Genomic DNA, 218092 nt, shown 5'->3' with positions numbered 1-218092 from the left:
CCATTCTGACGCCGTCGTTCGGACAACCAATCCAAGGCGATTGGGAAACGCTCGAAAGCTTCTGGAGCATACTCGGTCGGCGATGAGGGAGAACGCAAAGGTCGTCCCCTTCAAACCCTGACGTCGAAATGGCTCTAGCTAATGCCGGCTTCAGGCTGTCGGCCAACCACGGGGGGAAGGATGCCGGGCCGAGTTCGAAATTTAGGTCAAACGTCAATGCGCAGTGCGATACTGACGGCTCAGAACCAGGTTGAGCTACAGTGCAACGACCATAATGGATCACTTTTGAAGCTAACGCTGGATCTGCCGAATGCAATGTTCCTGATGAACAGCCTGACGCAGATCCAGCGCGCGACGGACGCGAAGGTGCCCGTTTCTCCGCCCAGCCAGCTGCGGGCCGGACCGTAGCAAGCGGCCGTTCTTAGCTCTTCAACCGCCGAGGCACGCTTACTACCTTCTTCGGTGAGAGAGAGCTTTCAAACTAGGCTACATGTCGCGTCACCAGAAATTGCTGTTCGAATTCAGCAGCAGGAAGTGGCCGGCTAAAATAGTAGCCCTGTCCTTCGTCGCATCCCATCCCACCAAGGCGATTGGCAGTTTCGGCATCCTCGATACCTTCGGCGATAATAGACAGGCCGAGCGAACGGCCGAGGTCAATAGTCGCGCGCACAATGGCGGCATCGCCACTGTCATTCATTAGGTGGCGTACAAAGGTTTGGTCGACCTTCAGCGTGTCGAGTGGGAATGCCTTGAGGTAGCTCAGGCTGCCATAGCCGGTTCCGAAATCGTCGAAGGCGATCTTAACGCCGCGCGCGCGGATCTCGCGGAATGTCTTCTGCGCCGTCTTGGCGTCCTCGATCAAAATGTCTTCGGTGACTTCCAGTTCGAGCAGTTCAGGGGCTAGGCCGGTTTCGTCGAGCAGCGCGGCGACGATGTCCGGCAGGTCGCTGCCCTGGAGCTGCGAGGGCGAGAGATTGACGCCAACGCGGATCGGCCTGCCTGCCATCTGCCATCGGCGCGACTGCCTGCAAGCGGTGGCCAGGACCCAGTTCGCGACGGCGTCAGACAACGGAGAATTGTTCAGCACCGGAATGAACTGACCCGGCGGCACCAGGCCGCGCACGGGATGGCGCCAGCGGATCAAAGCTTCCGCTCCGATTACGCTGCGGTCCGAAAGAAGCACCTGCGGTTGGTAGAACAGTTCGAATTGATTTTTCTCAAAGGCGATGCGGAGCTCGGCTTCAAGGGCCAGTTGCGATGCGATCCTGTCGCGCATGGCAGCCGCGAACCCCATCGGCCGCTCTTCGCGGGTCAGGATGGCTGCCTCCAGCGCCAGATGGGCGTTGCCGATCATGTGATCGGCGCTCCAGCCCGGTTCGGCGATGGCATAGCCGATGCGCACCGTCACCCGCTGGCGCCACTTGCCGAAGACGAGCGCTGCTGATTCAAAATCGTGCGCAACACTATCCGCCACCGCAGCGACGCGTTCCGGGGGCACGAGCAGGGCAAATTCGTCATCCGCGAAGCGAGCCGCTTCGGCCGCGGGTGGCATCAGCGCGAGCAGCCGTTCGGCGAATGCGACGAGTAGCTGATCGCCGAACTCCCTGCCATGGATGTCACTGAAGTGATGGAAGCGGTCGATGCCGATCAGGACCACTGCCGAGACGGATGCTCCACCCTTCTCGTACTCCGCAGCGAGACGTTCCCCGAGAGTGTGCCGATTGAGCAGCCCGGTCAGGTCGTCGTGGTCGGCCAGATAGCGAATTCGCTCGCGCTCCCGCTGCTTGACGGTGATATCGCGCAGGACAAGGCCGAACTGCCTTTCATCAGCGCCCTGCCAGCTGGAAATGCTCGCTTCCAGCGCAAAACGCTCGCCAGTGCGCCTGAGACCGACCAGATCGAGAACATGGTCGTCGGCGGACTGCGTTGCCGCCGCATCGCGCAGGCGAGCGAACTGTGGTGAAGCGAATTCCTGGGAGTCGGCAAGGCATTCAGCGAAAGACCTGCCCAGCGCCTCGTCTTCCGAATAGCCGAAAATCCTGGCCGCGCCCGGATTCCAGAAGACGATGCGCCCCTGATCGTTGAGGCAGACGAGACCATCGCCCAGCGACATTGCGATGCGCTCGAAGCGCCGTTCGGCGATGCCGCGCAGCAGTCCGCGCAGATCGATTTCATCGAGCGCGATGGCGATTAGATAGGCGCCGAGCAGCAGGTGCCAGCTGCTCGTATCGGCGATGACCGGCCATTTCGCCTGAGTGAGGAGTGCGCCGATCTCAAGCGCCGCCGCTGTCCACAGCACGACGGCGACGCGCCTCCTTGCGCTGGTCCGCCGCCAGAGCAGAACCATCGCCGCGAGAATGGCGAGCATTCCGGCGATCGACAGGGGCAAGCCGGTACTCTGCAGGTCGCGGCCTTGCAGCAGCGATTCTGCCGCAAGCAGCTGCAGCATGGAGCCTGGAATGACGCGTCCATTGGGGACATTAAAACGATCGCCCAGCTCAACGGCGGTTCCGGCGACGATGACCTTGCGTCCCTTGAGCCGCGCCAGCGCCTGCGGCTCGCCGTCTAGCACCGCGGTATAGGATACAGTCGGAACGGTATCGGTTCTGATGCTGAAATCGATGCGGAACGGCGGGCTCTGCTCATCATGGCGGCCGACCAGCAGCGCACCGAACGACGGCACGAATTCACCGATGCGCGCACCGAGGCCATAGCGGCGTACCAGCCCGTCCGTCTCCGGCAGCACATTGACCACGGCAGACCAGCTGTGAGCGGCGAACTCCGACAAGGGCCGGTTTACATGCAATGTCACGCCGCGGTTCAGATCGCCGGTCCTCTGCTGGAAGGTCGCCAGCACAACCGAGCCGCCGGCCTTGGCCAGCGCCTCCGCGAAGGCCGCATCATCGGCCGGATTGGAGCGGGCGCTGAAATCGACGTCGAAGAGGATGTCGGTCACACCGGCCGCTTCGAGTTGCTCGAGCAGCCTGGCATGATGGCGCCGCGGCCATGGCCAGACCCCAATCCGCGCCAGCGACGGAGCGTCGATCTCTACCAGCGCAATGGTTTCGCTTGCTGGGCGCTGAGGCCAGAGAAAGCGCTTGTCGCCGATGAGATCCGCCAGCGCCGCAGGCAGGCCCACGAGCCAAGCCAGCGCGAGCAAGCCAAATGCAACGAAGTGTGGCCGATACAGCGTCACGTCCGTCAGCCACCCTGCCGGGCATCGAGGTCAACCAACCCGACGCTAGCGCGGAAAAGCTGACGATTCCGTCAAGAGAATCAGCGGCGCCTGCCGAGGCTCACCCCGAGGTTCAAGCCACCGAGGTTCAGACCGAGATTCACGCCACCATTTCCGTTTCCATTTCCGTTTCCACCGGCATTGCCGTTGCCGTTCCCGTTGCCACCGGCATTACCGTTTCCATTTCCATTTCCACCGGCATTGCCGTTGCCGTTGCCACCGGCGTTACCGTTTCCATTTCCGTTGCTACCGGCATTGCCATTGCCATTGTTTCCAGCGTTGCCGTGGCCATTGTTGGCGCCGTTGCCCCAGGCGTTGCCACGGCCATTGTTTCCGCCGCCATTGCCGCCACCGTTGCCGGTCACAACCGTCGCGCCGCTGCCGCCATTTCCGAAGCCGCCCAGGCCGTTAGCCTGCCCATTTGCTTGACCGTTCGCGTTCGCAAATGCTGTCGCGCCGCCCGACTTGCCCGCTTCCGCATTGCCGTTCCGCTCAGCATTTCGCGCCGAGCCGCCCGTTGGCGACAGCTCTCCGGTCGACCAGGCCGCGGCTTGCCGGCGTCCCGGAATAACGCCTTGGTCACTTGAATTACGTGCCAGACCTCTGGTCACCGCATTGGCGTCGACCTTGACCTCACCCAGGGCCGAGCCGATGCGCACCGTCCCGCCACCGACGGAAACGGCGCCGCCCGATCCTTCGCTGTTACTGGCCCGGCGCTCTTCGCGCCCCGCGCCGGTCGGCGGGGGCAGGCCGTCGCGCGGAATGGAGATCGGGCGGATCGATGGGGTACGCGGCGCGCCCTGCTGGGTTGGGCTGAACTGCCCGCTGCCAGAGAGCTTGAGACCCGCGGCACCGCCCCCCGCGGTGCTGGCGGCCTGCCCGGGCTGGACCAGCACGAACTGGCCGGAGCGGAAATCCGAGACCTGGACCTGACCGCGCTGGACGTCGACCTTGGCGCTACCCGAGGTCACGGTGACACGAAACTGCGTGCCCTTGACGACGGCGGCGAGAAAGGGGGTCTCCACTTCGAAGTGCTGGACGTTCCGCTTCTCCACGTCGAGCAGGATCGAACCTGCCTGCTGGAGGATAGTCGAGCGACCCGAGCCTGTCGTCGTTGGCACGGCGACCTGCGAATTCGCGGAGATCAGCATGCTCTCCGCTCCACGCACCAGCAGGACCCGGCCATTGCGTCCGGTCCGGATCGTGTCGCCAGGCTTGAGCGTCGTGGCCTGCCCGAGCGACACCTGCTGCACACCGGAGCCGGCGATCCAGGCTTCGCCCGAGACCTTGCTAACCTGCCAGATATTGTCTTGGGCAGAGGCCTTGTTCGGCCCCAACGCATGCAAAAGGGCCAGAAGCCCCGCAGCAAAGAGAATGCGGGTCGTTCGCAGCATAGGTGGGCAGTCTCCGTCCTGGAGGTCGTACAACGCCGGCTATACCGCGTTTTAACAGGCAGTTCTGAACGCTGGCTTAGTGCGATGCTCTGAAACAGGAGGAGGCATTAAGCTCTGATTAACTATGTCTATTTACGGTTTTTGGGCGGGGAAGGCTGGGCAAAAGCCCATCAGACGGGTGCATGTTCGATATGGCATGGCGGCGGGTGGGCGGACTATCCAGTGGTAGTCTGCGAGCGGTGGTCCTACCGCTCCTCATGTGCTCGCCGGCCTTGATCGGGCCCGCCCATGCCCAGAGCGGCCTCCAGTCTCCGTCGATCCAGCCGGTCGATCAAAGGCTCCAGCAGCGACGCGTCGAGCGGCTGCAGGAGACCCGGGACGGGATTTCGGTTCCGGCGGCGAGATCCGCACACGACCAGACGGAAGGTGAAGAACGGGCGCTGTTCACGCTCGCCGCCGTGAGGATCGAGGGCGACAGTCCGCTCGGCTCCGGCGAAATCGAGGCCACCTATCGCGACAAGCTCGGCAAGCCGATCTCTCAGGCGGGTCTCATCACCCTCGCTAGCGAGATCAGCAGGCTCCATCGCGATGCCGGCTATCACCTCACACGCGCGCTCATCCCGCCGCAGGACATCAAGCGCGGCGTCGTCACCATTAGGATTATCCCCGGCACCGTCGCAGAACTGGTGGTGCAGGGCGACGAGGCCAATCGCTTCGGCACGCGCAAGATACTGGCGCCGATCACCGAGGAGAGGCCGGCCAGGCTGGCGACGCTCGAGCGCCAGCTCCTGCTCGTCAACGATCTGCCGGGGGTACGCGTCAAGGACACGACGCTGGAGGAAATCGGGACCGGCTCCGGACAGTTCCGGCTGACCGTGATCCTCGACAGCTGGAGCGTGTTCGTCTCCGCGGGCTTCGACAATGCCGCTTCGAATGCCGTCGGTCCGTGGCAGGCCTATTTCGGCGCCGCGCTGAATTCCTTGATCGTCCCCGGCGACACGCTCGCTGTGAACCTGTCGTCGGTCCCGGGCTCGACACAGGAGCTGCGCTATGGCCGCATCTCCTATGATGCGCCGCTCGGCAATGACTGGCTGCGGGTCGGCGTCGCGGCCTCGCGCAGCATCGTCTGGCCCGGCGATCTACGTCGGCTCGGCCGTGTTCGGTCGGATGCCGAGAATCTCGAAGCCAAGGCGACGGTCGTCGCACTGCAGACACAGCGGCAATCGCTCTGGCTAACCGCCAGCTTGGGCATCAGCAACATTGTCGAGGAGAGCGTCTTTGGCATCAATTATCGCGATCGCCTGCGTATCGCGAGTCTGACTGCCGATTACCGCCTGCGCGACGACTGGCAAGGCACGACCTACGCGACGCTCGGCCTGCGCAAGGGGCTCGGCCTCGACGATGCCTCGCGCCGTTACGATCCGTTGCTCTCGCGTTTTGACGGCTCGGGTGACTTCTATGTCCTGCAAGGTGCGCTGACGCGCTATCAGGGTCTTGTCGAAAGCTGGTCGATTAAGCTCGCCGGCTCTGGTCAGGTCAGTTCCGAGGCGTTGCTGATCTCGCAGCAGTTTTATCTCGGCGGCGGTGCCTTCGGCCGCGCCTTCCAGAGCGGCTGGCTCGCCGGCGACAACGGCATCGCCGGTTCGGCCGAGCTGCGCTACGACTACCGGCCCGGCCTATCTTTCCTGAAGAACGTGCAGCTCTTCGGCTTCGTCGAAGGCGGAGCCGTCCGCAGCTATGCGGCGCCGAAGGACATCGTCCAGTCACTCTCCGCGGTGGGCGGCGGCGTACGCCTGCAGCTCAACGATTCGGTCGAAGCAGGGGTCACTGTAGCAGGTCCGCTGAGCTACAAGTCGCCCAGCAGGGGCGGCCGCGGCGCGACCGTACTGTTCTCCCTGTCGACGATTCTGAAGGCTTGTCCCGAGCGGGGAGACTGGCACTGCGGGTAAGGGGCAGCCACGCTATCACCCGTTTAACCAAATCCAGGCAACGGACTTTGCGGGCTCACCTGGTGCGCGCGAGCGTTCCGATGGCGCTCCGCCACGTCGAGCGTGCGGCGCTTCAAGAGGCTCGAATATCCGAATCCTGTTCAGGGGTTCAAGAGCGGCACGTTGCTCGTCAGAAGGATCGCACTGCTGCCAGCGCTTCTCAATGCGTGCCGAACCCTAAGCCAAAAAGCCGCAGCAAGCCGTGTCTAACGCACGCAGAAGCATCAAAAGCCGCTACTGATGATAGGTGATCGTTCATTACGCCTCATCACCCCAAATTCACCCGCCGATGGAATGCTTCTGGAGGGGTAACTCGTGGGGATACCGGGGCAACCGTGCTGCAGCTCCAAAATATCATTCTTGAAATGATCGCCAAAGGCGAAACCCTTGAAGCCACAACAGATCGGCTTTGTCGCGAGATCGAGCTTCGTCTGCCAGAAGTCTGGTGTTCGGTTCTGCGGGTAGAGCGCAACGGTCTTCTCTATCCGCTTGCCGGGCCGAGCTTCCCCGCAGCGTATACCGCGTTGTTGGAAGGATTGATGGTCGGTCCGCTGGTTGGCTCCTGCGGTAGCGCGGCGTATCTCGGAGCGGGGGTGGCGGTGACCGATATCGCTTCAGACCCCCGGTGGCTTGAATTCAAGAAACCGGTTCTAGCCTTGGGCTTCAGGGCTTGCTGGTCCTCCCCGATCCAGGCCGCTGACGGCACGGTGCTGGGCACTTTCGCATTCTATTTTCGAGAGACACGTGGCCCCACGCTAAGAGAGCGAGAACTGGTTGAGTCCTGTGCCTCCCTCTGCGCCATAGCACTTGAGCGCCATCAACGGGTGATCGAGCGGGAGCGCCGCGCATTCGTAGATGCCCTCACGGATCTGCCAAACCGGGCTGGCTTCGATGTGGCGCTGGAGCGCCTGCCCTGTGCCGAGCCAGGCTCGTGGGCGCTGCTCGCGCTCGACCTCGATAATCTCAAGACCATTAACGACACCTTCGGACACGCAACCGGAGATGCACTGCTGCAAACGATTGCCTCGCGAGTCAGTGACATTGTGGCGCCGGACCGCGTGTTTCGAGTGGGCGGAGACGAATTCGCCGTCATTCTCCAGGGAGCGGAGGCCATCGCTGACATCGAGCATGTTGTCCAACGCATTCGCGACGCACTGGCCGTGCCCGCCGAATGCAACGGCCACGTCATTCTGCCGCGAGCCACGATCGGCGGCGCGGTGCTGTCGCCGGAGGACACTGACGCGATGAGCGTCCGAGAGCACGCCGACTACGCTCTCTATGATGCCAAGGAAAATGGCCGCGGTGGCTTCGTACTGTACTCTCCTGGGATCGGTAGCACGATTGAGACCCGCATCGAGGTCATCCGGGATGTCGGTGCGGCCTTGCGCGAAGGCAGGATCGACGCGTTCTACCAACCTATCGTGCGGCTCGACACACGCGAGATTGTCGGGTTCGAAGCACTCTGCCGCCTGCGCAAGTCAAGCGGCGATATCGTGTCGGCTGCTGCCTTCCAACACGCTACGTCCGACGCCGGCGTCGCCTCGCAACTAACGGAACGGATGATGGCGATCGTCGCCGCCGATGCGCGATCCTGGCTTGTGAGAGGCCTCCCCCTCCAGCACGTCGGGATCAACATCACCTCGGCCGACTTTCATAGCGGCACGCTTTACGCCCGTCTCGAGGCCGCCTTCGGCCGCGAGAACGTCCCGTTGGAACACATTATCCTGGAGGTCACCGAGTCGGTTTACCTCGGGCAACGGGATCCGGTCGTGGCACGCGAGATCAAAGCGTTGCGTGGCCATGGCTTGCGTGTTGCACTGGACGACTTTGGTACCGGCTACGCGTCGCTTACGCATCTGCTCACGGTGCCTGTCGATATTATCAAGATCGACAAAGCCTTCATTGACCGCCTAGCAAAGGACGACCCAAGCTTGGCGATAGTCGAAGGGCTGGTCGACATCGCACGCAAGCTCGATATCAAGATCATCGCTGAGGGCATCGAGGGAGAGGCGCAGGCGAGCCTTCTGACCGATATCGGCTGCAGGTTGGGACAAGGTTACCTGTTCTCGAAAGCGGTGCCCCGCGAGATCGCATCAGATCTGATGAGGCTCTTTGGGCAGTCGCGAAACGCTCAGTTGAGCAAGCAGATGAAGCGGCGAGCGGACAAGGCAGTACGGGGGGCAACGCGCTGAGTTTAGACGTCGGCATCACCCTAGCCTGAAAGGCTTCGGACTCCATGGCTTGGGGACGTCGATCCTAAGGGGACTCTCCCCTTCGTCAGCAGCATCCCGGGCAGCACCTTGGGCCTGACGATCGCCAGGGACACTGCCCTCAACGCAGCCGGACTTGACCTTGCGCTCTGGCCTCCAACACCACCGAGCTGACCGAAGATGCGTAGGATCTCGGACGACCTGCACGCAGCCCATCCGGGAGAATCATAATTTGTAGAGCAGCCGCCCGAGAACCTGATTGGTGCTCAACTGCCGCTTGAAACCGACGATCCCGAGCCCGCCGACGTCAACCGGGTAGGTGTAGGTATCCTCCTGGAACTGGGAGTACCGATACTCCAGGCCAGCGATCCAGTGTTCGTGAAGGCGTATTCGCCGCCGGCGCCGTGTCCAGCCAAACGGGTGCTGTCGCCTGTGCCATAGGAGTAGCCTGTACCCGTCACCGTCGATTTGGCGCGGCCAATGCGAGGCCGCCGGTCGCGTAGATCATGAACCGGTCGAAGGCATAGCCGACGCGCAACCTGGCCTAGCCGACCCAATTGGTATGAGCGGTGATGAGGTCGCCGGTTAGTGCGGTATGTCGCTGCTTTCCGGTGATGAGGGTTGAGCCGTCGATCTCGCCACCGATGACAAGCTGACCGATCTGATGGTTGTAGCCACCATCAGGCCGACTGCGACGCCGTCCTGTCCAGGCTGGGCAACCAAGCCACGGCGGCCCGATCGGCGATCGCGGCGTCAGCCGTCAACTCGGTTCTGGTCTGCGCCCAACCGGCCTGGGTACCGATATAGAAACCTGTCCAGGAGAATGCCGGCGGCAAGGGAGCGGCAGGTTCGATCCTCCGCGACGACAGGTCGGCAGCCTGCGCGGTGATCGAGCACGCTGCGAAGGCAATTCCGACACAGATTTTGATTGTGCGGGGCGGCATATCGAATAGTTCCTTTGAGGATGGCGGAAGGATTGTGGGGTTATGCAATCTTGATCCCCTCGCGAGGTTTCTCCGGCCCGCGCTAGTTCTCGCAAGACGCTGCCCGGTCTCGTACCTCAATCGCCTGTCGGAGCTCCAAGCGCGTAATCCTTTTGCAACTGCCGGCTCGTCGACGGGTAAAGCGACTGGCACTCTGCCCAGTAGAAAGTATTGGGCTGTCGGTTGGCCGGATCAGCACAGATCGTGGCAAGCTGCTCCTGCCTTGATTGCGAAGTCTGGCAGGCTGCAAGGATCAGCCCGAACGATAGCGCAATCCCAACAAAGATATATGGTCTCATAACGTCCTGCCCTGATTGAGGTTGGCGGTGTCGAGCTTGATTGACGATTTTTTAGATATGCACTTCAAGTGGTTTCCCAGCTTGGCGCGCTCATCCTTGATACGACCGCAAGCGCCTCCATGATCTTCTTCCCGGGATGGGCCTTGCAGTGCAGGATGAGTTCGTGCTCCACGACCTTGCCTTTTCAAGTCGAGAAAATGCTTCTTGGCGAGGCCGTTATACCAGCCGCTATATCAGGCAGACAGCGCATCGGCGTCCTCCTGAAAGGTCCCGGCGAGCTGCGCACAGGTCAGGGCCTGAACATCGATGAAGCCGTTGGCATCGACATAGCTCGTGAGCGAAACCTGCGCCGTCGCCGGAGACGAAACGGCGCAGACGATCGAAACTGCCATGGCTGCAAGAATTATGGACATAATGATTTGCTATTTTGAAGTGTAAGAATCGGATTTAGCGAGCGGCCGGGTAAGCGAATTGGGCCGATTACCGGATTCAGTGCGGCCTCAACGATCGTTCATTGTATCTTCTGCCAGCGCCGCTGGCGGACAGCACGAGAGCCGGCGCCTCTCCATCGCAATAAGCTTGGGATGGAGAGGCGCGCGAAGCTTTCGGCTTCTATGAGACCCGCTTCACGCCGGGCGGCTGCCATGTCCCTGTGCCCGCCGGCAGGATCGAAGGCGGCGTCGACGTCGGCCAATAGAGGCGCATCACGAGATAAATCTTGTCATCCGGGGCCGGAAGCCAGTTCGCTTCCTTATCCGCGCCGGGGCTGTCCTTCTGGATGTACAGCGTCAGCGAGCCGTCCGCGTCCTTCTTCATCCCCTGCAACATCGGAGAGTTGATCAGGTAGCGATTGATCGAATTCTTGACCAGGAGCTGGCTCTTGCCGTCATACATCGTCAAGGACCAGAACGCGTTCACAGGCGGCAATTGGCCGGGTGCGAAGGTGATGGTGTATTTGTGCTTGCTGCCGTCGAGCGGCTCGCCGGTCGCGTCGATGCGGGTATAGGGATACATGGCTTCCACGGCATCGTTGCCATAGATGCCGCCCTTGGCGGCGCCCGCCCGCATCACCCAATCGCCGTTATAGAAGGCCTCGTCGCCGAAGAACGAGCCGACATTCCAGCCATTGATGTGCTTGTTTCCGCTGGCCAGCCATTTGTCGACTTTGCCATTGCCCTGCTTCATGCCGATCAGGATTTCGGCCTTGTGCTCGAATGACAGATCCTTGAACGCGAAAGTCTTGCCGGGGCCGATGCCGATCTTCGCGAGTTTCGCACGGATCGCCTTGTCCCTCGGCGTCTCGGGGACGAATTGCAGGGCCGCGTCGAGATACTCGAAGAAGTTGTGCCTGATCCCGGCCGTGCTGGCCGGAACGAAGGTGAGCTTCGGCGCGGCTNTGTAGCCGGCCTGGATCTTCTCGACGTTCGGCATGTCGCCGGGGTTGAAGAGCTGGGTGCGGACGACCGCGAGCGAGAACGGCGTCGTCGAGCGGAAGACCTGTTTGATGCCGTTGGGCTTCTCTCCTTTCCAATCAGGGCCGACGACCAGATAGTCGCCCGGCTCGGTCCCGGTGGCGCGCGTGCCGATATAGCCGTAATTGTAGGTGTTGCCGTCGATGAGCATGACCGAGTAGTAGCGCTCCCTTGCGACCGCCGGCACCGAGATCACCATCGGTTCAGCGCGCAAATCCAGCCAGAGTATCGAGTAAGGCGTATCGCTGTTCGGCGTGATGACGGCCGTGTCCGCCGGGGTGGCGACATGGCGCATGTTGTAGATTTCGTTGAACGGCGCCTTGAACTGCCCCGAATTCCTGTCGACGGCATACTCGTGCATGACCGCATAATTCATCACGAGCGGCAGGCCGTAAATGAAGCCTTCCTCAGCGATGTCCTTGGCCTCCAACAGGCTGGGCCATTCGGCATTGGTCTGGTCAATAACCGGGGGGGAGACGATGTCGGACTTTGCCGTCGTAGCGGCGAGTGCCGCCATCGCCGCAGAGCCAAGCAGAGCGCGTTTCGTGATCATCTGAACACTTCCTTCCGGTTCGTAATTTGTGGCCAACCGCGCGTAGGTTGCAGATCGACGCTACGTTACTTCGGTGATGATTGTCAGTCGACGAATGCTCAATTCAGACCCATTTGCATGTCCGCTGATCGTGCCGCTGCGACACCCGCGATGCATTCCGCGATCGGCCTGTTCGCCGTCATTTCGGGAATAGGAACTGGAGCTGGGCCCTGAGCTGCCAATCTGCGGCGCCGCTGGGCTTTGCGACATTGTAGTAGGCTGCGAGCTGCGCATTGACGGGCTGATGGCCGATCTTGAATACGCGCCCGAAGCCACCTCCGATCGGCACCGTCCAACGATCGCCGTGGCCGGCCTCCCAGTTGGCGGAGATGACGGGGGACGACGTCAGGTACCAGCCGCCATGGAAGTTGTAGTTCACGAACGGTTGCAGCGTCATCGCGTTGACCGCGCTGCGGTTGCTCTTGCCCGCGAAGGACCAGACGTTGTTGACGAGGACGCCGACAACCCAGGGCCCTTCGATTGCCAGGGCGACGAAGGCCGGTCCCGCCGAGAACTTGCCGGACGTGAGGGTTTTGTCGGTGCCGGTGGGAAGTACGAAGGTCGGGCCGATGCCCCAGATGATGCCGTGCGTCGGTTGCTTCGGCGAGAAGAAGAAGCTCGGGTTGATGTCGCCCAGGCCGAACTCGCGGTCGCCATTCATCGTCAGCGCCGGTTGCGAGATTACCGGCGTGATCCAGCGCGTGATCAGGTTCCAGTCCTTGTTCAGCGTGATCGGGATCACAGGCTGGATGTTGAGGACATTCTGAAGCTGTTTGTGCGGCCCGACATTGAAGTTGAAGTTGTTCTGGAACGGCACGCTGATCATGTCTGCAACGGGGTTTTGCGCCGCTTTGGCCAGATCGCCGGGGCTGCTTGTCGAATCCTCCGCCAGCGCTACTCCCGAACATGACAAGGTCGCGAAGAGAGTCAGACTAGCCAGCCTGATCAACATCCTCATGCTCACGGCCCGAAAATCCTTCAAATACAATAAAATTGACGACGGCCAAACTGGCCTTCCGGTTGTTTGCAGCACTTATACCGTACGCCAAAGCAGTAATCGGATTTCGGGGCCACTCATTTTGCGCCAATCTTGCGGCATTCCGGGGCCTCGAGCGCGTGGCTGAGATCCCCGTCATCTCCAGCCATATCCTCCACGGCCTGCCGGCATTCCTGCGTCGGGAGGTCGGGGAAAGGGCGCTCCTGCGGGCGAACCGCGCCGCCGGCTTCGACCTTGAGCTGACCGAGGGCCGGAACTGCTTCATCCCGCACGCCGCCGTGATCGGTTTCGTCAAAGCCGCGGCGAGGGCGGCGGGCGAGCCCAATCTCGGGCTCCTGATGGCGCCGATGATGAACGCTGCCAATTATGGCTGTTTCGGGCGCTACGTACTTGGAGCCGATACCCTCCGCCAATCCATCGAGCGGGCCATTGCGGCCCTTTGCTATCACAGCACGAATGACAGGATGTCTGTTGCGGTCATCTTGGCGACGAGGCGCACTATAGCTACCTCTTCGCCCGGCTGGTCACACGGGCTACGACATGATCGCCGGCGCGGCCGCCGGCGTTCTGATCAGCGTCCTCCGGCCGTATTTGCCCCTCGACTGGCGGCCACTGCGCATCGAACTTGATATCGACAGGCCGCGCCAGACCGGCCTGTTCGAAGATCTCTTCCAGTACCCGGTCATCTTCAACGCGCCCGCCGTGACCGTCGGCATGGAACGCCATCACCTGTCTGCCGCCCGCGCGCCAGCGCCCATCGTCACCATCGAGGACGTGGCGCGAGACCGGCCTGGCGGCTCTCCACGGGGTCTGCTCGACGTCGTCATGGAGCAGGTGCGGGCCCAGGTCCTCACCGGCAGCGTGTCGATCGATCGCACCGCGCGTCCGGTGGCGCCATAAGCAGACTCTGGGCTACCGCCCCGGACCAGACAGTCACAGGCGAACCTCCGTGTTGGCGACCCAAGTTGGATATCGGCCACCCGCTGACTCGGTGATCGAAAATGGCCCATTTCTGATTCCTGCAATGTCCGGTTTCAGGCAATCCAATATGCGCCCACACTACGGCGGCTGGTGTTGGTGGCCAGTAGCCCAGCGAGCAGTGTGGGCGCCGGTTATTGTATCGCCCCCTCTTATCCAATGACTGGCGATCCAACCATTTCATTTCACATACACGAGAAAGCCGGCGTGAGTTAATTCGGGAAACCATTCCGCTCGCCCTTCGTTGGTCTACCCGAACGAGACATAGCAACGTGTAAGCCGCCGTGTGTCTTTTGCCATTGCCGAGGAATACGCGACGTGTTTATCGGCCTCCGGCCCACGTCGGGATCGAGGGCCTCTCGTACGGATTGCTTATCCGTGACGGCCCGAGAGATATCGACAGTAGCTGGAGGTGGATGTGATCAGGCCATTAGATAAGCCAGCCCTGACGGGCGTCACAGGGTTGGACGACGTTCTCGGGGGCGGGTTGGAACGGCGGCGCCTGTTTCTCCTCGAAGGCAACCCCGGAACGGGCAAGACCACGATCTCGATCCAGTTTCTGTCGGCGGGAGCCCAAGCGGGGGAACGCACGCTCTACATCACTTTGTCCGAAACCGAGGAAGAGCTTCGCGCCGGCGCAACCTCGCATGGATTGGACATGGCGGGCATTGAGGTCTTCGAACTCGTTCCCCCGGAAGTCCTCCTCGATGAGGATCAGCAGCAGAGCCTGCTCTATTCCTCTGACCTGGAACTCGGCGAGACGACCAAGCGCATCTTCGAGGCGTTTGAACGGGTCCGGCCCGACCGCATCGTCCTCGACAGTCTTTCGGAAATCCGTCTTCTCGCCCAAAGCTCACTACGCTACCGCCGTCAAATCCTGGCGCTCAAGCATTACTTCGCGAAAAGGGGCGCGACGGTGCTGATGCTTGACGATCTGACAACCGACATCAACGACAAGACGGTGCATAGCGTCGCCCACGGCGTGATCCGGCTGGAGGAGACGTCACCGGAATACGGCGCCGACCGTCGCCGACTTCGCGTAATTAAGTATCGTGCCCGACGCTATCGCGGTGGCTACCACGATTTCTCCATCCTGACCGGCGGCGTGCGCGTGTTTCCCCGTCTCGTCTCCGCCGAGCACAAGACACAGTTCGCGCGCGACGTTGTGAAGAGCCATTCATCCCAATTGGATGCGCTTTTGGGAGGGGGAATTGAACGCGGATCAAGCGTGTTGGTTCTGGGCCCGGCGGGAACCGGCAAGTCGCTGCTTGGTCTCACCTTCATCGAAGGTGCCATCTCACGGGGCGAGACCGCCGGCTTGTTCGTCTTCGACGAGGAGGTCGGCCTGCTCTTCGATCGAGCGAAGAAACTTGGCATCGACCTGCAAGCGATGGTCGATCGGGGCAAGCTTTTCGTCGAGCAGGTCGACGCTGCCGAGCTGAGCCCGGGCGAGTTCGCCGAGCGGGTGCGACATTGCGTCGAGAAGCACGGCGCCAGGACGGTGATCATCGATAGCCTGAACGGTTACCAAGCCGCCATGCCGCACGAACAAGCGCTGGTCCTGCACATCCACGAGCTGCTCCAGTATCTGAATAGGCAAGGAGCCACGACTTTCCTGACCGTCGCGCAGCATGGTCTCGTCGGGGATATGAAGACGCCGGTGGACGTCACCTACCTCGCGGATACAGTCATATTGCTTCGTTACTTCGAGGCTATCGGCAGAGTACGGCGCGCGATCTCTGTCGTGAAGAAGCGCACGGGTGAGCATGAGGACACCATCCGCGAGTACCGGATCGGTGGTCGCGGGGTCACCCTCGGCGAGCCGCTCGTCAACTTTCAGGGCGTACTACGGGGCGTGCCGACTTTGATCAGCGAGGGCCCCGAGCCAATGCGGGCAGGCCAGGCGTGAAGCGTTCGACATTCTCGGAAAGGGCTCTGATCCTGGCGCCCCATGGACGGGACGCGTCAATCGCCGTCGCAATGCTCGGCGAGGCAGGGACCGTGGCAGAGGCGTGCGGATCGCTCCCAGACCTCATCGCCGAACTCGATGACGGCGCAGGTGTCGTGGTGGTCACTGAAGAAGCGTTGACGACAGCGGACCTAGGCCCTCTGGCCGCTTGGCTCGCAGATCAGCAGGAATGGTCCGACCTGCCCTTCGTGCTCCTGACAGGCCAGGGTGGTGGGTTGGAGCGAAACCCGGCCGCGCGCCGATATCTTGACGTTCTCGGCAATACCACTTTCCTCGAACGACCGTTTCACCCCACGACCTTAGTGAGTCTGGTCCGCGCCGCCTTGCGTGGCCGCAGGCGACAATATGAGGCGCGGTCGCGCGTCGAGGAGCTGCGCTTCCTCGCTGAACTGGACGAGGCCATGCGAGGCGCACGCGATGCGTCGGCGGCAATGCTGACGGCGGCCACTCTCCTCGCAAACCGCCTGGGCGCATCCCGATGCGCCTATGCGGACGTCGACGCCGACAATGATCGCTTCTTCATTCGCAACGATTACGCCGCGCCCGGGATCGCAAGCTCGGCTGGCACCTACAGCCTCGACCTGTTCGGTCCCCGCGCGGCTGCCGACATGCGAGGCGGGCTTACCTTGGTCGTCCGCGACGTCGCCGCCGAACTCGCTTCGGGCGAGGGACGCGAAATGTTCCTGGCAATCAATATCTCCGCGATCGTGTGCTGTCCGCTGGTGAAGGATGGGCGCCTGGTCGCGATGATGGCGCTCCATCAAGACGTCCCCCGCGATTGGCGACCAGGCGAACTGGCGCTGGTGCTGACGGTGGTCGAGCGCTGCTGGGCGCATGTTGAGCGAGTGGGCGCCGAGGCCCGCCTCCGCGAGAGCGAGGAGCGCCTTCGGCTGGCGACCGAGCACGCCGACATCGGCTTCTGGGATGTGGACCCCGTCCACGATCAGCTCTTATGGCCTGCTCGCGTCAAAGCTATGTTCGGAATCTCCGCGGACGTTCCCGTAACCATGCAGGATTTCTACGACGGACTGCACCCGGAGGACTTGGAAGCGACGGGCGCGGCCTACGCCGCCGCAGCGGACCCGGTCCGCCGCGCGCTTTACGACGTGGAATACCGCACGATCGGCAAGGAAGACGGCGTGCTGCGCTGGGTGGCGGCGAAGGGGCGAGGCGTATTCGAGGGCGACCGTTGCGTACGACTGCTTGGCACGGCCATCGACGTGACCGCGCGCAAGGCGATCGAGGAGCAGCTTCGCCACCTTAACGAGACGTTGGAGCACAGGGTCGTCAATGAGGTCGCGGAGCGGACCAAGGCCGAGGACGCGCTGCGCCAGGCGCAGAAGATGGAGGCGGTCGGGCAGCTAACGGGTGGGGTCGCCCACGACTTCAACAACCTGTTGACCATCATAAAGAGCTCCACGGACCTGATGCGCCGACCGAACCTTCCGGAGGAACGTCGACGCCGATACGTGGACGCCATCTCCGACACGGTGGACCGGGCTGCCAAGCTCACCGGCCAGCTTCTGGCTTTCGCGCGCCGCCAGTCGCTGAAGCCGGAGGTGTTCGAGCCCGCGGCCCGCGTCCGCGCCATCGCCGAGATGCTGCGCACAATCATGGGATCGCGCGTCGAGATCATCGCCGATATCCGTGCGGAGAATTGCTTTGTCGAGGCCGATGTCAGTCAGTTCGAGACTGCCCTCGTTAACATGGCAGTGAACGCGCGCGACGCGATGGAAGGTGAAGGCACCCTGACGATTACAGTCGAGGACCTTTCGTGGATGCCGCCAATCCGCGGCGACGCCGGCGGGGCGGGACCGTTCATCGCTGTGTCGCTCGCCGATAGCGGCATGGGCATTCCCACTGAAAAACTCTCCCAGATCTTCGAGCCGTTCTACACAACGAAAGAGGTCGGCAAGGGAACGGGCCTCGGCCTTTCGCAGGTCTTCGGCTTCGCCAAGCAGTCCGGCGGCGACATCGACGTCGACAGTATGGTAGGGGCCGGAGCCCGGTTCACGCTCTACTTGCCTCGGGTGGAACGGCGGCCAGAGGCCGAAAGCGAGTACGGCAACGCACGGCCTGCGACCATCAGCGGCGGGAGCGGGCAGCGTGTGCTGGTCGTCGAGGACAACGTGGACGTGGGGACTTTCTCGACGCAGCTCCTGAGCGATCTGGGCTATGAGACGACATGGGCCGCCGGTGGCAAAGAGGCGCTGAAGATACTCGCCGAAGTGGACGATTTTGACGCGGTGTTTTCCGATGTCGTCATGCCCGGCATGAGCGGGGTGGAACTCGGCCTTGAGATCCGGAGGCGCTATCCTCGCCTACCAGTCGTGCTCACATCGGGGTACAGCCACGTGCTGGCCGAAGAAGGTAGACACGGCTTTGAACTGTTGAAGAAGCCCTATGCCGTCGAGGACCTGTCCCGAATATTGCGCTCGGCGACCCGAACCAAGCCAAGGAGCCGCCAAGACGGTACCTGATCGCCGAGGTTCCGCAAGGCGGCGCGAGGGGATCAGTCGAGTAGACAGGCCCGCAGCACCTGTTCGACATGTTGGATCGTGTAAGGCTTCGCCAGTACGCGACATCCACTCGGCAGATCGGACGCGTCGCCGCCGTAACCTGTCGCGACAATTACGGGGACGCCCTTTTCGACGAGCGCCTCGATCAATGGATGCGACATGGTCCCGTTCAGGTTCAGGTCGACAATGGCGGCATCGCAAGTGGTCGTCCCAACCAGGCCCTGGGCCTGGGCCAGATTTTGCGCCGGTCCAACGACGCTGCACCCCAGATCGGTCAGAAGGTCGTCGAGCATCATTGCGATCATCGTTTCGTCCTCAACGACCAGGATCGCCTTACCTTCCAGCATCGGTTGCCTCCAAATCCCTTGGCGAAGGCTTCGCCTACCCACTCCAACGGTAGTCCTGGGGTTTCGCATGAAACCTGCTGTCACGTCCACGGTGGTCGGGCAGCGCGGGCGCCGCACTGGCGTCTGTGTCAGAGCTTGGTTGTGAAGAACGGGGCCAGCTTGCCGGGAGCGAGGTCGGCGCCAGCGCCTTATAGGTAGCAATTGATGGAGCGCCTCTCCTGCCGCCAAATAGCCTGCTTTATCCTAATCCATCGAGGTAAGCCCTCATCCGCTCGCAGAATTGCGAACGGGAACGCTGACGGGCATGGCGGGGCAGCAGCCGCATCCATACAAGTGGCACCGCCCCGGACTTAACAGGTAGAAAGATGCCGCTGCACTTCTCCGATGGCGACACCTTCGCCCGCCAGATCCGCTTCAGTGCGGCCACGGCGGATCGGCCCTATCTAATCGCGCTCGACGGGCGCAGCGGCGTCGGCAAGTCATCACTGGCAGCCGTGATAGCATCCAGATGTGCTTTGGCCTCAGAGGCGGCTTCGGTCCGATGATGCGACCGAAGTTCCACATTACGAGGCTGTTGGTTCTGCGCCTGGATATCCATGGGAGATCCCCTTCTTGGGACGCTGCATCCTGGAAAATTCTATCAAATGCGGACGGGTCTCTCACGCCTCTGGTGAAAACCGCGGAGAGGAGCGCAGCTTGCGCCAACTGCTGACATTGGCCCGTCGCCCCAAAGCGGACGCTTTTTCCGACCAACGGATAGGCACCCCACGCCCCTATTGGAACACCGATTTTAGGGCTGCATCCTCGCGTGTGGCGGCCGAACGCATTGTCAGTACCGACGTCATCGCCAATAGTCCCACGATGCCGCCTGGGCGCTCTGACCTAAACGACTTCACCTACTTCCTTGCGCTGGCGCGACATCGCAGCTTCCGACGCGCGGGACTTGAACTTGGGATCAGCGCGTCGGCGCTCAGCCATGCCCTCAAGGGGCTGGAAGGCCGTGTCGGCGTGCGCCTGCTCCATCGGACCAATCGCAGCGTCACGCTGACCGTGGCCGGCGAGGAGTTCCGTGACGCGATCAGCCAGCCCTTTCAGTCGATCGCGCAAGCAGTCGAATCCCTGAATCGCCATCGCGACGCCCCGGCGGGCCGCATCCGACTGAATGTGACGGCAGATGCCGGAGCGCTCCTTCTCGGGCCCATCGTGCCGCTTCTCACGGAACGCTACCCGGCCATCGAGCTCGACATCGTCTCAAGCAACCGGATGGTCGATGTCGTTGGCGAGGGTTTCGATGCCGGCATCCGGCACGGGGGGACCGTTCCGGAGGACATGGTCGCGCAACGCCTGTCGGCAGACCTTCGCTGGGTTGTGGCCGGGGCACCTGCCTATCTGCAGCGACACGGAATTCCGAAGGTCCCGGGCGACCTTGCGTCACATTGCTGTCTCGGCGTGCGCCTCGGCGACGATCGCATCTATCGTTGGGAGTTCGAGGGACCTGAAGGCGAGTTTTCCGTTCCGGTGCCGGGCCGGATCACGGCGGACGACTCCCGAGTGATGCTGGCCATGGCTCGGGCGGGCGCCGGCTTGATGTACGGTGTGGAGGCGATCATCGTTCCAGATCTTACGAGCGGCGCTTTGCGGCTCGTTCTCGATGACTGGGCCACGACGGGGCCGGGATACCACATCTACTACTCGGGTCGACGGCAACTGCCGACAGGGCTACGTGTCCTGATCGACCTCATCCGCGAGGTGAGGCCGCTCGGGTTGTGACGTTGAGCAGCGCTCATCGCTTCATGAAGCCGTGACGCGCTACAGATTGCGGCCGCGATGCCGATCTCTCGGGAAAGGAGATCGGCATGTACCCACGCTACGACTTTACCGGCCAGGTCGCGTTCGTCACGGGCGCCGCGAAAGGCATGGGCCTTGCGACCGCCCGCATGTTCGCCGCGAACGGAGCGTCGGTTGCGCTGGTCGACCGTGACGGCGATCTCGCCCAGCGTGAAGCCGAACGGATCACGGCCGAGGGCGGCAAAGTTTTCGCAATAGCCTGCGACGTCTCTGAGGAGGAGCGGGTCGCCGCCGCGATCGACGCGACCGTGGCCCGATTCGGCCGGCTGGACATGTCATTCAACAATGCCGGAATCCAGGTGCCGCCGTCTGACGCGGCCGAGGAGACGCTGAGTGCGTTCGAGCGTGTCGTCGCGGTGAACCAACGCGGTGTCTGGGCCTGCATGAAGCACGAACTGCGCATCATGCGCCGGCAGGGATCGGGTGCGATCGTGAACTGCTCGTCACTGGGCGGTCTCGTCGGCCTGCCGGAGCGTGCCGCTTATCACGGAACCAAGCACGCCGTGCTCGGCATGACGAAGAGCGCCGGCGTCGAATACGCGCCACGCGGCATTCGCATCAACGCGATCTGCCCGGGCACGGTCGATACGCCAATGGTCGCGGACATGCTGGAAAGCCAGCCGGACGCGATGGCCGAGATCCTCAAGCTGCAGCCGATCGGCCGGCTCGGCCAGGCGGACGAGATCGCGGCAGCGGTCCTGTGGCTCTGCAGCCCGGCCGCTAGCTTCGTCATCGGTGTCGCACTTCCGGTCGATGGCGGCTTCACTGCCCATTGAGGAGAGCGGGCATGACCCTCAATACAGTGCGATGCTCATCGGCTCGACCGCGTCCGCGTCAGGCGCTCGCACTCGCAGCGGCGCTGGCTGCCGCCTCGGGCACGGGCCTGCCGGTCGCCGCGACGGAGACTGCGGCCCGGCAGGTGAAGGCCGCGGGGTTCGAACGCATGACGATCCGTCTCAGAATTTCCGGCGAGCGGCCGATCGAGGCGATGCTCCTGGACGTGCCGGCCGGCAGGGATTTCGCGGCGCTGCTGCCCCTGACACTGACGCTCACGGACCACGCCGCGACTGAGAAGATCAGCGAGCTGCCACGAAGGCTTCCGACCGCGGGCGCACCCGAGGGGTTCGAGCCAAAGGCTGGCGACATCGCCTTTTACGCGCCGTGGGGCAACCTCGCGATCTTTCACAGGGGCTTCCATCATTCGCCGGGGCTGGTGCGCCTCGGGGCGATCAATACTGGAATCGAACGCTTTGCCGTGCCGGGACCGATGCGCGTCACGATCGAGCGCGCCGACTGATCCCAGCTTCTTTCAACCGTCCACGAACGGAGATCCGAGATGAAACGACATTTGATCGCAGCGGCTGTCAGCACGGGCATGGCCGGGCCGGTGCTCGCCGAAGACAGGATGCAGATCTTCCCGAATGGCTCGCGCCCGTCAGGCAAGGGCCCGGAAGCTAATTTCACCGGCGCTGTCCGCGTCGACCCTCGGTTCGCAGCTCCGGGCGAGACCGCGCTCTCGGCAGGACATGTCACCTTCGAGCCAGGCGCGCGATCGGCCTGGCATACGCATCCGGCCGGGCAACTGCTCATCGTCACGTCCGGCACCGGCTGGGTGCAGGAAGAGGGCGGCCGCAAGCGCCAGATCAATCCGGGCGACACGATCTGGACGCCGCCCGGCGTCAAGCATTGGCACGGGGCCACCGCGACCACCGGCGTCGGCCATTACGCCATCCAGAACAGCATCGACGGCAAGAACGTCGATTGGATGGAGAAGGTCTCGGACGGTGACTATCAGAAATAGCAGGTCGAAGCCGTTCGATCGAGCGAAAGCGGGATCGTTGTCAGGAAGACGACATGGACATGATCAACAGGCGAACCATGACATCGATGCTCGCGGTGCTTCTATCAGGAGGCGCATCCTTGGCGCAGGATAAGAAATCCCCTGTGGTCAGGATCGCCGACCTCGATATCGATCCCGCGCATCTCGACAGCTACACGGCCATTGTTCGAGAGGAAATGGAGACCTCCGTCCGGGTCGAGCCGGGTGTCATCGCAATCTATGCGGTTGCGGACAAGGAGCGTCCGTCGAGGCTGAGGTTCTTAGAGATCTACGTCGATGACGAGGCTTACAGGGCGCATATCGCGTCCTCTCACTTCCGGACGTATTTCGAGGCGACCACGTCGATGATCCTCGATCGAAAGCTGATCGAAGCCGTGCCTGTGCAGCTCAGCAGCAAATCACGCTGAACGAACCCAGGTTCGCCTCACACCACCAGTCCCAGACCGCTTCACCCCTATTCATGAACAGGAGCGACACATGAAGATCATCGCCGCCATCCTTGCCACTGCGGGCGCACTCGCCAGCGCCCCGGCACTCGCCCAGCAGCCGGACCTTGCAAACCGCCGGCTTTCGCCCGAAGACGTCCGCCGCGTCGCCCCTGCGCTAGAAAAGTACACGCAGCAGGGGCTTTACGGCGATGTCTGGAAGCGGCCGGGGCTTAGCCGGCGCGATCGCAGTCTCGTCACGCTCGCGGCCATGATAGCGAGGAACCAGTTTGCCCCGCTAACCTATTACATTGGGCAGGCGCTTGATAACGGGGTCAAGCCGGCCGAGATCTCAGAAACGATCGTGCATCTGGCCTTCTATGCCGGTTTCGCGAATGCCTTCGGATCGATCGGCCCGGCGCGGGATGTCTTCGCGCAGCGCGGTATTTCCGCGGATCAGCTTCCTGCTGTTTCGCCCACCCTTCTGCCATTGAACGAAGCTGCCGAGGCCGACCGCGCCAAGCGCGTCGCGGAGAGCTTCGCCTCGGTTTCGCCGGGCCTCGTGAAGGACACCACCGATGTCCTTTTCAACGATCTTTGGCGGAGGCCTGACCTCGCGTCGCGCGATCGCAGTCTCGTCACCGTCAGTTCGCTCATCGCGAGCGGGCAGGTTGCTCAGGTCGCTTATCACTTGGGGAGGGCCATGGATAACGGGCTGACCAAGGAGCAAGCCGGCGAGATGATCTCCCACATCGCCTACTATGCCGGTTGGCCGAACGCCTTCGCCGCGATGCCGGTTGCGAAGACCGTTTTCGACGCGCGGACGAAGTGAAGCATTGAAGCCGCGCTGGCGCCACGATGCGAGGCCCAAGGAGGCGAGGATGACCAAACACAGCCACGATTCGATCGCTGACGGCGGCAAAGCGGAATCCCACTATCCCAGCAGACGCAGTATCGTCGCGGCCGGATCGGGCATCGCGCTCGGCGCCGCGATGACTTCGCTGACGCTCCAGAGCGCACATGCTCAAGCACCGCCGGGCGGCGCGCGAACCGTGGTTCTCGCCTCCCATCCCTATCCCGACCGCTCGGTGGTCAACAAGGCGCTCTGGCAAGTGGCGCAGAACACCAAAGACACGCACTTCAGGAACCTCGAGACCAGCTATGGCGACAATATGCGGGGCTTCGATCTGGCCGCTGAGCGCAAGCTCTATGCGAAGATGGAACGCCTCGTTCTGATCTTCCCGACGCACTGGTTCAACCTGACCCCCATGCTCAAGGCCTATCTGAACGAGATCTGGGGCGCAGGGGCTCCGTCCGAGCTGAGAGGCAAGGATTTGCTCGTGGTCACGACCACCGGGGGCGACGAGCGCGCCTATAGCCGCGATGGCCGCTTAGGCTTCACCATCGAGGAGGTGCTAACTCCCTTGCGAGCAAGCGCACGCTATGCCGGCATGACGTTTTCGAAGCCACTGGCATTTTTCGGCGTTCTCGGCGCAGGTCCTGATGCGCTGCGCGGCTACCAGAAGGCCCTGGCAGCGAGGCTCAGCGAAGAACCTCGTAAGGCCTGAGCAACTGGGACGGCAGTCGGCCCGAGGGCTTTCGGCAGCAGAGCGCATATACGCTGTGCGCCGATACCGTTGAAAAAGTCGTCCTGTAGAGTGCCGCCGGCGCGTTTTGGATTTGGCTGATCGAGTTTCTCTCTCTTATGCGAGCCTGAGCTGCGGTCGGTTGGGGAGGAGCTTGGCGAGCTTCCTGAGGTTCTCGGCGGCGGCTGCAAGGTGGAACTCGTCTCTGGCGCCGTTCGGTCCACGTAGGCGCAGCCGATCGAGCTTCAGGATGCGTTTCAGGTGGGCGAAGAGCATCTCGACCTTCTTCCGCTCGCGCCGCGAGGTGACATAGGCATCGGTCTGCGCAATGTCCCTGGCCATGTCGCGGGCGTCCTCGTGGATCGAGCGCAGGATCTTGCGGGCCGGCGTGTTGGGGCAGCACTGCGGCTTCAGAGAACAGGCGTCGCAATCGAACTTGCTGGCGTGGTAGCGCATCATGCCGTTCTCATCGACGAGCGGCCGCTCGGCTCGATAGACCTTCTGGCGAAGCCGTAACGGCTTCCCGTCCGGGCAGATGTAGAGATCGCGGCCGAGGTGATAGGCGAAGTCGGAGCGGCTGAAGGTGCTGTCGCTGCGCTGGGACTTGTCGAAGACGGGGATGTGCGGCTCGATCCCACGCTCATGGACCAGCCAAGCCAGGTTCTCGGCGGAACCGTAGGCCGTGTCGGCAGCCAAACGGGCAGGATAAAGCCCGAAGCGCTCCTGCGTTCGGTCGAGCATGGTGCGGGCCGAGCCGACTTCCGCCTGCCGGATGGCACGGCTGGCCTCGACATCGACGATGACGGCATGGTCGAGGTCAATCAGATAGTTGGTGGCATAGGCGAAGAAGGCATGGCCTTTCAGGGCCCCGGTCCATTGCGCCGCCGGATCGGAGCGGGAGACGAACTTCGGCTTGGCCTCGCTGGCTGCGCCCCAGGCGGCTTCATCCAGCGTGTCGAGATATTCGCGCACCGACCGACGCGTCCGTGCGAGATCGTCCCAGTCGACCGGCTCGGACGCTTCGGCCGAGCGTTGCTTGTTGGCGTCGGCCTTGATCAGGCTGGCATCGACCGCGAAGTCTTCGCCGCCGACGAGCCCTTCCGCGATGCAGCGCCGAACCGTCGTCTCGAACAGTTCGCGCAGGAGATCACTGTCACGGAAGCGGCCATGCCGGTTCTTCGAGAAGGTCGAGTGATCAGGCACGCCGCCGTCGAGCCCAAGCCGACAGAACCAGCGGTAGGCCAGGTTCAGATGCACCTCCTCGCACAGGCGGCGCCCGGAGCGGATACCGAAGCAGTATCCAATGAGCAGCATTCGGATCATCAGCTCCGGATCGATCGAAGGGCGACCTGTCTCGCTGTAGAACGGGCGCAGATGCACGCGGATATCTGAGAGATCAACAAATCGGTCGATGGCTCGCACCCAATGGTCAGCCGGAACATGCCGCTCCAGGCTGAACTCGTAGAAGAGCGCCGCCTGCGCCACCTGCCGCTCGCCCATCATCGCGCCGCCCTCCGCCAAGGAAGACTGAATCAGGACTTCAAAGCCGCGGCAACCACGACTTTTTCAACAACATCGGCCAGCTCCGGACATGCGGCACCGGCCGGAAACCGGACGTTTATTGTCGATGTGTCGGCTGTCTGATCGAGCAGTCAGTCCTAACTTGCCGCCGCAGTGACATCAGCGGGGTCATCGAGCACCGATCCGTCAGCCCGCATCAGGCACGTAAACACCTCCTGCCCATCAGGGGTTTGAAGACGAAGGCGCGACCGCCCGCCTGGCAGATTGCCTTCAGCCCAATGCCGAAGTGCGACCAGCGTCGGAACCAGTGCGAGCCCTTTGGTCGTCAGCACATAGCCCTTGCGCGGACGCCGGCCTGGCTCCCGGTAAGGCCGGTGCTCCAGGATGCCTTCGGCGACTAACCGGTTTAGCCGCTCGGCAAGGACCGAGCGTGGAATGCCAAGGTCATCTCGGATCGCATCAAACCGTTCTACCCGGCACAAGGCTTCACGGAGGATTAACAGCGTCCATCCGTCGCCGATGGTTTCGATGGCGCGCGCGAGTGCGCATTCGGCCAGTGGGACCGGAGCGCGGTGAGGGGAAACTGAACTCGGAGGATCAACAGCCATGCCCCAGTCTATCAGAGTTTGTTTTTCAAACCCAGACCGACTAGTCTGGATTTGAAAACTGGACTCAGATCATGGCTGCACCAGAATCCTTGTCGTCTTACTCGCCTGCACACCAGCTACGACGTGACGTCTTGTCGGTCGCCATGTTGGCGCTAGCTCCAGCGATCGCATTGGGATTTGCGCGTTTCGCCTATGCGTTGATCCTGCCTGACATGAGTGCCGACCTCGGCTGGTCCTACGCCGACGCCGGATTGATGAATACCGCCAACGCCGCCGGCTACCTGATGGGCGCTTTGCTCGCCGCGCGCGCGATTAACCTAGCCGGATCCTACCGCGTGATGGCGGTGGGCGTGTGGGCCTGCATCGCGGCGTTGGCGATTTGTGCGGTGTTTCGGCAGGCCCTTCCACTAAACGCTGCTCGCCTGCTTGCAGGCTTCGGCGGCGGCCTTGCCTTTGTCGCCGGCAGCGTTCTTGCGACGGGTATCGCACAGCGAAATCCGGCGCGCGCGGTGTTCCTGCTCGGCCTGTTCTATGCCGGGCCAGGCTTAGGTATCCTTTTGTCCGGGCTGGTCGTTCCCATAATTCTCGAGCGACTCGGACCTGGTTCGTGGAAGATGGCCTGGGCTGCGCTCTCCATCCTATCCGTGCCGCTAGCGATCATACGGCACTTCGCGCGCAGCGAGAGTGCGGCAGTGCACTCACCCAAGTCCCACAAGCTTAATAATGGAGAGATGAAATGGCTGCTTTGCGGCTACCTGTTCTTCGGCGCCGGGTACATCGCTTACATGACGTTCATGATCGCCTGGGTTCAGGGTAACGGGGGCGGCGCTGGCTTCCAGGCGCTATTTTGGGCTGCGGTCGGCGTTGCTGCAATGGCATCTCCCTGGCTGTGGGCCGGCATTCTGAAACGACAACTACATGGTCGCTCCTTCGCGGTCCTGACAGCTATCACAATGATCGGCGCGGCATTGCCGCTGCTGCCCGGTGGCGTGCCAGTGCTGCTGGCTTCGGCGGCGCTGTTCGGCAGCGCCTTCTTCGCAGTGGTCGCGGCAACGACGGCTTTCGTTCGGCGCAACCTGCCGCAAGAGCAGTGGGCGTCCGGCATCGGCATGCTCACAGTCGTCTTTGGAATCGGCCAGATGCTCGGTCCGATCGCCATAGGCTTCCTCAACGATCAGATGCGTGGCCTTGCCGGCGGTCTGTGGGCGTCGGTCGTCCTACTTGGCATGGCTACACTGATCGGCCTGCCGCAGCGGGACTTCGCAACGGTCGCAAATCAGGAACCATCGGTTGAATAACGGCCTCTCGGTAGAGCCGCTTCTGTCGAACAAGGACTGGAGCGCATCCGAGGCACCCGCACGCGGCCGACTAGGCGGAATGCGCCAATAGCTGCGGTTCACTTGCCCCCTGCCAGCGGACGTTCAGAACAGGCGGACTGCCCCTACAAACAACCGCGCGACCACAGCAGTTGACGAGACAGAGCGGCCACCCGGATATGCGCGATGCTCCTCGCATAAGAGTGTTCATCGATTTTGCCGTTGATGAATTCAGATCTCTACTTCCCGAACTCAACCCTTCGGGAGCGGACCGACGAGGCGCCGGAAAGAGGAGCGCAATCTATATGGCGGCCTGCTGGTAATATGAGCCACCACTTTGCACCGATAGAGGCAGATGGTGAGCCCTAGAAGTCACGAGCTCCAGCCTCCTGCCTTTACTGCTCCATGATGGGCAATCCACGTTGACAATATACATATGTATGTATATAAAAATCTGGATTGGCGATAGGCTACTAGGGGACCTGGCATGAGGGCGAACGACAAGCGGAAGGAGCGCGGCGATCGCGCCCGGGCGAACATTCTTCATCACGCGACGCAGATCGCTTCGGTGGAGGGGCTTGAGGGCCTGACGTTCGGACGGGTGGCGGCCGATGCCGGCGTGGCGAGAGGCAATGTTCAGGTTCTATTTGGCGACCGGGAAGCCTTGCAGTTGGCGACAATCGAGAACGGCGTGGCGCTTTATGCCGAAACGGTGGTTGGTCCCGCGATGGCACTCCCGAGAGCGGTAGAGTGCCTGATCGCTCTGATCGAGGGATGGTACACATTCGTTGAGCAGCGAACGCTGCCCGGCGGTTGCCTGGTGCATGCGCTCAGCAGTGAGTATCGCACGCGGCCAGGAGAGATCCGCGACCGTGTCGAGCATCACCGAGCCGAGGCGAGACAGCGTATCGTCGATCTGGCAAACGCGGCGATCAACGCAGGTGAACTTAGAGGTGGCATTGATGTCGGCCTGCTGGCCTTCGAACTGACATCCTACCAGGCATCGGCCAATGTTGCAGCTCTCATGGGGGAGCCTGAGCATTTCGAACTGGCACGCCGTGCGTCCAGGGAGCGCCTTGCCGCGGCGCGGGGTGTGTGATGGACGGCGATCCCTTTCACGCCGGAGAGCAGCACCTTCAGAACCTCTTTGCCGTCCGTGAGCAACTGGCCGGATCGCGCGCGATACAGGCGAGTCTGCGATCTCGCTTTGCAGGCTTCCTCGCGGAACTGCACTACGTCGTCCTAGCCGTGCCTGACCGGGAGGGGCGCATCTGGGTCGCCATGGTCTTCGGTCGCCCCGGCTTTCTGAGTGCGCCAGACGCCATGCATGTGCGTGTCGCAGCGCACCCTGACGCCGGAGATCCGGCGGCGCGCGGCATCGTCGAGGGAGCTCCGATTGCTCTCCTTGCGATCGATCTGTCGACCCGGCGGCGCGTCCGCGTCAATGGCCGCATAGGGCGGGTGGGACAAAGCGATTTTGCCGTCGATGTTCGGCAGGCCTTTGGAAACTGTCCGCAATACATTCGCCCGAGGGACGTCGAAGAGGCGGCCGGCGCTAGCGGAGAACCGGTTCTGATCTCGGTCGATACGAGCTTGGCTCGCCGTGTCGTCGATGGTGCCGATACGTTTTTCGTTGCGACGCGCGCCGCCTCCGATGTCGGCGGTGATATGGATGTCTCCCATCGCGGCGGCCCGGCCGGTTTCGTGCAGTGGGGCGGCGACTGCCTGATATGGCCGGAATATCGCGGAAACTACTACTTCAACACCCTCGGCAACCTGCTCGTCGATCCAGCCTGTTGTCTGCTATTTCCTGATTTTGGCAAGGGCGAGATGCTGGTCATGACGGGACAGGCCGTGCTCGACGGCTTCGACGGGCGCCTGAGGCGCACGCACGAGGGCATCCCGATGAATGGGCTGGTTCGCTTCAAGCCCGATCTCCTCATGGGCCGCACCGTACTGTTGCGCCCGTAGTTCGATCCGATCCCAGTTTTGTCATCCACATTTTGGCGCCGGCCGTTCCATGGCCGTGCCGGAAAGGTCCTGTTATGGTCAATGCCACGCTCGAAACCCCACATGAGGCCGATCGGCCGCAGGCGAACAATCCATGGCTTTCGGTGTCGATGCTCGCCTTCGGCGTCTTCGTCGTCGGGACGGGTGAGTTCGTTCTGGCGGGCCTGTTGCCGCTTCTCAGCAGTTCGCTCGACATCGCGCCGTCCGTTGCAGGGCAGGTCATCACGATTTTCGCTTTGACGTGTGCGGTCTCGGGCCCTGTTCTCGTGGCCGCGACTGGCGTCTGGGAACGCCGAACCGTCCTCCTCGTCGCAGCCCTTGTTTATCTCCTCGGTAGTGTCTGGACCGCACTTGCGCCGACCTATGCGCAGGTTTTGATCGGTCAGGTCGTGGCGGCGCTTGGGGTCGGGCTGTTCGTGCCGAGCGCCACTGTCACCGCCGCTGCCACGGTCCTGCCGGCGCATCGGGGCAGGGCGATCGCCCTGGTCGTCAGCGGCTTTACGGCGGCCACGGCGCTTGGCGCGCCGCTGGGCACGGCTTTCGGCGGCATGTTCGGTTGGCGATCCACCATGTGGCTTGCAACCGGGCTGGCAGCCCTCGGCGTCGTCGGTATCGCCGTCTTCGTTCCGAAGTCGATCAGGATCGTAGCGACGACGGGCTTGCTGCAGCAGTTGCGGCTGCTACGTAACCCGCAAATTCTGGCGGTGCTCGGCGTAACGCTTCTCGCCTTTACCGCCGTCTATCTACCCTACACCTATATGGGCATCATCTTTGCGGCCGCCACGCAAGGAAACAGCGTCTATCTGGCCGGCCTGATGACGACGCTGGGTGTGATCGGCACGATCGGTAACCTGGGTGCAGGCATGCTCGCCGACAGGGTTGGCGGCGAGAAGGTTGTGGCAATTGCCCTGCTTTGGCTCATCATCAGCATGCTGATCCTGCCGCTGACCACCGACACGCTGCCATCGGCTCTCGCAATCATCGCATTCTACGGGATCGCCGCCTTTGCGATCACGACACCACAGCAACACCGGCTGATCTCGCTGAAACCTGAGGCCGCTGGCGTCCTGGTATCGCTCAATCAGGCCATTCTCTACCTTGCCATTGCGCTGTCCGGCTCTATCGGAGGCCTGGGATTAGAATGGGCAGGGGCCGGCAATCTCGGCTTCATTGCGGCAGCGCTTGCAGCGGCGGCATTGCTGTTGTCCATCTCGATGAAAGCGACCACCAACATAGAGCCCTAGAGACAGATCCCGATCATTGCGCGCAACCGGTATTGAAACACCCGCTTGCACATCATTGCTGGCCGACGGTGGATCGAAGCTGTGAAGGAAGGTTTTCGTCATAGCGCCAGCGCTCGTGTCAGATCGTCATGTTCCAACGCGCTGGCCATACGGTTGGGCGCGTGTCCCGAAGCGCGCAATGACGCGTGGCGCGCACAAAGAGAGGATGACGAAAGCCACGGAGCACGGCACGAAGATGCTGGCGGCCTCGAAGGGACTTAATCCGGATCGCATTGTGGGCGGGAATGTCCGTGCGGGGGGCGATGACGCAAGCTCGCCAGAATTTCCGCGTGAGCCTTGGCTCGGCAGCAGGGGAAAGGCTTTCCCGCTCAAGGACATATGTAAGGCTATGTTGATGCGTAGGGCGTCGCCGTACCCACATGCTCGCGCGGGGCGTCCTCGCGGAATCTACCGCCTGATCCTCACCTGATGCCGATCCGACGGCCGCTCACCTTGCTTGGAGAATAAGATGCTGACGTTTCGGCTCGCCCGCGCTGCCGACTTGCCCGAACTGGAAGCCTTACAGGCGCGTGCCTCCCTTGCAACCGGGGAGAACTTCGAAGATCTCATCGCCAATCCCGATGCCATGACAATCCCAGCGGAACACCTAGACCAATCGCTGGTGGCCGCGGTCGATGGAGTGATCGCAGGGTTCTGCACGATCCTGCCGCTGTCGAAGGACGTCGCCGAGGTGGATGCGGTGTTTGTCGATCCGAGGAACTGGCGCACGGGAATAGGGCGAGCCCTGTTGCTGCGCGCCGAACAAGACCTTCTGGCGAGCCAGACACGTTCGCTTCGGGTCGTCTCGGGCAGGTACGCAGTGCCATTTTATCAATCGCTCGGCTTCCAGCTGGCCGGCACTGAGATGACTCAGTTCGGGCCGGCTGCGCGGTTGATCAAGACCCTGAGGCCGGGAGGTGCCGGGCTTGCCAAGTCACCCTTGGAGCAAAGCCGATGAACGACCTGATCCGTCACCGCCTCGAAACACCGCGGCACGCCACCGAGTGGCTGGAGGCTGGGCCGGCGGATGGGCGATTGATGATCTTCCTCGACGGATTGCCCGGATTTTCCATCATCTGGCGCCGTCAGTTGGACGAGCTGGCTGCGGCCGGCTGGCGATGCGTCGCGCCGGACATGCGCGGCTATGGCGGGTCGAGCGCACCGCTCACAGTCGCCGCGTACGCCTTGGCCGAAATGCTGTCACGCTGCTCTTGTCGAGCGCGCGGGCCCATTCGCGTTGATCTTCTTCGGTGCCGGGCCAGTAGCTGACGGCTAGTCGGAGCACTCCCTCTGCGGTGGAAATGGCAAGATCCCCTCCATCCCTGCAGAGGGGCCAACGATTGCTGATGAGGAGAGGCGTTGAAAGCCGATCCGAGGCAGCATGAAAACCGGCCTATCGGCCACGCGCCTAAGGCGGAAAGAATGGCTTGTGAGAACGCTCCGTCGCTCTGTCGGTTGGAGTCGCGGAAGGTGAAGCGGAGCTTGGCTGCATCGCGTCACTTGCGGACATTGGAACCTTGCCCGCAAGCGGAAATTCGTAGCTCCGGTGGGCGGGCAGGCTTACGCGTATTGTTTACGAGCGCCTTCCATCAGTTCGGAAATTCGCGATGTCGCCTTGAGACCGGAGCCGGTTAGAACGAGGATCGTGGTTTCCCCCGGTAAGATATCGCCATTCGCCTGCAATTGCCGGAACGCACCGATGACACCGGCGGAAGTTGGCTCGACATATAGGCCAGCCTCCGCGCTCTGCCATACGGCCTGCTCGATCGCCTCCTCGGAAAGCGCGACTGTTCCGCCGCGGGAGCGACGCAGCGCCTGCAGGACCTCTCGTAGTCGAACCGGCTGTGCGATCGCTGTGCCCTCTGCAATGGTCGGACCGGTTTCGATCGCAACGGCGCGCTCGCTTCCGGCCTGAAAACTTGCATGGATCGGCGCGCAGCGTGCTGGCTGAACGCCGAAAAGCCGAGGGAGCTTTGTGATCTGGCCAGCACGCAGCAACTCGCCGAAGCCGATGTCACAGCCGAGCACGTTGCTGCCGGCGCCCATCGGCATGATGACGTTATTGGGAGCGCGAAAACCGAGGTCCTCCCATAGTTCGTAGGCGAGCGTCTTGGTCCCCTCCAGGAAGAAGGCCTGCCAATTATGGCTGGCATAAAAGAGCCGGTGGGATTGTCGGATTGCCTCATCGGCCGTCGCTTGGCGCGGGCCTTCCACGAGCTCGACCTCGGCGCCATGAGCGCGCATCTGCACTGTCTTGCCAGGCTGGGTCGACGCCGGGACCAGGATCTTGGCCCGCATGCCACCTGCGGCGGCATAGGTCGCGACGGCGGCGCCGCCATTGCCGGATGAATCCTCCAGCACCGCCATGACGCCTTGTTGGCGCAGGACCGACAGCATGACCGAGACGCCACGGTCCTTGAAACTGCCGGACGGCGAGACCCATTCGAGCTTGCACAGTACCCGCAATCCGCCGAGATCGCGCTCGACCAGCGGCGTCAGGCCTTCGCCCAGCGTGATCGGCGCGTCGACCGGCAATGCGAGACTGGCACCATAGCGCCAGAGTGAGCGCCGGCTCGTGTCGATTTCATCCCGGGCCATTCCCGGCAAGGGCGTGATCATCAGCGCTCGGCCAGCCGGCGAGCGCCAACGTGGTTCCGCGATCGAAAAGGCCTCGCCGCTTTCAGGATCCAGATAAGCGGGTGTCCGTCGGTCGTGCTGCATTGTCGGTGCTCCTGTTGGCTTCGGCCATCTAGGACGCGCCGCCAACGGAGGCTTATGAAGCTTTGGCCAAACGATATTCCGTCAGAGCATATCTCATGGTGGATTGTCGCTGACACGACGCTGCGCTGAGTTGAGAAGATGGCGCCAGAGCGCCTCGCCGCGGGCCGAGAGGCTGCGATTGGAGCGGAACAGGCATATCCGCATCGGCACGGTCCAGTCCGGTCCGGCCGCAGCCACTAGCCGACCGCTGGCTAGTTCGCCACCGACGAGGCTACGCGGTAGCCAGGCGAGCCCGTGCCCATTCACGGCCATGCTCTTCACGGCTTCAGTTAGCGGGCTCTCGAACACGGTCTCCAGCATCGGTGCCGGCTCCCGTTCAGCGAGCAGGACCCGCACGGCGCTGCCAGTCCAGGAGCCTGCGGCGAGCGAGAGATAAGCTGTGCGCTGCCCGGCCTTGCCCGGTATCGGATAGGCGGGCGATCCGGCAGCATCAGGTACACTAACCGGCACCGCGTCGTCGTCGGCGATGACGATGCTGGCAAAGCGATTGGCCCCGAGGCTTTCCATCGGTCGCTCCGGCACATGACAAATGGCGAACTCGACATCACCCTGCTCCAACCATTGGAAGCAGCGATCGGCCCGGTGGCAGTCGAGCTTCAGTGGAAAACGGCCGAGATCGCGCTCGATAGCCGTTAGCCACCCGGGAAAGAACGAAAAGGCAATCGCATGGGTTGCCGCCAGCGCGACAGCCGACTGAATGCGACCGGCAGCGAGCCGCGCCCGGTTGCGGCTCTGAACCAGCAGGTCGGCGATCTCCTGTGCTCCTGGCTCGAGGGCGCGGCCGGCCTCCGACAGCCGCACCGGTAGCGAAGAGCGATCGAACAGTTCGACATCGGCCCATTGTTCGAGCGCCCTGATCCGCTTGCTCAGTGTTGACTGCGTCGTGTTGCGATGCTGCGCCGCCTTGGAGAAACTGCCAGCGCGAGCCAGTGCCAGGAAATCAAGCAACCAAGCGTGATCCATCTTCGGCTCCATTCCAAATCGGAATAGTCTGCCGCGAAAACATCATCCCGTCGAGCTTACGTCGCTCCTATGGTCCCGGACGTCCTCACGTCCCGGAGCCACCATGCCTGCTGCCATCGCCGCCGTCGCCACCGAGAATGCCCCGGCCCCCTTCGGGCACTATGTCCAGACGATCGTCGCTGACGGCTTCGTCTTCATCTCCGGGCAGCTTGCTAGCCTGGCCGATGGCACTATGCGGTCGGATGCCGATTTCGAGGCGCAAGCACGACAGTCGCTTGATAACCTGCTCGCCATCGCCGCCGCGGCCGGGGCTGCGCCCGAGCGCATCGTCAAGGTTACGGCCTACATCGTTGGCGCCGAGCATTGGCCGGCCTTCGACCACGTCTTCGCCGAGGCGTTCGGTGCACATCGCCCGGCGCGCTCGGTCGTCCCGGTCCCGGCACTGCACCACGGCTATCTGATCGAGATCGAAGCCATCGCCCGGCTTTGACTGGGATTTTCACCAACAAAGCAAAAAATGGGGAGAAACATGATCGCATCCACTGCCGCTCCGAAGCGGCGGCGCCTGCCGCCATTGCCGTTGCAGATGATGCTCGGTCTGCTCGCCGGGCTCGCCGTTGGCATGCTCTGGCCCAAGATCGGTGCCGGGCTCCAGCCTTTCGGGACCGCCTTCATCGAGGCGATCAAGATGGTGGTGATCCCGCTGGTGTTCTCGGCGGTGACACTGGGCGTCGCCCGAATGGGCAGCGAGCTCAACCGCTTCGGGCGTGTCGCGGTCCTGGCGCTCGGCTGGTTCATGTTCGCGACGCTCGTCAGTATCGTGATCGGACTTGCGCTCAACGGGATCTTCCATCCGGGCGCTGGCGCCAGCCTGGCGAGCAGCGGCAAGCTGCCGGCCAATATGGCGGCGTCGGTCGATTGGACGAAGTATTTCCTCGATCTGATTCCGGCGAATGTGCTCGCCGTGATGGCAGCGCAGAAGGTGCTGCCGACTATCGTCTTCGCCGTGCTGTTCGGCATGGCGCTGGCTTCGCTCGGCCCGCGGGCCAGACCGATCACGGACGGCTTACAGGCGCTCCTCGACGCCATGTTCAAGCTGACGCAATGGATCGTCGCGTTCGCACCGCTTGCAGTCTTTGCGGTGATGGCCTGGCTTTTCGCAACGCAGGGACTCGCGACGATCGGTGCCTTGGCCAAGCTGATCGGCGTCATGTACATCGGTATCGCGATTGCAATTCTGATGTCGTGGGTCGCGCTCTGGCTGATCGGCGAGCGGCCGCTGGCGGTTACGCGCAAGGTGATGGAGCCGCTGATCCTCGGCTTCACCACGCGCTCGTCGGAGGTCACGCTTCCCGTTCACATGGAAAAGCTCAAGAGCATGGGCGCGCCCGACCGTGTCGTATCGGTGGTGCTACCGCTCGGCTACAGCTTCAATCTCGACGGCTCCAGCCTCTACATCGCGCTGGCGGTGACTTTCCTGGCGGAAGCCTACGGGCTGCAACTCGACTGGCCGGCGCTGGCGACGATCCTGCTGACCACGCTGATCGCCTCGAAAGGCATTGCCAACGTTCCTTCGGGCGGCCTTGTCGCGCTGGCGACGGTCACGACGGCGATTGGCCTCCCAGTCGAGGCGATCGCCATTATAGCCGGCGTGGACGCCTTCATGGACATGGGCCGAACCGCCGTGAATGTTTTCGGCAACACCGTCGCCGTGCTGCTGGTCAAGAATGCAGCCAATGATGTCGAGGAAGAACAGGTTGTCGCAGTTTCCGCTGAGAACAATCGACTGTCTTCACCAGCGTGAGAAGGCGGGCTGAACGATCCTCAGGCTCAGATCTCATTTGCAAATTCGCTTGAGATCAAAATATCCGCAGTTTGTGTCCGGACTCACAAGCTGCGGTATCAGGCACGCGCCTAGCGGAGATGCTTCAGTTGCCAGAGCGCAGACATTCGAAGCGACTGATCGGTATATGTAGCGACCGCCGACCAGAAGTCTGAACGCCCGGCGAGGGGCCCATGGAAACGGTGCTACTTGCTGCCCTCACTGACACCAATTCGCCGCAATGAAGCGGCTGCCAGAACGGCGAGGATGGCGACACTTGCGGCGCTGAACATCGCCGCACTGCTGAACCCCGCGATAAATGCCGCCCGCGCCGTTTCCAGAAGCCCGGGAGGCAGTTGCGAAGCGACTGACGTCGCCGCCCACAAGCTGTCCCTGACAGCCTCGCGTACCTCCGGGCCAAGACCTTCCGGCATGTGGCCGTGCATTGCCTGGCGGTAGATGGCGGTCGCGAGGCTGCCAAGTAGGGCGATACCCAGCGATATACCGAGATCCTGCACCGTCTCGGACATCGCCGAAGCCGAGCCGGCCTTGTCTGCGGGGGCCGATCCGACCACGAGATCCGTTCCCAGCGCGGCTATCGTGCCAAGCCCGAGATAGGCCAGCGAGAAGCCGGCGACGACGACGGCGGTGCCGGAAGCGCTGCTGACGAGCAAGGCCAGCATCACATAGCCCGCCACCGACAAGCCCAATGCGCCCGCCACCACGAAGCCCGGCCGAATATACCGAGCGATCAATGGCGCCGTTACGCCCGCGGCGACCATGGCGAGCGCAGGCGGTCCCATCCAGAGACCCGCAACGAGCGGCGAAAACCCGGCGACGAGCTGCAGATACTGAGTGACCAGCAACATCGTGCCGCCGACCGCGACGAGCCCGAACAGCAGCACGACGAGCGCGACGCTGAAGGCTCTGTTGGCGAACAGCGCAAGATCGAGCAGCGGGTCGGCGAGCCGCCGTTGCCGGCGCACGAACAACGTGGCAAAGACAAGCCCCAGCGCCAGCGCGCCGATCGACTGAAACCCGAAATCGTCCTTGGCGATCTGCTTGATGCCATAGACCACCGGCAGCATGGCGGCGAGCGAAAGTCCGACGCTCGGCAGGTCAAGCCTGCCGGCGTGCGGCGCGCGGTACTCCGGCAGAAGGACGGGAGCCAACAGGACCAGCAGGACGACAAGAGGCACGGCGATGAGAAAGGCCGCACCCCACCAGAAGCGCTCCAGAAACACGCCGCCGATAACCGGCCCTAGCGCCATGCCGAGCGCGAACATCGTCGCCCATATACCAAAGCCGAGAGCGCGCTGCCTCGGATCGACGAACATGTTCGTGATGAGCGCCAGCGTCGATGGCATCAGGGTTGCCCCGGCCATCCCAAGCAGCGCACGGGCGGCAATCAGCATAGCGGCACTCGTGGAGAAGGCTGCGAGCGTCGACGCAATGGCAAAGGCCGCAGCGCCAATCATCAGGAGCTTGCGACGCCCGATACGGTCGCCGAGCGTGCCCATGGTGATCAGGAAGCCGGCGATCAGGAAGCCGTAGGCGTCCATGATCCAGAGGGCTTGCGTGCTTGTCGGCCGCAGATCGGCGGCCAGTGCGGGAAGCGCCAGATGAAGAAGAGTCAGATCCAGGCCGAGCAGAATGGTCGGCAGCGCCAAAAGCGCGAGCCCCATCCATTCGCGCGGCCCTGCTTTCAGGGTCGGCGAAGGCGGTGTTTCGGCCGGTTTTCCGGAAAGGGAGAGGTCGGGTTCGTTCTGGAAAGCCATGCTGACTCCTTGTCGTTCATGGACTTTCAAGGCGAGATTATCCTGTTACAATATAAGTAATTATCCTATTACTGAGGGCAATAGCTTTGCCTGACCGCACGTTTGCGCGCACCCGAACCGAGCTCTCCGACTTCTTGATGCGGCGCCGAAAAAAGCTGGCGCCAGCCGAGGCCGGATTTCCCTCGACCGGTCAGCGCCGCACCCCCGGTCTCCGGCGCGAGGAGGTTGCCGCGCTCGCTGGGGTCGGGCTGACCTGGTACACATGGTTCGAGCAAGGCCGTGACATCCAGGTCTCCGAGAGCTTTCTGCTCAAGGTCGCGAAAGCGTTAAAGCTGGACGACGCCGAGTGCGGACACCTCTTCCTGCTTGCGCACAGGCGGCCGCCGCCTCCTGAAGCCTACCAATGGCCATCCGTCAGTCCGCTCATCCAGAATCTGCTGGACGATCTCGTTTTGCGGCCGGCCTATGTGGTCAACTTGCGCTGGGACGTCGTCGCCTGGAACAAGGCTGCAGACGACTTGTTCGGCTTCGCGGGCCGGGAGCGGCCTGATCGCAACATAATGCGCCTCGTTTTCGCAGATCCGGAGTTCCGCCACCGCCTTCCCGGATGGTGCGACGAGGCGCCAAAGCTGCTCGCGCAATTTCGCTATGATCTGGCAGGTACTCCCGACGATCCGGCGATGCTGGCGCTGGTGGACGAATTGAAGCGGCTTTCCCCAGATTTCCGCAGGTGGTTCGAGCGCCCGGGCCTGGAAGGCTACGCCCGTGGCATCGGCGCTATGCTGGATTTGGGCGGAACCCTATCGTGCTTCCTGCACGAAATGCTGATCGTGGATGAGTATCGGCATCTCAGGATGGTTGTCTATTTTCGGCAGTAGCGCCGGCCCGGTCGGTTCCCGGTTCCGGTCGATGAAGCGTGATCCGGCCGCCTGCTGTGGCGAGCATGCGTTCGACCAAATGATCGAGCACGGCATTGTAGCCGATCTCGGTTCCCGCGATCATTTCGTCGCCAGAAAGGGTTCGTCACCCGCACAGTCATCGTGATGTATCCGCGGTGCCCGCCGCGCGATCCTGGCTGCGGGCCACAGAGCGCCATGAACGGACATTGAGGCTTTGCCAGAAAGCAGACATGCCTTCGTGTACAAGTAGCTTCCGCGAAAGTTACCCGCCGGTCGCCGCTCAGAGGGTTATCGCAATTGGGTCATCGATCGTGCAACTGATCAATGCCCAAGCGCTCGGCATCCCTCGATCTAATCTGACCGTAGCTGGCCGGCGACCTGAGCGATCAGGGAGACGGCCCATTTCAGCGCGGGGTCGCGTTGCCCACCGAGCGCCCAGAGCAGTGACAGCGTCGAGCGCAACGGCGGGTTGATGTGCCGCGCTCGAAGGCTGGGGTGCATCCTGATGAGCGCCGCCGCGGTGCGATCCGGCATGCAGGCCACAAGGTCCGATACTTCGACCGCCGCGCCGACAGCGGCATAGCCGGGCAGGCTGAGCATCAGCTTGCGATGGCGATCGCCCCGACCCAGCTCCACGTCCAGATAGTTCTGGGTCGTCGGCCAAGGCAGCGGGTAGATGTTCGGCAGCTCCAAGACCGTCTCGATGGTAACGACATCGAGGCCGTCATAGATCGAGGATCGCGGCCCGGCGAGCACCATCAGGTCATCCGTCCATAGCGGCCGAGCCGCAATGACCTCGTTCACAGGGGTGTGCCCGCCGATCGCCAGGACGAAGTCGATGCGCCCGCTGGCCAGATCGCCTTCGTAGCTGCGACGCTCGAAACCCTCGATCGCCAGGGACCAGCCGGCCGCTTCCCTGCGCAAGGCGGCCGCGAGAGCGGGGATGAGCGTCAGCTCGACCGCCCCCGGCGAAACCAGCCGCAGCACACGGCGGCTTGCAGCAGGGTCGAAAAGCTCGGTCGATTGCGGCTCAGCGCCGAGATGGCTTTCGAGCGAGGCGATCAGCTGCTCCAGCGGCCGCGTCATCGCTTCCGCACCCGCCGACGCCACCATGCGCGAGCCGACGCGCACGAACAGGGGATCATTGAAGGCACGCCGCAACCGGGCAAGGGCATGACTGACCGCCGAGGGCGAGATGTGAAGCCGCTGGGCTGCCCTTGTCACGCTCTGCTCGTCCAGCAGCGCCTTCAGGACTTTGAGCAGGTTCAGATCAAGGCGCTGCCAGTTCATCCGCAACATGAACCACATTCAGGCCGGGCTGAGGAGATGTCATTATGTTCATTGTCGGGCGTGGCCTATGGCGGGGACCACCGATCACCTCACCGGATAGCCCCCATGCGCCTGCAACCCGTCCTCGCTGCCGCCGTGCTTGCCTGCGGCCTGACCGCCTCGATCGCAGGCACCCTGACCGAAACCGCAGAGCTGGAATCCAAGCTGAAGGAGCTCGCCGCCAGCCATCCGGGGCGGGTCGGCATCTGCGCCCAATCCGCTGGCGACAAGCCGGTCTGCGTCAATGGCGAGCAGCGATTTTCCCTGCAAAGCGTCATGAAGCTGGTCGTCGGCGCCGCTGTGATGCGGGCCGTCGATGAAGGCAAGATGCGGCTCGACGATAAAGTAACGCTGCGGCGCGAGGATCTCAGCGTCAACATTCAGCCGCTCGCGGATATCGTGCTCAAGGATGGCGCGTTCGAGAGCACCATCGAGGATCTCGTGCGCCGTGCCGTGGTCGAGAGCGACAGCGCGGCAACCGATTTCTTGATCGCGCGGCTCGGAGGCGTCGGTGCGGTGCAGACACTCCTCGACGCGGCCGAGCTGCACGACATCCGCATCGATCGCACCGAGCGCGAGTTGCAGACCGAGGTGACCGGCCTGGCGTGGGAGCCTTCCTTCGTCGATCCAGAGCAACTCAAGGCCGCACGCGCGAAGGTCTCGCAGAAGCGCCAGGCCAAGGCATTCGAAGCCTATCTCAGCGATCCGCGCGATACGGCGACACCGCTGGCAATGGTGAGATTCCTGCGCAAGCTGGCAGCGGGCCAACTCCTCTCACCGGCCTCCACAAAGCATTTTCTCGCCGTGATGTCGCAGACGGTCACCTTTCCAGACCGGCTTCGGGCGGGAGCTCCCGCAGGCTGGACGGTAGGGCACAAGACCGGCACGAGCCATAGCCTCAACGGCGTGAACGGAGTGACTAACGATGTCGGGCTGCTGACCGCGCCGGATCGGGGCTTCGTGGCTGTCGCGGCATTCATAGCGGAAAGCCGCGCTCCGGCGCCTGCCCGCGCAGCGGTCATCGCCGAAGCTGCTCGGCGGGTCACTGGAGCTTATCGCTGAGCTTTGATAAGGCCGGCACGCGCCACCTGCGGACATTTGATGCCTTCCAGAAAGCGGACCCTGACGTTCGGGGACGCTATGGCGGCTTAGAACCCTGAACGGCTTTTTTCCAAATCGGATTCTTACTGGGCAGCCACTGCCGGTCGCAGTGTGCTGGTTCACTCCGCGATACGTCATGTTTCAGAGCCGCAATCGGCTTGATCCGGAACCAGGCCACATAGAGCGCGGGAAGAAACAGCAGGATCAACACGGTGCCGACGGCCGTGCCGCCGATCAGGGTATAGGCCATCGATCCCCAGAACACCGAATGCGTGAGGGGGATGAAGGCCAGGACGGCGGCCAGCGCGGTCAGGATGACAGGCCTTGTGCGCTGTACCGTGGCTTCGATGACGGCGTTGTAATCGTCGAGGCCTGCCGCTCGATTTTCCTGGATCTGATCGGTCAGGATCAACGTATTGCGCATCAGGATGCCAGCCAGGCCGATCAAGCCGAGGATGGCGTTGAACCCGAATGGTTGGTTGAAGGCAAGCAATGTTGGGACGACGCCGATCACACCCAGAGGCGCGGTGAGGAGCACCATCGCCATCATCGAGAACGACCTCACCTGGAGCATGATGACGATCAAGGTGACAGCGATCATCACCGGGAAGACCTTGCCCAGAGCAGTGTTGGCTTTGGCAGCCTCCTCGATCGATCCGCCCATCTCGATGCGATAGCCGGCGGGAAGGGAGGCGATCAGCGGCTGAAGGGCCGTCATGATCTGCTTGGACACCTCCGGAGGCTGTGTCGCCTCGTTGATATCCGATCGGATGGTGATGACGGGTGTGCGGTCGCGGCGTTTCAGGATCGGCTCTTCCAGACGGATTTCTGAATGGCCGATCTGGTCGAGCGGGATCTGGCGGCCATCGCGGCTCATCAGTGAGAAGTCCGCGAGGCGCGCCGGGTCGAGCCGCTCACTGCCGGCACTGCGCGCCACCACCGGCACGTTGCGGATATCCTCGCGGACCTGCGTGACGGCGACGCCTGTCAGGAGGAATTGAAGCTGCTGGCCAACTGCTGCCGGGGACAGGCCGATGAGATTCAACCGGTCCTGGTCCGGAACAAAGCGCAGCACGGGGGTGCGATTGCCCCAATCCCGGTTGGCCTGCCGCACATCCGCGACGCCGCGCATGATCTCAAGGGCTCTATCGGAGATGGTGTACAACTCTGCCGGATCAGGTCCCATCACCCGGAACTCGACGGGAAACGGCGTGTAAGGCCCGAACACAAGCTGCGTGACGCGCACATTGGCTTCGGGGGCCAGGCCTTCAGACACTGCAGCCCGGAGCCGGTGCTTCAGAACCTCGCGCGCCTCGGCGTCCGGTGTCAGGACGACGATCTTGGCGAAAGCGGGATCAGGCAGTTCCGGCGCCATCGCGAAGGAGAAGCGCGGAGCGCCTTGGCCGACATAGCTCGTGACGATGGTCGCCTCGGGCTGGCCGCTCAGCCAGCTTTCAAGCTTTTGGACCGCAGCCGTCGTCGTTTCGATGCTGGTGCCTTCCGGCAGGCGCACTTCCACCAGCACTTCGGGGCGGTCCGATGTCGGGAAGAACTGCTGCTTGACGCCGGCCATACCAATGCCGGACAGCGCGAAGGCAACCACGACAACGCCGCAGGTCATGAATTTGTGGCGCACGGCGAAGCTGATGAGCCTCCTAAGGCGCCTGTAGTTCGGCGTGTCGTAGATCGCGTGCGTACCGCCTCGGATCGGCTTGAAATCGGGCAGCATCTTGACGCCAAGATAAGGCGTGAAGACCACCGCTACGATCCAGGAGACGATGAGGGCAAATCCCACGACCCAGAAGATATTGCCGGCATATTCGCCTGCCGTCGAACGGGCGAAGCCAACGGGCAGGAAGCCGGCGATCGTCACAAGCGTGCCCGACAGCATGGGCGCCGCCGTATGGCTCCACGCATAGGCGGCCGCCTTGATGCGATCCATGCCTTCTTCCATTTTCACCACCATCACCTCGATGGCAATGATGGCGTCGTCGACCAGCAGGCCCAGCGCCAGGATCAGCGCGCCGAGCGTGATGCGGTCGAAGAAGCGGCCGGTTTCCAGCATGATCAGGAAGACGACGGCCAGGGTCAGCGGCACCGCAAGCGCGACGACGATGCCGACGCGCCAGCCCAGGGCGACCAGGCTCACGAACAGCACGACACCAAGCGCCATGGCGAACTTGAGCATGAATTCGCTGACCGCGGCTTCGATGTTGACGGCCTGATCACTGACCTTGTCGAGCGTCATGCCCAGCGGGAGTGTCCCTGCGATCTCCGTTGTCTTCTTTTCAAGCGCTTTGCCCAGCGCGAGGCCGTCCCAACCGGCCTGCATGACCGCCGCGACCAGGATCGTGGGCTCACCCTGCCGCCGGATCAGATAGGTCGGGGGATCCTGATAGCCGCGTCGGATTTCGGCGATATCGGAGAGCTTGAGGGTTCTGCCGGCGGCGGCGATCGGCGTGTCCGCGATCGTTTTCAGGCCTGCGTAGGCGCCATCGACCCGAATGAACATCTGCGGCCCGTTCGTGTCGATCGAACCTGCGGGCGTCACGGTGTTCTGCCGCTGCAGCGCCGTGATGATGTCCTGTGCCGACACGCCGAGCGTGGCGAGCTTTGCAAACGAAAACTCGACAAAGATCTGCTCGGGGCGTTCGCCGAGGATGTTGATCTTTTTGACCCCGGGGACGTGCAGGAGGTCCTGTCGGATCACTTCCGCCTGTCTTGCGAGTTCGCGCATCGGCATGCCCTTGGCTTTCAGCGCATAGAGGGCGAAGCTCACATCCGAATATTCATCGTTGACGAAGGGACCGAGAACGCCGGGCGGCAGGTTGCGGGCTTCATCCCCGAGCTTTTTGCGGGCCTGATAGAACTCTTCCTCAACGGCGCCAGGTGGCGTGCTGTCCTTCAGCGTCACCGTCAAATAGGCGTAGCCCGGCCGGGTGGTCGTCTCGACGCGGTCGTACCAGGTCAGTTCCTGGATGCGCTTCTCCAGCGGTTCCGCGACCAGGTCCTGCATTTCACGCGCGGTCGCGCCCGGCCACACGGTCGTGACCGTCAGCGTCTTGATGGTGAAGCTCGGGTCTTCCGCCCGGCCGAGCATGAAGAAGGCATAGATGCCGGCCGCGACCAGCAGGATGATCGAGAAGAGGGTAACGGCCCGTTCGCGAACGGCTATTGCCGACAGGTTGAGGCTCATTTGCTGGCCTTGATCTGCGACGCTGTCCGGACGCGTGCGCCGTCCTGCAGGAGGTGAGCCCCCAGCGACACCACCGGCTCGCCAGCGCCTAATCCTGAGATCACGGCTGTTTCGCTGGTCACCCGCATCAGCGTGACCGGTTGGAACCTCACGGTCGAGGAGGCAGCGTCCAGCAACCAGACACCGGTCTTCTGACCGTCGTCCAGAACGGCACCGAGCGGCACTTCCATTTCCGGCTGGCTCGCTTGATTAGCCAGCCTGATGGTCACGGTTGCGCCGAGCGGAGCCGTCGCGGCCTCGCCATCGAGCACATACCGCGCTTCATAGGTTCGGGTTTGCGGATCCGCGGAATCCGACAACTGCCGGAGGGTGGCGTCATAGCGTGCATCGGCGCCGTAGAGGCTGGCCACCGCCGCCGAGCCAATCGCCGGCCTGATGGTCTCGGGGAGGACGACGACCGCTTCACGCGGGCCGGCCTGGGCCAGCCGAACGACGGTTTGTCCGGCGGTCACGACCTGACCCGGCTCACCGAGCGTTTCAACGACAGTTCCATCGGCGTCAGCGACCAGTACCGAGTAGCCTGAGCTGTTTTCGGCGACCTTCTCGTCGGCTTCGGCTGCGGCAAGCTGCGCCGCGGCGGTATCCAGGGCCGCTTTGGCTTGTTCATAGCGTTGAGGGCTCGCCGCGAACCCGTCCTTGACCAGAACGGCATAGCGCTTCTCGTCGGCCCGCGCCTGAACCAGAACCGCGCGCGCCGCTGCGGTCGCATTGCGTTTGGCGGCCAGCGCGAGCTGCAGGTCGGTTTCATCGATCCGCATCAGCTTCTGACCGGCAGCTACGGAATGGCCCACATTCACGAACCGTTCGACGATCTTCCCGGAAACGCGGAAGCCCAGATTGCTCTGGACGCGGGCAGCGATCACACCCGTAAAGCGGCGTTCGGAATCGACGACAGGCGTCGGGCTCACCAGCCTGACGATCGGAGCATTCTGCCGGGGGTCGCCGACCGCTGACGCGCTCTGCGGGCGCGCCGACAGGGTCACGAATGCCGCGCCGGCCGCCGCCGCCAGCACGGCGCCACCCACGACGATCACCGACTTCTTTTTCTTGCTCATCGATCTCAATCAATTAGATTGCATTCGACATCTATAAGCTGTATGGATTACGAACGCAATCTAATTTTGGAGATCCCCATGCGTGTCACGCGGCAGCAGGCCGAGGAAAATCGGCAAACGGTCATCGACGTGGCCAGCCGCCTGTTCCGGGAGCACGGGTTCGACGGCATCGGGCTGAAGGACCTGATGGCCGGCGCCGGTCTGACGCAGGGCGCCTTCTACAAGCAGTTCGAATCCAAGGATGATCTGGCAGCGCAGGCATCCAGGCGCGCGCTGGAGAGCGCCTCGGAACGTTGGGCGGATGCGGCCCGGTCCAGCCCTGATCATCCGTTGGCGGCAGTTGTCGGTTTCTATCTCAGCATGGGCCACTGCGCCGAGAAGATGGATGGTTGTCCGGTCGTCGCGTTGGGTTCCGATGCGGCCCGGCAGGGTCCAGCCGTGAAGGCGGCTTTTGAGGCCGGGATCGAAGAATATCTGCAGATGCTGGGTCCATGGGTCGGGACGGCCGACGGTGATGCGCCAGACAACAAAGCCATGGCTATTCTCTCGACAATGGTGGGAGCGGTGCTCCTGTCCCGCGCCGTCAATGATGAGCGGATGTCAGAGCGTTTTCTGGAAGCGGCCGCCGAAAGCGTGCTGGCACAGTCGTCTGTGGGCGATGCACCTCCGAGCCGGCGCCAATGACGATGTCGTCCGCCTAGGATCGCAGCACAGGTGCTCCGGATACCCGGCCCGTGCTGGATAGCCCAACGGCCACGCCCTCGGGGAAGCGGCTAAACGGCGGGATCCTGTTCCTGCTTGCTGGTCTCGCAGCGCTTGGCGCGCTCGCCACCAACATCATCCTGCCGGCCTTTCCGCAAATTGGCTCGGAGTTGGCGATTTCCTCGCCAGAACTCGGCCTCCTGCTCAGCAGCTTCTTCATCGCCTTCGCGATCGGGCAGTTGTTCGTGGGGCCGCTCGCGGACCGGTTTGGCCGCAAGCCCCTGGTGCTTGGCGGTCTGATCGGCTTCGCCGCGGGTAGCACCATCAGCGCCCTCGCAGGCGATCTGTCCATGCTGTTGCTGGGCCGGATCGTTCAGGCGCTCGGAGCCTGCGCGGCATCGGTCCTTGCGCGTGCCATAGCCCGTGACCTGTTCGATGGCGAAGCCTTGGGACGGGCGTTGGCACTGACCATGATCGCGGGAGCGGTGGCGCCGGGGTTCTCGCCGCTGCTCGGAGGCGTTCTATCCGGCGCCTTCGGCTGGCGGGTGTTGTTTGTCGTGGTTGCCGTCTTCGGTCTCGCGCTCGCCTGGCATTATGTCGCCAGCGTCGGCGAGACCCACGCTGTCGAGCGTCGGACGCCGCTGGCGTTTTCGTCGGTGGCATCGACTTACCGGGACCTCGCGGCCGATCAGCGGTTTCTGCTGCCCGCCCTGGCGGTGAGCTTCGTCATCGGCGGGCTGTACAGCTTCTTCGCGGCTGCGCCGGGCGTGCTGATGAACACACTGGCTCTCAGCGCTATTCAGCTCGGCCTGTCTTTTGCGGCGACGGTTCTGGTCGTGTTTGCCGCCGGCTTCCTGGCGCCGCGCCTGGCACGCCGTCACGGTGACCGCGGGGTCGGCCTGCTGGGCCTCATCGTCGCACTCGCTGGCGGTTTCGCCATGTTCGGGTTCGCCGCATGGCCGAGCTTCACAACCTTCACGTCGGCCATTGTCCTCTATCTTTTCGGCATGGGGCTGATCAATCCGCTCGGCACGGCCATCGCGCTCCATCCCTTCGGTGGGCAGGCAGGGTCGGCGTCCTCGCTGCTCGGATTCCTGCAGATGAGCTGCGCCGCGATCGGCGCGTTCGTCGCCAGCTCGCTGCCGTTTTCACCGCCTGCGTCCCTTGCCGCCGTCCTGACCATGGCAGTCGTTCTGGCAATCGCCGCATTCCTCCCCGTTTTCCTGCGGCGGAGCCGGACGGCGCCCAGCGGGCGAGCCGGCGAGCCTGAACCTACTGGAGGCTGATATGAGACGGATTGTTGCCACAGGGCTGGGTGCGGTGACCCCGCCGGCGGCCGGTGTCGCGCCAAGCTGGGCGCGCCTGCTGGAGGGTCGGTCGGGAATCCGCAGGCTCCCTGACGAGATGGTCGGCGATCTCTCGGCCAAGGTTGGAGGCGTCGTGCCTTCAAGGCAGGAGGATCCCGAGGCAGGCTTCGATCCCGACGCCGTGCTGCCGCCGAAAGACCAGCGGAAGATCGACCGGTTCATCATCTTGCGCTGGCGGCGGCAGACGAGGCGCTTGCGCAGGCCAACTGGAAGCCCGACGAGGAATCCGGGCGCTTGCGCACGGCAACGATCATAGCGTCGGGCATCGGCGGATTCCCGGCGATAACTGAAGCGGTGCGGACCGTCGATACCCGGAGTGCGCCGGATGTCGCCGTTCACGATCCCATCCTTCCTGGTGAACCTCGCGGCGGGGCACATCTCCATCCGCCACGAATTCAAGGGTCCTCTCGGTGCGCCCGTAACGGCTTGCGCGGCCGGGATCCAGGCGATCGGGGATGCGGCTCGTCTGATCCGCGCAGGAGAAGCCGACGTCGCCGTGTGCGGCGGCACGGAAGCCTGCATGAACATTGTCAGCCTCGGCGGCTTTGCCGCTGCACGCTCTTTGTCGACCGGCTTCAACGACAGGCCTGCCGAGGCCTCGCGCCCGTTCGACACAGCCCGCGACGGCTTCGTCATGGGCGAGGGAGCCGGCATGCTGGTGATCGAGGAACTGGAACATGCTCTGGCGCGCGGCGCCACGCCGCTCGCTGAGCTCGTGGGCTACGGTACGACCTCTGACGCGCACCACATCACATCCGGTCCGAGGACGGCAATGGGGCCCGCCGGGCCATGGAGATCGCGATGCCCCGGCGGGGATTGCTCCGCGCGAGATCGGCCATCTCAACGCCCACGCCACCTCGACCCCGGTCGGCGATCTCGGTGGGCTCGCCGAGGTCAAGGCATTGTTCGGCTCAGACGGCGAAATTGCCGTCAGCGCGACAAAGTCGGCCACTGGACACCTGCTTGGCGCCGCCGGCGGCCTCGGCGCGATCTTCGCCATCCTCTCCAGCATCAGCTGGCTCCGCCGACGCTCAATCTCGATACGCCCGATCCTGGCGGCGAGGGCATCGACTTCGTCAGACACGCGGCCCGGCCGGTGGCGACGGACTACGCGATTGCCAACGGTTTCGGCTTCGGCGGCGTCAGCGCCAGCGTGCTGTTCCGGCGCTGGGCGGGTCAACCGGCCGGGCCCTTCGCCTGACGCCTGCCAATCAACCAACAAGAAAGAGACGTTTCTCATGACCAACCACAATTTACCCGTGGCGCTCGTAACCGGTGCCTCGTCCGGCATCGGCCGCGTAACAGCCAAAGCGTTGCAGGGAGCAGGGTACCGCGTATTCGGGACCAGCCGTCGGGCGGCGTCGGAAGGTGTCGAGGGTATTACCATGCTCGCCTGCGACGTAACCGACGATGAGTCCGTGGCAAAGCTGATCAACGAGGTGGTTCGTCAGGCCCGGCGTATCGACCTGCTGGTCAACAATGCTGGGATCGGCCTGCTCGGCGCTGCCGAGGAGTCATCGATCGAGCAGGCAAAGGCGCTGTTCGACGTGAACGTCTTCGGCGTTCTGCGCGTGACCAATGCCGTGCTGCCGGTGATGCGCATTCAAAAGCAGGGGCGGATCATCAATCTCAGCTCGGTTCTGGGGCTGATCCCTGCGCCTTACTCCGCGCTCTATGCTGCCACCAAGCACGCCATAGAGGGCTATTCGGAATCGCTCGACCACGAGCTGCGCACCCTTGGCATCCGTGTCGTGCTCGTTGAGCCGGCCTACACCCGCTCGTCGTTCGAAGAGAACCAGGTTAGGGCGGATCGCACCCTGGACGTCTACACCGCGGCGCGCGACGGCATGGCTACGATCATGCGGACAGCTATCGAAGCGGGCGATGCCCCAGAGGTGGTTGCTCGGACCATTCTCGAGGCCGCCACCGCCTCAGCGCCCAAGCGGCGTTACGCAGCGGGAAAGATGGCGCGGAAGGTGAGCTTGCTGCGCGGGTTCGTGCCCGCCTCCGCGTTCGACGCCAGTCTCCGAAAGCAGAACGGATTGCCGGTCTGATGTGGACTCGACAACGCCCAATTCCAGCTCTCAGCCAATTTAGAACACGCCGAGGACTTACATGGCGCAAGGATTGTTAAAGCGCTTCGCCGCGAAAATCAGGTCGATGTTCACGAGCGCCGCCCGCAATCTCGTGTTTCTTGAGGGCGACACCGGGGACATCATCGAAGCCCGACTGCAGGAGGTCGAGCGCGAGATCGTCGCGCTCAATGGGCAAACCAGCACGCAACCAATGGAGAATCCGGGCTGTGAGACCGGTCGAATACATCTGTCAGCGGGTGGCAGCGGCGCCTAAAAGCAGTGAGTTCAGCAACGGGCCGAACTTGGCCATCCCTCGTCCAGGCAAAATGCGCCACAACCTGACATTGGCGTCCTGCCAGAAACCGGACGCTCGAAACGGTTCAGGGAGAGGCTGCGGGGATCCAACCTCGATCCGCGACCTGCCGGTATACGAAACAATTGGCGGGGCGGAATGCTACCGGAGGCTTCGGATGACGTTTTGAGGGCCCGAAGCCGCAGCCTGGTCTTGCCTTCTAAACTTTACCACCCAGCGCGGCCCTCCGAGCTCATCTCGGCAGCGAAGGCATTCGCTGCTGAAAAGCGTTCGCCCAGATGCGCGGGTGCGCTTCCGGGCGAACCGATGCCATTGATCAATAGCGATAGTAGCCCCGGTCATGGCTGCGCCGGCCATAGGCGCGGGCGTGCGGCGGGGGGCCATGGAAACGGCGACCGTAGCCTCGGGCCGGGCGGTCCCAATGGCGGCGACCCGACCGCCACGCGCGGTCCCCACGATAGTACTGCACGGCCTGGATGTCGGGGGGCGAAGCTAGAGCCGCATTCGAAGAGACCGGTGCTGCCGAGGCCGGCCCCGCCGCGATCGCCCCGAATGCCATAGCTGCAGCGAACATGAGATTGCGCATCGTCATTCCTCTTTTGGTGAATCTTGACGAGGCGCCGGTGCAGCACAACGCTATGTGAACGCGAATGTTAGCTCCCATTCATCCGATTACTGCCGTGCAATTGGTTTTAATAATGAACCGTGCATGAATGGCGATCTATTCTCCAGAAATATTTAAATTCTGGAACTCTTTTAAACCCACAATGTTTGTACCGCACCTGTTGGGCCGCGGGATTGTCTCAGTGATCGGCAGGCGGAGAATATCGTCATGATCAAGCAGATCGTTCTTGCCGCGGCTCTCGCTGCCATTCCCGTGATGGCGGTCGCGCAGAATCCGCAGGCGCTCAGGGCGGGGCCGCCAGTGGCCTGGCTACAGGAGCCGTCGGAGGCGCCATCGTAGGTGGTCCAGTCGGGGCCGTTGTCGGTGGCGTAGGTGGCGCGGTCGTCGGAGCCATCATCGGCGACAACACCCCGCGCTTCAGGACCTATGTCGTGGAACAGCGCCGGCCGTCCTATACCTACGCTCAGCCTGTCGTCGTCGGGGCCACGCTGCCGCGCCAGGGCGTGACCTACTATGAGGTGCCGCGCGAGTACGGTGCCACAGAGTATCGTTACACCGTCGTCAACGACCGCGCCGTGCTGGTTGATCCCGCCACGGGCCGCATCGTGCAGGTCATCGACTGACCAGCGGACCGGCTTTGGCGCACCGGCTGACGTTGCGATCCAGCGGGCTCTTGTCGAGTTCCCTCGCGACTTCCGCGTGACGCGTGGCCTAAGCCGAAAACAGATGAACAAGCCCGGTCATCCGTAAGGGTGACCGGTGGCTTCATGCGCCCCCGATGGTGCCGGCAAGCGCGTTCACAAGCGTCGATTTGCCGACGCCGGACGAACCCACCAGCGGGAGGGTGCGCGGCCTTCGCCACACCAAGACGCGAACACAAATCGAATGCAACCTTCTGACAGTTTGGCGCGACCAGATGTCAATCGATGGGCTAGACAAGTTCGCATATCGACCACCATCACAAGATTATTAGGTCCGCTGATTCCGCAACGTAGCTTGCGTGCCTAAAGTCCAGAATTCGATAAATGCTGTCTCTGCGCCAATCTATAATAACGAAATACTTGGGGCGCGCCAGAGGAGCGGCTGTATTAAGGACGAGGGCTGCCAAGTGTCCATCGACGAGACCAGGGGCCAATCGCCAGTCGTGCGCTCGCTCATAATTGTGAAAATACCGCGAGACTTCCTCTCGCCCCACCATGCGAGTCCGCGATACGAGCTCCAGCCGGACGTCATCAGCAAGCATCGCGCGGACGGCATCAAAGTCGTGCGAGTTGAAGCGCTCGACATAAGCTGAAAGGCGTTTGAGATCCTCTTGCTTGAGCCGTGGAGCCGGCGCTTCGTCCGGTCGGCTGGCGATATCTCGGATCTTTGCTCGGCCGCGATGCAGTGCCGCCTTCACGCCGGGAACGCTTAGCCCCGTGACGTTTCCTACTTCATGGAGGCTGTAGCCGAGCACATCCATGAGGATTATGCAGCCTCGCTGCGCGGCTGGCAGATGCATCAAGGTTCTTAGGTTCGCTGCGGTGACATGCCGTCTATCAGCCGACATCGTCTCATCGACGATCCCATCGATATCGTCATCGGAGGAGACTTCTTTCTGGCGCCTTCTACGCCGGAGGAAGTCAATGGCGGCATGGTGTGCGACCCGAAACAGCCAGCCTTCGACATTGCTGATCGCAATTGTCTCGTGAGCGCCAACAGCCTTAAGAAGAGTCTCTTGGACGACGTCCTCTCCGTCCACGACCGAGCCGACCATGCGCGAGCAATAACGATGGAGCTTCGGGCGCATCTTCACGATGAAGGCGTCGAAGTTCTCTCTTTCGTCTGCTTCCGGCGGCACGCGACTCATCCAGCAGCCGGATACTCAGCGGCGTCCTGCATCATCGCGTATGCCCCGATGATTGCCAGCTCGCGAACCTCAGGCCGTGCCGAGCAACGGTCACCGAAGCTCTTCTGGAAGGCCCTGAACGACGCATGCTCTTCAAGCCCGGGGGCTCCATCGGCCTGCTCTACGATATGCACGAAGCGACCGTTATCATCGCGCAACGCGGCATAGCGCAGGCCTTTCGGACTTTGGGCATTGAGCTCGTCGAACACTGCCCGGATAAGACGCGCGTTTTCCTCGACGAGATCGGGCTTTATCGCGTAACTGACGATCAAATGCTTCATAGCCTTGTTTTCCAATCGTCCCGGGCCGCGCCCTGGCTTTGAGACATGAGAGACAAGCGGCGCTCCCTCATTACGATGCAGGTTTGCCGCTCAGAATCGCGGCATGTTCGGTCGCGAACTCTCCGAACGTGGTCGGTCGCACTCCGAATGCCTCGTGAGTGGAAAGGTCGATTTTGGAATTGGGTCGTTTCAGCCGCTCCGCAACCTGCTCGTCGAGCGCATCGGCAAAACCAGCAGGGACGCCGCTCGCCAGCAGAGCGCTCCGGCGCTCCGAAGCCATGATTGGTTGGTAGACGATCTTCCGTCCGATCGCCCGGGAAATCCGCTCGGCAATTTCGGCCATGGTCAAGGCCTCTGGCCCTGTCATCTCGAGCTTCTCGCCCTCGTGCCCGCCAAACCGCAGAAGCCGATAGGCGACCTTGGCGATATCTCGCACATGGACCGGGGATAGGCTGATTCCAGCCAAGGGGAGACGGATCGCTCCAAGCTTCACGATGTCCGGTATCTCGCGAAGATACACCTGCATGAACTGCGAGGGCCGGATATGCGTCCAGGCGAGGCCCGACGCCTCGAGGTAGCCCTCGATTTCTTCGTGCATGCGAGTGAAGCGAAATTTGGCTGGGTCGAATCCGATCCCGGATTCGGCACCTGAGAACTTGATGAGGTGCCTCACGCCAGAGGCGCGGCAGGCGTCGATAAAGCGACACTGAGTCTCTACCATATCGGGCGCGGCAGAGGAAATCATCAAGACACGCTCGACTCCCGCGAGCGCTTTCTCGCTGCCGCCGGGCGCCGTCATGTCGCCTTCTACGACCTCGACGCCCTGCATCTGATCGAGACCCGAGCGGGCGGCGCTTGAAATGCTTCGAACCAACGCTCTCACCTGGGAATGCGCATCAACGAATTCCGCGACCGTTGCACGGCCATTCATGCCGGCCGCGCCAGTTATCAATTGCATGTTGTCTCCCGCAGGCTTTGACCGGCGTTCCGGTCTACTGCCCGTAAGACGATGGGAAACGCGAAAAGGATTCCCAAAAATCCTTCTCCGGTTGCCCCGGCCAACATGCACCTGCGCGTCTTCATTTCCCATTGCCCCTGGTATCCGCACAACGAGATGCGCAAGCCCGCAGAAGTACGGACGGAAGTGTGGCGCATACATGCCAGACATCGGCCGCGTCGGCCGCCCGACCTGCCACCAGCGCTGCTCGAATGGCAGTTGATCGAAGGCGGCAAGGGCGACATGCTCCCTGGCGAGCCGAAGGCGCCCAGCCGCCGCCGGCGCGTCGGCGAGGGCGATGATGTGTAATCTCTACAGCCACACCAAGCCGGCCGATGCGATCCTCCGCCTGTTCGACAAGTTCCGGACGATCCCAACGAACCTGCCGCTGCTATTGTCCAACATCAATCCGAACCGGCCGGCGCCGATCGTGCGCAATGTCGCCAACGGAGGTGAACCCGAGCTTGCGATGGTGCGCTGGGGCATGCCGAGCCCGCGGGACAAGCTGGATGAGGCGACTGCCATCCGCGCCGGAAAGCTCGCGGCGAAGGGCAAGCCCTTCGACATCGACGATCTGCGCCGATCAGAACCCGACCGCGGCGTGACGAACGTCCGGAACACCAGCAGCCCGCATTGGCGGCGCTGGCTCGGTGTCGAGAGCCGATGTCTGGTGCCGTTCACTAGCTTTAGCGAGTTCGACCATGCGACCAAGCAGGATATCTGGTTCGCGTTGGGGGACGATCGGCCCACCAACATGTTCGCCGGCATCTGGACACCGCAATGGACCAGCGCGCGAACGATCAAGGATGGCGAAGAGACGATCGACCTATTCGCGTTCCTCACCACCAAGCCGAACGAGGAAGTCGAGGCGATCCACCCGAAGGCGATGCCAGTGATCCTGACTACACGCGAAGAGTGCGAGGTCTGGATGTCGGCCGCGTGGTCCGAGGCAAAGGACCTCCAGCGCCCCTTGCCGGATGGCTCATTGGCGATCGTCGCTCGTGGCGTGAAGAAGGATGATCCGGCAGATTCTCNGCGGCGAGCACTCTGCGGAACCGCGCCGATCATTGCGGCGGTTTGGATCGTGTCACTGGCGATGGGGCTTCGGATCTTGGGCGTGCTCTGAGACGCCATCAGGCTCGAAATCGCCGCGCCATTCTCGCAAGCGCCAGTGTGACAGTGCCGTCTGGCGCAACGGGTAGCTGACCCGAGCCCCCTCTACTGCGCCGTGCGTCGCAGCATATCCGTCCTGTATCCCAGCGACTGAGCCCGAGCGACAAGACGGGCATAGTCACGCTCGCTGAGGCGGGATGATCGGGCCAGAATCCAAAGGTAACGCCCCGAAGGCTCACCAACGATCGACCATGAATAATCACGCGCTCGATCGAGAACCCAATAATCCCCTTCGAATGGTCCGAAAAAGCTAACCTTCAGCTTCGTGCCTTGTGATCCCTCAACGACCCGGGCTGTCGCTTCGGCCGTGCGCAAAGGGCCGGCAGCCGACCCCTCTCGGCACGAATTCACCACCGCGACAGTGCCGTCGGGTCTGACCGAATAGTCCGCTGTGACTGCTTCGCAGTTTCTTTGGAAACTCGCCTCGTAGCGCGCCTGTTCGTACCATCGCCCTTTGTACCGGCTCAGCTCAACCTGCTTTGCAGGCTCTGGAACGCTCGCGTTTCCGCTTGGCTGGCTCGAATTGCAGGCCGCCAGCAGCAGAACCGAACCAAAGACGATGACGCGCGAGAACGAGAGCATTTCGACCCTTTCGGTTGGCACGCCGACCAACGCGCCCCAACTCGTCAGGTTCCTGATTGATCGGACCGATTTCGCGCGAATCCTGGAGTGCCTCTCCGGCGTTCAGATAGTGCGCCGCCAATGCGGCTTTCGGAGTGTGTTGGAAAGAGAGGACAGATGATCAGAGCAAGTCTTGCAGGCCTAGCCGGCTCTTGGATTGCAGGTGATGCTGAGCGTGGTAATATTCACGAGCGGATGGTTGTGCCTTTGACTCTGGCCGCTCGGCTCCCGTTGCCCGCGCTTATCGCGGGCGTGATAGGCTAACATCTGCATCGTCTGAATATCGAAGGCCGAGCCAGGCGCGCCAAGAACGTCAGGCAAACGTCGGAACAGCTAGGCTCTTTCGAATTGGTGGCGAACCGCATGGCGCGGCGCTTCAGCAACGACCGTTTCCAGATCGTCCGCCAGGACGCAAAACCGAGTCGCCAGTGAGGCCGCGATTTTCACGAGATCCAACTGGCCATCGATCAAGACCGAATGGAGGTCTCGATTGTCGAGGGCGCGGTCGCAAAAGCGCTCCGGAAGCTGCTTTTCGATCTCTCGATAGAGTGCTTCAGCCAGCCGTTCGCAATCGCACGTCATGCGCGTTCAGATCCTTCAATGCCGGTGCTGCTGAAGAGATGGGACTGAATTTCCCGAAAGAAAGCCCTTCGAGCATGGCAGCAGCGATTGGCTGCGGAGCGTCGCGTGCCATGTCCACGTTTACCGCGCGACCCCAGTCTTTCTTGTCCAGCCTTTATCTCGCCGCTCTCTGGCGAGGCGACATGCACGGTGGCGCCAGCCTCCTTCAACTTGGCCTGTGTCACCTCGAGTTCGGATTGCTCGAAGCCGTTGGTTGCGAGAATGAGGATGCTCTTGCCTGAAAGGGCGCTCATGTGAACTCTCCTAGTGAACGGTGTACCCTTTCCGCGCGGTTGCCTATTACGCTGCGGCAAGTCAGAATCCGCCGAGATCCGACACGGAGAGGGGCTATGACATTCGGCCAGGTGCTCACGCTTCTTACGGTGCTGGCAGCCATCACGCTCTTTGGGTGGGGCGCGACAATCGCGTACCAGATCGCCTGGGACAATCAGTTCTTCGCCTGGCTCGCGAGCTTCAATGGCAAGCTGCGCGAGTCTGATCGAACGTTCGTCGCTTGGGTGACGGTCTTCATGGCATTCGGCGCCTCGCTCGCGCTCGTGCTGGCTCAGCAAAGCGTCACCGGCTTGGTTCGTGAAGCGCGAACTCGATCGCCTCCACGAGACATTCCGTGACGTCGAAATGGCCCTTGGGACCCCCGCCGCAGAGCAGTTCATGGCCTACAAGGTCCAACGATGCAGGTTTCGGTCGCCAACCAGCGTCTGAGGGGCAGGATCTTCGGCTAACGGCTGTCAGGCCAATCGCGGGGCTGACATTGATGAGCGTATATGTCGGCCCCGGCTCTAACGCAAAGAGCTTCTGAGGCAGCGAAAGGTGCGAAGCGTTGGCGAGCTTGAAACGCAGGTTAGGGCATTGCTTCTGCTGATCTCTTCAATCCACTCGGCCACAACAGAAGCTAAGCAAACAGTTGGTACTGACGAGGTTCATCGCCTAGTTGGGTTACATCGACGGGCCGGCGCACTAGTCAACGAATGTGGAAACCTCGTAAAGCCTCAAGTTGATATCGTTGATTTGAACGGTGACGGGAAGGCGGAAGTCTTTGCTCTCGTCAACGATTCAATTTGCTACGGGGCCGCGGGTGGCCAACTGAGCCTATTCGTCAGGAACGCGTCAGGAGAATGGCGAGACCAATTCGCGTCCAGCTCTTTCGCGAAGACCGCGAGGACGAGACCTGGTTCACCACGATCTCCTATTGGCCGGACATCGAGTCGATGACCGCGTTCACCAAGGGCGAGCCGACAAAGGTGCATCACCTCGATCGTGACGCCGAGCTGCTGATCGAATTGCCAGAGCGTATCGAAATCCATCGCATTCTGATCGACGATCAGAGCTCGGCTGATCGTGAGTAGCGTGTGAAATCACGCCTTCTTCGGCGGGGTCCGCTGATCCGAGATACCGCAGTGACGCGGCACAATGGCAGAAATGTCCATGTCTTTGTCATACCTGCCGACCGCTCTCGTCAGTAGTCTGGGATGAACGAGACCTAGAGCCGGCAAGTGGCGTTTTTCTGCGTGCCGATGTCGGATCCAGCGGAGCTTATTCGTCGTTGTTACATGACGCCTTCGGCGCCTGACCAACGCGGAGAGGCAAGAGCACATGCAACATCGCGATCGCTGCCGACTGCGACAGTTCGCCCTCTTCAGCCTTCTCGGGTTGCTAGGCTGCCACGCCTCAGCCGTGGCTGAGGTGCCCACGGAGCTGGAGGGCAAATGGTCGAGCCATCCTGGACGCTGCGAGCCGGTCAGCGGCGAGGTCGAAGTGCTGACGATCACCGCGGCTGATCTCGGATTCCATGAGGTCGGTTGCGAGTTGGACAAGGCGATCCGCTCGGGAAGGAGCCTGAGGTTCGACGCGCAGTGCTACAAGGGCGGTAGCCCCGTCACGCCAGGCAAAGTCGTTCTGCGACGGCATGCCGCCAAAGAGATTGACCTCACGCTGGAGGGCTTCTCCTGGATCGCGGCGAAACCGCAGCGTTTCCGCCGATGCTGATCGGAGCCACCCTCTGCAACAGGAGGAGGAGATGACGCCGCGTTTTGCCATCGGGATAATCTGGGGCGCTTGGCGTGGCCGCCGCGGCTTTGCCGCTGCCGGATTTCGACGATCAGGTCCGCGCAGCGCCCGAAGCCGACCTTACCGCCGTCTGTGTCCGCTTGGGCAATGACGACGGCATTCGGGACTACGATCCCGCGCTTCGCGCGCGCACGGCCTCTGCATTCAGGAAGCTGTTTCGCAACGCCAAAAATGGGCCAGATGGAGAGTCCTGGCAAACGCAGGCCCAGTACCGCTGCATGAACGGCAAGGTCATGGTCTGCTTCGTGGGCGCGAACCTGCCCTGCACCAAAATGAACGCGAAGCGCGAAAATACCGGCGCCGGCATGTTCTGCCGGGACAATTCCGAAGCGGGGAGCGTTCCGGCCTATGCGATCGGTCACGACAGCATCCACGCCTATCGGTGTCGCGACGGGAAGGCAGAGGTGACGGGCATCACGCGGCAACTCGACCCGCGAGGATTCGCCAAGGACCTTTGGATCGAGCTGCCGGCTCGGTAGGCGCATTGCACGAGGAGAAAGCGATGACCGAAATCGTCTCCGAGATCATGTTGTCGATCGATGGCGCGGCACGCGGCGAGAAATCGCCGGCCTATTACGGCTATACCGGGCCGGAATACATGGAATGGCTGGCGCAGAAGAGCGCACAGCCGCATCGCACCCTGATCGGCCGCAAGACCCTCGATGCCTTGAGCGGCGTCCCCGAGGCCTACCAGGATGACGATTATCGCAAGATGACCGAAAATCCTGGTTGGGTCGTCTCCTCCACGCTCGGCAGCGCGGGCTGGCCGGGGCTGACCGTGCTGGGTTCCGGATTTCTCGATACGATCCGCGCAGAGCGCGCCGGCCGTGGCGCTGAAATCCGAACGATGGGAAGCCTGTCCATCGTCCGTCAGCTTCTCGCGGCGAACCTGCTAGACCGACTGCACCTGATCTATTGCCCGCTGATCCTGCCGCAGTCCGGCGTCGAGCCGTTCTTCAAGGGGATGCCGGACCAGAAATTCAAACTGGGGGATCACCGGATCCTCGATGGCGAGGTCCTCGTGCTCGACTACCGGCCCGATGGCGGGCCACATTATGCGTGATGGCGCGGAGTCCGCGATGACGACCTGATGGTCGTTTACCCCGACCGGATCGGACCGTCTGCAGGCCGCTCATGCCGCCGTTATCGCCGCTGCCGCAGCCACTAAAAGGAGAGGATGCCATGCCCAAGTTCGTCACGATCGGATACGGCGATCGGGCCGGCTACGACCGCACGTCCCAGCCGGTCAGAGACGCCGCGCATGTCCAAGACGCAAAACTGCGGTCCGAAGGCGCCGTGATGGGGATCGCCGGTACTCCGGTCCAAGTCCGCAATCCAGAAGCGCGCGGCATGGAAACTCTCAACGGTCCCTTCATGTCGTCGTCCCTGCCGATCGCGGGCTTCGCCATCATCGAAGCCACCGACCTCGCCGACACCACCAAGAAGGTTTCACTCGTGCCATGCGCGGTTGCGCACGGCGTCGTCGAAGTCTGGCCGTTGAAAAAGACGCCCTGATCGCACCAGCGGGACGCTGATGCCGGGTTTCGCGGCGTCTCCCGATCGCGGCGATCACTCATTCTTCGGATGTCCACACAGGAGCGAACGAGACGCCGCGAAGGCCGGAGCCGCGGACCTGCTCAACGAAACTACCGGTGACATAGACGGCTGAGGCCCGCCGCGGCAGCTTGAAGATCTCAGCGGTTCCGATGACGTCCCTTTTGAATACATGCCGCTCGATATCGAGGATGTCGCCATCATCGAAATAGACGATGCCAGATTTCTCCCTGTCGAGGGCTTCGAGGACGGTGGTGACGTTGAACAGCCAGACGTTTTCGCCCTTCAGCGGCAGAAGCTGTCCGTGTTGGTTCAGCACCGGCGTCAGAGCATCCACGGCGGGCTTTTTCAGGATCGGCGCGTGCTCGCCCAACCAGGGGAAATCGGAGTAGCTCGGTTCCCCCGCCTCTTCCTTCGCCTCCACCATTCTCATGACAGGCGGAGCCCAATCCTGGATGACACGTCCATTCATCGCAAAGAAGGTTTCGAAATCCGCGTCGTCGACGGGGAAAATCCATTCCTGATCTTCGAGAACGGCGAACTTGTAAATCGTCATTGGCATTGCTTCGTCCTCTCGGTCAAAACGCCGTGTGCATCTCCCGGAACAGTCGCGGCGCGATGCCGAAGCGGCGCTCGAAGGCTTCGGAAAAGCGTGCCGCCGGGGACAGGCCGACCTCGGCCGCAACCGACTTCAGCGATAGCCCGCGGCACAGCAACATGCGTGCGGCATCGAGGCGCGCCGTCTCGACGAAGCGTGCCGGCGTTTCTCCGGTGGCCGCGACGAACCGGCGATGGAACGTCCGCTCGCTGAGGCCGGCGCGATCCGCCAAGACCGTGACCTCCAGGGGGGCGGCGAGGTTTGCCAGGATCCAGGCGATCAGCTCGGCGAAAGGGCTGTCAGCCTTCACCTGCGCCTGAAGCAGCGGGCTGAACTGGGATTGGTAGCCGGGGCGCCGTGCATAGAGCACGAGCCGTTTGGCGACCTCGCCGGCAATGTCGGCCGACAGATCCTGCGCGACCATAGCGAGCGCCATGTCGATGCCGGTGGTCACCCCGGCCGAGGTCCAGAGCCGTCCGTCGACCACGTAAAGCGAGTCGGAATCGACGGTGACGGACGCAAAGGCGGCAGCAAGCGGCGTGCAGGCATCCCAATGGGTGGCGACACGATGCCCGTCGAGCAGCCCAAGCCTGGCCAGGATGATCGCGCCGGAACAGACGGAGCCGAACCGCTGCGCCTGGCCCGCCAGCCTCGGAAGCCATGCTGCCCAGGCGGAATCCGCAAGGATCGGCAGCAGGTTCTGGCGCTCGGCGCCGACGACCAGGAGTGTACCGACCGCCTTTTGAGTGTGGTCCTCGAGGCCTTGCGTCTCGACGACGACCCCGCTGCTGCTCGTCACCGATCCACCTGCGACCGATACGAGATCGATGGCGTAGAATGGCGGCCTCTCGCTCAGCCCCAGGCTGCGGTTGGCGCTGGTGAAGACAGAAGCCGGCCCGGACATGTCGAGAAGCTCGAAGCCGGGATAAACGACGAAGACGACATGATGCATTGGCAGAAAATGCCATGTTTATGTCATTACCGCCAGAGAATGCCCTCGATAGCCTGATGATGAAAGCAACGCCCCACCGGAGTGGCGGATGCCCATGCGCAATCTCATCTGGGCAGGGCTGGCCCTCGTCATCCTGCCTGTCGTCGCGATAGGTCTGTGGTTGGCGGCCCTGCCAGCTCTGCCTGCCGCCTTCCCGCCGACGCCCGTGCCGCAGGCGGAAACGGACGCCATGCTGGCGGCGTTGAAGCCACCGAAGCGCGCTCGGCCCCTGATCGCCGTCGTCAGCCTCAACAATGCGACGGAGACGACCGACTATCTGATGCCGACGGGGATCCTGCGCCGGGCGGATATCGCCGACGTGGTGACGCTGTCGACCGAGCCTGGCCCGGTCAAGCTCTATCCGGCGCTGACCGTCGAAGCCGATGCGACGCTTGCAGCCTTTGATGCGCGACACCCGGAAGGTCCCGATTTTGTGATCGTTCCGGCCATGAGCCGCGACGATGATCCAGCCATCATGGCCTGGCTGCACAAGCAGGCGGAGCACGGGGCGGTCATCATTGCCGTTTGCGCTGGCGCGAAGGTTGCTGCCGCCGCCGGGCTTCTCGACGGGCGGCGGGCCACCACCCACTGGTATTATCTCAAGGCTCTGCTCGGGAGCCGTTCGACGATCCGCTACGCCGCCGACCGGCGCATGGTGGTGGATCGCGGTGTCGCCACGACCACCGGCATCACCGCCTCGATGCCAATGATGCTGACATTGGTCGAGGCCATCGCCGGACGGGACAAGGCGGAGGCGCTCGCCAGAGATCTGGGGCTGGACCGCTGGGATGCCCGGCATGACAGCGGCGCCTTCAGGCTGACCCGCCCCTTCGCCGCGACCGTGCTGGGCAACCGCCTCGCCGTCTGGCGCCATGATCGTTTCGGCATCGCGGTCGAACCGGGGTTGGACGAAGTTTCGCTAGCGCTCGTCGCCGATGCATGGTCGCGCACCTATCGCTCCCGCGTCGAGCTGTTCGCAACCTCCATGGGAGCCGTGACGACGCGCAGTGGTGTGCGCCTCCTTCCGGATCGAGTGACCGCGGCCTGGCCGAGTGAGCGACTACCTCATGGATGGACAAGCAAAAGGCCAGCAGAAGCCCTCGACGCGGCCTTACGGAATATCGGAGCCCGTTATGGGCAAGCCACGGCGAATATCGTCGCCATGCAGCTCGAATATCCACAACCCGGAGAGGGATCATGAAAGCACTGATCGCAGGCGCCGGCATCGGCGGACTGACGACCGCGCTCTTCCTGCACCGGGCCGGAATCGAGGTCGAGATTTTTGAGCGTGCAGATGAGGTGCGCGAGCTCGGCGTCGGCATCAACATGCTGCCGCATGCCGTCGGCTTGCTGGCCGAGCTCGGGCTGATGGACGCCCTCGATGCGGCCGGCATCCGGACGCGCGAGCTGATCTATGCGAACAGGTTCGGCCAGATCGTCTGGCGGGAGCTGCGCGGCATCGATGCAGGCCACGCCGTCCCGCAATTCAGCATCCATCGCGGCAGGCTGCTGGGCCTGATCCATCAGGCTGTCATCGAACGGTTGGGGCAGGACGTCATCCGTACCGGTTGCAGCGTGATGGGCTTCGAACAGAAAGGGAGCAAAGTCACCGCCTTCCTGTCCGAAGCCCGAAACGCGCGGCAAGCCAGCGGTGATCTGCTGGTCGGCGCCGACGGAATCCATTCCACCGTGCGCGCCAAGCTCTATCCCAATGAAGGGCCGCCGATCTGGAACGGCGTCATACTCTGGCGCGGCGAAACGCGATGGCCGCAATGGCGGGACGGCCGTACCATGGCGATCGCCGGCGGCAACCACGCTAAGTTCGTCTTCTATCCGATCGGTGACGATCCCGACGATCCCGGCATGCGCCTGACCAACTGGGCCGTGATGGCCCGCCATCGCGAGACCGAAGCCCGGAATCTGGCCCTTGGCGACTGGAGCCGGCCCGGCAAGCTCAAAGAGGTCCTGCCCTTCGTACGGGACCGCTTCCACCTGGATTACGTCGCTCCGGCAGAGATAATCCGCGCCACCGGGGCGTTTCTTGAATACCCCAATTGCGACCGCGAGCCGCTGCCGCGCTGGTCGTTCGGGCGCGTCACCCTGCTGGGCGACGCCGCCCATCCGATGTATCCCGTCGGCTCGAACGGTGCGAGCCAGGCCATCCTCGATGCGCGCTCCCTGGCGGATCAGTTGCAGTCTCGTGGATCCGTTGAAGCCGCGCTCGGCGCCTATGATGCGGAGCGCCGTCCGGCCACCACGCAAATCGTCCATTCCAACCGGAAAGGCGGGCCGGAAGGCGTGATCGACCTCGTGGAGGCCCGGGCACCTAACGGCTTCGACGATATCGAGGCGGTGGCCTCCTACGCGGAACGCGAGCGGGTCGTGCGTGGCTATGCAAGCCTGGCGGGGTTTGCCCCGGACGGGAAGAAGGGACGGGGTGGGGCATAGGATGACAAGACAGGCTGCGGCGTATCCCCTGCTTCCGCTCGGTGGCGGCGTTTTGCTCGCCCCGCCGATGGCGCGGACATTCGGCCTGGGGCGTCCCGAGTCAATTGCCGCGGCAAGAGCAGCGTCAGTTGGCGGCCATCTCGTCTTTGCCTCGTTGCGCGATCCCGAAGGCGAGATGTCGGGCGCCTCGTCGGTTTTCGGTGTGGGCGTGACGGCGGTCGTCATTGAAGCCGGGACGTTGCAAGGCGTTGTGCGGATTTTCGTCGAAGCGGTGCAGCGTGTGCGTTTGCGAACGTTCACGTTGCAGCGGGACGGCTTTTACCGGGTGTCGGCTGAGCCTTGGGACGATCCGCCAATACGAGAGGCCGAGCTTCGTCCTCTCCATGATCGCGCTCTCATCCAGTTCGAGGCTTTATGTCGCTGTGCGAGCTTGCCTGCGGTGACGACCAAGCTTGTCCGGGCTGGCGCCCCAGCCGATCGCATCGAGGGAATCCGATCACTGCCGTGGGTCGCGCTTTCCCATCTGGGGCAAGACTCTCCACCGCACTGGATACCTATCGCCCAGAGACAAGCCCTGCTTGAGGCCCCCTCCTTGCCCGATCGACTTCGGCTCTTGATCGAGCTGTTGGACGGCGCGGTACCGCCGGCCTCGCTTGCCGCCGATATGGCACCATTCATCTTGCGAGCAGCGGATGCAGCGCAGCTGAGTTGATTTGGGCGAGGTTGTGCTGAGTTCGGGCGACAGCAAAATTAAGCTGCCCGAGATCAAGATGAACCTGAAGAGGTTAGTCCGAAAGCGCTCTGGAGGTCCGCTTCCGGGCGATGAGGTAGATTCCGCTTCTGGCGCAACGGAGAAGCCTCGGAAGCATTATACTGTTTTCGGATGCGGCATCCCGATGGAGGATGCGCCATGCTTGTCGAAGCTCAGCAGAATCATCAGCGTCCAGCCTGGAATACGGGACGTATTATCGGCCCGAAGCCGCCACTGAAGCCGCGCCACATCTGGGCGATCAGGACACGGCTGCAGCACGATCAACGCGTGCGGGATCTGGCAATGTTTAATCTCGCGATCGACAGCAAGCTACGTGGCTGTGATCTCGTCGGCTACGCGTGAGTGATGTTGTGCTGGGCGGAACCGTGAGGCTGAGGACATCGATCGTCCAGCAGAAGACCGGCCGGCCGGTGCCTTTCGAGCTGACGGATTCGACCCGAGAGGCGCTTACGGCTCGGCTCAGGAGGAGACCGGGGGAAACCGGTGATTGGCTCTTCCCGAGCCGCAGTCGGCCAGGCAATCACCTGACAACGCGGAAGTACGGCCGCCTGCTCGATGGCTGGGTTGCCCTGATCGGCCTGGATCCCGCGCTCTATGGGACGCACAGTCTGCGGCGGACGAAGGTTGCCTTGATCTTACAAGCGCACTGGCAACCTTCGCGCCTGTCAGCTGCTACTGGGGCACTCCAAGCTTGAAAGTACAGTCCGTTACCTCGGTATCGACGTTGATGATGCCTTGACCCTGTCCGAGCAGACAGATTTATAAGCTTTCCCGAATGGCAAAGAAGCAATGCCGGCGCTTGGAAAGCGCCGAGGGTCGTGATGACCGACCGACGTGAAAAAGGACGAGGCGGCTTTGCCACCTCATCCATCACGTAGGTGTAGTCGAGCGAGTTCCAGGGAGCCTGGACATCCGGCAGGCCGGGTGCAATTCGTCATGGCGAATGAAGTCGCCGATCAGCGCCTTGGTCACGCCGAATTGGACGTCGGTTTCGATATGCGGATCGTTCGGGTCGTAGACCTGCGAGATCAGGACCTTGAAGCCGGGCTTGAAGATCAGAGTATGCAGATGCTCGGGGCGCATCGGATGGCGATCCTGTGCCTTGAGGAGGAAGCCGACCACGCCATCCATCGAGATCGGGTAGCCTATCATCATCACCGAGCGGAACCAGAAGCGGCCGTCAGCGCCGGAAATGAACTTGCCCCGCAGGTTCATTTCCGCCTGCTCGGGGTCCTGGTTCTCGTAGAGACCGACGGGCGAGGCATGCCAGACATCGACCTCAGCGCCCTCGATCGGCTTTCCCGCACCGTCCACCACGCGCGCATGGACGAAGAGCGGATTGCCGGGCGTGTCGGAGCGCACGATGCTGCCGCCGTTCTCTACGCGCGGCGAATTCAGCCGCCAGAACGGGCCTGCGGGCTTGCCCGCAGAGCAGCACGCAAAAGCACTTTCCGACGCTACCATCGCGCTGTTCGAGCGGTCGGAGCGAAAAAGCACGACGTCTGAAAGCGCGCGTTAAATCGGTAGGCAGCGGCGCCTTCGCCTCAAAAGACGCCCGGCCCCGCTAGCGCGGCGCCGGGCGCTAGGTCAGGCGTGGCCGCGCGAGCCTTCCTTGCGGCTGCTGGCGAACGCAGCCACGTCGGGCGCAAGGAGATCATGCTTTTCTGCCCACGACGCGAACAAGCCGCGCGCGGTATCCGCTTCGATCTCGCCGCGGATCGCCGCCAGGCAGGCCTTCAACGCAAAACCGTGGACTGGGTCGCGCCTGCACACCGGCCAGTCGGCCAGAAACATGTAGGCCTCCATGGCAGACCCGATCGCCGCCGGATGCCCAGGACCGGTCAGGACCACGACCGGTCTCTCGAAGTCGTCAGATATCATCATGCAGTCCTCCCTCGGCGGGAGCGATTGCCAACATTGCCATAGCCATATCCTCCTGGAAGCAACATGGATCCGGTTTGGTTGATCGCCGCATCGAGCGCGCTGTCGCTGTCGGCGGCTGCCATGATTTTGGGATGCGTTTGCCCCGAATCAAGTCCGCCGAAGCCTCGACGTCACTGCAGCCGGAATTCGCCGCTCGCCGCGCAGAGGTCGGCGGGGCCGATCAGGTCCTTGTGCGCCACGGTGATGCGGAACAGCTTGCCGTCGAGCTGGGCCTGCCAGAAGGCGAGGAACTTGTTGAGTTCGGGAAAGCGCGGGGCGAGGTCGTAGTCCTGCCAGATGTATTCTTGGAGAATCGAAGGGTGGTCGGGCAGGCGGTAGAGGATGCCGGCGGTGGTCAATCCATAGCCTGCAATCTGGCGGGCGAAGTCCGTCGAAGACATTCCTTTCAGCTCCCTGGTTTTCACTGCGCCGATGGCAGCGGATTCCTAACGCCCTGGCAAGCAGAAAGGTTGCGTTTGTGGCGCCTTTTCAGCCTGTTAGCACTCCATCAAAAAAAGTGCTGCCGACCTCTTGAAGGCAAAAATCGGGCAACCCAAATCATCGCGCGGGCACGGCGCCTCAGGGGCTCGCGGAACCTCGCCGCTAGCGCCGGACAGGGCCGACCCGCTTTGACATGTGACCGACATGGAAACTGGAGGAACTCATGAAGTTTCGGCCACTGCATGACCGCGTCGTCGTGAAGCGCATCGACGCCGAGGAGAAGACCAAGGGCGGGATCATAATTCCCGACACCGCCAGGGAAAAGCCGCAGGAGGGCGAGGTCGTGGCCGTGGGCGCCGGCGCGCGGGACGAGACCGGCAAGCTCGTGCCGCCCGACGTCAAGGTCGGCGACCGTGTGCTCTTCGGTAAATGGAGCGGCACCGAGGTCAAGATCGATGGCCAGGATCTCCTGATCATGAAGGAGTCCGACATCATGGGCGTCATCGAGACGACCGCGACCCTCAAGAAGGCCGCCTGACGGGGCCTCATCCACATCATCAACCTGAAACCTCAAGTCTGAAGGAGTGAGGAATCATGGCTGCGAAGGACGTGAAGTTTTCGCAGGACGCGCGCGAGCGGATGCTGCGCGGCGTCGACACGCTTGCCAACGCCGTGAAGGTTACGCTGGGTCCGAAGGGCCGCAACGTCGTGATCGAGAAGTCGTTCGGTGCGCCCCGCATCACCAAGGACGGCGTCACCGTCGCCAAGGAGATCGAGCTATCCGACAAGTTCGAGAACATGGGCGCCCAGATGGTGCGCGAAGTGGCGTCGAAGCAGAACGATGCGGCTGGCGACGGCACCACGACTGCGACCGTGCTCGCCCAGGCGATCGTCCGTGAGGGCGCCAAGGCGGTGGCCGCCGGCATCAATCCGATGGACCTCAAGCGCGGCATCGATCTCGCCGTCGAGGCGGTAACGAAGTCGCTCGGCGAGCATTCCAAGACCATCACCGGCTCGGAGGAGGTCGCGCAGGTCGGCACCATCTCCGCCAATGGCGACCGCACGATCGGCGAGATGATCGCCAAGGCAATGAAGAAGGTCGGCAACGAGGGCGTCATCACCGTCGAGGAAGCCAAGACCGCCGAGACCGAGCTCGACGTCGTCGAGGGCATGCAGTTCGACCGCGGCTACCTCTCGCCCTATTTCGTGACCAACACCGAGAAGATGGTCGCGGAGCTGGAAGACCCTTACATCCTGATCCACGAGAAGAAGCTCTCAGGGCTCCAGACGATGCTGCCGCTGCTGGAGGCGGTGGTGCAGACCGGCAAGCCGCTGCTGATCGTGGCGGAGGATGTCGAGGGCGAGGCTCTCGCCACGCTCGTCGTCAACAAGCTCCGCGGCGGCCTCAAGATCGCCGCCGTCAAGGCGCCGGGCTTCGGCGACCGCCGCAAGGCCATGCTGGAGGACATCGCGATCCTGACCGGTGGCACCGCGATCAGCGAGGATCTCGGCATCAAGCTGGAGACCGTCACGCTCGACATGCTCGGCCGGGCCAAGAAGGTCCGGATCGAGAAGGAGAACACCACCATCGTCGACGGCGCCGGCAAGAAGGCCGAGATCGACGCTCGCGTCGCCCAGATCAAGGCGCAGATCGAGGAGACCACCTCGGACTACGACCGCGAAAAGCTTCAGGAGCGCCTGGCCAAGCTCGCTGGCGGCGTCGCGGTCATCCGCGTCGGCGGCGCAACCGAGGTCGAGGTCAAGGAGAAGAAGGATCGCGTCGACGATGCCCTGAACGCGACCAGGGCCGCGGTCGAGGAAGGCATCCTGCCAGGCGGCGGCGTCGCGCTTCTGCGCGCGGTCAAGGCGCTCGAAGGACTGGTGCCCGGGAACGACGACCAGCGCACCGGCGTCGAGATCGTGCGCAAGGCGATCACCGCTCCGGCCCGCCAGATCGTCGAGAATGCCGGCGGTGATGGCGCGGTCGTGGTCGGCAAGCTGCTCGAGGCTTCCGATTACGCCTGGGGCTATGACGCCCAGACCGGCGAGTACGGCGATCTGGTCAAGGCCGGTATCATCGACCCGACCAAGGTCGTCCGCACCGCGATTCAGGACGCTGCGTCGGTCGCGGGCCTGCTGATCACCACCGAGGCGATGATCGCCGAGGCGCCGAAGAAGGACCCGGCGCCCGCCATGCCCGCCGGTGGCATGGACTATTGAGCATCGAGGGCGCCGCGGCTTTCGCGGCGCCCTCTCTCAACGCCGTGACCTCGCAGGCATGCCGAGGGGAGCGATGCCCTTCATCATTGACCGATCCTATTGACCTACCTCGTGCAGAGGCCGCTCTTGAAAAGGCCTGGGCGGAGCTCAAGCCGTCTCTTGCGGCGGGCTCTGGCGAGCTGGAGCGAAACAACGTCGCCTATATCGTTGCTTCGCTGGTTCCACTGGCGCTCGACGAGGATGATCTCGCACAGCGTGCAATCGTTCAGCTTCGCGGGAACGCTTAAGCGGGGGCCCCGTGAAATCCCCCTGCATTCTCTCAATCGCATCAGATATCCGACATGACCGACGGCCCACAGGAATCTAAGAACATCTCTCCTTCCGACCGCTTCAAGGCCCTCATCACCAACACCGAGAGCGCAACTTATGGCCTCAAAGGATAATCTCCTAGCCGTCATGACGCGGGATGGATCGGCAACGTGGCAGACCGTCGCCGCTCACATTGAGGCTCAGTTGCCTGGCGCCGGCGAGTTCGCGACCGCGCGGTTGAATGCCCTACTTGCTCTCATCAGGACGCTATCCAACCGACAAGCGTCGGGGAGCGGTGAACGCCACCCCAATCCTCAATCGTCAGCGCAGACAGGGTAGCTCGCCACGTTGCCGCGGGTTATCGCTCTCTGCAAGGGTCTTCCTACTACGTCATCTATTCGAGATTTCCGAATGACCACGACCGCGAAAGCCGAGCATCGCAGCTTCGAAGCCGACGTCTCCCGTCTGCTCCATATGATGGTGCATTCGGTCTATTCTGACCGGGACGTGTTCCTGCGCGAGCTGATCTCGAATGCGGCCGACGCTTGCGAGAAGCTGCGCTACGAGGCGATCGGCAAGCCCAAGCTTCTGAGCGACAAACCGAAGCTTGCGATCACCATCTCGGCCGATCCGGAGGCTGGCAAGCTGACCATCGGCGACAACGGCATCGGTATGAGCCATGACGAGATGATCGAAGCTCTCGGCACGATCGCCCGCTCCGGCACGCGCAGCTTCATGGAGCGAGTCGCGATTGCCAACAGCAAGGACGGCGCGCAGCTCATCGGCCAGTTCGGCGTCGGCTTCTATTCCGCCTTCATGGTGGCCGAGAAGGTCGAGGTCTTAAGCCGCCGCGCCGGTAGCACTGAAGCCTGGTCCTGGTCCTCGGACGGCAAGGGCGAGTTCACGGTGGCGCCTGCGGCGCTGGAAGAGGCTCCGCTACGCGGGACACGGGTGACGCTGCACCTGATGGAGGATGCCAAGTCCTATGCTGAGCGCTGGACGCTGGAGCGCATCGTCAAGGAACAGTCCGGCCATGTGCCCGTCCCGATTTCGCTGATCACGGAGCCGGGCGCCGACGCGGTCGCCCTCTCCGACGGAGCCGCGCTCTGGACCAGGCCGAAGAGCGAAATCACCAAAGACGAGTACGCCGATTTCTACCGCAGCGCTGCGGGACAATATGACGAGCCCGCCGCAACGATCCATTTTCGCGCGGAAGGCCTGCACGAATATACGGCGCTGGTCTTCGTCCCGGGCGCGCGTCCGTTCGATCTCTTCGACGCCGACCGCAAGGGGCGGATCAAGCTCTATGTGAAGCGCATCTTCATCACGGATGAGGCAGAGCTCCTTCCGCGCTACCTGCGCTTCATCCGCGGCATCGTCGACACAGCCGACCTGCCGCTCAACGTCTCCCGCGAGATGATCCAGGACAGCCCACTGCTCGGTGCTATCAAGAAGGGCGTCACCAACCGTGTCCTCGCCGATTTCGCGAAACTGGCCGAACAGGAACCGGACACGTTCCGGATGCTCTGGGACAATTTCGGCGTCGTCATCAAGGAAGGGCTTTACGAGGATTTCCAGCGCCGGGAACAGCTGCTCGGCCTCGCTCGATTCCGGACTACAGCCTCCGGCCAAGGGTGGCGCAGCCTCAAGGACTATGTAGGCGCGCTCAAGGACAACCAGACCGCGATCTACTACATCGCTGGCGACGATGCTTCCCGGATCGCCAGCTCCCCCCAGCTCGAAGGCTTCCGGGCGCGCGGCATTGAGGTGCTGCTGTTGTCGGATCCGATCGACAGCTTCTGGGCATCGGCAGCACCGGATTTCGAAGGCAAGCCGTTCAAATCGGTGACGCAAGGTGCGGCCGATCTCGGTCTTATCCCGCTGCTTGATGGCGCGGCGCCTCCGTCGGCGGAAGCGAGCGAAAAGATCACCGCTCTGCTTGCATCGATGAAGGAGATTCTGGCCGAAGAGGTTGCGGATGTCCGATCCTCCGTTCGGCTCACTGAGAGCGCGGTCTGCCTCGTGGCGCCGGATAAGGGGCCGGATCGCCAGTTCGAGCGCTTGCTCAGCGCCGCAGGGCGAGTGGAGAGTGCTGCCAAGCCGATCCTCGAGGTCAATCCGCGTCATGCGATGGTCTCAGCGCTGGCGTCTGTCGAGGATGGCGCGCTACGTAGCGACATTGCCCATCTGCTTCTGGATACCGCTCGCGTGTTGGATGGCGAGCGCCCGACAAACGCGAACGCATTCGCTGAAAGGCTCAACCGGCTGGTTACGCGAAGCTTTGGCGAAGATTGAGCGGCGAAGCGAACGAACGCGTGGCCGTGCGGTCAGGCAATTCGGTTAGGCGCTTCCCACATTTCGCTCAGCTTCGAATGTCCGGTTCTAGGTCGCTTGCCAATGTCCGCTGATGGCGCATTTCACCCGGTCAAGGGATGGGCGATTCTGGCCCATTGCGGTCCTTGCGGAGGTCCGCTTTCAGGCAGTCCAATTTTGCAACAGACCGTCCAGCGGAAGCATCAGTGGTCAGAACGTGTATGACACGCCCATGCTCGGTCCGCTTATGCGGCGTCGAAGACGTAGCTGCCGCTGCGGTAGTCGACCGCCAGATGGCGGTAGCCGACTGACACCGACCAGTGCTGGTTGAAGGCGTAGTCGATCGTTCCGCGAAGTTGCCAGATCACCCCCGAACTACCGGCGCCCACGTGGCATAGGCGCTCAGACCGAAGCCATTTCCCAGGCTCGCTCGGATGCGAAGACCGGCCACGGGATCGATCAACGTCCGTTGCGAGCCACCGGAGACCGCGGCGGCGCCGGCGATCAGCAAATCGACATCGCTCGACACCGACCAGACCCGCGCGCCCGCGAGGACGTCGGCGCTGAAACCACCATTCTCGTAGAAGCGATAGAAGCCAGTGGCAGTCACATCCAAGGTTCTGGGTTTGAGCTCGGCGCTGGTGAAGCTTCTGGGGCTCCCTGATTGCCGGTATCGGTCTTGCTCGAGGTAGCCACTAATAAGGCGCTTAACTGATGAGTTTTAATGCGAGAAATGGCCGATAAAACCCGACAGTTGTTGTAGTTACGTAGATCGAAGATCGGCCTCCCAATTGATCGTGGGCCGGTTCGCTCGTGCCTGGACGCATGCGCCGTGAACGTGCACGCCGATCAACCGCCCCATTCGAAAAGATGGGCGGTCGAATCCGCTATATCGAGCCGCGCGCGACGTAAGAGGCAAAATGCTGATCGCACTCAGCGAACAGAACTTGGCAACGAGCAGCCAATCAAGCCGCTTCTGGCATGGGAGAACCTGCGTTTCGCAGACTGTGGAATTGCAAAAATTCTCTGGGTGGCAGGGCTTTGGAATAAAGCCAGCCTTGTGCGAATTCGACGCCGGCAGCTTCCAGATAGGCTGCCTGTTCGACCTTCTCTACGCCTTCCGCCACGACGATAAATTTCAGGGTATGCGCCATGTCGATGATCGACGGCGTCACGATACTTGTCGCGGCTTTGCGGCCGATGGCGTCGATGAACGACTTGTCGATCTTGAGAACATTCAACGGAAGACTTTCCAGGAGAGATAGGCTGGAATACCCCGTGCCGAAATCGTCAATCGCGACTGCATGCCCGCGTTCTCTTGCCCGCTCAAGCGTGGCGCGAGCGGCATCGGCTTCCATAAAACCACGCTCCGTAGCTTCGAGCCAAATCTGCGCCGGGTTGACCTGCGCCTTCTCGATGGCATCAGAAAGCACATCCAGAAATCGGCCACTTTGAATATCCTCGGCCGAGATATTGATCGCAATGTGTAGCGATGGGTCGGCGCGCAGCGCCACCTTCATGTCCTCCAGAATTCGCTCAATAAGGATATCGGTGACGGGCCCGATCAGATGATGAGCTTCGGCGTAAGGAATGAATAGATCTGGCGAAACCCAAGAACCGTCAGGCCTCGGCCAGCGTATGAGCGCCTCAGCGCCCACGCATTTACCGGTCGAGAGTTCAATTATCGGTTGGTAATGCGCAATGAATTCGCGGTAGGCGATCCCCGTTCTCAGCTCGCCAGCCAGCGACATCCGCTGGCGCGATACCCACACGATGAGGCCGATTACAATGGCCGATATCGCGGTGCCAATCGGGATGAGTTTCCAAAGCTCGTCGTTGGCGCGCCGGTCAACGACCCTGCGGTCCGAAATTGCAAAAGCTACGAAATCGGCCCCTCGGAGGGACGCAAAGACCTTCTGATTTGTGGCCCCACTCATCTCCTCTCGAGACAGCTGCCGCACCAGACTTAAGTCAGCCTGTCCAGATAATGCCAGGAGCTCACCGTCGCGTGTGGCGACCCCGAGCACCATGGGAGTGTCGTGCAGGACATCTACCAAGCTCTCTTTGTGAATGAAGGCCTGATACGGACCAAAAGCGACCGCCAACATGTCGCCCTGCGGTCGATGCGCGGTGGGACCAGATCCAACGACCAGACCAAAGTCATCGGCCAGGAGAATATTCGGCTTACGCATCAGCTCGGGGCTACTGGAGAGGCCCCAGCTGTCACAAATGAGCTTACCATCCTTGAATGTATCAATGTCCTCAACTGTGAGGACATCCATCTTCAGCTGCTTCAAGCGCTCCAGATGACGAGGCGAGCACAGCTCATGGTTCTCCATGACCAGCCGGCGGAGGCTACTCTTGGCTCGCGTGATCGCCCGATCGGTTCGCTGCAACGTCCATCCGGCATAGTCCCTCAGATGCAAGCGTTCAGTGGCAATGGCCCGTTCACCAGACAGGTAGTAGGCGCCGGCCAGCGGTAGCAGGCCGATGCTAACACCCAAGCCGATGGCGGCAGGCAGGATTAGGCGACGCCGCATTGCCAAGCCTTCCGAACCAGGCGGGGGATTGCGTGAAATACTGCGGCTGCCACCCTGAATGGGTGCTTAAAGTGTATGCGCTACTTATTTACATGCGTCAGTGACCAGACTGATGGCTTGAGCCAAAGTTGCGGACAACCTTAGGCCACTCCGGAACGCATCATCGAACGATATCGGCGGCCGAGCGCCATGAACAGACGTTGGCTTGTCTCCCGCAAGCGGACCTTCAGTGTGTAATCCAGCGCAAACTAGAGCCGGCCGGCTCGTCGCCAAGCCCGGAGCCGACTATTCAGGTCCGCTCCGGGCTTATCGATGCATTTGTCAGCGAGAGTTGAGAGATGCCGACGATTTCGACAGCCGTCCGGTGTCCGGCCGGTCTAGATCGAAGTCGCGGGTTTCCGGGGTCAGCAGTCCGGTCAGCAAGGTGATGCCGGCCACGAACATCAGGTAGAACAGGAACAGCCGATGCTCGCCCGTCTGCGAGAGATAGGTGTTCACATAAGGAGCGGTGCCGCCGAAAATCGCCGTGGCAAGTGAAAGCGGCCCGCTGACGCCGGTGGCCCGGACCGATGTCGGGAAAACCTCGGCCCATACCGCCGTGTTGACCCCGAACAGGCAGGCCAGGATCAGCAGGGCGCAGATCATCGCTGTCAGCAGGCCCGAAAAGCTGTTGTTGATCAGCCCGTCGAGTTGCAGGGTCGCGGCAATGAAGCCGAGCCCGAACAGGATAATGAAGGTCCGTCGGCCATATCGGTCAGCGAGCCAGCCGACGATCGGGATGGCGACGAAGAACACCGCCTGCGCGATCAGGCTCGCGGTCAGCGCCGATGTCGCATCGAGCCCACGGCTGATTTGCGCGAAGGTCGGGCTGTATATCAGCCACGTGTAGAACATGATCGAACCGCCGGCCGAAAGCCCGAAGACGACGGCGACGCCGCGCCAGTTCCGCAGCAGCGGGCCGAGCCCGGTCGCAGTCTTCGCGCCCTGCGCTTGCACCTTCGCGAAGCTGTCGGTCTCGGTCAGCTTGCGGCGCAGATAAAGCCCGTAGAAGCCGAGCAGCCCGCCGAGTACGAAGGGAATGCGCCAGCCCCAGCTTTCCAGGGCCGGGCGGCCGAGCGTGGCGTTAAGCAGCAGGCCGGTGACCGTCGCGATCATGGTGCCGAGCACGACGCTCATCCATGACGTGCTGCCATAGAGTGCACGCCGATGACGCGGCGCTCGCTCGACCAGATAAGTGACGGATGTCCCCATCTCGCCGCCATGGGCGATGCCTTGGGCCAAGCGCGCGACCAGCAGGAGGATCGACGCAGCGAGCCCCACCGTCGCGAAGGTCGGAGCGAAAGCGATGACTAGGCTGCCGCCAGCCGTGATGAACATTGCGAGCGTCAGGCTCTTCTTACGGCCGACCCGGTCGGCATAGAGCCCGAACAGGAAGCCACCGAGCGGCCGCGTGAGGAAGCCCGCCGCGAAGACGGCGAGCGCCGCCAAAAGCGCAGCCGACTTGTCCGCCGAGGGGAAGAACTGGAGCGCGAAGTAGGGCGCGAAGATCGTGTAGATCGTCCAGTCGAACCATTCGAGCGTGTTGCCGAAATTGACCGCGATCAAATCCTTGACGCGGCGGGAACGCGGGGCGGTGAAAGCGCCCTCTGCGGCGACGTCAGACATGTGATGAACCCCTCTTTTTTATTGACGTTGACGCTGTCGATGGGGGAGGTCGGCGCAGGCCTCAGCCGGCAGCACGGCCTTCAAGGCCGAACCGGGCATCGGCATCAGCCCCCGGCACGCGCATTTCGAAGACATCTTTCACGACCGTGTAGTCGAAGTAGCCGAGGCGGGCGATCGGCTTGATCGCGGGAATGTCGAGCTTGCCCTCGCGCGTGATGAAGCGGTCGTCGATATGGATCGTCTCGACCTGCGCGAAGACGATATCGATAGTGCCGACCGCGGAATTGCCTTTCAGGCGGTGCGTGCTCAGGTAGCGGCACTCGAACTTGACGGGGCTTTCCTGCACCATCGGTATGCGGGCATTGTCCGCATACTCGCGCGTCACGTTGAGGCGGTCGAATTCGCTTTCCTCGGGCGGCAGCGCCATCGCGCTCAGGTTGACCGCCTCGCGCAGATCATAGGTCGCCATGTTCCAGACGAACCAGCCGGTCTCCTCGGCATTGAGCACCGTGTCCTTGCGGCGCCCGTCCGGATACTGGTTCGCCGAGAACATCACCATCGGCGGATCGAAGGTCAGGTTCTGCCACTGGCTGTAGGGCGCGATGTTCTCGATGCCCGCCGCGCTGACGCTGGACAGCCAGCCGATCGGCCGCGGCACCGTGCAGCTCTTGAACGGCGAGAAGGGGAGCGGGCTCGGCTCGATGGAGGGCGAATACTTCATGACGTCGCGTTCCGCGCTCTTGTGGATTTCAATGGTATGTCACCGATATATCGGATGAACAACGGTTTGGAAAGCCCTTGAAACCAGCTATCGGATCAGGGAACGGAAACGCCTCCCGGCCGGGGGCATCGCTGGGCTGAAAAACGGATGAATCAATCAGAACAGGCAGTGGCCGCCTTGCAGCGCCTGATCGAGCAGGGCGAGCTCAGGCCCGGCTCGATGGTGTCCGAGCGCGGCCTGATGGCGGCCACTGGCCTCGGCCGCACCCCGGTGCGGGAAGCGATCCAGCGCCTCGCCCTCAACCACATGCTGCGCATCCACCCCAACAAGGGCATCGAGATCCCGGCGATCTCCGTCGAAGACCAGCTCAGCGGCCTCGAGGTTCGCCGGGCCGTGGAGGTTCTCGCCGTCGGGCTCGCCTGCCGCCGTGCGACCGAAAAGGATATCGCGGCGATCGCGGCGCTGAAGGCGACCCTTGCCGGCGGCTTCGATCTCCATGGCTATTCCGAGACCGTGCGCGAGACTCACGCCCTGATCATCCAGGCGGCGCACAATCCCTATCTGGAGGCGCTGATGGTACCGCTGCAGACCTTGTCGCGCCGCTTCTGGATCATGCATGTCCGCGACGAGCAGGCCGAGATCGCCCATGGCAAGCGACTGCACCGGGACATTCTGCAGGCCATCCTGCTGCGCGACCCAGACGGAGCCGGCGCCGCATCCATTGCGCTTAACAGCTACCTCGTCGAGTTCGCCCTCTCCGTAGTGTCGCGTATGGCCGCATCGCACAGTTGAAGGCTGCAATGCCCCGCCAAAGAAGCGCCATTTGCGGACATTGGCTGACCGCCCAGAACCGGACATTCCCGCGGGGCAGGTATCCTTCGTCGCCCGAGCCACGTTAAACGTCAGGCTGGCTTACAGATCATGGAATTCGCGGCTTGGTCGAGACCTGCGTTGCGGCAGCAGCGCCTTCAGCAGCTTGGCGCTCAGATCGGCGTCCAAACCGATGCCAGCACGACCCCGACGTGGTCGATGGGGGCACACGAGATCACCGATGAAAGCTCCTGTCATCCGGGGACCGCATGGTCTCACCATTGCACGGAGTCAGCCACGCCCGACCTCGATCTCGAGCCAACCCAGCGCATTTACACTCAAGCTGTCCGTGCGCCCGATCAGAATCGTCGTCGTTTCAGATTCGATCAATGCCGGTCCCGTGATGCGATGGTTCGGCCCCAGGCTGGCGAAGTCATAGACCGGAACCTCCGCCGGACCGCCGAGAAAGACCGTCCGAACGCTTGTGGGATTTGCGGTGCCGCCCCGATTCTCCGTTGCTCCGTTCTCATTGATCCGGGGCACGTCACCCACGGCCGAGACGCGGGCATTGACGAAGACGACCTCCTGATCGGGCGAAGCATAGGTGTACAAACTCTCGTGGCGCTGGTGAAAACGCCGGTCGATCTGTTCGACCAGATCCGGAGCCGACAACTCGATCCCATCTAGGTCGACATCGATCTCGAAGATCTGCTCGCCATATCGCATCTCGGCCGAGCGCTCGACCCGCACGGGGCCTTCGAACCAGGCCTTCATACGGCTCAACGCGACGGACTCCAGCTCAGCAAAGACCCTTCGGATCGTCTCGGCGCCGACGCGGCTCGTGCCGATACTGGTCCGGCCGACCTCGTAGCGCAGATCGCTCGCGAGCATGCCCCAGGCGGACAGGACCGACGCCGCCACCGGAACGATAACGCGCGGGATTTCAAGCTCTCGGGCGACCTCGACTGCATGAAGTCCGGCTGCACCACCGAAGCTGACCATGGCAAACCGCCGCGGGTCGACGCCACGGCGCAGTGTCATGAGCCGGATCCCATCGGCCATGCCGAGATTGACCATGCGATAGATTCCGGCCGCCGACTGTTCAAGTGAGACGCCGAGTGCAGTGCCGATCTTGCCGACCGCTGCCTCGGCAGCCGGCCTGTCGAGCCGGCGGCGGCCACCCATGAACGACTCGGCACCGAGATAGCCGAGCACGACGTTCGCATCGGTAACGGTCGGCGCAGTTCCGCCATTGCCATAGCATGCCGGTCCAGGTTGGGACCCCGCACTGGCCGGGCCGACATGCAGCGTTCCGCCGGCGTCGACCGATGCGATCGACCCGCCGCCGGCTGCGATGCTGGCGATGTCGAGGCTGCGCAGCGCAATGCGCTCTCCGGCGAGCCCGGCATCGGCGGTGAGCATTGCTCGGCCGTCCGCGATCAAGGAGATGTCGGTGCTCGTGCCGCCCATATCAAATGGAATTAGGTCGGCGAAGCCAAGGAGCTCGGCGCAGCGCCGGCAGCCGGAAATTCCGCCCGCGGGCCCCGACAGGACGGTTCCCGCCGCTAGGCGCGACGCTTCCTCGACGGGAGCCATCCCGCCATGCGAGAGGATGATGAACAGGCTTCCCGCAAAGCCGGCCCCGGCAAGCCGGCGCTCGAGGTTGCCGAGATAATGCTGAACCGCTGGTCCGACGTAGCTGTTGACCACCGTGGTCGAAACCCGTTCGAACTCCTTGATCTGCGGCCAGACATCGCTCGAACGCGAGACATAGACTCCGGGCAGCTCGCGACGCAGACGCTCGACCGTGGCGATCTCGTGGGCGGGATTGCGATAGGCGTGCAGATAGCACACGGCAACGGAGGTCGCTTCGGACCGGCGGATCGCCTCGATCGCCTCGCTCAAGGACGCGTCGTCAAGCGGGATTCGAACAGCGCCATCCGGCCCAAGGCGCTCCCGGACGCCGAAGCGCCGCTCTCGCGGGACCAGCGGCTCCGGCGGCGGCGTCCGCAGATCGTAGCGGTCGCCTTTGAGGCCTTCGCGCATTTCCAGGACGTCGCGATGGCCCTCGGTCGTGAGCAGGGCAACCTTCGCGCCCTTGCGTTCCAGCAGCGCGTTGGTGGCGACCGTCGTGCCATGCACGAGACGCGTGGTTTTCGCCAACAGGGCGGCTCGATCGAGCCCGAGCTTTCCAGCCAGGTCCTCGAGCCCGGTCATGACCCCGAGCGACTGGTCCGCGGGCGTCGAGGGAGATTTGGCGAAGACGGCGCTCTGATCCGGGCCGATCGCGACGAGATCGGTGAAGGTTCCGCCGACATCAATGCCGATCGTATACATCGTCACATGTCCTTCCGGGTCTCGGTCGTGAGGTCTTGAGCACGGTCGCGCGCGAGCGCTGACCCGTCCCGCTTGTCGGCCGGTCCCCAGCCACCGCCGCCAGCCGATCGGATTTCCAGCACATCGCCCGGCGACAGCACGATGCCGACCTCCTTGGTCTTCAAGGCCCGCGACGGCTTTCCGGTGGAGAGCAGCCGGTAGCTGTGCGGCGCGCCGTCCTCGCCGCCCAGCAAGCCGCAGGCGCCATGCCGAACGCCATCGCCGGCAGTGTTGGCGAGCGCGGGCTGCGCTATTTCGAGTTCGAGATCGAGCGCCACGCCGAGCCCGCCGCGATACCGGCCGCGACCGCCCGAATCCGCCCGGAACTCGTGATGCCGGAAATGAAGCGGGAAGCGCACCTCCGCGACTTCGATCGAGCCGAACTTGATGCCTCCTGCCGTGTGCCATTCACCGATCGAAGACCAGCCGTCACCGCCGGGGGATGCGCCGCCGCCCGGCCGCGCCTGGAACATGTGCCAGATAAAGCGATGGCCGTTGCGCGGGTCCTCGCCCTGGATCGCCATGCGGAAGCGGCGGCTCCAGCCGGCCATCGCCCGGTCCGGGCAGCAGCTTGAAAGAGCCTTGATGACCGCCTCGACGATCTCGTTGGAGGGGTGGCTCGTGCACATCGTCACCGGGCGGTCGGAGTCAGCCCAGACGATGGTGCCCTGCCTGGCCACGACCGTAAGCGGACGCAGCGCCCCGTCGTTCTTCGGCGTCTCAGGGTCGATCAGGTAGGCGAAGGCCATTGCGACCGCCGCCTGGGTATTGGCGTGGGACGAATTGACAAAACTGTCGGTCTGCGGATCGCAGTCGCTCAGATCGACCTCGATGTCGCTGCCCCGCTTGGTGACCTTGGCTGCGATCCGCAGATTCTGCCGCCCGCGCCCGTCATCGTCGAGAAAAGCCTCGCCGTGATAGACGCCGTCCTTCCAGCCCGAGACGACCTGGCGCGCCTGGTATTCGGCGGCATCCAGGATGCCTTCCATCGCGGCTTCGACCATCGCGCGCCCGAACTCGGCGAAGAGCTGGTCGAGCCGCCGCTGGCCGAGATTAGCGGCGCCGACCATGGCGGCAAGATCGCCTCGGAAATCACGGCCGTTGCGCACATTCAGCGCCAACATGTCGAGCAGATCGTCACGCAACTTGCCGGCTTCGTAGAGCCGCAATGGTGGGACGCGCAGCCCTTCCTGCCAGATCTCCGTGGCCTGAGGGTTGTAGCCTCCATGCGTCGCTCCGCCGATGTCGCTCTGATGCGCGCGCACGATCGTCCAGAGCATGCGCTGCCCCTCGGCGAAGACCGGCACGAAGGCGGTGAGGTCCGGCAGGTGGCTGCCGCCGTGGTAGGGGTCGTTCAGCAGAAACACGTCGCCCGGCGCGATGTCCTTAAAGCGCGCTTCGATGGCGCGTGTGGCCCAGGGCAATGCGCCGACATGGACCGGGATATGGTCGGCCTGAGCGATGAGGCGCGAGCGCGTGTCGCAGATCCCGATCGAAAAATCCCGGCTGGAATTCAGGATCTGGGAATAGGAGGTTCGCAGCATCGCTTCGCCCATTTCGGCGACGATGGAGGAGAGCCGGTGCTGGACGACGGAGCGGGTGATCGGATCAACCGTGGTCGACATGGGGGACGCCTTCTTTTCGGGCGCAGCCGATCGGGCGGCGCAATCATGCGCCGCCGCGACGGGTTGCGATTGTTGAAGCGGGGTTGCTGGAGCCGCTACATGGCGGCGACGTCTGCGATCGACTCCGATATCGCGGCGAGCACCGTCTCGATGTCGGCATCGGTCATGGGGGTCGACAGGGCGATCAGGCCGTAGCCGGCCGCGAGTACGCCGCGGTCCAGCAATGCGCGATTGAAGCGGGCCATCCGGGCCGTCTCCTCCGAGCCTGCATAGGCGCTGCGGTAGTCCCGCACTGGCCTGTCGGTGAAATGGATCTTGGCGAGCGAGCCCATGCCGACGGCGCGGCCCGGCACGCCGTGACGGGAAAACGCCTCGTCGGTACCCGAGCGCAGCCGGTCGCCGATCGCGTCGAGACGCGCGAACGCCGCTTCGTCGAGCAGCTCCATCGCGGCAAGGCCGGCCCTCATCGTTACCGGGTTGGCGGAGAAGGTGCCGCCATGCGGCAGGGCCGGCTTGCCCTCCGTCGGATCGAAGACCGCCATGAACGCGGCGCCGCCGGCGACGGCCCCGGCCGGAAAGCCGCCGCCGATGATCTTGCCGAGCGTGGTCAGGTCCGGGTCAATTCCCCAGAGCCCCTGGGCGCCGTGGAAGCCGAGCCGGAAGGTGATGACCTCATCGAATATCAGGAGGGCGCCGACCTCGCGCGAGACCTCGCGCAAAGCCTGGAGATAGGCCTTGTCGGCCGGGACAAGGCCGGCGCGGTTGGGCATGGGATCGACCAGGATACAGGCGAGTTCGCTGCCGTGCTCCCGGATCAGGCTGACCGCCGCGTCGATATCGTTGAAGGGGATGGTGAGCGTGTCCGCCAGGACGTTGGCCGGAGTGCCCTTAGCATAGGCGACCGAGACCGGGGCATTGCCTCCCCAGTCGGCGGGCGACGGGTCGAGGCTCACTTCGGCATAGTCGTAGGAGCCGTGATAGGCGCCCTCACATTTGGCGATCTTCGGCCGCCCGGTATAGGCGCGCGCCGCCTTGAGCGCCATCATCACGGCCTCGGAGCCGGAGTTGCAGAAGCGGACATGGTCGACGCTGGGCAGCCGCGAGGCAATGAGCTCGGCGAGCAGGATTTCCGATTCCGTCGGCATTCCGAAGGCGGTGCCGAGCGCGATCTGCCGCGTCGCCGCCTCGACCAGCACCGGGTGTGCGTGGCCGTGGATCATGGCGGTGAAATTGTTGATGCAGTCGATGCGCACCACTCCGTCGACATCGACGACCCGGCAGCCCTCGCCGCGTGCGGCATAGAGCGGATGGGGCTTCATGAATACGGTAGTCCGGGTATTGCCTCCCGGCAGACTCTTCTGAGCCCGCGCATAGAGTTCTCGCGACCGGGAGGAGGGAAATGGATGCGTCATCGATCGTCTCCTTCAAACGTCTCGCTCAGCGGCCGAGATAGGCTTCACGGACGCGTGCATCCTGTTTCAGCTCGGCGGCGCTGCCTTCGAGTACGACGCGGCCGTTCTCGAGCACGTAGCCACGATCGGCCACGGCAAGCGCCAGAACGGTGTTCTGCTCGACGACGAGGATGGTCAGCCCCGCCGCTGCGATCTCCCTAATGCGCTCGTAGACCTCCTCCGCCAGGCGGGGAGCCAGGCCGAGCGAGGGTTCGTCGAGCAGCAAGAGTCGCGGTCGCGCCATCAGGGCGCGGCCGATCGCCAGCATTTGCTGCTCGCCACCAGAGAGCGACCAGCCAAGCTGGGTGCGCCGCTCCTTCAGCCGCGGGAACAGATCGAAGACCCGTTCGAGATCCTTTGCCGGCGACTGGCCCCAGCGGCGCCACGGCGTCGTGCCGAGAATGAGGTTCTCCTCGACCGTCAGGCCCGGGAAGATCCTGCGCCCCTCTGGCGCCTGCGCGATGCCGAGCCTGACGCGCTTCTCGCTCGCAAGCGTTCCGAGCGTTTGTCCGTCGAAGCGGATCGAGCCGGACCGGATCGGATTCAGTCCCGATATGCCGCGAAGCAGGGTTGTCTTCCCGGCCCCGTTTGCCCCGATCAGCGCGACGGTCTCGCCCGATCCGACATGCATCGAGATGCCGTGCAGAGCGACGCTGCCGCCATAGGCGACGACGAGATTGTCAGTCGCGAGCATTGTTGTAGCCCTCGCCCAGATATGCCGAGAGAACGGCGGGATCGGATTGCACTTTCGCAGGCGTTCCCTCGGCGATGCGGCAGCCGAAATTGAGCACGAGGATGCGCTCGGCCAGCCGCATGACCATCCCCATGTTGTGCTCGATGAGGACGACGGCGAGTTCATGCTCGGCGCGCAGGGCGATGAGCCGTGCCATCAGCAGCTCGACCTCTCCGGAGTTGAGCCCGGCGGCCGGCTCGTCGAGCAACAGCACCCTCGGCCCGCAGGCCAGCGCCCGGCAGAGCTCCACCATGCGGCGCTGGCCGTAGGAGAGCGAGTCGATGGGTCGTTTCGCTTCATCCGCCAGTCCCATCCTGTCCAGCATGCCCAGCGAAGCCTCGCGCAGCTGGCTTTCGCTGCGGTCCGTGCGGATTGCGGCACCGGTCATGACGTTCTCGAGCACGGACAGGCGTGAGAAGAGACGGCCGTGCTGGAAGGTCCGGCCGAGCCCGGCGCGAATCCGGCCATGGGTGGGCGCTCTTGTGATGTCGCGCCCGTCGAACTGCACGTTGCCGGCACTAGGCAGAGTCAAGCCGGTCAGCACGTTGAGGAAGGTCGATTTGCCGGCGCCGTTGGGGCCGATCACGGCGACGAACTCTCCCGGCGCCACGGTGAAGTCGACTTCGGAGAGGGCCATCAGTCCGCCAAAGCGCTTGGAGATGGCGGTGGCTTGCAGCAGCGTCATGGTGTCCTCTCCACCTTGGCGCCCCAACCGAGCCTGCGCAGGCGGCCGGTGAGGCCGACTAGGCCGGTGGGCAGAAAGACCAGAATGGCGAGAAGCATCAGGCCAAAGAAGGCGAGATAGGCGTCGCCGAGAAACCGTAGCCACTCCGGCAGGAAGGTGAGCAGCGCGGCGCCGATCACCGCACCCGCAACAGCGCCCTCGCCCCCCACGATCAGCATCGCGAGGTAGATGATCGAGTGTGCGTAATTGAAGTCCTCCGGCGCGACGAAGCGGACATGCGCGGCGAACAAGGTGCCCGAAAGCGCGGCGAAGGCCGCCGACAGGCACAAAGCCGTGATCTTGACCCGGGTCACGTCGATGCCGGTCATCCGTGCCGCGGTTTCGTCGTCCCGCACCGCCATCATGGCGCGGCCGTGCCGTGACCGCTGAAGGGTGATCGCAAAGGCGGCGCAGAGCGCGAGCAGCACCAGGCCGAGCCAGAGGAAGCGCCGCTCATCGTTGAAGGCAAAGCCGCCCAGGCGAAGCTCGGGAATGCCGGAGATGCCGTTGGTGCCCCCCGTCAGCGTGATCCAGTTGGTCACGACGATGGTGAAGCTGACGTTCAGCCCGAGCGTCGCAAGGGCGAGATAATGCCCGCGCAGACGCAGCAACGGATAACCGATCATCCCGGCGAACACTGTCGTCACCAGGATCGCGACCGGGATCGCCAGCCAGGGCGACCATCCAAGCGCTGTGGTCAGGATCGCCAGGGTGTAGGCCCCGAGCCCGACAAAGGCCGCGTGGCCGAGGGAGATCAGTCCCGCCAGGCCGAACGCGAAATTAAAGCCGATCACGGCGATCGCCGAAATGACCGAGACGTTCAGCAGCCGCAGCCTGTAGTCGGCCAGCACCAGGGAGAGGAGGCCACCGAGCACGACGATGGCCGCCGCGATGATAAGACTGTCATATCGGCGCACGGGATTAGCCCCTGTCCTGGATGCGTTCGCCGAACACGCCTTGTGGGCGCACCAGCAGGAACAGAATCATGACGACGAAGGCGATCAGATCCTTATACGCGGAGGAGAGATAGGAGGCCCCGAGCAGCTCGGTCAGGCCGACGAAGAGGCCGCCGGCGATCGCCCCGGGCAGGCTGCCGAAGCCGCCGATGATCGTCGCCGCGAAGGCTTTGAGCGCAATCGGATCGCCCATGTTGACGTCTGCGAACCACATCGGTCCAAGCAGCAGCCCGGCGATGCCGGCGAGCACAGCCGCGAGGATCCAGGATAGGGCCAGCAGCAAATTTACGTTCAGTCCCATCAGCCGGGCAGCCTCGGCATCCTGCGCGACAGCACGCATGCCGATCCCGAGCGCCGTGCGATAGAACAACAGCCAGATCAGGCCGACGAGCAGCCCGGTCACCACCACGACCATTGCGGCATGAGCCGTGATCGCGGCGCCGGCAATGTCGATCGTGACGCCCTCGAGCGGTGATGCCAGCCGAAACGGCCACGACCCGAAGCCGAGCAGCGCCGCATTCTGCATGACGATTCCGACGGCGACCGTCCCGATGATCACGGTGACGACGGGGCTCGTCCGCAAGGGCAGGTAGACGATAGCGAAGAACAAGGCGCCGAATGCGGCCATCGCGAGCAGCGCCGCGGCGTAGCCGACCGGCCAGGGCAGGCCGGCATTGGCGAGCATGGCAACGCCGGCGAAGGTACCGAACATCACGAATTGCCCGGCCGCGAAGTTCACCACACCCGTGGCGGAATAGACGATGACGAAGCCGATCGCCGCGAGCGCATACACGCTGCCGAGCGCCAGCCCGTTGACAAACAATTGGATGAAGTCGGCCATGATCCGCTCGCGGTCTCGATCGATCTTCGCGACTGCCAGCGAGGGCTCGCAGCAGCGATTTCGGGAAGCCGGGCCGGCCAGACGCACAAGGCTGACTGGACCGGCCTTGCCATTGCGGGGTCAGTCGAGCTTGACCGCCTTGACGAGCTCAAGCGTCTTGGTGCCCGGCTTGGCCTTGACGATGGCGAGGTCGTTCACACCATTGCCCTTCGCGTCGAAGTTGTAGACGTGACCAATCCCCGGCCAGCCCTGCAGCTTCGCCAGCCAGTCTCGCAGCGCCTTGGGATCGAGTCCGACTTTCCGCATGCCTTCGGCCATGATCAAGGCGCCGTCGTAATAGGCGAGACCATAAGGATCCGGATCGATTCCGAAGGCTTTCTTGTAGCGCTCGACGAAATCCTTCATGCGCCCCCCGACGCTGGGGTCCATATAGGCGTCCACCACGCCCCAAACATTCTCCAGGTCCGCCGGCGAGATCAGCTGCAGCGCGGCGGGAACGAGTGCTGCCGAAGAGGTCACCAGCGGCATCTTCAGACCCAGCATCTTGGCCTGCCGCAGGAGGAGGGCGCCGTCCTGAGGATAGTTGAACAGCAGGATGACGTCGGCGCCCTTGCCGCGCAGGCTGAGCATCTGGGCGGAGAAGTCCTTGTCGTTCTGACCATAAGCTTCCATGCCGACGACCGGCGTTCCGGCGGCCTCGAACTGCTTGGCGGCAATCTGCGCGCCACCCTGGCCGAAATCATTCTGAATGAAGATGATTCCCGGCTTCTTCGCATTGAGAAGCTTCGCCGCCTCGACCATGCCGCGTGCCGAAACCGCATCGGCCGGCCGCACCCGGAACAGCCACTCGTTGCCGCCCTCGGCAACCACGTCGGCCCCGCCGGCATACATGGCCGGCACGCCGATCTTCTTGAGTTCGGGCGACGTGGCGAGGTTCTGTGTCGAGTAGCTCGACAGGAAATAGAAGGAAGGCTTGGTCTCCTGCGCCAACTTCATGAAGGCGTTGACAGCCGTACTGTTCGAGGCCTGCGTGTCTTCGAACACGAGCTTGATCTTGCGGCCATTCACGCCGCCCGCAGCATTGATGTCCTGCTCGGCCAGCTGCAGCGCATTATGATACTGCTTCCCGGTCAGCGACAGCGGTCCAGTGATCGGAACGGTGGCACCCACCACGATGTCGCCCTGCTGAGCCCAGGCTGGTCCTGCGCCTGCCGGAACGACACTCGCGGCCAGCGCGAGCCGCAGAAACCCCTTCCTCGTCATCGTCATCGCTCGTCCCCTCTGACATCGCGTTGGATGCGCCTTGCGCGGGCCGGGTCGCCCCAGTTTTCGCCGCGCAGCTTGCTTGACTAGTTCCGATTTTCGGAATATCATCCCGTAAATCGATATGAGCGTAGAAGCGCTCCCCGACCCTGTCAACCGGGTTCGGTGATGGAGGTTCAGTTGACTGATCAGACGGACCCGGACAGCCCGCTGGAACGCTATCTTAGGCTGCTGGAGATCATTGCGGCCTTCCCGAGCCAGCTTGCGCTCGCGGACGTGGCTGCTCTGTCCGATCTGCCCAAGACGACCGCACACAGGTTGTTGAAAGGACTGGTCAAGGCCGAGCTCGCCACAGGCGGGCAAGGCGGGCGCGCTTATTCCGTCGGGCCGCGGCTTTCGCGCATCCTTCATGCAACGGCCGATGATGGCTGGCTCGAGGTGCTGGTGCGCCCAATTCTTGCTGCGCTCGCCGACGATTCAGGCGAGGCCTGCTATCTCACAAAGCTTGTGGGCAGCCGTGTCCTGGTGGCCGTGTCGCAGGCTCCCGAGGTACGCTGGCGCAGCTACGTCCAACCCGGCATCGAGATGCCCCCGCATGCTGCGGCGACCGGCAAGGCTATTATTGCCTATCAGGACGAGGCTTTGATCCGCCAAGCCCTCGCTGTGGAGCTGCCTAAGCTCACTGTGAATACCCGAAGCGACGAGGCTTGGATCAGGGAGGAATTCGCACGCGTTCGCGATCGCGGCTATGCCACTTGTATCGGCGAGATCGATGAAGGCTTGGCGGCGATCGCGGTACCAGTCCGCCAGAGCGACGGTCTCGTTCTCTATTCGGTCGGCATGACCGGTCCGCTACAACGGATCATGGGTGACAAGCTGCCGCAACATCTCGCCGCACTGGCTGACGCCAGCAGAGCTTTGGCGAACAAGTTATCAATAGGAACAAAAATGTATCGGGCCGATGTTTCTACCTCTGAATGAGCTTCCTTTGAGATGTCGAAACGCGCCACGACCGGACATTCAGTAACCGCCCGGAAGCAGACATTACCCCGCCTGCACAAGGCGATGAAGCGCCTGGCTGCGCCGTCATATGACTCCGCACCTAACGTTTGCCACTTAACGAGGACTCGCCGCACTCGCGATCGGCGGCTTTAGGCGGCCGGCATGAAAAGCCGCGCATCCGGCGGCGCTTCTGTACCTGCAAAATCAATCACCGCTGCCCCTAAGCCCGAAAGAGCGTCCCCCTCTCAAGGCAGTCGCAGAGCTCCTGATAGACGCCGCAGATCCGCTCCATCGAGGGGCAGTCTCCCAACGCCTTTTCAAGCCGCGTCGCCAATGTCCCAGCCCGAAGGGGCGCACAAGCCTCAACCTCGCTTCCCGCCAGCGATAGGCACCAGATCGCTCTGGCGCTGCTCGCCGACCCGCTCCCGAGCATGTCGAGATAATCCGGCGCGGTGATGATGGCCTCCTCGCCCTTGACCATGCAGTCACCGAGAATCCGGACCAGCGTCTCCGTTGCGATGGAAACCCGCAACAACCGCTCATCGTCGTAAAGACGTCTGACGACGCCGACGATCGCCTGCGCCACCGCAAGGTCGGCCGCCACACTCTCCTGCGTGTCGGTCAAACGGATTTCGACGGCATTGCGGTCGAAGCGCGGAATCGCTCCGCGGGAATTGAGCCAGGGATGACGCAACACGCCCTCCCGATCGGCGTCCGCAAGGCTGTCATAGAGGGGATCGAGTATTTGCGCGTGGTACTGCGCCGGCGTCGCGATGCGCGGCGGAATGATATCGCCGGCGACCAACGGATATTCCTTCGCGTTGTCGCGATAGGCGATCAGCCGATAATCCTTCGCCCCGGCCAATCGCCCCTCGATCACAGGGGAACTCGCCGCCAGCGCTGGAATGATGGGCAATACCAAGCGGACGGCCTCATGCAGCCGCGCGAACTCTTCGTCATCGGCAAAGGGGAGGTTGATGTGAATGCTCTGCAGATTGGCGAAGCCATGCGCGGAGGTTTCGAATATGCGTCGGTACGCTGCATAGATCCCGTGGGGGTCATCGACCCAGGGTCGCGCGTCTCGCGGGTTCAACAGCGGATGCATCGCGCCCGGCATCAGCTGCGCTCCATGGTCACGCAACATCCGGTTCATCGCCGCGATTGCGCTCTGCGCCGGCTGCACTAGACCGGCCAGGCTATGGGGCGGCTCCGTCGTCTTAAGCTCGAGGACGTGAGCGGTGAATTCGTTCGACCAGGCGAGACCCATAGGCGCACGCGCCGTCTGCAGGACCCAATCTGCGATCGGCAGGCAGGCCAAATCGTCCCGGGCGACGATCGCATATTCGATCTCGATACCCACCCGCTCGAAAGCCCGGTAAATCGTCACCGCCCCGCTCCAAACGCCCGGCGCGCAATCGTCCCGATGACGGCCTCGTAAAGCTCCGGCCCGGCCACGCCATCCTCATGACCCGCATCCACATTCGGATTGTCGTTCACCTCGATCACCACGCATCGTTCGTCGAGATCCTTCACGTCGACACCGTAAAAGCCGTCGCCAATTGCATCGCCCGCAAGCCTCGCAGAAGCGAGGACCGCGGCCGGCACATCGCCCAACGCAACAGCCTCGGTTCGGCCCTCGCAATATTCCGGGGTGCCGGCGTCTCGCACGACCTGCCAATGGCCGGGCACCATATGGTAGCGGCACGCGAAGATCGCCTGTCGGTCAACCAGTCCTATTCGCCAGTCGAAGCCGGTCGGCAGAAACTCTTGCGCGATCAGGGCTGGCGTATGCGCCAGAAGTGCCGTTACCAGCTCGACCAATTCGGCTTCGCTTGCCACGCAATGCACACCACGCGAGAATGAGCTCTCCGGTTCCTTGATGACACAGGGCAGGCCCAGCAGCGCAGGGACGATGGGAAGCGTTTCGCGGGTCAGCACCAGCGTTTTGGGGGTCGGTACGCCATGGGCTTCAAATAGTTTGGCCTGGCGGAGTTTCGAGCTGCAGCCCTGCATCGATACTGGATCGTCGACCAGCGCGATCCCCAGCTCCGCAGCCCGTTGTGCGAACGCGAATGTGTAGTTGTCGATCCGCGTGTGATCCCGGATTAGCAGCCCGTCGAACTGCTCCAAGCGAGGAAGGTCGGCCGCGGTGATGAGTTCCGCCTCGATCCCCATGCCTTCCGCCGCGCGTACGAACAATGCGAGCGCCGCGTCATTTGAGGGGGCAAGCGATCGCCCTGGCGTCCGCAAAAGCGCGAACTTCAGTCGCGCCCGTTTTGCCGGGCGCGACGCTTGTTGACCCAGCCGTGCCCGCGTTGCGTTCATCGGCAGGGGATGTAGTGGCAATCTCTCACTATTCCCTGAAGCCGAGACCGCAGCATCCCGGCAGATGAGACAACGAACACATCAAATGCCTAGAAGCGCCACGTCCGGACACCGGGCGCCCGCCCGAAACCGGACGTTTGATTCCGCACCAGCGTTTCATTTGGGCGGCCGCAAGCATTGCGATTTTACACCTACGCTCATCCTCGCCTGGCCATGGTTGGGTCAGCCGAGAGACAGGTGGTAGCTAGTAGCCAGAACCATGCGCAGTTCGGCCCAATCCGCGTGAGCGAGGCGCGGAATCTCAGCGGCCGCACGATACGGCGCCTTCAGGCCCGTTGATGTGGAGATGTGAACAAGAGGGCCGGTCGGCAGTAGTCCTTGCTGGGCAGCGTTGCGCAACGCTGCCAGGCCCGCTGCCGAAGCCGGCTCGCTCCATAGACCGTCGCGTGCAAGCGCAGCCTGGGCATCGGCAGTATTCTGATCATGGACCGCAACGGCGAACCCCTTCGATCGCCGCAGTGCGGCTATTCCGCGGAAACTGACACGCGCGGATCCGATGCCATGGGCGATAGTATTCTTTGGCACCAGGGCGCTGGGCGAGCCGCTGTTGCAGAACCGGCCCAGCGCAGCGGAGCCCTCGGGTTCCGCTGCGATCAGAATCGGCTCCCCCTCTGCTAAGCCCAGCGCCTTGAGTTCGGCGAAACCCTTGCCGATCCCGAACAGTAGCTCACCATAGCTGGTCGGAACCGACACTGCGGCAGGCACCCGACCAAGCTCCAGAAAAAGTTCATAAGCGATGGTCTTGTAGCCTTCGGGGCCGAATGGGTGGCCGGTATGGGTCGGCGCCGTATTGCCGATCAGATACCAGCCGGGCTGGCGCGACAGGATGTCAAGGAGCGGCCAGCGAGCGGCGCGCGGCATGGCGATCACGGCGGCACCATAGGCGCGCATCTGCCGTGCATGCGGCAGCGAAACCCCGTCGTCGCAGAGTACGATACATTTCAACCCGGCGCGGGCGGAATAGGCGGCGGCGGAGGCGCCATGATTTCCGGATGAGGAGATGACCGTGCCGATCGCGCCGGCCGCCGCAGCGGCGCTGATGGTGCAAAGGCTCAGCCGGTCCTTATGGCTCCAGCTTGGATTGGCGCTCTCGTCCTTGACGAGAAGGTCCGGCAGGCCGGCCCAGGCGGCGGCTTGGCGTGCCGCGACCAACGGTGTCCCGCCCTCGCCACAGGACAGGCCCGGCAGGAGAGGGGGGAGCAGCGGAGCCCAACGTTCCAGACCACTGCCGAAGCGCGGCGCGAAGAAGCTTTCCGGAAGCCCCTCATAAGCGTAGCCGACCTCGTAGGGATAATGGAACGGCTCGTCGCCGGCCTCGTCGACATGGGCGACGAACGGTGCCGCCTGCGGATAGAGCGGGCGCCGATCGCGATCGAACATCGAGATCAGGGCGTCGGCCAAGGATGGCGATGTGGTGACCCAGGACGGCAGAGCAGCCTCCGGGCCACGATCAGCAAAGCAGTTCATATTCGGTTCAGCGCAGCGGCAAGGCGTAGATTTGGCCGCCGCGCGTCCAGAGATCGTTCTGGCCGCGGTCGAGGCCAATGCGCGAGTCCTTGCCGAGATTGCGCTCGAAGATCTCGCCATAGTTGCCGACTGCAGCGATCATCCGCAGGGCCCAGCGCTCGTCGAGTCCAAGCGCCTTGCCGAGGCCCGGCTCGCTGCCAAGCAGACGCTTGACGGCCGGCGGACCTTTCGCGGCGAGCTCGGCGGCATTGGCGGAAGTGACACCCATCTCCTCGGCTTCCATCAATGCGAAGATTGCCCAGCGGACGACGTCATAGAACTGCTCGTCGCCCTTGCGGATCGCCAGTGCGGTCGGCTCCTTCGACAGGCGCTCGGGCAGCAGGACGTAATCGTCGGGTCGCTCGGCCTTGAGCCGCATCCCGATCAGCGGTGTCGAGTCGTTGCTGTAGGCGTCACAGCGACCCGAGAAGAAGGCGTCCTCGACCGCATCGAGCGTCGCGACCGACACCGGCGAGAAGGTCATGCCGTGCGTGCGGAAATATTCGGAGAGGTTGAGCTCGGAGGTGCTGCCCTGCTGCACGCAGATGGTCGCGCCACTGAGTTGCCTGGCGCTGGAAACGTTCAGCTTGCGCGCGACGATGATCGCCTGGCCGTCATAGAACCAGACCGGCGCAAAGCGCAGGCCGAGTTGGGCCTCGCGGGTCAGGGTCACGGTGGCCGTGCGCGAGAGGACGTCAATCTCCCCGCTCTGCAAGGCGGTGAAGCGCGTCACGGTGGTCGTCGGCACGAAATCGACCTTGGTCGCATCGCCAAGCACGGCGGCCGCGATGGCGCGGCAGAGATCGGCATAGATGCCGGTCCACTTGCCCTCGCGGTCCGGCATGGTGATGCCGGGCGTGCCTTCGGAGGTGCCGCATTTGAGGACGCCGCGTTGCTTCAAGCCGTCGAGATGCGGCCCGGCGACGGCGGGCGGGAGAAAGAAAAGCAGCAGACCGGCCGCAAGTGCCGTTGTCTTGAGAAATGCCGTGATCATTTGCCCCTCCATTCTTGCTTGCTTGGGTCGAGGCTAGGCAGGGCGATCCTATGCGTCCAATATCGAATTCATGTCGCTTGATAACGAGAGCTGATAGGCATGCAACATCGCCAGCTCGAAGCCTTCGCCGCCGTTATGACCAGCGGCAGCGCATCGCGTGCGGCCGAACTGCTCGGCGTGACCCAGCCGGCGATCAGCCGCTGCATCGCCGAGCTCGAGCGCGAGCTCGGGTTCAGTCTGTTCGATCGGATTCGCAGCCGCATGGTTCCGACCTTCGAGGGGCGGATGTTCTTCCGCGAGGTCGACAGCCATTTCCTGGCGATGGCGAAACTGGAAGCCGCCGCTGCCCGGATCCGGGAGTTCGGAGCCGGCGAACTCAAGGTCGCAAGCCTGCATTCGCTCGGAGGCCGGCTGGTACCGAAGGCCCTGGCATCGTTCCAGAAGGCGTTCCCCCGCATCAATGTGACCCTGCAGGTGCAATCCTCCAGCCAGGTCCGGGATCTCGTGGCATCCGGGCAGTTCGATATCGGACTGTGCTCGGAAGAGGTCGATCTCAACGGCGTCGAGCATCAGCACTTCGCCGACTATCGGATGGTCGCCGTGATTCCGCGAGACCACCCTCTCGCGGTGCGGGTGGTGATCCGGCCGGAAGATCTGCACGATCAGCCATTCTTGCAGCTCGACTTCGACGAACGCCTTTCGCGCGGCTTGCAGGACGCCTTCGCAACCGCGCAGGCAAAGCCGCGCGTCGTCGTGGACGTCGAATATTCCGCCACCGCCTGCGCGCTCGCTGCGGAGGGAGCAGGGATCGGGCTGATCAATCCCGCAGCGATCATTGGGCTCGACCGCTCAGGGGTCAGGGTATTGCGCTTCGAGCCGGCCTTGCATTTCCGTAAGCATCTCGTTTTCCCGCCGGGGCGCCCGCGGCCGCAACTCGTCCGCGACTTCCTAGGTGTGTTGGCGGAGGTGAGAAACCGATTTGCCCTCCAACTCGACAACGCATGAGAAGCGCCACAAGCGGACTCTGACTCTTTGCCCGAAAGCGGACGCTAGCAGCTTTGAGGCGCGATGCAGGCTCCCGCCCCATCCGAGACGTTGTCCAGTTACGGGATCAGCTCATTCGACGAGCGAGCCATCTAGCTGAGCGTACCGGATACACGCTCAGCGAGGAGGCGGTAATGTGCCATCTGGCCTGCCGCCCAGGTCTCGAACTCGGATAAAAAGCCTGCGGACACGGTAGCTCTGCGACCACCGCGGTCGACGGTGAAACAGCCACGTCGTTCCGCGTTCGCGAGGATGTTGCCGACATGCTGCCGGGAGACGCGAAAGCGCTCGGCCAGTGCGCGATAAGAGAGAGGCGCAGGCGCAGCGAGGCCCGCGAGCGCAGAATAATGTGCGGCAAGAACGGCAGACAGAACCGGGTATCCGCAATCCTGCCCGGTGAACTCGACCACATCAGAGAAGGGGGCGAAGTAGAGGTCCTCCTGCAAAAACATCTCGTAGGAGGCCCCGAGCCAATCCGCCAGCCCGGCGGCATCCAGCCGAAGCTTCGCCGCCATTGGCGAGCCCGCCGGATCCAAGCGTTCGCAGGCGTCGAGAAAAGCCAGGGGTGAGCGCCCGATCTCCTGGAGCAGCGTCATCGCGGGGCTCAACCGCAAAGCTCGGTCGTCTCCTGCGAGCCGACTCGCGACGACATAGCCGCTCAGCTTGAGCGTCCCGACCAGCTCCGCGATTTGCCGCGTGCTGGCTGGTGCGATGCGCTGGAGCGCGGCCAGCGTCGGCGCCTCGCCACCCCCCCGGCGCCAGCGCGCATCGAGGCCGATCAGAGAAAAGGAGACAAGGTAGCGCAGCCTCTGGCCGAAGAATTTGTCCGCTGGCCACGACAGGTCCGGCCGCTGGATCATCGCAGCGCAATATGAGCCCAAAGCCTCGCGAAAGCCGCTGCGGCGGATCAGACTGGCAGCATAGGGCCATGGACCCTTGTCGACATGGGCTGCGATTGCGCGGTCGAGCATGCCGGCGCGGATCGCCGGGTCCGAGACATCATGCATGGCCGGATGCCTGCAGATTTTGGACTTTGCGAGGTGAGGTCGGCATGGCCTTGATGTGTTCGCCCGACAACCGGTGATTGAGCCAACTGATAGCCCGCCATGCGAAAGACCGCTACTCGCCCAGGCAATCTAGGAGGCGTCCGGCCAAATGTTGGCAGCAGCGCCCCTTTGATTAGGTCGGCTCGCTCAAGTCTCAATCCAGCATTGCTTTTGGCGGCTCTGTTTATATCACTTAAGAATTTTGGGTGTCAGGCTGCGCTTTCCCAAACTATTGGTAACATCGGCGGGTTCGCCGAAGTGTCGACCGATAATCCATTCCCCTACGACAGGGTGAGGTTCATTGGAACGTCCGGCCACATCCGCGCCCTGAACGATCTCAGTCTCGGCAGCAGAGTCGTGGCGGATACAGGTTCCGTCGGTCGCTTGTCTGCTATCGCAGGAACCTCACTGAATCTCTATTTTCACAGCTTCCTGACCGGGTCGACTGTGTATTTCGGGTCGGCCTCGGATACCGGCAATATCAACTTCAATGGCTGGGAAGGGGCAGGAGGAATCGATCTCAACCTTGTCCTGGACGGAGGGACATTGACGGCTCTGACCGTTCAGCCCGGTGGTGTAGTCGTTCATTCCCTCAATGTCGTGCTGAACCAGGCGAAGTCCCTCACGATCAACAACGATGCGACGCTCTATCTGTCGAGCGACGCGACCACGATCTCCCGTCTGGAGGGCAACGGTCGGATCGGCATTGCCGCACCGCTTATGATCGGCGGAGGATCATTTTCGACCAGTATCACGGGAGCGTCGCGTCTTACTTTCGCCGGGGACAGCACCTGGGCGGGCGTGGGTACCGGCATCGGCACGCTCGAAGTTCGCTCCGGCGTGACGTTGACAACCACCAGCTCCGCCGCCGTCGAAAACTCGACCGATCTCCAAATCGACGGTACGTACCGGCTGAACTCGTCTTTGGCGGTGAACGGCCTCGGCGGCAGCGGGCTGATCACGCTCGGCCCCGGCGCGCATCTGATCGTAGGCTCGCAAAATGCCGGCTCGGCCTTCAGCGGTGCGATCTCGGGCAATGATGGTGGGCTCACCAAGGAGGGCACAGGTACGCTGACCTTGACGGGCGGCAACTCCTACACCGGCGGCACCACGATCAATGCCGGCACGCTCGCGCTGAGCGGCTCCGGCAACCTCGCCGCGGCCGGCGAGGTGAACCTCCTCGGCGCAGGCGCGCGCTTCGACATCAGCGGCGCCTCCGGCAATCGGACCATCGGCGCACTGGCCGGCTTTGCCGGCACCACCGTCGCGGTCGGCCCCAACACGTTGACACTCGGCGATGCTGCGAACACGACCTTCTCCGGTACCGTCGTCGGCTCGGGCGGCCTGGTCAAACAGGGCGCGGGCACGCTGACGCTCACTGGCGTCAATACATTCACAGGCAATGTCACGATCAATGCCGGCACGCTCGCGCTAAGCGGCGGCGGCCGCCTTGCTCCTGGGGCCGCGCTTTCGCTCGCCGGCGCCGGGGCGGAGTTCGACATCAGCACTGCGGCTTCCAGCCCGGTGCTCGGCGCCCTCTCGGGCGTCGCCGGCAGCACCGTCGCGCTCGGCAGCAACACGCTGACCTTCGGTGATGCGGCGAACCAGGTCTTCGCCGGCTCGATCAGCGGCACGGGCGGCATCGTCAAGCAGGGCATGGGCCGGCAGACCCTGAGCGGGACCAGCAGCTTTGGGGGCACAACGACGGTCTCTGCCGGCGAGTTGCGCGTCGACGGCGCGCTCAACGGCCTTGGCGTGGTGACGCTCGCAGCCGGCGCAACCCTGTCCGGTACCGGCAGCATCGCTGGAGCCGTGACCGTGGACGGCATCTTGTCGGCGGGCCACAGCCCGGGGACGCTGACGGTCGGCTCCCTCACGCTCCACAGTGGTTCGACCTCGATCTTCGAGCTGAATACACCGGGTGTCATCGGCGGCAGCGACCCCATCGCTGGCAATGATCTCGTCAAGGTCACCAGGGACCTCACGCTCGGCGGCGCGCTCGACGCGCGTGCCGCCGCTGCCGGCTATTATCGTCTGTTCGACTATGGCGGCACGCTCACCGGCGGCTTCGACAGCCAGAGCGTGACCTCGACCCGAAGCGGCTTCACCATCGCGAGCGCGCAGGTGGATACGACCGTGACAGGACAGGTCAACCTCGTCGTGTTCGGAACCGGCCAGACCATGCAGTTCTGGGACGGAGCCAATACCTCCGGCAACGGCACTGTCGATGGCGGCGCCGGCACCTGGTCCAGCTTCGGCGGCAATTGGACCGACAGCGCCGGCGGCGCCAATGGCGGCTGGGGCGGCTCGGTCGGCATCTTCGCCGGCCCGAGCGGTGGTGCGGTGAACGTTGTCGGCGCTGTGAGCTTCGACACGCTGCAATTCTCGACCAATGGCTATGCGCTGAGCGGCGGCACGCTCTCGATCGCGCCCGCAAGCGGAGCGGCCGGCTCCTTCAACGTCGACAACGGTGTCGTGGCCAGCATCGGCTCGACCATCGCCGATGGCAGCGGCACGGCCATTGTGAAGGTGGGGGGCGGCACGCTCATTCTCTCGGGCAACAACAGCTACACCGGCGGGACGACGATCGATGGCGGCACGCTGCAGGTTTCGGCCGATGCCAATCTCGGTGCGACGGCCGGCGGCCTTAGCCTGGACGGTGGCACGCTGAGGACGACAGCGAGTTTCACCTCCGCCCGCAACGTCGTGATCACTGCGGCCGGCGGCATTTTCCAGACCGATGCCGATCTCTCCTGGTCGGGCGGCATCGGCGGCAGCGGCGCGCTGACGAAGACTGGCAGCGGCATGCTGGTGCTCACCGGAGCGAATAGCTATGCCGGCGGTACCATGATCGCCGATGGTGTCTTGCAGATCGGCGATGGCGGCACCTCGGGCTCGATCACGGGGAATGTCGTCAACAATCGCACGCTCGCCTTCAACCGCTCGGACGACGTCGCCTTCGCCGGCGCGATTTGGGGCACGGGCGACGTGCAGAAGCGTGGTGCCGGGTCGCTCACCCTGAGCGGCAGCAATACCTATTCCGGCGGCACATTGATCGCGCAGGGCATGCTGATCGGCTCGGCCAACAGCTTCGGCGTCAGCCAGATCATGAACAATGGCGCACTCGTCATCGACCAGCCGACGGACGCGAGCTTCTCCAATAAGATCAACGGCGCCGGCTCGTTCACCAAGCGCGGGGCCGGCAACCTCACCCTCACCGGAACGAGCGGGCTGGCCGGATCGACCACGGTCGAAGCGGGCACGCTCTCGGTCAATGGATCATTCGCCTCCTCGGCGGTCACGGTGCTGAGCGGCGCGGCGCTTGGTGGCTCCGGCACGGTCGGCGGGATCATCACCAACGCCGGCGGCACGGTATCGCCTGGCGGCTCGATCGGGACACTGACGGTGTCGGGCAATGTCTCGTTCGCAAGCGGCTCGACCTATCAGGTCGAAGTCAACACCGCCGGCCAGAACGACAAGATCATCGCGACCGGCGCGGCAACGCTCTCTGGGGGGAGGGTCCAGGTCCTGGCCGAGACCGGCAACTACGCCGCGAGCACCAACTACAATATCCTGACCGCCGCGGGCGGCGTCACCGGACGCTTCGCCGACGTCACCTCGAATCTCGCTTTCCTGACGCCGTCGCTGGCCTACGGTGCGAGCAATGTCACGCTGACCATGACCCGCAGTGTGACAAGCTTCCTGGACGTCGCTCTGACCCACAACCAGGCCTCGATCGGGCATGCAGCAGAGGCGCTCGGCGCCGGCAATGGAGTCTATGACACGCTGCTGTCGAGCACGGCGGCCGAAGCGCGGGCCAGCTTCGACCTCATCTCCGGCGAAGGACATGCCCAAGGCGTCAGCGTCATGATCGACGAGAGCCGGCTGGTGCGCCAGACCATCCTGTCGCATCTGCGCGGTCCGCTGCTGACGCAGACTCCGGGACAGGTCGCGGCCTCGTTCAGCGCCGATCTGCCCGGCCGGAAAAGCGGGGGCGTGATGGCCGCGCCCGTCCCGCAGCCGCGCTACAGCTTCTGGGGCGAGGCTTTTGGCGGCACCGGCAACACCAATTCAGACGGCAATGCCGCGAGCCAGTCGCGTCGCACGNGAAGCTCGGCGTCGCCGGCGGCTACAGCCAGTCGCGCTTCGATCTCGATGCAAGGCGATCCTCGGGCAAGCTCGATAGCGGCCATGCTGCGCTCTACGCAGGCGCCCGCTTCGGCAACCTGCGCCTCGATGCCGGCGCCGCCTATAGCTGGTCCGAGAGTGACATCCGCCGCCAGGTCGCGATCCGCGGCTTCGGCGACAGCTTGCGCCTGCAGCGGCCGGGTTCGGTGGCGCAGGGCTTTGCCGACCTCGGCTATGCCTTCGCCTTCAGCGGCTTTGCGCTCGAGCCCTTCGCCCAGCTCGCGCTGATCCGGGTCTCGACCGAGGCCGGAACCGAGCGCGGTGGGGCGGCGGCGCTGCGCATCCTCGCCTCCGGGCAGACGCTCGGCTTCACCACGCTCGGCCTGCGGGCCGAGGCGCAGATCGGGGAGATGCCGCTGTTCGCCCGCGGGCTGATCGGCTGGCGCCATGGCTTCGGCGAGCTCACCCCGGTGGCAAAGACGGCCTTCGTTACCGGCATCACGCCCGCCCGCGTCTTCGCCGCCCCGATCGACCGCGAGGCCCTGGTCGCCGAGGCCGGGCTCGACTGGCGCATCTCACAGGCCACCGCGCTCGGCCTGACCTACTCCGCCGCCATCGGCGAACGCTCACGCGACCACGCCCTCAAGGGACGCTTCGAGATGCGGTTCTGAAGTGGCGGCCAAGGTCGACTTCCATCCTCGCTAGCCTGTGCAGATGTGGTGCGGACTTGGGCTCTCCTGCGCCACAAGCTGACGTTAGCACCTGCCCCGGAAGCGGACGTTGCGCACTCTCACGCCGGATTCAGACTGCGACCTTTTCGGACCACGTCTTCGACGAGTAAAGGGACGACTCTCTTACAGAAGGCAACAGTGTTGATCGTAGCCTATATCGACGAGTTCATCATGTTTTGTGGAGGCCTATGGATGACGGCCGCCGGCCTCGGTTATCTGCCGTTGTCCGGCAATGCCGCCAACCAGCCGCATTGGGTGACGACGCTGGTCAGCCACTTCAAGTGGATGGGTCCTTTGTTACTTGCCATCGCCATCGCTCTGGCGATCGCGTCCTAGACGCGCCTCGCCAGCCCTCTTTCAGAACCTGACCGCGAGGTTTGCCTTGAAGGCGTGGTCCTGGGCGTCCTTGGCGAGCTGGCCGGTATAGGCCAGGCCGAGAGCAGCGCTTTTACTGATGGCGAGGTCGAGCCCGGCCTCGACGATGGCGGCGTCCCTGGCGACCGGCAGGCCGGCGACCGAGAACGGGTTGCTGCCGGCGAAGGCTAGCGTGGCCTTCGGGTCGACATCGCCGAAGGCATGGCGCCAGGCGAGGCCGCCGCGCAGGGTCAGGTCGATACCCTGCAGTGCGAACGTGGTCGAGCCGCGCAAGCCCACCGTCGAGTAGCCGAGGCTGGTGTCGTCGCTGCGGGCCGTCAGCGCCGTCGCCCTGCCGGTCTCGCTGAGCCCGTCCGTGTGCAGGTTGACATAGGCCAGCCCGGCGAACGGCTCCAGCGCCACCTTGCCGAGCACGGTCTGGCCGAGATCGACGCGATAGCCGAGCTCGCCAAAAACCTGCGCCGTGCCGGCGTCGTAGTCACTCTTCAGGCTGTCGCCGAATCCGGCGAAGGCGACGGTGCGGCGGGTCTCGATATCGTGCCAGGTGTAGCTCGCGCCGGCGTGCAGGCCGAGCGCGCCCCATTGGCCGCCGCCATAGAGGCCGAAATGATAGTTGTCGCTCTCGCCCGAGGAGAGCCTCGCGTTCGCGTCGAACTCGCTCCGGCTGTAGCCGGCGACTACGCCCAAGCGCATGGTGTCGAACACCGCGACATCTGCGCCGATCAGGAAGCCGCCGGTCGAGCGGGTCAGCTTGGCGGCGTTGCGGTCGCTGTCGGTCCGTCCCCAGGAGCCGTAGCCCTGGCCCCATACCGCGAAGCGGTCGGTCCTGAGCCTGGGCATCGGCCCTGTCGCGCTCGGGGCGAGGTCGGCGCTGAAGCCGTAGTTCAGCGTCGCCATCGGGCTAGCGCCGACCGCGCCGAAGGCCGAGCGAAGCCGGTCGTTAATCGCCGCGCGCAAGAGCCAGCTCTCGTCGACCAGCGCGCTCTTGGCGGAGGCGTGGATCTCGCCCGAGAGCGCGTCGAAGGCCTGGCGGGCGGAAGGCGCATCGAGCATCAAGAGGCTGTTGTAGAGCGCCAGCGTGCCGCCGGCCTGCGGCAGCGTGTCCAGGCCGGCTGCGGTGGCGAACTGGTTGCGGGTCTGCGCCACCGTCCCGAAGATCGCCGGCGGGGTAGTCGGGCCAGAGCCGGGAGGCGTCACGGACGGCGTGTCCTTCAACGCGATGACGAGATCGACCCGGTTTGGCCGGTGCTCGACCATCAGATCGAGGAAGGCCGAGCGCGAGACCGCGCCCCCGACGGTGCCGTTGACCCCGCCGGTAGCGGTGATGATCGTATAGCGCTGGCCAGTGGTGTAGCTGGTCTGCGGGTCGAGCGCCGTGACCCCGACCAGGCTGCCGGTGACCGTGGCAACCCCCGTTGCGGCGATCTGGTCGGAGGCGCCGTTGCCGGCGATCTCGACCTCGTAGGTCGAGCCCGGCGCCAGTACCAGGTTGCCGTTGACGTTCAAGGTGCCGATCGAGTTACCCGGCGCGATGGTCGCGCCCGACTGGATTGTGGTGAAGCCGACGGTGCCGTTGCCGCCAAGCGTCGCGCCGCTCAGGACGGTGACGGCGGACCGCGCGAGCGTGCCGTTGACGAAGAGCGTGCCGTTCTCGACAGTGGCCCCGCCGGTGAAGGCTGAGGAATCGCCCGTCAGGCTCAGCCGGCCCGAGCCGGTCTTGCGGACTCTGCCCGATCCCGACAACCCGCCGGCATAGGTCGCGGCGGCCACCTGGTCGAAGGTCAACGACGCCCCGGCCGCGACCGCCGTATTGCCGCCGAAGCGTTCGGCCGCGGTGATCAGCCCCCCGGCCGAAATCGTCCAATCGACCGACGATAGCCCGGCCAAGGTCACCGTGCCCGTACCGGTCTTGGTCACCGTGCCGGTGCCGACGATCGTGCCGCTATACGTCCCGTCGAAAGCCTGATCGAATGTAACGCTGCGGCTGCCCGCACCGCTTGCGAATTGCACGCTTCCGGCAAGGCTGTTGGTGTCGGCCTTCAGCGCCCCGGTCACGACCGACCAGGTCTGATTGCCGGTCCCTGTCAGCGTCCAGGTGCTCGCGCCCGTCTTCTCGTAGGTGTCGAAGCCGCGATATTGCTGCGTCGCGCCGATCTGGGACGCGTCGAAATTGGCATCGGTCGCACCGCCGAGCACCAGTGTGTTGCCGGCGCCGCCCGACACCAGGACATTGCCGTTGATGGTCGAGCCCGCGCGCAATTCCAGGCGGTTGCCGCTGCCGAATAGCGAGATGGCGTTGGATCTCACTGCACTTCTGCTGTCGACGCCGCCGTTGATCGTTCCGGAGTTGACAATGGAGATGTTGCCGCTCAGCGCGCCGCCCACGGCCACCCCGCCCAAGCCGAGGGGGTTGTCTCCGGCTGGGGTGGCGCCCCCCGCGCCGCCTTCGATCGTGCCCGCATTGGACAGGCTTGCCGCCTGTCCGTCGAGGAATTGCACGCCCGCGCCACCGCTGCCCGCCGGAAAGAAGCGGCCTGGTTGACTTAAGCTGCCGCCCTCTCCGCCAGAGATCGTCCCCGACGCTTCGTTTACGACGCTGCCGCCCCAGGCGGCCAGGCCTATGCCGCCTCGGCCGCCGCCAGTAACACCATAGCCTCCAGTGCCCCCCGCGATCGTCGCCTGGTTGCCGATCGTCCCGAGATTGCTGAGGACGCCCACGCCGCCGTCGCCACCGGAATTGGCCGACAGGGAAATGCCGCCGCCATTCCCGCCACGGATGGCACCGAACTGATTGGCCAGCGCGCCGCCGCCGTAAAGAAAAAGCCCCGCGCCGCCGCCGCCGCCCGTTGACCCCGCATTGCCGCCGGCCCCGCCGGCAATGACGCTGCCGGAGATTGTCACTGAGCCGCCGTTGAGCAGCACCAGCCCCGCGCCGCCGCCGCCGCCGATGCCGGCGATACCGCCGCCAGCAACGCTGCCGCCACCGGCGCCGCCGGTCACATCGAAGCCGTTGGTCGTCACATTGACGACCGGGCCCGTCAGCACCAGCCCACCGCTGCCGCCGCCACCACCACCACCACCACCAAGGCCGCCGAGGCCGGTGCTGCCGGACGATCCGAGATAGCCGGCGCCCAGCGAATAGAAGCCGATCGTGGAGTCGATGTTGCCACCGCCGCCGCCAGCGCCGCCAGCGCCGGCGGACAAGCTGTTGCTGCCGCCGCCGCCGCCACCGCCGCCACCTGCCGCAAGATCGTTCGGAGTTCCTGCCACCCCGCCTATGCCGCCTCTTGTAGTGTGGCCCCCTGCGGCACCAGCAAGAGCCAATCCCGCTGGTCCTGCTGCTCCGGAGCCGCCCGCGCCCCCAAATCCACGGCCAGTACCCTCGCCGCTACCCCCGGCGCCACCGCCGCCGCCGGCGATGCCGCCCGCAGCGCCACCACCGCCTTGCGTTATCTGCTGGGCCTGAGCCATCGGCGCCGCGGCAACGCCGACTGCGAGCACAAGCGCTGCGACCGAAACCGAACCGCGCGCCGGCAGGCGTGCGACGACGAGGGGTGAAGAGCAGCGCGGGGGCAGGAGGGGAGAAAGCCTGACGGAACGTGTTTCACGCGACATAGGCATAGGCAAACCCCGGCAGTCGGCCCGTCGCTTCGCACGACGAGCCATATGCGCGCCTGGCAGGAGTTTGGCTCTCAGGGTCGCATGGACCCCGAATCCTGACAGGTGCAATCCGCCACAAACATAGCCCCGCACCTATCGCCGACTATGCGATTCCGGCATGAATAGCCGGGGCGGCCGAGGCGGCAGCCCTTCGCAGCGTATCCGAGGGGCGCTCGCCAAAGCGCAGGCGATACGCCCGGGCGAAACGCCCGAGTTCCCAGAAGCCGTATTGCATCGCAATGCCTGTGACCTGGGTCGTGGCGGGATCGGACGCCAGCAGCCTGTGGCGGACCTGATCGAGGCGCCGCTCGCGGGCATATTGGAACGCGCTCTGCCCAAGGAACTCCTGGCAGGCGAGGTTGAGCGTCCTTTCGGCCACCCCGACCGCGGCGCACAGGTCGGGGACTGATAGTGTATCCTCGGGTCGCTCCCTCAACACCGTTTCGAAGCGTGCGACGATCTGGCGATGGCGACCGTGCGCTGCACGGTCCGGGCTTGCCAGCCCCTGCGTGAGGCAAGCGAGCAGCGCCTCCAGAAGCGTGCCAGCAAGGGCCCGAGCCGGCTCCGGAGCCTCGAGCATCCAGGGCGTGGCCCGCGCCAGGCGCGACAGGTCGGACATCAGCGAGACCAGCCGGGCCAGCGCCGTTTCCGGCACGCGGATCATCCGATCGTCGTTAAGCGGCATGCCGCTGGCGAGCCCGGTCACCTGCGGAGCGGCGGTCGCGAGCACATCGAAAGGCACCATCAAGATGCCGAACGCCCAGGGCTGTTCTGCGGGGGAGCGCGTGACGGCGCGGTCGTTGGGGCGGCAGTGGAAGATATGGGAGCCTCCCAGCACATGTCCCGAGATATGGCGCGACAGGTCGGGCTCGGTGGCGAACATGAAGATGTGCGCGTTGGGAATGCCCGCGCTCTGGGGAATCCCCCGGCTGAACTTGCCGGCTCCGGCGTTGATCGCGCCAAGCGTCGCGCGAGCCAGCATGCCATGGAAGCTCGGAAGTTTGCGTCCCCTGGGGTGTGGTCCCGCCGCGCCGGGACCGATGCCGTTGAGCGCGGTTGCCATGGCCTCCGGATCGGAAAACGTCCCGAAATGAGCGCGCGGCGCAATAGCGCCTGTCATATCGGCCATGCTCAAGCCTTTCCCCTCACCAAAGTGGCTCTGGCGGCATGCAGTGCCAGAGTTCTCGCACTGAGTCAGCCTCATCTGTTGCTGCTATTGCTCGCTCGGCTGGCTGCGGGCCCAACCCGTCGCTTGCGCGTTGAGACCACCTCGCGCCAGAATCGCCCATCCCTTGACTGGGTGAAATGCGCCACAACTGCACTCCGGCTCTGTGCCAGAAAGTGGACTTTAGGTGCGCGGCAGCGGAGCGGCCAAAGCCGACCCGTTGCTGAATTACGGATCAGATTAACAGGTCCTGAGCCTAGCCTGAGCCGCGGCGGTGCTGCTCCAACTGCCTCCCTCAGAAGCTGACCCTGAGCTGCGCCGTCCCGCCGACACGTCGCGTGTTCCCGGACAGCTCCGAGTCGAGCCGCATGCCGAGGCTGACGCTCTGGCTGAGCCTGATGTCGGCTCCTGCCGCGAGAAGTGCAGCGTTGCGGTCTGGCTTGGCGCCGGTCACCGCAAAGCTCGCGCCGGGCAGGCCGTTGAGCGCGGCGGTCAGGTCGGCGTCGCGCTGGTAGTAATGCGCCCAGGCGGCGCGCACGAAGCCGGTGACGGGAGAGGCGCCCGCGATCAGGTTGGCGTCGAGCTGCAGGCCGAGCTCGCTGCGGCTGGTCATGTCGCTGCGCCTGGCCAGCGTCAGCAGGCCGGGGCCGGCGCCAGCCACGTCCCGCTCGATCGCGGCCGGGCTGCTCGCCCGCACCGCCTGGAAGGCGGCGAGCGGCGAGAGGGTGATGCCGCCCCAGCTCGCGACCGGGAGGCTCGCCTCGATCCGGCCGCTCCAGGCCTGCGTCGCGTAGGAAGCGGTGACGCCCGCGCGGCCGAGCGCGGTAATGGCGCGGGTGGTGTCGGTGTCGAGCCGGGCATAGCCGAGCGCGGCGGCAAGGTTGACGGTGCCCAGCGTGGTGCGGCCATAGAGCCCGGCCTGAAAGACATCGGCCTCGGCCTTGCCGAGCCCGCCCGAGAGCGAGGCGCGCGCCTGGCCGCCCGCGACCGCGACGCCCGCGACGGTGTTGGAGCCGAGCCGGATGTCGGCGCCGACCGCGACATGAGCATCGGAGAGGTTCCGGCTCGCCGACCCCACGGCCCGGTCGCCATCATTGCGTCCGGTCGAGCCGAACGTCGCGCCCCAGAGGGAAAAGCGCGCCGGATCGAAGGTCGGGCGGCCCGGCCCGTCCTGCTTCGAGGGCAGATCGGCGGTGAAGTTCGTGGCGCCACCTGGGCCGCCGGGCGTGCCAGTGAGCCGGCCGCTGCCCGAGCCGTCGAGCATCGTGCGCAGGAACTGATCGGAGGCGACATGCGCCATCGCGGGCACGGCCGTATGAATCTCGCCCGAGAGCGAGTTCACCGCCGCCGGGATCGCCGCCGCCGGTAGGTTGTAAATCCCGAACAGCGCGGACGGGTCTACGCCATTGGCCACCGCACTGTCGATGGCCGAAGCGACCGAGGCGGCGTTGCGCGGCGCCGCGACGCCGAGCGTCGGCGTCACGATTGGCGCCAGTGCCTTCGGCGCCAGCGTCAGCTGCACATCGTTGGCGGTGTAGCTCACCGTCGTAGTGACGCCGTCACCGAACGAGCCGGTGGTGTCGACCGGGCTGAAGCTCGTGCCGCCGAGCCCGCCGGCTGCCGAGAGCAGCGTGTAGGGCGCGGAGAAGCTGTAGGCGCCGCCGAGCGGCACGATCCGCAGCGTGCCCGCCAACGAGGCCGTGCCGGTGACGTTGACCCGGTCCGACACCGTGCCCTGCACCTCGGCGATATAGGTCGAGGCGACGCCCATCACGAGGTTGCCGTTGATGGTCAGCGTGCCCGGCGAATTGCCCGGCGAAAGCGTGCCACCGACGGTCGTCGCGCCGACCGAGCCGGAGCCGGCGAGCGTGGCGCCGGGCATCACGATCACCGGGCTCGCGACCGAGCCGTCGACGACGAGCCTGCCGCCGAGCACCTGGGTCACGCTCGTGTAGGTGTTCGTTCCGTTCAGCGTCAGCGTGCCGGTGCCGGCCTTGAGCAGCGAGCCCGCGCCCGAAATCGTGCCGGAGAAGGTCGTGCTGCTGTTGTTGCCTCCCGCGGTCAGCGTCGTGCCGTCCAGCAGCACGTCGCCGGTCCCCGATAGCGAGCCGATCGTCTGGGTCATGCCGTTGAGATCGAAGATCGCCCCGGCCGAAATCTGCACCGCCGTCTGGTTCGGCAGGACGCCCGCCCCGCCCATCCGCAGCGTGCCATCCTGGATCCAGGTCGCGCCGGTATAGCTGTTGACGCCCGACAGCGTCAGTACGCCGGCGCCCATCTTGGAGAGCGTGCCTGTGCCGCTGACGACGCCAGCCAAGCCAAAATTCAACGAACCGGTGTCGACGAAGGCGGTGCCGCTCGACAATGCGAGGGCGTTGGTTAGCGTGAGAGCCGGGGCATTGGCACGAAGCGTCGTCCCGTCCGCCATCTGAAGCGTGCCTGTGCCGAGCGCGCTCGCCGATCCAACGGCGAGGGTGCCAGCGTTGAGCAGCGTGCCGCCGGAATAGCTGTTGGTGCCGGAGAGCACCAGCGTGCCGGTACCGACCTTGGTCAGGCTGGTCCCGGCCCCATCGATGATGGTCGAGCCGATCGTCGTGGTGACACCGGCGGAGGTATTGATCGTGCCGCCAGCGGCAACGCCGAAACGCAGTGTGCCGCCGTTCAGCATGTAGCCGTCGCTGTTGAACTGCAGCGTGTCGAAATCCTGCGTGCCTGCGACCGTGACCGTGCCGGCTGTGCCCTGGAAAACGCCGACCGAGCTCAACCACGGGGCATTGAAGCCGATTTCGCCCGGCGCCACCGCCCAGTTGGTGTTGCTGCTGTTCCAGGTGCCGGTCCCACCATTGACCGCGCCGTTGCCGGCCTGGTCTGCGCCGTCCCAGAACTGCAGGTTCTGCCCGGAGCCGATCACCGCGAGGTTGACCTGCGGCGGTACGCCGGCAGGCATGCTGTAGACCGTCCCGGTCGCGCCCGGAACGCTGGGCGCAGTCAGGGCAAGCGAAGAGAAACTACCGCTGATCGTGCCACCGCCGGTGACGTCGAACAGCCGGTAATAGCCGGCCGAGGCGACATTGGCGGTCAGCGTGCCGCCGAGCGTCAGATTGCCGGCCGCACCGATGCCGTTGACGACGATGTGGTCGTTGGTCAAACCGCCTGCGACGCCAGGAGTGCCGAGCTCGAACACGGTGTTCGAACCGGCATTGAGCGCCAGCGATCCGACCGTGAGCGTGCCCGGGCTGTTGCCGGCCGACAGCGTACCGCCGGAGGCGATCGTCACCGCCCCGGAGATTGTGCCCGAGCCGCCGAGCGTAGCGCCTGTATCGACGGTGACCGTGGAGGAAGCGAGCGAGCCATTCACCAGCAGCATCCCGCCATTGACCTGCGTCGCGCCGGTATAGGTGCTGGCGCCGGTGAGCGTCCAGGTGCCTGCATCTATCTTCGTCAGCCCGCCTGTCCCCGTGGCGATCACCCCGGATACGGTCCCTGTCCCGGGGCCGGCGAGGGTCAGGTTTTGGCCCGAGCCGGTAATAGCGCCGGAGACGGTCAACGTACTTGGAAAGGTCATAAGGCCGGCGTTGATCTGGCTGTCCGCTGCGAGAGTGATGTCTCCGCCATAGGTGCTCGTGCTGCCGCTCGCGAAGAGGGCGCCGAAGCCGCCTGTGCCGGTGCCCGAGAGCGTGAGCGCCTCCCCAACGATGTTGACACCGCTGCCGAGTGCAAGGGACCCGCCCGATGCCACTACCGTTCCATTCGCCGTCGAGCCGAGACCGAGACTGTTTGTCACAAACAGGGTGCCCGAATTCACGGTCGTGAGGCCGGAATAGGTGTTGGCGCCTGCGAGGGTCCATTGGGAGCCGGACTTCGTGATCGAGCCGGTGCCGATGGCGATCACACCACTGATGGTGCCGCCATTGTTGCTGGAGCCGCCAAGCGTCAGATCCGTGTTAGATCCAGTGATGCCGCCCGAAAGATTCAGCAAGCTCGTGGTTTGGACATTGATGCTGCTGGCGGCCGCCAGGGTGATCGCGCCCTGGAAGGTGTTGACGCCTGAATTCAAGCTTGCGAGAGCGCCAACCCCCGCCACGCCAGTCCCCGAAAGCGTCAGCGCCTCGGCGCCGACGGTGATACCACCCGTCAAGGCGAGCGTCGCACCCGCGGCGATCGTCGTTCCGCCGGAAATCGCACCGAGGCCATTACCGTTAGAGACCGTGAGCGTGCCTGCCGAAACCGTCGTCAAACCGGTGTAGGTGTTGGTGCCCGAGAGGGTAAGCGTGCCCGTGCCGACCTTCTCAAGGCCGAGCAGCCCACCGCCACCGCCCTCAGCAATCGTTCCGGAGAAGGTAGTGGTTTCGTTCAGTCCCCCGATGGTCAGCGTCGACGCACTGGGGGCGAAGTTCCGGATAAGCCCCGCGCCGCTTAGCGAGCCTAAGACTACGGCATTTGCGGTGTCGAATATCGCGAGCGTCGAGCCGACTCCAAGGGTGAAGCGCGATAGTCCACCAACCGAGCTATCCCTGAACTGGACCTCTCCACCAGAAGTGACGTTATAATTTACGTTAGTTCCAGAATTGGCCGATGCGAAGAAGTAAATAGCTTTGCTGCCGACGTTTATCGTTTGAGCGACGCCCGAGTTGTTGGTAACGTTTCCAAATAACTGGAGATTGTCGCCCAGTGTGATCGCGTATGGGCTGGCTCCTGCGTTATAGGTGATCGCGCCCAGCGACGTGTTCGCGGAAATGCTGAGATTGTTGTTCAGGGTCGTTCCGTCAAAAACGGCCACGTTGCCCACACCTGGCACCGTGTTCGGCGTCCAGTTGGCCGGAGTGTTGAAATCCGAACCTGCGCCGTTCCAGACCTGTTGTGCCTGCGCCGAACCCGACTGGAACAACAGTGCCCCGGAGATGATGCCGGTGGCGAGTACAGAAGGAGCGGTGAAGGATGTCGTCTCGCGCAGGGTGCGCCGCAGGCGGGAGATCATGGTTCCTCACGGTAGGCATAGGCCGTCGTGGTTAGTCCGCGACGCAGTCTGTGCAGTTTAGCGATTTAAGATCTTGATGCACCCGCTTTGTGACATTGCGGCGTTGTGGCGCCCCAAGGCGCTTCGGTAACGAGGACGGTCGACAGGACAGCAGCCACTGCCGACCGCAACGATACCAGGGCCGGGGCGCTCAAAGCAGACGTTGCGAATGTCGCGGTTGGGCCAGAACCGCCATACCCGCTTCCCGGACGAAATGCGCCAGGAGCCGACGCTGAGTACGCCCGGAAGCGGACGTTCCTCCTGAAGCATGCGGAGGACCGGTTACCACCCGGAATATTGGGTGCGCGGCTGGCGAACCAAGAAGTTCGGCTGGCCGATCATACTATGGCGTCACTGGCAAGCCCGTCGCCTCGTTTCGCTTCAACTTCATGCGGGGCTAGCATCTCGCCGGAAGGGCTGTCCAAACAACAGTTATTGAGCAACGGCATATGAACGTTCGTCGAACTAAATTGTTGTCTGTCGGACATTGTTATGCTTCCGACTGATTCTCGAGGCTTTGATGACTGAATTCGATAGCGTCTTGGACTGCATTTACGAAGCGGCCGCACTACCGCAGCTTTGGCCCGACGCGTTGGCGCGAATAAATCGCTTGGCGGCGGTTGATGCAGGCGCACTGTTTGTGGTGCCGCATGGCGAGGTTAAATGGACTGCTACGTCCAATTTCAGCGACACGGTCTCAGCGTTTATTGACGAAGGGCGGATGCCTGACAATCCTCGCAATCGGCGCGCACTTGCTCTGCAACACGCCGGATTTATCGTCGATCAGGACCTCTTTTCGGAGGAGGAAATGGCGACGGAGCCACTTTTCTCCGAGTTTCTGAGACCAAGAGGTTGGGGATGGGCGTCAGGGTCCACCATATTGCTGCCGACTGGCGAAGTCTTGACGTTCCACTTTGAGAATCGCCTTGATCGCGGGCCTGTGGGTCGCGATGCAGTATCCATGCTCGATGAACTGCGCCCCCATTTAGCACGATCGGCCCTTATAAGCTGCCGATTGGGGCTCGAACGTTTGAATGCATCACTTACCGGTATCGAAGCGATCGGATACCCAGCGGCAGTCATCGGTAATGGAGGCCGGGTCATGACGGCCAATTCGAGTTTCGATGGCCTAGACTTGCTGGTAACCTCTACCACATCCGGGCGTTTTGTCATCAAAAACAAGATCGCCAACGATCTCATACAGAAAGAATTGAACAAAATTTCGCGGGGCTATAGCAATGCTAAGTCAGTCGCTATTCCGGCTCACAACGACCACGCTCCCGTTGTTTTTCACTTGATCCCAATCCGCGGGAGAGCGCACGACTTGTTTGTGTCCGCAGAAGCTTTTCTCATTGCGACTGTCGCAAGTCGCCCAAAAGCACCGTCATTCGAAATTCTCAATACGTTATTCGATCTAACGCCGGCGGAAGCGCGCGTTGCACGCCTTCTGACTTCAGGGTTAAGCGCGGCTGAGATTGCAAAAGTCGGAAAAGTGTCGATCGAGACAGTCCGCGGCCACATCAAATCTATGTTGCAGAAATCGGGCATGCATCGCCAAGCCGATTTCGTCGGGTTTCTGGCCGGCATCAGCTTGAAAAATTCATCCTAGAGCGTTTCCGCCGAACGTTGCATCGATTGTGATGTGACGAGCTCGGTTCGGGCTGATCCTCCCTGTTGAAGGAGGTCTGCTCTGCCCGGGCATGTCGGTATTCGCACCGACAATAGCAGTCATGGCGACGAACTCGGCCGCACGTATGGATGCGTGCCGAGCCCATTCGGCCGTTCGGCGCCAACTGCCGACATTGAGTGCGCCTCCGCAAGACAGGCGTTGATCCAAAAACGGCCTGCGTATGCTGATTTCCAATCCTAGGCATTCTGGCGAAGGGAACGCGGCGTTTCCCCGAAGGCCGCCTTGAAGTCGCGCGAGAGATGGGCGCTGTCGGCGAAACCAGCCCCCATGGCGATGTCGGTGAGCGAACTCTTGCTGTTCAGGATCAGCCAGCGTGCATATTTTAGCCGCAGCTTGCGCTGGAACGCCGCCGGGCTCTGGCCCACTGAGGCGCCGAACAGGCGCTCGAGCTGCCGAGGGCTGACCCCGACATAGCGCGCCACGGCGGCGATCGGCGGGGGATTGTCGAGCCGCTGCTCGATGAAATGCGCCGCCTGCTGCACTCGGACGTCGAGATTTGGGCCGATCTCGGCATAGAAATGTGCTTGCGGCATCTCGGCCGGGCGCATGTCCTGCAGCATCATGTGCCGCATCGCCTGCTGGGCCTTGTCCCGGCCGCAATGGCGCGCGACGAGATAGAGGCCGAGATCGATCGCGGCGGTCGACCCGGCGCAGGTGATCAGGTCGCCCTCGTCGATGAAGAGCCGCTCGACGCCTGCCGACGATTTCGGGAAGCGCTCCTTGAAGGCGTCGAGCACGTTCCAGTGCACGCAGACACGGCGCGGGCCGACCAGCCCCGCCCGGGCGATGGCGAAGGTGCCGGTGCAGATGCCAAGCAGGCGCACGCCGGAGGCCGCGGCGCGGCGCAGATAGCCGAGCAGGCTCTCGGGGAGAGTGTCGTTGAGATAGTCGTTGCCGCCGCAGACGGCGATGTAGTCGAAACCGGCCGGGTCGAGCAGGCCTGCGTTCGGGGTAACCGAGACGTCGCAGCTCGAGCGACGCGGCTCGCCGTCGAGGCTCATCACGGTCCAGCTCGCATGAAGCTGGCGGCTGCGCCCGCCATGGTCCGCGGCCAACCGCAGCACATCGATCAGGCCGGAGAAGGCGGCGAGCGTGAACTGGTCGAGCAACAGGAAGCCGATCCGCAGCCGCGACACAGGGACTGGCGCGAGCTGCGGCCGGTCGTCGGTCAGGTGAAGGAGCTGCGCGGTGCTCATGTCGTGATTATTCAAATTTTGGGCCGGCGCATTCTAGTCCCTTTTGTGCGCGGCGCGCCAACATGATCGTAGAAGCGCAAAGACGCTCGGCAGAGGAGAACGACGATGACCCGTACCGTCCGGCTGGCCACGGCCATGCTCGCCACCACCCTGCTCACCGCCCCGGCGCTGGCGCAGCAGCCCTCGTCGATCACGGTCGCCTGGTATGGCGGCAATTGGGGCGATGCCTTCAAGGCCTGTGTCGCCGAGCCCTTCACCAAGGCGACCGGCATCGCCGTCAATGCCGAGATCGGCACCTCGACCGTCACTCTGGCGAAGCTGCAGCAGCAGAAGGCGGCTCCGACCATCGACGTCGCCTGGATGGATGGCGGCATCAGCGAACTCGCGCTCGCCGCGGAGGTGACCGACAATCTCGACCCGGCCGCGATCCCCAATCTCGCCAACACTTTGCCCGAGGCGATCTACAAGAGCGGCGCGACCACCTATGCGGTCGGCACCGGCTATTATTCGCTCGGGCTCACCTACAACACCCAGAAGGTCAAGACCGCGCCGACCTCCTGGAACGACCTCTGGAAGCCCGAATTCGAGGACGCCGTCACCATCCCCTCGCCGGCGAATTCATCCGGCGTGCCCTTCGTGATGTTCCTGTCGAAGATCTGGGGCCATCCGGCGGGCGACCTTTCCCCGACCTTCAAGAAGATCAAGGAGTTGAAGGCCGCGCTGTTCTTCGATTCCTCGGGCGCCGCCACCAACGCCTATCAGAGCGGCGAAGCGATCATCGGCGCGCATTTCAACGTCGGCGCCTGGGATCTCGCCGACAAGGGCCTGCCGATCGGCTTCGTCGTGCCCAAGGAAGGCGCCTGGGCGACCGATGCCCGGCTCCATCTGGTCAAAAGCACGCCGAAGAAGGACGTTGCTTCGAAATTCATCAACCAGGCGCTGACGCCCGAGGCGTCCGGCTGCCTCGCCGAGAAGCTTTATCTCGGCCCGTCCGTGAAGAACGTCACGGTCAAGCCCGAGACGGCGCGCAAGCTGCCCTGGGGCGAGACCGGCTCGGTCAAGAACCTGCAATTGTTCGACTGGGCGGAGATCAACGGGCTGCGCTCGCGGGTCGTCGACGAGTGGAACCGTCAGATCGCCCGCAAGTAAGCGACAGGTGAGCGAACAGCCACGAGCATCACGAGCCGCAGCATGAGCACCCCGATCCTTGCCATCGACGGCCTGTCCAAGCATTTCGGCGGACAGGCAGCCCTGACGGCGATCGACCTCGCCGTCGAGCAGGGCGAGTTCATCGCCCTGCTCGGGCCGTCGGGCTGCGGCAAGACCACGCTGCTGCGCTGCATCGCCGGCTTCCTGACGCCGGAGGCCGGCACGGTCAGGCTGGCGGGCGAGGATGTGACGCGGCTGCCGCCCTATCGGCGCCCGCTCAACACCGTCTTCCAGAACTATGCGCTCTTTCCGCATATGAGCGTGGCGGAGAACGTCGCCTATGGGCCGCGCCGGCAAGGCACTGCGAAAGGCGAGGCGGCAAAGCGCGCCGACGAGGCGCTGGAACTCGTCGGCCTTGCCGGCTTCGGCGAGCGCCTGCCGGCACAGCTCTCCGGCGGCCAGCAGCAGCGCGTGGCGCTGGCGCGTGCCATCGTCAACCGGCCCCAGTTGCTGCTGCTCGACGAGCCGCTGAGCGCGCTCGACCTCAAGCTGCGCAAGAAGGTCCAGAGCGAGCTCAAGCAGATCCAGCACCGGCTCGGCATTGCCTTCCTGTTCGTGACGCACGATCAGGACGAGGCGATGAGCATGGCCGACCGGATCGTGCTGATGAATCGCGGCCGCATCGAGCAGATCGGCCGCGGCCAGGACATCTACGCCCGCCCGGCGACCCGCTTCGCCGCCGACTTCATCGGCGACGCCAACCTGCTCGAGGTCGAGCGGCGCGGCGACGGCAGCCTGTCCCTGCTCGGCGGCGCCGTGATCCTTCCCGCCGCAGGCGCGCCGCAAGGCACATTGACCGGCGTGCTGCGGCCCGAGGACATCCTCATCGCACCGGCGCCTGCCGCCGAGCATCTGGCCCTGCCGGCCGTCCTCTCCGACATCGTCCATGTCGGGAGCCATGCCCATGTCGCGCTTTCCGCCGGCGGCACCGTCTTGACGGCCAGGCTGGCGCCATCCGCGCTGGCCGGCCTGAGCGCGGGCCAAGCGGTCTTCGCCAATATCCGTCTCCCGGACCTGCGCCTCGTGCCGGGGGATGCGTCGTGAGCCGGACGCTGCGCCCGGTCGTGCTGCTTTGCGCTCTGCCGGCGGCGTTCTTCGTCGCCTTCTTCCTGGCGCCGATGGCGGTCGTCCTGATCGCGAGCCTGACGACATCCGCGGGCCAGCCGACCTTCGCGCACTACCTGCGCATCCTCGCCGACGCCTATCACTGGGATGTGCTCTGGGTGACATTCCGCATCGGCGCGCTGACCACGCTCATCTGCATCCTGATCGGCTACCCGCTCGCCTGGTATCTCGTCCGCACCGTGCGCTGGCGGCCCTGGCGCCGGTTCTGCGTGATCCTGCTGGTCGTGCCGCTGTTCACCAGCAATATCGTCCGCTCCTTCGGCTGGATGGTGCTTCTCGGCCGCAACGGCCTCGTCAATGACGGCCTGATCGGGCTCGGCCTGATCGAGCGGCCGATGCGCTTCCTCGGCACCGAGCTCGGCATCCTGATCGGCCTTATCTATATCCTGCTGCCCTTCATCGTGCTGGCCGTCGGCAACGCGCTGGCCAAGGTCGATCCGGCGCTCGAGCATGCCTCCGCCGATCTCGGCGCGACGCCGGCCGGCACCTTCCGCACGATCATCTTCCCACTCAGCCTGCCCGGTTTGATGGCCGGCGCCGTCATGGTCTTCATGCTGGCGGTCAGCGCCTATGTCACGCCGGCACTGCTCAGCGGCGGGCGGATCACCGTCTTCTCGATGCTGATCTTCCAGCAATACAGCTCGGTCTTCGACTTCAACTATGGCGGCGCGCTCAGCATCACCATGCTGGCGCTGACGCTGGCGCTCGTCACCGTCGCCGGGCGCCTCGGTGAACCGAGGAGGGCCTGAGATGGTCGCGCTCATCCTTGTCAGGATCGTCTCCTGGGCGGCGCTGGCCTATCTCGCGCTGCCGCTCGTCGTGCTCGTCGGGGCGTCGCTGACCACGACCAGCTTTCTCGCCTTCCCGCCGCAGGGGCTCACCCTCGCCTGGTACGGCAAGATGCTGGGCGATCCGTCTTATGTCTCGGCGTTCACGACCAGCACCGTGCTCGCGGTTGCCGCGACCATCGTCGCGATGCTGCTGGCAGTCCCCGCGGCCATCGCCATCGCCCGGTATCGCTTCACCGGTCGCCGCCTGCTCTCCGAGACGTTGATGTCGCCGCTGATCCTGCCGCATGTCGTGCTCGGCGCGGCGCTGCTGCAATATGGCAGCACGATCGGCCTCGTGCGCAGCTTTCCGGCACTGCTCGTCGGGCATGTCGTGATCATCATGCCCTTCGTTCTGCGCGCCGTGCTGCCGCAATTCACCGATGAACAGCGCAGCCTGGAGGATGCTTCCGCCGACCTCGGCGCGCGACCGCTGACCACCTTCTTCCTGGTGACGCTGCCGCAGATCCACAGCGGGCTCGTCAGCGGCGCGATCTTCGCCTTCATCGCCTCCTGGATCAATGTCGAGCTCAGCATCTTCAACACCACGGCCGAGCTGACCACGATCCCGGTCAAGCTCTTCAATTACGTCCAGTACACGATCGACCCGACCATCGCGGCAGTGTCCGGCCTGACGATCATCGTCGCCGCGATCGTGATCGTGCTGCTCGACCTCACCATCGGCCTCGACGTGCTTTCGGAGCGACGCCGCTAACCCTCACAACTGTCTTTCAAAGGAGCCGCACATGCGCCAGCAGAATGTCTTCGACGTCGTCTACACGCATACCGAGGGTGAGCCCCTCTGCATCATCCATAGCGGGATTCCGTACCCCGCTGGATCGAGCATCCTGGAGAAGCGCCGCTTCCTCGAGGAGAACTATGACTGGCTGCGCTGCGCCCTGATGCGCGAGCCGCGCGGGCACAAGGACATGTTCGGCGTGTTCCTGACGCCGCCGTCGAGCCCGGACTACGATGCCGGCCTGATCTATATCGACGGCACCCAGTACTCCCATATGTGCGGTCACGGCACGATCGCGGTGGGCATGGCGATGGTCGCGCTCGGGCTCGTCCGGCGCGGCGCGAACGGCCGCACCACCATCCGCTTCGAAACCACCGCCGGCCTGGTGACGGCCGAGGTCGCCAATGATGGTCCGGAGGTGCTCTGGACCCGCTTCGAGAACGTGCCGGCCTATGTCGCAGCGCAGGACGTGCCGTTCGACCTGCCGGGCGTCGGCTCGCTCAAGGCCGACATCGTCTGGGGCGGCAACTACTTCGGCATCATCGACCTGCGCGGCACCTCGCTCAGGATCTCGCCGGAGAACGGCTCGGAGCTCTCCCGGCTCGGCATCATCGCCCGCGAACAGCTCCGCCAGAAGGTCGCGATCCAGCATCCGGCTTCGGCCCATATCAACAACTTCAACTTCGTCACCTTCTGGCACGAGCCGACGATCGAGGGCGCCTTCTACAAGAACGTCCACGTCTTCTCGGCCGGCCAGCTCGACCGCTCGCCCGGTGGTACCGGCACCAGTGCGATGATGGCGATGTACGAGGCGCGCGGCCTCATGAAGCTCCAGCAGCCGATCCGCTCCGAGGGCCTGCTCGGCTCCGGCACCTTCGAGGGCTGCCTGATCGGCGAGACCAGCCTGAACGGGACGCGGGCGGTGCGCCCGACCGTGAAGGGCACCGCCGGTTTGCTCGGCACCGCGCGCTGGACGATCAACCGCGACGATCCGGTCGACGCGGGGTTCCTTGTGGCTTGATCAAGCATCGCGCCGGGATAGCAGTCCTGTTGTCCCGGCGCGGCCATTCAACTGCATGCGCTTCCTGGTCGCGCCACTTGCGGACTCTCGCCCCCGGTCCACAAGCGGACTTTCCTCGCGACGCGATCTGGCTGCCGCGTCACCTGCGATCGGCATTCAAAGACGATGTAAATTCGCGTACGAGGTTGATGAATTCCTTGAACGCAGCGGAAGGGTTCTTTCGTCCAGGGTAGTAGAGGCAAAGCGGCGCCACCGGTTTCATCCAGTCCTCCAGGACGCGGATCAAGCGGTCGGACTCGACGTCTTCACGGACATCCGATTCCATGAACAGACCCAGGCCGATCCCGCGCAGGACGGCGGTGCGCGAAAGGCTGGCCTCATCGAGGGTGATGGGCCCTTTGACGTCAATCTGAACCGGCTGGCCATCTTTCTCGAAGTGCCATTTGTAGATGCCGCCATTGGGCAACCGGATGCGGATGCAGGCGTGATTGAGCAGATCGAGAGGCACGCGCGGCAGGCCGTGCGTCTCAAGATACGCTGGCGAAGCCACGACCACATAGGACCTAGGCCGCCCGATCGGAACAGCGATCATGTCGCTGGGCACGAAATCCGCGCTTCTGACGCCTAAATCGAAGCCATCGGCCACGACATCGAGCAAGCGGCCTTCGGTCACTAGGTCGATATGAACCTGCGGATATCGGCGCAGATACTCGAGCACCACCGGCTCCAGGATCTCGCGGGCTGCGGTCGGGAAGGCGTTTATCCTGATCGTCCCGGAAGGCACTTCTTGCTGTGACATGGCGCTATCCATGGCGCTGTGAATGTCGACAAGCGCCGGACCAACCTGTTCTACGAAATTCAGCCCAGCATCGGTGAGCGAGACGCTGCGGGTCGTTCGATTGAACAGGCGAACGCCGAGTTGCCGCTCGAATTTGGCAATTAGATTGCTCAACGCCGTGGTCGAAATCTGCAGTTCCACGGCCGCCGCCCGGAACGACTTCCGCCGCGCGATCGCCATGACGGCATCCAGTTCGATGAGATTGTGGCCGATCATTGTCCCGGATTTCGCAACGTTTCATCCCAATTTATCCCGATTATCAATCACCGTGTCCAGCGCTAAGTTGATGTCCGTGGAAGCAACTGCTGAGGCAAGATCTCAACAGGTCAGCCGGCGGCCAGGTCTGCAGAATTCAACGCTGAGGATGGCAACAATGTCTCTTGAACTGCCTTCACCGATCGCGCGGTACTTTACCGCAGACCTCGATCCCAATCCCCAAGCGATGGCCCATTGCTTTTCGGACACCGCTACTGTTCGGGATGAGGACCACGTCCACACTGGCAGGGACGAGATCCGCCAGTGGAAAGTGGAGTATTCGAAGAAATTCACCGCGACTTCGACGCCGATTGCGATCGAACGTGAGCGCGGCCGCACTGTCGTGACCTGCCACGTCGAGGGAAACTTCCCGGGCAGCCCGATCGGCCTGCGTTATTTCTTCCGCCTGGAAGGCGACAAGATCGGCGAACTGGAGATCACCCTGTGAACCCGTTCATCAGCCTCGAAGGCAAGCGGGCGCTTGTGACGTCCGGCACCCGTGGCGCAGGCGCCGCAACCGTCAAGCTTTTCCGCGAATTGGGCGCCCGGGTCCTGACCAGCGCCAGGTCGAAGCCGGAAGAACTGCCGGCCGAGATGTTCGTCGGCGTCGATCTCACGACGCCGGAGGGCTGCGCGCAGCTGGCACAGGCCGTCCAGGAGCGCTTGGGCGGAGTCGACATCATCGTGCACATGCTGGGCGGCTCTTCTGCCCCGGCAGGAGGATACGAGGCGCTCACCGATGAGGTATGGCGCAAGGAGCTCGACCTCAACCTGATGCCGGCCATTCGCCTCGATCGCGAGCTGGTGCCGGCGATGACGGCGCAAGGCAGCGGTGTCGTCGTGCACGTCACTTCCATCCAGCGCGTCATGCCGCTGCCGGAAGCAACGATCGGTTACGCGGCGGCGAAGGCGGCGCTTGCTTCCTACAGCAAGAGCCTCTCCAAGCTGGTCTCTCCCAAAGGCGTTCGAGTCGTCCGTGTCTCGCCGGGATGGATTGCAACGGAGGGATCCATTCACTTCGCGGAGCGCCTTGCCGAGCAACAGGGCGTCAGCGTCGAGGCGAGCACGAAGATGATCATGGATTCCCTCGGCGGAATCCCGATCGGCCGCCCGGCCAGCACGGACGAAGTCGCAAGCCTGGTCGCTTTCGTTGTCTCTGACCGAGCGGGAAGCATCACCGGAACCGAATACGTCATCGATGGTGGGACCGTGCCGACGGTCTAGGTGGCCTCCGCCCTACCGTCAGCCCAAGGGGTTGGGGTCCTTACCCGGCTCTCCTGGGCCCAGGGCACCGGTATGGGCGTAGATCGCGTCGCGAAGTTGCCGGATCAACTCGTTGAGCTTCCCGAGCTGCCCAACCGTCTGGCCGGACGCTTCGAGCAGATTTGCGTTCAGGCAGCCGGCACGAAATCGAAGAGCGTCGCCTTCCGGGGTGAGCGCGATGATGACCTGGCGCTCGTTTTCTGGATTGCGGGTACGCCGCAATAAGCCGGCCGCTTCCATCCTCTTGAGCAGCGGCGTGAGCGTGCTGGATTCCAAGGCCAGTTGATGAGCGATGCCGCCAACCGTCTGGGCGTCGTCGCGCCAGAGGACATTGAGGACGAGATACTGCGGATAGGTGAGCCCTAGCCCATCGAGGAGAGGCTTATAGGCCCGCTGGATCGCGATCTCTGCCGAATAGATCGAGAAGCAAAGCTGGTCGTCCAGTGGCACTGGAGGGGTGGTGATGGCTTTGGTCATCAGCGGCCTTTCACTGCGGTTCACGGAACCGTGATCTCGAAAAGATATATCGCGACAAATGTCTGATTGACAAGGATGGCGGTAATCGGCATATCTGTTATCGCAATAACAGTTAGCGCGATATTCAAGCGAAGGAGCACTGTCATGAACAAGTCCATCCGCAACACCCTTCTCGCCGCAGCCGCCATCGGCACCATGTCGCAGGCCGCTCTCGCCCAGACTGCGAGCACGGCGCAGCCTGCCAAGAATGTCGTTCTGGTTCACGGCGCTTTTGCCGACGGATCGGGATGGCGCGGCGTCTATGACCTGCTGACTGCTCGCGGGTACCGCGTGACGATCGTCCAGAACCCGCTGACCTCGCTCGAAGACGACGTCGCCGCCACCAAGCGGGCACTCGACAGGCAGGACGGGCCCACGATCCTCGTTGGCCATTCCTGGGGTGGCACCGTCATCACCGAGGCGGGCGTCGATCCCAAGGTCACCGGGCTCGTCTATGTCTCTGCTTTGTCTCCGGATGCCGGCGAGACGACGGCCCAGCAATATGAGGGCTTCGCGCCAGCGACCGAGTTCGTTCTCGACAAGGCGCAGGACGGCTTCGCCTTCGTCGACCACGCCAAGTTCAAGGCCGGCTTCGCCCACGATGTCTCCGACGCGGACGTCGCCTTCATGCGGGACTCGCAGGTGCCGATCAACCTGTCGGCCTTCGGCACCAAGCTGAAGAACGCCGCCTGGCGCACCAAGCCGAGCTGGGCCGTCATCGCCAGTGAGGACAAGGCCTTCGATCAGGCGATGCTCGATCACATGGCCAAGCGCATCGGCGCCAAGGTCACGAAGGTCTCGGCCAGCCATGCCCTCTTCATGACCCAGCCCAAGGTCGTCGCCGATGTGATCGACCAGGCCGCTCGCCAGGCGTCGTCCGCCGCGAAGTAACGGCCAGCCCGCATCGCGGTCCCCGAAACGGCCCAGCGCCGAACTGGAAAGATCGAACCATGACTGATGCCTCCGCCCCCGGCGATGCCGGGGGCTTCGAACGACGCGCGCGCGAAAACCAGGCGGAGCGCAGAGCCAATATCAAGACGATGTACGACTTCATCATCTGCGGTGCCGGTGCGGCGGGATCAGTGATCGCGCGCCGCCTGGCGGAGAACCCGGCCTGTAGCGTTCTGCTGATCGAGGCCGGCCCCGATGACGAGGCAGAATCCGTCATGGATCCCGGCTTGTGGCCCACCAATCTCTCTTCGGATCGCGATTGGGGATTCCAGGCTGAGCCCAATCCGCACCTCGACGGCAGAGCCCTCTCGATGTCGATGGGCAAGGGCCTCGGCGGCGGCTCCAGCGTGAACGTCATGGTCTGGGCACGCGGCCACCGCAGCGACTGGGACCATTTCGCGGCCGAGACGGGCGATGCCAGCTGGAACTACGGTTCGGTTCTCGACATCTATCGTCGGATCGAGAACTGGCAGGGTCGGCCGGACCCGGAATACCGGGGCACGACCGGGCCGGTATGGGTCCAGCCCGCGAACGACCCGAGCCCGATCGCCGCCGCTCTGCTGAATGCGGCGGAAGGCCTCGGTATTCCACGCTTCGAAAATCCCAATGGCCAGATGATGGAAGGCGAGGGAGGGGTTGCCTACACCGACATGCTGGTCCGCAAGGGACGGCGACACTCCCTGTATCAGGCCTATGTCCAGCCCATCGCCGATCGTCCCAACCTCACAATCCTCACTGAGACAGTCGTTCGGCGGATCCTGTTTGACGGACGCCGCGCGACGGGTATCGAGATCGCACGCGCCGGCACGATCTCGGCAATCAACGCCAGCACGGAGGTCGTGATCTCAACGGGTGCGATCAATACGCCAAAGCTGCTCATGCTGTCTGGGGTAGGCGATCGTGACGAGCTTGCGCGGCTTGGGGTTCCGGTTGTCCAGCATCTTCCTGGGGTTGGCCGCAATCTGCAGGATCACGTCTCGTTTGGCTGCACATGGGAGTACCGGGAGCCGATCCCGCCGCGCAACAGCGGCAGCGAAGCGACCCTGTACTGGAAAAGCCGTCCCGACCTCACCGAACCGGACCTGCTGTTCTGCCAGGTGGAGTTTCCGGTTCCGAGTGAGCGAACGGCCCAACTGGGCGTTCCGGCTCACGGCTGGACAATGTTCGCGGGACTTGCCCGCCCGCATAGTCGGGGCCGGATACGCCTGAAATCCGCCGATCCGAATGACATGCCTGTCGTGGACGCCAACATGCTGTCGGATCCAAGGGACATGGAGACCGCTCGAGCCTGCGTGAAGCTCTGCCGCGAGATTGGCAGCGGAGACGCCTTCCACCCGTTCGTTATCGGGGAGCGCATCCCTGGGGCCGGCCGGCAGGTCGATGATGCTTTCATTCGCGATGCAGCGGTCACCTATTGGCATCAGTGCGGCACCGCGAAGATGGGCTCGGACGATATGTCTGTCGTTGATGCCAAGCTCGCTGTGCATGGGATTATCGGCCTGCGGATTGCCGATGGCTCGGTATTGCCTCGTGTTACGACCGGCAACACCCAGGCTCCTTGCGCAGTCGTCGGCGAGCGAGGAGCCGACATCATGCGACGGCAGTACGGGCTCGAGCCCTGACTTTCCAATGATTGGTGCTGAAGCGCGATGGTCGCGCTTCAGCAGTGGCTGCATGATCGGCATGTTCCGTTAGCCGACCTTGCTGCGCCATTAGCAGACTCTAGCTCATTGCCCGAAAGCGGACCTTCGCGGTGCGGTCGCCTCATGACTGGAACCGATCCATAGGCGACATTGACGTATTGGGCCATCGCCCCTTGCTGCGGCAGGCAACTTGGCGCGTCCGCCTTGCCAATCTAGCCGTTGACAGGTCATCGAGCATGCCCGAGTACCCCCGAACGGCGACAGTGATCTCAAGCGTAATTTTCATGACCGGGAACGGCCCGGCTGGTACTTTCGTGTAACCTATGGCGACCTCGACAACACCTGGGAAGGCTGCGGTGTTTCGCTGGTATGCCTCGTCTGCGACGTTCGCCGTCCCCCAAGCTGCGGGACCTGTCGCATTCGCGCTGGTCGCCCTTACTCTCACGGGTGATACCGGCGGCGGCGCTGCCATGATTCTTGCTCTAACGCTGGCTCAGGTCATCGGTGCGGTTCCGATCACGCGCCTCGGGCAGAGCCTGCCGACTACGATATTCCTGCGCCTACTGGTCGCCTTCAGGACTGCCGCACTCGGAGCAGTCGCCTTGCTAGCCCACTTCGCCGCCCCCTTCATTTGGCTGGTCGCCTGCTCGGCCTTGGCAGGCGCGGTTACCGGAGCGGCCTTCGGATACCTCCGAGCCGTGCTTAACGAGCTCACTCCTTCCGAGAAGCTACCTCGGGCACTGGGTATCGCGGCCACGCTCAACGAGGTCACCTTTGTCCTCGCCCCGGTGCTCGCGTCCGGGTTGGGAACCATCTCGCCCGTTTTCGGCGTCTTGGCGCTCGCGGCGCTGGGGGCTCTCCCCGCCTTGCTCGTCCCGACCGTGAGATCGGCGCCGACCGATGATGTGCACGCGCCGGACGCTTCTGTGATTAACCGGGTTATCCTACTTTGGCTGATTTGCGCGGCGGCGGGCGGTTCCACTGTAGCGGCCCTGGAGATCGGTGCGGTCGGGCTGGCCCTTCAGTTCGGCTACGCGCCCGCTATGGCAATCCTGTTCACCGTTCCGCTTTGCGTCGCATCGGTGGCCGGCGGCATCTGGGTCAGCGTTCGCAACCGCATGGCGACTCGCAAGGCCGTCCTGCTCCAACTGGCGATCATGGCGGTAGGGGCCATTACAGTCGCACTGCAGGTGTCAATGGCTCTCACGGTGATCGGCGCCATCCTAGTGGGTGCGGTGCTCGCGCCCTTGGGCACGTATTACTCGCTGGTACTCGACACCCTCGCTCCGCCGAACAAGCGCCCCGAGGTCTTCGCGCTATTACGAACCGCAAACTCGGTCGGCGTGATCGTAGCGAGTGCGGTCATGACGGCCGTCTCGTTGTCGATGGCGTTGATAGTAGTGAGCTGCCTGATGGTGGCCGTTGTGATGGTCGTCGGTCTGGCCGGTAAAACACCTTCCGCTTAACTGCTCGCCGCGACTAGTGGGCTTCCGCTTTCGACCCAAGCTCGCGGTTGGTCGAATGGCGAAACTGGCACGGCGGCTGCCCGCCGTGCCCAAGCTCATAGGTCCGTTTGCTCCGAAAGCAGAAACGCATCGTCAACCTCGATGCCGAGGTAGCGCACGGTGCTTTTCAGTTTCGTATGTCCTAGAAGAAGCTGGCATGCGCGCAGATCGCCGGTGCGCTTGTAGATCAGCGCGACCTTCGTTCGACGGAGACTGTGCGTTCCGTAGAGCGCTGGATCCAATCCGATCAAAGCCACCCAGTTGTCGAGAAGGCGACCGTACTGGCGCGTTGTGATGTGATCACCGTGCCGGCTCCGGCTCGGGAACAGCCAATCGTCCTCACGAGAGATTCTCAATCTCAGCCGGGCGGTAAGCGCTTCGCGGGCTGAGTTCGTCAGTTCAAATGGTGCCGGCCGCCCGGTCTTCTGCTGAACAATAGCAGTGCGGAGTCGAACCGTGCCGCCAAGGACGACGTCGCCGATGCGGAGGCGAACGAGATCGCATCCCCGTAGCTTGCTATCGATCGCCAAATTGAACATGGCGAGATCGCGAACGCGCCCCTCGTGCTGAAGCCGGGTGCGTATTGCCCAGATGTGCTTCGGCCTGAGAGGTGGCTTGGGTCCGATAATGCGCCCAAGATTCCATGCCTGATGGGGTACTTGGTTCTGCGCTTGGGTATCCATCACAGACCCCCTTCATGTGGGACGCCGCATCCTGGACAATTCTATCAAATCTTGAGGAAGGTGGCGGTCGCGTCGCGCCAGGAGCGGCTCTCGATCTACGCCCAAAAGGAGACGTACGAAGGCCGCCTGAGCTATGCCGGAAGCGACCACGACTAATAAGGTAGGGATCGGTCCCAGCCATCACGAACAGGTATCATTCGCGGAACTCGGCTTGTGCCGTCTTGCAAGATCGACAAAATGGATGGCCTGCAGACGTGTCGCTTAAGCAACCTTCGAGCATCTTACCCATGAATTTCTTTGCGCGAGCGGCGATTGCAGCGGATCTTTCGTGGGTGCCGGATATGGCTGCTTTTGAGGGGCCTCCAGTGACCGCAGAATCCTTTGTGCAGGCTTATCTTGCTGATCCAAGCACATGGCATTGGTCCACGGATATGCTGAACGATCCACGGGAGATCGTATTAAGGCGCGTTCTGGCGATTATTGCGCAGGCGCGACTGCCTGATCACCAACTGGCACTTGGTCAACTCGGCGCGGGTCCGCTGGAAGATTTGATGTCCGACGCCTTGCTCGAAGATTTGCGCACTTGGGTGCCCTTCACTGCCGAGATGCGCTACGCACTTGGAAATGTTCGAATGAATGTCGAACCGGCTGCCTTGCAGCGTCGGCTGGAAGCAATGTTACTTTATCGCTGAAGGCTTCCTGCACAAGCCAAAGATTGGCGGACTTGGATGCGGGGCGTCAGCCCCGCGCCAGTTCCAGACATTGGGCTGCTGCCCGAAAGTAGACTTTGCTATGGGGCGAGCACGTCGTGGCCGCGATCGGCACGCCGCGAAGGGCGTATTCGTTGAACAAGCGAATACGCCCTCAGGTAAGGCTAGGCGGTCCACCCGCCGTCGATTGTCAGGCTCGCGCCGGTCATATAACCGGCTCCGGGGCTCGTCAGCCAAGCGACGAGGTCGGCGATCTCTTCCGGCGATGGAACGGGCTTCGTCCTCACGGGGGAGCGCGCCCGTGACGGCGAGCGGCTGCCGCTCGAAACCAGTTGCCCAGGTATCTTTGCCGTCGGAGACGTACGTGCCGGCTCGACCAAGCGGGTCGCCGCCGCCGTCGGCGAGGGGGCCGCCGTCATCGCCCAGATTCACTCCTTCCTGACACGGCAGGCCGGCCGTGATAGCGGCGCGGCGCGGTAAGCGTGATGCCTCGTGACCTCTACGAAGCTTCAACGCCAGCTACGCTGAGGGGCATGCTCGGGTCGGCGGAATTATGAGTGCCTCCGAATGGCGGGAATGAAGCGCGCCATAAGTGGAAACGGGACCCTCAACAGGAAGCAGACATCTCTACATCGCTTTCGTTCCGCTCGCAGGTGGCTCTGCTCACTCGATCTCCAGATCACAGTTTCAACGAGTCCAGGATGGCTCGCGCGGCAGCAACGCCGGTCTGAAACGCACCATGCGCTGTCGAAAAATCCTGCATCGAGCAGGCCTCGCCGGCGAAGAAGAGCCTGCCCTCGACATCGGCGGCGAGGACTGTCCGCGCGTCGGCATGACCCGGCAGCGCGTGGCTGTAGGAGCCTCGCGCAAAAGGCTGGCGCCCCCAGCGCGATTGCGCGATCGGCTCCAGCCGGCTCCTGACCCCGGAGCCGAACAGCCCGGCTAACTCGTCGCGCGCGAAAGCGGCAAAGGCATCGCCGGCGGTTTCGAACTCGCGTGCGGCCTCACCACCCACGAAGCCTTCGATCAGCGGCCGGCCGAAGGGCCGCAGATGGTAGCTCGCCGTTCGTTTCACGGACGGATTGCCCAGGACCTGCGTGTCCGGCTCGAAACCGTCGCAATCGGATAGCTTGAAGATGATCTTGTCTGCCAGGCCCAGCGGCAGTGCGCGGGCAGCGTCGATATGGTCCGCTGCGCGCGGCGGCAGACGGATCGCGCCGGAGGCAAGCACATCGGTCGGGACCGTGACGATGACGCGCGCAGCCTCGATCTCGCCTCTGACGCTGGTCAGCCGCAAGGCATGCCCCGATACGTCGATGCTGGTTATCGCTGTGCTCAACGCGACTGGCACGTCCTTCGCTGCGGCAACGACGAGGCTGCCATAGCCCTCGGCAACGCGCCAGTTCACGCCGGTCTCGGCATCGGCATAGGCGAGATAGTCGCGGATCGAAAGCTGCTCCAGCTCCGTGCCGTTGATGTAGGTGCTGAGCGCTTCGAGATAGGGCGTCCAGCGGTCGCTTGCGTCCAGGAGGTCGGAGGCGCGGTCGTTCCCGGGAGGAGTCTCGCGCAGGCGCTGCTCGAAGTGGGCGAACGCGGCCCGCGCGGCACGCTGGTCGGCTGCGGGAAAGCCGAGATCGCGAAACTGGATGCCCCATGGCGGCGTGGTCCGGTCGAGATGGAAGCCAAGCTCGGGCGCCAGCGCGGCCCAGCCGTTGCGATCCGCCGAATGGAGCCAGCCGCAGCCGAGGTCGAAATGGAGACCATCGTGGAAGGCGGTGTGCGCCCGCCCGCCGATCCTGTCGGTCGCCTCGATCAGAAGCACGTCGAGCCCGGAAGCGGCGAGCTGCCGGCCCGCCGCAACCCCGGCAGCTCCGGCCCCGACAATGGCGACATCGAGCCGCTTCATACGCTGCCTTCCCGCGGCGCGGCGCCGAGCTCCAGCCAATCGAGCTCTTCCTCGAGCCGGTGGAAGGCGTCGTCTCCGATGGTGCCGCGCTTCCGCAGCTCGAATGCAGTCTTCCGCGCGGCCGCGAGCGCGGTCCGCCGCAGAGCGTTATGGTCGGTGTCGAGCTGCGCGGCCCGTCCGGTCTGCTCCAGCATGTCGCGATATTCCTGTCGGATCGCCGCCGCAGACGCCGGCTGCGCGCCTTCGAGCGATCCGATCGCGGCCTCCAGCGCAGCCTTCCGCGCAAGAGCGAACTCACGGTCGACAGGGTGATCGTCGCTGATCGCGAGATAGCGCAGCAGCGGCGCCAGCGTCAGCCCTTGGACCAGCAGCGTGCCGACCACGACGGTGAAGGCACAGAGCAAGATCAGGTCGCGATAGGGAAAATCAGCGGGAAGGGCGAACGCGGCCGCGAGCGTGACGATGCCGCGCATGCCGCACCAGGCGATGACGATGCTGCCCTTGACGTTCTGGAAGGAGGCGGCCTTCTCGCTCGCGCCGGAAGGCCGGCCCGAGAGCAGGAGGGCAAGACCCCTATAGGTCGCAACCCATGTCAGCCGCACGAGAATGACCGTTGCGAGGACCGCAAGCGCGATCCAGGCGTAACCGGCACGTTGCCCAGCATCGAACCCTTCGAGGATCGGGCGCAACTGCAGTCCGACCAGCACGAAGGCAAGAACCTGGAGTACGAAGACGGTCGTTTCCCAGACAGCATAGGAAGGGATGCGCAACCGCGCGCTCGTCACGGCCGGAACCGTCCGCGCCAGAACAATGCCGTAGATAACGACGGTGATGATCCCGGACAGATGCAGCCGCTCTGCCAAGATCCAGACACCGAAGGTCGTGATGAACTGCACGATGATGGCACTTGCCGGGTCACGAAAAAGCGTGAGCAGCCGCACCGCGGCCCAGCCGAGAAACATCCCGAGAATGATGCTGCCGACCGTGACAAGCGCGAAGGCCGGCAATGCGCTGGCCGCACTGAAGCTGCCGGCCGCGACCGCCCCCACGGCCAGGCGGTAGATCAGTAGCGCGGTCGCATCGTTCAAAAGGCTCTCGCCTTCGACGATCACGACGATGCGATGGGGTGGCCGCAGCTTTCGCAGGATCGCCGTGGCGGCAACGGCGTCGGGCGGCGCGACGATCGCCCCGAGCGCGATCGCGGCGGCCCAGGGAATGTCAGGCACCAGCCACCGGGCCACAAGTGCGACAGCGGCCGTTGTGACGCCGACAGCCACGAAAACCAAGCTGGATACCGGCAGCCAGTTCCGGCGCAGATCGCGCGGCGAGCTGTCGAAGGCCGCATCGAGCAGGATCGGCGCGACGAAGAGGGCCAGCACCAGCTCCGGATCCAGCGTGATGCGCGGCGCATTGGGAATGAAGGCGAGAGCCGTCCCGCTGATGGCGAGCACGACCGGATACGGGATGCCGACCCGTCGCGACGCCGCCGCGAGGATGACAGCCCCGAACATAATGACCAGGAGGGACTCGAACAGGACCATGCCATGCGAGTTTATCGCTCAATGCCGCGGTGTCGATCGCTGCCGATCATCACAACGGCACTTTCTTATGACGCTCCGTAAGCTTCGTCAGGTTGAGGCGGAAAGAGCCATCACTCGGTTTGTCCCAGTTTGGCGAGAAGCGCCAGAAGCTGACTTTGGTACCCCGCCGGTAAGCGGACATTCGCATCCTGCGATTTTCTTCCTCCCATTGCGGCACCACCCGAATGAGAGCTAGCTGGTCAGACACTGGAGAGCGGCTAGGTAGGAAGTGCTATGACGCCGTCGAGCGATCAGTCGGTAGGCGAGCCTGCATTGCTGCTGTCGAGCTTTGCACACAGACAAAATCAGTTCTGGCTGGCCGGTTCCATTCTGGCCGTTTCGGTTCTCATGCCTGTCTTGATAGCACCTCATGCAGGCCGCTCATTGACCGATTGGGTCGTCGTGTTACCAGCCTACGCGGCAGCGGTACTGGTGATCGAGCTGGTGACCTCGACATTTCTTTTCGCGCTGTTTTACGTCCAACGCTCAAGGGCGATCCTTATCCTGGCCGCCGGATATCTGTTTTCCGGAGCGCTGGTCGCACCATGGGTCGTGACGTTTCCGGGCATTTTCTCATCATTGGGGATCGAGGAAAGCATCCAGAGTGCCGCGGCCTTCGCGGCTTTGAAGCGCCTTGGCTTTCCGCTGTTCATCTTGGCCTATGCCGTCCTGCCCGATGTTCAGCTCGCGCGCCGTCTAGTCGCCTCCTGGATCGTCGTGGCTGTGGTGTCGGTGCTAGCCGTCATAGCAATAGCCTGCTGGTTGGTCCTGGGCGACTGGAGCAGCTTGCGTCTATCCAACGCCTTCATGAGGGACGCCCTCACGCCGGGACTGCTGTGGCGCTTAATTCCAGCGCTTGCGATCGCACTCTATCTTGCCGGGATCGTAGCCCTGGCAGCTCGGCGCCGTACGATCCTCGATCTTTGGCTCGTCGTTGTGTTGGGCACGCTCCTGATCGAGATCATCCAGATCTCCTATCTGGGCGCGGGTGTGCGCATGAGCCTGGGCTGGTGGGCGGGGCGGCTCTATGGGCTGGTCTCGGCCAGCATCGTTCTCGTGGTGATGCTCGCCGAGACGATCGCCGTCTATGCCCGTCTTGCGCGCGCCACGATTGCAGAACGGCGCGCCCGCCAGAACCGGCTGACCGCCATGGAAGCGCTGTCGGCGACGATCGCCCACGAGGTCAATCAGCCGCTGGGCAGCATGGTCACTAATGCCAATGCGGGCCTGCGCTGGCTCGCCAATCCACAGCCTGAACTGGATGAAGCCAAAGCCGCGATGCACCGGATCGTCGAGGAAGGCCACCGGGCCAACAAGGTCGTCTCGGGCATCCGCACCATGTTCATGAAGGGCACGCGCGAGCGTACCCCGCTCGACCTGAACCTTCTGATCGAACAGGTCGTGAAACAGAGCGCTGTCGCGGCTCGCCTGGGACATGGCGCCGTCACGCTGGACCTGGATTGCCAGGCGCCTTTCGTGATCGGCAACGCCATCCAGTTGCAGCAGGTGGTCGCCAACCTGATCGACAACGCCATCGAGGCGATGCGTGCAGTTCCGGCCCGTCAGCGACGGCTGCGCATCGCCACGACCGGTCGCGAGCATGGCGAGGTCGTCGTCAGCATCGAGGATGAAGGTCCTGGCCTGGACCCCGCAACCCTGGACCGGATATTCGAGCCCTTCTTCACGACGAAACCCGATGGCATGGGTATGGGGCTGATGTTCTGCCGGTCTGCGATCGAAGCTCATGGCGGGCGACTCTGGACCTCGACGAATGAGCCAAAGGGCGCCGTATTTAGCTTCTCGCTGCCCACCAGCCCGCAGCCTGACCCGGCGCCGGAGGAAAACGAGTGAATATCGAAGCCTCACTCGTCTTCGTGATCGACGATAATCCGGCCATGCGCGCTTCGGTCGAGAGCCTGCTGCGTTCGGTCGGCCATCGTGTCGCGGCCTTCCATTCGACGGAGGACTTCCTGGCAGCCGAGCATCATAACGGGCCGGCTTGCCTCGTCCTGGACGTCAGGTTGCCGGGCGTTAGCGGGCTCGAATTTCAACGCGAACTCAAGCGGATCGGCCGGGGATGCCCGATCATCTTCATCACCGGTCATGGTGACGTTCAGATGTCGGTCGCGGCCATGAAGGCTGGCGCGATCGAATTCCTGACGAAACCGTTCCGGGATCAGGATTTGCTCGACGCCGTCCATAAAGGCCTCGCCATGGATATTGAACTGCGGAAGCGTGTGAAGGAGATGGAGGCTCTCCGACTGCGTTTCGAGACCCTGACGCCGCGGGAACGCGAGATTCTGCCGCTGGTGGCGAGTGGCCTCATGAACAAGCAGATCGCGGCGACCCTTCAGCTCAGCGAGATCACGGTCAAGGTTCATCGTGCCCAGGTCATGCAGAAGCTGCAGGCCGCGTCGCTGGCCGATCTCGTGCGGCTGTCGGACAAGATCGCGGAGGCGGTCGCCGGCGCTGCCGGATAGTCGGGCGATGCCTTCGTATAATTGCTGCCAACCTGCGCCAGCCACGATGATCGAGGCCGACGCGAGCCCGGTGGCATGGACCATGACGAAGCCTGACGGCGCACTCATCGCCATTATCGATGACGATGCAGCGGCACGGGACGCCGTCGCCAGTCTCGTTTCGGCCCTGGGCTATCAGACATTCACATGCAACGGTGCCGCGCCGTTCCTTGCGTCCGGGCTGCGGCACGAGACGCGCTGTGTGGTCGCGGATATTCGCATGCCCGGCATGAGCGGGCTCGAACTATACGGCCAGCTTGCCAGATCGGGCCGGGTGATACCCACGATCCTGATGACGGCTTATCCTGACGAGACCACGCGGGCTTCCGCCCTGGCGGTCGGGGTGCATGGCTATCTCACCAAGCCGCTCGATCCCGAGATCCTTCTGGCCTGCCTCCGCGCGGCGTGGAAATCCGGCCCGCTTATACCAAGGCATAGCGCGACGGATACGACCGTTTAATTGCGCCGACCTGTGGCCGGCACCTACCCCTAGGGCTCATTCAGGAGAGCTCACATGGTTCAGGCGACGGCGACCCCAGGCAAGGGACTTCTGGCTCCCCACGATCACACACTGATCATGATCGACTTCCAGTCGCAGATGGCCTTCGCGACGAAGTCGATCGATGCCGTCACCTTGCGGAATAACGCGGCTCTGGTCTCGCAAGCAGCGGCCGGCTTCGGCGTTTCCACCATCCTGACGACCGTAGCCGTCAGCAGCTTTTCCGGCCCGATGTTCGAGGAGATCACCTCGGCCTTTCCCGGCCAGGCCCTGCTCGACCGCACCTCGATGAACACCTGGGAAGATGCGGCGGTCATCGCCCGCGTCAACGAGATCGGCAAGCCGCGCATCGTTCTGGCCGGCTTGTGGACGGGCGTCTGCATCGTCGGCCCGGCGCTGTCGGCCATCGACCAAGGCTACGAGGTCTATGTCATTGCCGATGCTTGCGGCGACGTCTCCGACGAGGCCCATGAGCGCGCCATGCAGCGCATGATCCAGGCCGGCGCTCGCCCGATGACCTCGCTGCAATACCTGCTCGAGCTCCAGCGCGACTGGGCGCGGACCGAGACCTACGCGATGACGACCGGCATCGCCAGGAAGGTCGGCGGCGCCTACGGGCTCGGCATCACCTACGCAAAGACGATGTTCGGCGCCTCCGAAGGGCACTGATCGGCCCATCGAAGCCTCCCGCCGGCTTGACCGGCTCCAGACGCCTCGAACTCAGCGGATGCCCAGAATGCCCACGATCACCACCAAGGACGGCGTCGCCATTTTCTTCAAGGACTGGGGTCCGAAAGACGCGCAGCCCATCGTGTTCCATCACGGCTGGCCTCTTTCGGCCGACGACTGGGATACGCAGATGCTGTTCTTTCTCCAGCATGGCTATCGCGTCGTCGCCCATGACCGGCGCGGCCATGGGCGCTCGGCACAGGTTAGCGACGGCCATGACATGGATCACTATGCGGCCGATGCCTTCGCCGTCGTTGAACATCTCGATCTCAGGAACGCGGTTCATATCGGGCATTCGACCGGTGGCGGCGAAGTCGCCCGCTATGTCGCAAATCACGGGCAGCCTGCCGGCCGCGTCGCCAAGGCGGTGCTGGTCAGCGCCGTGCCGCCCCTGATGCTCAAGACCCCCGCGAACGCGGACGGCGTGCCGCTCGAAGTCTTCGACGGCTTTCGAAAGGGTACGGCCGAAATGCGGGCACAGCTGTTCCAGGATGTCGCCGCAGGCCCGTTCTACGGCTTCAATCGCGACGGCGCGCAGGTCTCGCAGGGCGTGATCCGGAACTGGTGGCGCCAGGGCATGATGGGCAGCGCCAAGGCTCACTACGACGGCATCAAGGCTTTTTCCGAGACCGATCAGAGTGAAGATCTCAAGGCGATCACGGTGCCGACGCTGGTCCTGCATGGCGACGACGACCAGGTTGTCCCGATCGCGAACGCTGCGCTGAAGTCGATCAGGCTGCTCAAGAACGGCACGCTCAAGGTCTATCCGGGCTATCCGCACGGCATGCTGACCACCCATGCCGACGTCATCAACCCCGACCTGCTCGCCTTCATCAAGGCTTGAGCCATAGCAACGCAGCTCTGGCAGCTGCCTTGCGCGATCATGCGAGAGTGGAACGCTACGATGAAACCCTATCTGCTCGCGCTGGGCGCCGGCCTGATCGTCGGTGTCGTCTACAGCCTGCTCAACGTGCGCTCCCCGGCGCCGCCCGTGATCGCGCTGATCGGCCTTCTGGGAATTCTGGCGGGTGAGCAGATCGTCCCGATCGCCAAACGCGTCATCGCGGGGCAGGAGCTCAGCCTCGGCTGGCTCAAAAGCGAATGTGGGGAGCACCTGTTCGGCGCCCTGCCGGCGCGGGATCGCAATGAGACGGACGCCGGACCCGGCCGGAGGCTCTCATGACGAACCCGACACGGCGCGACACTGCGCTCGGCGGCGCGGCCGGCGCGCTCGCCACTTTGATCGGTGGAACGCCATCAGCCCAGACCTCAGGCTCGGGAGCCCCCGCGATGACCGCAGACCTCATCCTCGTCAATGGCCGCTTCACGACGCTCGACCGCGCCAATCCCAACCCGGACGCCGTGGCGATCGCGGATGGCCGCTTTCTCGGCGTCGGCACGCGGGCCGAGATGCAGGCGTTTACAGGCCCCGTGACGAAGACCATGGATCTTGGCGGCCGCCGCGTCGTCCCCGGCCTGATCGACAGCCACATGCACATCATTCGCGGCGGGCTGAACTACAATATGGAGCTCCGCTGGGACGGCGTGCGCTCGCTCGGCCGGGCGATGGAGATGCTGCGCGCGCAGGTTGCGGTAACGCCGCCGCCGCAATGGGTCCGCGTTGTTGGCGGCTTCACCGCGCATCAGTTCGCCGAAAAGCGCCTGCCGACGCTGGACGAGATCAACGCGATCGCACCGGAGACGCCGGTCTTCATCCTGCATCTTTACGATCGCGCCTTGCTGAACGGGGCGGCGCTGCGGGCGGCGGGTTACACGAAGGACACGCCCAGTCCACCCGGCGGCGAGATCATCAAGGACACGGACGGCAATCCCACCGGGCTGCTTCTGGCCAAGCCCAACGCCACGATCCTTTATGCGACGCTGGCGAAGGGTCCGAAGCTGCCCCCCGAATACCAGCTCAACTCGACGCGCCATTTCATGCGCGAGATGAACCGGCTTGGCGTCACCTCGATCATCGATGCCGGCGGCGGCTACCAGAACTACCCCGATGACTATGCCATCATCGAAAAGCTGCACACTGAGGGCGAGCTGACGCTGCGGCTGGCTTACAACCTCTTCACCCAGAAGCCCAAGGACGAGTTGTCTGATTTCGCCGGCTGGGCCAAGCAGGTGAAACCCGGCCAGGGCGACGATCTCTACCGCCACAACGGCGCCGGCGAGATGCTGGTCTATTCGGCGGCCGATTTCGAGGACTTCAAGGTCGAGCGGCCGGAGATGCCGCCCTCGATGGAAGCCGAGCTCGAACCCGTGGTCAGGCTGCTCGCTCAGCAGCGCTGGCCTTGGCGCCTGCACGCGACCTATGACGAGACGATCACGCGCGCGCTCGACGTCTTCGAGAAGGTCAATCGCGATATCCCGCTTGAAGGCCTGCACTGGTTCTTCGATCATTGCGAGACCATCAGCGACCGCAATATCGACCGCATAGCGGCGCTCGGCGGCGGCATCGCCGTGCAGCACCGCATGGCCTTCCAGGGCGAGGATTTCGTCGAGCGCTACGGCGCCAAGGCGGCCGAGCGTTCGCCGCCGATCGCCCGCATGCTGGAAGCCGGCGTCAAGGTCGGCGCGGGCACCGACGCCACCCGCGTCGCCAGCTACAACCCATGGGTCTCGCTCGCCTGGCTCGTCACCGGCAAGACGCTCGGCGGCTTGAAGCTCTACCCGCAGCGCAACCTGCTCGACCGCGAAAGCGCGTTGCGCCTCTGGACGGAGGCCAACACCTGGTTCTCGACGGAGGAAGGCAAAAAGGGCCAGCTCAAGACCGGCCAACTCGCCGATCTCGTCGTGCTCGACCGCGACTACATGAGCGTACCCGAGGACGAGATCCAGGACATCGAGAGCGTGCTGACGCTGCTCGGCGGCAAGATCGTGTTCGGCGCGGGCGATTTCGCGCCGCTGAGCCCACCGCTGCCGCCCGCCATGCCCGACTGGTCGCCTGTTCGTACCTTCGGCGGCTACCAGCAGCGCGCCGCCGTCAAGGACGACCGCAAGTACGCGCTCATGGCGGGCTGCGGTTGCGACAGCGCCTGCGGTATCCACGGCCACGGCCATGCAGCGGCGCTTGGCACACAGGCGCCGGCCCGCGACGAGGCGGCCTTCTGGGGCGCGCTCGGCTGCTCCTGCTGGGCGTTCTGATCGTGGCAAAACATCCTTACGCGATCACGCGTTTTGCCGCCCACTTCGCGACGCCCGCTATGCGCTGGCTAGCCCTGCTGGGTCTGTGCGCCGCTTACCTGCAGGGCGGCTTCAACAAGGCGACCGATTTCCCCAGCGCCATCGCCGAGATGCAGCATTTCGGCCTTTCGCCGGAACGGCCGTTTGCGCTTGCAGTGACCGCGCTCGAACTCGTCGCCTCGGTGATGATACTCACCGGCATCGGCCGCTGGCTTGGCGCGCTTGCTCTCGCTGCTTTCACGCTGATGGCGACCTTGGTGGCACTGCGCTTCTGGGAGATGGCGCCGCCGGCCCGCTTCATGGCGGCCAACAGCTTCTTCGAGCATCTCGGCCTCGTCGGCGGCTTCCTTCTCGTCGCCTGGCATGATCTGCGCGAGCGTGTTGCGATGGGCCGGCCAGCATGAGCGATGCCGTGCCCAAGGCGGCCGCCAAGGCGGGCGCGTTTTCGCCTCTGAAACAGCCCGTCTTCGCCGTGCTGTGGGCCGCTACCGTCCTCGGGAACACCGGCAGTTTCATGCGGGACGTCGCCAGTTCCTGGCTGGTGACGGATCTCTCCGCTTCGCCGGCAGCGATTGCGATGGTTCAGGCCGCCGGCACGCTCCCGATCTTCCTACTGGCCATCCCGGCCGGCGTGCTCTCGGACATTCTCGACCGCCGAAAGTTCCTGATCGCGATCCAGCTTCTGCTGGCCGCCGTCAGCATCAGCCTGATGGCACTGTCGCATCTGGGGCTGCTGACAATCAGTTCGATCGTCGCCCTGACCTTCATCGGCGGCATCGGCGCTGCCCTGATGGGGCCGACCTGGCAGGCGATCGTGCCCGAACTGGTTCGCCGGTCGGATGTGAAGAACGCCGTCGCGCTGAACTCGCTCGGCATCAATATCGCGCGCTCGATCGGCCCCGCAGCTGGCGGCCTGCTTCTGGCTGCGTTTGGAGCTGCCGTCACCTATGGCGCCGACGTTCTCAGCTACGTCTTCGTTATCGCTGCGTTGATCTGGTGGCCTCGCGCGCAGGGTGCCGACGACGCCTTGTCGGAGCGTTTTGCCGGCGCCTTCCGTGCCGGGCTGCGCTACACTCGTGCAAGCCGCGAATTGCATGTGGTGTTGCTGCGGACGGCTGTCTTCTTCGCCTGCGCCAGCGCGGTCTGGGCACTTCTGCCGCTGGTCGGCCGTACCTTGCTCGGCGGGGATGCCCGTTTCTACGGCATCATGCTCGGCTGCGTCGGGGCAGGCGCGATCGGCGGCGCGCTGGTGCTGCCGGCCCTGCGCAAACAGATGGACGCCGACCAGTTGCTGCTCGGTGTTGCGATCGTGACCGCGCTCGTCATGGCGGCGCTCGCGCTCGCCCCGCCGAAGCCCGTGGCGCTGGCTGTCCTGCTGCTGCTCGGCGCAGCCTGGATCGTTGCCTTGACGACGCTGAACGGCGCGGCGCAGGCGATCCTGCCGAATTGGGTCCGCGGGCGAGCACTGGCGGTCTACCTCACCGTGTTCAACGGCGCGATGACGGCCGGCAGCCTGGGCTGGGGCCTCGTCGCGCAGGAGATCGGTGTGCCGGCCACGCTGCTCGCTGGCGCCGGCTGCCTGCTGGTCGCGGGCGTCGTGTTTCACCGCGTCAAGCTTCCCAGGGGCGAGGCCGACCTCGTCGCCTCCAACCACTGGCCTGAGCCGCTGACGGCCGAACCTGTGGACCATGATCGCGGCCCCGTCCTGATCCTGATCGAATACCGCGTCGCCAAACTGGACCGACCGGCTTTTCTCGCCGCGCTGAACCAGCTCTCGGCGGAGCGCCGCCGCGACGGCGCCTATGGCTGGGGCGTCACCGAGGATGCGGCCGATCCTGAGGGCATCGTCGAGTGGTTCATGGTCGAGTCCTGGGCTGAACATCTGCGCCAGCACAAGCGCGTCTCGAAGGCCGACGCCGACCTGCAGAACGAGGCGATCCGGTTCCATATAGGCCCGGAGAAGCCGGTCGTGCGCCACTTCCTGACGATCGATCCGAAAACGCCGACACCCGGCCCGGTCGCATGAGGTGCCGCGCGATGGCCGTTGCCGGCGCGCTGAGCTGGCTCGGCAGCGCGGGCGCTGCACTGTCCCAGGCGGAGACGCACTGCGATCCGGAGCCGAAAGCAGGCATCACCGCTTGCACGAAAGCGAAGGCCGATCCGTTCGCGATGGTGAAGGACATACCGCTGTCGCCTGACGGATCGGTCTCCCTGAGCCTCGGCGGGCAATTGCGCATCCGCCCGGAATTTTCCCGGCAGCCGGTCTTCGGCCTGGCGGCCCCGGCCCATAACAACGGCCTGTTGGTCCGGTCCTTCCTCTCGGCAGACCTGAAGCTGGGTCCTTATCTTCGCAGCTTCGTCGAATTCGTCAGCGGCCAGGCACCGATCTGGGCTGTCACCCCGCCGGGCACGCAGCTCGACCGGCTGGATCTCCTGCAGGGTTACGGAGAGCTGAGCCTGCCTGTCGCGAGCGGCGTTGTCATGGTCCGCGGCGGTCGTCAGGAGATGAGCTTCGGCTCGTCACGGCTCGTCTCAGTGCGTGAAAGCCCCAATGTGCGTCGCGCCTTCGATGGCATCCGCGCAGCGTGGATCGACGGCCCCGACCTGCGCATCGACGGCTTTCTGGTGAGGCCGGTGGTACCGATGGCCGGCCTGTTCGACGACCGGTCCGACCCCGCGCAAGCTTTTTGGGGCCTGTATGCGACCGCGCCCGTCCCTGGCGTCACCGGGCTCAAGGCCGACCTCTATTATCTTGGCCTCAAACGTGAGAATGCCCGCTTCGCCCAGGGCACGGCCGTTGAACGCCGTCACACGCTGGGCGGCCGGCTTTTCGGCAAGGCTGCGGGCTTCGACTGGAATGTCGAAGGCGCGGTCCAGTTCGGCCGCTTCGGCCAGGCCGATATCCGCGCCTGGACCGCGTCGGCAGAGCTCGGCTACAAGTTGTCGGAACTGCCCTTCGCGCCACGCATCGGGCTAAACGCCGACGCGATCAGCGGCGACGGCAACCTGCGCGACGGCCAGCTCGGCACCTTTAATCCGCTCTTTCCAAAGCTGCCTTATTTTTCAGAGGCGAACCTCATAGGGCCGGCAAACCTCCTCGACATCCAGCCGAACATCACGCTGACCATTTTGCCGAAGGTCAAATTGACCGTCGGCTGGAACCCGCTCTGGAAGCAGAACAAGGCGGACGCCTTCTATGGGCCGGCGGTAACCCCCGTAGCCCGGACTGCCGGCGGAGCAGGCCGTTACGTCGGCCAGCAGGTCTCCACGACGGTCGAATGGGCCTTGGCCGAACATATCACGCTGGGCGGAACGTTCGTCAGCTACAAACCTGGCGAGCGGATCAGGCAGGCAGGCGGAGTTGATGGATCCTTCGCCGCGGGCTGGGCAACTCTAACCTTCTAAACTTGCCTGATGCGCAAAATAGGCCGACCAATGGGTTTGGTAGCGGGATGCGCCACAACCAGACATTTGAGATGCGTCGCAAATCGGACATCCGCGCATGGCCGCTCAGCGATGTTGACTCGGAGGGGTTTCACTCCCGGTGTCTCAGCGCCTCGACAATCACCTTGAAAGCCGGGAGGTTCTGCCGGCGGCTGGGGTAATAGAGGAAGTAGCCGTCGAAGAGGGGCGACCAGTCGTCGAGCACCTGTACCAGAGCCCCGAATCCCATCTCTCGCTCGACGATGTCGTTCGGGACGTAGGCGATGCCGAAGCCGCTCACGGCCGCGTCGATCATCGCGTAGGAGTTGTTGAAGGTGAGCTGACCACTCACCCGCACTCGCAGTTCCTGCCCGTCCTTCTCGAACTCCCAGGCATAAAGTCCGCCCCCGCTCTCGTGGCGCATGTTGATGCAGGCGTGCCCGACGAGGTCCTTCGGATGGCCCGGCGTGCCGCGGGCAGCGAGATAGGCCGGTGAGGCGACCGCGACCAGGCGCCAGTCAGGCCCTATCCGGACGGCTATCATATCCTTTTCGACGCTCTCGCCCAGACGAACGCCGGCGTCGAAGCCTTCCTCGACAATGTTGCGGAACGTGCTGTCGAGGATCAGCTCGACGGTGACGTCGGGATAGTCGTGCAGGACGGGCTTAAGCTTCGGCCAGACGACGCGGTCCAGGGCGTGATCCGATAGCGTCAGCCTGATAGAACCAGAGGGCTTGTCGCGAAACGCGGATAGCGCGGCGATCTCCTCGTCGATCTCCGCCAGGCGCGGCGCGATCGTCTGCAAGAGCCGCTCGCCCGCCTCGGTCAACGCAACGTTGCGCGTTGTCCGCGTCAATAGCCGGATGCCCATCTGTGCTTCGAGCTGCTTGATGGAGTGGCTGAGCGTTGACTGGGCCACGCCGAGCCGAGCAGCAGCGCGCGTAAAGCTTCGCTCCTCCGCCACGAGCTGGAACCATCGAAGCCTGTTCAGGTCGCCGATCGACATATGGGCCCCTCACGCACGGCTCTATTATTCGATCTGTTCGATCAGTTCAATCTGTTTGCGACGACTAATAGAAGGATTACTGAACTGCTAGATCATCTCCATCGATAAGGGAGGCGCTTGCGATGGCAGCCGTTACGACCATGAACGAGGGTAGGCCCGCCGCCGCCTGGGGCGCCGTCCTGTCGATGGCGCTTTGCGTCGCGATGCTCATCGCCTCGGAGTTTATGCCGGTCAGCCTGCTCACGCCGATGGCGGCCGGGCTGAACGCGACCGAGGGCCAGACCGGGCAGGCGACCTCGGTCAGCGGGCTTTTCGCGATTGCTGCGAGCATACTCGTCACGACCGTCGCCGGTCGGCTCGATCGCAAATGGGTGCTGGTTGCGATGACGGCGCTCATGCTGCTGTCGCTCGTTCTGGTCGCGGCCTCTCCGAATTTCGCCATGCTGATGCTGGGCCGCGCGCTGCTGGGCATCTGCATCGGTGGCTTCTGGGCGCTGGCCACGGCCGTCCTCATGCGGCTGGTCCCCGCCGCCGACATGCCGCGGGCGCTGGCTCTCATGTACGGCGGCCAAGCGATCGCGGCCGCCTTCGCCGCCCCGATCGGCAGCTATTTCGGCGGCCTGCTTGGTTGGCGCGCCGTCTTCTGGATGCTGGTCCCGATCGTCGCCGTCAATCTCGCCTGGCACCTGATCTCGCTGCCGGCTCTCCCCGCCCGCGGCCGACAGGACTTCCGCGGCATGATCGGCTTGCTTGCGCGTCCACATTTCCGGCGCGGCCTCGTCGCGGCGATGCTGTCCTGGGGCTCGGCTTTCACCATGTTCACCTATCTGCGCCCTTTCCTGGAGCAGGTTACCGGCGCCGACGTCGCCGTCCTCTCGATGCTCCTGCTCCTGCTGGGCTGCGCCGGATTCGCCGGCACCTGGGCGTCCGGTCGGTTTTTTACCGGCAGCATCGCGCCCTGGCTCAGGCTTCCCGCCCTCGTCATGGCCGGCTGCACGCTCGGCCTGCTGCTACTGGGCAGTTCGGTTGTCGCTGCGGGCATGTTCCTGGCGATCTGGGGTGCGACGAACACCGCGATGTCGGTGATCTGGATGACCTGGATGTCGCGGACCGTCGACGATGAGCCTGAGGCCGCCGGCAGCCTGATGGTGGCCGCGATCCAGGCCTCGATCCTGCTGGGCGCAGTCCTCGGCGGCATCCTGCTCGACACTCTTTCGATCGCCGCAACCTTCGCAGGAAGCGTCGCACTCGCCGCCGTGGCCGTCCTGCTGATCGGCGGCGGCCGATCCCTTCTCAAGCCGAACTGACCTCAACCGCAAAGGAGCATGCCATGACCCACGAACACACAGCATCCCGGAATGATCGATCCGCTCGCCTGGACCGTCGCGGCCTCATGAAGCTGATTGGCGTGGGCGTGGCGATCGCCGCTGCCGCCTCGCTCGGCCGGAACGCCGAGGCGCAGACCCAGGCCCCCTCGGCTAGCTGGGACAAGACCTTTCCTCGCAGCGATAAGGTCGACCACCGCAAGGTGACCTTCAAGAACCGCTACGGCCTGACCCTCTCGGGCGACCTCTACCTGCCCAAGACACGCGGCGCTGACCGGCTTGCCGCGATTGCTGTCGGGGGCCCGTTCGGCGCGGTGAAGGAGCAGTCGTCCGGTCTCTATGCCCAGTCCCTGGCCGAGCGCGGCTTCGCGACGCTGGCCTTTGATGGGTCGTTCACGGGTGAGAGCACCGGCGAGCCCCGCAACGTCGCATCGCCGGACATCAACACCGAGGACTTCAGTGCAGCCGTGGACTTCCTCGGCCTGCAGCCAATGGTGGACCGCGAGCGCATCGGCGTCATCGGCATCTGCGGCTGGGGCGGAATGGCGCTGAATGCCGTCGCAGTCGACAAGCGGGTCAAGGCCGTGGTCGCGAGCACGATGTACGACATGACCCGCGTCATGTCGAAAGGGTACAATGACAGCGTGACGCTTGAACAGCGGACAAAGACGCTGGAACAGCTCAGCCGGCAGCGCTGGGAGGACGCGGCCAAAGGCACGCCGGCCTACCAGCCGCCCTATAACGATCTCAAGGGCGGCGAGGCCCAGTTCATGGTCGACTACCACAACTATTACCGCACCCCGCGTGGCTATCACCCGCGCGCGGTGAACTCCGGCAATTCCTGGACGCAGACCACGCCGCTCTCCTTCATGAACATGCCGATCCTCACCCACATCAAGGAAATCGCACCCCGGCCCGTCCTGTTCGTCCACGGCGAGAAGGCGCATTCCAGGTACTTCGCCGAGACCGCCTATGCGGCCGCGGCAGAGCCGAAGGAGCTGATGATCATCCCCGGCGCCAGCCATGTCGATCTCTACGACAAGACCGACGTGATCCCCTTCGACAAGCTGGCGAGCTTCTTCGACCGGCATCTCGTCGCCTGATCGCGAAGCACGCGGAGCCATGCCTCGCAGCTCGACCGGCGGGCCTTGAAACGACAGCTAATCAGGAGGACCGGACAATGCCGCTGAGGACCATTCGGATCGCCGGCGCGATATTCCTTGGAACAATGGGAGCAACCATGGCTCAGGAACGCATCAAGATCTCGTCGGAGTGGGGTTCGGTCACGGCTGACCTCATCGACAACGCCACCACCAAGACGTTGCTAGGCATGCTGCCGCTGACCATCCCCATGACGGATCATCTGCGACAAGAGAAGACGGGAAGCCTGCCTGCCGGCTTGCCAGCGGCGGCGCGCCAGCGGGCCTTCAAGAACGGCACGATCGGTCTGTGGGGGCCGGACCACTTCGTCGTCTACTATCGCGACGGTCAGGTCCCTCAACCCGGCATCGTCATCCTCGGAGAGGTGAAGGGCGGTGCGTCAATCTTCGATCGCGCGGGGTCGGTTTCCGTGCGGGTTGAGCGCGAGGATCGATGATGGAAGCCGCTGTCGGCCTCAACAACAACGCGGCAGTAACCATCTTCAGGTCGCCCGAGCGCCATTACCTGACATCCGATGGTAGCCCGACTGCAGACATTGGACGTGCTCGCGGTTCGATGTTGGCGGCGCCGGCCGCATCTCGGAGGTTTTCGACCAAAAGACTGGCAGGAAGCGATAGTCCCCTGTTCCTTACCGAGATGACAAATTGGCGGCGGGCCCAAGAGTCGGTTAGCCGGATCACCGTCAGACCCAGCGCCTGCTGAACGGCGCGCGCTTCCTCGCCAGGGACGATAGCGACAGCCAGTCCAGCGGCGACGATCCGGTAGGCAGCATCCACCGTCGAGACCTGGATCCGGTGGATCAGCTGCTTTCCAGCTGCTCCTGCAGCACTCCGTTGTCGCTGCTGCAAGATGCTGCGAGCGAGGATCTCGACATGCTCGTAGTCGAGCGTCTCGATGAAGGCGACCGAGTCGCGGCTGGCAAGTGGGTGCCCCTCGGGTACGACGACGGCGAGGTGATCCCGGTGATAGGGAAAGAGGGTCAGATCTCGGAAGTCCACCGCATCCCAGCAAACGCCGATATCCGCTCGTCCCTCTTCGACGCCTCTTACAACCTCCCAGATTTCGCGCTCTTCCAAGCTCACTCGGACGTCGCGATACATCTTGGCGAAGCGACCTATATCATTGGGTAGAAACTGGGCGAGCGCCGACTTGCTGCCGAAAACGCGAACCTGGCCCTGCACGCCCTGCGCAAAGGCGCCGAGGTCCGACTTGATCCGGTCGAGCATCTGCAGCGACTCCCGCGCATAACGCCAGAGCGCTTCGCCCGCGGCCGTGATCGTCACGCCGCGACGACCTCGTTCGAACAATCTGACGCCGGCTTCGCTTTCCATCTGGGCGAGGCGCTTGCTGACGGCCGAGGGCACGATCGCTTCCCTCTGGGCGGCGGCCGCGATGTTGCCTTCCTCGCAGACGGCGACGAACAGGCGCAAGGACACGGGGTCGAAACTGCGCACGAAACCTCCGGCAGAGCTTTTTCAGCCATCCCCAAGTGGAACGGCTTTGATGAAAAATGACCACGCCAGCGGTGGCTGATATTCCCTTCGGCTCGCTCTATCGTCCCGTCAACCAAAAACGGGGAGGCACCGATGGTGAAACTGGCTCTTGGTATTGTGCTGGCGGCGGCGATCGCGACGCCGGCTGCGGCGCAGAATTATCCTTCACGGCCGATCACGATGATCGTTCCCTTCGCCGCAGGGGGGCCGACCGACACGGTCGCTCGTGTGACCGCGGAAACAATGGGCCGCATTCTCGGCCAGAACATCATCGTGGAGAATGTGGCTGGCGCCGGCGGCACGACCGGCAGTCATCGAGCCGTTCGCTCCGATCCCGACGGACACACAATCCTGCTCAACCATCTCGGACTCGCGACGGCCGTCACCCTCTATCGCAAGCTGCCTTTCGATCCGACGGCCGATCTCAGGCCAGTCGGCGTCGTCTCGGATGCCAGCATGGCGATCATCGCCCGGCCGGGATACCAGCCTGAATCGCTCGCGGATCTGATCAAGGACGTCAAAGCGCGCGGGCAGGATGTGACATTTGCCCATTCGGGCCTGGGCGCCTCCTCGCAACTCTGCGGGCTGCTGTTCATGGCGGCCGTGGACAAGAAGCTCACTCAAGTGCCTTTTCGGGGCGGCGGGCCGGTATTGCAGGCGCTGCTGGCGAACCAGGTCGACCTTGGCTGCGAGCAGGCCACCACTGCCGCGCCCCAGCTGCAGTCGAAGAGCATCAAGGGCTATGCCGTTACGAGCACGCAGCGAATCCCCGCGCTTCCCGGTGTGCCCACCGTAGTCGAAGGCGGCCTTCCCAACATGGAAATCAGCGTGTGGCACGGCCTTTTCGTGCCTGAGAAGACCCCTGACTCCGTGGTTCAGACGCTGTCGGCAGCATTGGTGAAGGCTCTACAGGACCCCACGCTCGCCAGACGCTTCATTGACATCAGCACAGTACCGACGCCGGAAAAAGCCACGCCGCATTCCCTGGCCCAGACCCTGAAGGGCGACATCGGCCGCTGGCGTCCGCTGATCGAAGCCGCCGGCCAGTTCGCCGACTGAACCAGCCGATCTCCTCCATCAGGAAGCATTCTAAATGCGTATCGTCGACATCCGGGAGCGCACCGCTCCGATCGCCTCGCCCATCGCCAACGCCTTCATCGACTTCTCCAAAATGACACTGAGCCTGGTTGCGGTCGTCACCGACGTCATCCGCGACGGCAAGCCGGTCATCGGATACGGCTTCAACTCGAACGGCCGCTACGGTCAGGGCGGGCTGATCCGCGAGCGCTTCGCCCCACGTATCCTCCAGGCGGCGCCCGAGAGCCTGCTCGATGCCGAGGGCGGCAATCTCGACCCCGGCAAGGTATGGGCCGCAATGTTCACCAATGAGAAGCCAGGGGGCCATGGCGAGCGTTCCGTCGCGATGGGCACGATCGACATGGCGGTCTGGGATGCCGTCGCGAAGATCGCGGGCAAGCCGCTCTTCCGTCTGCTGGCGGAACGTGCCGGCCTTACCGCCGATCCAAGGGTCTTCGTCTATGCCGCCGGCGGGTACTACTATCCCGGCAAGGGGCTGGAGGGTCTGGCGGCCGAGATGCAGGGCTACCTCGACCGCGGCTACACGGTCGTGAAGATGAAGATCGGCGGCGCGCCGCTGGCCGACGACTGCAAGCGCATCGAGACGGTACTGAAGTTGCTGCCAACCGGCTGCAAGCTCGCGGTCGATGCCAATGGCCGCTTCGATCTCGACACCGCCATCGCCTATGCCACGGCACTGCGGCAATATGCCCTGTTCTGGTACGAGGAAGCGGGTGATCCGCTCGACTACGACCTCCAGGCGAAGCTGGCAGAGCACTATCCCGGCCCGATGGCGACCGGGGAGAACCTGTTCTCGATGCAGGATGCGCGCAACCTCATCCGCTATGGCGGCATGAGGCCGGACCGGGACTGGCTGCAGTTCGACTGCGCGCTGAGCTACGGCCTCGTCGAATATCTCCGCACGTTGGAGATGCTGAAGGCCAATGGCTGGTCTTGGCGCCGCTGCATTCCCCATGGCGGCCACCAGATGTCGCTGAACATCGCAGCGGGCCTCGGCCTCGGCGGCAACGAATCCTACCCTGATCTGTTCCAGCCCTATGGCGGCTTCCCACACGGCGTGCGCGTCGAGGCCGGCCACATCATGATGCCGGACCTGCCGGGCATTGGCTTCGAGGGCAAGGCCGACCTTATCGCAGAGATGCGTAGCCTCGCCGCATGAGGCTAGAGGCGCCGTCCTTGCGCCAATAGCTGAACTTGGCGCGGTGCCCGGAAGCAGAAATTTCGCTGACGTGGGTGTTCTCGGCCGGTGATGCTTCAACGTATATCTGAGGCCAAATCGCTCCCATCTGCGACGAAAGGAGCTTTTCAGGCCGGCTAGACCGAAGCCGTTCCGGGTATATCGTTGCCAGGTCAGGGCTGCGTCGCCCCACCAGCGGGGAAGAGCGTGATCTCCCGGAACGAAAGCATCCTGCCTTGCTCGGTGCCGCTGGAGTCAATCTGGACTCACATGCCAACCTTGACCGAGACCTGCCTGCCCACGAGCCCTCGCGGGATAGCCGTCGCCTTGTTCCATGGCGCACAGGCTGGAGCGACACAGAGGCCGTCGTGCTTCTTTCCGAAGTCGTCGACGACCGTTAGGTAACAGTTATCGCCGCAGGTGAACTCGGCGATCCGGCCATTGAGCGTGTCCGGAGCGCTCGCCTGCGGCTGGGGTCGTGGTTTAGTCGCAACCCGATCGGCGATTGCGGGAAGCCAGCGCGAGCCGAGCTGCGTCCTGAAGTCGTCCGAGGTCAGCACCGTTCCGAGATATCGGAACTGGAGATCGGAGAAATGGAAATAGTGCGAGCCGATCGGCCCGTCCTCATTGAACTGTCCCGAGAGGACGATCAGCGAACTGCCCAATCGGTATTCGGCGGCCTTGAATTTGGGATCGACCACTCCCCAGCCAGACACCGAACCCGGAAAGAACGCGACGTCTCCGGTCTGTATGTCGACGACAGCACCCGTCATGCAGGACGTCCCGCAACCCCATTCGGCGACTACGAGGCGGCCGGCGAAGTTGGGCGCTCCATTTGCGGCGGCGCGGAGGCGGGTGCGGTAGGCACGCTTGTCAGGAGTGTCGAGGACGGGCGCTGTGCGTGCTCCGTGAGCGCGGCTGCGGCCGGATACTCGGCGAACGTTCCTGGTGGGGATCGAACGGGGCGGGTGTCGGGGGCGAATGGGGGAGCGCTTTGTCCCGCAGCCGTGCTCGGTGGTGTTGGGCTCGATGGCGGAGGCGCAGTGAGCGGCCGCGTCGATGCCGTCTCCGGTGCCTTTCCAGAAGATCCTGGGTCGAATTTCCTCGCCTCGATCCCATTACGCTGGGCGTCGTCGAGATTGAGCCAGCGCATGTCCTCGGGCGGTGCGGAGGTGATGTAGATGATGGCCGAGGTGGGCAGGTTGAGCTGATTGAGGCAGGCGCCAACGAGCGCGTTTCCGGTCGACGTCGGCATCCGTCGTCCGTCGGATTCCAGGTAGGCTGCATGAAAGCCCACTCGCCCATTCGGCGACAGGAAGCGAGGGGAGCCGGCCAGCCAGGCAAGCGCGCAGGCTGAGGCGCACTGGAAGCCGTCCGGAACGACCGTAGCGAAGCCCTTGAGCCGAATGGCCTTGCCGATCTCGAGGCCCGGCAAGAGCAGTCCGCCATTGCTGTTCAGGATTACGACGGCCGACGAGTGCGCGAGCGCCACGTTGGCGAACGCCTTGTCGTCGCCACTCGCCAGATCACCGCGAACGAGGATGATCGCCGGGCCGCCGTTCGTTCCGGGAATTGCAGAGATATCGGCTGCCTGGGACGGGGCGGCGAGACCAACGATGGCCGCCGCCAAGCTCCACAACCACTCTCGCAACGCACGCATTTCGGCCCACCCAGCGTTCGGCTAGCCCGAAACTAACGACAATTTGTACAGAAAAACGCGGACTGGAAAAGGACGAAGCTGCTTCGTGGTTAGGGCGTGTCGGAACGTCGGGGCGCTACGGCCTATTGCTTGAAGCAATTCTCCCGATGCCATTACAGGAAGCTCGGATGGGGCGCTCGTGCGGATTGGGCGGCGCGTAAGCTCGCCCGGTTTTGTTGACGAAGCCGCGATCCCGTCTGGGTCGTTGGCCTGGCGAGAAATCAGAATGTCGAGGTTTATCGGAGAGCGGACGTTCGCCGCGCGGCCGCCCCGTGGCTGGAGTTGAACGACCGGCAAGGCCTTGCGGCGGCAAAGGTAAGCCATACCTGAACTGGATACCGACCCAGCCCATTAAAGATGTCGCTTCAGGAGCAAGCCATGGACGTTTCCGAGGCATTGGAGTCGATTGTGGTGGTTCGCTCCAGCATACCAGATGACGCATTCACGGCGTCTGCGCTGGGCACCCGGCGGGAGGGCAGCGGCGTGGTCATCCGGGATGACGGCCTCGTCCTGACCATCGGCTATCTCATTACCGAAGCCGATGAAGTTTGGCTGACGACGCAAGGTGGCCGGGTCGTACCGGCCCATGCGCTCGCCTATGATCAGGAAACCGGCTTTGGGCTGGTACAGGCGCTCGGTAGCCTCGGCCTGCCCGCGATAGAGTTCGGTGACGCAACCGAGGCTGAAGTCGGTGATGCTGTCGTGCTCGGGGACGGCAATGGCCAAGCCGTCCAGGCCAACATCGTCGCGCGGCAGGAATTCGCCGGCTATTGGGAGTACCTGCTCGAGGATGCGATCTTCGTTGCCCCGGCTCATCCGTCTTGGGGTGGGGCCGCGCTCATCGACGAGGACGGCAAGCTCCTCGGCATCGGCTCGCTGTTACTCCAAGTAGCCCAGGGCGAGGAGGTCTCCGACGTCAACATGATCGTTCCGATCGACCTGCTGTCTCCCATCCTCGACGACTTGCTACGCCAGGGAAGCGTGGACAAGCCACCACGCCCTTGGCTCGGCGCCTTTGCGGCAGAGAGCGATGGCAGTGTCGTCGTGATGAGCGTAGCGGAAGGCGGCCCGGCGGCCGAGGCGGGGCTTCGTTCGGGAGACATCATCTCGGATGTCCAGGACGGCGAGGTCGAGGATCTCGCCGACTTCTATCGGAAGCTATGGGCGATGGGGCCGGCGGGATCGGAAGTTCCGCTCCGGATCGTGCGCGACGGTCGTGAGGCATGGCTTCGCGTCAAGTCATCAGACCGCGGCAGCTTCCTCAGAAGGCCCACTATCCAATAGCGGTTGCTCCCACGACAAGCCAGTTCGCTCTAGAAGCGTTTCGCCGAGGACCAAGGAAGGGGTCACGCGACGAGACGCGCCACAACCCGACATCAGCTACTCGCCAGAAACCAGACAGTCGGAGACACTGGTCACACTGACGCTTACCGATCCAATCAAGATCTAACGTGGGCAAGTCGCCTCGTGGGCTGGCTGACGCTAACTCGCATCCGCTGTCATCGCCTCTCGTCCTATTCGAAAAAATTTCCGCGCAACTGGGCGTCAGGTGCAACGCAATGAGGCGACGCACTTTCGATAGACCCATGCGGTGCCGGGCTTAGGAATAATCCTAGCGCGGCCGCTGCATTTCAGAACGCCGCAGGACGCTTTCGAGGTGCCTCGCGGTACTTCGCAACCCACGCCACCTGGCTATGAACCGCACCGGGTTTCCCGGAGGCTCCAACTCCTGAGTATCGGTGTTGGTCAAGCACGGGTCGCGGTCAATTGACGGCCGTTGCGTCAAACGGCGGCAGCAAGGCGCAGCCGTCGTCGATGAGTAGCTGCCGCTTTGCGTGCAGCACTATGCCGAGTGCGCGGTCGGCGTTCGTGACGCCTTCCAGCGGGACATAGCAGTCGCTGCGGAGCGACCAATCGGGCTCGAAGATGGGCGGCTCGGTGTAATGTGCCTCCAGATCGTGTCTGCGCTCGATCAGGACAGTGCTGATTTCATGATCGATGTGCCCATTCATGGGGAGCAGAGCCGGGATCAGCGTGCGGCAGGCTGCGGGCGTGATCAGATAGGCGAACGTTCCGTTGAAGAAGTAGATCCGCGCCAGTTCCGAGCCTTGGGGCCTCTCGGCCATGCCATTCATGATGGCGCGGCCGAGAAAAACAAGACCGGCCTTGGGCGGGATGGCGCCGAGGACGTTACGGAATCGGTTCGCATCGAAACTCGCGGCCGGGTTGGCATCGTCTTCGAAGACCAGCAGCCGCGGCATCTTGTTGGCGATCAACCACTGCCAGGTGGCGATATGCGAAAGGAAACAGCCGATCGCGGGCCGCGTGAGTGTGAAATGGCTCTGCGGGGCTGCTTCGATCTGTGCAGCCGGTTGGCACGACAGGGGTGCAATGGCCTCCAACGATAACCGGGCGCCCTCGACCGCTGGCACCTTGATCAGTTTGTTCAGTCCGATAGCGGCCATGCGCTTCGAGATGGCGTTCCACTTGTCCGTTCGATGCGGAATATTGATCACGGCGACGGGCAGGTCGATGCCAACCGCCTGAGCACTGTCCCCATCGAACGCGATGTCCGGTTTGGGAACGAGCTGCAGCATATGATCCATGTCTGGCTTGGTGCGAATCGGACGACAGCCCCCTTTTGATCTTCGTCAGCGGACATTTCAGCGCGGAGACGTGCGCATTGTCACTGGAAAAAGAACGAAATGTACTCACCTTTATGGATCACTTCGAATTTGCGCCCCGCGATGGCTGAGAACAGGGTCCGGCTGGTGCCCTGCCCCGGGAACAGCCAATCATGCGTCTCCGCGATGAGCAGATCGGTGCGATCGAGCCAGCCCGTGTTCGAGCGGAACAAGGCGTCTTCGCCACCCTCGATGTCGACTTTGACGATGAGATTGCGCGTGGCGCCATACCGCCGCATGAGGCCGTCGATGGTGACGGCGGCGATCGCGCTTTGCGCGCCGGCCTGGGCCGGCCGCACCCGATAGGCGAACTTTTCGGCATGGGGGTCCACCAACTCAAGGTCGGTTTCCCGGTCGTGCACGGCGGCTTCGACGATCTCGATCAGGGGATTGTGCTGCGTGTTCTTACGCGCAAGCTCCGCGTTGTCTCGCGCGGGCTCAATGCCGACGATCCGCGCTGCCGGCAAATGCAATGCGAAGTATAGTGTGCTGAGCCCTATATTGGCGCCGCAATCGACGACGAGCGGGGTCTCGCCGGCGGCGATCAGCCGGTCATAGGCCGCGCGGATCCAGGCGAATTGCGGGGCGGTGCTGATGTTGAATTCTTCCGTGCGGAAGATCTGCTCGAGGACCGCGTAGTCGCTAGTGCCGTCGCGGATCCAAACCGGGCCGATGCGATCAACATCAATTCGCCGTAGAGCCGGTGAGATCTCGGTCATGGGCTTGCTCCTCAAGTTCGGAGGCGGCGGGAACGCTACTGGCAGAATGCCGGAGTTGGACAACCTGCTGTTCGTGAACTCGCCGATGTAAAATGCATCTGATGCCAAGGCTTGCCAGAAATAGGTTCGGGCCCCCAAATTCATGCCGATGGGCGTGCCGAGCGTGTCGCACGTCAGGTTGCATGATCCCGGACGAGTTGCGCCAACTGCAGACATTGCGTCACTGTCCAGAAGCAGACCTATCAGCGCGGGCGCAGGACCGGGCGGAACTGGACAGGGACTCGTATAAGCGGACTTCCACGATGTTCCGTTTCAACTAGCCTTCCGCCTCGATTCCTGCCGAACGCAGATGGGCTCGGACGCGCTCGCGGAGAGCCGCGGGCACATGGGCGATCAGCCGCTCGAAGCGCTTGGTCGAGAAGCCGCTGTCGATACTGCGCAAGGCGCGCGCCGCACCGCGCGCCTCGTCGAGGCGGCCCAGTTCGACGAGAGAAGCGATCAATGCGATCTGAGACCAGGTTTCGTTGGCCTGAAGCTGCGTCGCGAGACGTGCCGCGATCACGGCGTCTTCATAATCGCCGAGGCTGAAATGGCAAAATGAGCGCAGCGTCAGGAACATGCTGCGCAGCGGATCCTTCGGACTCAGGCGAAGCGCGACCTCGATCTCGGCGAGGGCTTCGGTCGGTGCGCCCGAATAGATGAGCGCCTGCGCGAGGCCGAAATGGGCTTGCGCGTAGCTCGGGTTCATCTCGGTGGCCGACCGCAAATGGATCAGAGCGCGGTCGAGATCGCCTGCGAGTGTCAAAAGCCGGCCCAGAACCACATGGCAAAACACATTGCCATCATCGAGAAGCAGCGCCCTGCGTGTATGGGCGAGGCCCTCGGATATCGCCGCGACAGGATCGGGCGCAAAATACCAGACCGCCTTGACGAAGGCGGCATAGCCGAGCCCCGCATACGGCAAGGCGAAATCCGGCGCATGTTGCAGCGCCTGGCGGAAAAGCCTCTCGGCTGTCTCGATATCCTCCCGCGTGAAACGGTAGGCATGCCAGAGGCCCCGGTGAAACAGCTCCCAGGCGTCCAGTTCGCTTGGCAGCTTGCGAGCGGCGCGCTCGCGCTCCTCATGGCGGACCTCGGCATCGAGGCTGCCGACGATACTGGCGACGATGTCGTCCTGCATCGCGAAGATATCGGCCAGGTCGCGATCATAGCGATCGGCCCAGACGCAGCGGTTGCCGAGCGCATCGATCAGCTGGACCGTGACGCGCAACCGCCCGGCAGCCAGCCGCAGGCTGCCCGCCAGGGCGTAGCGCACCGAAAGCTCCGCTGCGGCAACGGCAGCCGTCTCTGGCGCGCCCGAGAAGAGTGCGCTCGACTGTCGCGCGATCACCGTAAAATCGCGCCGGCGCGACAGCTCGGTGATCAGATCTTCCGAAAAGCCCTCGGCGAGAAAGGTACGATCGAGTTCGCCCGCCAAGCTGACGAAGGGCAGCACGGCGATGGCGAAGCCCCGTGGCTGCGCCAATCCGCTCGACGCCCGTCCTGCAGCTTCGGCTACCGGTAACGGAAGCCCTGGCGCCGCGACGCCTTCGGCTGCAATCAGCTTGGCGAATTCAGCGGTCTCGGCCGAAGGCTCCACGCCGAGTTCGCGCTTGAGGATGTCGCGGCAAGTCTGGAACTGCGCCATCGCCTGCGAGCGCTCTCCGGACGCAGCCAGCAGACGCATGAGAAGCCTGTAACTCTGCTCGCGCAGAGGATCGAGCGCGACGAGGCGTTGCGCGAGCAAGATGGCCTCGTCGAGGCGGCCGACCTGCTCATGGGCCGCGATCGCCTTCTGCGCGGCGCTTTGGGCCAGTCCCCGGCAACGTGCGCGTTCGAAGGAGAGCCAATCGTCGAAGGGTTCTGAAGGCGAGGCTATCCCGTCGAGAAATTGCGATCGCATCATGGCGTCGAGTTGCTGGTCCGGGATGGAACCCGTTCCCGCCGCCGCGAGCCGATCGACATCGGTCGCAAGGTTGCCGGGCAGCAGGGCAAGCGTATCGCGCTCCGCGGCCAGCACCTCGCTGCCAAGCGCGCTTCGGATCGCTGCGACTGCATTGCGAAGGCTGCCGCGCGCCTGCTGGTCGAGCCGGTCGCCCCATAGCAGCATGGCGAGCTTTTCGCGCGCATGCGCCTGTCCGGCCGGAAGCGCGAGATAGGCGAGCAGGAGTTGCGCCTTGCGGGTCGGCAAGACGATGGGCTGCCCATCGGACGACCGCAGCTCGAAGCCGCCCAGAAGGTCGAGCGCGTATCTGGGACCCGTCGTGGACTCCGTGCCGATCATCGCTGAACGAGCCCCATGCGCGAATTCCTGCCGATTTAACGCAAGTTTCACGCCCGTTCCACGGCGAATGGATGGCTCCCGGATAATTCCAACTCACCGCCGCAACACGATCCGATCCCGGAGGCGGCGAGAGAAGAGCGGAGCCCCCATCATGAAAGCCCTCACCAATCCATTCCTCTCCGAAATCGCCGATCTGTCGGAGATCATCAAGCCGCGCCGAAAGACGCTGGTCGATCGGCTGATCGGCCGACTGGCAGTCGGCCATATCCGCAGCGGGCAATCCCTCTACGAGGTTCACGGTCCGTATGTCGTCCCGGGCCGGTCGGAACAGTCGCCTCGCCGCCCGTTCGCGCCGTTGATCGCGATGCTGAAGGAGTTTGGCCGCCGGCAGAATTTGCGCCGCGCGATGCACGACATGTCTCAGCTCGACGAGCGGATGTTGAAGGACATCGGACTCACCCGCCCTGAGATCGAGGTCGCCGCCAGGGGCTATTTGCGACGCGACACCATCAAAGGAACCCGAAAACTCCGGCCTGTCTGAGTGACAGGCCGGCCGCCGTCGCCATTCCCGAGTCAATAGAGAAAACCGATAGCCATGTGCATCAACGACATCCGCGGCCAGGCCCTGACGGGCGGAACTGCCGACACCGCTCTCATCTATTCGAACGCCGTCAGCCAGTTCGCCATCTTCGCTGGAGATCCGGTCAGCTCAGCCGAAGGATTGATCCAGAATCAGCCCGGCCTCGTGATGGGCCATGCTCTCAAAGCCTGGCTTTATCTGCTCGGATCGGCGCCTGCCGCCGTCCCTGTCGCCAAGGCGACGATCGAAACGGCGAAGACACTGCCGATGAATCGTGGCGAGCGCGGCCATGTCGCAGCGCTCGATCACCTCGCGGCCGGACGCCTGCACGAGGCCTCGCGCGTGATCGAGGACGTCGCGCTTGAAAATCCGCGGGATCTGCTGGCTCTGATCGCCGGCCACCAACTCGACTACTTTACCGGCAACGCCCGCATGTTGAGAGACCGTGTCGCGCGAGCGCTTCCGGCCTGGTCGCCGGGCACGCCGGGCCGTCATTCCGTCCTGGCCATGTATGCCTTTGGACTGGAGGAGAACGGCCAGTACGGCGCGGCCGAGCGCCACGGCAGAGCGGCCATCCTGGAGGAGCCGCGCGACGGCTGGGCGAGGCATGCCGTCGCCCATGTCCTGGAAATGGAGGGCCGGCATGACGAAGGCATCGCCTTCATGCGCGAGGATCTTCAGAGCTGGACGACGGACAGCTTCATCGCCGTTCACAACTGGTGGCATCTGGCGTTGTATCATCTGGAGCTCGGCCAGATCGACGAGGTGCTCGAACTGGTCGATGGGCCGATCACGACCCTCGCCGAACCGCAGATGCTCGACCTCGTCGATGCCTCGGCGATGCTATGGCGGCTGCATCTGCGAGGGGTCGAACTCGGCGCGCGCTGGCGCAGGCTTGCGGAGCGCTATCAGGCGATCTGGGCGCCCGGCGGCTATGCCTTCAACGACCTTCACGCAATCATGGCCTTCGTGGGAGCCGGCCGCCGCGATCTGATCCAGGCAACGCTGGAGGCGCAGGCCTTCGCCGCGCTGGCGGCGAGCGACAATGCCGCCTTCTCGCAGGAGGTCGGCTATCCGTTGATGAAGGCCTTCGCCGCCTTCGGCGTGGGGCATTATGGCGAGACGGTGCGCCTGATTCGGCCGGTACGGGCGATCGCGGCGCGCTTCGGCGGCAGCAACGCCCAGCGCGATATTATCGACCTGACGCTGATCGAGGCCGCATTGCGCGCCGGCGACCGTTCACTCGGCCAAGCGTTGGCGGCCGAGCGGATCGCTGCCAAGCATGAAAGTCCGCTCGCCAAGCTCTTCGCCCGCCGCGCCAGCGGTACGGTCTGCGGTGAGTGCGAAAACGGTGATTGCCGAAATTGATGGGCAGGACGGCCGCCCTTGCCTCCACGCTCGGCTTGCCGAACAGCGAAGTAAGCCATGCCAACGCAATGCAATTGCGCCAGGAGCGAGCGTGAGTGCCCCGCAAGACGAACGCTCTTGCATTTTGCACCTGTCATCTTGGAACCGTCATGAACGCCAAACGGCGCGACGGCCACCGCCGCGCCGTTTGCTGTCGATTGCGAGATTGAACATCGCCAAATCTCGCACGCGTCGATCATGCTGCAGCGGTGTCCGGATCGCCCAGATGTGGCACGGCATCAGCGGCGGTTTTGGGCCGATGATGCGCCCGGTGTTCTAAGGCGGACGCTGATGGATCGGTTGAGCTTCGACAAGCATGACGGATCCTCCATCGGAATGCCGCATCCGAAACCATTATAACTCATCCACTCCATCGCTCGGCACCACTTTCAGACATTGGGAGATTGCCCGCAACCGGACGTGGCCGATCGGCCGAGGTAGTGTCTGATCCAGACTCATTGAGACACTCTACCCGCCCAATAACTGCTCTAAGGATCTACGGGGCATCGTTCTCAAGCTCGAGGCTGATCGCCGCAGGTCGTTATCCTCGGGGCGTTTTTGGCTCACCCATTTGGATCCGGCAGACTGGTCAACCTGACGTTTGGTCGCTAGCGTATCGAGCGTGGAACGGGGAGGTGGCTATGCCGAACGCCCGACGCCTCCTGCGGCGATCGTTTCGAGCACATGCAGATCAATAAGGGCCGTGTGGAATGTTTGGTTGCGGGCAGCAATCGTCGTCAGGTTGACAAAAGCTGTGGTGCTGCTGCTGCCGAGGTGAGTGGTGACAAATGGGCAGCGGGCAGGATCGCCGCTCCAAACGCGCGTTTGCTTCTAATTCCGGCAATCTGACGGTAAATAGCTAAGGCAAGGCGCGCTTCCCGAAGGGAAACCGGGCATTCTAATGCAAGGCGGGGGACTCCTCGAGGATACTCTTAGGCGGCGTCCTTGGGTCGGCCCGCTGCTGATAAGTGTTTGCAACAGCGAGGGGGGATGTGATGCTCCGAATGATCGTCTTGGCCTGGTTCGCACTCCTCTCCCTGGCATCTGCGAGTGCCCAGCCACTTACCAGCGGACCCATTAGAATCGCGTCCCCTTTCCCTAACGACACACCGATCGGGACCGCAGTCAACGATCTCGCTAGGCGATTGAAGGAACGTCTCGGCGAAAGATTTCCTGTTAGCGTGATTGCGCAAGAAGGCTCGATGCTGTCGATGCTATCTTCTAAGCGTGCGGAGGTGGCGATCACTTCGACGAGTGACCTGGGCGAAATCGCGCCAACCTTGGCATTGTTTGATTTACCGTTCCTATTCTCCAATATTACAGAACTCGCCGCGGTCCAAGGCAGTTCTGCCGGTCAAGCGCCCATGGCGGATTTGCAGGAGAAGGGATTTATCGCGCTAGCTTACATGAACAACGGGGTCAATACGCTTTTAACGCGAACGAGACCAGATGAAATTGGCACCTTTCAAGGAAAAAGGATAAGGGTAACAACAAGATCTGGCGCCTCGGCGGTTTCTCAGCTTGGCGCAACGCCAGTCAATCTACCATTTGCTGAGATAGCGATCGCAGCTAACACCGGCGCCCTGGACGGGCTTGAAACGTCCCCGCGTATTGCTGCCCAATTGCTGCCGTCTGGCGGTGCGCAACCTTTCGCTGCAGCAGTTCAGATTAGGCCGACCGTCTCAGCAGCCATTGTTCACGATGCGTTTTGGCGCCAACTCCCGTACCGCGTTCAGTCTATCGTTGCAGAAGAAACGGAGAAGGCCTCGAAACAAGCAGCCGAGTTGGCAGCGCGCCAGGACAATGAGGGTCTCATCTCGCTTTCAGAGCGCAGCAAGATCACCCATGTTTCTTTGCGGCAGTTCTCTGATTCCATCAAACCCATTTGGAGTCGAGCAAGCGGAGTGGACTCCGGTCAACTCAATAGCACGGTACTGCCCATTATCGAGCGAGTGCGCCTGGAAACAGGAACCCCGCCGAACTCACCCCAGCGCGATCGCCGCGGCTCTGCGTCAGATGCACCGCAGATCAAGGAGGCTGCCATAGTCGGGCCGCGAGGACTACGCCCCGGCGATGTTCTGTTTGCGACCGACCGTGCATTCGAGGCCGCTCCGGAGCCAGAATATCGAGTGAGTGGACGCCGCGGACAAATGATGTTCGGATTGGCAAAGCTCCACATCAATCCTACTCGGCTCATGGGCGTGACGGACGCTGGCTCTGCGCCACTGTCTGACCTTATGCAGTATTCGCCGTCCGAGTTCACCGCGAGGCTCACTGCTGCTTTGGCAGCCGCATCGAAGAAAGAGGTGGTCATCTTCGTTCATGGCTTCAACAACTCGTTCGAAGGAGCGGCTCGCGCGCTCGCCCTTATGAGCGCTGACATTCATTTCGGCGGCGTCCCCGTCATGTTTAGTTGGCCGTCAGATGGCGCTGCGCTGAGGTACGGCAGTGACGAGGAGGAGGTTCGGGCTAGCCGCGACAATTTCCTTCGGTTTGTAGAACATGTCCGGGAAACGGCTGGTCTGGAACGACTGCACGTAGCTGCCCATAGCATGGGTAACCGGCTCATATTCGAAGCCATCGACCGTTTTGACGCTATCCAGCGGGGGAAAGATACGAAGCTGTTCTATCACACAGTGATGGCCGCTCCCGACCTTTACGTACAAGTGTTCGAAACTGGCGTGGAGGCGTTCCGGCGTCGGGTTGGCAAGACGACGCTTTATGCGTCCGAGAAGGATGCGGCGCTCGTGTGCTCACGCGCTGTTCATGCGGGAAATCGACGGCTGGGTGAGGCGGGACCAGGGATTTTTGTCGCCGCAAAACTTGAAACCATCGATGCAACCGAGGCGGAGCCGCGCCCTTCGATCTTCTCCCTAGAGGCCTGGAGTATTCTTCATTGGTTCCTTAGGCCATGCGAAAAGGGGCACGCCTACATGATGCGCAGCCTTCGCATGCAGGCTGATCTGCAAAACCTGATCTTGACGGACCTTCCGCCGGAGTCGCGGCATGGCCTCGAGAAGAAAGACAAGAATGGAGTTGATTACTGGGCGTTTCGACCATCTGACTGATAATGGCATCCGGGCTTGTCGTCTTCTTTGTGATGAGCCTCTATGGCGCACATGCGTCGAAATGCGCCATCAGCGGACATTGGCTTACTGTCCGAAACCGGACGTCTCCCGTTGGGGCGATCAAGGGTTCGCTTGCGACCCAGGCTGGGCATGGTCTGAGTTGCAGAGGCCAGAGTCCGCGGTGCTGAATAAAATGACTTCTTCGCGCCACAGCGCCCCCGAAAACCTCCAATCCGCAAACAGCCTCAAGGACGCCCTTCGCATCCGCGCTCCGATGTTCTGACGCACTGCGCGCTTGCCGCGCAAATGTTGAATACTCGGCAATCCTATGGGAGACGGCGGGTAGAGCGAACGCATTCCCTGGGGAGGCAATGGTCAAGACAGATCGACCTATTTTAAAATATTGGCGGTCGGCAGTTGCCGAGCTGCCTCGACGAGATCATCGGCTTTTGCAACGAGCTTTGCTACAAGGGGACCCTGCAGCCGATGCGCGGCCCGGCGCAGGACGGCACTCTACAGCCGATGGGCTATGTCCATATCGACGGCATGGCGATATCGGCCGGCGGCAGCCGGTTCAATCCGCACGAGGCGCAGACGATCGCGGCCTGGCTTGCCGCCAATGCCGAAAATCTGAAAGCACGCTACGGCAAGCGCCTGGAAGACATCGTCGGGATCGTCACGCCCTTCGGTCGCCAGGTCCGCGAAATCCGCAACGCCTGCGCCGCTATGGGCATCGACGTGGGCCGACTAGGCATGACCATCGGAACCGTGCACGCACTGCAGGGCGCCGAGCGCGATGTAGTCATCTTTTCGCCGGTCTATTCCAAACATGCCGATGGCGTCTTCATCGACCTCTCGCCCAGCATGCTCAACGTGGCCGTCTCGCGCGCTAAGGACGCCTTTCTCGTCTTTGGAGACATGGACACTCTGGCCTCCGCCCCGCCGGGCAGCCCGCGATCTGTCCTTGCGCGCTTTCTGTCCCAAGACGGCGCGAACGAGATGGTCTTCGAGGTGCCATCGCGGCCCGATCTCTCCCGAGGGGCACGCGGGCTCCAAGTCCTGCGTGAAGCGGCTGAGCATGATGCATTTCTGCTGGAGGCATTCGCAAGCGCTCAGCGCAAGCTTTGCGTCATCTCGCCCTGGATCAACAGCGACACCATGAAGCATGCGGGGTTCACCGAGGCCATCGTCTCAGCTCGTGCACGGGGCGCCGAGGTGACGATCTACGCCGACGCCCATCTGACGCGGGAGCGAAGCAGATCCGGACAGGATATGTTTGCGGAAGCGCATGAAAGCCTGGCTGGGCTCGGCGCGACGCTCCACGCTGTCCAACAGGTTCACAGCAAGATGATATGGGCGGACGATGCCTTGCTCGCTGTCGGCTCATTCAATTGGTTCAGCGCTCACCGGACCGGCGAATTTGCCCGTCACGAGACCTCGGTGGTCTATCGTGGCGAGCATGTGAGTCACGAGATCCAGGTCATCGAAGATAGCCTGAAGGCTCGCATTCTCACCGCGTAACTAGTCTCTATGAGCCGGCAAGACCATTTTGTACCTCGAACCCCCAGAAGACGACCCAAGCCCATCATTGAACTCGATGTATTCGCAGCCGCCGTGCGCCACATTGTTGCGCCACAGCCGGACATTGGGCTGCTGCCCGAAAGCAGACTTTGCTGTGGGGCGGGCGCTTCGTGGCCGCGATCCTCACCCCCGCGAAGGGCGCATTCGCGGTAAAAGCGAACACGCCCTCAGGTAAGGCTAGGCGGTCCACCCGCCGTCGATAGTCAGGCTCGCGCCGGTCATATAGCCGGCTCCGGGGCTCGTTAGCCAAGCGACGAGATCGGCGATCTCTTCTGGCTTGCCAATACGACCCAGCGGCAGCTTTGAAACGATGTATGCCATAAGGTCGGCGGTCATATCTGTTTCCACCGGGCCAGGCTGCACATTGTTGATGGTGATCTGGCGGGATGCGAAGTCGAGGGCAGCGCCGCGCACGAGTTGAGCCACAGCGGCCTTTGTCATGGCATAGACGCTGGAACCCGGTGAGCCAATCCGGTCGGCAGTGTTGCTACCGATGGTGACGATCCGGCCGCCGTCCAGCAAATGTGGAGCTGCGTAGCGGATCGCGGCAAACACCCCGCGCACGTTGACGGCTAGCATGCGGTCAAAGTCATCCATGGCGAACTGATCGATGGCGCCACTCATGAGAATGCCGGCATTGACGACCAGCACACCTGGCTGGCCGAAATGCTCGGTAGCAGTCTCGACAGCCAAGCGCACGGCCTCTGGATCAGCGCTGTCGGCGCGGATGGCGAGCCCGAGCCCTCCGCCGGCTTCAATGTCCTGAACGAGCGCGGCAGCCCGCTCGGGCGCGCTGACATAGGTAAAGGCGACAGGGCGTCCCTCGGCAGCGAGGCGACGCACAATCGCTGCTCCCATCCCGCGGGCGCCGCCAAAAACCAAGGCCGGTGCGCTGGGCGAAATGGCGGAACTCATCGGCAATCTCCATTGTAGACTGATTGATCCAAAATCCTTTCACCATTATGGATCAATTAGTCAAGAATATTCTGGACCGATTAATCAGAAACTTGTAAAGATGGGTCATGGCCAGACCTTTAGAGTTCGACCGAGAAGAAGCGATCGCGAGCGCGATCAAGGTGTTCGCACGGCATGGGTTCGAAGCAGCCTCGACCAGTGACTTGCTCAAAGGCATCGGCATCGGCCGGCAAAGCCTATACGGCGCCTTCGGAGACAAGCGCGGCCTGTTTCTCGAGGCTCTGCGCCAATACAATGCTGGTTCGTTGGTGCAGATGCACGAGGCCCTGACGAAAGGAACGCCGGCGGCAAGCATCGAGGTAGCTCTACTCGTCGGCCTGGGCTCCAGCGACGACGTTGAAAGCGGCTGCCTAGGTGTTGGGTCGATCGTCGAGTTCAGCCGCTCGGACCCCGAAATCAATGCTCTCAACGACGTTGCCAGCACGATCTTGGTCAAGGCATTCGCGGCTCGCGTTCGCGCTGGCATGGAAGCCCGAGAACTCGACGAGGGGCTCGACCCCGACGCCGCCGGCAGGATGTTGGTGATGCTGCGATCTGGTCTCAAGGTGGCGGCGCGAGGGGGCGCCAGCGGTTCTGAACTCCGTGACGCCGCACGTCTGGCGTTGCGCAGCCTAGCACGCAGCCGCTAACCCCCGCTGCCCAACGCCGCAGGGCCGGACTTCCAGAACGGTAGCTTTACGGACAGCGACAAGACACAGAGCGCCAATAACCGACACTGAGCAGTCGGCCGGAAGCGGACGTTGCCCAGAGGGCATACCGATGCCGAAATATCGATCCAGCGTCGGCAATATTCGGTCGCTCAAGATCAGTCAGGCTCTCTCCAGGAACACAACGACATCGTCGAGAACCGGCGCGCGCCAACTCATGATGCGCGCGAGTGAAGCCGCCGTTCCAGCGTGGCCCAGGCCCGGATAGATCTTGAGCGTTACAGAGCGGGCACCCGCGCGCCGTAGCGCGGCGGCGAGACGCTCACTGTTGCGGGGCAGGACCGTGGTGTCGTCGGCGCCGGTCGCAAGCAGGATCGGCGGCGCGTCTTTGCGTGCGAAATGGATCGGCTGCGTCCGTTCGAGGTTGGGCGCATTGCCGAAGGCCGCTTTGGTGACGTCGATGTCCAGCGGCAGGAAGTCATAGGGGCCCGACAGGCCCACAGTCGAGCGGATGACACCTGGGGACAGGCCGGCGCTCGCCAGATAGCTCTTGTCGAGCGTCAGCATCATCGCATTATAGGCACCTGCCGAGTGGCCCATGAGATGGATTCTGCGCGGATCGCCCCCGAAGCGTGCGATCTCGTCATGCACGAAGCGAAGCGCCGCGGCGCCATCCTCGATGAAGACCGGGAACCGTATCTCCGGCACGAGTCGGTAGTCGGCGATTACCGTGACGAAGCCACGACGAGCCAAGGCGTCGCCGACAAAGGCGTAGCTCTCCTTGGCCCCGTTGGCCCATGAGCCGCCATAGATGAAGACAACGACCGGCCTTCCCGTGCCGCCGCCGGGCGGAACATAGATGTCCATCGTCTGGCGCGGATGGCGGCCATAAGCAATGTCGCGCGCGCCCTCGCTCAGCCCGCCCGGCCGTAGCGTGGCGCACCCGGAGACAGGGACGGTTGTAAGCGCCGCTACGACAGCGCGCCTGGAAATCAAGATCGTCATAGGCGCCTTTGCATCGCTGGCCTTTGCGAATGTACGTCGGACAAGGCGTGCCGGATCGCCTGGCTTACGCAAACTGCTCCGCAAGGTAATCCGGATGGGCGCGCGCTACGTATCAGCAGGTAACAAGCCCTGGAGGTCGTCATGCGCTTCGTCGTCGGCTACGTCGCCTTTCTCGTCGCCTTCGGCATCTGCGATGCAGTCTGGCTCAGCACCATGACCGCCAGGCTCTATCGTCCGGCGCTCGGTGACCTGATTGTCGAGCAGGTTCGCTATGTGCCGGCGGCTCTATTCTATTTCGGCTTTCCGCTCGGCGTGCTTCATTTCGCGGTGATGCCGGCCCTGCGTGACGGCAATGCCGGCGCCGCGCTCATCAACGGGGCCCTGATCGGACTGCTTGCCTATGCCACCTACGATCTGACCAATTACGCCACTCTGCGACCGTGGACGCTGACGATCACGCTCGCGGACATCGTCTACGGCACCGTGGTCGTCGGATTTTGCAGCTGGGTGGCCTACCAGGTGGTGCGGCGGGCGATCGGCTGGGGCTGGCTCTGACCGGCCGCGGCTTGCGCGCTGTCAGACAGGGCGCAGCCGATAGTGATTGACGCCCCAGGCTCCGCCGCCCGAGTGCCCGAACAGTCCGCTCGTCGCCAGGAAGAACAGGCGCCAGCGCCTGCGCCAGAGCGGCGCAGCCTCGCCATAGGCCTCGCGCAGGACCGGTTCGATCGCGGGTAGGTTGCGGTCGAAATTGGCCAGCCAATCCTCCGCGGTGCGACGATAATGGTCGCCGCTCCAGCGCCATTCTTCCTCGACTGCGAAAAGGTCAGGAAACTGGTGCGCCAGCGCCACGCTCGGCATGATCCCGCCGGTAAAGAAGTGCTGGGCGATCCAGTCGGCACTCTCGCCGAGATCGAAGCGGTAGCAGCCCTGGGTGTGGGCGAAGACGTGGATGAACAGGCGCCCGTCCGGCTTCAGCCAGCTGTGGACGCGCCCGAGCAACGCGCGCCAGTTCGCCATATGCTCGAACATCTCGACCGAAACGACGCGGTCGAAGCTCTGCTCGATGGCGAAATCGTTCATGTCCGCGGTGATCACGCGCAGATTGCCGAAGCCGCGCTCGCGCGCACGATGCTCGATGAAGGCACGTTGCGAGGCCGAGTTCGAGACCGAGACGATCCGTGCCTGTGGGTAGGCCTCCGCCATCCATAGCGAGAGAGAGCCCCAGCCACAGCCGAGTTCGAGGATCTCCTGTCCGTCGGCAAGGCCGGCATGCTCGGCGGTCAGCGCAAGCGCCGTCTCCTCGGCCGTTGCGAGATTGTCGGCCGGGTCGGCGTAGTAGCAGCAGGAATATTTCCGTCTTGGGCCCAGGACCTGATCGAAAAATGCTGCCGGTACCTCGTAATGCTGCGCATTGGCGGCGTCCGCGTGCAGTGCGATCGGGCGTTCCGTCATGTCTCGTGCGAAGCCGGCCGCATTGCCTGGCTGGGTCGCGAGCGTGCGATCCGTTCGGCCTACCAGCGATGCGATGACCATGCGGCTGATCGCATCGGGCACGGGCAAGGCCTCGCCCCAGCTCGAAAGCCTCTGCATGATCGTCATGGCCTGGCTCCTTGTGGCGGCAGCGGGATGAAGGCGCTGGTCCGGCTCTGGTAGTCGCGATAGGCCGCTCCGTGCTTGGCGAGCATGTGCTCCTCCAGCGGAGGAATACCGGAGATGCGGACCAACAGCAGCGTAATCGCGGCGGGCGCGAGCCAGGCGAACCAGCCGATCGGGTAGGCCACGGCGGAGGCGATCACCGCATAGGCACACCAGAGTACGGCTTCGAAGAAGTAGTTGGGATGTCGCGAGTAGGCCCAGAGACCCGTGTCGCAGACGCCGCCACGCTCGGAGCGTGCGAAGGCGCGCAGCTGCCGGTCGGCGATGGCGCCTCCGGCGATGCCGGTGACGAAGATCGCGAGGCCAAGCGCATCCTGTGCCTGGCCAAGAGCGGCCGGGTTATGAGCTGCCAGGACGATACCGATGGCGAGGGGGATGCTCGCGAGCGCCTGGAATTGCAGCAGGCGGGCCATTCTCGCGGGAGCCTCTGGCCCCCAGTCGCGCTTCATCCGGGCGTAGCGCGGGTCGTCGGAGATCCCTTTGGTCCGCCCCGCAATGTGCAGCCCGAGGCGCAGTGCCCAAGCCACGACAAGCGCAGCGACGAAGAGGCGGCGGGCAAGCGGCCCGTCGCCAAATGGCAGGAGCGCTCCCGCGGTGCCGGTCGCGCCAAGCCCGAAAGTCCAGACGACGTCGATCCATCCGGAATTCCCGGTGCGACGCTCGATCCAGGCCGCCAGCTGCATGATTGCCGACATCGCGACGGCGACGAACAGCAACGCCGCTACGGCTGAGGCAAAAGTCAAAACCGCACCAGCGGCTGCAGCAATCGGCCAAGCCAACCCTGAAGGAGGACCTTGCCGGTCATGGCGACAAGGCAGGTGCAGCCCTCGACGGGGTCGACACGCGGCGTGTGGTCGTGCTCGGCATCAGCCTCGTCGAAATCGCCGGCGGCGTAGCGGCCATATTCATGCTCGTAAGCGCCGGCAAGGATCGTCGTCCACTCGAAGCCGGTATGCTTGTGGGGTGGCAGTGCAATTCCAGGACCGGCTCTCAACATAAAAACCCGACTGTCGGCGCCAGGCACCTCGACCCTTCGCATCGCAATCCGAAGACCAATCGGGCGCCACGGCCCAAGCGCATAGGGCCGCAAGACGGCCGGCATGTCTGCCTCGATCGGAGGTGATAACGGAGCTGGGATCGCCAAAAGCTGCTCGAGCTTTTCTGCCGGATGTCCCGCAGCCATGGCGACCGGCTCAACGCGATCGAGCAGTTCACCCTGGATCGCCATGAATTCCCGCGTGCGGCGCCGGCTCTCGCGATCCAGCTCGATATGGGCCGCGACCACCAGAGCAAGCCCCTCGTCGAGCGTGCCAGTGGCGAAGGCGACGAGCGTTTCGTCGGATGGGCGATGGGCAATGCTCATCGCAGATCCTCCAGCTTGCTGCGCAAATGCGACAATGCGAGCCGCAGACGTGACTTTACCGTGCCGAGCGGGATCGCCAGATGCGTCGCCACATCCTGATGGCTGAGCCCTTCGAGGAAGGCGAGTTCGACGACGCGGTACTGGTCGGCCGACAGCTTGGTCATCGCCGCTCTGACCCGCGTGTCGCGCTCGGCCGCCGAGATGGTCTCATCCGGCGGCTGGGGACCTTCGTCATCCAAAATCTCATAAACCTGCGACAGCCGCGAGCGGATTTCTCGCCGTGCGACGTCGATACGCCGGTTGCGCGCGATCGTGGCGATCCACGTCGAGGCGCTCGCTTTGGCGGGATCGAACATCGCGGCCTTGCGCCAGACCGACAACAGCGTCTCCTGCGCGATCTCTTCCGCCAGTTCGGCCGACGCGCCGCCGCGCATCAGCAACCCCTTCACGCGTGGCGCAAAATGGTCGAAGAGCTCGGCGAAAGCGGCCCGGTCACCCGAGCGCGCAATCGCGGCAATCAGGACATTGGCGTCGAACAAGGCGAAAAACCGACCTCTCGGCGCTACGGCTGAAGCCGTGCGCATGTCTTCGACAGTCAGGGCGAATGCGGCAACCATTCCGAACATACGGTGGCGCCGCGGCGACGGATCACTGCACGCGCTAGTCGGCCGATTTCCAGCCGACATCACGGCAGACCAGGCGTCCCAGCACACACCCGCGCGTGGTGAGTTCGCCCGGAGCGGTCTTGATCGTCATCGAATAGGTCCAGTCCCGCTTGGCATCATAGGCGGTGCCGGAAAAGGAGCCGTCGGCCTCTCGCGACAGGGTCATGACCAGCTTGTCGCCAGGCGCTTCGCCCTTGCTGGTGTCGCCGATCCAGAGATTGGTGGCGCAGACCTTGTCGCCGCAGGGGGCGATACGAACGCGAGCGTTGCCGTCGTCGCGCAGCCATGTGCCGTCGAGCGCTGTCGAAGCCGCGCTCGCAGCTGATGGGAAGGCGATGATCAGGGCGAGCAGAAGACGTCTCATGCGATGTCCTTTCCGCAAGATATGTCTCTTCTACGCTCGCTGGGCCGTTTCGGTTTCACCGTCTCGCGAGATGCCCGGGCGTTGCTGGGCAAAAAGCCAACCAATCAGCGCGGTCAGCGAAGCCGCGCTCAGGAAATTCAGGCGCTGCAGGGCAACGTATTCCTGCGGCTGGTAGAGATGCAGCGGTGCGGAGATGGCATCGACGGGGAACAGATAGGCCCCGAAGCTGAGCGCCATGAAGCCGATGGCATAGATGCGCTCGTCGCGGCGAAAGAGCAGGGCGGACAGCATCAGGCACGGGAACAGGAAGACCTCGACGCCTGAGGCGTTGCCGAAGGCAAAGCGACAGAGCAGCGTGTTGCCGATCCCGGCGCAGAGCAAAAGGCAGCGCCCGAGCCTGGAATTGCGTCGCATCACGCTCGGCACCAGCGCGAACAGTGGCGTCGAGAAAAACGTCAGAAAGGATGGCGAGATCACCGGCGACACCGCCCAGTAGAGATAGAGCGGATAGAAGGGCTGGTTCGAGACGATCACCAGGGCAACCGTGTTTGCGATCGCTTCCCTTGGCCCGGGACGGTCGACATGGGCGCTTAGTGCCGCGAACAGACGCTTCAATCCCCTGATTGGCATTGCCAGACCTCCGGTTGTCTCGGTCTGCTTACGCGCGGCAATAGCGATCGGCCCACATCCCGGCGGAGATTTCCGGGACCGGGCGACAAATCCAAAGCGCAGCCCCCCGCGTATAGCCTTTCCGAAGAGCAAGGAATGGCCATGCCGCAGGCTCACGCACATCCAAAGAAAATCGCCGTCATCGGCGCCGGCATCTCCGGCCTGTCGGCGGCATGGCTGCTGGGACAGGCACATGATGTCGTGCTGATCGAGGCCGAGCCGCGGCTCGGCGGGCATGCGAACACTGTGCTGGTGCCCGGGGAAGGCGGCAGCGGGACGCCTGTCGATACGGGCTTCATCGTCTACAACGAGAAAACCTATCCGAACTTCGTTGCGCTGCTCGATCATCTCGGCGTTGCGACCCAGCCGACCGAGATGTCCTTCGCCGTCTCGCTCGACGGCGGCCGCCTCGAATACAGCGGAACCGGCATTGCCGGCCTGTTCGCGCAGCGGCGCAACCTGGCCAGTCCGCGCTTCTGGGCCATGCTCCAGGGCCTTGTCCGCTTCTATCGGGATGCCACCCGCGATGCCCGGGCGGGAAGCGCTGAAGCGATGACGCTCGGCGATTATCTGGCTGCTGGCGGCTATGGCAGCGCGTTCCGGGATGACCACCTCCTGCCGATGGCTGCGGCGATCTGGTCGGCTCCCTGCTCGGAAATCCTGTCCTATCCCGTCCAGGCCTTCCTGCGCTTCCACCACAATCACGGCCTGCTGCAGCTGACCGACCGCCCGCTCTGGCACACCGTCGCCGGCGGCAGTGCCGTCTATGTCGAACGGCTGCGCCGGCAGTTCGGCGGCAGCATCCGGCTCGGCACGCCGGCACGTCAGGTTAGGCGCTCAACGAACGATGTGCAGGTCACGGGCGACGGCTGGAGCGAGCGCTTTGACCAGGTCGTCTTCGCGACCCATGCCGACCAGACGCTGGCCCTGCTCGCCGATCCCGATACGCTCGAGGCCAGCGCGCTGGGCGCCTTTCGCTACAGCCGGAACCGCGCCGTGCTGCATGGCGACGAGGCACTCATGCCGAAGCGTCGCCGCGCCTGGGCGAGCTGGAACCATATTGGCGAGCGCGCCCGGCCGGATGCTGCCTGCGCGGTCACCTATTGGATGAACCTCCTGCAGAACCTGCCCAGTCAGCGGTCGTTCTTCGTCACGCTGAACCCGCCCGATACGCTGCGCTCCGAAACCATTCTGCGAGAAGAAACCTACGAGCATCCGATCTTCGACCAGGCCGCGCTCGCGGCCCAGCAACGCCTGTGGGCGCTGCAGGGCGCCAGGCGCAGCTGGTTCTGCGGCGTCTATTTCGGCTCCGGCTTTCACGAGGACGGGCTGCAGTCGGGGCTCGCAGTCGCTGAGGCGCTCGGCGATGTGCGGCGCCCCTGGAGCGTCCCCGATGAATCCGGCCGCATTCCGCTCTCGGTCCCGCGCGAGCTGGCGGCATGAACCGGCATTCCGCACTCTATGTCGGCCGCGTACGCCACAGCCGGTTCCGGCCTAGGCCCCATGCGCTGTCCTACCGGGTCTTCTGGATGCTGCTCGATCTCGACGAGATCGACGCCTTGGCCAAGCGGTCGCGCCTGTTCTCCCGCAACCGCTTCAATCTCTACGCCTTCCGGGATGCCGACTATGGCGATCGCAGCGGCAGGCCGTTGAAGGAACAGGTCGCGGAAGCGCTGGCAGCCGCCGGCATCGGCTGGGATGACGGCGCAGTGCGGCTGCTGACCATGCCGCGCATCCTTGGCTACGCCTTCAATCCAGTCAGTACCTATTTCTGCTACGGCCGGGACGGCAACCTGCGGGCGACCGTCTACGAGGTGCACAACACCTTCGGCGAGATCCACAGCTACGTCGCACCAGTCGGCGTCGAGGCGCGTCCTGTGCGCCAGGAGGCCGAGAAGCGTTTCCATGTCTCGCCCTTCATGGGTCTTGCCATGCGTTACGCCTTTCAGGTCGAGCCGCCGGGCGAGCGCATCTCGATCGTGATCGACGGGCATGACGCCGAAGGGCGGCTGATTACCGCTTCCCTGAGCGGCGAGCGCCACACGCTCGACGACTCCACTCTCCTGCGCCTGCTGGCGACCCACCCCCTACTGACCTTGAAGGTCACCGCCGCCATCCACTGGCACGCGCTGCGTCTCATTGCGAAGCGCATGCGCTGGTGCACGCACCCTGCTCCGCCCCAACACCGGTTCAGCACTGGCCGGGCGGCGACGCCTCATCCGAAGGGATCGATGCAGCCATGAGAATCCCCGACACCAAACGCCAGGCTCCCATGGCCGATTCCTCGCTCTCTCTACCGGGCGGCATTGGCCTCTCCCGCTGGTTTCTGCGCCGGCTGCTCTCGCAGATCGTCGTCGGCCGGCTGAGCATCGTCACGCCCGAAGGCGAGCAGCTCTGGAGCGGTCCCGCCGGTCCCGGTCCGCAGGCGGCGATTGTCCTGAAGAACTGGCGCGCCATGCGCCGCCTGCTGCTCGATGGCGATATCGGCTTGGCGGAGGCCTATCGCGACGGCGACTTCACGACACCGGACCTGACGGCGCTGATCGAGATCGGGGCACGCAACGACGCGACACTGCACCAGCTCGTCTCCGGCACCTGGCCGGCGCGCCTGCTCAACCGCCTGCGGCATTGGCGCAACGCCAACAGCCGGGCCGGCAGTCGCCGCAACATCACTGCCCATTACGACCTCGGCAACGATTTCTACCAGCGCTGGCTCGACGCGGGCATGACCTATTCCTCGGCGCTCTATGAGGCGCCGACGGCCACGCTCGAGGCCGCGCAGGATCGCAAGCTCGACAGGATCGTCGAGATGCTCGCGCTCGCGGGCGGCGAGCAGGTCCTCGAGATCGGTTGCGGCTGGGGCGCCTTGGCCGAGCGTCTTGCCCGCGAGGGTTGCCGCGTCACGGCCATCACGCTCTCCCCGGCACAGCTCGAATACGCGCAAAAACGGATTGCCGAAGCAGGTCTGGCGGACCGGGTCGATCTTCGCCTGCAGGATTACCGCGACGTCGTTGGCCAGTTTGATCGCATCGTCTCGATCGAGATGATCGAGGCTGTCGGGCGCAACTACTGGCCTGGCTACTTCGCCACCCTGCGCAACTGCCTCGCGCCCGGAGGCCATGCGGTGCTGCAGGCGATCACCATCGACGACGCGCTGTTCGAGCCGTATCAGCAAGGCAGCGACTTCATCCAGCGCTTCATCTTTCCCGGCGGCTGCCTCCCGTCGATCCCGGCGCTGAAGCGCGAGGCGGAGAACGCCGGCCTGGCGACGATCGAACGTCTCGATTTCGGCGCGAGTTATGCCGTGACGTTGAAGGAGTGGCGGCGGCGCTTTCTGGAGGGCTGGACCTACATCGCGCCTCTTGGCTTCGACGAGCCGTTCCGCAAACTCTGGGAATTCTATCTCTGCTATTGCGAGGCCGGCTTCAGAGCAGGGACGATCGACGTCAGCCTGGTTGTCCTAGGCGGGCGACGGTAGAACTCAGAAGGTGTTTAACGTCTTCTGCTTGGCGCCAACTTCGGCGCAGTTGAGCCGAACTGCTGGAAAGCGGACCTTGTCAACGTCTGCAAGGGGCCACTTCCGGTCTTAACGCGGCTTCGGGGCGGAGGTCCGCCTTCTTACGCAAATCCGCTCTCTGCAGTCGGGGCACTGCGGCGTCGATGTACGGATCATATTGATCGCCTGGCTAAGCGCACGCCGACGCCGCCCCCGTTCTCGGCAATGAACTCAATCCCTGCAGCTTCTAACGACTGAACTAGCGACTGCATTGTCGTCTGGCGGGGCGAGGTCTGCCCGCTTTCAATCCGCGCCAAAGTTCGAATCGTGACTCCGGATGCAGCTGCCAAATCGTCCCGGGTCCAATTGATGAGGGCACGGGCTGCTCGCACCTGTTCCGGCCTAATGTCTCTTTTCATGACTTTTCTGCTTGATAAAGTCACAAAAAGTGACATACGGTAGGTCTTGCAGATTCGACCGCGCGGGATGCCTTCAACATCCCGTGCGGCCTAACCAATACCAAGCTGTCTGGAGCTCGGATCATGGCTGATTCCGACAATAGCACGACTGTGCCTTCCGTCACGCTTGTACGGGAGAGCTGGATGTCGTCTGCGAGCCGCTTTGCAGATGACGCAGCAGGCCGAGTCGATTTGGCCCTGGCGTTATCCGTTGCATGGACCGAGGCGCATTCCGCGACGGCGGCGCAATGTCTGAAGCAACAGCGGCTCGAGACCGCGCTGCTGGAGCGATTGAGCTCTGCTGAGGTCGTTGACGGACAGCCTGCCAGCAGGGCAGGGGGCCGCAGCAGCATGAGACGGGCCTACGCAGAAGCAAAGGCGGCCGAGGCACTGGCAAGTGCGTGCGAGCAGGAGCTGCTGGAGCGCCTTGCCCGGACGCCCGCAATCTCGCTTGCAGGGATCGCCGCGAAGCTCTCAGTCATCGCAATCGAAGCGGAGGACAACACCGACCTGGCTGATTTTCCCGTGTCGCACGTCCGATCCGCTCTGGAGGATCTTCGGCGTTTGATGGGCGGGGGGATCGTCGATTCATGTCCGGCATCGGAGGACGACCGCGAAGACGTCGGCGGCCCCGACCGTTGCCGTTCACAACGTCAACTCATCCAACGGGAGAGATGAAATGGCCGCACAGGCTGTGAAAAGGACGGGGCTATTCGGGATGGCGGTGGTCCTGCTGCTGATCTCGGACGGGACCGGCGCGTCTGCCGAAACGACCAAGGAACGGATCCTGCGAGAAGGCAGGATCGTCGTCGGCATCCACAACCGCTCGCCCTGGGGCTTTCGCGACGAGAAGACAGGCGAAGCAACCGGATGGCATCCCGATATTCTCAAAGCCGCCTTCGCCGAGCTGGGCGTGAAGAACCTGGAGTTCCAAGTGACCGAGTTCGGGGCGCTCATCCCGGGTCTGCTGGCAGGCCGTTTCGACGCTGTGGCATCGGGTCTTTCGATCACTCCTGACCGGTGCAAACAGGTGGCCTTCGGCGCGCCAGACCTTCAGGCGCCGGACGCCGCCATCGTCCTTGCTGGCAACCCCAAGAAGATCCACGGCTATGGCGACATCGCCGCGCAGGCCGACATTGTCATGGGGGCCGGCCGCGGCAGCGTCGTCACCACCAACGCCGCAGCGGCTGGCGTGCCCTCGAGCCGCATGCTGCTGTTCCCGGATATCGAATCCAATCTCTCCGCCCTGCGCGCCGGCCGCATCGACACAGCACTGATGGCGTCGCCGACGGTGATCGGGCTTCTGGCCGGGAAGGGCGGTCACGGCCTCGAACGCGTGGCGCCCTTCGACGTCGGTCAAGCGCAGACCAACTTCGCGGCGATCGCCTTCCGCAAGGAGGATGTCGATCTGCGTGCCACCTATGATCAACAGCTGGCCAAGCTGAAACGCACCGAAGCGTTTGCGGCGATCATGACAAAATACGGCTTCGGCGAGCAGGAAGCCGTGCCGCCGGGCATCGCCACCGCCGACCTCTGCAAAGGGCAACCATAGCGATGCCGATGAGCCTGTTCGAGATCTGGCTGGGCATTCTGCAGGGGCTCGGCACAACCGTTGCCGTCACCGCCTACGGCCTCGTCTTCGCCGTTCCCTTTGCGCTTGTCTTCGGCGTCGCTCAATATCTCACGCGCGGCGTCGCGCGTCTGCTGGTTACAGGCATCATCGAGTTCTGGCGCAGCTCCGCCGTCATCATCCTGCTGTTCGTCTTCTACTACGCGCTGCCTGCCGTCGGGGTGACTTTGTCGGCTCTCACGGTGAGCGCCATGGTGCTTGGTCTGAACGCCGGCGGCTATGCCAGCCAGGCGGTGCGCGCCGGTCTTCAGGCGCTTCCGGCCGGCCAGAAGGAGGCCGGTGCGGCCCTTGGTTTGTCGCGCCCGGCCATCCTCCTCCTGATCGAGCTGCCACAGGCGCTGATTGCGATGAGCCCGACCTTCGTCAACACCCTCATTCAGTTGGTGAAGGGGACGGCACTGGTGTCGCTCGTGACGCTGACCGACATGACGTTCCGCGCCAAGGAAATCGCGCAGGTCGAGTACAATCCCGTCGCGATCTATACGGCGCTGCTCCTCGCCTTCTTTGTCGTTTGCTACCCGATCGCCCTGGCCGGACGCTGGCTGGAGGCGCGTGTCGCCGCACCCGGGAGCCGCTCCGGTGGGATTTGATCTGGCCTTCGCCTTGTCCAGCGTGCCGACGATTCTCGGCGCGATCGGCACGACCCTATGCGTGGCGCTGGTCAGCTGTATTGGCGCCGCCGCAATCGGCTTTCTCTTCGACATGGTCCGACGCGTCGGTGGTGTCGTCAGCCTCGCAACCGGCTTCGTGATCGACTTCATCCGGTCGACGCCCGTGCTGGCCTGGCTCTATTTTCTCTACTTCGTCCTCCCATTCTACGGCATTCGCCTCGGCTCGATGACAGTCGGCGTAATGGGGCTCAGCCTCTATTACAGCGGCTATCTCGCCGAGGTCTTCAAGGCGGGGATCGACGCCATTCCGAAAGGCCAGTCGGAGGCGGCCCGGGCGCTGTCCCTCAGTCGGCGCGACGCCGTCATCTACGTGATCGCGCCCCAAATGCTGCGCAACATCGCAGCCCCGCTCGGCAATTATTTCGTCTCGATCCTCAAGGCGACGCCCTATCTGGCGGTACTGGCGGTTCCCGAAATGCTCGGACGTGCCTTCGACATTGCCTCGGAAACCTATCGCTACACCGAGCCACTGGTCGTCGCCGGCCTCATCTTCCTGGCGCTCGCATTGGTCATTTCCCATGGCGTCAAACGTCTGGAACGGCGCCTGCTGGCAGTCGGCGCACGATAACTTACCGAAAGTCGGACCGGACCATGAGCACGCAATCAGAGTCGATCGTCGATATCCAGGGCCTCAACAAATGGTACGGCGCCCTTCACGTGCTGAACGACGTTGACCTTACGGTCGCAAGCGGCGCATGCGTCGTGGTGTGCGGACCGTCGGGTTCAGGCAAATCGACACTCATCCGCTGCATCAACGGGTTGGGAAGCTATCAGAAAGGCACGCTGCGCCTCGCGGGAACGACACTCGGTGTCAACGCCAGGGAAACGGCCGCCGCACGCCGCCAGACCGGCATGGTATTCCAGAGCTTCAACCTGTTTCCACACCTGACGGTGCTGTCCAACTGCACGCTGGCGCTGCAGCGCGTCGCCGGCCGGAGCCGCGGCGAGGCGGAAGACATCGCCATGGCTCATCTGGAAAAGGTCAGGATCCCGGAGAAGGCCAAGTCCTATCCCGGCCAGCTCTCTGGTGGGCAGCAGCAGCGCGTCGCGATTGCCCGCGCACTCTGCCTCAACCCGCGCCTCATGCTTTTTGACGAACCGACCTCGGCGCTCGATCCGGAGATGATCAAGGAGGTGCTCGACGTCATGGTCGCGCTGGCCCGTGACGGCATGACGATGATCTGCGTCACCCACGAGATGGGCTTCGCCCGTGAAGTCGCCGAACAGGTCGTCTTCATGGATGGCGGATGCATCCTCGATCGTGCACCCGTGCGCGACTTTTTCGGCGCGTCGGGGCATCCCCGCTCACGACTCTTCCTGAATACAGTCCTGAAGCACTGAGAGATCGCCGATGGCAGGTTACACGCAGGTTTGGACGCCGCTGGACTTCGAGGCGGATGGGAAGCAATGCGACTGGCTGCGCGTGCCGCATTCGACGGACCTGTCGGGTTATGGCGTGGTGCCGATCCCCATCGTCTGCATCCGCAACGGAGCAGGTCCCACGGCCCTGCTCATGGCTGGCAGTCATGGCGACGAATATGAAGGGCAGGTCGCGCTTGCCACGCTGGTGCGTGAGATCGATCCGGCCGACGTGAGAGGGCGGATCATCATCCTGCCCGCGCTCAACGCCCCCGCTGTCGAGGCCGGCCGGCGCGTCTCGCCGCTGGACGCCGGCAACCTCAACCGATCCTTTCCAGGTGATCCCGCTGGCGGCCCGACGGCCATGATCGCGCACTACGTCGCCACTGAGCTCCTGCCCATGGCGGACCTTGCCATCGACCTTCATGCAGGCGGACGATCATGCGACTATGTGCCATGCGCCCTGATCAGGAGCGGGGGGAGCGAGACGGAGCAACGGGAACTTGCCGAGCTTGCAGTCTCGTTCGGCGCTCCGGTCACCTCCATCAGTGACGGTTCCGGCGGTGGCGGCAGGACGACATTCTCGGCGGTCGGGCAGGGGAGTGGAGTGCCAGTGCTTACCGCCGAACTTGGCGGTGGCGCCGCGCTGTCGCGGGAAGGCCTGACGATCGCGGAGCGCGGGCTGCGACGCGTCCTGCAACGCTATGGCCTGTTGTCTGGCTCAACCGCCGAGCCTGCCTCGCCAACGCGCTTCATGCGGGTTCGGGGCAGGGGGGCCTTTGTCTATGCCATGCGCAAGGGGCTGTTTGAACCGGCAGCGGAACTGGGCGCTGTCGTCCAGGCTGGCCAGCCTGCCGGTGTCATCCATGCCATCGATCGGCCATGGCAGGCACCTGAACCGGTATTGTTCACCGAAGACGGGATGGTTGCCTGTCGGCGTGCACCGGTCCTGACCGAGCCGGGCGATTGCCTCTACAAACTCCTCGTCGACGTCGATCCCGCTTGATCGCGGCAAAGGCGCCCGATCGGAGCGATCATGACCCTCTGGCGACCGAGCCGCCCTTCGACGATCTGTCCGGTCGGCGTCAATCCACAGGCCAGGTTCAAGTTGAAAGCGGCGAGGTTGCCGACGTTCACGCTCGACATGACATGGGTGACGATCGGTCGTTCCCGTGCGATCCATTGCGCGGCGAGGCGGATTGCGGCCTTGCCATAGCCACGCCCCTGGAGGCGCGTGTCGATCCGCAGATTGTTCAGGGTCATGCAGCCTTTCTCCGCCCAGACGGGCAGAGCGGCACCTTCCCGCGCAACGATGAAGCCTACGACCCTGTCGCCATCGACAAGCGCAAAAGGCGTCTGGCGTGGTGGCGAGGCTCGCAACTGAGCGAAGACGTCGCCGATCGGCCCGCCGGAATAGGGCTCCTTGTCGGGATCGACAGCGATCCCGGCGACCACATCCTCATCGTCAAGACTGAGCACCCGCAATGAGACTGCCATTTGATGCCTTCCGGACCGTCCATCCTACGGCCAGTCTTGTCGCCAGTCTCCGAGCTCGGGCTGACGGAATCCCGGGATGGACTTGAGGTGCTGCCGAGCGGGGACGACTGCGCATCGACGGCAACGCTTTATCCAGCTGAGCTACGGCGCTAACCGTGGAGGCTGGATAGCCGATACCCGCTGCTTCGGCAGGCGAGAATTGTGGAGTTGCGTGGTTCTCCTGCGGCAAAAGTCACACGTTCGCGGCTGAGCCCCTTCGCCCGGCAGGTTATGGCAATCCGATTTTCCTGGAGCTCGTGCTTGGCATCCTGGGCTAGCGCCTGTGCGGATTCGACGACCTGACGCTCGACCGCGACCATATCGGGCGTCGAATAGAGCGGCCGACCGAGCGCATCCTGAGCGATCTCAAGAAACGCCTACCGCCGCAGCAGTCGATCGACTTCCGTTGTGGCCCGTTCCGCAGGAAGCCCTGTCCCGACCAGGCAGCCGGCAACAGCACGAAGCAATTCGCGCCGCTCAATGACACTCTGGGACTGCGTCAGCAGCTCCGGCAGCGTTGGTGAAGTATCAGGTTGTCGCTGATCTCGTGCGCCTGGAACTCACGCTGACAACGGTCGGGTTCGGTTCACTGCCATTCGATTTTGCGGAAACCCCAAAGTCGGAGTTCGATATGCGACAGTTGTTCGAGGTCCGAGCGCTGGAAGGATTCGCAGGCCGGTGGCGCAGCCGCGCCCCAAGGGCTCCGATTGTATCTCAATGAGGTGGCTGACCTCAACGCATAACCCGCATAGCCGGATGCGAAGCTGAGCCGCGCCAGAAAACCACCTTCAAATGCTGCCGTCCGGCACGAGCCGCTCCTCAGAAAGCGATCCAAGCGCAATCGTGGCACTCCAGTGCGATGGTGCCGTTGATCGCCTCGCCCCGTCGTCCAGCTCGAGCTGTGATCAAGCTTAGACTGGAGCGGGGAGCCCGTGAAAGGCGCGTCCATCACATGGCTGCTTACGTTACACGCTATATTTCTGGGAATTATATTTTCACCGGTCTCTATCTATACGAAAGTATATAGTATATTGACACATGAGATAATAGTCGTTGCCGATCCATTTTCAGTTAATAGGCATTAAGTCGAGGAAAATTTTCTTGAATTTCATTGGTCGAGGAGAATCGCCATGGAAAAGCCGATGCCCGTAACGTCATCGAAAAATTCGGAACACGGAATGATCGCGCGTCGCGAACTCCTGAATTTTCTGGCTGCCAGCCCGCTTGCCGCGACCCCAACGGTCACCTCCATGATCGCATCGGTTCTAGCATCCCTGCCATATCGGGCTTCGGCGCAAAGCTATGATGTGCTGCGCGCCTCGCCTCGCACGCTTGGTCCGGACGGGATCATCGCTGCAGCGGGGGACGCGCTGAACGTGTTCGAATTCGAACCTGCCGCGAAGAAAGCCGTTCTGGCCCAGGACGCGCCGGCGCATTGGGGCTATCTAGAAAGCGGAGTCGATGGCGACGTAACGCGCGACGTCAATCATTCAGCTTACGCTCGCTACAGTATTCGCGCAAAACGGCTGATCGACGCGCGCAAGGTTGATACCAGCGTGAAAATCTTCGGCGAAACTTGGCGCAGTCCCGTTTTTCTCTGCCCGGTCAGCAGTCTTGGCGCCTACGATGCGGACGCGGGAGTCACAGTGGCGCGCGCCGCCGGCAAGCGCGGACACCAGATAATCCTCTCCACAGTGGATAATGCGAGCATTGCCGATGTGAGCAAGGCGCATGGCTCGCCGGCCTGGTTCCAACTTTATCCAACAGACGATTGGGCCGTCACGAGAACGCTGGTGAACCGCGCCGAAGCTGCTGGTTGTCCGGCAATCGTCCTGACGGTCGACCGGCAGGGCGGCCGCAACACCGAGACTCTGTTTCGTATGCGGCGACAAGATCAGCGCGATTGTTCAGGTTGTCACACGCCGGGCTTTGCAAATGACGTTGGCCGCAAGGCAAATTTCGCCGGAATCGACGTTTCGAAGGTCACGAACCTCTACGGCACCGGCATGACGTGGAGCTTCGTCGATCGCCTGCGCACGATCGTCAAGGGCAAGCTCCTGCTGAAAGGCATCGTGACTGCCGAAGACGCCAAGGAGGCGCTGCGTCACGGCGTCGATGGCCTTCTGGTTTCCAACCATGGCGGGCGCGCCGAAGAGAGCGGACAGGCGACGATTAGTGTTCTGGCTGAGATCGTGGACGCGGTAAATGGGCGCATTCCAGTTCTCATCGATGGCGGAGTGCGTCGCGGTACCGATGTCCTGAAAGCACTAGCCGTCGGCGCGGCAGCAGTGGGCATCGGCCGGCCATATGTGTGGGGCCTCGCGTCATTTGGCGAGCCCGGCGTAGACCGCGTACTCCAGATTCTGGACGACGAGTTCATCACGATCATGCGCCAGACGGGTGCACTCAACGTTGGTCAGATCACGCGGGATACTGTTTCGCGAGTCTAGCCAACGAAAGTTCCTGCGCACCGATGAAGCAGGCGGTACGGATCGACAACGGTGGGATATGATTGTCAGGCCGCGTTGCGTTCTGATTACAGAGCATTTTTTGTGCGCGGCCTGGCAGGTAGCATCCGTCGCTTATCTGTCCCGGAACCCAGTTGTTGTGTGCAGGCCTCCGCACGCTGCTCACGCATCGTGAGCAGCGTGCGTCTTCGCATATCGAGAGAACCCGACCTTGATAGCGACTAGTAACGGGGCCGCGACCACGAAGAGCAGAGCGACCGCGTTGAAGGCGGTGTCGAAGGCGATCACGGCCGACTGGCCGTTGACGGCCCGGCCGAGCAAGCCGGCTGCGGCGCGGCCGGCGGCAGCGGCGTCCATCCCCTTCGCCATCAGCATCGCCGTCAAGGCGGTCAGCCGCTCGATGACGGCGGGCTTGCCGGCGGAGAGATTGGCGCCGAGGACGGCGAGATTGGCGATGGTGTGGTGGTCGATCAGTGTCTGGAGGGCCGCGATCCCCGCGAGGCCGCCGAACTGGCGACCCGTGTTGAATAGGCCGATGCCGCCGGCGAGCTTCCGGTCGTCGAGATGGCCGAAGGCGATCAGCGTGATCGACAGGAACAGGAAGCCGAGGCCCAGGCCGCGCAACAGCACTCCCGCCATCATGTCGGCTGCGCCGCTCTCGCTGGTCGAGCCGGAGAGCAGCCACATCGCGATCATCAGGATCAGGATGCCGAAGGGCACCGTGGCGAAGGGCGGCAGGCGGCGGAACTGCACGAGAAGGGCAACAAGCAGGAGCGCGCCGATGAAGGGCGCGCCGCTCGGCAGCAGGAGTTGGCCGGCATCGGTTGGCGTGAAGGCGAGAACGGAGACAGCGAAGGCCGGGATCACGAAGGCGCTGCCGGACAGTGCGGCGCCGGCGACGAAGCTGACTATGAAGGCGAAGGTAAAATCGTTCGTTCCGAATACGGTGAAGTCGAGCAGGCCTTGGCCTTTGGCCATGGCCTGCTGGCCGAGGAACGCCAACAGCGCCACCGCGCCGATCAGCGCCAGCCACGGGATGCGCGGTTCCTCGAGCCAATCCCACCGACTGCCCTGCGTCAGGACATAGGTGAGGCAGAAGAACGCCACCGAGATCAGCGAGAAGCCGAGCCAGTCGAACGAACGAGGCGCGCCCCTGGCGGGCATCGGGCCTTCCGCCATGAGCAGGAGCCCTGCAGCCGTGAGGGCGAGCGGCACGATGCCGAAGAAGATCCAGGTCCAGGATTGGGCGTCGATCAGCCAGCCCTGAAGCGCCGGGGCGAGTGTCCCGGGCGCGACGACGGCGCCCATCGCAAACAGGCCCTGGAGCAGAGGCTGGTGCAAGCGCCGGAAGCGCAGAAAAATGATCGCCTGGCCCGCGACGAGCAGGGCGCCCCCGGAGAAACCCTGGACGATCCGAAGCGCGATCAGCAGGTCGAGCCGGGCCGTCATGGCGGCGATCCCGGAGGCCATCCCCATCGCCAGGGTCGAGGCGACGAGCACGCTGCGCGGATCGAGGCGGTTCATCAGCCAGGGTGCGGTGATGAAGCCGATGAGCTTGAGCGTCGTGTATCCAATGTCGAGCCAGGCGAACTCGTCGGGTGTCGCGGAGGTGTCGCCGATGATGTCGCCGCGCCCGAGCGACAGGACGGTGCCGGCGATCGCCTCGGTCAACGCGGCGAGCACAATGCCGGTGAGGAGAAGGGCGCCGGCTGTGGTGCTGCTGCGGCCGGGCATGGCGGTCGCGGCCATAGTCATGAACTGCCTCCCAGAGCGATCTCGACACGTGCCGACAGGCCGGGCACGAGGCGGCCGGGCAGGGGATTGCCGAGGAACCGGATCTTGACCGGAACGCGCTGGACGACGCGGACGAAATTCCCTGTCGCATTGTCCGCGGGGAGCAGGCTGAAGGCGGAGCCGCTGCCGGGCGCAAAGCTGTCGACCACACCCTCGAGCCCTTGGTTCGGATAGCCGTCGACGCTGATGCGGACGCGCTGGCCGGGCCGGATCTGCTCAAGCTGGGTTTCCTTGAAGTTCGCCACGACCCAGACATCGTCGACCGGAACGATGTCGAGCAGAGAGACGCCCGGCGCGACCAGCCGGCCGACACGGACCTGGCGGTTGCCGACGATGCCGCCGACCGGCGCACGAACTACCGTATTGTCGAGATCGATCTGGGCGAGATCGCGTGCGGCCTGCGCCTGCGCGAGCGCCGCCACAGCCGCCTCGCGTTGCGTGGACAGCACGGCGATGCGCTGCTGCTGCGCCTCGATCGTTGCGGAAGCTGCCGAGAGGTTCGCCTCGGCCCGCGAGCGCGCGGCGTCGCTTTCATCGAGCAGGGCTTGGCTAACCGCATTGCTGCGGATGAGCTCGCGGCGCCGGCCCTGCGCCCGTGTCGCGAGGGTCAATTCCGCGATGGCGGCCTGCTTCTGAGCTTCGGCTTGCCGGACCAAAGCGTGCTGGAGCTTGGTCTCGGCATCGACATTGGTGACGCGCGCCTGCGCGGCCTCGACATTGGCCACGGCTTGCGCGAGCTTCGCGCGATAGTCGGAATCGTCAATCCGGAACAGGATGTCTCCGGCCCGGACGGCTTGATTATCCTCGACCTCGACCGCTGTGACGTAACCAGAGATCTTCGGCGCCAGCGAGGTCAGATCACCCCGGATATAGGCATTGTCGGTCGCTTCGCCGCCCGAGTGGGCGTTGGCCCATCCGGCGGCCACGGCCGCAACGGCGCCGAGGCACAGCAGCAGGCCAACCAGCTTTCTCTTCTTGGGTGGCGCTGCGGGGGCAGTACTCTTACTACCTTCGTCCGTGACGACTGCGCTCATATCATCGAGGGGGTTCATTGTCCTGTTCCCGTTGAATGCCAAAGGCTGCGACTGGTTCACTTCATGACGAACCCGGTCAGCTTCGTGCCGTCGGCGTCGAGCACACGGTCAGCCTGCATGTCGCGGGCGTTCGCGCTGACACGGTGGAAGGGGCGGGGCTCCTCGACGCGGTTTTCTCCGGCTTTGTAGGCCTTCTCCGGCGATCCGCTGACGTCGCTGCGGATCACGTCTTCGAGCACCGCCGCATAGACGGGGCGGCTTTTGCATGCGTGTGGGTTGGCAGGCCGGCCACCCGGCCCGCATTCGTCCGGCACGCCCCGGTGCCGTGACAGCGCGCGTCCGGGAGGACCTTGCGCGGTGTCTGCCTCGCCGGAGAAAGTGCCGGGCGAACTCGTGGAGCGGCATGACTTTGTACCTATGCTGCGATATGCCATGACACGTTCGGTAATTATGGTTACCGCCAACATGTACGGTAATCACAGTTACCGATCAAGATGGCCAGTGCGGCCGTGACCGCCGCGCAACGCATGCGCGATCGTCCTGGAAGCATGCCGATCCGACGGAAATCACGCTATTGAGCCAGTGGCTTGGGGGTCCACAAAATGAGTCTATGATGACTAGACCGAAAGGTAGGTCCGGCACCCGGATGGTCAGCAAGGGGACGGTTATTGCTAGCTCGGAGGATTCCAAAATCGGAAGCGAAACCCCCGTGGAGGCAGCAAAGTCAGGTTCGCCAGGCGGTAGGCGAGCGGCGCTCTTGCAAGCGGCTGCCGAGGTCTTCTTCGAGCAAGGCTATGCGGCGACAAAAATCGACGCCATCATCGATCGTGTCGGTGGATCGAAGCGCACCATCTACAACGAGTTCGGCAATAAAGAAGGCTTATTCCTGGCCCTCGTCGTGGAGAACGTAGATAAAGTGCTGTCGGCGTTTCCGATCGGAGAGATCGGGACGCGAGAGTTGCGTGAGACGTTGACGGCGTTCGGTCAGCATCTCATGGCGGTTTACATGTCTCATACGTTGCTCGGCATTTATCGAATTGCGATCACCGAGGCTAATCGCTTCCCTGAGCTCGTCAAATCGTTCTATGAACAAGGCCCCGGCCGCGCTACGTCCCAGCTCGCCGGAATCCTTGAAGATGCCAGAAATCGAGAAGAGATCCGAGCGGACGATTGCGAGCGCGCTGCCGGACATTTTGTCGGCATGATCCGGGGCAATCTTCATCTACAGGTCGTTCTCGGGCTGCGCCCGCCGCCGTCGGGCGAGGAAATGCAGCAGGAGGTTGTTTTTGCGGTGGAGGCATTTTTGAGGGGCGTTCTACCGAGCTCGGACAAGTAAGAGATTGCCCGAGCGACCGAGTCTGTCTCGCGCTTCAAGGTTGGCCGGCAGCTTGTAGCGGCCTGTGATCAAAAACACCGGCAACCCGGGCCGGGCTTTTGCCACCACTTCGCGAAGCTCAAATCCATCCATATGAGGCATCCCGATATCGGTGATCACTGCATCGAAACCGGATGACGGAATGGCTAGAAGCGTTTTGCGCCGAGGAGAAGGTGCGGACTGCGTAGCCGGCCGACTCCAGAAGCTCTCCGAGAGATTCGAGCAGCCTTAGATCGTCATCGACTACTGCCAAACGTCTCTTCGTCTCTTCATGCTCAGCTCTTTCCCGATCGGCGCGAGTGTCCTCTTGAGAGCAGCGCATTTGATCCAATCCTCGAAACGGGTCGTGCCGATGCGTGCGTCTGCAGCGGGCAGGAGCGACCGCTCGCTTAACAGGGCGCGGAAATAGCGGGCGCTGGAATCGTCACGACCTGGCGGGCATCGCCAGCGACCGCGAGGAAGCAGCGGACAAACTCGTCGAGGCGGAAGCGCTCCGGGCCGGCGACCTCGACCATACCGTCGAGCGGAGCGCCGAGAGCGATCGCCGCCAGCGCCTCGGCGACATCGTCGGAAACGATCGGCTGGATGGCGACCGCAGACGAACCGCTCTGCCGATGGCGGCCGCCGCGGAGGGCGGCGGGAACGCGACGGTTATCTCACATCCGGCAGCGACAGCTAATGCATGGTCGACTTGACCGTCATTCCGGCCGGACGAGTTGCCGACGAAGGGCAGCGGACCCAATCCCGCTGCCGCATCGTCTGGCGCTCGCCTAGTCGCCCGTTTGGGCACCTCTGAAGGTGCCTCCGAACTTATGCGATCTGGCTTTGACGGCCGCGAGGCCGGTGGCGCCTGACCGGCGGCTCAGTAGTCCCACCAGGCCGGCACCCAGCGGAAGACTTTGCCCTCAGCCGCCACGCGACCGACGGATGGGAACGGCATATGCGTGGACACCAGCCAGGAGCCGGTCGTCGCCAGCTCGTGCATCAGGCGTAGCCGAACGCGGGTCGCTTCTTCGGGGTCGTGTTCGAAGCCGTTGTGCCACTCGGGATGGTCGAACGAGACCGGAAACATGGCGTCACCGCCGAACATCAGCCGGTCGTCGCCAGACGCGATGCGGACCACGCTGTGCCCCGGGGTGTGGCCACCCGTGCGAGTGACAACTACCCCTGGCGCGACTTGCTGCTCCTGCTCGAACGTCCGCAGCTCAGTTTGGTAGACCTCCAGGAAGCGCTTCGACGCATTTCTGGCGATCTCCGCAAGAGCCGGCGGCATGCCGGTGCGAGAGAAATCAGGCGCTTCCCAGAACTTGGCTTCCGCGGCAGAGACATGGACCCTTAGGTCCGGCCGAAGCTGCTCTTTCACTCCTTCGACGAGGAGCCCCCCGACATGGTCAAAGTGCATGTGCGTGAGCACCACGTCGGTCACAGAGGCCAGATCGACGCCGGCGGCCGCCAGTCGCTGGCCGAACAGGCCGGCTCGCGTGAAGTCCGGAACTTCGCCACCAATTCCGCTGTCGATGAGAATGGTCTGTTTCCCGCTGCGCACCACGACCGCGTTCAGTGCCCAATCGAATGTGTCGTGCGCCAGGAATGACCGATCGAGCCAGGCGTTCCGGGTCGCCGGGTCGGCATTAGTAGCCATTGACTCTGCCGGCGGCTCCAGAACGCCGTCGCTGATCACTAGCACGTCGATCTCGCCCACCCGCACTGCGTAGCGCGACGGAACCAAGTCGTCGCGCTCCAGCCTCTCGCCAGATGATTTATCAAAGTTCTTCGTCGTTTGTGGCTGTCCCACGAGATTCTCCTGCTGATCCTTGTCAACTCAGCCGTATCAGCCACCTCCGAAAGTAGCTGCGGCTTCGGCAAATAAGCTCGGATTCGATGCCACATTAAATCAAACAACGGTCTGGCCGACTTGAACCAACGTGTAGGCTCTCATCGCTCATAGGTTAGTATTGAAGCGGCATCATTGTCTCTTCCCGGAAGAAATCACACTGTCACATCGCGCCTCTGAACAAAATCCGACGAGATCAGCTAGGAAAGCTGTGTCTATTTTGTCCGGCACTTATCGGGCATGGGACACTTGGAGTCGCCCATCACTCGGTGCATTCGTGCTCGTCGAATCGACGGTACGTCGCGGGCGTCGCGGCAACCCGCCACGCCGGCTCTCCATCGAATCCTCCGCGTGATCCTGCCTGCCGTCGGCGCATCCCAATGGGAAGCAACGCTGCCGGTCAGTTCGACATGCATCGACAAGCTGCAGCGACAACCTTTCCCATCACATGGCCCGCCCGGGGCACTGCTGATGGAGTTGGGGCTAGGCATTAGCGAACGGCGGGACGACATAGTCTACTCGAAAATCGGTTGGGAGGCCGAACCGGCTTGAGCGATAAGCATCCGCGCAGCTCACGACTGCCTCGAGATGCCATCCTCTGCGGAAAAATTGATGCTAGCCCGCTCTCCCACGTGTCCGCTCACCAAGACTAGTTTCGAGCGGGCCTGCATCCATCGGGTGTGAAAGGCGAGGCCCTAACAACGGCACGTCAATAGAAAAGGTCGATCCCTCGTTCTCGACGGAACGCACCGAAATCGGGTGGTGCAACATTTCGGCTGTCTGGCGTACTATCGTCAGGCCGAGCCCAAGTCCATCGTGAGAGCTTGCGGCGCCGCAGCGCTCGAAAGCGTCGAAGATGCGCGACAGTTGACCATCCGCGATGCCGTTCCCATCGTCCTGGACGTCGATCTGAAGCGTACCACCGCGTCCCCTGCAGGATACCGAGACATGGCCGCGCGGTCCGGCGTGTCGGATTGCGTTACCCACAAGGTTGCGCAGGATCGTTTTCAGCATTGCTGGATCGGAGTGGATGCAAACCGGAGCAGAATTGATCTGAAGGACCGTACCGCATTCATCCGCGTATGCGCGCCAGTCGCGTTCGACTTCATATAGAATGCCGTCGAGATCGACGGGCATTGTCCTTGGCATTGTCTTGCCCAATTGCGAGAGCCGGGCGATGTCATCGAGCTCCGAATTGAGCCGCCTCATTGCATCGAGTGCAGTTTTCAATCTTCTCGCGACAGGTGCCGAGGTGTTATTTCCGGCCGCTCGGGCGATCGACAGCATTGCTATCTGTATTGGTTGCTTGAGATCATGCCCCGCGACCGCCAATAGGCGCGCCATCGCCTGCAACGACTGATCGGCGGCGCCTCGCGACTCCTCCCCAGGTTCGGTGATGCTCATCTTGGCCCTCATGCTCATCATGGCCTTAACAGGTGGCGGAGTCGGTTCCGCGGATTCACTTTGGCGAATGCCAATAATTTTAGAATTATGCCAAAGATTAGGTCTTAGTCTTAAAAATCTACTTTCATTATCCCATTTATAAACGTATGTATAATATTCTTATGCCATCTACGTTTTGAAATTGGAATATATCGCGTCTATGCAAAAATATTTGTAGATATCCAAGGCATATCTTTACCTCTCCGGCGCTAAATTTCTCGCCTTGGTGGGAATTAGGCATCGACACCACTCTATCTTGTGGCACTGGGTCTTGCGGATAAATCGGCGATCAAATTTCGCATTTCACCTGACGACCATGCATTTACACGGAGAGATGCTAGGCTGACATTTCCACTGCCGCCATCTTAGAAAAGATGAGCAAAGCAGACAGAAAGCGCGACGCCTAACGTATTGGCAAAACGTGTTCGCCAGATTGGCGAGAGGACGCAGCGCTCGATCAGTAGTGCTACAAGGCCGTCCGGTTCGCCACTGTTGCGCCTGCTCAAACAGCGCCGCGTTCGCAATAAGTCGTTCGCACCAACGCTCACGTCATTCCCGTTACCGTGACGCACCTCTGACTTTGCGATCCAAGGAAAAATGCACGGAGTAAAAGCCGAACTTCGCCGCGTCGACGCCCTCTGGCACACTGCTTTAGTTGGCCGGGGCCAGCGACTGTGCCACGTATCGTCGCAGCCAATCCTCGAAGCGTGTCGGCGCCGCAATGCGCTGATGATCACCAGGCACGAGGGTGTCGTTACGCAACACAGCTCCAAAATAGAGCGCTTTGGCATCGGCAACGACCGGCCGCGGATCCTCGTTCGCGGCCAGTATTTCACGAGCGATTTCGTCGAGCCGAAAGCGGTCCGGGCCCGCGATTTCCAGTTCGCGGTTCTGCGCGCGCCCGAGGACGACGTCGCGCAGTGCGAGCGCGACATCGTCGCCTGCGATGGGCTGGATCAGGGCCGGCGAAATGCGAAGCGAATCTCCTTCCGCGGCGGCCTCGACGATTCCGTTGATGTATTCAAAGAAGGGCGTCGACCTCACGATCGTATAGGGCACGTTTGCGCTTCTCACGATCACCTCTTGCATCATCTTGGCTCGGAAATACCCGCAATCGGGTAGCCGATCGGTCCCGACGGCAGAGAGAACGACGTGATGCTGGACGCCGGCGGCCTCCTCGGCAGCGAGCAGGTTCCGTCCGGAGGCCTCGAAGAAGGCGAGCGCGGCGTCCTGATCGAAGGTCGGAGAGTTGGAAACGTCCACGACCATCTGCGCGCCGGACAGCGCCTCGGCCAGACCTTCTCCGGTGACCGTATCGACGCCGCGCGATGGCGAGGCGATTTCGATTTCGAGACTACGGCCGGCCAGCGCATCGACGAGCTTGGACCCGATCATGCCGGTCCCGCCTACCACAACGATCTTCATGCGCCGTCTCCTTGATATCCTCGCTCCCTGAGGAATGCATCTCACTCGTCGAACGGCGCGCGCTCGACAGAATCGACCGACGACGGCGCGCGGTAGTCCGCTACGAGCCGCTCGCCGAAATCACGCACGAAATTGTCGTAGGTGGTTTCAGGACGGGTTCTGGCGATGTGGCAGAAGCACTGCGTCATCAGCCGCTTCATCCCGAGCCTCGGATAGGCCAGGAGGATCTGCTGGACCTCGTCCGGCGGGAGCGCGTCGTATTGCAGTCCGACGACATCTAGGCAGATGCCTGCCGTGCAGAGCGCAACCTCAGCCTCCTTGTAGAGGCCGATCGACGGTGTTGAGTTGAGGGCTACGCTGTCCCAAATCAACTGAGCACGACGCTCGTCGACACCGCTCTCTCGGGCAAAGCTTCGGGCGAGATCGGCGCCCTCGACCTCGAACCGTCGCGGCCCGTTGAACCGCTCGTTCAGCGTGACATCGTGCAGGAGCGTCCCGACAGCGACGACTTCCTCATCATGATGGATATGCCGAAGCTGCCCTAGGCGAGCGGCGAAAAGCCAGGAGCGCACAACGTGGTTGTACAGGTAAGGCTCGCATGCTCGGCGAGCATAAGCGAGAGCGCTGGCCACCAGTTTGGTATCCGGCACAGCAACGCCGGCCAAAATTTGACGGTCTTTTTGGATTTCTGACATGGCTTTCGAGGGCCTCGATCGACGGATTCCAGAAGCTGTCAGCGAACGGTCGGGTCGCAGGCCGCGGCTTCCCTGTGCGATGACTCACCGCCGAAGCTGATCGGCGGACGGCAACTATGACGAGGCGGCTTCGCCAGCCGCCTCGTCCGTGAGCGTTACCCTCGGACGAAGGCAAGGATGTCTCTGTTGATCGTATCCGCATGGGTGGTCGCCATGCCGTGCGGGAACTTGTTGTAGATCGTCAGGGTCGCCCGCTTCAGGAGCTTCGCCGAAAGCGGGGCGCTGTCGCCGATCGGGACGATCTGATCATCATCGCCATGCATGACGAGAGCCGGAGCCTCGATGACCTTGAGATCCTCCGTGAAATCGGTCTCGGAGAAGGCCTTGATACCCTCGTGATGAGCCTTGGCAGCTCCCATCATGCCCTGGCGCCACCAGTTCTGGACGACGTTGGCATCCGTCTCGCCCCCGGCGCGATTGAATCCGTAAAACGGCCCCGATGCGAGATCGGTGTAGAACTTGCTGCGATTGGCCGCGAGACTCTTCCGGAGACCATCGAAGACTTCGATCGGCAGGCCGCCCGGGTTCCGCTCGGTCTTGACCATGATCGGCGGGACTGCGCCGATGAGAACGAGCTTCGCCGTACGGCTCCTGCCATGGCGCGCGACATAGCGCGTCGCCTCGCCGCCTCCGGTGGAGTGTCCGATATGCACGGCGTTGCGCAGGTCGAGGTGTTCGACGACGGCCGCGGCGTCGGCCGCGTAGTGGTCCATGTCATGCCCGTCGCTGACCTGGCTCGAACGGCCATGCCCACGCCGGTCGTGAGCGACGACCCGGAAACCCTGGGCCAAGAAGAAGAGCATCTGGGTGTCCCAATCGTCCGAACTGAGCGGCCAGCCATGGTGAAAGACCAGCGGCTGGGCCGATTTCGGGCCCCAATCCTTGTAGAAAATCTCAACGCCATCCCGCGTGGTGACATAATTCATGCGTCGGCTCCTTTTGCTGTTGTGAGGGGGAACGGTGGCGGTCTGCGCCAAGGACTGGAGCGGAAGCGTGCCAATCGCCGCCATGCCGGCGCCGCCGCAAAGAAGGTCCCGCCGACTGAGGTCGGTGGAACTGGATAGTGCTTTGTTGGGCATTGGCGCCTCCAGGGCGCAGATACTGGTTGCGGGACCGAAATGCTCAGGGCGCTCGATTGAGCATCAAACCCCGACACTTCGACCTCAAGCCGGCGACAACATCGATCTGGTCGTCAGATTTTCGAGGTATGTCTATTTTCATCTTCCTAAAATGACGATCAATACGCTCGAAGACAGTATGGTCTATTCAAACGTATAGATCACGTCGACTTCGGCATATTTTGATTTCACTCAGGAGCGACCCAACTGACGGATCATCAATGGAGATCCACATGGGAAAATTGTCGAACAAGGTCGCCGTGATCACCGGCGGCAACAGCGGGATCGGCTTCGCGACAGCGCGCCTGTTCATAGCCGCTGGCGCGAAGGTGCTGATCGTCGGTCGTCGAGAAGACGCCGTGACCGAAGCCGTCGCCGCCCTCGGGCCTCAGGCGACCGGCCTCGCAGGTGATGTTGCCGACCTCGGCACGCACGAACGTGTCGCCGCGCTGGTCTCCGATCGTTTCGGACGGGCCGACATCTATGTGGCGAATGCGGGCAGCATCCGCATTCAGCCGAGCTTCAACGTGACGGTCGCCGACTACGACACGCAATTCCTCACCAATGCGCGCGGCACGTTCTTCGGCGTGCAGAAGATCACTCCGCTATTGCGTGAGGGCGGAGTGATCTTGCTGACGAGCTCGATCGCGAGCCGCAAGGTGCTGGATGGTCACGCGGTCTACGCTGGCAGCAAGGCAGCAATCGAAGCGTTTGCGCGCAACTGGGCCCTGGAACTTAAGGACAGGCGCATTCGCGTGAACGTGCTCAGCCCCGGCCCGACCGATACGCCGATTATTGGAAAGCTCGGCGTCGCTCCGGAAACGCAGGCGCAGGTCGAGGAGCAGGCCGCCCGGATGATCCCGTTCGGCCGGATGGGCAAGCCGGAAGAGCTCGCACAGGCGGCGCTCTTTCTCTGTTCCGCCGACGGGCAATTCATCACCGGCGTCAACCTAGCCGTCGATGGCGGCATCACGCTGACCTGATCTCAGGAGAGGTTGCCATGCCGTTCCTTAGCTTAGCCATTCCGGCGCATTGGCGAAGCATCACGCCGTGACCATAAGCTCTGGAGCACCGAATCCGGTGCCCCAGCCTCACCAAGGCTAGGCGGCGTTCGCCATACGCATGCCGACCGGAAGAGCCTCCCACGCCCTGATAAGTTCGCCGAGGGAGGCAACTTCCATCTTCCGCATCAGGTTACCCCGGTGCAGCTTGACCGTGACCTCGCTGATGCCGAGGTCGAAGGCGATCTGCTTGTTGAGGCGACCCCGTGCGACCTCGCACATGACTTCGCGCTCCCGTGGCGTCAGAGTCTGCAGGCGCTCAACACACCCTTTGATCTTCGCAGCTTCCGCCCTGCGCGCCGCATCCAGCCCGATGGCCGCATTGACGGCGTCCAGAAGCGTCTGGTCGCGGACCGGCTTCGTCAGGAAATCCACCGCGCCCGCCTTCATGGCCTGGACGGTCATGGGGATGTCGCCATGCCCAGTGAGGAAGACGATCGGCTTGGGATTTCCATTCGTGGTCAGATGGCGCTGTAGATCGAGCCCGCTGAAACCGGGCATACGCACGTCGAGGATGAGACATCCCGGCTGGTCGAGCTTACCGGTCTCGAGCAGCGCCTGTGTCGAGCTGAACGAAACCGCTGCGAAGCCGGCCGACTCCATAAGCTCAGACAGTGCGTCTCGGACCGAGGCGTCGTCATCGACAATGATGACGAGAGGCTGCTGTTCTTCGGCTGCACCTCGCCTGGAGGAGAGCACCGACTTCTGCGAGAGTGAGCGGTCAATGATCATGTTCACCTTCCACGTCCTTGTTGAGTTAGTGCCCTTGCGATCGCCGCGAGTAAGGCTTGGCCATCGAACGGCTTGCAGAAGAAGCTCTCCACGGCCCGCGCCCTGATCTGCTCGGCGATCTCGTGGCGCCCGGTGATGAGAAAGACCGGCAGCTCCGGACGTTCTTGGTTGACGAGGTCGCGCAGCTCGAAGCCATTCAGCCCCGGCATGCCGACATCGGTGATGAGGAGATCCAGTCCGGAGAGGCCAGCCCGGGTCAGCGCTGCCGCTGACGAGAAGCTACGAACCGCATATCCCGCAGACTCGAGCAATTCCTCAAGCGATTCGAGCAATCTCGGATCATCATCGACGACGGCCACGACATATTTATTCTTGGTCACACTTATATTCCTCCCATCCGGCGCGAATGCTGGATCGGGATTTCCAAACGCCCCGCAATTCGCACCAGGTCGGCGAGCGATGACGCCGCCATTTTCTGCATCACGTTTCTTCTATGAATCTGAAGGGTCACTTCGCTGATGCCGAGCTCGGCCGCAGCTTGCTTGTTGAGGAGTCCGCTCACGACCAGCGGAAGCACGTCTCGCTCTCGCGGAGAGAGCTCGTGATAGCGTTGCTTCAGCAGCGTGAGCTCGGCGCGCTTCGCCCTTGTTTCACGGTCCTGCGCGATCGCCGCGTGGATCGCTGCCAGGAGCGCGGTATCGCTGAACGGCTTCGTCAGGAAATCGACGGCGCCATGCTTGATGGCACGCACAGACGAGGGAATGTCGCCATGGCCAGTGATGAACACGATCGGCGGATGGTCGTCCCGCGCGATCTGCCGTTGCAGGTCGAGGCCGTTGATATCGGGAAGCTCGATATCGAGAAGGAGGCAGGCCGGGAGGTCGGGCTTGTCGGCGCCGATATAGTCGCCGGCGGATTGGAACAGCACCGACCGAACCCCGTTGGCCTCGAGCAACTCGCCCAGCGCCTCGCGCAGCGCCTCGTCATCGTCGACGATGAACACGATGGTGTCGTCAACGGTCATGATCCGCTTTCGCTTCCGCCGGGAGGGTGAAGATGAAAGTCGCCCCGCTGGGCTGATTGTCCTCGGCCCATAGCCGCCCGCCATGGGATTCGATGATGGTGCGCGATATCGCCAGCCCCATGCCCATCCCATGGGATTTGGTCGAGAAGAACGGCTCGAAGACCTTGTCCGGGGCGCCGATACCCGCGCCTGTATCGCGGACTTCGGTCCTGACGAACTCGCCGGCGCGCAGTGTTCGGACGCGCAGAACCCCGCGCCGAGCAGGCTCCATCGCCTCAAGGCCGTTGCGGATCAGGTTGACCAGAACCTGCTGAATCTGGATGCGATCCAGCTCCAGCGACGGAAGACCTGCCTCGACCTCGACCTCGATACGCATGCGGCACCGGACCGCCTCTTCCATCATCAGATCCCGCGCTTCATGAAGAATGGCGTCGAGCGGGCAGAGGTTTCGCGCTTGGTCCGTCTGCCTGAACAAGGCACGAACCCGGCCGACGACATCGGCGGCTGAATTCGCATCCCTGATGATACGTTCGATGGTTTTCTGCGCCCGCTCCAGATTGGGCGGGTCCGAGGTCAGCCAGCGCTGGCACGCGTGCGAATTGGCGACCACGGCCGCGAGCGGTTGGTTGACCTCATGGGCGATCGAGGCAGATAGCTCGGCCAGGCTCGCAGCTTGCGCTGCGCGTGCCAGGCGTTCCTGCGTCAATGTCAGCGCTTCTTGCGCGCGCACCTGATCTTCGATCTCGAAGCAGATGCCGTTCCACTGAACGATCTCTCCCTCGGCATTTTTCATCGCCGCGGTTCGCGTCTCGACCCAGCGATACTCGCCATCCGCCCGCCGGAGGCGGTGCTTCATCGCATATGGCGCGCCCGTCGCCAGCGAGTGCCCGTATCTCTCTTTTACGTCGGGCAGGTCGTCGGGATGGATGATCGCTTCGAGAGTGCCGGTCAGGCGTGTCCGTCCCTCCGCGTCCTTGTCACCGAGCCCAAAGCCAAGAAACTCCCCCAGCTTCTCGCTTCGATAAATCGGTTCCCCATTTGGCGCAGCGCAGTAGATGAGGGCCGGCAGTGTCTCGACCAACTGGCGCAGCGATTGTTCGCTTTCCCTGAGCGCCTCCTCGACGCGCAACTGGTCGTCGATGTCATGGGACAGACCATACCACTGAATGATGCCGCCATCGTCGTCCAGGAGCGGCTCGGCACGCCCGTCCATCCAGCGATAAACACCATCGTGACGTCGCAGGCGATAGCGCATCGCGTAAGGCCGACCGCTGCTGAGACAGTCCTTGATTTCTGCCCAAACGCGACTGGCGTCGTCCGGATGGATCGCAACCTTCAGGGCGGCTGCGTATCGCTCCGTCCGGGATTGCTCAAGGACACCGTCATCAATGCCCAGGAAGTCGATGAAGCGGCGGTTGAAGAAATTCGGCGCCCCGGTCGGGGTCAGTCGCCAGAGGAAGCTCGGAACCAGATCGATCAGCCGCGTCAATTCCTGCTTTCGGAGATTGAGTTCGGTCTGGGTGGTGATCAGATCATGGATATCGACGGATACACCGTACCATCGAATAATCTTACCGGCTTCGTCGCACAGAGGTTCTGCGCGCGTCTGTGTCCATCGATAGGTGCCGCCAGCCCGATGCTGGAGGTACTTGATGTCGTACGGCGCGCCGGTCGCGACCGATCTCGCGAAGGTTTTTTCTGCCAGCTCCCAGAAATTCGGATGAATCATCTTCTTCAACGATAGAGACCCATCCGACGCCTTGACTGTATCGAGCGTGGCGCCGGTGACCTCCATGATCCGCCTGTTAAGATAGATGGGGCGGCCCTCCGCTGACATGCTCCAGATCATGGCAGGCACCGTGTCGATGAGCTGTTCGAGATGCTTTTCTCGCTCTCGCAGCGCAGCCTCGGTTTTCTTATAGACGTCGATATCGATCGAGGTGCCGAACCAGCCGGTGATGCGCCCCTCGCCATCCCGTGTCGGCCGCGCTGAAATGCGGTGCCAGACATAGTGGCCCGTTGCGCGAAGCATGCGGTATTCGATGTTCCACGGCTCGCCCGTCTTGAGGCAATGGCGCAGGGTCGCAGCGGCCCCGTCGACATCGTCCGGATGAACACCGCGCATCCAGCCGACCTCACCGCCATCGATGAATTCCCGCTCGCCGAGACGACGATTGAGATCCTCCAGAGCCATGTCGATGGCAATCTGGGCCGCAGGGGTCACATAGGTGAATTTCCCTGTCGCATCGAAAGCCCAGGCCTTGCCGTGCAAGCTCTCGATTACCTTGGCGGCCTGCACTGCCTGCACGGTCTCGCCAAGCGATTCCGCGACAGTCCAGCGATCATCCGGTCTCGACACCATGGCGTCGACATCGACGCTCACGCCATAGCCCGGCTCGGCGCGCAATTCGGTCCAGCGATAGCTGCCGTCCGGCTCACGCAGCCGATAGCTCGTCACTTGCGGCACGCCCGTCCAGAATGCGTAGGCCGCGGCATGCGCGATCGCAGGTCGGTCATCTGGATGGACAGCGCCTTCGGGGACGCTGTCCATGTCGCCTGCCAGCCCGTCCGGCTGCCCGGCCGCTTGCCGACCCATCGCGGCGAGCCGGCTGCTTCGGCGAAGCGGATATGGCGCAAGAAGCAGGCCGATGCAGCCGGCCACCGTGGCGAGGGCTGCGAGCGACCGCGACGCGTCCCGTATCGCGCCCGGATACAGCATCGCGGCGAAGACCGCCCCGGCAAGGGCGACCAGCAGCCCACCCCAGAGTGAAAGGAGCCAATAGCCCCGGGCGTAGAGGAAGAGAGCGCCGAGGGGTGCAAGAATGCCGATGGGAGTACCGGCCGACCAGCATGCCGCAAGGCCAAGGGCCAGCATCACGAAGATCATGGCCGGCGGCGTTCGATGAAGCGCTGCTATCATGATCTGCTGCTCCTCTCGGAGACGGAATGCCTCGAAACCGTCACCGCTTCATCTAGCACCAGTTCGCGAAGACCAGACTGGCAAACTCGCCAGACCCTAGCGCCGGGACGCTGCAGCTGCACTTATGGAAATCCATGACTTGCAAGGAGATCGTCCAGTGTTCCGCTGCTGCGCGCGAGACGGCATGCGGGCAAGCGCCGCAACCCACCGCGGCACCAGAATGGAGACTCCTAGGCAGGCCCGGCCAGCGAAAGACCGCTCGCGCCGCATTGGTCATGGATGAGGTCGATGATCTCGTTCTTGGCGGATGTCCCCGTTACGAGGCTCGCGACACGGAACTGCAACTCCACCTCGATGGCCGCCGCATCGATGGCCTTCAGGGCAACGGCTGGCGGGGGATCCTTTACGATACGGGTACTGGTTTCCAGCACGGAGCGCATGGCGTCCTCGATGATGCGCGGCCGCTGCCCGGCCGCAAAGCGCAGGCCCAGGGTGAGCAGATGCGACTCGTCGGGGCGGCTCAAACTGGTCAGGCTCTGCTTCGCCAGCAGACTGTTCGGCAGCACGACGATGTTGTTCAACCCAGTCAGCAGGTTGGTGGAGCGCCAATTGGTTTCGGTGACGCGTCCCGCGGTGCCGTCGTTCAACTGCACCCAGTCACCGATCGAATAAGCTTTGCCGAGCGTCAGGGCGATGCCGGAAAAGACATCGCCTAGCGTATTCTGCAATGCGAGGCCCAGGATCAAGGCGACAACGCCCGACGTCGTGACCAGCGTGGCGATCGGCAGGCCGAAGACGAACCCCATGACCGACAGTGCTACACCGAGATAGATCCCGGCGACGGCCATATCCAGGATCAGGTGCGCTTCGTGAGGCTTACGATTGAGCCTGACGTAGATGTGGATGAAGCCGATGATCGTCCAGGCGAGGTGGGTCCACCAGAGAATTCTGGCGGACTTGGAAAGCACCGCGGCCAGCCCCTCCGCATGGAGGTCGTCGGGCTGATGCGGAGCGATGCCTCCCGCATTGAGCACGACGCTCATGCCGATGAAGAACAGGATCTGGACGATCAGGCGACCCGTCGGACGGCCGCTGCCCTGAACGTGCCACACGACGATGCCAGCGGTTCCGAGGATGTTGATCAGCACCAAAGGCAGGAAGTGGTCATCGCCGGGCATGGAAAGAGGTTCCGTTGGCGGTCGCTCATGCTGAGGAAGACGGTGCGCCGGATGGCTGTCCGGCGTCGCTATCTACTTCTTGAGCGGGAAGGTCAGTTCCTGCTGGGCGGTATCGACGACGAACACGGCAAGCAGTTTTGCCGGGTGGGTCTTGCTCGCGTTCTCGCTGACGCCGTGACGGTCGCCAGGGAATTCCGAGAAGCTCTCGCCGGCTTTGTAGACCGTGGCGGGGCCATCATTGACCTGGCTGCGGATCGCTCCTTCGAGCACCGTTGCATAGATGAAAGCGGAAGCAGGGTGTGTATGACCATCCGAGAAACCGCCCGGAGCGTATTCGACGAGAACGCCCCTCATGCTCTTGCCCGGTACGTTAGGCAGCTCGCGGTCGTAGACCAGCGTAACCTTTGCTCCTTCGCCACCTCCGGGCGTGTCATGTGCGAATGCCGAAATCGACAGAAGCGCTGTCAGCGCAAAGACGCACGCCAATGACTTGATCATGTCTATCGTCCTTTAACGATGAAGGTGGATGAGCCGCTTCGAAATCGGCTCATCCACGCGCGGTTATTTCCGGGGAGCTGTCGCGAACCAGCGATCGAAGTCGATCCGGCCGACGCGGGGATTGTTGTCGGAGACGAGCGAGCCAGCCTCCAGCTTGGTCCCGAAATACCTGGCATCCGGATCAGGGACGACGGTGCGGGTATCTCCGATCGCCTTAAGGTAGCGGGCGACGAAATCGCAAAGGGACGCGCGCTCCGGGCCCGAGATTTCGATGATGCCGTTGGCCGGCGCGGCCAGTGCCGCCTCAGCGACGAAATCGGCGACATCGTCGGACGCGATCGGCTGAAGATTGCCCGTCGACAAGCGGGCTGTGTCGCCGGACGTGCCGGCCTGGGCAATGCCGCCGAGGAATTCCATGAACTGCGTGGACCGCACGATCGTATAGGGAATGGCGGAGTTCCGGATGATCTCTTCCTGAGCGACCTTGGCGCGAAGATAACCGCTGTCAGGCAGACGGTCCGTACCGACGATGGAGAGAGCGACGTGATGCTTGACGCCGGCCACCTTCTCCGCCGCCGTCAGGTTCTTGCCGGACGTCCGGAAGAACTCGAGCACAGCCTTGTCCTCGAAGGAAGGCGAGTTCGCGAGGTCGATCACCACCGCAGCATTCTTGAGTACCGCGGCCAGACCTTCGCCGGTGATCGTATTGACGCCGGTATTCGGGGCGGCGGCGATGACGTCATGCCCCTGCTTGCGCAGGCGCTCCGCGACCTTCGACCCGATCAATCCGGTTCCACCGATAATGACGATTTTCATGAGATGCCTCCTGCGCGGCCGCCGATGCGGCGCGCGGTTCGATCAATCTAAGGATGTCGACCTCGACGAGGACGGGTTGTCGGCCGAGCCGGCATGGCTTTGGAAACTGCGCAGCCAGGCTCGGCCGAGAGCCAGACTGGTATTCAATAGTCCCAGAAGACCGGGACCCAGCGGAAGGCGTTGCCCTCGACCGCGACACGACCGACGGACGGAAACGGGAGGTGGGTGGCCACGAGCTGTTCGCCGGTGCCCGCCAGCTCCGTCAAAAGACGCAGGCGAACGCGCGCCGCTTCCTCGGGGTCATGCTCGAAGCCGTTATACCAGTCGGGGTGTTCGAACCCGACAGCGAAAACGGCGTCGCCGGCGAACGTCAGGCGGTCGCCGCCGGAAGACAGACGGACCACGCTATGTCCGGGCGTGTGGCCGCCCGTGCGGCGGACGATGACACCCGGCGCGACCTCGTGTTCCTCGTCGAACAGCCGCAGGTGACTGCGATACTCTTGCGCGAACCGCTTGGCGGCCGCTCGAAGGGCATCCGGGAAACCCGCCGGCATGTTGACGTGCGTGAAGTCGGGCGCCTCCCAGAACTTCACCTCGGCGGCCGCCACATGGATCCGCAGGTCCGGGCGCAGTCGGTCCTTCACCCCCTCGACGAGGAGACCACCGACATGGTCCATATGCATATGGGTCAGCACCACGTCGGTGACGGAGCCGAGATCGATGCCGGCGGCCTCCAGGCGCTTAACCAGTTGTCCGGCCCGCGGCAGGTTGAGTTCCGGATCAAGACCCAGCCCGGCGTCGATAAGTATGACCTGCTCGCCGCTGCGCACCAGGACCACGTTCAGCGCCCAGTCGAAAGCGTCGGACGGCAGGAACATGTCGTTCAGCCAACTGGCCCGCTCGGTCTCGGCGACGTTATGCCCCAGCATCTTGGTCGGGAGCGGCAGCACCCCGTCGCTGACTACCAGGACATCAATCTCGCCGACCCGCACCGCGTAGCGCGACGGGACCAGCTCTTCCGGCCCCGGTCGTCCGGAGCGTGAAGCGACGTCTAAGCTCATGGCTCTCTCCTAATTGCTGCCGTTCAAGTCACGGCTTGGAGGACATTAGGTTGAATGTATTATGCGAGCGATTGGACGCAAATATAAGTTTACCTATACCATATAATAGGTTGATTCAGATTTATGCAAAAGATCTCGCGATTATTGTATTCTACAATACCGATTGCCAATCGTCGTTTATATAAAACGAATATCTATTCTATACGCAATCCGACAAGCGATGACCGCGAATAATTCGGTGGAGTTTGCCCAGTTCGATCACCGTGGCCGTTGTTCGACTATCGAGACGACGCAGCCATCTCGATCATGGATACGACCTCTGCGGGGTGCGAAATCATCAAGGCATGCGACGCGCCGTTGATGGCGACGGTCTTCACCATCCGCGCGCGCTGCGCCATGAAATCCATCGCAGCCGGCGGAATGTTCCGATCACCGGTTCCGTAGATCATGTACGACGGCAGCGACTTCCACGAAGGCACGCCCGACGGCTCGGCCAGGGCTGCTTCGGCAACAGGCCGTTGTGTGGCAGCCATCAACGCAGCCTGTCCTTTCGGAACGTCGGCAGCGAACTGCGTCTGGAATTTCTCCGGTTTGATATAGAAATCGCGCCCGCTATTTGGCGTCGCGACCGCCCGGATCGCACTTCCCAACGTGCTTCCCGGAAACTTGCCCGAAAGTGACAGGCTGGATTCCCCTGTCTCAGGCGCGAACGCGGCCACGTAAACGAGCGCCTTAACATTCGCCTGCCCATTCGCAGCTTCTGTGATCACCGGCCCGCCATAGGAATGGCCGACGAGAATGACCGGGCCGGAGATGGATCGTATGAGTGTCGCGACTTCGGCAGCGTCCCCCTTCACGCTGCGTAGCGGATTGGCAGCCGCGATCGTTTCGTAGCCCGCCTTGTTGAGCCGGGCGATCACCGCATTCCAGCTCGCGGATTCGGCGAAGGCACCGTGCACCAGGATGACGATCGGCTTGGTGCGAGGTGCTGCTTGCGCTGGTCGCACAGCCATGGTGAGCAGCGCGGCGGCTGCTGCCAGGGCGAAGACACTCGGTTTCATATGCGTTCTCCGGGTTTGTCGGTAGGGTCAGAGCAGCCAGCGCAAGCTAGCGCCTGGAGTGGCTTGGCCAACGAATTCGCCGATCAATCCAGACGTCGGCGTCGAAGACAGGAGGAGGCGCAGTCAAGCGGCTGGGCAGCGGCGGACAGGGAGGGGCTTCGGCTTGCCGGCAAGGAATTCCGCAGTGCCCAGAGCGTCAGCGCCAGTCCGAGAAGCGCCGGCAGCGTCACCGCCGGAAAGTCCCGCGGAATGACAGCAGGCGAGCAGATTCCGACGGCAACCTCCCAAAAATGAAAGAGCGCGTGCGCGCAAAGCCAGGACGTCGCGGCTGTCCATAGTCCAACGCGACGCTCCGGCGCGAACAGCCCGAGGCCGAACGCCACGCCGAGGAACATCTGGATCATCCCGATGTCGCGAATGAAGTGCTGGTTGAAGAAGCCGGTATCAGTGACGCCCGGAACCATCTCGTACCAAGCCAGTGGCGCGATCAGCATGAAAAGGCCGTTCGCGGTCAGGAAGATGCCGTTGAACGCCACCATGATGATGATCGTCGCGGCAGCGGCGCGGCCTCGAGGGAGCATCGCCTCGCGTGTCAGGAGCGCTTTCATCAATCACCTCTCGCCGAAGTGCGCTTACCACCGAGCACTCGCGTGATCTCGGAGCGGGGTGACAGCGCAGGAGCGAGGGCAATTGTTTTCGTTGAGTGCTTGGATCTCTACTGGCCCCTCCGATCTTTGCTCTCGATAGATCGTCAGACGGACCTGTACCTTGGCATAGATGAGAAAGGGCAACAGCATGTGCGGAGCCTGATCCGATCCCCGTGGATCGAGCTCCAACCCGCCTGCTGCTGGCCAGGATCGTAGTGAGAGATGCCGGAGCTGGGAGCTCGCGACGCTAGACGCCAACCTCCGAACGTCCGGCTCCGGGAGCTATGCCAGATTCCGCTTTGGCGCATTCTTTGCGGCAGGCCTGTGGGTAGTTCTGGCCGCTGCATCCCCCATGGCGGCCATCAGATGTCGCTAAACATCGCGACGGGCCTCGGCCTCGGCGGCAACGAATCCTACCCCGACCTGTTCCAGCCCTATAGCGGCTTCCCGGACGGCGTGCGCGTCGAGGCCGGCCACATCATCATGCCGGACCTGCGGGGCATTGGCTTCGAGGGCAAAGCCGACCTTATCGCGGAGATGCGTAGCCTCGCCGCGTGAGGTATGCTCGTTATTTGACTAAGGCGCCATCCTTATGCGCTATGTGTGGACGGCTCCCCGTTGGCAAGGGCTTTTTGAACGTTCTGCAGAGCTGGTCGGTGCGGCCATGTGTGTGAGATCGCCTGCAATGTTGGGTCTGACTCAATCTCGCTGCAGATAGGCGGTAAGCCCATCGGGATCAACCTGCAGATCGGGCGCCCGCCGATCGCCGCCTTCGGGAACTCGGACGGCGATCTCGAAATGCTGCAATGGACGACCATGTCCGGCGGCGCGCGCTTCGGCCTCATCGTCCACCACACCGATGCCGGACGCGAGTTCGCCTATGATCGGCAGTCCCATTTCGGGAAGCTCGACAAGGCGCTGGACGCCGCTGCGCTGAACAAGTGGACCGTCGCTGACATGAAGCGCGATTGGAAGGAGGTCTTTCCTTTCAAGTGATCCGTACGGCGTTACGGTGCGCCTCGTCGCAACGTTCATGTGACCTGGCCCCGATCGAGAGGAACGGTCGGACTCGCCGCGCTCCCGCCAACCGTCAAACTTCTTGGTCGAAATCCGGGCCGACATCGCCACGACCAACACGATCTTCCTACCGATTTGCCCCTCTTCCTAATCGACGGAACTCCACATGAACCCTAATCCGTGCACGAGACTGCCCCACTTTTCGATAATCTCACGCTGGCGCCGATCTTTTGCGACAGCCCCGGCGCTTTCCGTCACTGGTTGCGCATCGCTGACAGCAGAGAGACCGATACCGGTCACTACCCCGACACAGCAGGATATCGCGAACCTGACAGCGCTACCACTATCTGGAAATTATAACGCCACTTCAAATACATAAGTGTTCGCAGTTTTGTCCTGAATGGCGCGCCGGACAGGATGAACTGGGCAATCCTATCTCATTGTGACTCCAATGTTTTCTTGAGGACTATTTCTCGGAAGCCCTACGGACTGCCCTAGCGGCCAGGCGCAGGCGTCGCAGGCCCTTCCGCAATGTCCACTTTCTCGGCCACTATGCGTATTAACGTATGCGAAAGTAGACATAAGGGCTTGTCTGGCATCAGATCATCTTGCGTTAACGTCCATTATCTCGTACGCTATTGGAGTTAGCGTGCGAGAAAATAACCGCAAGGATGGATGTCATGCGGCCCGTATCCCCCCTGCCGATCCCGGCTAAACGGGCCCTGCGCAAGCTTGGGCAGGACATCAGGGATGCCCGTAAGCGCCGCCGCATTCCCATGGAATTGATGGCGGAACGCGCTCGCATCAGCCGCTCCACCCTCACGAAGGTCGAGAAGGGCGATGAATCCGTGGCGCTCGGAATCTATGCCTCGGTGCTCTTTGCACTCGGGCTCGTGGAAGGTCTTGGCAACCTTGCCGACCCGGCCACAGACGCGGTCGGCCGTTCGATCGAAGAGCGCAACCTCCCAGTGCGCGTCCGTCTGACCGGCGCCCGCTCGAAGAAGGCCCCTCCCAAAGCCAGCACTGGAGGCAGCGATGACTGACCGGCTGGCATACATCTATGCTGACCTTGACGGGAAGCCCCAGCTTGTCGGACGCCTTTACGCTCATAACAACAAGGGCAAGGAAACAGCGTCATTTGAGTACGAAGCGGAGTGGCTGGCTAATCCCCTGCGCTATTCGCTCGAACCCGCGCTGAACCTTGGCGCAGGCCAGTTCTACACGCCCAGAACCCTGTTCGGGTCTCTGGGTGATTCCGCCCCTGACCGCTGGGGCCGGACGCTGATGAAGCGTGCCGAAGCTCGCAGGGCGGAAAGCGAAAAGGCCAAAGCCCGTATGCTTTACGAGTTCGATTATCTCCTTCTCGTCAATGACGAGACCCGGCAAGGCGCACTCCGTTTTACAGAAGAGCCGGGCGGAAAATTTCTTGCCAATGACGGGGCCCCCGTGCCGCCCCTCATCAATCTTCCGAAACTCCTTTCCGCCACCGATGCGCTTCTCGACGACGCGGAGACAGCTGCCGAACTGAAGCTGCTGCTGGCCCCCGGCTCTTCGCTCGGCGGCGCGCGCCCCAAGGCGTCCGTGCGCGAAAAAGACGGCCAACTGGCCATCGCCAAGTTCCCCAAAAAAGACGACGAGTACGCCGCCGTTGAATGGGAGTTCGTGGCGTTGGAACTGGCAAGACAAGCCGGATTGAATGTTCCAGACTTCCGGCTGGAAACGATCGCCGGGCGCGCTGTCATCATCCTGAGGCGCTTTGACCGCGAGGGCGCAGCGCGTATGCCCTTTCTGTCTGCCATGAGCATGATCGGCGCGAGCGACAACGAGGCCCACAGCTATCTCGAACTGATGGACGCCCTGCGCCAATACGGCGCGTCGCCCGATATTGACGGGATTGAACTCTGGCGGCGCATCGTTTTCAGCATTCTGATCTCGAACACCGACGATCACCTCCGCAACCACGGCTTTCTATATGAGGGTCAGAAGGGCTGGCGTCTCTCCCCCGTCTATGACGTGAACCCTGTGCCGGTCGAAGTGAAGGAGCGCGTCCTCACCAACCATCAGCGAGGAGGATAGCACCGCTTCACTCGATCTTGCCCTCTCGGTCGCAGGCAACTTTGGCCTGAAGAGAAAGGACGCAGTAGCTGTGACCGCCGAAGTAGGAGCGGCCGTCGCCAACTGGCGTAATGTTGCCGCGCGCGCTGGGCTTAAGAAAAATGAGATCGATCGGATGGCGTCCGCATTCGAACACGACGACTTGGAGAAGGCGCGGGCTTAACCCGGAAACGAGACCGATCGGGACGATTCCAGTTATGCGTGCCACCCATGAATGAAAATCAGCCCGTACGGGACGATCCTGCGCCCGATCGACTGCGAGCATCATATGAAAACCGGCCGCACCGAAGTGCGGCCGGTCATCCGGTCAGGCCGCTCACCCTGGATCATCGTCGGCAGAAGGCTCCACCGCCATGCCTAGAGCATTTTCGAGCGACGTGGACACCGGTTCGCGTGAAGAAAATGCGATAAAACAAAGACGTAGAGCAATTCTGCGATTCGGAGAATTGCGGAATTGCTCTAGCTCATCCGGCTGTCTTGGCCCATTCGAACACAGCCTGCTGATGCTCATGAAGGAAGGCCCGAGGGTCATCGACAGTGAAACCAAGGTTCTTTACCGCTGCAGGAAGCCGGACTGGCATCACCCTCCAGTTGTCCTAATTCAACACAGCGCACCATGGTGCAATGTCCGCCTCGCATCGGCAAGCAGTTGAATGCGCTTGGCGTTGATAACGCTCATGTATTTCCATAGCTCTGAAGCTCTGCTTTGTCTGGAGCTGTCCGTCGCCCTCACAAGCAGGGGCGCGGCGGAGCCAGCCGAAGCCAGGGCCTGCTTTGGTGGTGAGCTCCCGAGCCCTCCTTACTGTGCGCGGTCGTGCCGACGTGAGTTTTTAACCGAATCTCTCAAGTCAATTTTCCGCGTAAGTACCTGTTAGAAGGTATTTGAGCAGCGCTTTCGGCGAAGGCCCAGCTTCGGAGCGCATCGAGGGCATCGAACCAGGCAGGTGGCATCTTGGCCCAGGTCAGAAAAAGGCTCCATCCCGAACTTGGAGCTCCGCAAGTGGACCAGCCCTCAGAGACAGTTAGCCAGCGGCGCGCGACGCGTCAGCCCGTCGTCGCGGCTTCGGCGAGTATCGGCTCCCGGATGCCATAGGCGCGCCGGGTGCTCGCGATCGCTTCGGGCGTAACGTCGATCAACAGCGCGATGACGTCGCCGTCTTCGTGCCGCAGGACATCTCCGAGTTCAATAATGCTCCACCCAATGGCACGCAGACGTTTCGGCCAGAACGATTCACATACGACGCTGATCTGCCGAATGCCGAGTTTGTGGGCAACCTCCAGCACGCCGCACAAGACGACGCCGGCAATCGGAGACGATCTGCCGCGACTGCGCAGGGCGGGGCTGATGAAGAAACGCGTCCATTCGAAGATGTCTGGCGCCCGCGGGGGCCCGGCAGGCGCCAGTCCAGGAAACACGTTGCCGAGCAAGTGGGGCTGCAGCGTCGGGACAAGGCGCGACCCGCCGACGATCTTGCCGACGCTATCGAGTGCCAGCAAGTAGACGGCATGCTCGGTGTCAAACGCATCCATCTCTATATTGACAGGCCGCGCCAATGCACGCCATTGCCTTCGTTTGACGTAAATATCGTAGCGGATACGAAAGTATCTCTCCAGCTCGAGTCTGTATTTCCCTCTGTTGGCCCAAGTGACCACCTGAATTCGAACAAGCATGATCCCTCCTACAGGGTAGGAGGGTAGTTCACCGCTACCGGGCGCTGTGTGCCGGGATTCCGGTATTGCTAGATTTGAATTTCATCCCTGCGCAAAGCCTTTACGACAGCGTGGACGACGTTGATTGCATCGAGCTTGTCGCGGATATTGCGCTGGTGAGCCTCGACGGTATGCGTCGTTATCCCGAGAATACAGGATATGTCCTCTGTCGTTTTGCCTTGGGCGCTCCACTGCAACAGCTCGCGCTCCCGCGGCGTCAAGGGCGAACCCTCCTCGTTATCCGATTTGTTCCCCAAGCCGCTTACTTTGCGAAATAGGTGGACACAGAGCGTTTCGATCAGAGGCATCGCGCCGGGTGGAACTTCGATCCGGTCGCTCGCTGCCGTCACCACCGCTGGGCCGGCAAGCGGGACATGGATTGGAACACAAATTCCATCTTTCATACCGAATTCAGCAGCCTCGTCCATGACGAGGCGGCCGCGCGGCGTCAAACCACCAGTGGGCAATTGATGCCAGAGGAACGGCTCCGCGCTAAGGCGGCTGCGTGCGGCGCAAGGATCGTGAGGGAAGTGCCCTTCGGACTCGTAGCGAGTGAACCATTCGCTCGGCCATCCGTCATGCAGGATCGCACGATGCCATTCGCTGTCGTGAGGGACCGGCAATCCGGTGATCAGAAAACTGTGCAGGCCAAAACGCTGGAGAATCCCGTCAAATATCTCGAGGGCGCGTTCAGAAGAGGATGCGGCGTCGATTTCGGATATCGTCGCGAAAAGCTCCAAAACGGAGGCGTTCGTCATCTATAGACCTCGGCGGGTCTTGCTATGTCAGATTCAACTCAAGCGTGTTTCGCGACCGGCTTCAATGCCGTGCACGCCGATTGTCTAACGTAGGAGTCAAAGCTGGCCCCATTTTCGGCCTCAGGGGCAGATTGGAAGACTGAAACTCAGTCCGTTGGATGAGGCGCGGACCGCTTGGTTGAACGTCCAGTGCGTCGCTCCGCCGCTCTTGCGGTGATCAGATCCTGGGGTTCAACGTCCAGCGCTCTCGCAAGGATTTCCAATGTATCCAGTGTGGCGTTACGCCGCCCAGCTTCCACGCTGCTGATATAGGCCCGCGTGCGCCCCGAGATGAAAGACAACTGCTCCTGCGAGAGCTTTCTTTCCCTTCGGAGTCGCTGCACGTTCAAACCAAACACAGCGCGAAGATTCATCCCGCAAAAGGTGCGGCAATGAGCACTATGGTGCGACACACTATAGTGAACATTCCGCGTTGACAGGGAGGTAATCGACTGTTTGAACCGGTTGGCGACCGAACGATCCTGTGCAGAGGAATTGCTATGGCCGACCAACCTGTTAGCAGGCTCTCGGGAGGTGGCTCGGCCCCAGCGTTGCACCATCGATCAAAGCTGGAGATCGAGGATCCGAAGGAGCACGCGGGGTCGGGTGCCGCGAGCATCGTCGGGCTCACCTGCATCCGCTGCTGCGCTTCCTACCCGGTCAACATCGAGATAGATTCCAGGGGCTGTCCGGCCTGCCGCGACGTTGCGCCCGCCAATCTCAAGCCTGTCTACGCTTCGCCCGTTGATCCGCGCTCGATCGCACCAAACGCGCCGCGATCATTGTGGCGCTATGCCTATGCGCTGCCATGCTCACTGGAGGACGCTGTTTCGCTCGGGGAGGGGCAGACGCCTTTGATTGAAGCTGCCCGGATCGGTCCTGCGTTGGGAGCCCGGAACCTCTTCATCAAGGACGAGGGCCGAAACCCGACCTGGTCGCACAAGGACAGGTTCTCGACGGTTGCGGTGTCGCTCGCGCGCGCTCAAGGGGCAAAGGTGGTGGCGACGGCCTCATCCGGCAATGCCGGAGCCTCACTCGCGGCCTACGCCGCACGCGCGGGGCTGCAATGTGTTGTCGCAACGTTTGGCGGCTCGGCCACCGCTATGCTGGCGCAGATCAGGAAATACGGTGCAACCGTTTTGCCGCTCGCCAACAAGATGGATCGCTGGACCCTGCTTGCCGAGGCCGCGACACGCTATGGCTGGTTCGTCGCGTCGCCCTATCATACGCCCGTCGTTGGCAGTCACGCCCTCGGCATCGAGGGCTACAAGACAATCGCTTATGAAATCGTCGAGCAGTCGGGTGGCATCGCCCCCGACTGGTGTGTTTTGCCGGTCTGCTACGGCGATGCCCTGTTCGGGGTGTGGAGGGGGTTTCAGGAACTGTTTGCGCAAGGCGCGATCACTCGACTGCCTAGGATGGCGGCAGCCGAGGTGCATGGGTCGCTGGCGCAGGCGCTCGCCACCGGTAGCGACAGGCTCGAGGAACGCAGCCTGGCATTCGAAAGCCTTGCCGTCTCGATCGGTGCGCCACGCAGCACCTATCAGGCCCTGAAAGCATTGCGCGAGTCCTCCGGCCGCTCCGTGCCGCTGAACAATGACGGGCTTGTGGACATGCAGGAGCGCCTCGCCCGCGACGAAGGAATTTTCGCCGAACTGGCGTCGGTCACGCCCCTGCTTGCGCTAGCCCGGCTGCGCGAAGGAGGTGTCATAGCCCCCGATGATCATGTGGTGGCAGTCGTGACCGCCAGCGGGTTGAAGGATCTGGATCGATCGGTCGGCCAAGCTGGAAATGACACGATCTTTCGATCGACGGACGATGCTTGGGATTGGCTTGGCCGCAATGCCGCCGGGCTGATGGGTAGACGGCCCAGGGATTAGCGAAAGCGTCCCTCATTCTTGACTTCGTCATCGACAATCCGGTCGAGGCTGCGTCTCGCCCATATGAACCGCATCCAGTCGGCCTCGGACCCAGATTCGACGATCGTGACCTCGCGCGGCTCGGACGGCGGCGAGCAAGGCCAGCCCGGTAACGCGCCAAGCCACGCGTCATCGAAGACCGTTTCCGCGTATCGGTGACCCTCGTCCGGCATGATGACCGCGATCCGGGCTCCGGGCCGAGTGCTCGCAGCCCATCTGCCGACCAGGGCCGCGGCAGCGCTGGTCGGCCCCTGGAAGATGCCATGCTCACGCAGCAGGCGGCGAGCCTCGCTGAATGCCGGATATCCCCCAACCCAGTGGACTTCGTCGATGAGGTCATGCCGGAGATTGCCAGGCAAGATGCTGTTGCCGAGACCGCGCAACAACCGCTTGCCGGCAGGTTGTCCAAAAAGGATACTTCGGTGAGTGTCGACCGCAATGACAATGAGATGCGGAAAGACCGCGCGCAGAAACATTGCCGTCCCGCACAGCGAGCCGCCGCTCCCGACACAGCCAACAAGACAGTCGATCTCGCCGACCGTCTGCACGAGTTGTTCGGCCAGCCGTGCATAGGCGAGCGCGTTTCCTGGATTGTCGTACTGCCGTGGCCAGAAGCAGTTAGGCTCCGCGCGGCGAATGTCATCGAGGCGCTGCAGGCGCGCCAGCTGATCACCATCGCCAGCGTGGTCCTCCGTGATAATCATCTGCGCGCCTAAACCATCGAGGCGTGCCTTATACTTCGCGTCTACAAGGCTTGATGCGGAGACCAGTGTGAGCCGGTACCCGCGTGCTGCCGACAGCAGGGCAAGAGCCATGCCGAAGGTGCCGGATGTCGTCTCGACGATGCGCATCCGGGCCTCGAATGCGCCGTCGGCGACTGCGCGGTCCAGGATATAGCGCGCCGGCATGAGCTTCATCAGCGGGAAGGCTGCCGCGATCAGATTGGGAGCCAGCGCGGCCATGCGCGGAGTTTCAAGCGCGCGGAAATAGTCACCGTCCAAGGCTACCATGGCGCGCCATCGTCGTTGATCTGGTGAAACTCGACGTCGCAGAAGCCGCATCTTTGCACCGATGCAGCGACGCTTTCCGCGCGCTGTCGCAGGTTTTTGCCGGTGTGGTCGAACAGAATACCGAGCAGTGAGCCGCTATGCGCCACCTGGACGCCGCATGCGCCAGAGCCTTCCGCGATTTCGATGACGCGTTCGAGATGCTGTTTGGGCAGATGCCGCTGGCTGAGCAGCGCGCTAGCGGTCGCCGCTCGCCCAAGGCAGTTCGGATCCTGATAGCGGACCGCATAGGCGATCAGCGCGCGCAGGACACGGAATTGCTGAATCTCAGTACTATCGTAGCGTGCTGGCGGTAGATGCAGCGTATCGATCGGCCGTCCTCCAATCGACTTGAAGCCGACCAACAACAGAGGTGGCAACGAGCCGCCGAAATCCTCCAGGACGGCACCCTCTCGCTGCGCGAAGAGAACGGCGCGCCCATCGAAGGCGAGAGCGTCGCTGGCGCGTTCGGCGGCGACCGCCAGTTGGCTGACACGAGAGGGCTGCAGCCGGACAGCGTGGGCTGCCGCCACGGCGTGAATGGCGGCTACGACGTCCGCAGTGGAGGAGCCGTAGCCATGACCGATTGGAATGTTGCTCTTGATATGGAGGAAACCTCCTTCGGCAACGCCCAGATGGCTCAGCGTCTTGCGCGCAGCCGAGCCCGCCTTGACCTTGTCGCCTGGGCGCGTGGTGAGGTCGGGTGTGGCCGCACAGGTGAATGTCGCCTTCGATACCAACCTGGTGAGCGGGAGGGTGACTAGGCCGCGATGGAGTTGCCCGTTCCAGTCTTCGAAGACCCCTTGCAGCAACTCTCCATGGTGCCCGCTGGCAGCCCCGACGCCGATCCTGCGCAACGGCTTGCCATTCGGGGCGGTTTCGGAGATTCCAGCCACGACGCGCTCCCAGCGATCAGCATCTGGGTAGTGGTGACTTTGGCGGTGCTAATCCGCCGTCATCAAATTCCGCCATTGACTTAAGGCCGGCCGCCGCGGCCCGGCCGTTTAGGCGACGCACCGAAATTGCCGTAGCGTCTGCGTCCGGGCGGAGGCGAGGAATTTTTGCTGCGCCTATGATCCAGGCCGACACCTTCCCATAGCGGGAGCTTATCGTCGGACTGGGGCGACAGGGCCCACTCGTCCTTCGAATGCGGCCTTCGTGCCGTAGCCCGAACGGAGCCTCTCTTCGCCGGACGATCTTGTTTCCAGTCAGGATGCGCTGCTGCCGATCGATGATCCTCGGATAGCTCAAGACCGGACCAGGGGACTCATCTCGGGGACTGACGCTTCGCCAGTCGTTGCTAACCGACGCCGTTGCCGCTCGTTCGATCATTCTATACCGGGCTTGCCGCCCAGCCCCGGAGGAACGGCAAAACGCTGATCGCGCTGTCCGCCGCGGGCGGCTCGAAGGCAGCCGACGCGCTCTCCGAAGGCACGCGCTTCCAACGCTATCGCCGGGTGGTCCCCGGATTAGTGCGGGCAGCCCGTAGCACGGTGCCGTTGGTAGCCGACGAGATCATGGAGACCTTCGACGACTTCCGCGCCGAGGAAGCCTTTCGGCTGTTCACGGACATGGCCCAGACTGGCCAGGTGATCCACCTGACTCACCACCCAGCATCTCTGCGAGATTGCCCGGCGGGTCTGTCCGACGGTCCGAGTGCACAGCCTCGACGGTGGGTTACCGCTGAGCGCGAGGCCGCTTGAGGGCTCGCGACAGGAGCAGCTGCAATTTATGTGAGGTCAACAGCGCCCTTTTTCAGATTGCATGTCTTCGATCTCCCCGGCGCTGTTGAGCGTGTTTGGCTGGGTTCTGCTCCTTCAGCTTGGCGAAATCGAACCTCCTGATTGGGTACGCCCCCTCCCAGTCACGAGAGGGGGCGCGATTGCTCAGCTCTGGCCGCCTTTTCGACCGGCCTCGGACGCTCGCTCGCGATCGTTGGCGAAGTTGCCACTTCCGCCGCGTTCGCCATCGCCTCCCTGCTGGTTGCGGTCAGAGCCGCTGGCGTGCTGCTGACCGCCACCGCTTCTCTCGCCGCCCTTGCGACCGGCTTCGGATGCGAGCTCGCGATCCTGGGAGAAGCTGCGCTTCTCGTCCGCCACGCTTTGACCGCCCTTCGAGGCGATGTCGCGCTGCTTGTCGTCGTCCATGGAGCCGAAGCCACGCTTGTCGTTTGCCATTGCTACTCTCCTTCTCGGTGGATTAGCCGGGGTGTCCCCGGGTGCCATTGAAACGGAGAGCGCTCGCAGGCGTTCATCGCCGGCGGCTCTGGGTACGCGGGCGCACTGTTTAATCGGCGCCGGAACCGCGATCGCAGGGGTAAGTTGTCGGTTCGGTGCATTGGGCACTATGGACCGCGAGCGATGCTGCAGACACCGACACCGCTTTTCCGCCACACGCTCTCGATTCGCCATCCTCCGACCGGCAGGCTGTTGGCGAGGCATCTGGAAACAGAATTCGCAGGCCGGCCCTTTCTGGCAGAGCTGGCGCGGCTGTCGGGGCGGAGCGAGGCATCGGTCGCTTGGCTGCTTCAGCAGGACATCGTCATTCCCGCCGGCCTGCTCTGTGCCGCGCTGACATTTCAGGACGCGGCGGAAGCGGTGCACGATGAACGCTGAGGCGTCTGCCGTTACGCGCCCGAACATCCGGCTTCTCGGGGCGATCACCAACGACACCGTCCACGATTTCACGGATCAGTTGAGACGCGCACAGGAGAACGGCGGGCCGATCGTACTCGAACTCACGACACAGGGAGGCGACGCCGATGCCGCGCGCCGCATCGCGCTCGAAATCCGGCTGTGCCGCTCATGGCTGGGGTTGCAGACCAAGTTCATCGGCAAGACGGCTGTGATGTCGGCTGGCGTTCCGGAAACTCGCGGTCACAAAATATGAACTTGAAGACGGGACGCCCGTGCGCTTCATCGAGGACTGCCTGTTCGAGATTGAATCGACAGGCCGAATGCTCACCCGGTGCGAACTGTGACAAGCTTCGACGTCGACAATGGCCTTATGGCCTAACCGCGAGAGGCATGGCACCGAGGACGGGCATGCTGGGAATGTGCTAGCTCTCAGTCGTGTCCCTACCTTCGCGCTTTTCTCGACCGTGCCCTTGGAAGTCGAGGGAGCCGCAGTAGACTTCCTCCCCCGCCTGATCTTCAACCCTCACTTTGAAGTGTGCGCGCTTGCCGTCGGGAAGCGCGTCCTTCGCCATATCCGCAAGGGAGCGCTGGGCATCATCGGATGCGGCCTGTTCGCTCGGATAGTCGATTGACTGGCGGGATGAGCCCTGGGGATCGTTGCTGGTGACGCGGAACTTCGGCATGGCGCATCTCCTCTAGCGAGAAATGCGCCGCAGAGCCGTTCGGTTCCGCTACCCTTCTAGGAACCTCTCGACGATGAAGTCGACAAACTCCTGATCATCGACCGCATCGTGAAAGTGACCAGCAATCAGATAGGCCAAGCGTGTCCGGGCTCTCCCGGCATCATCGGCAAATCAGGCCCCGTTGTTCGACTTCAGTCCACGCCATTTCAAGTAGGTGATTAGCGCGGGCGAGGCTGTCAGGGTTCGTCAAGCTTGAAAAAGGCATTCCCCACCTTATAACCGCGCCAGACTGCGGACAAGGCGGCAGCAATGTACGCGTTCGCTCCGACCCGAAACACTCGGTCATCATGGTCGTTGACGGTTAGTTGATCAGCCGCCCAGATGAAATCAGAGACACTTTACGCCATGGCACTCGCACTTACCCTGCTGGCTTGCGGCCTATTGCTCGGTTGCTGGCGCTCCTGAAATGTTCGCGGGCGGCATCAGGACCGTGGGTGGCGGGCCGGGGCGCAACACCCGGCTTGCAAGCGGACGCTGAGGTGTCAGCATTCCGTGATCTTGGCTCGGCCAGACGCCGCCGCACACGCTCTATCGCCCTAGTCAAAAGGCTGGGTTTCACCCAATCGTGCTGGGTTCTTGCGGAGGACGGAACCTTCGTCACCCCGAAGCGGCGCAGCCTGGCAAGTACTTGTGCCTGGCGCGCCACAGCTTGTGACAAATTCGTGGCAACGGTCGGATGCGCCCCCTTTGGGGATGCGGCCGGTTGCGCTCTATGGCAGTCCTGATTTTCGTCGAGAAACCCCGCGCGTGACCAATCTCCCTGCCGGATCGCCATGCCACGCCGCCATCAGATGACCATCTGCCGCCTCGCCTTGCTCCTGGGTACAACCGCCCTGATGCCGCTGAGCGCAGACAGAGCACGAGCAGCCTGCGTCTTTCTCGGTGGGGCCGATTATCAGTGTACTGACGACAGCGGCGGAACGATAATCGTTGGCGCTCCGGCAGCCAATGTGAACATCGGAAACACTGGCGCAGACCGTAACGCGACCTTCCCGTCCGAACTGACAATCTTTGGCACGGCGATCAACGTCACTTTCGCCACGACGACGACACCGAGCAGTTTCAACGGCAATGGCGGACTTGTGGTCAGCCAATCCGGGCCGACCAGCGATGCCATCAGCGTCACCGGCATGAACGCGGTGATGAACCTGGCTGGCGGCATCGGGATCGAGGTGAACGCAAACACCTCTGGCACCACGACGATCGAAACGGTCGCCGGTGGCACCATCACGACGGGTGGGAATGGCCTGGAATACCGCAATGCTCACATAACGCCCGGCACCTTAACCATCACTGTCGGCGCAACTATTACGGCTGGCGCTAACAACAGCGCTCTATTGATCGACACTGGCGGCTCCAGCACATTGAACGTCAATGCCGACCTGCAAGGTGCTATTACCTACTCCGGCCGCACAACTGGCACCGTCGTAATCAACGTTGGGGCAGGTGTAACAGTCAGCCCGACGGGGATTTATCAAACTATCGCGTTGAACAATGTGAGCGACGCGACCGTGAACAATGGCGGGACGATCGTCGCCGGGGCGTCCTCACTCTACACCAATTCAAATACGACGCTGAACAACCAGGCAAGTGGCACGATCAGCTCATCCGCGACCGGCTATGCCTTCCGCCAGCACGGTTCTGGCAAAACACTGATAGTGGACAACGCGGGGACAATCGTGGGGACCGGCTTCAGCGTCGCCGGCTCGACGGTCTCCGTGATCAACAGCGGCACCTGGACGGCGAACGCCGCCAGTGCGTTTACCGGCACGGCGACGCTCGCCAACAGCGGTACCTTCGTCAGCGGCGCCTTCACCACGGCGCTGACCAGCGTCACCAACAGCGGCAGCGTCAACATCCAGGCTGGCGGGACGCTTTCGACCACGGGCGGCTACATCCAGAGCGCCGGTGGGACCGCAGTTGATGGTACGCTACAGGGGACGGTGACGCTCAACGGCGGCCAGATTCTTGGTACCGGCACCATTGCCGGCAACTTAACCGCCAATGCCGGCGCGACCGTTTCGCCAGGCGGCAGCACAGGCACGCTTGCTGTCACTGGGAACGCGACCTTCAACGCCGGCTCGACCTATCGGGTCGAGATCGCCGGCGCGGCCGCCGATCTGTTCACCGTCACCGGCACGGCGAGCCTCGCCGGCACGATCCAGCTGGTAGCCGGCGGCGGCTCCTATAGCTTTAACGCGCCCTACACCGTGCTGACGGCCGCTGGTGGGCGCACCGGCACATTCGGCAACGTCACGACCGTCGGCTCCTTCGGCGTCGGCGTCACCAGCGAGGTCAGCTACACCGCCAAAGCCGTCGAGGTCACGCTCAGGCCCGGCTCGCTGGTCAGTGCCGGCTCGGGCGGCTCGGGCTCGCCCGTCTCCGATTGGAGCAGCGCCTCCGGCCTCTCACTCAACAACTGGTCCGTCGCTGCCGCGATCGACCGCGCCGTCGCGAACGGCGCCGATCCCTCCTTCCTCTACCAAATCTACGCCCGCGGCGACCGCGAGGCGCTGCTCGCTGCGCTGCGCACGCTGACGGGCGAGGTC

Annotated in this window: 193 protein-coding genes and 17 pseudogenes; 109 read left to right on the top strand and 101 right to left on the bottom strand. The window is 63.3% G+C overall.

Annotation, left to right across the window (positions count from 1 at the left end; genetic code table 11):
• Positions 1 to 481 precede the first annotated feature (481 nt).
• Entirely contained in the window at positions 482 to 3196 is a 2715-nt protein-coding gene (locus tag ASE66_RS30065) for an EAL domain-containing protein (RefSeq protein WP_057193650.1), read from the bottom strand.
• A gap of 80 nt (positions 3197 to 3276) precedes the next feature.
• The gene (locus tag ASE66_RS30060; RefSeq protein ID WP_057193649.1) at positions 3277 to 4629 is read right to left on the bottom strand and encodes a FecR family protein; all 1353 of its coding nucleotides are present in this window, start codon (positions 4627 to 4629) and stop codon (positions 3277 to 3279) included.
• A 272-nt stretch (positions 4630 to 4901) separates the two neighbouring features.
• On the opposite strand from ASE66_RS30060, the gene ASE66_RS30055 reads away from it, so the two are divergent.
• Positions 4902 to 6578, top strand: a complete 1677-nt coding sequence (locus ASE66_RS30055; RefSeq protein WP_210178657.1) for a ShlB/FhaC/HecB family hemolysin secretion/activation protein — start codon at positions 4902 to 4904, stop codon at positions 6576 to 6578.
• A 404-nt stretch (positions 6579 to 6982) separates the two neighbouring features.
• Entirely contained in the window at positions 6983 to 8809 is a 1827-nt protein-coding gene (locus tag ASE66_RS30050) for an EAL domain-containing protein (RefSeq protein WP_057193864.1), read from the top strand.
• Positions 8810 to 9507: 698 nt separating this feature from the next.
• Here the strand turns inward: ASE66_RS30050 and ASE66_RS30045 are convergent.
• The 5 genes and pseudogenes from ASE66_RS30045 to ASE66_RS30030 form a co-directional block, all read right to left on the bottom strand.
• Positions 9508 to 9771, bottom strand: a complete 264-nt coding sequence (locus tag ASE66_RS30045; protein WP_057193647.1) for a hypothetical protein — start codon at positions 9769 to 9771, stop codon at positions 9508 to 9510.
• Positions 9772 to 10342: 571 nt separating this feature from the next.
• Positions 10343 to 10501 carry a hypothetical protein gene (locus tag ASE66_RS33555; protein ID WP_244495121.1) on the bottom strand — a complete coding sequence of 53 codons (159 nt, stop codon included), beginning with the start codon at positions 10499 to 10501 and terminating at the stop codon, positions 10343 to 10345.
• A gap of 220 nt (positions 10502 to 10721) precedes the next feature.
• A pseudogene (locus tag ASE66_RS33550) lies at positions 10722 to 11505 on the bottom strand (DUF1254 domain-containing protein); the annotation flags it as partial.
• Between the two features lies 1 nt (position 11506).
• On the bottom strand, positions 11507 to 12134 hold a 628-nt coding region (locus ASE66_RS33545; RefSeq protein WP_244495120.1), incomplete at its 3' end, for a DUF1254 domain-containing protein.
• Between the two features lie 178 nt (positions 12135 to 12312).
• The gene (locus ASE66_RS30030; protein WP_244495119.1) at positions 12313 to 13125 is read right to left on the bottom strand and encodes a hypothetical protein; all 813 of its coding nucleotides are present in this window, start codon (positions 13123 to 13125) and stop codon (positions 12313 to 12315) included.
• Between the two features lie 164 nt (positions 13126 to 13289).
• On the opposite strand from ASE66_RS30030, the gene ASE66_RS31740 reads away from it, so the two are divergent.
• The 4 genes from ASE66_RS31740 to ASE66_RS30010 all read left to right on the top strand — a co-directional run bounded on the left by ASE66_RS31740 (position 13290) and on the right by ASE66_RS30010 (position 18597).
• The gene (locus ASE66_RS31740; protein ID WP_274532984.1) at positions 13290 to 13799 is read left to right on the top strand and encodes an AraC family transcriptional regulator ligand-binding domain-containing protein; all 510 of its coding nucleotides are present in this window, start codon (positions 13290 to 13292) and stop codon (positions 13797 to 13799) included.
• Entirely contained in the window at positions 13711 to 14070 is a 360-nt protein-coding gene (locus ASE66_RS33790; RefSeq protein ID WP_057193644.1) for an AraC family transcriptional regulator ligand-binding domain-containing protein, read from the top strand. Before ASE66_RS31740 ends, ASE66_RS33790 begins: the two co-directional genes overlap by 89 nt.
• 496 nt (positions 14071 to 14566) lie before the next feature.
• Positions 14567 to 16057 carry an ATPase domain-containing protein gene (locus ASE66_RS30015; RefSeq protein WP_057193643.1) on the top strand — a complete coding sequence of 497 codons (1491 nt, stop codon included), beginning with the start codon at positions 14567 to 14569 and terminating at the stop codon, positions 16055 to 16057.
• Positions 16054 to 18597, top strand: a complete 2544-nt coding sequence (locus ASE66_RS30010; RefSeq protein WP_057193642.1) for a response regulator — start codon at positions 16054 to 16056, stop codon at positions 18595 to 18597. The genes ASE66_RS30015 and ASE66_RS30010 overlap by 4 nt, the downstream gene beginning before the upstream one ends.
• 32 nt (positions 18598 to 18629) lie before the next feature.
• Here the strand turns inward: ASE66_RS30010 and ASE66_RS30005 are convergent, their stop codons facing one another.
• Entirely contained in the window at positions 18630 to 18983 is a 354-nt protein-coding gene (locus ASE66_RS30005) for a response regulator (RefSeq protein WP_057193641.1), read from the bottom strand.
• Positions 18984 to 19679: 696 nt separating this feature from the next.
• On the opposite strand from ASE66_RS30005, the gene ASE66_RS30000 reads away from it, so the two are divergent.
• The 7 genes from ASE66_RS30000 to ASE66_RS29970 all read left to right on the top strand — a co-directional run bounded on the left by ASE66_RS30000 (position 19680) and on the right by ASE66_RS29970 (position 24664).
• On the top strand, positions 19680 to 20753 hold the full coding sequence (locus ASE66_RS30000) for a LysR family transcriptional regulator (RefSeq protein ID WP_320409798.1): 1074 nt from the start codon (positions 19680 to 19682) through the stop codon (positions 20751 to 20753).
• An 86-nt stretch (positions 20754 to 20839) separates the two neighbouring features.
• Complete coding sequence (locus ASE66_RS29995) at positions 20840 to 21607, top strand: SDR family NAD(P)-dependent oxidoreductase (protein WP_057193640.1); 768 nt, start codon at positions 20840 to 20842, stop codon at positions 21605 to 21607.
• A gap of 167 nt (positions 21608 to 21774) precedes the next feature.
• Positions 21775 to 22128 carry a cyclophilin-like fold protein gene (locus ASE66_RS29990; protein WP_057193861.1) on the top strand — a complete coding sequence of 118 codons (354 nt, stop codon included), beginning with the start codon at positions 21775 to 21777 and terminating at the stop codon, positions 22126 to 22128.
• 39 nt (positions 22129 to 22167) lie between these two features.
• Entirely contained in the window at positions 22168 to 22632 is a 465-nt protein-coding gene (locus ASE66_RS29985) for a cupin domain-containing protein (RefSeq protein WP_413814303.1), read from the top strand.
• A gap of 53 nt (positions 22633 to 22685) precedes the next feature.
• Positions 22686 to 23078: a putative quinol monooxygenase gene (locus ASE66_RS29980; RefSeq protein WP_057193639.1), complete on the top strand. Its 393-nt coding sequence runs from the start codon at positions 22686 to 22688 to the stop codon at positions 23076 to 23078.
• 70 nt (positions 23079 to 23148) lie between these two features.
• Positions 23149 to 23928, top strand: coding sequence for a carboxymuconolactone decarboxylase family protein (locus tag ASE66_RS29975; protein ID WP_057193638.1), 780 nt, complete (start codon positions 23149 to 23151; stop codon positions 23926 to 23928).
• A 49-nt stretch (positions 23929 to 23977) separates the two neighbouring features.
• Positions 23978 to 24664, top strand: coding sequence for an NAD(P)H-dependent oxidoreductase (locus ASE66_RS29970; protein ID WP_057193637.1), 687 nt, complete (start codon positions 23978 to 23980; stop codon positions 24662 to 24664).
• Between the two features lie 135 nt (positions 24665 to 24799).
• Here the strand turns inward: ASE66_RS29970 and ASE66_RS29965 are convergent, their stop codons facing one another.
• Positions 24800 to 26185: an IS1182 family transposase gene (locus ASE66_RS29965; RefSeq protein WP_057193636.1), complete on the bottom strand. Its 1386-nt coding sequence runs from the start codon at positions 26183 to 26185 to the stop codon at positions 24800 to 24802.
• A gap of 155 nt (positions 26186 to 26340) precedes the next feature.
• Positions 26341 to 26811 (bottom strand): winged helix-turn-helix transcriptional regulator, encoded by a 471-nt coding sequence (locus tag ASE66_RS31735; RefSeq protein ID WP_082613861.1) that lies wholly within the window; start codon positions 26809 to 26811, stop codon positions 26341 to 26343.
• Positions 26812 to 26942: 131 nt separating this feature from the next.
• On the opposite strand from ASE66_RS31735, the gene ASE66_RS29960 reads away from it, so the two are divergent.
• From ASE66_RS29960 to ASE66_RS29935, 6 genes are all read left to right on the top strand, one after another.
• On the top strand, positions 26943 to 28109 hold the full coding sequence (locus tag ASE66_RS29960; RefSeq protein WP_244495118.1) for a YbfB/YjiJ family MFS transporter: 1167 nt from the start codon (positions 26943 to 26945) through the stop codon (positions 28107 to 28109).
• A gap of 505 nt (positions 28110 to 28614) precedes the next feature.
• A complete protein-coding gene (locus ASE66_RS29955; protein ID WP_057193634.1) occupies positions 28615 to 29226 on the top strand; it encodes a TetR/AcrR family transcriptional regulator in 612 nt (203 codons plus the stop codon).
• Positions 29226 to 30098, top strand: coding sequence for a pyridoxamine 5'-phosphate oxidase family protein (locus tag ASE66_RS29950; protein WP_057193633.1), 873 nt, complete (start codon positions 29226 to 29228; stop codon positions 30096 to 30098). Before ASE66_RS29955 ends, ASE66_RS29950 begins: the two co-directional genes overlap by 1 nt.
• A 74-nt stretch (positions 30099 to 30172) precedes the next feature.
• Positions 30173 to 31381, top strand: coding sequence for an MFS transporter (locus tag ASE66_RS29945; protein ID WP_057193632.1), 1209 nt, complete (start codon positions 30173 to 30175; stop codon positions 31379 to 31381).
• A 508-nt stretch (positions 31382 to 31889) separates the two neighbouring features.
• Positions 31890 to 32378 (top strand): GNAT family N-acetyltransferase, encoded by a 489-nt coding sequence (locus tag ASE66_RS29940; RefSeq protein WP_057193631.1) that lies wholly within the window; start codon positions 31890 to 31892, stop codon positions 32376 to 32378.
• Entirely contained in the window at positions 32375 to 32689 is a 315-nt protein-coding gene (locus ASE66_RS29935; protein ID WP_057193630.1) for an alpha/beta fold hydrolase, read from the top strand. The genes ASE66_RS29940 and ASE66_RS29935 overlap by 4 nt, the downstream gene beginning before the upstream one ends.
• 291 nt (positions 32690 to 32980) lie before the next feature.
• On the opposite strand, the gene ASE66_RS29930 is transcribed toward ASE66_RS29935, so the two are convergent.
• Positions 32981 to 34141, bottom strand: a complete 1161-nt coding sequence (locus tag ASE66_RS29930) for a threonine synthase (RefSeq protein ID WP_057193629.1) — start codon at positions 34139 to 34141, stop codon at positions 32981 to 32983.
• A 93-nt stretch (positions 34142 to 34234) separates the two neighbouring features.
• Positions 34235 to 35164 (bottom strand): LysR family transcriptional regulator, encoded by a 930-nt coding sequence (locus ASE66_RS29925; protein ID WP_162262558.1) that lies wholly within the window; start codon positions 35162 to 35164, stop codon positions 34235 to 34237.
• Positions 35165 to 35267: 103 nt separating this feature from the next.
• Between ASE66_RS29925 and ASE66_RS29920 the strand changes: the two genes are divergently transcribed.
• Together ASE66_RS29920 and ASE66_RS29915 are read left to right on the top strand one after the other, a co-directional pair.
• Complete coding sequence (locus ASE66_RS29920) at positions 35268 to 35654, top strand: RidA family protein (RefSeq protein WP_057193627.1); 387 nt, start codon at positions 35268 to 35270, stop codon at positions 35652 to 35654.
• Between the two features lie 39 nt (positions 35655 to 35693).
• A complete protein-coding gene (locus ASE66_RS29915) occupies positions 35694 to 36968 on the top strand; it encodes a dicarboxylate/amino acid:cation symporter (protein WP_057193626.1) in 1275 nt (424 codons plus the stop codon).
• A gap of 224 nt (positions 36969 to 37192) precedes the next feature.
• On the opposite strand, the gene ASE66_RS29910 is transcribed toward ASE66_RS29915, so the two are convergent.
• A complete protein-coding gene (locus tag ASE66_RS29910) occupies positions 37193 to 38764 on the bottom strand; it encodes an MFS transporter (protein WP_057193625.1) in 1572 nt (523 codons plus the stop codon).
• An 86-nt stretch (positions 38765 to 38850) separates the two neighbouring features.
• On the opposite strand from ASE66_RS29910, the gene ASE66_RS29905 reads away from it, so the two are divergent.
• Positions 38851 to 39642: a helix-turn-helix transcriptional regulator gene (locus ASE66_RS29905; protein ID WP_057193624.1), complete on the top strand. Its 792-nt coding sequence runs from the start codon at positions 38851 to 38853 to the stop codon at positions 39640 to 39642.
• A 372-nt stretch (positions 39643 to 40014) separates the two neighbouring features.
• On the opposite strand, the gene ASE66_RS29900 is transcribed toward ASE66_RS29905, so the two are convergent.
• A complete protein-coding gene (locus ASE66_RS29900; RefSeq protein WP_162262557.1) occupies positions 40015 to 40962 on the bottom strand; it encodes a LysR family transcriptional regulator in 948 nt (315 codons plus the stop codon).
• Between the two features lie 51 nt (positions 40963 to 41013).
• On the opposite strand from ASE66_RS29900, the gene bla reads away from it, so the two are divergent.
• A complete protein-coding gene (bla, locus tag ASE66_RS29895) occupies positions 41014 to 42054 on the top strand; it encodes a class A beta-lactamase (RefSeq protein ID WP_244495141.1) in 1041 nt (346 codons plus the stop codon).
• 76 nt (positions 42055 to 42130) lie between these two features.
• Here the strand turns inward: bla and ASE66_RS29890 are convergent, their stop codons facing one another.
• Entirely contained in the window at positions 42131 to 45289 is a 3159-nt protein-coding gene (locus ASE66_RS29890) for an efflux RND transporter permease subunit (RefSeq protein WP_156412399.1), read from the bottom strand.
• Complete coding sequence (locus ASE66_RS29885) at positions 45286 to 46404, bottom strand: efflux RND transporter periplasmic adaptor subunit (protein WP_057193622.1); 1119 nt, start codon at positions 46402 to 46404, stop codon at positions 45286 to 45288. Before ASE66_RS29885 ends, ASE66_RS29890 begins: the two co-directional genes overlap by 4 nt.
• A gap of 78 nt (positions 46405 to 46482) precedes the next feature.
• Between ASE66_RS29885 and ASE66_RS29880 the strand changes: the two genes are divergently transcribed.
• The 7 genes and pseudogenes from ASE66_RS29880 to ASE66_RS33850 all read left to right on the top strand — a co-directional run bounded on the left by ASE66_RS29880 (position 46483) and on the right by ASE66_RS33850 (position 52109).
• Positions 46483 to 47088: a TetR/AcrR family transcriptional regulator gene (locus tag ASE66_RS29880; protein ID WP_057193621.1), complete on the top strand. Its 606-nt coding sequence runs from the start codon at positions 46483 to 46485 to the stop codon at positions 47086 to 47088.
• A gap of 50 nt (positions 47089 to 47138) precedes the next feature.
• Positions 47139 to 48392: a multidrug effflux MFS transporter gene (locus tag ASE66_RS29875; protein WP_156412398.1), complete on the top strand. Its 1254-nt coding sequence runs from the start codon at positions 47139 to 47141 to the stop codon at positions 48390 to 48392.
• Between the two features lies 1 nt (position 48393).
• Positions 48394 to 49674: pseudogene (locus ASE66_RS34090) on the top strand (beta-ketoacyl-[acyl-carrier-protein] synthase II).
• A gap of 37 nt (positions 49675 to 49711) precedes the next feature.
• Entirely contained in the window at positions 49712 to 50527 is an 816-nt protein-coding gene (locus tag ASE66_RS29865) for an oxidoreductase (RefSeq protein ID WP_057193620.1), read from the top strand.
• A 61-nt stretch (positions 50528 to 50588) separates the two neighbouring features.
• Positions 50589 to 50822, top strand: coding sequence for a hypothetical protein (locus tag ASE66_RS29860; protein WP_057193619.1), 234 nt, complete (start codon positions 50589 to 50591; stop codon positions 50820 to 50822).
• Positions 50823 to 51693: 871 nt separating this feature from the next.
• Complete coding sequence (locus ASE66_RS33855; RefSeq protein WP_320409797.1) at positions 51694 to 51825, top strand: hypothetical protein; 132 nt, start codon at positions 51694 to 51696, stop codon at positions 51823 to 51825.
• Positions 51826 to 51917: 92 nt separating this feature from the next.
• Complete coding sequence (locus tag ASE66_RS33850) at positions 51918 to 52109, top strand: DUF1236 domain-containing protein (RefSeq protein ID WP_320409796.1); 192 nt, start codon at positions 51918 to 51920, stop codon at positions 52107 to 52109.
• A 157-nt stretch (positions 52110 to 52266) separates the two neighbouring features.
• Here the strand turns inward: ASE66_RS33850 and ASE66_RS34085 are convergent.
• From ASE66_RS34085 to ASE66_RS29840, 4 genes and pseudogenes are all read right to left on the bottom strand, one after another.
• Positions 52267 to 52358: pseudogene (locus ASE66_RS34085) on the bottom strand (ATP-binding cassette domain-containing protein); the annotation flags it as partial.
• A gap of 86 nt (positions 52359 to 52444) precedes the next feature.
• On the bottom strand, positions 52445 to 53335 hold the full coding sequence (locus ASE66_RS29850) for a sigma-70 family RNA polymerase sigma factor (protein ID WP_057193618.1): 891 nt from the start codon (positions 53333 to 53335) through the stop codon (positions 52445 to 52447).
• Complete coding sequence (locus tag ASE66_RS29845; RefSeq protein WP_057193617.1) at positions 53332 to 53655, bottom strand: hypothetical protein; 324 nt, start codon at positions 53653 to 53655, stop codon at positions 53332 to 53334. Before ASE66_RS29845 ends, ASE66_RS29850 begins: the two co-directional genes overlap by 4 nt.
• A 70-nt stretch (positions 53656 to 53725) precedes the next feature.
• Positions 53726 to 54613, bottom strand: a complete 888-nt coding sequence (locus ASE66_RS29840; protein ID WP_057193616.1) for an SDR family oxidoreductase — start codon at positions 54611 to 54613, stop codon at positions 53726 to 53728.
• Positions 54614 to 54718: 105 nt separating this feature from the next.
• Between ASE66_RS29840 and ASE66_RS29835 the strand changes: the two genes are divergently transcribed.
• Both ASE66_RS29835 and ASE66_RS29830 read left to right on the top strand, forming a co-directional pair.
• Entirely contained in the window at positions 54719 to 54961 is a 243-nt protein-coding gene (locus tag ASE66_RS29835) for a hypothetical protein (RefSeq protein WP_057193615.1), read from the top strand.
• Positions 54951 to 55686: pseudogene (locus ASE66_RS29830) on the top strand (SOS response-associated peptidase); the annotation flags it as partial. The gene ASE66_RS29835 and the pseudogene ASE66_RS29830, both read left to right, overlap by 11 nt.
• A gap of 184 nt (positions 55687 to 55870) precedes the next feature.
• Here the strand turns inward: ASE66_RS29830 and ASE66_RS31730 are convergent.
• The 3 genes and pseudogenes from ASE66_RS31730 to ASE66_RS32320 all read right to left on the bottom strand — a co-directional run.
• On the bottom strand, positions 55871 to 56407 hold the full coding sequence (locus ASE66_RS31730; protein WP_082613859.1) for a lipocalin family protein: 537 nt from the start codon (positions 56405 to 56407) through the stop codon (positions 55871 to 55873).
• A gap of 372 nt (positions 56408 to 56779) precedes the next feature.
• On the bottom strand, positions 56780 to 57028 hold the full coding sequence (locus ASE66_RS32575) for a hypothetical protein (protein WP_057193613.1): 249 nt from the start codon (positions 57026 to 57028) through the stop codon (positions 56780 to 56782).
• Between the two features lie 100 nt (positions 57029 to 57128).
• Positions 57129 to 57321: pseudogene (locus ASE66_RS32320) on the bottom strand (DJ-1/PfpI family protein); the annotation flags it as partial.
• Between the two features lie 96 nt (positions 57322 to 57417).
• On the opposite strand from ASE66_RS32320, the gene ASE66_RS29815 reads away from it, so the two are divergent.
• The 6 genes and pseudogenes from ASE66_RS29815 (at position 57418) to ASE66_RS29790 (ending at position 60670) form a co-directional block, all read left to right on the top strand.
• The gene (locus ASE66_RS29815; protein WP_057193612.1) at positions 57418 to 57699 is read left to right on the top strand and encodes a hypothetical protein; all 282 of its coding nucleotides are present in this window, start codon (positions 57418 to 57420) and stop codon (positions 57697 to 57699) included.
• Between the two features lie 522 nt (positions 57700 to 58221).
• Positions 58222 to 58434 (top strand): annotated as a pseudogene (locus tag ASE66_RS29810) (hypothetical protein); the annotation flags it as partial.
• 247 nt (positions 58435 to 58681) lie between these two features.
• Positions 58682 to 59074: a hypothetical protein gene (locus ASE66_RS29805; RefSeq protein ID WP_057193611.1), complete on the top strand. Its 393-nt coding sequence runs from the start codon at positions 58682 to 58684 to the stop codon at positions 59072 to 59074.
• Between the two features lie 74 nt (positions 59075 to 59148).
• Complete coding sequence (locus ASE66_RS29800) at positions 59149 to 59634, top strand: hypothetical protein (RefSeq protein ID WP_057193610.1); 486 nt, start codon at positions 59149 to 59151, stop codon at positions 59632 to 59634.
• 23 nt (positions 59635 to 59657) lie between these two features.
• Positions 59658 to 60218, top strand: coding sequence for a dihydrofolate reductase family protein (locus ASE66_RS29795; RefSeq protein WP_057193609.1), 561 nt, complete (start codon positions 59658 to 59660; stop codon positions 60216 to 60218).
• Between the two features lie 119 nt (positions 60219 to 60337).
• A complete protein-coding gene (locus ASE66_RS29790; protein WP_057193608.1) occupies positions 60338 to 60670 on the top strand; it encodes a hypothetical protein in 333 nt (110 codons plus the stop codon).
• A gap of 58 nt (positions 60671 to 60728) precedes the next feature.
• Here ASE66_RS29790 and ASE66_RS29785 read toward each other — a convergent pair whose 3' ends face one another.
• Together ASE66_RS29785 and ASE66_RS29780 are read right to left on the bottom strand one after the other, a co-directional pair.
• Positions 60729 to 61265: an imm11 family protein gene (locus ASE66_RS29785; protein ID WP_244495116.1), complete on the bottom strand. Its 537-nt coding sequence runs from the start codon at positions 61263 to 61265 to the stop codon at positions 60729 to 60731.
• A 22-nt stretch (positions 61266 to 61287) separates the two neighbouring features.
• Positions 61288 to 62259, bottom strand: a complete 972-nt coding sequence (locus ASE66_RS29780) for a GlxA family transcriptional regulator (RefSeq protein ID WP_057193606.1) — start codon at positions 62257 to 62259, stop codon at positions 61288 to 61290.
• Positions 62260 to 62347: 88 nt separating this feature from the next.
• Here ASE66_RS29780 and ASE66_RS29775 point away from each other — a divergent pair, with 88 nt between their 5' ends.
• The 4 genes and pseudogenes from ASE66_RS29775 (at position 62348) to ASE66_RS29760 (ending at position 66283) form a co-directional block, all read left to right on the top strand.
• Complete coding sequence (locus ASE66_RS29775) at positions 62348 to 63499, top strand: DJ-1/PfpI family protein (protein ID WP_057193605.1); 1152 nt, start codon at positions 62348 to 62350, stop codon at positions 63497 to 63499.
• On the top strand, positions 63496 to 64746 hold the full coding sequence (locus ASE66_RS29770; protein ID WP_057193604.1) for a flavin-dependent oxidoreductase: 1251 nt from the start codon (positions 63496 to 63498) through the stop codon (positions 64744 to 64746). Before ASE66_RS29775 ends, ASE66_RS29770 begins: the two co-directional genes overlap by 4 nt.
• On the top strand, positions 64691 to 65458 hold the full coding sequence (locus tag ASE66_RS34080) for an LON peptidase substrate-binding domain-containing protein (protein ID WP_082613856.1): 768 nt from the start codon (positions 64691 to 64693) through the stop codon (positions 65456 to 65458). The genes ASE66_RS29770 and ASE66_RS34080 overlap by 56 nt, the downstream gene beginning before the upstream one ends.
• Positions 65459 to 65656: 198 nt before the next feature.
• Positions 65657 to 66283 (top strand): annotated as a pseudogene (locus ASE66_RS29760) (tyrosine-type recombinase/integrase).
• Between the two features lie 76 nt (positions 66284 to 66359).
• Here ASE66_RS29760 and ASE66_RS29755 read toward each other — a convergent pair.
• A pseudogene (locus tag ASE66_RS29755) lies at positions 66360 to 66931 on the bottom strand (catechol 1,2-dioxygenase); the annotation flags it as partial.
• On the opposite strand from ASE66_RS29755, the gene ASE66_RS32565 reads away from it, so the two are divergent.
• Complete coding sequence (locus ASE66_RS32565) at positions 66882 to 67037, top strand: hypothetical protein (protein WP_162262545.1); 156 nt, start codon at positions 66882 to 66884, stop codon at positions 67035 to 67037. The pseudogene ASE66_RS29755 and the gene ASE66_RS32565 overlap by 50 nt on opposite strands.
• 68 nt (positions 67038 to 67105) lie before the next feature.
• On the opposite strand, the gene ASE66_RS29750 is transcribed toward ASE66_RS32565, so the two are convergent.
• The gene (locus ASE66_RS29750; RefSeq protein ID WP_057193858.1) at positions 67106 to 67399 is read right to left on the bottom strand and encodes a DUF982 domain-containing protein; all 294 of its coding nucleotides are present in this window, start codon (positions 67397 to 67399) and stop codon (positions 67106 to 67108) included.
• A gap of 173 nt (positions 67400 to 67572) precedes the next feature.
• On the bottom strand, positions 67573 to 67842 hold the full coding sequence (locus ASE66_RS29745) for an usg protein (RefSeq protein ID WP_057193602.1): 270 nt from the start codon (positions 67840 to 67842) through the stop codon (positions 67573 to 67575).
• A gap of 263 nt (positions 67843 to 68105) precedes the next feature.
• On the opposite strand from ASE66_RS29745, the gene groES reads away from it, so the two are divergent.
• The 4 genes from groES to htpG all read left to right on the top strand — a co-directional run bounded on the left by groES (position 68106) and on the right by htpG (position 72706).
• On the top strand, positions 68106 to 68420 hold the full coding sequence (groES, locus tag ASE66_RS29740) for a co-chaperone GroES (protein ID WP_057193601.1): 315 nt from the start codon (positions 68106 to 68108) through the stop codon (positions 68418 to 68420).
• Between the two features lie 56 nt (positions 68421 to 68476).
• Positions 68477 to 70102, top strand: coding sequence for a chaperonin GroEL (gene groL, locus ASE66_RS29735; RefSeq protein WP_057193600.1), 1626 nt, complete (start codon positions 68477 to 68479; stop codon positions 70100 to 70102).
• A gap of 86 nt (positions 70103 to 70188) precedes the next feature.
• Entirely contained in the window at positions 70189 to 70389 is a 201-nt protein-coding gene (locus ASE66_RS32315; protein ID WP_156412396.1) for a hypothetical protein, read from the top strand.
• A gap of 433 nt (positions 70390 to 70822) precedes the next feature.
• Positions 70823 to 72706 (top strand): molecular chaperone HtpG, encoded by a 1884-nt coding sequence (gene htpG / locus ASE66_RS29725; RefSeq protein WP_057193598.1) that lies wholly within the window; start codon positions 70823 to 70825, stop codon positions 72704 to 72706.
• Between the two features lie 263 nt (positions 72707 to 72969).
• Here the strand turns inward: htpG and ASE66_RS33775 are convergent, their stop codons facing one another.
• From ASE66_RS33775 to ASE66_RS29705, 5 genes are all read right to left on the bottom strand, one after another.
• Positions 72970 to 73092, bottom strand: coding sequence for a hypothetical protein (locus ASE66_RS33775; RefSeq protein WP_274532979.1), 123 nt, complete (start codon positions 73090 to 73092; stop codon positions 72970 to 72972).
• Positions 73089 to 73340 carry a hypothetical protein gene (locus tag ASE66_RS29720; RefSeq protein WP_057193597.1) on the bottom strand — a complete coding sequence of 84 codons (252 nt, stop codon included), beginning with the start codon at positions 73338 to 73340 and terminating at the stop codon, positions 73089 to 73091. The genes ASE66_RS33775 and ASE66_RS29720 overlap by 4 nt, the downstream gene beginning before the upstream one ends.
• A gap of 349 nt (positions 73341 to 73689) precedes the next feature.
• The gene (locus tag ASE66_RS29715; RefSeq protein ID WP_057193596.1) at positions 73690 to 75264 is read right to left on the bottom strand and encodes an EAL domain-containing protein; all 1575 of its coding nucleotides are present in this window, start codon (positions 75262 to 75264) and stop codon (positions 73690 to 73692) included.
• A gap of 321 nt (positions 75265 to 75585) precedes the next feature.
• The gene (locus ASE66_RS29710; RefSeq protein WP_057193595.1) at positions 75586 to 76929 is read right to left on the bottom strand and encodes an MFS transporter; all 1344 of its coding nucleotides are present in this window, start codon (positions 76927 to 76929) and stop codon (positions 75586 to 75588) included.
• A gap of 61 nt (positions 76930 to 76990) precedes the next feature.
• Positions 76991 to 77650, bottom strand: a complete 660-nt coding sequence (locus ASE66_RS29705) for a flavin reductase family protein (protein WP_057193594.1) — start codon at positions 77648 to 77650, stop codon at positions 76991 to 76993.
• A gap of 147 nt (positions 77651 to 77797) precedes the next feature.
• Here ASE66_RS29705 and ASE66_RS29700 point away from each other — a divergent pair, with 147 nt between their 5' ends.
• Complete coding sequence (locus ASE66_RS29700; protein ID WP_057193593.1) at positions 77798 to 78442, top strand: GntR family transcriptional regulator; 645 nt, start codon at positions 77798 to 77800, stop codon at positions 78440 to 78442.
• A gap of 309 nt (positions 78443 to 78751) precedes the next feature.
• Here the strand turns inward: ASE66_RS29700 and ASE66_RS29695 are convergent, their stop codons facing one another.
• From ASE66_RS29695 to ASE66_RS29660, 8 genes are all read right to left on the bottom strand, one after another.
• Positions 78752 to 80797, bottom strand: a complete 2046-nt coding sequence (locus ASE66_RS29695) for a hydantoinase/oxoprolinase family protein (protein ID WP_057193592.1) — start codon at positions 80795 to 80797, stop codon at positions 78752 to 78754.
• Positions 80798 to 80799: 2 nt separating this feature from the next.
• Entirely contained in the window at positions 80800 to 82461 is a 1662-nt protein-coding gene (locus ASE66_RS29690; RefSeq protein ID WP_057193591.1) for a hydantoinase B/oxoprolinase family protein, read from the bottom strand.
• Between the two features lie 95 nt (positions 82462 to 82556).
• Complete coding sequence (locus ASE66_RS29685) at positions 82557 to 83780, bottom strand: aspartate aminotransferase family protein (protein WP_244495114.1); 1224 nt, start codon at positions 83778 to 83780, stop codon at positions 82557 to 82559.
• Positions 83781 to 83898: 118 nt separating this feature from the next.
• Entirely contained in the window at positions 83899 to 84606 is a 708-nt protein-coding gene (locus ASE66_RS29680; protein ID WP_057193589.1) for an ABC transporter ATP-binding protein, read from the bottom strand.
• Positions 84593 to 85330 (bottom strand): ABC transporter ATP-binding protein, encoded by a 738-nt coding sequence (locus ASE66_RS29675; RefSeq protein ID WP_057193588.1) that lies wholly within the window; start codon positions 85328 to 85330, stop codon positions 84593 to 84595. Before ASE66_RS29675 ends, ASE66_RS29680 begins: the two co-directional genes overlap by 14 nt.
• Entirely contained in the window at positions 85327 to 86286 is a 960-nt protein-coding gene (locus ASE66_RS29670) for a branched-chain amino acid ABC transporter permease (protein ID WP_057193587.1), read from the bottom strand. The genes ASE66_RS29675 and ASE66_RS29670 overlap by 4 nt, the downstream gene beginning before the upstream one ends.
• Before the next feature lie 4 nt (positions 86287 to 86290).
• The gene (locus tag ASE66_RS29665) at positions 86291 to 87166 is read right to left on the bottom strand and encodes a branched-chain amino acid ABC transporter permease (RefSeq protein WP_057193586.1); all 876 of its coding nucleotides are present in this window, start codon (positions 87164 to 87166) and stop codon (positions 86291 to 86293) included.
• A 120-nt stretch (positions 87167 to 87286) separates the two neighbouring features.
• Positions 87287 to 88540, bottom strand: coding sequence for an ABC transporter substrate-binding protein (locus ASE66_RS29660; protein WP_082613855.1), 1254 nt, complete (start codon positions 88538 to 88540; stop codon positions 87287 to 87289).
• Between the two features lie 69 nt (positions 88541 to 88609).
• Between ASE66_RS29660 and ASE66_RS29655 the strand changes: the two genes are divergently transcribed.
• Complete coding sequence (locus ASE66_RS29655) at positions 88610 to 89410, top strand: IclR family transcriptional regulator (protein ID WP_162262555.1); 801 nt, start codon at positions 88610 to 88612, stop codon at positions 89408 to 89410.
• A 241-nt stretch (positions 89411 to 89651) separates the two neighbouring features.
• On the opposite strand, the gene ASE66_RS29650 is transcribed toward ASE66_RS29655, so the two are convergent.
• The 4 genes from ASE66_RS29650 to ASE66_RS29635 all read right to left on the bottom strand — a co-directional run bounded on the left by ASE66_RS29650 (position 89652) and on the right by ASE66_RS29635 (position 94316).
• Positions 89652 to 90818, bottom strand: coding sequence for a glutamate-cysteine ligase family protein (locus ASE66_RS29650; RefSeq protein ID WP_057193583.1), 1167 nt, complete (start codon positions 90816 to 90818; stop codon positions 89652 to 89654).
• Positions 90815 to 91606, bottom strand: a complete 792-nt coding sequence (locus ASE66_RS29645; RefSeq protein ID WP_057193582.1) for an ATP-grasp domain-containing protein — start codon at positions 91604 to 91606, stop codon at positions 90815 to 90817. Before ASE66_RS29645 ends, ASE66_RS29650 begins: the two co-directional genes overlap by 4 nt.
• 372 nt (positions 91607 to 91978) lie before the next feature.
• Positions 91979 to 93283 (bottom strand): threonine synthase, encoded by a 1305-nt coding sequence (locus ASE66_RS29640; RefSeq protein WP_210178655.1) that lies wholly within the window; start codon positions 93281 to 93283, stop codon positions 91979 to 91981.
• A 7-nt stretch (positions 93284 to 93290) separates the two neighbouring features.
• On the bottom strand, positions 93291 to 94316 hold the full coding sequence (locus tag ASE66_RS29635; RefSeq protein ID WP_082613854.1) for an amino acid ABC transporter substrate-binding protein: 1026 nt from the start codon (positions 94314 to 94316) through the stop codon (positions 93291 to 93293).
• A 99-nt stretch (positions 94317 to 94415) separates the two neighbouring features.
• Here ASE66_RS29635 and ASE66_RS29630 point away from each other — a divergent pair, with 99 nt between their 5' ends.
• Positions 94416 to 95321, top strand: a complete 906-nt coding sequence (locus tag ASE66_RS29630) for a LysR family transcriptional regulator (RefSeq protein ID WP_057193581.1) — start codon at positions 94416 to 94418, stop codon at positions 95319 to 95321.
• 131 nt (positions 95322 to 95452) lie between these two features.
• Here ASE66_RS29630 and ASE66_RS29625 read toward each other — a convergent pair whose 3' ends face one another.
• On the bottom strand, positions 95453 to 96367 hold the full coding sequence (locus ASE66_RS29625; protein WP_057193580.1) for a hypothetical protein: 915 nt from the start codon (positions 96365 to 96367) through the stop codon (positions 95453 to 95455).
• Positions 96368 to 96466: 99 nt separating this feature from the next.
• Here ASE66_RS29625 and ASE66_RS34075 point away from each other — a divergent pair.
• From ASE66_RS34075 to ASE66_RS29610, 3 genes and pseudogenes are all read left to right on the top strand, one after another.
• Positions 96467 to 100513: pseudogene (locus ASE66_RS34075) on the top strand (beta strand repeat-containing protein); the annotation flags it as partial.
• Between the two features lies 1 nt (position 100514).
• The coding region (locus ASE66_RS34070) for an autotransporter domain-containing protein (protein ID WP_413814302.1) at positions 100515 to 101205 on the top strand (691 nt) is incomplete at its 5' end.
• Positions 101206 to 101406: 201 nt separating this feature from the next.
• On the top strand, positions 101407 to 101601 hold the full coding sequence (locus ASE66_RS29610; protein ID WP_057193856.1) for a hypothetical protein: 195 nt from the start codon (positions 101407 to 101409) through the stop codon (positions 101599 to 101601).
• A 21-nt stretch (positions 101602 to 101622) separates the two neighbouring features.
• Here ASE66_RS29610 and ASE66_RS33770 read toward each other — a convergent pair whose 3' ends face one another.
• From ASE66_RS33770 to ASE66_RS29595, 3 genes are all read right to left on the bottom strand, one after another.
• On the bottom strand, positions 101623 to 104910 hold the full coding sequence (locus tag ASE66_RS33770; protein ID WP_057193577.1) for an autotransporter domain-containing protein: 3288 nt from the start codon (positions 104908 to 104910) through the stop codon (positions 101623 to 101625).
• 493 nt (positions 104911 to 105403) lie between these two features.
• The gene (locus ASE66_RS29600; RefSeq protein WP_162262552.1) at positions 105404 to 106429 is read right to left on the bottom strand and encodes an AraC family transcriptional regulator; all 1026 of its coding nucleotides are present in this window, start codon (positions 106427 to 106429) and stop codon (positions 105404 to 105406) included.
• A 331-nt stretch (positions 106430 to 106760) separates the two neighbouring features.
• Positions 106761 to 111443 carry a beta strand repeat-containing protein gene (locus ASE66_RS29595; protein WP_082613850.1) on the bottom strand — a complete coding sequence of 1561 codons (4683 nt, stop codon included), beginning with the start codon at positions 111441 to 111443 and terminating at the stop codon, positions 106761 to 106763.
• Positions 111444 to 112002: 559 nt separating this feature from the next.
• On the opposite strand from ASE66_RS29595, the gene ASE66_RS31715 reads away from it, so the two are divergent.
• Positions 112003 to 113091, top strand: coding sequence for a helix-turn-helix transcriptional regulator (locus tag ASE66_RS31715; RefSeq protein ID WP_082613849.1), 1089 nt, complete (start codon positions 112003 to 112005; stop codon positions 113089 to 113091).
• Positions 113092 to 113348: 257 nt separating this feature from the next.
• Here ASE66_RS31715 and ASE66_RS29585 read toward each other — a convergent pair whose 3' ends face one another.
• The gene (locus ASE66_RS29585; protein ID WP_057193573.1) at positions 113349 to 114368 is read right to left on the bottom strand and encodes a GlxA family transcriptional regulator; all 1020 of its coding nucleotides are present in this window, start codon (positions 114366 to 114368) and stop codon (positions 113349 to 113351) included.
• Positions 114369 to 114473: 105 nt separating this feature from the next.
• On the opposite strand from ASE66_RS29585, the gene ASE66_RS29580 reads away from it, so the two are divergent.
• From ASE66_RS29580 to ASE66_RS29560, 5 genes are read left to right on the top strand one after another with little or no spacing between them, the layout of a single operon-like run.
• Positions 114474 to 115517, top strand: coding sequence for an ABC transporter substrate-binding protein (locus tag ASE66_RS29580; protein WP_057193572.1), 1044 nt, complete (start codon positions 114474 to 114476; stop codon positions 115515 to 115517).
• Between the two features lie 42 nt (positions 115518 to 115559).
• Complete coding sequence (locus ASE66_RS29575) at positions 115560 to 116621, top strand: ABC transporter ATP-binding protein (RefSeq protein ID WP_057193571.1); 1062 nt, start codon at positions 115560 to 115562, stop codon at positions 116619 to 116621.
• Positions 116618 to 117451 carry an ABC transporter permease gene (locus ASE66_RS29570; RefSeq protein ID WP_057193570.1) on the top strand — a complete coding sequence of 278 codons (834 nt, stop codon included), beginning with the start codon at positions 116618 to 116620 and terminating at the stop codon, positions 117449 to 117451. Before ASE66_RS29575 ends, ASE66_RS29570 begins: the two co-directional genes overlap by 4 nt.
• A 1-nt stretch (position 117452) precedes the next feature.
• Positions 117453 to 118244, top strand: coding sequence for an ABC transporter permease (locus ASE66_RS29565; protein WP_057193569.1), 792 nt, complete (start codon positions 117453 to 117455; stop codon positions 118242 to 118244).
• 31 nt (positions 118245 to 118275) lie between these two features.
• Positions 118276 to 119289 (top strand): proline racemase family protein, encoded by a 1014-nt coding sequence (locus ASE66_RS29560; RefSeq protein ID WP_057193568.1) that lies wholly within the window; start codon positions 118276 to 118278, stop codon positions 119287 to 119289.
• Positions 119290 to 119428: 139 nt separating this feature from the next.
• Here the strand turns inward: ASE66_RS29560 and ASE66_RS29555 are convergent, their stop codons facing one another.
• Positions 119429 to 120343: a LysR family transcriptional regulator gene (locus ASE66_RS29555; RefSeq protein WP_057193567.1), complete on the bottom strand. Its 915-nt coding sequence runs from the start codon at positions 120341 to 120343 to the stop codon at positions 119429 to 119431.
• Positions 120344 to 120500: 157 nt separating this feature from the next.
• Here ASE66_RS29555 and ASE66_RS29550 point away from each other — a divergent pair, with 157 nt between their 5' ends.
• Both ASE66_RS29550 and ASE66_RS29545 read left to right on the top strand, forming a co-directional pair.
• Positions 120501 to 120830: a nuclear transport factor 2 family protein gene (locus ASE66_RS29550; RefSeq protein ID WP_057193566.1), complete on the top strand. Its 330-nt coding sequence runs from the start codon at positions 120501 to 120503 to the stop codon at positions 120828 to 120830.
• A complete protein-coding gene (locus tag ASE66_RS29545) occupies positions 120827 to 121606 on the top strand; it encodes an SDR family oxidoreductase (RefSeq protein ID WP_057193565.1) in 780 nt (259 codons plus the stop codon). Before ASE66_RS29550 ends, ASE66_RS29545 begins: the two co-directional genes overlap by 4 nt.
• Before the next feature lie 18 nt (positions 121607 to 121624).
• Here ASE66_RS29545 and ASE66_RS29540 read toward each other — a convergent pair whose 3' ends face one another.
• Positions 121625 to 122122, bottom strand: a complete 498-nt coding sequence (locus ASE66_RS29540; RefSeq protein WP_057193564.1) for a MarR family winged helix-turn-helix transcriptional regulator — start codon at positions 122120 to 122122, stop codon at positions 121625 to 121627.
• Between the two features lie 144 nt (positions 122123 to 122266).
• Between ASE66_RS29540 and ASE66_RS29535 the strand changes: the two genes are divergently transcribed.
• From ASE66_RS29535 to ASE66_RS29525, 3 genes are all read left to right on the top strand, one after another.
• Positions 122267 to 123052 (top strand): alpha/beta fold hydrolase, encoded by a 786-nt coding sequence (locus tag ASE66_RS29535; protein WP_057193563.1) that lies wholly within the window; start codon positions 122267 to 122269, stop codon positions 123050 to 123052.
• A 59-nt stretch (positions 123053 to 123111) separates the two neighbouring features.
• A complete protein-coding gene (locus ASE66_RS29530) occupies positions 123112 to 124734 on the top strand; it encodes a GMC family oxidoreductase (RefSeq protein ID WP_057193562.1) in 1623 nt (540 codons plus the stop codon).
• A gap of 344 nt (positions 124735 to 125078) precedes the next feature.
• Positions 125079 to 126221, top strand: a complete 1143-nt coding sequence (locus ASE66_RS29525; RefSeq protein ID WP_057193561.1) for an MFS transporter — start codon at positions 125079 to 125081, stop codon at positions 126219 to 126221.
• Between the two features lie 95 nt (positions 126222 to 126316).
• Here the strand turns inward: ASE66_RS29525 and ASE66_RS29520 are convergent, their stop codons facing one another.
• Positions 126317 to 126943, bottom strand: coding sequence for a tyrosine-type recombinase/integrase (locus ASE66_RS29520; RefSeq protein ID WP_057193560.1), 627 nt, complete (start codon positions 126941 to 126943; stop codon positions 126317 to 126319).
• Positions 126944 to 127230: 287 nt separating this feature from the next.
• Between ASE66_RS29520 and ASE66_RS29515 the strand changes: the two genes are divergently transcribed.
• On the top strand, positions 127231 to 127635 hold the full coding sequence (locus ASE66_RS29515; RefSeq protein ID WP_057193559.1) for a hypothetical protein: 405 nt from the start codon (positions 127231 to 127233) through the stop codon (positions 127633 to 127635).
• Positions 127636 to 127817: 182 nt separating this feature from the next.
• On the opposite strand, the gene ASE66_RS33525 is transcribed toward ASE66_RS29515, so the two are convergent.
• Positions 127818 to 127940, bottom strand: coding sequence for an SDR family oxidoreductase (locus ASE66_RS33525; RefSeq protein WP_413814301.1), 123 nt, complete (start codon positions 127938 to 127940; stop codon positions 127818 to 127820).
• Here ASE66_RS33525 and ASE66_RS34065 point away from each other — a divergent pair.
• A pseudogene (locus tag ASE66_RS34065) lies at positions 127918 to 128133 on the top strand (thioredoxin reductase); the annotation flags it as partial. The gene ASE66_RS33525 and the pseudogene ASE66_RS34065 overlap by 23 nt on opposite strands.
• A 199-nt stretch (positions 128134 to 128332) precedes the next feature.
• On the opposite strand, the gene ASE66_RS29510 reads toward ASE66_RS34065, so the two are convergent.
• Together ASE66_RS29510 and ASE66_RS29505 are read right to left on the bottom strand one after the other, a co-directional pair.
• Positions 128333 to 129559 (bottom strand): flavin monoamine oxidase family protein, encoded by a 1227-nt coding sequence (locus tag ASE66_RS29510; RefSeq protein WP_057193558.1) that lies wholly within the window; start codon positions 129557 to 129559, stop codon positions 128333 to 128335.
• Positions 129556 to 131100 carry a cation:proton antiporter gene (locus tag ASE66_RS29505; RefSeq protein WP_057193557.1) on the bottom strand — a complete coding sequence of 515 codons (1545 nt, stop codon included), beginning with the start codon at positions 131098 to 131100 and terminating at the stop codon, positions 129556 to 129558. The genes ASE66_RS29510 and ASE66_RS29505 overlap by 4 nt, the downstream gene beginning before the upstream one ends.
• A gap of 273 nt (positions 131101 to 131373) precedes the next feature.
• Between ASE66_RS29505 and ASE66_RS29500 the strand changes: the two genes are divergently transcribed.
• The 11 genes and pseudogenes from ASE66_RS29500 to ASE66_RS29455 all read left to right on the top strand — a co-directional run bounded on the left by ASE66_RS29500 (position 131374) and on the right by ASE66_RS29455 (position 141483).
• Complete coding sequence (locus ASE66_RS29500) at positions 131374 to 132990, top strand: ATP-binding protein (protein WP_082613847.1); 1617 nt, start codon at positions 131374 to 131376, stop codon at positions 132988 to 132990.
• Between the two features lie 44 nt (positions 132991 to 133034).
• Positions 133035 to 133283: pseudogene (locus ASE66_RS33845) on the top strand (response regulator transcription factor); the annotation flags it as partial.
• Positions 133284 to 133322: 39 nt separating this feature from the next.
• Positions 133323 to 133619 carry a response regulator transcription factor gene (locus tag ASE66_RS33840; RefSeq protein WP_320409805.1) on the top strand — a complete coding sequence of 99 codons (297 nt, stop codon included), beginning with the start codon at positions 133323 to 133325 and terminating at the stop codon, positions 133617 to 133619.
• Between the two features lie 46 nt (positions 133620 to 133665).
• Positions 133666 to 134118, top strand: coding sequence for a response regulator transcription factor (locus ASE66_RS29490; protein WP_244495113.1), 453 nt, complete (start codon positions 133666 to 133668; stop codon positions 134116 to 134118).
• A gap of 54 nt (positions 134119 to 134172) precedes the next feature.
• Entirely contained in the window at positions 134173 to 134826 is a 654-nt protein-coding gene (locus ASE66_RS29485; RefSeq protein WP_057193555.1) for a hydrolase, read from the top strand.
• A 67-nt stretch (positions 134827 to 134893) separates the two neighbouring features.
• Positions 134894 to 135730 carry an alpha/beta fold hydrolase gene (locus ASE66_RS29480; RefSeq protein WP_057193554.1) on the top strand — a complete coding sequence of 279 codons (837 nt, stop codon included), beginning with the start codon at positions 134894 to 134896 and terminating at the stop codon, positions 135728 to 135730.
• A gap of 60 nt (positions 135731 to 135790) precedes the next feature.
• Positions 135791 to 136069, top strand: coding sequence for a XapX domain-containing protein (locus tag ASE66_RS29475; RefSeq protein WP_057193553.1), 279 nt, complete (start codon positions 135791 to 135793; stop codon positions 136067 to 136069).
• A complete protein-coding gene (locus ASE66_RS29470; RefSeq protein ID WP_082613846.1) occupies positions 136066 to 138039 on the top strand; it encodes an amidohydrolase in 1974 nt (657 codons plus the stop codon). The genes ASE66_RS29475 and ASE66_RS29470 overlap by 4 nt, the downstream gene beginning before the upstream one ends.
• 59 nt (positions 138040 to 138098) lie before the next feature.
• Positions 138099 to 138482 (top strand): DoxX family protein, encoded by a 384-nt coding sequence (locus tag ASE66_RS29465; RefSeq protein WP_082613845.1) that lies wholly within the window; start codon positions 138099 to 138101, stop codon positions 138480 to 138482.
• Complete coding sequence (locus ASE66_RS29460; protein ID WP_057193552.1) at positions 138479 to 140104, top strand: MFS transporter; 1626 nt, start codon at positions 138479 to 138481, stop codon at positions 140102 to 140104. The genes ASE66_RS29465 and ASE66_RS29460 overlap by 4 nt, the downstream gene beginning before the upstream one ends.
• Before the next feature lie 11 nt (positions 140105 to 140115).
• Complete coding sequence (locus tag ASE66_RS29455; protein WP_057193551.1) at positions 140116 to 141483, top strand: alginate export family protein; 1368 nt, start codon at positions 140116 to 140118, stop codon at positions 141481 to 141483.
• 130 nt (positions 141484 to 141613) lie between these two features.
• Here ASE66_RS29455 and ASE66_RS29450 read toward each other — a convergent pair whose 3' ends face one another.
• Positions 141614 to 142507 carry a LysR family transcriptional regulator gene (locus tag ASE66_RS29450; protein ID WP_057193550.1) on the bottom strand — a complete coding sequence of 298 codons (894 nt, stop codon included), beginning with the start codon at positions 142505 to 142507 and terminating at the stop codon, positions 141614 to 141616.
• A gap of 122 nt (positions 142508 to 142629) precedes the next feature.
• On the opposite strand from ASE66_RS29450, the gene ASE66_RS29445 reads away from it, so the two are divergent.
• The 3 genes from ASE66_RS29445 (at position 142630) to ASE66_RS29435 (ending at position 145429) form a co-directional block, all read left to right on the top strand.
• Positions 142630 to 143814, top strand: coding sequence for an MFS transporter (locus tag ASE66_RS29445; RefSeq protein ID WP_057193549.1), 1185 nt, complete (start codon positions 142630 to 142632; stop codon positions 143812 to 143814).
• Between the two features lie 23 nt (positions 143815 to 143837).
• On the top strand, positions 143838 to 144935 hold the full coding sequence (locus ASE66_RS29440; protein WP_057193548.1) for an alpha/beta hydrolase: 1098 nt from the start codon (positions 143838 to 143840) through the stop codon (positions 144933 to 144935).
• A gap of 77 nt (positions 144936 to 145012) precedes the next feature.
• Positions 145013 to 145429: a cyclophilin-like fold protein gene (locus ASE66_RS29435; RefSeq protein ID WP_236846847.1), complete on the top strand. Its 417-nt coding sequence runs from the start codon at positions 145013 to 145015 to the stop codon at positions 145427 to 145429.
• A 64-nt stretch (positions 145430 to 145493) separates the two neighbouring features.
• Here ASE66_RS29435 and ASE66_RS29430 read toward each other — a convergent pair whose 3' ends face one another.
• Positions 145494 to 146447: a LysR family transcriptional regulator gene (locus tag ASE66_RS29430; RefSeq protein WP_082613843.1), complete on the bottom strand. Its 954-nt coding sequence runs from the start codon at positions 146445 to 146447 to the stop codon at positions 145494 to 145496.
• Positions 146448 to 146579: 132 nt separating this feature from the next.
• Between ASE66_RS29430 and ASE66_RS29425 the strand changes: the two genes are divergently transcribed.
• Both ASE66_RS29425 and ASE66_RS29420 read left to right on the top strand, forming a co-directional pair.
• Positions 146580 to 147545 (top strand): tripartite tricarboxylate transporter substrate-binding protein, encoded by a 966-nt coding sequence (locus ASE66_RS29425; protein ID WP_057193547.1) that lies wholly within the window; start codon positions 146580 to 146582, stop codon positions 147543 to 147545.
• Between the two features lie 34 nt (positions 147546 to 147579).
• Positions 147580 to 148743, top strand: coding sequence for a mandelate racemase/muconate lactonizing enzyme family protein (locus ASE66_RS29420; protein WP_057193546.1), 1164 nt, complete (start codon positions 147580 to 147582; stop codon positions 148741 to 148743).
• A 284-nt stretch (positions 148744 to 149027) separates the two neighbouring features.
• Here the strand turns inward: ASE66_RS29420 and ASE66_RS29415 are convergent, their stop codons facing one another.
• Both ASE66_RS29415 and ASE66_RS29410 read right to left on the bottom strand, forming a co-directional pair.
• Complete coding sequence (locus ASE66_RS29415; RefSeq protein ID WP_156412393.1) at positions 149028 to 149534, bottom strand: hypothetical protein; 507 nt, start codon at positions 149532 to 149534, stop codon at positions 149028 to 149030.
• A 29-nt stretch (positions 149535 to 149563) separates the two neighbouring features.
• The gene (locus ASE66_RS29410) at positions 149564 to 150391 is read right to left on the bottom strand and encodes a hypothetical protein (protein ID WP_156412392.1); all 828 of its coding nucleotides are present in this window, start codon (positions 150389 to 150391) and stop codon (positions 149564 to 149566) included.
• Between the two features lie 447 nt (positions 150392 to 150838).
• Between ASE66_RS29410 and ASE66_RS29405 the strand changes: the two genes are divergently transcribed.
• Positions 150839 to 151744, top strand: coding sequence for a S1C family serine protease (locus ASE66_RS29405; RefSeq protein WP_057193850.1), 906 nt, complete (start codon positions 150839 to 150841; stop codon positions 151742 to 151744).
• A gap of 479 nt (positions 151745 to 152223) precedes the next feature.
• Here ASE66_RS29405 and ASE66_RS29400 read toward each other — a convergent pair whose 3' ends face one another.
• The 3 genes from ASE66_RS29400 to ASE66_RS29390 form a co-directional block, all read right to left on the bottom strand.
• Complete coding sequence (locus tag ASE66_RS29400) at positions 152224 to 153066, bottom strand: glycosyltransferase family 25 protein (RefSeq protein ID WP_057193543.1); 843 nt, start codon at positions 153064 to 153066, stop codon at positions 152224 to 152226.
• An 80-nt stretch (positions 153067 to 153146) separates the two neighbouring features.
• A complete protein-coding gene (locus tag ASE66_RS29395) occupies positions 153147 to 153863 on the bottom strand; it encodes an FkbM family methyltransferase (RefSeq protein ID WP_057193542.1) in 717 nt (238 codons plus the stop codon).
• Positions 153864 to 154179: 316 nt separating this feature from the next.
• The gene (locus ASE66_RS29390; protein ID WP_057193541.1) at positions 154180 to 156186 is read right to left on the bottom strand and encodes a BTAD domain-containing putative transcriptional regulator; all 2007 of its coding nucleotides are present in this window, start codon (positions 156184 to 156186) and stop codon (positions 154180 to 154182) included.
• A gap of 151 nt (positions 156187 to 156337) precedes the next feature.
• Here ASE66_RS29390 and ASE66_RS32560 point away from each other — a divergent pair, with 151 nt between their 5' ends.
• Both ASE66_RS32560 and ASE66_RS29380 read left to right on the top strand, forming a co-directional pair.
• Positions 156338 to 156727: a DUF1127 domain-containing protein gene (locus tag ASE66_RS32560; RefSeq protein ID WP_057193540.1), complete on the top strand. Its 390-nt coding sequence runs from the start codon at positions 156338 to 156340 to the stop codon at positions 156725 to 156727.
• Positions 156728 to 156781: 54 nt separating this feature from the next.
• On the top strand, positions 156782 to 158134 hold the full coding sequence (locus ASE66_RS29380) for a tetratricopeptide repeat protein (protein ID WP_057193539.1): 1353 nt from the start codon (positions 156782 to 156784) through the stop codon (positions 158132 to 158134).
• A gap of 177 nt (positions 158135 to 158311) precedes the next feature.
• Here ASE66_RS29380 and ASE66_RS33520 read toward each other — a convergent pair.
• Positions 158312 to 158437: pseudogene (locus ASE66_RS33520) on the bottom strand (integrase); the annotation flags it as partial.
• Between the two features lie 731 nt (positions 158438 to 159168).
• Between ASE66_RS33520 and dctP the strand changes: the two are divergent.
• Positions 159169 to 161241: a TRAP transporter substrate-binding protein DctP gene (gene dctP / locus ASE66_RS31695; protein ID WP_082613840.1), complete on the top strand. Its 2073-nt coding sequence runs from the start codon at positions 159169 to 159171 to the stop codon at positions 161239 to 161241.
• A 417-nt stretch (positions 161242 to 161658) separates the two neighbouring features.
• A complete protein-coding gene (locus ASE66_RS29370) occupies positions 161659 to 162762 on the top strand; it encodes an AAA domain-containing protein (RefSeq protein ID WP_057193537.1) in 1104 nt (367 codons plus the stop codon).
• Positions 162763 to 162999: 237 nt separating this feature from the next.
• Here the strand turns inward: ASE66_RS29370 and ASE66_RS29365 are convergent, their stop codons facing one another.
• Complete coding sequence (locus ASE66_RS29365) at positions 163000 to 163737, bottom strand: SDR family NAD(P)-dependent oxidoreductase (protein WP_200964657.1); 738 nt, start codon at positions 163735 to 163737, stop codon at positions 163000 to 163002.
• A gap of 107 nt (positions 163738 to 163844) precedes the next feature.
• Between ASE66_RS29365 and ASE66_RS29360 the strand changes: the two genes are divergently transcribed.
• On the top strand, positions 163845 to 164426 hold the full coding sequence (locus ASE66_RS29360; protein WP_057193536.1) for a TetR/AcrR family transcriptional regulator: 582 nt from the start codon (positions 163845 to 163847) through the stop codon (positions 164424 to 164426).
• 180 nt (positions 164427 to 164606) lie between these two features.
• Here the strand turns inward: ASE66_RS29360 and ASE66_RS29355 are convergent, their stop codons facing one another.
• Entirely contained in the window at positions 164607 to 165311 is a 705-nt protein-coding gene (locus ASE66_RS29355) for an alpha/beta hydrolase (RefSeq protein ID WP_244495112.1), read from the bottom strand.
• A gap of 279 nt (positions 165312 to 165590) precedes the next feature.
• Here ASE66_RS29355 and ASE66_RS29350 point away from each other — a divergent pair, with 279 nt between their 5' ends.
• Entirely contained in the window at positions 165591 to 166004 is a 414-nt protein-coding gene (locus tag ASE66_RS29350) for a DUF2177 family protein (protein WP_057193534.1), read from the top strand.
• A gap of 21 nt (positions 166005 to 166025) precedes the next feature.
• Here the strand turns inward: ASE66_RS29350 and ASE66_RS29345 are convergent, their stop codons facing one another.
• Genes ASE66_RS29345 through ASE66_RS29320 form a run of 6 tightly spaced genes read right to left on the bottom strand, consistent with a single transcriptional unit; the run spans position 166026 to position 170289 of the window.
• Positions 166026 to 167048, bottom strand: a complete 1023-nt coding sequence (locus tag ASE66_RS29345) for an SAM-dependent methyltransferase (protein ID WP_057193533.1) — start codon at positions 167046 to 167048, stop codon at positions 166026 to 166028.
• The gene (locus ASE66_RS29340; RefSeq protein ID WP_244495111.1) at positions 167045 to 167848 is read right to left on the bottom strand and encodes a DUF1295 domain-containing protein; all 804 of its coding nucleotides are present in this window, start codon (positions 167846 to 167848) and stop codon (positions 167045 to 167047) included. The genes ASE66_RS29345 and ASE66_RS29340 overlap by 4 nt, the downstream gene beginning before the upstream one ends.
• A complete protein-coding gene (locus ASE66_RS29335) occupies positions 167845 to 168468 on the bottom strand; it encodes a ChrR family anti-sigma-E factor (RefSeq protein WP_057193532.1) in 624 nt (207 codons plus the stop codon). Before ASE66_RS29335 ends, ASE66_RS29340 begins: the two co-directional genes overlap by 4 nt.
• Positions 168465 to 169154, bottom strand: coding sequence for a sigma-70 family RNA polymerase sigma factor (locus ASE66_RS29330; protein WP_244495110.1), 690 nt, complete (start codon positions 169152 to 169154; stop codon positions 168465 to 168467). Before ASE66_RS29330 ends, ASE66_RS29335 begins: the two co-directional genes overlap by 4 nt.
• Complete coding sequence (locus tag ASE66_RS29325) at positions 169129 to 169497, bottom strand: DUF2147 domain-containing protein (RefSeq protein WP_057193530.1); 369 nt, start codon at positions 169495 to 169497, stop codon at positions 169129 to 169131. The genes ASE66_RS29330 and ASE66_RS29325 overlap by 26 nt, the downstream gene beginning before the upstream one ends.
• Before the next feature lie 30 nt (positions 169498 to 169527).
• On the bottom strand, positions 169528 to 170289 hold the full coding sequence (locus tag ASE66_RS29320) for a hypothetical protein (protein ID WP_244495109.1): 762 nt from the start codon (positions 170287 to 170289) through the stop codon (positions 169528 to 169530).
• On the opposite strand from ASE66_RS29320, the gene ASE66_RS29315 reads away from it, so the two are divergent.
• Genes ASE66_RS29315 through ASE66_RS29305 form a run of 3 tightly spaced genes read left to right on the top strand, consistent with a single transcriptional unit; the run spans position 170269 to position 173644 of the window.
• Positions 170269 to 171609: an NAD(P)/FAD-dependent oxidoreductase gene (locus ASE66_RS29315; protein ID WP_057193847.1), complete on the top strand. Its 1341-nt coding sequence runs from the start codon at positions 170269 to 170271 to the stop codon at positions 171607 to 171609. The two genes, ASE66_RS29320 and ASE66_RS29315, sit on opposite strands and share 21 nt — an antisense overlap.
• On the top strand, positions 171606 to 172409 hold the full coding sequence (locus ASE66_RS29310; protein WP_057193528.1) for a DUF1365 domain-containing protein: 804 nt from the start codon (positions 171606 to 171608) through the stop codon (positions 172407 to 172409). Before ASE66_RS29315 ends, ASE66_RS29310 begins: the two co-directional genes overlap by 4 nt.
• The gene (locus tag ASE66_RS29305) at positions 172406 to 173644 is read left to right on the top strand and encodes an SAM-dependent methyltransferase (protein WP_156412390.1); all 1239 of its coding nucleotides are present in this window, start codon (positions 172406 to 172408) and stop codon (positions 173642 to 173644) included. Before ASE66_RS29310 ends, ASE66_RS29305 begins: the two co-directional genes overlap by 4 nt.
• Before the next feature lie 191 nt (positions 173645 to 173835).
• Here ASE66_RS29305 and ASE66_RS31690 read toward each other — a convergent pair whose 3' ends face one another.
• Entirely contained in the window at positions 173836 to 174081 is a 246-nt protein-coding gene (locus tag ASE66_RS31690) for a helix-turn-helix transcriptional regulator (RefSeq protein WP_082613839.1), read from the bottom strand.
• A gap of 123 nt (positions 174082 to 174204) precedes the next feature.
• Here ASE66_RS31690 and ASE66_RS29300 point away from each other — a divergent pair, with 123 nt between their 5' ends.
• The 6 genes from ASE66_RS29300 to ASE66_RS29275 are packed head-to-tail and all read left to right on the top strand — an operon-like array spanning position 174205 to position 178786.
• The gene (locus ASE66_RS29300; RefSeq protein ID WP_057193527.1) at positions 174205 to 174798 is read left to right on the top strand and encodes a hypothetical protein; all 594 of its coding nucleotides are present in this window, start codon (positions 174205 to 174207) and stop codon (positions 174796 to 174798) included.
• A gap of 1 nt (position 174799) precedes the next feature.
• The gene (gene ehuB / locus ASE66_RS29295) at positions 174800 to 175672 is read left to right on the top strand and encodes an ectoine/hydroxyectoine ABC transporter substrate-binding protein EhuB (RefSeq protein WP_057193526.1); all 873 of its coding nucleotides are present in this window, start codon (positions 174800 to 174802) and stop codon (positions 175670 to 175672) included.
• An 8-nt stretch (positions 175673 to 175680) separates the two neighbouring features.
• The gene (locus ASE66_RS29290; protein WP_057193846.1) at positions 175681 to 176340 is read left to right on the top strand and encodes an amino acid ABC transporter permease; all 660 of its coding nucleotides are present in this window, start codon (positions 175681 to 175683) and stop codon (positions 176338 to 176340) included.
• A complete protein-coding gene (ehuD, locus tag ASE66_RS29285; RefSeq protein ID WP_057193525.1) occupies positions 176330 to 176989 on the top strand; it encodes an ectoine/hydroxyectoine ABC transporter permease subunit EhuD in 660 nt (219 codons plus the stop codon). The genes ASE66_RS29290 and ehuD overlap by 11 nt, the downstream gene beginning before the upstream one ends.
• A gap of 23 nt (positions 176990 to 177012) precedes the next feature.
• Positions 177013 to 177762, top strand: coding sequence for an amino acid ABC transporter ATP-binding protein (locus ASE66_RS29280; protein WP_057193524.1), 750 nt, complete (start codon positions 177013 to 177015; stop codon positions 177760 to 177762).
• A gap of 10 nt (positions 177763 to 177772) precedes the next feature.
• Positions 177773 to 178786 carry a succinylglutamate desuccinylase/aspartoacylase family protein gene (locus ASE66_RS29275; protein ID WP_057193523.1) on the top strand — a complete coding sequence of 338 codons (1014 nt, stop codon included), beginning with the start codon at positions 177773 to 177775 and terminating at the stop codon, positions 178784 to 178786.
• On the opposite strand, the gene ASE66_RS29270 is transcribed toward ASE66_RS29275, so the two are convergent.
• Positions 178753 to 179259: a GNAT family N-acetyltransferase gene (locus ASE66_RS29270; protein WP_244495138.1), complete on the bottom strand. Its 507-nt coding sequence runs from the start codon at positions 179257 to 179259 to the stop codon at positions 178753 to 178755. The two genes, ASE66_RS29275 and ASE66_RS29270, sit on opposite strands and share 34 nt — an antisense overlap.
• 1187 nt (positions 179260 to 180446) lie before the next feature.
• Here ASE66_RS29270 and ASE66_RS29265 point away from each other — a divergent pair.
• Positions 180447 to 181766 (top strand): alpha-hydroxy acid oxidase, encoded by a 1320-nt coding sequence (locus ASE66_RS29265; protein WP_244495108.1) that lies wholly within the window; start codon positions 180447 to 180449, stop codon positions 181764 to 181766.
• 180 nt (positions 181767 to 181946) lie between these two features.
• On the opposite strand, the gene ASE66_RS29260 is transcribed toward ASE66_RS29265, so the two are convergent.
• The 3 genes from ASE66_RS29260 to ASE66_RS29250 are packed head-to-tail and all read right to left on the bottom strand — an operon-like array spanning position 181947 to position 184926.
• Positions 181947 to 183539, bottom strand: a complete 1593-nt coding sequence (locus ASE66_RS29260) for an MFS transporter (protein ID WP_057193521.1) — start codon at positions 183537 to 183539, stop codon at positions 181947 to 181949.
• Positions 183536 to 184630 (bottom strand): HlyD family secretion protein, encoded by a 1095-nt coding sequence (locus tag ASE66_RS29255; RefSeq protein ID WP_057193520.1) that lies wholly within the window; start codon positions 184628 to 184630, stop codon positions 183536 to 183538. The genes ASE66_RS29260 and ASE66_RS29255 overlap by 4 nt, the downstream gene beginning before the upstream one ends.
• Before the next feature lie 38 nt (positions 184631 to 184668).
• Positions 184669 to 184926 carry a hypothetical protein gene (locus tag ASE66_RS29250; RefSeq protein WP_156412389.1) on the bottom strand — a complete coding sequence of 86 codons (258 nt, stop codon included), beginning with the start codon at positions 184924 to 184926 and terminating at the stop codon, positions 184669 to 184671.
• A 443-nt stretch (positions 184927 to 185369) separates the two neighbouring features.
• Here ASE66_RS29250 and ASE66_RS29245 point away from each other — a divergent pair, with 443 nt between their 5' ends.
• Positions 185370 to 185948: a TetR/AcrR family transcriptional regulator gene (locus ASE66_RS29245; protein WP_244495107.1), complete on the top strand. Its 579-nt coding sequence runs from the start codon at positions 185370 to 185372 to the stop codon at positions 185946 to 185948.
• Positions 185949 to 185996: 48 nt separating this feature from the next.
• Here ASE66_RS29245 and ASE66_RS31685 read toward each other — a convergent pair.
• The 6 genes and pseudogenes from ASE66_RS31685 to ASE66_RS29220 all read right to left on the bottom strand — a co-directional run.
• Positions 185997 to 186309, bottom strand: a pseudogene (locus ASE66_RS31685) (response regulator); the annotation flags it as partial.
• A 540-nt stretch (positions 186310 to 186849) separates the two neighbouring features.
• Positions 186850 to 187731 carry an MBL fold metallo-hydrolase gene (locus tag ASE66_RS29240; protein ID WP_413814309.1) on the bottom strand — a complete coding sequence of 294 codons (882 nt, stop codon included), beginning with the start codon at positions 187729 to 187731 and terminating at the stop codon, positions 186850 to 186852.
• 705 nt (positions 187732 to 188436) lie between these two features.
• Positions 188437 to 189225, bottom strand: a complete 789-nt coding sequence (locus ASE66_RS29235) for a sensor histidine kinase (protein WP_244495106.1) — start codon at positions 189223 to 189225, stop codon at positions 188437 to 188439.
• A 690-nt stretch (positions 189226 to 189915) separates the two neighbouring features.
• Complete coding sequence (locus tag ASE66_RS29230; protein ID WP_057193517.1) at positions 189916 to 190689, bottom strand: SDR family oxidoreductase; 774 nt, start codon at positions 190687 to 190689, stop codon at positions 189916 to 189918.
• 41 nt (positions 190690 to 190730) lie between these two features.
• Positions 190731 to 191384, bottom strand: a complete 654-nt coding sequence (locus tag ASE66_RS29225; RefSeq protein ID WP_057193516.1) for a hypothetical protein — start codon at positions 191382 to 191384, stop codon at positions 190731 to 190733.
• A 155-nt stretch (positions 191385 to 191539) separates the two neighbouring features.
• Positions 191540 to 192370, bottom strand: coding sequence for an alpha/beta fold hydrolase (locus tag ASE66_RS29220; RefSeq protein WP_057193515.1), 831 nt, complete (start codon positions 192368 to 192370; stop codon positions 191540 to 191542).
• A 425-nt stretch (positions 192371 to 192795) separates the two neighbouring features.
• Here ASE66_RS29220 and ASE66_RS29215 point away from each other — a divergent pair, with 425 nt between their 5' ends.
• A complete protein-coding gene (locus ASE66_RS29215; protein ID WP_057193843.1) occupies positions 192796 to 193545 on the top strand; it encodes an SDR family NAD(P)-dependent oxidoreductase in 750 nt (249 codons plus the stop codon).
• Positions 193546 to 193662: 117 nt separating this feature from the next.
• On the opposite strand, the gene ASE66_RS29210 is transcribed toward ASE66_RS29215, so the two are convergent.
• The 11 genes and pseudogenes from ASE66_RS29210 to ASE66_RS29165 form a co-directional block, all read right to left on the bottom strand.
• Positions 193663 to 194355 (bottom strand): response regulator transcription factor, encoded by a 693-nt coding sequence (locus ASE66_RS29210; RefSeq protein WP_057193514.1) that lies wholly within the window; start codon positions 194353 to 194355, stop codon positions 193663 to 193665.
• Positions 194356 to 194357: 2 nt separating this feature from the next.
• Complete coding sequence (locus tag ASE66_RS29205; RefSeq protein ID WP_057193513.1) at positions 194358 to 194735, bottom strand: response regulator; 378 nt, start codon at positions 194733 to 194735, stop codon at positions 194358 to 194360.
• Between the two features lie 2 nt (positions 194736 to 194737).
• Positions 194738 to 195379: a response regulator transcription factor gene (locus ASE66_RS29200; RefSeq protein WP_057193512.1), complete on the bottom strand. Its 642-nt coding sequence runs from the start codon at positions 195377 to 195379 to the stop codon at positions 194738 to 194740.
• Positions 195369 to 197279, bottom strand: coding sequence for a PAS domain-containing protein (locus tag ASE66_RS29195; RefSeq protein ID WP_413814308.1), 1911 nt, complete (start codon positions 197277 to 197279; stop codon positions 195369 to 195371). The genes ASE66_RS29200 and ASE66_RS29195 overlap by 11 nt, the downstream gene beginning before the upstream one ends.
• Positions 197280 to 197288: 9 nt before the next feature.
• Positions 197289 to 197930, bottom strand: a pseudogene (locus ASE66_RS34060) (PAS domain-containing protein); the annotation flags it as partial.
• A gap of 599 nt (positions 197931 to 198529) precedes the next feature.
• A complete protein-coding gene (locus tag ASE66_RS29190) occupies positions 198530 to 199477 on the bottom strand; it encodes a mechanosensitive ion channel family protein (protein WP_057193510.1) in 948 nt (315 codons plus the stop codon).
• 72 nt (positions 199478 to 199549) lie between these two features.
• Positions 199550 to 199975, bottom strand: a complete 426-nt coding sequence (locus ASE66_RS29185; protein WP_057193509.1) for a cupin domain-containing protein — start codon at positions 199973 to 199975, stop codon at positions 199550 to 199552.
• A gap of 63 nt (positions 199976 to 200038) precedes the next feature.
• Positions 200039 to 200791, bottom strand: a complete 753-nt coding sequence (locus tag ASE66_RS29180; protein WP_057193508.1) for an SDR family oxidoreductase — start codon at positions 200789 to 200791, stop codon at positions 200039 to 200041.
• 143 nt (positions 200792 to 200934) lie between these two features.
• Positions 200935 to 201852 (bottom strand): MBL fold metallo-hydrolase, encoded by a 918-nt coding sequence (locus ASE66_RS29175; RefSeq protein WP_057193507.1) that lies wholly within the window; start codon positions 201850 to 201852, stop codon positions 200935 to 200937.
• A gap of 278 nt (positions 201853 to 202130) precedes the next feature.
• Complete coding sequence (locus tag ASE66_RS29170; RefSeq protein ID WP_057193506.1) at positions 202131 to 202913, bottom strand: alpha/beta fold hydrolase; 783 nt, start codon at positions 202911 to 202913, stop codon at positions 202131 to 202133.
• Positions 202914 to 202996: 83 nt separating this feature from the next.
• Complete coding sequence (locus ASE66_RS29165) at positions 202997 to 203521, bottom strand: hypothetical protein (RefSeq protein WP_200964656.1); 525 nt, start codon at positions 203519 to 203521, stop codon at positions 202997 to 202999.
• A 369-nt stretch (positions 203522 to 203890) separates the two neighbouring features.
• Between ASE66_RS29165 and ASE66_RS29160 the strand changes: the two are divergent.
• The 4 genes and pseudogenes from ASE66_RS29160 to ASE66_RS29145 all read left to right on the top strand — a co-directional run.
• A pseudogene (locus ASE66_RS29160) lies at positions 203891 to 204118 on the top strand (mandelate racemase); the annotation flags it as partial.
• A 162-nt stretch (positions 204119 to 204280) separates the two neighbouring features.
• Positions 204281 to 204556, top strand: a pseudogene (locus ASE66_RS33515) (haloacid dehalogenase-like hydrolase); the annotation flags it as partial.
• Between the two features lie 701 nt (positions 204557 to 205257).
• The gene (locus ASE66_RS29150) at positions 205258 to 205620 is read left to right on the top strand and encodes a helix-turn-helix domain-containing protein (protein ID WP_057193841.1); all 363 of its coding nucleotides are present in this window, start codon (positions 205258 to 205260) and stop codon (positions 205618 to 205620) included.
• Positions 205613 to 206855 (top strand): annotated as a pseudogene (locus tag ASE66_RS29145) (type II toxin-antitoxin system HipA family toxin). Before ASE66_RS29150 ends, ASE66_RS29145 begins: the two are co-directional and overlap by 8 nt.
• Positions 206856 to 207736: 881 nt before the next feature.
• On the opposite strand, the gene ASE66_RS29140 reads toward ASE66_RS29145, so the two are convergent.
• From ASE66_RS29140 to ASE66_RS31680, 3 genes are all read right to left on the bottom strand, one after another.
• On the bottom strand, positions 207737 to 208363 hold the full coding sequence (locus ASE66_RS29140) for an acyl-homoserine-lactone synthase (protein ID WP_057193503.1): 627 nt from the start codon (positions 208361 to 208363) through the stop codon (positions 207737 to 207739).
• Positions 208364 to 208431: 68 nt separating this feature from the next.
• Positions 208432 to 209160 (bottom strand): LuxR family transcriptional regulator, encoded by a 729-nt coding sequence (locus tag ASE66_RS29135; RefSeq protein ID WP_057193502.1) that lies wholly within the window; start codon positions 209158 to 209160, stop codon positions 208432 to 208434.
• A gap of 146 nt (positions 209161 to 209306) precedes the next feature.
• Positions 209307 to 209573 carry a helix-turn-helix domain-containing protein gene (locus ASE66_RS31680; RefSeq protein WP_082613836.1) on the bottom strand — a complete coding sequence of 89 codons (267 nt, stop codon included), beginning with the start codon at positions 209571 to 209573 and terminating at the stop codon, positions 209307 to 209309.
• Between the two features lie 126 nt (positions 209574 to 209699).
• Here ASE66_RS31680 and ASE66_RS29130 point away from each other — a divergent pair, with 126 nt between their 5' ends.
• Positions 209700 to 211079, top strand: a complete 1380-nt coding sequence (locus ASE66_RS29130; protein WP_082613835.1) for a threonine synthase — start codon at positions 209700 to 209702, stop codon at positions 211077 to 211079.
• On the opposite strand, the gene ASE66_RS29125 is transcribed toward ASE66_RS29130, so the two are convergent.
• From ASE66_RS29125 to ASE66_RS29110, 3 genes are all read right to left on the bottom strand, one after another.
• Positions 211076 to 212128, bottom strand: a complete 1053-nt coding sequence (locus ASE66_RS29125; protein WP_057193501.1) for a PLP-dependent cysteine synthase family protein — start codon at positions 212126 to 212128, stop codon at positions 211076 to 211078. The two genes, ASE66_RS29130 and ASE66_RS29125, sit on opposite strands and share 4 nt — an antisense overlap.
• Positions 212122 to 213060, bottom strand: a complete 939-nt coding sequence (locus tag ASE66_RS29120; protein WP_057193500.1) for a kinase — start codon at positions 213058 to 213060, stop codon at positions 212122 to 212124. Before ASE66_RS29120 ends, ASE66_RS29125 begins: the two co-directional genes overlap by 7 nt.
• 990 nt (positions 213061 to 214050) lie before the next feature.
• Positions 214051 to 214341 carry a general stress protein gene (locus ASE66_RS29110; protein ID WP_057193498.1) on the bottom strand — a complete coding sequence of 97 codons (291 nt, stop codon included), beginning with the start codon at positions 214339 to 214341 and terminating at the stop codon, positions 214051 to 214053.
• Between the two features lie 183 nt (positions 214342 to 214524).
• On the opposite strand from ASE66_RS29110, the gene ASE66_RS29105 reads away from it, so the two are divergent.
• The gene (locus ASE66_RS29105; RefSeq protein ID WP_057193497.1) at positions 214525 to 214779 is read left to right on the top strand and encodes a hypothetical protein; all 255 of its coding nucleotides are present in this window, start codon (positions 214525 to 214527) and stop codon (positions 214777 to 214779) included.
• Positions 214769 to 215053: a hypothetical protein gene (locus ASE66_RS29100; protein ID WP_057193496.1), complete on the top strand. Its 285-nt coding sequence runs from the start codon at positions 214769 to 214771 to the stop codon at positions 215051 to 215053. Before ASE66_RS29105 ends, ASE66_RS29100 begins: the two co-directional genes overlap by 11 nt.
• 169 nt (positions 215054 to 215222) lie before the next feature.
• Here the strand turns inward: ASE66_RS29100 and ASE66_RS29095 are convergent, their stop codons facing one another.
• Positions 215223 to 215483, bottom strand: a complete 261-nt coding sequence (locus ASE66_RS29095) for a DUF6894 family protein (protein ID WP_057193495.1) — start codon at positions 215481 to 215483, stop codon at positions 215223 to 215225.
• 851 nt (positions 215484 to 216334) lie between these two features.
• Here ASE66_RS29095 and ASE66_RS32310 point away from each other — a divergent pair.
• The coding region (locus tag ASE66_RS32310; RefSeq protein WP_162262547.1) for a beta strand repeat-containing protein at positions 216335 to 218092 on the top strand (1758 nt) is incomplete at its 3' end.

The organism is Allobosea sp. Root483D1 (genome assembly GCF_001429505.1).
Taxonomy (GTDB): domain Bacteria; phylum Pseudomonadota; class Alphaproteobacteria; order Rhizobiales; family Beijerinckiaceae; genus Allobosea.
The sequence above is the reverse complement of the archived record's forward strand: the minus strand, read 5'-3'. Positions and strand labels throughout refer to the sequence as shown.

What these genes read in the sequence shown, in the direction of transcription:
- ASE66_RS30060 (WP_057193649.1), bottom strand. Translation starts at nt 4,629, where the DNA reads ATGCTGCGAACGACCCGCATTCTCTTTGCTGCGGGGCTTCTGGCCCTT.
- ASE66_RS30050 (WP_057193864.1), top strand. Translation starts at nt 6,983, where the DNA reads ATGATCGCCAAAGGCGAAACCCTTGAAGCCACAACAGATCGGCTTTGT.
- ASE66_RS30045 (WP_057193647.1), bottom strand. Translation starts at nt 9,771, where the DNA reads ATGCCGCCCCGCACAATCAAAATCTGTGTCGGAATTGCCTTCGCAGCG.
- ASE66_RS33555 (WP_244495121.1), bottom strand. Translation starts at nt 10,501, where the DNA reads ATGGCAGTTTCGATCGTCTGCGCCGTTTCGTCTCCGGCGACGGCGCAG.
- ASE66_RS30030 (WP_244495119.1), bottom strand. Translation starts at nt 13,125, where the DNA reads ATGTTGATCAGGCTGGCTAGTCTGACTCTCTTCGCGACCTTGTCATGT.
- ASE66_RS33790 (WP_057193644.1), top strand. Translation starts at nt 13,711, where the DNA reads ATGATCGCCGGCGCGGCCGCCGGCGTTCTGATCAGCGTCCTCCGGCCG.
- ASE66_RS30005 (WP_057193641.1), bottom strand. Translation starts at nt 18,983, where the DNA reads ATGCTGGAAGGTAAGGCGATCCTGGTCGTTGAGGACGAAACGATGATC.
- ASE66_RS29995 (WP_057193640.1), top strand. Translation starts at nt 20,840, where the DNA reads ATGTACCCACGCTACGACTTTACCGGCCAGGTCGCGTTCGTCACGGGC.
- ASE66_RS29990 (WP_057193861.1), top strand. Translation starts at nt 21,775, where the DNA reads ATGACGATCCGTCTCAGAATTTCCGGCGAGCGGCCGATCGAGGCGATG.
- ASE66_RS29985 (WP_413814303.1), top strand. Translation starts at nt 22,168, where the DNA reads ATGAAACGACATTTGATCGCAGCGGCTGTCAGCACGGGCATGGCCGGG.
- ASE66_RS29980 (WP_057193639.1), top strand. Translation starts at nt 22,686, where the DNA reads ATGGACATGATCAACAGGCGAACCATGACATCGATGCTCGCGGTGCTT.
- ASE66_RS29975 (WP_057193638.1), top strand. Translation starts at nt 23,149, where the DNA reads ATGAAGATCATCGCCGCCATCCTTGCCACTGCGGGCGCACTCGCCAGC.
- ASE66_RS29970 (WP_057193637.1), top strand. Translation starts at nt 23,978, where the DNA reads ATGACCAAACACAGCCACGATTCGATCGCTGACGGCGGCAAAGCGGAA.
- ASE66_RS29965 (WP_057193636.1), bottom strand. Translation starts at nt 26,185, where the DNA reads ATGATGGGCGAGCGGCAGGTGGCGCAGGCGGCGCTCTTCTACGAGTTC.
- ASE66_RS31735 (WP_082613861.1), bottom strand. Translation starts at nt 26,811, where the DNA reads ATGGCTGTTGATCCTCCGAGTTCAGTTTCCCCTCACCGCGCTCCGGTC.
- ASE66_RS29955 (WP_057193634.1), top strand. Translation starts at nt 28,615, where the DNA reads ATGAGGGCGAACGACAAGCGGAAGGAGCGCGGCGATCGCGCCCGGGCG.
- ASE66_RS29950 (WP_057193633.1), top strand. Translation starts at nt 29,226, where the DNA reads ATGGACGGCGATCCCTTTCACGCCGGAGAGCAGCACCTTCAGAACCTC.
- ASE66_RS29945 (WP_057193632.1), top strand. Translation starts at nt 30,173, where the DNA reads ATGGTCAATGCCACGCTCGAAACCCCACATGAGGCCGATCGGCCGCAG.
- ASE66_RS29940 (WP_057193631.1), top strand. Translation starts at nt 31,890, where the DNA reads ATGCTGACGTTTCGGCTCGCCCGCGCTGCCGACTTGCCCGAACTGGAA.
- ASE66_RS29935 (WP_057193630.1), top strand. Translation starts at nt 32,375, where the DNA reads ATGAACGACCTGATCCGTCACCGCCTCGAAACACCGCGGCACGCCACC.
- ASE66_RS29930 (WP_057193629.1), bottom strand. Translation starts at nt 34,141, where the DNA reads ATGCAGCACGACCGACGGACACCCGCTTATCTGGATCCTGAAAGCGGC.
- ASE66_RS29925 (WP_162262558.1), bottom strand. Translation starts at nt 35,164, where the DNA reads ATGGATCACGCTTGGTTGCTTGATTTCCTGGCACTGGCTCGCGCTGGC.
- ASE66_RS29920 (WP_057193627.1), top strand. Translation starts at nt 35,268, where the DNA reads ATGCCTGCTGCCATCGCCGCCGTCGCCACCGAGAATGCCCCGGCCCCC.
- ASE66_RS29915 (WP_057193626.1), top strand. Translation starts at nt 35,694, where the DNA reads ATGATCGCATCCACTGCCGCTCCGAAGCGGCGGCGCCTGCCGCCATTG.
- ASE66_RS29910 (WP_057193625.1), bottom strand. Translation starts at nt 38,764, where the DNA reads ATGGCTTTCCAGAACGAACCCGACCTCTCCCTTTCCGGAAAACCGGCC.
- ASE66_RS29900 (WP_162262557.1), bottom strand. Translation starts at nt 40,962, where the DNA reads ATGTTGCGGATGAACTGGCAGCGCCTTGATCTGAACCTGCTCAAAGTC.
- ASE66_RS29890 (WP_156412399.1), bottom strand. Translation starts at nt 45,289, where the DNA reads ATGAGCCTCAACCTGTCGGCAATAGCCGTTCGCGAACGGGCCGTTACC.
- ASE66_RS29885 (WP_057193622.1), bottom strand. Translation starts at nt 46,404, where the DNA reads ATGAGCAAGAAAAAGAAGTCGGTGATCGTCGTGGGTGGCGCCGTGCTG.
- ASE66_RS29880 (WP_057193621.1), top strand. Translation starts at nt 46,483, where the DNA reads ATGCGTGTCACGCGGCAGCAGGCCGAGGAAAATCGGCAAACGGTCATC.
- ASE66_RS29865 (WP_057193620.1), top strand. Translation starts at nt 49,712, where the DNA reads ATGACCAACCACAATTTACCCGTGGCGCTCGTAACCGGTGCCTCGTCC.
- ASE66_RS29860 (WP_057193619.1), top strand. Translation starts at nt 50,589, where the DNA reads ATGGCGCAAGGATTGTTAAAGCGCTTCGCCGCGAAAATCAGGTCGATG.
- ASE66_RS33855 (WP_320409797.1), top strand. Translation starts at nt 51,694, where the DNA reads ATGATCAAGCAGATCGTTCTTGCCGCGGCTCTCGCTGCCATTCCCGTG.
- ASE66_RS29850 (WP_057193618.1), bottom strand. Translation starts at nt 53,335, where the DNA reads ATGAGTCGCGTGCCGCCGGAAGCAGACGAAAGAGAGAACTTCGACGCC.
- ASE66_RS29845 (WP_057193617.1), bottom strand. Translation starts at nt 53,655, where the DNA reads ATGAAGCATTTGATCGTCAGTTACGCGATAAAGCCCGATCTCGTCGAG.
- ASE66_RS29840 (WP_057193616.1), bottom strand. Translation starts at nt 54,613, where the DNA reads ATGCAATTGATAACTGGCGCGGCCGGCATGAATGGCCGTGCAACGGTC.
- ASE66_RS29835 (WP_057193615.1), top strand. Translation starts at nt 54,719, where the DNA reads ATGCACCTGCGCGTCTTCATTTCCCATTGCCCCTGGTATCCGCACAAC.
- ASE66_RS31730 (WP_082613859.1), bottom strand. Translation starts at nt 56,407, where the DNA reads ATGCTCTCGTTCTCGCGCGTCATCGTCTTTGGTTCGGTTCTGCTGCTG.
- ASE66_RS32575 (WP_057193613.1), bottom strand. Translation starts at nt 57,028, where the DNA reads ATGACGTGCGATTGCGAACGGCTGGCTGAAGCACTCTATCGAGAGATC.
- ASE66_RS29815 (WP_057193612.1), top strand. Translation starts at nt 57,418, where the DNA reads ATGACATTCGGCCAGGTGCTCACGCTTCTTACGGTGCTGGCAGCCATC.
- ASE66_RS29805 (WP_057193611.1), top strand. Translation starts at nt 58,682, where the DNA reads ATGCAACATCGCGATCGCTGCCGACTGCGACAGTTCGCCCTCTTCAGC.
- ASE66_RS29795 (WP_057193609.1), top strand. Translation starts at nt 59,658, where the DNA reads ATGACCGAAATCGTCTCCGAGATCATGTTGTCGATCGATGGCGCGGCA.
- ASE66_RS29790 (WP_057193608.1), top strand. Translation starts at nt 60,338, where the DNA reads ATGCCCAAGTTCGTCACGATCGGATACGGCGATCGGGCCGGCTACGAC.
- ASE66_RS29785 (WP_244495116.1), bottom strand. Translation starts at nt 61,265, where the DNA reads ATGACGATTTACAAGTTCGCCGTTCTCGAAGATCAGGAATGGATTTTC.
- ASE66_RS29780 (WP_057193606.1), bottom strand. Translation starts at nt 62,259, where the DNA reads ATGCATCATGTCGTCTTCGTCGTTTATCCCGGCTTCGAGCTTCTCGAC.
- ASE66_RS29775 (WP_057193605.1), top strand. Translation starts at nt 62,348, where the DNA reads ATGCCCATGCGCAATCTCATCTGGGCAGGGCTGGCCCTCGTCATCCTG.
- ASE66_RS29770 (WP_057193604.1), top strand. Translation starts at nt 63,496, where the DNA reads ATGAAAGCACTGATCGCAGGCGCCGGCATCGGCGGACTGACGACCGCG.
- ASE66_RS34080 (WP_082613856.1), top strand. Translation starts at nt 64,691, where the DNA reads ATGCAAGCCTGGCGGGGTTTGCCCCGGACGGGAAGAAGGGACGGGGTG.
- ASE66_RS32565 (WP_162262545.1), top strand. Translation starts at nt 66,882, where the DNA reads ATGCTGCCGCCGTTCTCTACGCGCGGCGAATTCAGCCGCCAGAACGGG.
- ASE66_RS29750 (WP_057193858.1), bottom strand. Translation starts at nt 67,399, where the DNA reads ATGATATCTGACGACTTCGAGAGACCGGTCGTGGTCCTGACCGGTCCT.
- ASE66_RS29745 (WP_057193602.1), bottom strand. Translation starts at nt 67,842, where the DNA reads ATGTCTTCGACGGACTTCGCCCGCCAGATTGCAGGCTATGGATTGACC.
- groES (WP_057193601.1), top strand. Translation starts at nt 68,106, where the DNA reads ATGAAGTTTCGGCCACTGCATGACCGCGTCGTCGTGAAGCGCATCGAC.
- groL (WP_057193600.1), top strand. Translation starts at nt 68,477, where the DNA reads ATGGCTGCGAAGGACGTGAAGTTTTCGCAGGACGCGCGCGAGCGGATG.
- htpG (WP_057193598.1), top strand. Translation starts at nt 70,823, where the DNA reads ATGACCACGACCGCGAAAGCCGAGCATCGCAGCTTCGAAGCCGACGTC.
- ASE66_RS29715 (WP_057193596.1), bottom strand. Translation starts at nt 75,264, where the DNA reads ATGCGGCGTCGCCTAATCCTGCCTGCCGCCATCGGCTTGGGTGTTAGC.
- ASE66_RS29710 (WP_057193595.1), bottom strand. Translation starts at nt 76,929, where the DNA reads ATGTCTGACGTCGCCGCAGAGGGCGCTTTCACCGCCCCGCGTTCCCGC.
- ASE66_RS29705 (WP_057193594.1), bottom strand. Translation starts at nt 77,650, where the DNA reads ATGAAGTATTCGCCCTCCATCGAGCCGAGCCCGCTCCCCTTCTCGCCG.
- ASE66_RS29700 (WP_057193593.1), top strand. Translation starts at nt 77,798, where the DNA reads ATGAATCAATCAGAACAGGCAGTGGCCGCCTTGCAGCGCCTGATCGAG.
- ASE66_RS29695 (WP_057193592.1), bottom strand. Translation starts at nt 80,797, where the DNA reads ATGTATACGATCGGCATTGATGTCGGCGGAACCTTCACCGATCTCGTC.
- ASE66_RS29690 (WP_057193591.1), bottom strand. Translation starts at nt 82,461, where the DNA reads ATGTCGACCACGGTTGATCCGATCACCCGCTCCGTCGTCCAGCACCGG.
- ASE66_RS29685 (WP_244495114.1), bottom strand. Translation starts at nt 83,780, where the DNA reads ATGAAGCCCCATCCGCTCTATGCCGCACGCGGCGAGGGCTGCCGGGTC.
- ASE66_RS29680 (WP_057193589.1), bottom strand. Translation starts at nt 84,606, where the DNA reads ATGCTCGCGACTGACAATCTCGTCGTCGCCTATGGCGGCAGCGTCGCT.
- ASE66_RS29675 (WP_057193588.1), bottom strand. Translation starts at nt 85,330, where the DNA reads ATGACGCTGCTGCAAGCCACCGCCATCTCCAAGCGCTTTGGCGGACTG.
- ASE66_RS29665 (WP_057193586.1), bottom strand. Translation starts at nt 87,166, where the DNA reads ATGGCCGACTTCATCCAATTGTTTGTCAACGGGCTGGCGCTCGGCAGC.
- ASE66_RS29660 (WP_082613855.1), bottom strand. Translation starts at nt 88,540, where the DNA reads ATGATATTCCGAAAATCGGAACTAGTCAAGCAAGCTGCGCGGCGAAAA.
- ASE66_RS29645 (WP_057193582.1), bottom strand. Translation starts at nt 91,606, where the DNA reads ATGGGGATCGAGGCGGAACTCATCACCGCGGCCGACCTTCCTCGCTTG.
- ASE66_RS29640 (WP_210178655.1), bottom strand. Translation starts at nt 93,283, where the DNA reads ATGAACTGCTTTGCTGATCGTGGCCCGGAGGCTGCTCTGCCGTCCTGG.
- ASE66_RS29635 (WP_082613854.1), bottom strand. Translation starts at nt 94,316, where the DNA reads ATGATCACGGCATTTCTCAAGACAACGGCACTTGCGGCCGGTCTGCTG.
- ASE66_RS29630 (WP_057193581.1), top strand. Translation starts at nt 94,416, where the DNA reads ATGCAACATCGCCAGCTCGAAGCCTTCGCCGCCGTTATGACCAGCGGC.
- ASE66_RS29625 (WP_057193580.1), bottom strand. Translation starts at nt 96,367, where the DNA reads ATGCATGATGTCTCGGACCCGGCGATCCGCGCCGGCATGCTCGACCGC.
- ASE66_RS29600 (WP_162262552.1), bottom strand. Translation starts at nt 106,429, where the DNA reads ATGGCCGATATGACAGGCGCTATTGCGCCGCGCGCTCATTTCGGGACG.
- ASE66_RS29595 (WP_082613850.1), bottom strand. Translation starts at nt 111,443, where the DNA reads ATGATCTCCCGCCTGCGGCGCACCCTGCGCGAGACGACATCCTTCACC.
- ASE66_RS31715 (WP_082613849.1), top strand. Translation starts at nt 112,003, where the DNA reads ATGACTGAATTCGATAGCGTCTTGGACTGCATTTACGAAGCGGCCGCA.
- ASE66_RS29585 (WP_057193573.1), bottom strand. Translation starts at nt 114,368, where the DNA reads ATGAGCACCGCGCAGCTCCTTCACCTGACCGACGACCGGCCGCAGCTC.
- ASE66_RS29580 (WP_057193572.1), top strand. Translation starts at nt 114,474, where the DNA reads ATGACCCGTACCGTCCGGCTGGCCACGGCCATGCTCGCCACCACCCTG.
- ASE66_RS29575 (WP_057193571.1), top strand. Translation starts at nt 115,560, where the DNA reads ATGAGCACCCCGATCCTTGCCATCGACGGCCTGTCCAAGCATTTCGGC.
- ASE66_RS29565 (WP_057193569.1), top strand. Translation starts at nt 117,453, where the DNA reads ATGGTCGCGCTCATCCTTGTCAGGATCGTCTCCTGGGCGGCGCTGGCC.
- ASE66_RS29560 (WP_057193568.1), top strand. Translation starts at nt 118,276, where the DNA reads ATGCGCCAGCAGAATGTCTTCGACGTCGTCTACACGCATACCGAGGGT.
- ASE66_RS29555 (WP_057193567.1), bottom strand. Translation starts at nt 120,343, where the DNA reads ATGATCGGCCACAATCTCATCGAACTGGATGCCGTCATGGCGATCGCG.
- ASE66_RS29550 (WP_057193566.1), top strand. Translation starts at nt 120,501, where the DNA reads ATGTCTCTTGAACTGCCTTCACCGATCGCGCGGTACTTTACCGCAGAC.
- ASE66_RS29540 (WP_057193564.1), bottom strand. Translation starts at nt 122,122, where the DNA reads ATGACCAAAGCCATCACCACCCCTCCAGTGCCACTGGACGACCAGCTT.
- ASE66_RS29535 (WP_057193563.1), top strand. Translation starts at nt 122,267, where the DNA reads ATGAACAAGTCCATCCGCAACACCCTTCTCGCCGCAGCCGCCATCGGC.
- ASE66_RS29530 (WP_057193562.1), top strand. Translation starts at nt 123,112, where the DNA reads ATGACTGATGCCTCCGCCCCCGGCGATGCCGGGGGCTTCGAACGACGC.
- ASE66_RS29525 (WP_057193561.1), top strand. Translation starts at nt 125,079, where the DNA reads ATGGCGACCTCGACAACACCTGGGAAGGCTGCGGTGTTTCGCTGGTAT.
- ASE66_RS29520 (WP_057193560.1), bottom strand. Translation starts at nt 126,943, where the DNA reads ATGGATACCCAAGCGCAGAACCAAGTACCCCATCAGGCATGGAATCTT.
- ASE66_RS29515 (WP_057193559.1), top strand. Translation starts at nt 127,231, where the DNA reads ATGAATTTCTTTGCGCGAGCGGCGATTGCAGCGGATCTTTCGTGGGTG.
- ASE66_RS29510 (WP_057193558.1), bottom strand. Translation starts at nt 129,559, where the DNA reads ATGAAGCGGCTCGATGTCGCCATTGTCGGGGCCGGAGCTGCCGGGGTT.
- ASE66_RS29505 (WP_057193557.1), bottom strand. Translation starts at nt 131,100, where the DNA reads ATGGTCCTGTTCGAGTCCCTCCTGGTCATTATGTTCGGGGCTGTCATC.
- ASE66_RS29500 (WP_082613847.1), top strand. Translation starts at nt 131,374, where the DNA reads ATGACGCCGTCGAGCGATCAGTCGGTAGGCGAGCCTGCATTGCTGCTG.
- ASE66_RS29490 (WP_244495113.1), top strand. Translation starts at nt 133,666, where the DNA reads ATGATCGAGGCCGACGCGAGCCCGGTGGCATGGACCATGACGAAGCCT.
- ASE66_RS29485 (WP_057193555.1), top strand. Translation starts at nt 134,173, where the DNA reads ATGGTTCAGGCGACGGCGACCCCAGGCAAGGGACTTCTGGCTCCCCAC.
- ASE66_RS29480 (WP_057193554.1), top strand. Translation starts at nt 134,894, where the DNA reads ATGCCCACGATCACCACCAAGGACGGCGTCGCCATTTTCTTCAAGGAC.
- ASE66_RS29475 (WP_057193553.1), top strand. Translation starts at nt 135,791, where the DNA reads ATGAAACCCTATCTGCTCGCGCTGGGCGCCGGCCTGATCGTCGGTGTC.
- ASE66_RS29470 (WP_082613846.1), top strand. Translation starts at nt 136,066, where the DNA reads ATGACGAACCCGACACGGCGCGACACTGCGCTCGGCGGCGCGGCCGGC.
- ASE66_RS29465 (WP_082613845.1), top strand. Translation starts at nt 138,099, where the DNA reads ATGCGCTGGCTAGCCCTGCTGGGTCTGTGCGCCGCTTACCTGCAGGGC.
- ASE66_RS29460 (WP_057193552.1), top strand. Translation starts at nt 138,479, where the DNA reads ATGAGCGATGCCGTGCCCAAGGCGGCCGCCAAGGCGGGCGCGTTTTCG.
- ASE66_RS29455 (WP_057193551.1), top strand. Translation starts at nt 140,116, where the DNA reads ATGGCCGTTGCCGGCGCGCTGAGCTGGCTCGGCAGCGCGGGCGCTGCA.
- ASE66_RS29450 (WP_057193550.1), bottom strand. Translation starts at nt 142,507, where the DNA reads ATGTCGATCGGCGACCTGAACAGGCTTCGATGGTTCCAGCTCGTGGCG.
- ASE66_RS29445 (WP_057193549.1), top strand. Translation starts at nt 142,630, where the DNA reads ATGGCAGCCGTTACGACCATGAACGAGGGTAGGCCCGCCGCCGCCTGG.
- ASE66_RS29440 (WP_057193548.1), top strand. Translation starts at nt 143,838, where the DNA reads ATGACCCACGAACACACAGCATCCCGGAATGATCGATCCGCTCGCCTG.
- ASE66_RS29435 (WP_236846847.1), top strand. Translation starts at nt 145,013, where the DNA reads ATGCCGCTGAGGACCATTCGGATCGCCGGCGCGATATTCCTTGGAACA.
- ASE66_RS29425 (WP_057193547.1), top strand. Translation starts at nt 146,580, where the DNA reads ATGGTGAAACTGGCTCTTGGTATTGTGCTGGCGGCGGCGATCGCGACG.
- ASE66_RS29420 (WP_057193546.1), top strand. Translation starts at nt 147,580, where the DNA reads ATGCGTATCGTCGACATCCGGGAGCGCACCGCTCCGATCGCCTCGCCC.
- ASE66_RS29415 (WP_156412393.1), bottom strand. Translation starts at nt 149,534, where the DNA reads ATGACGGGTGCTGTCGTCGACATACAGACCGGAGACGTCGCGTTCTTT.
- ASE66_RS29405 (WP_057193850.1), top strand. Translation starts at nt 150,839, where the DNA reads ATGGACGTTTCCGAGGCATTGGAGTCGATTGTGGTGGTTCGCTCCAGC.
- ASE66_RS29400 (WP_057193543.1), bottom strand. Translation starts at nt 153,066, where the DNA reads ATGGATCATATGCTGCAGCTCGTTCCCAAACCGGACATCGCGTTCGAT.
- ASE66_RS29395 (WP_057193542.1), bottom strand. Translation starts at nt 153,863, where the DNA reads ATGACCGAGATCTCACCGGCTCTACGGCGAATTGATGTTGATCGCATC.
- ASE66_RS29390 (WP_057193541.1), bottom strand. Translation starts at nt 156,186, where the DNA reads ATGATCGGCACGGAGTCCACGACGGGTCCCAGATACGCGCTCGACCTT.
- ASE66_RS32560 (WP_057193540.1), top strand. Translation starts at nt 156,338, where the DNA reads ATGAAAGCCCTCACCAATCCATTCCTCTCCGAAATCGCCGATCTGTCG.
- ASE66_RS29380 (WP_057193539.1), top strand. Translation starts at nt 156,782, where the DNA reads ATGTGCATCAACGACATCCGCGGCCAGGCCCTGACGGGCGGAACTGCC.
- dctP (WP_082613840.1), top strand. Translation starts at nt 159,169, where the DNA reads ATGCTCCGAATGATCGTCTTGGCCTGGTTCGCACTCCTCTCCCTGGCA.
- ASE66_RS29365 (WP_200964657.1), bottom strand. Translation starts at nt 163,737, where the DNA reads ATGAGTTCCGCCATTTCGCCCAGCGCACCGGCCTTGGTTTTTGGCGGC.
- ASE66_RS29360 (WP_057193536.1), top strand. Translation starts at nt 163,845, where the DNA reads ATGGCCAGACCTTTAGAGTTCGACCGAGAAGAAGCGATCGCGAGCGCG.
- ASE66_RS29355 (WP_244495112.1), bottom strand. Translation starts at nt 165,311, where the DNA reads ATGGACATCTATGTTCCGCCCGGCGGCGGCACGGGAAGGCCGGTCGTT.
- ASE66_RS29350 (WP_057193534.1), top strand. Translation starts at nt 165,591, where the DNA reads ATGCGCTTCGTCGTCGGCTACGTCGCCTTTCTCGTCGCCTTCGGCATC.
- ASE66_RS29345 (WP_057193533.1), bottom strand. Translation starts at nt 167,048, where the DNA reads ATGACGATCATGCAGAGGCTTTCGAGCTGGGGCGAGGCCTTGCCCGTG.
- ASE66_RS29335 (WP_057193532.1), bottom strand. Translation starts at nt 168,468, where the DNA reads ATGAGCATTGCCCATCGCCCATCCGACGAAACGCTCGTCGCCTTCGCC.
- ASE66_RS29330 (WP_244495110.1), bottom strand. Translation starts at nt 169,154, where the DNA reads ATGTCGGCTGGAAATCGGCCGACTAGCGCGTGCAGTGATCCGTCGCCG.
- ASE66_RS29325 (WP_057193530.1), bottom strand. Translation starts at nt 169,497, where the DNA reads ATGAGACGTCTTCTGCTCGCCCTGATCATCGCCTTCCCATCAGCTGCG.
- ASE66_RS29315 (WP_057193847.1), top strand. Translation starts at nt 170,269, where the DNA reads ATGCCGCAGGCTCACGCACATCCAAAGAAAATCGCCGTCATCGGCGCC.
- ASE66_RS29320 (WP_244495109.1), bottom strand. Translation starts at nt 170,289, where the DNA reads ATGTGCGTGAGCCTGCGGCATGGCCATTCCTTGCTCTTCGGAAAGGCT.
- ASE66_RS29310 (WP_057193528.1), top strand. Translation starts at nt 171,606, where the DNA reads ATGAACCGGCATTCCGCACTCTATGTCGGCCGCGTACGCCACAGCCGG.
- ASE66_RS29305 (WP_156412390.1), top strand. Translation starts at nt 172,406, where the DNA reads ATGAGAATCCCCGACACCAAACGCCAGGCTCCCATGGCCGATTCCTCG.
- ASE66_RS31690 (WP_082613839.1), bottom strand. Translation starts at nt 174,081, where the DNA reads ATGAAAAGAGACATTAGGCCGGAACAGGTGCGAGCAGCCCGTGCCCTC.
- ASE66_RS29300 (WP_057193527.1), top strand. Translation starts at nt 174,205, where the DNA reads ATGGCTGATTCCGACAATAGCACGACTGTGCCTTCCGTCACGCTTGTA.
- ehuB (WP_057193526.1), top strand. Translation starts at nt 174,800, where the DNA reads ATGGCCGCACAGGCTGTGAAAAGGACGGGGCTATTCGGGATGGCGGTG.
- ASE66_RS29290 (WP_057193846.1), top strand. Translation starts at nt 175,681, where the DNA reads ATGAGCCTGTTCGAGATCTGGCTGGGCATTCTGCAGGGGCTCGGCACA.
- ASE66_RS29280 (WP_057193524.1), top strand. Translation starts at nt 177,013, where the DNA reads ATGAGCACGCAATCAGAGTCGATCGTCGATATCCAGGGCCTCAACAAA.
- ASE66_RS29275 (WP_057193523.1), top strand. Translation starts at nt 177,773, where the DNA reads ATGGCAGGTTACACGCAGGTTTGGACGCCGCTGGACTTCGAGGCGGAT.
- ASE66_RS29265 (WP_244495108.1), top strand. Translation starts at nt 180,447, where the DNA reads ATGGAAAAGCCGATGCCCGTAACGTCATCGAAAAATTCGGAACACGGA.
- ASE66_RS29260 (WP_057193521.1), bottom strand. Translation starts at nt 183,539, where the DNA reads ATGACTATGGCCGCGACCGCCATGCCCGGCCGCAGCAGCACCACAGCC.
- ASE66_RS29255 (WP_057193520.1), bottom strand. Translation starts at nt 184,630, where the DNA reads ATGAACCCCCTCGATGATATGAGCGCAGTCGTCACGGACGAAGGTAGT.
- ASE66_RS29235 (WP_244495106.1), bottom strand. Translation starts at nt 189,225, where the DNA reads ATGAGCATCACCGAACCTGGGGAGGAGTCGCGAGGCGCCGCCGATCAG.
- ASE66_RS29230 (WP_057193517.1), bottom strand. Translation starts at nt 190,689, where the DNA reads ATGAAGATCGTTGTGGTAGGCGGGACCGGCATGATCGGGTCCAAGCTC.
- ASE66_RS29225 (WP_057193516.1), bottom strand. Translation starts at nt 191,384, where the DNA reads ATGTCAGAAATCCAAAAAGACCGTCAAATTTTGGCCGGCGTTGCTGTG.
- ASE66_RS29220 (WP_057193515.1), bottom strand. Translation starts at nt 192,370, where the DNA reads ATGAATTATGTCACCACGCGGGATGGCGTTGAGATTTTCTACAAGGAT.
- ASE66_RS29215 (WP_057193843.1), top strand. Translation starts at nt 192,796, where the DNA reads ATGGGAAAATTGTCGAACAAGGTCGCCGTGATCACCGGCGGCAACAGC.
- ASE66_RS29210 (WP_057193514.1), bottom strand. Translation starts at nt 194,355, where the DNA reads ATGATCATTGACCGCTCACTCTCGCAGAAGTCGGTGCTCTCCTCCAGG.
- ASE66_RS29200 (WP_057193512.1), bottom strand. Translation starts at nt 195,379, where the DNA reads ATGACCGTTGACGACACCATCGTGTTCATCGTCGACGATGACGAGGCG.
- ASE66_RS29190 (WP_057193510.1), bottom strand. Translation starts at nt 199,477, where the DNA reads ATGCCCGGCGATGACCACTTCCTGCCTTTGGTGCTGATCAACATCCTC.
- ASE66_RS29185 (WP_057193509.1), bottom strand. Translation starts at nt 199,975, where the DNA reads ATGATCAAGTCATTGGCGTGCGTCTTTGCGCTGACAGCGCTTCTGTCG.
- ASE66_RS29180 (WP_057193508.1), bottom strand. Translation starts at nt 200,791, where the DNA reads ATGAAAATCGTCATTATCGGTGGAACCGGATTGATCGGGTCGAAGGTC.
- ASE66_RS29175 (WP_057193507.1), bottom strand. Translation starts at nt 201,852, where the DNA reads ATGAGCTTAGACGTCGCTTCACGCTCCGGACGACCGGGGCCGGAAGAG.
- ASE66_RS29170 (WP_057193506.1), bottom strand. Translation starts at nt 202,913, where the DNA reads ATGAAACCGAGTGTCTTCGCCCTGGCAGCAGCCGCCGCGCTGCTCACC.
- ASE66_RS29165 (WP_200964656.1), bottom strand. Translation starts at nt 203,521, where the DNA reads ATGAAAGCGCTCCTGACACGCGAGGCGATGCTCCCTCGAGGCCGCGCC.
- ASE66_RS29150 (WP_057193841.1), top strand. Translation starts at nt 205,258, where the DNA reads ATGCGGCCCGTATCCCCCCTGCCGATCCCGGCTAAACGGGCCCTGCGC.
- ASE66_RS29140 (WP_057193503.1), bottom strand. Translation starts at nt 208,363, where the DNA reads ATGCTTGTTCGAATTCAGGTGGTCACTTGGGCCAACAGAGGGAAATAC.
- ASE66_RS29135 (WP_057193502.1), bottom strand. Translation starts at nt 209,160, where the DNA reads ATGACGAACGCCTCCGTTTTGGAGCTTTTCGCGACGATATCCGAAATC.
- ASE66_RS31680 (WP_082613836.1), bottom strand. Translation starts at nt 209,573, where the DNA reads ATGAATCTTCGCGCTGTGTTTGGTTTGAACGTGCAGCGACTCCGAAGG.
- ASE66_RS29130 (WP_082613835.1), top strand. Translation starts at nt 209,700, where the DNA reads ATGGCCGACCAACCTGTTAGCAGGCTCTCGGGAGGTGGCTCGGCCCCA.
- ASE66_RS29125 (WP_057193501.1), bottom strand. Translation starts at nt 212,128, where the DNA reads ATGGTAGCCTTGGACGGTGACTATTTCCGCGCGCTTGAAACTCCGCGC.
- ASE66_RS29110 (WP_057193498.1), bottom strand. Translation starts at nt 214,341, where the DNA reads ATGGCAAACGACAAGCGTGGCTTCGGCTCCATGGACGACGACAAGCAG.
- ASE66_RS29105 (WP_057193497.1), top strand. Translation starts at nt 214,525, where the DNA reads ATGCTGCAGACACCGACACCGCTTTTCCGCCACACGCTCTCGATTCGC.
- ASE66_RS29100 (WP_057193496.1), top strand. Translation starts at nt 214,769, where the DNA reads ATGAACGCTGAGGCGTCTGCCGTTACGCGCCCGAACATCCGGCTTCTC.
- ASE66_RS29095 (WP_057193495.1), bottom strand. Translation starts at nt 215,483, where the DNA reads ATGCCGAAGTTCCGCGTCACCAGCAACGATCCCCAGGGCTCATCCCGC.